The following is a 202,481-nucleotide window of genomic DNA, read 5'->3' as shown; positions in this document are numbered from 1 at the left end:
TGAAACGCGCTGTCCACCGAGTGATCAGGCCCGGGTCTGCTTCCTTGAAGTAACCCGGTTTATGGTCGAAAAGTACAATTTCGTTATGTTGAATGTTCGTCAAATTCTAGTGAGCGCCTCCAGCCGCGCTGCGCTCATGGTCTGCCTGGCTGCGGTAGCGGGCGCCCTGGGCGCTTGCGGGCAGCGTGGGCCGCTCTATCTACCGACCGATCCGGCGGCCGCGCAGCGCGCGACCCTGCCGCAGTTGCTCACGCCCGGCGGCTCGCGCGCTGCCGACGCTGAAGCAGCGCCCAAGCCCGCTGCGGCCAGCAGTGCGCCGGCTGCAGCAACCGGCAATGCCACCAGCCCCGGAGTGCCGAAGTGACGAACGCCTCTCTTCCTCTCCTTCCCGGCCATCCGCACATCGCGCATCGCGACGGCGCGCTCCATGTCGAGGGCCTGAGCCTCGACGCCCTCGCCCGCGAACACGGCACCCCCTTGTTTGTCTATTCGAAGCAATGGATGCTGGACGCGTTGGCGGCCTACCAGCGCGGCTTCGAGGGCCGCGAAGCCCTGATCTGCTACGCGATGAAGGCGAATTCATCGCTCGGCGTGCTGCGCGTGTTCGCCGAGGCGGGCTGCGGGTTCGACATCGTTTCGGGCGGCGAGCTGGCCCGTGTGCTGGCCGTGGGCGCCGATCCGGCAAAGATCATCTTCTCGGGCGTGGGCAAGACCCGCGCCGAAATGCGGCAGGCGCTCGCGGCCGGCATTGCCTGCTTCAATGTCGAGAGCGAAGCCGAGCTCGACGTGCTCAACGAAGTGGCACTGGCTGAAGGGCGCCGCGCGCCCATCAGCATTCGCATCAACCCGAACGTCGATCCGAAGACGCACCCGTACATCTCCACCGGCTTGAAGGGCAACAAGTTTGGCATCGCCCATGACCGCGCGGTCGAGGCTTATCGCCATGCCGCCAGGCTTCCGGGGCTCGAGGTGGTGGGCATCGACTGCCACATCGGCTCGCAGATCACCGAAGCCTCGCCCTACCTGGATGCCTGCGACCGGATACTCGACCTGGTCGAAGCCATCGAAGCGGCCGGCGTGCCCATCCATCACCTGGACTTCGGCGGCGGCCTGGGCATCGACTACAACGGCGAAGTGCCGCCCAAGGCCGATGCGCTCTGGCAGCAGCTGCTCGCGCGGCTCGACGCCCGCGGCTTCGGTCGGCGCAAGCTGGTCATCGAGCCGGGCCGTTCGCTGGTCGGCAATGCAGGCGTGTGCGTGACCGAGGTGCTCTACACCAAGCCGGGCGAAGACAAGAATTTCTGCATCGTCGATGCGGCTATGAACGACCTGCCCCGCCCGGCGATGTACCAGGCGTTCCAGCAGATCGTGCCGCTGCGCATCCGTGCGGGCAGCGCGCCGGCCTACGACGTGGTCGGCCCGGTTTGCGAAAGCGGCGACTGGATTGGCCGCGACCGTGCGCTCAACGTGGTGTCCGGCGACCTGCTGGCCGTGCTGTCGGCAGGCGCCTATTGCATGAGCATGGCCAGCAACTACAACACGCGCGGCCGGGCCGCCGAAGTGCTGGTGAGCGGCCAGAGCGCCACCCTGATCCGTCGCCGCGAGACGATGGAAGACCAGCTGCGCAGCGAGCGGATCGAGGGCTGATCCGCCGCAGCCGCCGTGCGCCTTGGGCGGGCCGATCAGCGCGTCAGCCGGCGCTGCTGCGGCCCAGCGACTTCTCGTTGCCGCTACTGCCGCCGCGAGCGCCCGCCGAGGGCTTCGGCTTGCGCTTGCTCGCGTAGTTCCACACGCGCCACCCCAGCAGCACCGCGACGATTGCCGCGTAGACGAACACCTCGGCAAAGTTGTTCTTGCCCGCGCGCATCCAGAAGAAGTGCAGCAAGCCGAGGCCGGCGATCAGGTAGACCAGCTTGTGCAGCATTTGCCAGCGCTTTGCGCCCAGTGCCTTGATCGCGCGGTTGAACGATGTGGCGGCCAGCGGCGTCAGCAGCACGAAGGCCGAGAATCCCACCAGGATGAACGGCCGCTTTGCAATGTCCTTGGCGATGTCGGCCCATTCGAAGCCCATGTCGAACCAGCTGTAGCACAGCAGGTGCACCACCACATAGAAGTACGCGAACAGGCCCAGCATGCGGCGAAAGCGCGCGAGCGCGTTGGCCTTGGTGATCACGCGCAGCGGCGTCACGGCCAGCACGATGCAGATGAAGCGCAAGGTCCAGTCGCCCGTGGCGCGGATCAGAAACTCGGCCGGGTTCGCGCCCAGCCCGTCGGTGAATGCGCCGTAGGTCAGCCACGCGAACGGCAGCAGGGACAGCAAGAAGATCACCGGCTTGGCCGCCGGATGCATGAGCAGCTTGTTCATGGCGCAAAGGCGGGATAGCGAGGCAGGCTCGGGCTCAGTAGTTCTTCTTCAGGTCCATGCCCGCATAGAGCTGGCCGACCTGGGCTTCGTAGCCGTTGAACATCAGCGTCTTGTTGCGCTTGGCAAAAAGCCCACCGCCGTCGCCAATGCGGCGCTCGGTGGCCTGGCTCCAGCGCGGATGGTCGACGTTCGGGTTCACGTTCGAATAGAAGCCGTATTCCTGGGCCGCGGCCTTGTTCCATGCCGTGCTCGGCTCCTTTTCGACAAAGCGGATCTTCACGATCGACTTGGCCGACTTGAACCCGTACTTCCACGGCACCACCAGGCGCACCGGCGCGCCGTTCTGGTTGGGCAGCACTTCGCCGTACATGCCAAAAGCCAGCAGCGTGAGCGGATGCATGGCCTCGTCCATCCGCAGGCCTTCGGTGTAGGGCCAATCGAGCACACGCGAGCCGACGAAAGGCATGGTCTTGGGGTCGGCCAGGGTCACGAACTCCACGTACTTGGCGTTGCCCTGGGGCTCGACCTTCTTGATGAGCTCGGCCAGCGAATAGCCCACCCACGGAATGACCATCGACCAGCCCTCGACACAGCGCAGGCGGTAGATGCGCTCTTCCTGCGCACTGAGTTTCAGCAGGTCTTCGATGCCGTACTTGCCCGGCTTCTTGACCAGCCCCTCGACCTCCACGGTCCACGGGCGGGTCTTGAGCGTGCCGGCGTTCTTGACCGGGTCACCCTTGTCGGTGCCGAACTCATAGAAGTTGTTGTAGCTCGTCGCGTCCTTGTAGTCGGTGAGCTTTTCCATCGTTTGCGCGCCCGGCACGGCGGACTTGGCACCCGGAAGCAGCGCCAGCTTGTGCGGGCCGGTCGCCTGGGCGAAGGCCTCGCGTCCGGCAAAGCTCGCCAGCGCGGCACCGGCCGCGCCGCCAGCCATCAGCTTCAGCAGGTCGCGCCGGCTCTCGTAGACGGCGCGCGGTGTGATTTCGCTCGAAAGCGGATGGATGAAACCGCTGTTGCGACCTTGCGGGCGGGAGGAAAACGACATGGTGACGGCCTTTCGCGTGAATCGTTGTGCTCAGGGTAGTTCGAGCAATTCCCTGATTCGGTTACGCACAATCGCTGCGCGTGGATTCAATTCTTCGCGAAAAGCCGGCTGCCCGGGGCTACAAGGTGCCGTAACTGTGCAGTCCGCTCAGGAACATGTTCACGCCCAGGAAGGCAAAGGTGGTGACCGCCAGGCCGGCCAGCGCCCACCAGGCCGCCACAGTGCCGCGCAAACCCTTGACCAGCCGCATGTGCAGCCAGGCCGCGTAGTTGAGCCAGACGATCAGCGCCCAGGTCTCCTTCGGGTCCCAGCTCCAGTAGCCGCCCCAGGCATCGGCCGCCCACAAGGCGCCCAGCACGGTGGCAATGGTGAAGAAGGCAAAACCGACGGTGATCGACTTGTACATCACGTCGTCGAGCACCTCGTTGGCGGGCAGCCTTGCCGCAATGCGCTTGCGGCCCAGCAGAATGCCCGCAGCGATGAGTGCGGAAATGCCCGCATAGATCACCCAGTAGCTGCCGCCGGCCTCTTGCACGCGCTGGCGGAATGCCACCGGCACAAAGCACAGCGCCACGCCCAAAAGCCAGATCGGCGTGAGCTTGTACCAGCGGGTTTCGCCCGCCTGTTCCTTCACCAGGTAGGCAAAGGCCACCATGGCCGCAAGCGCGAAAGTGCCGTAGCCGATGAAGTTGGCCGGCACATGCAGCTTCATCCACCAGCTTTGCAGCGCGGGCACCAGCGGCTGAATCTCGTGGGCGTTGCGCACCAGCGTGTACCAGAGCAGGAAGCCCACCGCCGCACTCACCACCAGCATGACGAAGGCGCCGAGCGCCCGGGTGCCGTAGCGCGCTTCGAAGTACAGATAGAACGCCGCGGTGAGCCAGCAGAACAGCACGAACACTTCGTACAGGTTGCTGACCGGGATGTGGCCGATGTCCGGCCCGATCAGGTGGCTTTCGTACCAGCGCACCATGGTGCCAATCAGCGCCATGGCAATAGCGGCCCATGTGAGGCGCGAGCCGATCAGCTCGAAGGTGTCGCCCTGCTTCCCGCCGAAGAAACCAAGCCAGTAGAACAGCGTGCTCATGAAGAACAGCACGCTCATCCAGAGAATGGCCGACTGGCTCGACAGGAAATACTTGAGCCAGAACACCGTGTCCGCGCGCGCCAGGTCGCCCTGGTAGGAGCCGATGGCCAGCAGCGAGGCCGCCGCCACGACGATGGCGAGCACCCGCAGCGGCCGCCAGAACCAGCCGATCGCAATGACGGAAATCATCGCGGCGACGAGGATCGGCTTCTCGTACGAGTCCATAGCGCCCGCATACCGCACAAAGGCAAAAAGGCCGCCTGCAAGCACCAGTGCCGCGAAAACCCAGTCGAACAGGTTGCGGCGCGAAAACCAGCTTTCGTTGAGCGTGAGGGTGGTGGTGTTCATGGGGACGCCGGTCCTTCGTTTTTCAAGGCAAGCAGCTTGTGCTTGAGGTGCTCGAACTCGCGATCGCTGTCGATCGTCTTGCGATTGACCGAGAAGGCCATCGTGGCAGCCGTGGTGTTGTTGTCTCCTGCGCTTGCGCCGCCGGGTGCCAGCCACACCCAGAGCCGGCGCTCGCGCACGTACAGCATGGCAAAAATCCCGATGATCAGCAACAGGCAGCCCAGATAGACCACGTTCTTTCCGGGCGCTCGCGCCACCTGGAACACGCTGGCCTGCACCTGGGTGAAGTCGGTCATCATCATTGCGACGGGCGCCGGATAGAAATGCGCATCGCTGATGGCCAGCACCGCCTGCGTGAGAAAGGCTTGCGACTTGTCGTCGCGCGGCAAGGCCTCGAGCCCCGCGCTTTCGCGGCTGAGATTGAGCAGTTCGAACAGCACGTCGTTCAGGATGCGCACCAGCACCGCGCCGGCACGTTCGCGCTCGGGCTCGGGCACGTTGGCTTCCATGAATTCCGCAATGGCCTGCCAGCCGCCCTGCGTGCTGGCATCGGCCTTCGCACGCTCGCTGCCGGCAAAGAGCGCGAGTGCACGCGCAGCCGAAACGCTGAGTTGCTCGGCCATTTCAGGCCGCTTCGGATCGACGGCCTTGGCGATGTAGCGCTCGACGGCACGGGCGCGGGTGTCGGCGTCGGCCAGCGAAGCGCGCATACGCACGAAGCTGTCCATGCTGCCCTGCTCGTCGGCCGGCACGCGAAGGTAGCGGAACGGCTCTTCGGGCTTCTCGCGCATGCCGAGCAGGAACACCGGCTGGCCGTCGCCGGTGTCGACCGGCACCATGTAGTTCTGGTATTCGCGCGCCTGGCCCGCGGCGTCGCGCAGCTTGTAGCCGATGCTCGGGCCGATGTTGCGCAGCACCTTCGGCTTGGTGGTCTTGTTGGCGGCGCCCAGGCGCGATTCGATGTCGTGGCGCAGGTCGACCTTGCGCACGTCGGCGCCGCTCATGGCACCCCCGTCGGCAAAATTCTCGACGTTGATCACGCGCAGCGCAGCGTATTCGAGCGTGAGCTTTTCCTTGCCGTTGGTAATTTCAGTGCTTGGCCCGCCAATGACGCCATCGACCTCGAAGGGCTTGGCGGCGGCCGCCATCGGCACCGCCTTGAGCTTTACCTTGGAGCCGCCGTCGTCGAAGCTCGACTGGTAGATTTCCACGCCCTTGTAGCTGGCCGGATGATTGACCTCGATGCGCGCGGGCACCTGGGCGCCGGTCTCGCGGTCGTGCAGCACCACCTCGCTCGCAAACAGCTTGGGCATGCCGGTGGAGTAATAGTCGACGATGAACTTCTTGAGCTCGATCGAGAACGGCAGCTCCTGCAGCAGCACGCCGTCCGACTGCTGCAGGATGGCCACGCTGCCCTGCCCGCCTTCGGGCACCAGGATGTTGCCGCGGAAGGTCGGGTTGCGGGGCGACAGCCGGTGCTGCGGCGGCACGTCGGCAATCATGCCGCCGCCGGTGAACACGCTCTTGCCGTTGAACCACGTCTGGGCACGCACCACCAGGTCGCCGTCGAGCAGGCCGCCGATGCACACCAGCACGATGGCGCTGTGCGCGGCGATGTAGCCCAGCTTGTGGGCGCCGCCCGCACGCGCCGCGACCATCCAGCCCGCGCCAGACTGGCCTTCCACCGCTTCGCGCTGCTGCAGCTTGACCTTCCAGCCGCCGCTCACCAGCAGTTGGCCGATGCGGTTGGCTGCCGCGGCGGGCTCCTCGGCAAGCTGGTTTTCAGCGCGCTGGCCAAAGGCCTTGAGACTCTGCGCGCGGATGTTTTCCTTGAAGGTCTTCAGGTCCACAAAAATGCGCGGCGTGTTGCGCGCAATGCAGAGCGACGTGCTGATCACCAGGAACAGCAGGATCAGCAGGAACCACCAGGCGCTGTAGACCGAGTCGAGCTTGGCCGTGCGGAACAGCTCGGCCCAGAATGGACCGAACTGGTTGATGTAGTTGTTGATCGGCTCGTGCTGCTTGAGCACGGTGCCGATGATCGATGCGATGCAGATGACCGTGAGCAGCGCGATGGCAAACCGCATCGACGAGAACAGCTCCACCGCAGCGCGAAGCACTTGCGGGCCGCGATGGACGCGAAGGCCGTGGGTGGAGACAGACATCGGTGGGCGGGAAGAAAGAAACAGGAAAAAAGCAAAGGGCGGGCCATCCAGCTGGATCGGCCCGCCCTCTGTTTGGGTTTTTTATCGGCGGTTAGTTCACGCTGAAGGGCGTGGCGTCAGCGCAGGCCGGCAATGTAGTCTGCAACGGCCTTGATTTCGCGGTCGTTCAGCTTTGCGGCCACGCCCGTCATGGGGGCGCTGTTCTGGCGCACGTTGTCCCGGAAGGCAACAAGCTGTGCCACCGTGTAGTCGGCGTGCTGGCCGCCCAGGCGCGGGTACTGCGCGGGCATGCCAGCGCCGTTGGGGCTGTGGCAGCCGGCGCAGGCCGGAATCTGGCGGTCGGCAATACCGCCGCGGTAGATCTTTTCGCCCAGTGCCACGGTGTCCTTCTCCTTGGAGAAGCCGGTCTTGATCTTCTTGGAGCCCACGAACCACGCGATGTTGCGCATGTCTTCGTCGGACAGCTTGGCCGCCAGGGGCTGCATGATCGGGCTCTTGCGCTTGCCGGACTTGAAGTCCTGCAGCTGCTTGAGGATGTATTCGGGGTGCTGCTGCGCCAGCTTCGGGTTTGCCGCAATGGCCGAGTTGCCGTCTGCGTTGTGGCAGGAGGCACAGGCCTGGGCGGCGGAATTGAACACCGCGTCGCCCTTGGCAGGGTCGGGCTTGGCCGGCTTGGCCGCGGCGGGTGCAGTCGCTGCGGCGGCTGGCGCGTCGGCCGCAAGGCTCGCGCTGGCTGCGACACCCATGAGGGCTGCAAGCAGAAAATTGGCAAACAACTTCATATCGGGGGCTCGATTTATTGGCGCAAAACCCCGCGATTCTACAATGGCGGCCCGTTCCGAAAGCTCATTGATGACTACGCCGTCGCGCAAGCACGCTGCTCCCCCTTCCCGCGCGACCCCTGCCGTGGACCCCATCGTCGCCGAGCGCGAGCGCGTTGCGCTCGGCTGGCTGCACACCGCCCACTTCCTGACCAGCGCCCCGCAGCTCGAGCATTTGCCTCCGCTCGACCTGCCCGAAATCGCCTTCGTCGGCCGCTCGAATGCGGGCAAGTCGACCGCGATCAACACGCTCACCCAGCAGACGCGCCTGGCCTTCGCCTCCAAGACGCCCGGCCGCACGCAGCACATCAACCTGTTCGGCGTGGGCAAGCAAAAGGCCGACGACGCCGTGCTGGCCGACCTTCCCGGCTACGGCTATGCCGCGGTCCCCAAGGAAGCCAAGCTGCGCTGGCAGCGTGTCATGGGCAACTATTTGATGACGCGCGAAAACCTGCGCGGCGTGGTGCTGATGTGCGACCCGCGCCAGGGCCTCACCGAGCTCGACGAGATCCTGCTCGACGTGATCCGCCCGCGCGTGGAGCAAGGCCTGAAGTTCCTCGTGCTCCTGACCAAGTCCGACAAGCTCACCCGCAGCGAAGGCGCCAAGGTGCTGTCCATTACGCGACTGCAGGCCGGCGGCGGCGAAGTCAAACTGTTCTCCGCCCTCAAGAAGCAGGGAGTGGGAGAAGCCGCGGAGCTGCTGTGGCGCTGGGCGCATCCGCCCGGGGAAACGCTGGCGGAAGCCGAACAGCCCCCGGTGCCGGAAGACACCTAGGGAAAACCGGCTCGCTGCCGTCCCATCTGCGTGATCCACTATGAAAACAATAGCAACGAAAGTTGAAGGAGACAAAGCATGATCGAGACGTTCCAGCGCAGCCTGCCCAACGGAACCACGCTGAGCTGCCGCGCCACCGGCGCGCCCGGCCAGCCGTTGATGGTGTTCCTTCATGGCTTCCCCGAAGCCGCGTTCATCTGGGACGAGCTGCTCGAATATTTCGCCCAGCCTGAACACGGCGGCTACCGCTGTGTCGCGCCCAATCTGCGCGGTTTCGAGAAGTCGAGCGCGCCGACCGAAGTGGCCGCATACAGGGCCCATCTGCTGATCCAGGACGTCCAGCAGCTCGTTGCCACCGAAAGCGCCGACGGCACCATGGCCGCGCTGGTCGCGCATGACTGGGGCGGAGCTTTCGGCTGGGGCTATGCCAATGCCTTTCCGGAGCAGGTCGGCCGGCTGGTCATCATCAACTCGCCGCACCCCGGCACCTTCACGCGCGAGTTGCGCAACAACCCGGCGCAGCAGCAAGCCAGCGCCTACATGAATTTTCTCGCCAGGCCCGATGCCGAAGCCCTGCTCTCGGCGGACGACTTCAAGCGCATGTGGCCCTTCTTCACCTTGATGAAGGCCGGCCCCGACGGCTTCGGATGGCTGACTGAAGACGTGAAGCAGCAGTACCGCGAGGTGTGGAATGCCGGCCTTACCGGCGCCTGCAACCTCTATCGCGTCACGCCGATGAAGCCGCCGCTGCCGGGCCAGAGCATCGAAGGCATTCCGGTGCTGCCGCGCGAGCGACTGACCGTGAACGTGCCGACCTTCGTCTTCTGGGCGCTCGACGACGCGGCGCTGTTGCCGGGCTTGCTCGACGGCCTGGAGGAATACGTGCCCAAGCTCGAGATCAAAAAGGTGCCCAACGCCACCCACTGGATCGTGCACGAACAGCCGCAGCTCGTGGCGCGCGAGATCGAAGCCTTCCTGAAGCGGAACTGAAGAAGCCGCCCCAGTTCTTCTTCAATAGATCGACGGCGCGCCCTCGGGCCGCGTCTTGAAGCGGCGATGCACCCAGTAGTACTGGGACGGCATCTTGTCGATATAGCCCTGCAGCCGCTCGTTCATGAGCGCGGTGTCGGCCTCGACATCGTCCGTCGGAAAGTTCTGCCAGGCCGGCAGCACCTCGATCTCGTAGCCGCCCGGGGTGAGCTTGGAGACGATCGGCACCACCTTGGCCTTGCCCAGCCGCGCGAAGCGCGAGAGCGAGGGCACGGTGGCGGCCTGCACGCCGTAGAACGGCACGAAGATGGTCTGGTCGCGGCCGAAGTCCATGTCGGGTAGCAAGTACAAGAGGCCGCCCTTGCGCAGGCCTCCGAGCACCGGCTTGATGCCGTCCACCCGGTTGAGCGCCGCCACGTTGCCGAAGCGCGTGCGGCCTTCGCGAATCCATTCGTCGACCATCGGATCGCGCTGGGTCGTGTAGATGGTGGCCGAAGGCCGCGGCGTGTGCATGGTCAATGCCGTGGCCGCGGCATCGAGGCCGTAGAAATGCGGCGCGAACAGGATCATCGGCTCGTCGCCGTTGGCGATCTCGTCGATCTCCTGCGCGGCGCCCACCACCTTGAGCCGGCTGGCCACCACTTTTTCGGGCGCATGCCAAAGCCAGCTGCGGTCGAGCCACGACTGGGCCACATACACAAACGTCTCGCGCGCGATGCGGCGGCGTTCAGCTTCGGACTTATCGGGAAAGCACACCGCTAGGTTGGTATCGACCACGCGCCGGCGCGGCACCGCGACGGTGTGGAGCACGCGGCCCAGCAGCGCGCCGAAGCCGCGGACCAGCGGCAGGGGCAGCGGCGCAATCGCGCGCATGAAACCGATGCCGAGTCGGGAGCCGAGACTCATTGCGCCTGCTCCCCATTGGCGGCGGCCGCCACGACGGTCTCGCCGCGCGGCTCCTTGTAGCGTGCGTAGTCCCACACGTATTGGCCGGGCAGGCTGTGGATCAAGCGGCCGATGGCATCGTTCATTGCAGCTGCAGCGTCTTCGATGGACGCCTTGGGATCGGTGAGCGCAGTGCCCATGATCGGTTCGAAGCGAATCACGTAGCCCGCACCGCGCGGTAGCCTTTCGCACACGCTCAGGAAACAGGCGGCGCCGGTCTGCTGCGCGAGGCGCGGCAGCAGCGTCATGGTGTAGGCCGGCCGGCCAAGAAAAGGCGCCCATACGCCCTGCCCCAGCGGTGGCACCTGGTCGGGCAGGATGCCGGTGTAGCCACCGCTGCGCAGCGTGCGGATGAGGCCGCGCACGCCAGTGTTATTGGTGGGCAGCGTCTGCAGGCCGGGCCGGTCACGCGAGCCCGCGGCAATCAGTTCGGCCATCCATTTCTTGCGCGCGGGGCGAAACAGCGCGGTGATCGGTCCGTAGGCCTGGAGAAAGCGCTCGCCGATGGCCTGGCCGCACATCTCCCAACTGCCCAGATGCGGCGCCACCAGGATCACGCCCTTTTTCGCCTGCATGGCGGCCTCGAAGGCCTCGACGCCTTCCCAGCGCACCACGCGCCGCAGTACGCTTTCGCCCTGCGGGCGCAGCCAGAGCCAGGGCAACTCGGCGGCCATTTGGCCGGCGGCGGCGATGGCCGGGCGGTACTGGTCGGGCGTGAAGCCCGCGTTTTCGGCATTGGCCTTGAAGCGGCGGCGGTAGTCGGGGGCGCACCACCAGACCATCCAGCCCAGCAACGCGCCGAGCCGATGCATCAACGGCATCGGTACACGGGCAAGCAGGCGGAACAGGGTGACCATGGGCTGACAACAGGGAGTGAATACCAGGACGCGCGCGCACAATTTGGCGCGGCTCGAATAGAATGCAAATTGTCGCCGAGTTACGGAACAACTTGCAGGGCGACAAACACAAGCGCAAGAGCGATTGTGCCCCGCCGATTCGTCGGCATCTGCTAAAGCGTTCGCCAGGGCTCCGCAGAGTTGGCAACGCGCCAAGTCACTTCAAGGAGCTTTGAACAAAATGGCGAACGACTTCCTCTTCACTTCCGAATCGGTCTCTGAAGGCCACCCCGACAAAGTCGCCGACCAGATCTCGGATGCCATCCTGGACGCGATCTTCGAGCAGGACCCCCGCAGCCGCGTGGCCGCCGAAACGCTGACCAACACCGGCCTCGTGGTGCTCGCCGGCGAAATCACGACCAACGCGCACGTCGACTACATCCAGGTGGCGCGCGACACCATCAAGCGCATCGGCTACGACAACACCGACTACGGCATCGACTACAAGGGTTGCGCCGTGATGGTCTGCTACGACAAGCAGTCCAACGACATTGCCCAGGGCGTGGACCACGCCAGCGACGACCACCTGAACACCGGCGCCGGCGACCAGGGCCTGATGTTCGGCTACGCCTGCGACGAAACGCCCGAGCTGATGCCCGCGCCCATCTACTACGCACACCGCCTCGTGGAGCGCCAGGCCCAACTGCGCAAGGACGGCCGCCTGCCGTTCCTGCGCCCCGACGCCAAGAGCCAGGTGACGATGCGCTATGTGGACGGCAAGCCGCACAGCATCGACACCGTGGTGCTCTCCACCCAGCACAGCCCCGACCAGAGCGAAACGCCCACCAAGATGAAGGCCTCGTTCAACGAAGCCATCATCGAGGAGATCATCAAGCCGGTGCTGCCGAAGGAATGGCTGCAGAACACGCGCTACCTGATCAACCCGACCGGCCGCTTCGTCATCGGCGGCCCGCAGGGCGACTGTGGCCTCACCGGCCGCAAGATCATCGTCGACACCTACGGCGGCGCCTGCCCGCACGGCGGCGGCGCGTTCTCCGGCAAAGACCCGTCCAAGGTCGACCGCTCGGCAGCCTACGCCGCGCGCTACGTGGCCAAGAACATCGTGGCCGCCGGCCTGGCGCGCCAATGCCAGATCCAGGTGGCTTACGCCATCGGCGTGGCACAGCCGATGAACATCACGGTCTACACCGAAGGCACCGGCGTGATTCCCGACGACAAGATTGCCGAACTCGTGCGCGAGTTCTTCGACCTGCGTCCAAAGGGCATCATCCAGATGCTCGACCTGCTGCGCCCCATCTACCAGAAGACGGCCGCCTACGGCCACTTCGGCCGCGAAGAGCCCGAGTTCACCTGGGAAGCGACCACGCAGGCGGCTGCGCTGCGCGCTGCGGCCGGCCTCAAGTAAAAAGCCACCGGCGGTGGGTCAGAAGCGGTAAGCGCCGCTCAGGCCCACCGTCCAGTTGCGGCCCGGCGCGGGCTCGTAATAGCGCGCATTGCCCTCATTGACGATGACCGATCCCACATAGCGGCGGTCGAACAGGTTGTCGACCCGCGCAAAGGCGTTGAACTCCCAACGCTCCCACTTCTTCAAGTAGCCGGCGTAGAGCGCCGCGACCGCGTAGCCCGGCGCGCTGGCGGTGTTGGCGTCGTTCGCCTGCATGCGGCCCAGCGCGCGCACCTCGGCGCCGGCCCGCCAGCCTTCGGGCGGCATCCAGCCGAGCGATGCAAAGAGCGATTGCCGTGCAATGCCGGGAATGCGGTTGCCCGCCGCCACCGTGTTGGATACCGCACAGGGCGACGGCGAGCAGAAGGCATCGCGGTAGCGTGCGTCCAGCCATGTATAGGCAAGCTGCGTGCGCCAGTGGTTGGCCGTTTCATGCTGCCAAGCCAGTTCGAATCCGTTGCGCCGCGTGCGGCCCGCGTTTTGGAACGTGGCGCGGCCGCCGCTGTTGGTGTCGGTCACGATCTCGTCTCGCGTGCGGGTCTGGAACATCGCGGCCGTCAGCAGGCCTCCACCCAGCCTTGCCTTGGCACCCACTTCCACGCTGTCGTTGACCGAGGGCCGCAAGGCAAAGTTGAGCCCACTGGCGCCGCCCGCCCGGTACGAGAGCTCGTTGAGCGTGGGCGTCTCGAAGCCGCGGCCGATTGAGCCGTAGAACGCCAGGTCCGGCGTTGCCTGGTACCGCAGCGAGGCGACCGGGAGCGTCTTGCTGTAGCGCGCACTGCCGCTGTCGTCGCGGTTGGCGCCCACGATATAGCGGTCCTGTGAATCGAAATGCACGCTGCTTCGGCGCACGCCGGCTTCCAGCGTCCACTGCTCGGCCAGGCGCCAGGTGGCTTGCGCATAGGGATCGAGGTTCCAGACCTCGTTGCGCTCGCTGCGCCGCAGGCGGCCTTGCACGCCCAGCACGGGCGAGGCCACGCGGCCGAGGTAGTTCTCGTAGCCGCGGCGCTGCTCGCGCAGGCTGTCGTAGCCAAGGCCCACGGCAAGGTCGAGCGGCCGGTCGGCCATCTGCAATGCGGCGGTCCAGCGCAGGTCGACCCCGCCGTACTGGCGCGACAGATCGATCACGCCGCCCGCATGCAGCGGATTCTGTTGGGGGCCGAGCGGAATCGACTGGTACTGCACGGTCTTGCGCTCGCCGCCGTACACCATGAGCCGCAGCGACTGCGAAGCACCCACGCGCCGTTCATAGAGCAGGCCGGCCTGCGTCTGCTCGACCGTCTTGCGCGTGTCGAACTGCGTGGCCAGCGCCGCGCTGCGTGGCGCCAGCGCGTACTGGTCCGCCGTGAGGCCCAGCGGGTCTTGCGCGCTGATGCGCACGCTGTTGAGCACCAGCGTGAGCTTGTCGCCGTTGTCCAGTGCGATGCCGAGCTTGCCGTTGGCGATGTCGCGCCGCGCCGCGCTGTGCTCGCGCCAGCCGTCGGTCTGAAAGCGGCTGGCGTTCAGCAGGTAATCGATTGCGCCTTGTGATCCGCTGCCTTGCAGCGACTGCCGCCAGGTACCGAAGCTCCCGCCGGCCGCCGAATACGAAAGGCGCGGCGCGCCCTCGCCCGACGCGGTGAAAGCCTGCAGCACGCCGCCCGAAGAGTTGCCGTAGAGCGCCGAGAACGGTCCGCGCAGGATCTCGACGCGATCGAGCGAACCGATGTCGATATTGGAAGTCTGGCCCTGGCCATCGGGCAGCGTAGCAGGAATACCGTCGACATACAGCCGCACGCCCCTCACGCCGAAGGTGGAGCGCGCGCCGAAGCCGCGGATCGACAGCTGCAGGTCTTGCGCATAGTTCATGCGGTTTTGCACCTGCAGGCCCGGAACGCCGCCCAGGCTTTCGGACAAATTGACCTGCAGCCGGTTGTCTCGCATCTCCGCACCGTCGACGCGATCGACCGAGCCCGGCACGTTGAAGGGCGCGACCTCGCCGCGGGGCGTGGACACCGTCACTTCGGGCAGGCGGCCGCGGTCTGCTTCTGGAGGAGTCGCTTGTTGCGCCTGGGCAGCGAGCGGAGCCCCCAGCAGCAACAGGCGAACGGCAGTGGCGGTGGCGGCGAGTGCAGGCTTCATCATCGCGCCGATTCTGCTTCGGCGCGGGGCGCCGCACGTACTAGCAACAACCCGGGCGGGGCCGAAGCAGCCAGCCCAGGTTCTCAGATCAGGTTCTGCGCCAGCCGTACCAGCCGCACACCGCGACGGGAATGCCCAGTGCAAACCAGGCGAGCATGTCGCCCAAGCCGCCGTCGCTGAACAGCGCGGAAATCAGGCCGATGGACGTCAGCACGCCCAGCACGATCGGCCAGCCCCACATGCGCCGGAACGCGTGCCGGGGCTTCATGCCTGCACCTTCATGGCCGGGGCCGGGTCAGGCTGCTGCCCGCCATGCTGCGGCGCTCGCCCGGCACTGCCCGCAGCTGTTGGCGCGGCCGGTGTCGGCACGGTGTTGCCGCGCTTGAGCCACAGGTAAAGCCCGCTGCCCAGCACGATGATGGTGGCAATGTCGAGCAGCGCCCAGATGATCTGCATCGGCATGCCCGCGTAGTCGCCGAAGTGCAGAGGCTGCGACACGAGCAGCGCCGTCAGGTACCACGGCATCTCGGGCGAGGCGGTCACCTGCGTGGTCTTCGCATCGACCAGTACCGGCTTCAGCAGCTTCGAGGTGAAGGGCTCGTTGCCGCGCAGGAAGAAGGTGGTGTGGTGCGGGCTCGAGAACGAAGTGCCCGGGAACGCGATGAAAGACAGCTTCATGTCGGGCGCCTGTTTCAGTGCGACTTCCATCGAACGCTGCACCGATCCGCGCTCGGCTGCGGGGACGGTCGGCTCGTTCTTGTAAGGCGCAAGCAGCGTGCTGAGCTGGTCGTACTGCCAGTACTTGATGATCAGGTCGGCCCAGGTGTTGATCATGCCGGTGGAGCCCACCACGAACAGCCAGACCAGCGTGACGATACCCAGCAGGTTGTGCAGGTCGAGCCACTTGAGGCGTGGCCGCTTCTCGCGCCGCACCGTGCCGAAGTCGAGCTTGCGCATGAACGGCGCATAGAGCACCACCCCGGAAACGATGGCCACGAGCAGCAGCAAGCCCATGAACCCCAGGAACAGCTTGCCCGCAAGCCCTGCGAACAGGTCGACGTGCAGCTTGAACATCACGTACATGAAGCCCTCGTCGAACTTGGGCTGTGCCAGCACGACGCCGGTGCGCGCATCGATGGCGACCGACTTGAAGTCTTCGGTAGGTTCAGGCGTGGGCGTGAGCGTGACGAGCCAGAGGCCGTCGTCGTCTTCGGGCTGCGAGACGAACTGCACCACCCGGTCGGGGTGCTTGGCGCGCGCCGTTTCGAGCACGCGGTCCAGGCTCACGCGCGGCGTGTCCGCGGGCATCTTGGGCGCTTCGACCTCGGTGCCCAGAAGATGGCCGATCTCGTGATGAAAGATCAGCGGCAGGCCCGTGATGCACAGCAGCAGCATGAACACGGTGCACACGAGGCTGCTCCACTTGTGTACCCAGGCCCAGGTCTTGATCTTTCGGCTGTTCATCATGTCGTCACTGCTCCCATCGAAAGAGAATTATCAAAAGCGGTAGGTTGCGCTTGCCACCACGCTGCGGCGCGAGCCGTACCAGCAGTCACCGCGCGAAAGGCAGGTGCTGAAGTAGACCTTGTCCGTCAGGTTGTTGATGTTGAGCGCATAGCGCCAGTTGGCATTTTCGTAGGCAAAGACGGCATCGAGCAACGTCACCCCCGGCACCCGTGGACCCACGCCGGACTGCAGGTCGCGGAACGAACTCATCATGCGCACGCCCGCGCCGGCCGAGAACCCGCTGAGGCCACCAATCGAGAAGCGGTACTTGGCCCAGACACTCGCCTGGTGCTTGGGCAGGCCCTCGATCAGTTCGTCCGCATCGGTGTAGTTGTAGTGCGCGATCAGGTCGAGGTTCGAGCCGATCGAGCCCTTGGCTTCGAGTTCGAGGCCCTGGGTCTTGGTCTTGCCGACCTGCGTGTACACGTTGGGCGACGGCGAAGTGATCTGGTTCTTCTCGCGCAGGTCGTACACCGCCGCGCTGAACGCAAGCGCGCGGTCCTTCGGCTCGTACTTCACGCCGGCTTCCCACTGCTCACCGCGCAGGGGCGAGAAGATCTGTCCGTTGCGCGGCGACTGCGGCGTGAACGACTCGCTGTAGCTCAGGTACGGAGACCAGCCCGAAGGCATGGCGTACATCACGCCGAACCGCTTGGTGGTTGCGCTGCTCTTTTCGGCGTCGCTGCCTTCCGCGCTCGAAACGGCCTTGTCGTGGCGCAGGCCCGCCACGAAGATCCAGTTGTCGAGCTTCATCTGGTCCTGCAGGTAGAAGCCGTTCTGGCGCTGGCGGGTGCGCGGCCGCGCATCGCGAATGGGCATGTCGACGTGGCCATACACAGGCGCATAGGCGTCGATGGTGTCGTACGTGGTGCCGCCCCAGACGTTTTCGCGCTGGCGCGCGAAGTCCGCGCCCACAAGCAGCGTGTGCTTGAGCGCGCCGGTCTGGAAATGTCCTTCGACATGGTTGTCGAGCGTCTGCGTGCGGTTGCGCGTCAGGTAGCTGTCGTAGTAGCGGCCCAGCACGCGCCTGAAGATCGGGTCCGTCGCGTCCCAGCTCTCGGCCCCGCTGAAGGCCGCGCCGTAATGGTAGCGGTTGTCGTTTTCGTTTTGCGCATAGCGGAAGTTCTGCCGCAGGGTCCAGTTCTCGTTGAACTTGTGCTCGAACTGCCAGCCGAAGGTCTTGCGCTCGCTGTCGTAGTAGTCGAAGCCCGGCTCGCCGATGAAGCGGCTGGTGGGAATGCGTCCGTTCGGGTTCGGCAGCAACGTACCCGCCCACGGGAAGAATTGCGAACTGCTGCCGCTCTTGTCCTTTTGGTACAGGCCTTGCAGCGTGAGCGAGGTTGCCGCACTGGGCCGCCACGTCAACGACGGCGCAATGACGCTACGGTCGTCGGGCACGTAGTCGACCTGCGTGTCCGACTTGCGCTGCAATGCGATCAGCCGGTAAGACAGCGAGCCGTCCGCATTCAGCGGGCCGGTCAGGTCGGCCTGGATCTGCTTGCGCCCGAAGCTGCCGAACTGCACGCCCACTTCGCGCTGCGCCTCTTGCAGCGGGCGCTTGCTCACCATGTTGACCACGCCCGCGGCAGTGCCCGCGCCGAACAGCATGCCCGAGGGGCCGCGCAGCACTTCGAGCCGCTCCAGCGTGTAGGGCTCGGTGCGCGTGGTGCTGGTGTAGTAGCCGTACGCTTGGCGCAGGCCGTCCAGGTAAATGTCGGGCGAAGCGCCGCGGATGCGCACCGAGTCGGTCCGCGAGTCGAGGCCGTAGGCGTCCGAGCGCACGCCGGCTGCGTAGTTGAGTGCGTCCTGCAGATTGCCCGCGCCCTGGTCCACCATCTGGTCGCGCGTGACCACGGTCACCGACTGGGGCGTTTCAGAAAGCGGCGTGTCGGTCTTGGTGGCGGTGGCCGCGTTTCTCGCGCGATAACCGATCACCGGCGAAGTCGCGGTTTCGGCCTCTGCGCTCGCATCCACCCTGATTTCCGGCAATGCGCCGGGCGCCGGAGCCTGGGCCAAAACCTGCTGATGCACATAAATTGCCATGCATCCCGCCAGCACCGATGCGACCTTGCGCCCCGCCATCAACCTCGTCATTCCTGCTCCACTCCGAAACATTATTAAGAACGATTCGTATTCTAATAGTTATAAAGTCTCATTTGTTCCAATTTCCCGGGAGCGGCCAAGGGCGTTACGCCATCGGCGTCCGGCGGGGCGGCAAGCAAAGCGGCTACGATCCCGCCGCACGCCCCGTGCGATGGCCGGTCTCATGCTCAAGCTCATTGCACTCTCGTTCTCCGCGTTGCGCGGCTCGGCCCTGCGGCTGGTCGGCTCCGCACTTGCGCTTGCTCTGGCGGGCTGTGCCGGTCTTCCCCCTCGCGCACCCGAGCCGCCCACGCTGTCGATCGCAGCCTCCCCCGCCACCACGCTTGGCCGGGCGGCGGCAAGCCTTAGCGCCGCGCAGGACGGGCTCTCGAGCATCCGCCCGCTGGTCGAGGCCTCTTTTGCGCTGGACGCCCGTTTCGAGCTGATTCGTCAGGCGCAAGCCTCGCTGGACGTGCAGACCTACCAGCTCGGCAACGACAAGACCGGCCGCCTGCTGTTGCGCGAAATGCGCGATGCCGCCCGTCGCGGCGTACGGGTGCGCCTGCTGCTCGACGATTTTTATACCGCCGGCATGGACCGCCTGCTGCTCGGACTTGCCGCGGAGCCCAATGCCGAGGTCCGCCTGTTCAACCCGTTCGTGAACGCCCGCGACCACTCGGCCACGCGGTGGATCGAGTTCTTCGCCGACTTTCGCCGGCTCAACCACCGCATGCACAACAAGCTCTTCGTGGCCGACGGCGCGATGGCGATTGCCGGCGGGCGCAACCTGGCCGACGAGTATTTCCTGCGCAGCGAAGGCGCCAACTTCATCGATTTCGAACTGATCATGGCCGGGCCCGTGGTGCCGGAGGCGGCGCGCATCTTCGACACCTACTGGAACAGCGACGTGGTCTACCCGCTCCAGCGGATTGCCGGCGCCAGCGACAGCCCGGAATTGCTGAAAGTGGAGTTCGAAGCCGCCACTTCGCCCATCCATGCGCCGCCGCCCGCCCCTCTTGCCGGCACCGACCTGCTGGGCGACGCGCCGCTCGGCACGCAGCTTGCCGACATCGGCCGGGTGAAGTGGATGCGGGCCGAGGCCCATGCCGCGGCCGACAGCCCCAACAAGGCGCTGGGCACTCTTGCATCGCCGGCCGAATCGCTTGCGGCGCGGTTCCATGAAATGACCGCGAGCGCGCGCTCGGACGTGGTGGTGATTTCGCCGTACTTCATTCCGGGCGAAGACGGCATGGCGCGCATCCGCGAAGGCCGGGCGCGCGGCGTGCGCATCAGCGTCATCACCAATTCGCTGGCCGACAGCGACGAGCCGCTGGTGAACATCAACTACAACCGCTACCGGGTCGACATGCTGAAGCTGGGCGTGAACCTGTACGAGGTGAGCACCCAGCAGCTCAAGCGCAACCGCCAGTTCCGCACGCTGCTCAAGAAGGCGCGCGGGCGCCTTCACGCCAAGCTTGCCCTGGTCGACCGGGAATGGGTGCTGCTCGGCTCGATGAACCTCGATCCCCGCTCGGCGCGGCTGAACACCGAATTCGGCGTTCGCGTGCGCAGCTTTGAATTGAGCCAGGCGCTGCTGTACGCCTATCAGTTGGACGACATCGAAGGCGTCTATCGCGTGGTGCTCATGCCCGATGGCGAGAACGTGCAATGGATCGGCACCGGCGATGTGGACAACGAGGTGCTCGACAGCGAGCCGGATTCCAGCCTGCTCACGCGCCTGCAGCTGCTGCTGTTCTCCTGGTTCGTGCCGACAGACCAGCTGTAGCGCGCTGCAGAGGCTGCGGTGGCCAAGGGCGGCCATCCACGCCATCTACAATGGAGAATGAGATTTGTTCTCAATAACTCCACTCAAACGCACTACAAAGTTCTCAATGGGATTTCGCACCCGGTCGTCACGCATCGCCTTCGCCTTGCTCCCCCTCGCTTCCATTTCTTCACTCTCCACAGCACAAGGCACCGCCAGCTCACCGTCAGACCCTGCGAGCACATCGCTGCCCGAAGTGCATGTGGTGGCCGAGCCGGAATCCGGCGGCTACAACCCCACGACCAGCAGCGGCGCCACGCGCACCAGCACGCCCGTGCGGGAGGTGCCGCAATCGGTACGCATCGTCTCCAGCCAGTTGATCGAAGACATGGGTGCGAGGCGCCTGGCCGACACGGTGGATTTTGTGAGCGGCATCACGCGCCTCAATGACTTCGGCGGCACCTGGGACAACTTCGGTATTCGCGGCTTCAGCAGCACCGACATGGGGTTTCTGGTCAACGGCTTTCCCGGCTCGCGCGGCTACAACCCGCCGCGCGACACCGCCACCGTCGAGCGCTTCGAATTCCTGAAGGGCCCTGCCTCGGCCGTCTACGGCAGCAGCGAGCCCGGCGGCACCATCAACATCGTCACCAAGAAGCCGGAGTTCACGCGCCGCAACACGGCCGACTTCAGCATCGGCAGCCAGGGCCTGCGCCGCAGCACGCTGGACAGCACCGGCGCGCTGGGCCGCAGCGTGGCCTACCGCCTGAACATGGCGGTGGAGGAAGGCGACAGCCGCAGTGATCTGCTGAGCAACCGGCGCACCCTGGTGGCGCCGGCGCTGACCTGGGTGATCGATGACAAGACGGTGCTCAACTACGAGTCCGAGTTCCTGCGTTCGAAGACGCCGCTGGACCGCGGGCTGATCAACGTGCGCGGCGTGCTCGGCACCCTGCCCCGCGACCGCGTGCTCAACGAGCCCGGCGACGGCAACATGACGCTCACCAGCAATACGCACCAGCTCACGCTGGACCGCCAGTTGTCGGACAACTGGCGCGCGCGCGTGGGTGCGAGCTACAAGGAAAGCACCTCTTCCGGCAACTACACCGAAGCGACATCGCTCGCGGCCGACAACCGGACGCTGAACCGCCGCGCCACCTGGCGCCAGCTGCCGTCGCGCGACACCTCCTTCCAGGCGGAACTGGAAGGAAAGTTCACGACCGGCACCTTGGGCCACACGCTGCTCATCGGCGTGGAAGCCTCCAGGCTGTGGATGAACACCGAGATCCTTCGCTCCGGGAGCTACCCGATCGATATCTACCAGCCGGTGTATGGAAAGCCCCAGCCGCCGCTCACGTCGCTCACCTCCAGTACAGACGAGCACCAGCGCGCGAGCGCCGTTTTCGTGCAGGACCAGATCAGCCTTTCGCCGCAATGGAAGCTGCTGGTGGGCGCCCGCTACGACCATTACAGGCAGAGCATCGAGGACCGTGTCGCAAACCGCAACAGCGCCCAGAAGCACGATGCCGTTTCGCCGCGCGCCGGCCTGACCTATCTGCCGAACGACTGGAGCTCCTGGTATGTGTCTGCCGGCAAGTCGTTTCGCGGCAACAGCGGCACCGACAAGAACGGCCGCGCATTCGATCCGCAGCACTCCACCGCCCTCGAGGCCGGCGTGAAGCTGCAGACCCGGGACCAGCGCCTGGGCGCCAATTTCGCCGTGTTCGACATCAAGAAGACGAACGTGCTGACGGCCAGCGACACGCCCGGCTTTTCCGTGGCCGCCGGCGAAGTCAAGAGCAGCGGCTTCGAAGCCGACGTCTATGGCCAGATCGACAAGAACTGGCGGGTGAGCGGAAATTTCGCCTACGTCGACGCCCGCATCTCCAAAGACGCCACGCTGGCGGCCGGCACACGCATCACGAACATTCCGAGGACCAGTGCCGGCCTGTTTGCCATTCGCGAAGATGCGCTGGCCAACGGCAGCCGCTATGGCGTGGGCGCCGGCATCAACTACGTCGGCAACCGCTCGGGCAACAACGCCGACACCTACGCCCTGCCGGCCTACACCACCGTCAAGCTGGTGAGCTACTGGCAAATCAACAAGACCGCGCGCGTGTCGATCGACGTGCACAACCTGTTCAACAAGAACTTCTACACCGCCTCTTGGGGCAATTTGTACGTGATCCCAGGTGCGAAACGCAGTGTCGTCGCCAGCCTGAAACTGGACCTCTGATGAACAAACCGCACCGAATTGCCGCCCTGGCCACCCTCGCGGCGGCGGCCGTACTCTGCTCGGCCGGCGCGCAGGCGCACGGCATCTGGTTTGCCCAGCGCTCCGGCGAACTCGCGCTGATCTACGGCGAAGGCGCCGACGATCTGGACACGGTCAAGCGGCAGCCGCTGATCGCCGCCGTCACCGCCTACGACGCGTCCGCGAACCCCGTATCGACGGCACTGGACGTGAGCGGGCGCCTGCTGGTGGTGGACACCAAGGAGAAACCCGCCATCGTCGCAGCCGTGCTCGACAACGGCACCTGGAGCAAGACGCCGGAAGGCAAATGGCTCAAGAAGGGCAAGGACGAAGTTCCGGGCGCGCTCACCAGCGGCCACAACCTCAAATACGCGGTGCATCTGCGCAGCCCGCTGCGCGGTGCTTTGCCGCCGTTGCCAGGGCACACGCTGCAGATCGTCCCGGTCGATTCCACGCTGCCCGAAAAGCTCGGCCAAGACCTGCGCCTGCGCGTGCTCTACAAAGGAAAACCCGTGGCGGGCGCCCTGGTGCTGGCCGACTTCGTCAACGATCCCGACGCGAAGCCGATCGAAAGCGGCGCCGACGGCACCGTGGTCATCAAGGTGCGCAACCAGGGGCTGAACGTCATCACCGCCGTGCTGTCGACGCCGCCGGCAGATCCTGCGAAGACCGACAAGGTGGAGCACCTGGCGTCGCTCTCCTTCGTGCTTGCGCACGCGCCGGAATAGGCGAGCGGGGCCGACGGCTGCGCCCCGGGGCCTTGAAACTCCACCGATTGCCCTTATGATTAGCACTCGCTGCTGACGAGTGCTAACAAGCCTCGATTCCAGCCGATGGGCCGCCGGTCTCCCCGCCCGGCGCCCGACCACAACCCCGTTTCTTATCCAGGAGATGCAATGAAACTTCGTCCTTTGGCCGATCGCGTGATCGTCAAGCGTGTTGACAGCGAAACCAAGACCGCCTCCGGCATCGTCATTCCCGACGCAGCCGCCGAAAAGCCCGACCAGGGTGAAGTCCTGGCCGTGGGCCCGGGCAAGCGCAACGACAAGGGCGAACTGACCGCACTGACCGTCAAGGTCGGCGATCGCGTCCTGTTCGGCAAGTACAGCGGCCAGACCGTCAAGGTCGGTGGCGACGAACTGCTGGTCATGAAGGAAGACGACCTGTTCGCAGTCGTCGATAAGTAATCCATCCATCCCCTTTCGGAGAAATAAAACATGGCAGCAAAAGACGTAGTCTTCGGCGGTGAAGCCCGCGCACGCATGGTCGAGGGTGTCAACATCCTCGCCAACGCAGTCAAGGTGACCCTGGGCCCCAAGGGCCGCAACGTGGTGCTCGAGCGCTCGTTCGGCGCCCCCACCGTCACCAAGGACGGTGTGTCGGTCGCCAAGGAAATCGAACTCAAGGACAAGCTCCAGAACATGGGCGCCCAGCTCGTGAAGGAAGTGGCCTCGAAGACCAGCGACAACGCTGGTGACGGCACCACCACCGCCACGGTTCTGGCTCAAGCCATCGTTCGCGAAGGCTTCAAGTACGTGGCCGCCGGCATCAACCCGATGGACCTGAAGCGCGGCATCGACAAGGCCGTCACGGCGCTGGTCGAAGAGCTGAAGAAGGCTTCGAAGCCCACCACCACGTCGAAGGAAATCGCACAAGTCGGCTCGATCTCGGCCAACAGCGACGAAACCATCGGCAAGCTCATCGCTGACGCGATGGACAAGGTCGGCAAGGAAGGCGTGATCACTGTCGAAGACGGCAAGTCGCTCGAAAGCGAACTCGACGTCGTCGAAGGCATGCAGTTCGACCGCGGCTACCTGTCGCCCTACTTCATCAACAACCCCGAGAAGCAATCGGCGCTGCTCGACAACCCGTTCGTGCTGCTGTTCGACAAGAAGATCAGCAACATCCGCGATCTGCTCCCCACGCTGGAACAAGTTGCCAAGGCTGGCCGTCCCCTGCTGATCATTGCCGAAGAAGTCGAAGGCGAAGCCCTGGCTACGCTGGTGGTGAACACGATCCGCGGCATCCTGAAGGTCGTGGCTGTCAAGGCTCCTGGCTTCGGCGACCGCCGCAAGGCCATGCTGGAAGACATCGCCATCCTGACGGGCGGCAAGGTCATCGCTGAAGAAGTGGGCCTCACGCTCGAAAAGGTGACGCTGGCCGACCTGGGCCAAGCCAAGCGCATCGAAGTGGGCAAGGAAAACACCATCATCATCGACGGCGCCGGCGCTGCTGCCGACATCGAAGCCCGCGTGAAGCAAGTGCGCGTGCAGATCGAAGAAGCCACGAGCGACTACGACCGTGAAAAGCTGCAAGAGCGCGTGGCCAAGCTGGCCGGCGGTGTTGCGGTGATCAAGGTTGGCGCCGCCACCGAAGTCGAAATGAAGGAAAAGAAGGCTCGCGTCGAAGACGCCCTGCACGCCACACGCGCTGCAGTGGAAGAAGGCGTTGTGGCTGGCGGCGGCGTGGCTCTGCTGCGTGCCAAGCAAGCCGTGGGCGACCGCGTGAAGGGCGACAACGCCGACCAGGACGCCGGTATCAAGCTGGTGCTCAAGGCGATCGAAGCGCCCCTGCGCGAAATCGTGAACAACGCCGGCGGCGAAGCCTCGGTGGTGGTGAACGCTGTGTTGGCCGGCAAGGGCAACTACGGCTTCAACGCTGCGAACGACACGTACGGCGACATGCTCGAGCTGGGCATTCTGGACCCGACCAAGGTGACCCGCACCGCGCTGCAGAACGCAGCATCGGTTGCTTCGCTGCTGCTGACGACCGAAGCCATGGTCGCCGACGCACCGAAGGAAGAAGCCGGTGCCGGCGGCGGCATGCCCGACATGGGCGGCATGGGTGGTATGGGCGGCATGGGCATGTAATGCCCGGCTGAGCTCTGCTCACCAAAACAAAAAGGGCCGCGCAAGCGGCCCTTTTTTATTGCGCGGTACGTTTATCGAAATTGGTCGCGCAGCGCCATGTAGAGCACCTGGAAGCGCGCATGCCGCGTCTTGTGCGAGCCGTTCCCTTCGACCGAGGGCGCCAGTTGCTGCTTGACCGGCGGCAGCGTGCACACCTCGGCCACAGCGCCACCGTCAGCCAGCCACGCGAGGCGCGCCGCACCCAGCGCGCCGCCCGTCTCGCTGCCTGCATAGAGCGTGAGCGGCACCTGGAAGATGTCGGCCAGCAGTTGGCCCCACCACACGCTGCGCGCACCGCCGCCGACCAGCGCCACTTCGCGCAGCGGCATGTCGGCCGGCAGGCGCAAGGTGTCGAAGCCGTCGCGCAGCCCGAAGCTCACGCCCTCGACCACGGCATAGGCAATCTCGGCCGACCCATGCGCATGCGTCAGGCCGAACAACGCGCCCTGCGCATTGGGGTTGTTGTGCGGCGAGCGTTCGCCTGAAAGGTACGGAAGGAACAGCGGGCACCGCTCGCGCTGTGCCGGTGCGACCGATGCGGCCGCTTCGAGCAATGCCGCCTCGTCGGCGAACTTGAATGCCTTGGCAGCCCAGCTCACCGCGCTCGCGGCAGAGAGCATCACCGACATCTGGTGCCAGCGATTGGGCAGCGCATGGCAAAACGCATGCATCGCCTGCGCGGGGTTCGGCAGAAAGCGGTCGGTCGAAACGAACACCACGCCCGATGTGCCGAGCGACACGAAGCCCTGCCCCGGTTCCACCAGCCCCATGCCGACCGCGCTGGCGGCGTTGTCGCCCGCACCACCGGCAATGAGCACCGTGGTGCCGCTGCCCACGCCCCAGCGCGCGGCAAGCTCGGGCTTGAGCTGCGTCGACACTTCGCTGCCTTCGACCAGCCGCGGCATGTGCTCGCGCGTGAGCCCCGTGGCCGCGAGCAGTTCGTCGGACCAGCCGCGCGCACCGACATCGAGCCACAGCGTGCCGGCCGCATCGGACATTTCGCTGACGGCCTCGCCGCTGAGCATGAAGCGCAGCCAGTCTTTGGGCAGCAGCACGCGCGCCACGCGATTGAAGATTTCAGGTTCATGCTCGCGCACCCACAGCAGCTTGGGCGCTGTAAAACCGGGCATCGCCAGGTTGCCCGCGATCTCGCCCAGGCGCGGCACGGCGCGCGCGAGCGCCTCGCACTGCACGCCGCTGCGGCCGTCGTTCCAGAGAATGGCGGGACGCAGCACCTCGCCCGCGGCATCGAGCAGCGTGGCGCCGTGCATCTGGCCCGACAGACCGATGGCACGCACGGCTCGCAGTGCATCGGGGTGCGCCTCCCGCAATTCGGCCATGACCTGTTCGAGCGCTTGCCACCATTGGCTTGGCGCCTGTTCCGACCAGAGCGGTTGCGGCCGTTCGACCGTGAGTGCTGCACGTGCGACGCCGACGATGCGGTGATCGTCGGCAAGCAGCAGCGCCTTGAGCTCGGACGTGCCGAGGTCGAGTCCCAGATACAAGATAGTGCTCCCTGATTGCGCCCCGAGCGCCTGCTGTTGTTCCGAAGTCAGCCGAACCGCGTATCGGCCTGGCGCCGGAACTCGCTCGGCGTCATGCCCTTGATTTCGAGAAACCGCCGGTTGAAGTTGGCCACGTTGTTGAAGCCGACCTGATAGCAGATGTCGGTCACGTAGTGATCGGTCTGCATCAGCAGGTGGCAGGCGCTGTTGATGCGCACGCGGTTGACGAAGTCGGTAAAGCTGTTGCCGGTAGAGCGCCGGAAGAATCGGCTGAAGCGGCTCTCGCTCATGCCGAGCTCGGCCGCCACGTCCGACATCGAGATGGATTCCGCCAGGTTGGCGGTGATGCGGTTGACGATGTCGTTGATCTGGTCGACCTGCGCATCGCCCTCGATGCCTTGCGCGCCCTGCATCTGAACGCTCGACAGCAGCCGGTAGTCGGTGCATTGCGCCAGGTCGGCCATGAACTCGAAGAAGAGCCCGAGCCGGCGCACGCCGCGCGCAGCCTTGATGTTGTCCCAGTGCGTTTGGGCCTGCTGCGACATGCCGAAGAACTCGATGCCGTGGCGCGCGCGTTCGAGCAGCTGCATCACCTCGCGCAATTCCGGAATTCCGGCGGCAGCGCTCTCGATCGGCTCGTGGCGGAACTGGATCACCCGATCGCGCCCCTCGGCACCGCCTTCGGGCACGTCGAGAGAAATCCAGTTGTGCGGCAGCCGCGGCCCGCAAAGCACGAGGTGCCCCGGCTGGAACGGCCCGATCCAGTCGCCGACGAAAGCCTTGCCCGACGTCTCCGTGATCAGGTGCAGCTCGTAGTCTTCATGAAAGTGCCATCGCACCAGCGGGCTCGGAAAGCCGTGCGCAAGGCAGCGCACCAAGCCGGTTTCAGGGGCCTCGTAGCCTAGCGACGGCGAACGCGCGATGTCGCGCTCCAGTTCGGGTTGGCGCTGGCGGGGAATCGCGCGTTTGCGGGTGGACGTTGTCATGGCAGCACGAAGGTCAAAACCGGGACGCGGCAGGCTCATTGTCCTGCTGCGCGAGCGCGGCCTCAACCGCCTGGAGCGTGGGTGGATCGGCGCCTTCGCGGGTGCAGTTCAGCGCAGCGGCCGTGGCGGCAAAGCGCATCACCTCGCGCCAGGCCTCGTCGCTCAGTTCGCCAAGCTGGGCCGGGTGCCCCACGCCGTGCGCAAGCAGCGACACGGAGAGGCCGGCCGTGAAGGTGTCGCCCGCGCCAATGGTGTCGACCACCTCCACCCGAGGCGCCGCCACGGGGAGCGGTTCGCGCCCGGTGCGCCAGAGCGTGGCACCGGCGCCGCCGCGAGTGACGATGACCGCATGCACACCGGCCTGCAGGCACTCCGCGGCCAGCGCATCGACTGGCCGGCCGGGGGCGAGCAGTTCGGCATCCTCGTCGCTGAGCTTGACCATGTCGGCCATCGCAAGCCACTCCATGACGCGCGTGCGATACGCCGGCATGTCGGGAATCAGGCTCGGCCGCACATTGGGGTCGAACACGATCACGCGGCGTCCTGCGTTGGCCGTGACCAGTTCGGCGATGCGCGTGGCCGCCGGCTCCTGCAGCAGCGAGATCGACCCGAAGTGCAGAAAGCGGCAGTCCGCCGGCAGCTGCGGCAGCGGCTCGGGCGCCCAGGTCGCGTCGGCGCTGCCACGGGTATAGAACGCATAGCGGTTGGTCTGCGGCGTGCGCTCGACAAAGGCCAGGGTCGACGGCGCGTTGCTCCGCAGAATGAAGCTGGTGTCCACGCCGTTGTGCTCGAGAAAGCCCATCAGCCGCTCACCGAAGAGGTCGGTCGACAGCTGGGTGAGAAAGCCGGTGGGTTGGCCCAGGCGAGCGCAGGCCACCGCGGTGTTGAGCGGCGAGCCGCCCTCGTGCCCCAAGAACCCGAGGGTGCCTGCCTCGCTGGCGGTGAAATCGATCAGGGCTTCGCCCGTGAGTGCAATACGCATAGTGGTTCGATTCTCTTCGTCTTCTCTCAGCCCAAGGCACGCGCGTCGGCCAGGAAGCCGCTCTCGGCAGCCAGCGTGGCGGGATGATCGAGCAGTTCGGCAAAAAGGCGTGGCGGAATGGTGATGGCACCCACGCCAAGCCCCAGCAACGAAAGATACGCCTCGCGCGAGCGGATGCTCGCGACCAGGAGCCGCGTGCCGGAAGAGGGCCGCTGCACCACCAGGGCCTGCATTTGCGCAATGAGCGCCAGCCCATCGATACCGGCGTCTTCGAGCCGCCCGAGATACGGCGCCGCGTACGCCGCGCCCAGTTGCGCGGCAAAGTGCGCCTGTTCGGGCGCGTACACAGCCGTCCACGTCACCGGCACGTCTTGCGCGATGAGCCGTGCGCCGGCATCGAGGCCTTGGCGCGTGGCGGGAATCTTTACCACGAGTTGTCCGCGGTCGAAGTGCGAGAGCAGCTTATCGGCGTCTTTGAGCATGCCGTCGACATCGCTCGAATACACCTGGGCTTGTACCTGTCGCGCGCCCAGCTCAATGCAGCGCTTCAGCAGACCCGGTACCTCGTCGCGGCCTACGCCTGCGCGTTGAAGCAGCGTGGGGTTGGTTGTTACGCCGTGAACGACTGGGTGCGGTAGGCACGTCTTCAGCTCGGTCAAGTCGGCGCTGTCCAGATACAGGTGGAAATCTTGGTTCATGGGCTTGCTTGGTGCACAGAATACGGAGAGTTCGTGGCGTGTGCAAAGGCCACCGGGTACTCCCCTCCGCGAATGTCCCCCGGGCTTCGCCCTCCTCCTTTATTTCGCTGCGCGGAGCACCCGATGCCCTGTGCACCTGGGCACGCTGTTGGTGCGCGGCCAATCAACGGCCACTGCTCATAACGCGCACGTCGATGGGGTGCCTTGCGCAGCGAAATAAAGGAGGAGGCCGCAGGCCGGGGGACATTCGCGGAGAAAGGTACCCCGTCGGCGGGGGCGCGCCCTGAACAGGAACGCCCTGAACACGCACCCTCGGAACAACGCGCCAACAGCAACCCGCGACGAAATGAGTACCCGGCCTTCATTACTAATGCTCCGCAGCCGCCATCGACTCCGCGCGAATCTCTTCCGTCAACCGGGCCTTGCTTTCCATGAACTCGGGCGAAGTCTTGATCGTGTAGTGGCGCGGATGCGGAAAGTCGACCGCGATCTCCGTCTTGATTCGGCCCGGCCGCGCGCTGAACACCGCCACGCGGTTGGCCATGAAGATCGCTTCGTCGATGTCGTGCGTGACGAACAGCACCGTCTTCTGCGCCGACTCCCATATGCCCAGCAACAGCTCCTGCATCAGCACGCGCGTCTGGTTGTCGAGCGCGCCGAAGGGTTCGTCGAGCAGCAGCATCTTGGGGTCGTTGGCGAGTGCGCGCGCAATGGCCGTGCGCTGCTGCATGCCGCCCGAGAGCTGCTTGGGAAAGTGGTTCTCGAACCCACGCAGGCCCACCTTGGCGATGAAGAACTCGCTGCGTTCCTTTTGATCGGCCTCGCTCATGCCGCGCTCGCGCAGGCCGAAGCGGATGTTCTGCGCCACCGTGAGCCACGGAAAGAGCGTGTAGCTCTGGAACACCACGCCGCGGTCGGCGCCGGGGCCTTCGATGCGCTCGCCGTCGAGCAGCACCTGGCCAGTGGTCGGAAAGTCGAGCCCCGCCACGATGCGCAGCAGCGTCGACTTGCCGCAGCCCGAGGGGCCGAGGATGGTGACGAAGTCGTTCTCCTTCACCTCGAAATCGATCGGCAGCAGCGCCTGCGTGCTCTGGCCCTTGGTGCCCGTGAAGACGCGCGACACGCCCTGGATGGAGAGTTGGTTGCTGTTGTTGTTCGTCATCATCACAGTGCTGCCCAGGCGAACATGCGGCGGTTGAGCGCCTTGAATGCGAAGTCGGACACCAGCCCGATGACGCCGATCACGATGATCCCGAAGATGATCTGCCCGGTGTTCAGCAAGGCCTGGCTGTCGGTGATCATGTGGCCGATGCCGGACGAAGAGCCGATGAGTTCGGCCACGATCACGTAGGTCCACGCCCAGCCCAGCACCAGGCGCAGGGTTTCGGCAATGCCGGGTGCGGCGCCAGGAATGAGCACCCGCGCGACGATGCCGCGGCTCTTGGCGCCCAGCGTGTAGGCGGCCTCGACCAGGTCGCGCCGCGCACCGCCGACGGTGACCGCGACCATCAGCGTGATCTGGAACACCGAGCCGATGAAAATGACCAGCAGCTTCTGCGCCTCGCCGATGCCCGCCCAAAGAATCAAGAGCGGAATGAAGGCCGAGGCCGGCAGGTAGCGGCAGAACGAGACAAAAGGCTCGAAGAAGGCCTCGACGCCTTTCCACGTGCCCATGGCAACGCCCAGCGGCACCGCGACGATGGTCGCCAGCACAAAGCCGCCGAACACGCGCCACACCGTCATGCCGATGTCGTGGATGAAGTTGTATTCGGTGAAGAGCAGCACGCCCTCCTTCACCATGGTGACGGGGCTCGCCAGGAAGGTCGGCGACACGAAGCCGCCGAGCGTGAAGAAGGCCCATACCGCCACGAACAGCACGAAGAAGCCGAGCCCCAGCAGCCAGCGTGCACGCGCGCCCACGGGTTCGAGCGGCGCCAGCGAGCGCCTGCGGCGGGGTGCCGCCGGCGCCGCCGCCAGCCGGGCGGGAACCGCCGCCGGCTCGGATGAATTCATGACAGGCGTCGCTTCCATGCTGCTGGCTCGCTCTTACTTGATGAAACTGGTGTCGAAGGTGGCGGCCAGGTCGTCGGGCGCCTTGCGGATGACGCCGGACTCCAGCAGGATGGCCTGTGCGTCCTTCATGAAGGGCGTGATCTCGCTCGCGAAGAACTTCTGGTTGGCTGCCTTGTCCGACCAGCGCAGGTAGGCCGACGACTTGGCGAACTGCTCGCCGGTCTGCTTGACGGCCGCGCCCATGATTTCGTTCGACTTGGCCGGATCGGCCTTGATCATGTCGATGGCTTCGAAGTACGAATTTGTGAGCGCCTGAGCGGCCTTGGCGTTGGCCTTGAGCCACGTGGGCGCGCAGCCGACGGTGTCCATCACCATCGGGTAGTCGAGCGTGGTGGCCAGGATCTTGCCCGCGGCGGGGTTGGCGCGCACGGTGGAGAGATACGGCTCGTAGGTCATGGCGGCATCGTTCTGGCCGGCCACGAAGGCCTGCGCCGCGGGCTGCGGCTCGAGCGAGACGAGCTTCACGTCCTTCATGGTCATGCCGTTCTTGTTGAGCATCCAGGCCAGGCCGAAGTACGGCGCGGTGCCGGGTGCGCTCACGCCGATGGCCTTGCCCTTGAGGTCGGCAAAGCCCTTGACGTCGTTGCGCACGGCCAGGCCGTCGGCGCCGTAGGACTTGTCCATCTGGAATATCTGCACGATGGGCACGCCATTGGCGTTCCATGCCACGTGGGTTTCGACCGTGGTGGCCGCGCACTGGATGGAGCCCGAGGCCAGCGCCAGGTGGCGGTCTTTCTGCGGGATCATCTTGAGCTCGACATCGAGCCCGTTCTTCTTGAAGATGCCGGCCTTGTCGGCCAGCGTGAGCGGTGCAAAGCCGGTCCAGCCCGACATGCCGAGCACGATCTTGGTTTCCTGCGCGGAGGCCGTTCCGGCCATGCCTGCTGCACATGCGCCTGCTGCCAGCAGGGAAGCGACTTTCACAATTACCGTCTTGACCATGGGTACTCCTGGTTCTGTTCTCTGAAAAGGCTCGGCGATGCGCCCCTGATAGCGGGATACGCGCGCCTCGCATTGTTGCCAAGCGCCCCAACTTGTATATACAGGATAACCCGGGAGAGCCGTTTCGGTGCATTTCTTAAGGAAAATGCACCAGATTGCTGTCTATACAGGAGAGCGGCGGGACGGGTTTTGCGATTGCAAACCTCGTGCCACGGTCATGTCGATGCCGCTGGGGGACAATCCGGGGTCGCTCCCTTTTTTCCCGGTTGCCCGCCCCTTCGCCCCTGCCCTCCGTGTCCTCGCTCGCTCCCCTCCCCCTCGACGCTCCCGGCAGCAGCAGCGCACCCGCCGACATCCTTCACGAAGTTTTCGGCTACTCGCAGTTCCGCGGGCCGCAGCAGGACATCGTGGAGCACGTGGTGGGCGGCGGAGATGCGCTGGTGCTGATGCCCACGGGCGGCGGCAAGTCGCTCTGCTACCAGATACCGGCCATTGCGCGGCAGCGCTCGGGGCGCGGCGTTTCGGTGGTGGTGTCGCCGCTGATCGCGCTGATGCACGACCAGGTCGGCGCGCTGCACGAGGCCGGCGTGAACGCGGCCTTTCTCAATTCGACGCTCGACTGGGAGCAGACGCAGGACGTGGAGCGCCGCATGCTGCGCGGCGAGATCACGCTGCTGTATGCGGCGCCCGAGCGCGTGAACACGCCGCGCTTTCTCTCGCAGCTCGACTCGCTGAAGGAGCGCGGCAAGCTCTCGCTGTTCGCGATCGACGAGGCGCATTGCGTGAGCCAGTGGGGCCACGACTTCCGGCCCGAATACCGCGCGCTCACGGTGCTGCACGAGCGCTACCCGGGCGTGCCGCGCATTGCACTCACGGCCACGGCCGATGCGCTCACGCGCGCCGACATCGTCGAGCGGCTGCAGCTGGAGGAAGCGCGGCAGTTCGTCTCCAGCTTCGACCGGCCGAACATCCGCTACACCATCGTCGAGAAGAAAGACGCGACCACGCAGCTGCTGCGCTTCATCGAGCGCGAGCACGAAGGCGATGCGGGCGTGGTCTATTGCCAGTCGCGCAAGCGCGTGGAAGACGTGGCCGTGACGCTGCAGGGCGCGGGCATCAACGCGCTGCCCTATCACGCCGGGCTGGACGCCGCGGTGCGCCAGAAGCACCAGGACCGGTTCCTGCGCGAGGAAGGTATCGTGATGGTGGCGACCATCGCCTTCGGCATGGGCATCGACAAGCCCGACGTGCGCTTTGTCGGCCACTTGGACATGCCCAAGAACATCGAGGGCTACTACCAGGAAACCGGCCGCGCGGGCCGCGACGGCGCCCCGGCCGATGCGTGGATGGCCTATGGCCTGCAGGACGTGGTGAACCAGCGCCGCATGATCGACGAGAGCCCGGCCGGCGAAGAGTTCAAGCAGGTGATGCGCGGCAAGCTCGATGCGCTGCTGTCGCTGGCCGAGGCAAGCGACTGCCGTCGCGTGCGGCTCCTGGGCTACTTCGGTGAAAAGAGCACACCCTGCGGCAACTGCGACAACTGCCTGAACCCGCCGCAGGTGTGGGACGGCACCGATGCGGCGCGCAAGCTGCTCTCCACCATCTACCGCGTGCAGCAACTGAGCGGCATCAGCTTTGGCGCGGGCCACATCATGGACATCCTGCGCGGCAAGGAGACCGAGAAGGTCAAGCAGTTCGGGCACGAGCGCATCAGCACCTTCGGGCTGGGCGCGGAGTTCAGCGAAGTGCAGTTGCGCGGCGTGCTGCGGCAGCTCATCGCCACGGGCGCGCTGGCCGTCGATGCAGAGGCGTTCAACACACTGAAGCTCACCGAAGGATCGCGGCCGGTGCTCAAGGGCGAAGCGAACGTGACGCTGCGCGAGTCGATCTCGTCGCCCGCCGAGCGCAAGCCGCGCCGCGAGAAGGTGGCCAAGGGCGCGCCGTCACCGGCGGCCGCCAAGCTCGATGACACCGGCAAGAAGCGCTTCGAGGCGCTGAAGGCCTGGCGCGCGGAAGTGGCACGCGAGCACAACCTGCCGGCCTACGTGATCTTTCACGACGCCACGCTGGCGGCCATTGCCGAACGCGCACCCGCCACGCTCGAAGACCTGCAGGGCATCAGCGGCATCGGCACCAAGAAGCTCGAAGCCTACGGCAGCGAGGTGCTGCGCGTCGCCTCGGCTTTCTAGGCTCGTCCGCCTGGCGCGTATCGGTCAGCTGGCCTGCGGCAGTGTGATCGGCACCGGCCGCGTGAGCAGGTCGACGTAGAGCTCGAAGAAGCGCGCGTTGTCGAACTTCTTCACCACGGTCATCTTCTGCAGCGTGGGCCCCGCGGGCTGCGCGCTGTAGCCGATGGAGCGGCCGTTTTGTGCGGCGCCGGGCTGGGCGACCACGTCGACATAGCGCTCCACCGTTTGCGTGGCGTAGCTCGGGTCGATGAGGTAGGCGAGCGTGAGCGTGTCCCAGATGTTCTGCGTGTAGCTGGGGTTGTTCTCGAAGCCGTTGGTGCCGCTGAAGCCGTAGCCGTTGAGTTGCTTGAACACCTCGGTCACGGGCGTGGGCTTGGCGGTGTGCGCAATGCGGTCGTAGATGGGTTTGGTGAGAAACACGGTGTCGGTCACGTCGAGCGGCACCACCACCTGCGGAATCGGCAGGCGCACCACGAACTGCGCGGCCTCGGGGTCGAACCACCAGTTGAACTCTGCAAACTTGGTGGTGTTGCCCGCCACGTCGATGGCGCCGCCCATGTAGATGATCTTCTTGATGAGCGGCACGATCTCGGGGTTCTGCTTGACCGCGAGCGCAATGTTGGTGAGCGGGCCGATGGCAAGGATGGTGATCTCGTTGGGGTTGGCCTTCACCGTGTCGACGATGAAGTCGACCGCGCTCTTGCGCTGCAGCACGGTGCGGGTCGCGAATCCGTCGGGCGAGGGCTTCAGGTCGGCATCGGTCTTGGGCTCGGGGCCGCTCCATGCGCCCAGGTAGCCATCGCCTCCCGCACCAGCGGCCATTTCGGCCTCGATGGTCGCGTAGTCGTGGTTGAACGCGTAGTTCGCGCCGGCATAAACGCCGATGCGGTCGCCCACGCCAAGGCGCTCCACCGACATCAGCGCATCGGCCACGCCCTGCTTGAGCCACTGGTTGCCCGAGACCACGCTGATGCCCATGACCTGCACCTTGCCCGAGGCCTGCAGCTGGGCGGCCATGACGCCGAGCTGGCCGTCGTCGCTCATGGTGTTGTAGTCGCTGTCGATGATGATCTTCTGCGCGGGCGGCGGGGCGGCGCCGTACCCCGGGGCGAGCCCGATGCCGCCGTTGCCATCACCGCCGCCGCCGCAGGCCGACAGCACCGTGGCAAGCAGGGCCGCGGCCATCCATTTGCGTCGCTGAATCCGAATCTTCATCCCGGCTCCTTTGAGTTGGTATTGCCATGTAGAACTAAATGCCAAACGATTGCGCAAACGTTTGCTTGAACTCTAATAGGCGAGCCGAAAGAGCGGTAAAGGGGATGGTTTCAAGCAGTAACCGTGATGGTGCGAGACCGCTCAGCCCGGGGCTGGCGCGGCATCGAGCAGGCGGATTTCGCGCAGCGGCGTGCGCTGAAGCAGGTAGGGCTGCTCGGCGGCGGCTTCGGACTTCTCGAGCCCCGGCAGGGTCTTGGTCGAAGCCGATGCGGGGCACACGCCGCCGTTGCGCATCGCCAGCGCGGCGGCCAGCCGAGCCTCGGCCGGATCGCCGAGCGCCTGGTCGAAATCGTCGGCCACGGTGCAGCTGGGGGCGAAGCCGTCGCCATAGTCGCCGAAGTTCTTGGCGTTGACGCCCTGGAACTGGATGGCGAAGTAGCTCGTGCCGCAGTTGTCTTGCGGAGAAAAGCCGTAGGGCTTGCCGCAAGTGGCCCCGCCGACGAGGTTGACCTGGACGTCGACGCCGCGCAGGCTGTTGATGACCGACTCGCTCGCCGAGCAGGTGTCGGGGCCGACGAGCACCGTTACCTGCGAAAGGCCGAGCCTCGGAAGCTCGGCGCCCGAGCGGCTCCTGGCGTGGAAAGGAATGACGGTTTGTGCCGGGGTCAGGTGAAAAGGGTTCTTGTCGTTGAAGACAAGGCGCTCGAAGGTCTTGCCCGAGGTTGCGGCCGGCGAAGACACCATGGTGGCCAGCCGGCTCGCGATGTTGAGCTGGCCGCCGCCGTTGTAGCGCATGTCGAGCACCAGGTCCTGGATGCCGCTGCCGGCCTTCAGCTGGTTGACCGCATCGATGAGCTGCGCTTCGGAGGTTGTGATGTGGTCGTTGAAGAGCAGGTAGCCCACGCGGCCGCTGCCGGTGTCGATGGTTTTCACGTTCTGCACCGGCGTGCGCGTGATGCTCGCGGCCGACAGCGTCACGGTGCGCGTGGTGCTGCCTTCCTGCAGCTTGAAGGTGTGCGATTCGCCGATGGTGGTGGGTGAGATGCCGCGGTTGATGACGGTGGTGTTGGTGCCTTCAATGACGTCGACGCCATCGACTTCGAGCACCTTTGCGCCGCGTGCAATGCCGGCTGATGCGGCGGGCGAGCCAGGTTCAGTGAAGGCAATGCGCAGATCGCGCGGCCGCGAGTTGCGCACGAACGCGAACTCCATGCCGTAGCCCGGCGCCACGCCGGCCTCTGAAAGCTGCCGGTACCGCTCGGTGTCGTACACGTAGTGAAAGCGGTCTTTCGCGCGGCCCGATGCGGTGAGGGCCGGGCTCTTGAGCACGCTGAAGTAGGCGACCGGCGTGGCGTAGTCGGCGGCCTTCAAGGTGGTCGGCACTTCGCCGTACCAGAGATAGGTTTCGTCGATCCAGCCGCGCACCCAGCGCTTTTCATCGGTGAGCGTGCCGACCTTGTCGGGGTAGGCGGTGCCGGTCTCGGGGTTGGTGCCCGTGCGCGGCGCGGCGCACAGGCCGGCCACGGTGGACGAGGCCACGATGGTGTCGTCATTGCCGCCGTTGGCCGGGGGCGTGGTGGTAGGCGGCAGGAAGATCGGCAGCCCGCCACCGCCCCCTCCTCCGCCACCGCCACCACCGCAAGCGGCCAGAACGAAGGCGGCAAAGGCCAGCGCAAATGCGGCTTGCGCGCGGGCGGTGGCGCGCGGCTTCTCCCGCGCGTTCGCTTCGAGTGAATTCATCGAGCCCCTCCTCGTGTCCGCTGCCGCGGACGGTATTCTTGTTTGCCGCTTTTCAGTCGCGATGTTCTACGGCGGTGTTCTGCAACGGTCTACTGCACAAAACCGATGCCGCGCGATTCGCGCACTTCGGGCTTGATGCGGTGCTCGGCCTCGAGCTGGTCGAGGAATTCGGCGGCCGAAAAATCGACCGCCAGAATATCCGTCTGCCGTTTCACGGCCGCGAAATCTCCCGGGCACAGCTGCCTCATTTGTGCCAGGCGCGTCTTGATTTCTCCGGTGAGCAATGCCGCATCGCCGGCCAGTGCCTCGGTAATGAACATGCGCTCGCGCTGCACCGCGGTGAGCGGCATGAACTTGATCTTGAACGTGAAGCGCCTGAGCGCCGCCTGGTCGAGCCGGTCGAGCAGGTTGGTGGTGCAGATGAAGACGCCGTTGAAGCGCTCCATGCCCTGCAGCATCTCGTTGACTTCGGTCACTTCATAGGTGCGCTGCGCTCCGCGCCGGTCCTGCAGGAAGCTGTCGGCCTCGTCGAGCAGCAGCACGGCTTTTTCGGCTTCCGCTTCCCTGAACATGGCGGCCATGTTCTGCTCGGTTTCGCCGACGTACTTGCTCATGAGGTCGCTGGCCTGCTTGATGATGAGCGGGCGGCCGATGGCCTTGGCAATGTGCTCGGCCAGCGCAGTCTTGCCGGTGCCGGGCGCGCCGTAGAAGCACAGCGTGCCGTGCCCGCGCGCCTTGATGGCCGCCACGATGCGCGGAATCTCGAAACGGGTTTCGACATTGAGCATGTCGAGGTCGTAGGTGGTCACGCTGCGCCGCTCGCCCAGGCCGGTGTCGAGCGTGCCAAGCGCGAGGTCGGCATTCTTGAGTTGCCGCTCGATCAGCGCTTCCATCGATGCGCCCTCGGTTTGCGCGAGCCCCGCAAAGCGCACCGCGGTGCGGATCTGCGCGGGCGTGAGGCCCTTGCGTTCGGCGAGCTTGGCGGTAAAGGCCTCCGACACCACGATGCCTTCGAGCGTCTTCTTGATGAGCTGCTCGCGCGCGCCGGGCGGCGGCGACTTGAGCTCGAGGTGATACGCAAAGCGTCGGCGGAACGCCGGGTCGATCTGCTCGATGCGGTTGGTCACCCACAGCGTGGGCACCGGGTTGGCTTCGAGGATCTGGTTGACCCAGGCCTTGCCGCTCACGCTGCCGCTGGTGGGCGCCGGAATCTGCTCGGCACGGGCCATGAACTGCGCGGCTTCGGTGCTGATGGGCGGAAACACGTCTTCCACCTCGTCGAACAGCAGCGCGGCCTGCGCACTGCCCTTGAGGAACACCTGCGCAATCTGCAGCGAACGATAGCGGTCGCGGCCGCTCAGCGAATTGCCGTCGCGGTCGGCGTATTCGACCTCGAACAGTTCGAGCCCCGCCGCCTGCGCCACGACCTTGGCAAGCTCGGTCTTGCCGGTGCCGGGCGGCCCGTAGAGCAGCACGTTGACGCCGGGCTCCTTGCGCGCCACCGCGGCGCGCAGCAGCGTGACGAGCATCTGCGCGTCTTCTTGTACAAAAGAAAAATCGTGCGTGGTGAGCGTGCTCTTGGCCGATGGCCGCGTGAACACGGCCATGAGTTCGTTGTGGTCGCGGTACTCGCGCATCAGCACCGGCGGCAGCTTTTCGCTGACCTTCATGAGGTCGGCCAGGTCGGTGATGTTGTGCTCGGAAATCAGGTTTTCGACCAGGCCGATGCGCTCGAGCCGCGAGCCCGCGCGCAATGCCTCGCCCACTTCGCTCGCATTGACGCCCGCAATGTCGGCAATGGCCGCATAGGCTTCGGGTGCGTTGTTGACCTTGAACTCGACCAGCAGCGAACGCAGGTCGCGCTGGTAGCGCGCGAGGGTGCCGTAGAGCAGCAGCGCGCGCTCGGCCTTGTTGAGCTGCAGCAGGCCCGCGAGCGCATCGATGTTCTTTTCGACCAGCGTCGATTGCTTGCGCAGCGCGTGCGTGAGCCAGTCGCGCGTGACGGCCAGCACCGAGAGCAAGTCCTTGGGATGGTCCTTGGCGTACTCGTCCAGGTAGAAGAACAGCGTGCCTTCTTCATACGGGCCGCGCCACACGCCATGCCGCTCCAGCAGTGTGCGGCCGTCGAAATCTTCCACGCCTTTCCAGGCCTCGTTGCCGGCGCAGCGCCGGCCGAGAAATTCGCGCAGCCGCTGCAGCACCGCAACGGGCCACACCAGGTGGCGGCCGGTGAGCGACAGCAGGCCGTTGATGTCGCGGCGCACGTTGAAGCGCGGCCCCTGCTTGGCGGCGAGCGTGAGCACGAAGTGCGAGCACATGAGCTCGAGCACCGGCGCGCCCTTGAGCCCGGGCGACGGCAATGCCTGCCCGCGTACCGCAGCAGCCACGACATCGACACCCGCACGCTTGACCATCGGACAACCTCCAGACGAGGAACTTCTTGGAGCGACCATAACGCAGACTTTTAGCTTGGGGAAGACGCCGGAACGGTAAAAACCCTGATGGTGCGATTCCAGCCACAATGCCCGCCATGGTCGGAATCGAAGAAATCCGGCGCGCCGCGGCGCGTCTGCAGGGTCAGGTGCTCAATACGCCCTGCGTCGAGTCGCGCACGCTCTCGGAGATCGTGGGCGCGCAGGTCTTCCTGAAGTTCGAGAACCTGCAGTTCACATCCTCGTTCAAGGAACGCGGGGCGTGCAACAAGCTGGTCGATCTTTCGGAGAACGGGCCCGCTGGCGACGGCAAGGAAACCGCGCGCGGCGTCATTGCCATGTCGGCCGGCAACCATGCCCAGGGTGTGGCCTATCACGCGCAGCGGCTCGGCCTGCGCGCGCTCATCGTGATGCCGCGCTTCACGCCCGGCGTCAAGATAGAGCGCACGCGCGGCTTTGGCGCCGAAGTGGTGCTGCACGGCGACACGCTGGACGCGGCGCGCGCGCATGCGCTGGAACTGGCCGAGCGCGAAGGCCTGACCTTCGTTCATCCGTACGACGACGAGGCCATCATCGCGGGACAGGGCACCGTGGCGCTCGAAATGCTCGACGTGGTGCCCGATCTCGACGCGCTCGTGGTGTCGGTCGGCGGCGGCGGGCTGATTGCCGGCATGGCCGTTGCAGCGCGCGACCGTCGGCCCGGCATCGAGATCGTCGGCGTGCAGACCACGCGCTTTCCGGGCATGGTGAATGCCGTGAAGGGCACGCAGCACCTGCAGGGCAAGAGCACCATCGCCGAAGGCATTGCGGTCGGCACGCCCGGCGTGCTCACGCGCGAAATCATCGCCAAACATGTGGACGACCTGCTGCTGGTCGACGAAGGCGACATCGAGCAAGGCGTGCTGATGCTGCTCGAAATCGAGAAAACGCTGGTCGAAGGGGCCGGCGCGGCGGGCCTTGCGGCGCTGATCCGGCATCCGGAGCGCTTCAGGGGCAAGCGCGTGGGGCTGGTGCTTTCGGGCGGAAACATCGATCCGCTGCTGCTTGCAGCCATCATCGAGCGCGGCATGGTGCGGGCCGGGCGGTTGGCGCGCGTGCGGGTGAGCGCCCGCGATGTGCCGGGCTCATTGGCCCAGATCACGGCCACTGTGGCGGAAGCGGGCGCTAACGTCGATGAGGTTCATCATCAACGAGCCTTTACCATGCTGGCAGCGCAGAATGTCGATATCGAACTGGTGCTGCAGACCCGCGGACGGGCGCATCTGGCCAGCGTGCTGGGCGCGCTGCACGACGCGGGCTTCGAGGCCGAAGAGCAGCACTGAAGGGGCCCAGGCAAGCCCCTAGACCGCCGGGCCCGGGCCCATCGGTAAAATGCCCGCAGTTTTGTATTTGTGTATTCGAGGTACTTTCAATGTCCAACCCTACGCCCGTCGAGCCGCACCACGCGGCCGCCGTTGAAAAAGACGCCGTCGAATCGGTCGTGCACCTGATGCCGCTCGTCCTGCCGCTGGCCGGCGGCGTGCTGATGCTTTTGCTTGCATCCATCGCTGTCTATTTGGCCTGACAGGCATTAGCGTCTTCGTCCGCGGGCTTTGCGGCCCGCGTTGACGCAGTCTCCCAACGCGAAACGTTTTCTCAAACGGACCTCCGTGCCTCGATGGCGCGGCGTCCCGTTCGGAAAGACGATTTTTCAACTTAGGAGATTTCCGATGAACGCACCCACGATGCAGGGCCTTGCCATTCAGGCACCCTCATACGTCAAGAACGCAAAACTGATTGCCTGGGTGGCCGACATGGCCGCGCTTTGCAAACCCGAAGCCATCTACTGGTGCGACGGCAGCAAGGAAGAGTACGACCGCCTCTGCCAGAAGCTGGTCGACGCGGGTACCTTCAAGAAGCTCAACCCGGCCAAGCGTCCCAACTCCTTCCTCGCGGCGTCCGACCCGAGCGACGTGGCGCGCGTCGAAGACCGCACCTTCATCTGCTCCGAAAAGAAGGAAGACGCCGGCCCCACCAACAACTGGATGGCCCCGGCCGAAATGCGCGCCACGCTGCAGCCGCTGTTCGACGGCTGCATGAAGGGCCGCACGATGTACGTGGTGCCTTTCAGCATGGGCCCGCTCGGCTCGCCCATTGCGCACATCGGCATCGAGCTTTCGGACTCGCCTTACGTGGCGGTCAACATGAAGATCATGACCCGCATGGGCAAGGCCGTGTACGAAGTGCTCGGCGCCGACGGCGAGTTCGTGCCCTGCGTGCACACCGTGGGCGCACCGCTCGAGCCGGGCCAGAAGGACGTCACCTGGCCCTGCAACAAGACGAAGTACATCGTTCACTACCCCGAAACGCGCGAGATCTGGAGCTACGGCTCGGGCTACGGCGGCAACGCGCTGCTGGGCAAGAAGTGCTTTGCGCTGCGCATCGCCTCCACCATGGGCCGCGACGAGGGCTGGCTGGCCGAGCACATGCTCATCCTGGGCGTGACCTCGCCGGAGGGCAAGAAGTACCACGTGGCCGCCGCGTTCCCCTCGGCCTGCGGCAAGACCAACTTCTCGATGCTGGTGCCCCCGGCCGGCTTCGACGGCTGGCAAGTGACCACCATTGGCGACGACATCGCCTGGATCAAGCCCGGCAAGGATGGCCGCATGTACGCCATCAACCCCGAGGCGGGCTACTTCGGCGTGGCCCCCGGCACCAACCTCAAGACCAACCCCAACTGCCTGAAGAGCCTGGACCGCGACGTGATCTTCACCAACGTGGCGCTCACCGATGACGGCGACGTGTGGTGGGAAGGCCTGGAAGACGACGTGCCCGGCAAGAAGCTGCCCGAGCACCTGATCGACTGGCAGGGCAAGGACTGGACGCCGCAGATCGCCAAGGAAACCGGCGCCAAGGCCGCGCACCCGAACTCGCGCTTTACCGTGGCGGCCACCAACAACCCCGCGCTCGACCCGGCCTGGGACGATCCGGCCGGCGTGCCGATCGACGCCTTCATCTTCGGCGGCCGCCGCTCGACCACGGTGCCGCTGGTGACCGAAGGCCGCAACTGGACCGAAGGCGTCTACATGGCTGCCACCATGGGCTCGGAAACCACCGCCGCCATCGTCGGCCAGGTGGGCGTGGTGCGCCGCGATCCCTTCGCCATGCTGGCCTTCATGGGCTACAACATGAGCGACTACTTCCAGCACTGGCTCGACCTGGGCAAGAAGCTGGAAGCATCGGGCGCCAAGCAGCCGAAGATCTACACGACCAACTGGTTCCGCAAGGGTCCGGACGGCAAGTTCGTGTGGCCGGGCTACGGCGAGAACATGCGCGTGCTCAAGTGGATCATCGACCGCATCGAAGGCAAGGCCGAGGGTGTGGACCATGTCTTCGGCGTGAGCCCGCGCTATGAAGACCTGAACTGGACCGGCCTGGATTTCAGCGCCGAGCAGTACGCCACCGTCACCAACATCGACAAGGCCGCGTGGCAGGCCGAGCTGAAGCTGCACACCGAGCTGTTCGAACAGCTGGCGCACCACCTGCCGAAGGAGCTGCCGGAAACCAAGGCAGCCATCGAGCAGCGCCTGGCGGCCTGACGCTCCCCACCGTGCGGCGCAAGCCGCACCAACGAAAAAAAGCCGCCCAAGGGCGGCTTTTTCATGACTCGGCTAGCGAAGCGATCGATGGATCAGTAGTAGCGCGAGCTGTTCATGCGGCGCATGGCTTCGTAGAGCGTCGGCATGCGGGCATCGTTGGGACGTGCGGCCTTGCGGGCCAGCGCGTCGACCTTGGCGACGGCAGCAGGGGAAGCCTTGCCTTCCGACTGCTCGCGCCAGACGGCGGCTTGCAGTTCCTGCATCACGCGCGGGTCGCTGTGCGCGGTGGCAAGAAACCGGGCGTCGGCGCGGCTGGCGGCGCGGCGCTGGGCGGCTGCGTTCCACAGGGCCGCAACCTTGCTGGCCGGGGCGCGCAGCGAGCTGGCAAACAGTGCGATACCGGCGAAGACCGCGCCGCAGAGCACGGCCCAGGCGGCGAGCAGCGCGCCTTCGTCCCAGGTGGAAACGAGCTTGTCGCCCACCACCAGAACCGCCGCGATCACGGCGACGACGAGCAGCGCGATCAGCGGACGCGAACCGCTGGCACCGGCACGGGCGGCCTTGATCTGGCCGAACAGGATCTCGGCGCGCTGGACGCCGGGATGGGAAGTAGGTTGGTCAACGTGGACAAAGCTGGTCATGATGATCCCTCCGTGGGATGAGTGGCTTGATGCCGATGGGGGAATATTAGGGGTTACCCTAGTGTTCCGCCACTTTATCTTTCTGATGTTTATCATTCACAACGCTGATGGACGTCAACTTTCGCACGCTCGACCTCAACCTGCTCCGCGTCTTCGACGAGGTGATGGCGGAGCGCAACCTCACGCGGGCGGCGCGCAACCTGTCGATCACGCAGCCGGCTGTGAGCAATGCGCTGCGCCGCCTGCGCGACGTGCTCGGCGACGAACTGGTGAGCCGATCGGGCGCGGGCGTGGAGCCGACGCCGCGCGCGCTGGCGCTCTGGCCCACCGTGCGCGACGCCCTGCGGCAGCTGCAGCACACGCTGGCGCCGGGCGAGTTCGACGCGGCTGTCGCCGACACCACCTTCCTCCTGGCCATGGCCGACGCCACCGCCGCCGAGCTCATTCCGGGGTTGGTGCAAATCGTGGAGAAGGAAGCGCCCGCTATCTCGCTACGCGTTCTGCCGCTTACAACCCGCGATCCGCGGCGGATGCTCGAGCAGGAAGAAGTCGACATGGCGATCGGCTACTTTCCGGCCGTGATCGCCAGCCTGGCGGCACGCGGGCAATCGGGCGTGGGGGTGGCGTTCGAGACCCAGCGGCTCTACCTGGGCCAGTATGTGTGCGTGATGCGCCGCGGCCATCCGCTGGCGGATGCACCGCTCACCCTTGACGACTACTGCGCCGCCCGGCACCTGCTGGTGAGCTTTTCGGGCCGGCCCTACGGCTTTATCGACCAGACGCTGGGCGCCATGGGCCGGGAGCGGCGCATCGTGGTGACGGTGAACCAGTTTTTCACGGCCGGCCGTGTGGTCGCCAATTCAGACCTGCTCACCGTGCTGCCGCGGCATTTCGTGACCGTGACCGGCATCGACGACCAGCTGGTGCTGCGCGACCTGCCCTTCGACCAGCCGATGGTGCATGTCGACGCCATCTGGCACCGGCGCGCGCAGCATCTGCATTCGCATGAATGGCTGCGCACCGCGCTGTTGCGCTCCGCCGCGGCGGCTTTTGCGGATTCGGTCCTCGGGCAGAAGGTGCCCGGGTGACCCTCCGCGGGCTTTTTAGCGAATGACCGAGAGCCAGGCGCTGGCTGCAACGCGCAGTTCCTGCGCCTGGTGGGCGTCGAGGCCGGCACGGGCGTCGGCGCTTTCCATCAGCGCGGCGGCGTGGCTCACCGAAGCGTTGGCATTGGAAGAACGGAAGAAACGGGCCACTTGGGCAATGAGGCTGAACATGACAGTGCGCTGCTCTTGGCTGCGCTGGAGTGGTTGATGTACCAAGAATAGGGGTTATCCCTAATATTGGAAGCCCCACTTCATGCGCTTTCTGCATGGGCTCATTCCCCTAGACTGGCCGCACGATGAAGCTGCAACTGCTCTCCGACCTTCACCTGGAGTCTCACCCCCGCTTCCAGGCCGAGCCGGTGCCCGGCGCCGACATGCTGGTGCTGGCGGGCGACATCGGCTCCTACCAGGAAGGCTCCCGCCTGACGGACCCCGATTTCGGCCTGGGCCGCTTTTCGCCCCGCAACGGCTGGCCGGTGCCCGTGATCTACGTGCCCGGCAACCATGAGTACGACAACACCGATTTCGACGAGACCCACGAGCGCCTACGCGCGCTCTGCAAGGAACTCGACATCCTGTGGCTGGAACGCGAGACGGCGGTCATCGGCGGCATCCGCTTCATCGGCACCACGCTGTGGGCCGACTTCGACGCACTGGTGGAACCCACCGACGGCTTGGCCGACGCGCTCAAGAAGCGCGGCAAGGCCATGCGTGCCGCCGACTTCTACCTGGAAAAGGCCGCCACGGTGCGCGGCGGCCAACCGTTCATGGCCGGTGCCATGCGCGAACAGGCGCTGCTGTGCCAGGCCTGGCTCGAGCAGGCACTGGCCGAGCCTTTCGACGGTACGACGGTTGCCATCACGCATTTCGCACCGAGCCTTGCCAGCGCCGACCCGCGCTACGGCCTCACGCCGGGCACAGCGGGCTTCTGCAATTCGCTCGATGCGCTGCTTCCCCGCGCCCAGCTGTGGCTGCACGGCCATTTGCACTGCCCGTTCGACTATGTGAAGGACGGCTGCCGCGTGGTCGCCAATCCGCTCGGCTACAAGGGCAAGGGCGAGCAGGAGGGCTTTCGGCCCGGCCTGCTGATCGAAGTGAGCTGAGCATGCGTTACAGCAGTTCTTCGCCGACGATCGGCAGCAGCAGCCAGTTCTTGAAGCGCAGCCACAGAAACTCGCCGGGCTCGTCCTCGTGGACGATGTCTCCGCCGGCATCGTCGTATTCCAGCCATTGCACGCGGCGGCCGTTGGGCCCGAGCCGCAGCCGGTAGCCTAGGCTCACGCGGCCCTTGCTCAAGAGCTTTTCGTAGTCGGCCACCAGTTCCGGGCTGTCGATGACGAGCCCCATCTCGGTGTTGACCGCCGCGGAGCGGTGGTCGAGATTCATCGAGCCGATGAAGAAACGCTGGTCGTCGATCACCGCGAGCTTGGCGTGCAGCCGGCTGATCGACTGGCCGAAGTCGCCGAAATGCCCCGAGCGCCCGGAGAGCATCGGCGCAATCTCGTAGATGCTGACGCCGATCTTCAGCATGTCGGCGCGATAGCGTTCGTAGCCCGCGTAGGCCAGCGGCTCGTCGGTGGCGCCCAGCGAGTTGGTCACCACGGTGATGCGCCCTCCACGCGCGATGGCTGCCTTCATCATGGCCATGCCGCGCGTGCCGGGAATGAAGTACGGCGAGGCGATCTTGACCTCATGGCTGGCCGAATTGATGACGCCCAGCGCGCCCTCGTTCACGCTGCCCGCATAGGCCGCCTCGGGCGCGCGCGTGATCTTCGCGGGGTCGTCCACGAACAGCGTGAACGGCGCCCAGCGCAGGTCGACCTTGCCGGTGGTGAGCTGCTCGCCCACCGGCGACCTGTCCATCACGTCGCGCTGGCGAATCGGCACATCGGGCTGCGCCGTGCCGGCAATGGCGTCGAAGCGCTTCTGCGCCTCGTCCACCGTCATGCGCAGCGGCGCGATGCGCTCGATGGGCCACGCATGCTCGCTGTTCCAGTAGCGATCGAAGCCCTCGGACATCTTGCGCACCACCGGCCCGCTGGAGAGCACGTCCATGTCGATGAAGTTCGCCGCCGTGCCGCGCATGAAGTATTCGTTGGCGATGTTGCGCCCGCCCGAAACCGCAAAGCTGTTGTCGGCGACCAGCAGCTTGTTGTGCATGCGGTGGTTGATGCGGCCGAAATCCGCAATCGAGAGCAGGAGCCGCAGCGCGAGCGAGCCGGCCCGCGATGGCAGCGGATTGAACAGCCGCACCTCGACGTTCGGAAAAGCCGAGAGCGTGCCGAACACCTCGTCCTCGCCGGACGTGTAGAGATCGTCCACCAACAGGCGCACCCGGACGCCGCGCGACGCCGCGTCGCGCAGTTCGCGCAGCAGCAGCAGGCCGACGTCGTCGTTCTGGATCAGGTAGTACTGCACGTCGAGCGACTTCTCGGCATGCCGCGCCAGGGAAATGCGGGCGTCGAAGGCGAAGGCCGCTTCCGGCAGCAGCCGAAAGCCCGACTGCGATGCCGCCGCGTCGGGCGCGCCCGGCCGCACCAGCTGGCCGAGCGCGGTGCCTGCCACGTCGGTGATGGCCGCAGTCGGCGTGCGCGGCTGCGGCGGCGGGAGGCCCGCGCAGCCCGCCAGCCACGCCGAGGCCACGGCGGCCCACACCAGGGCCGCGAGCCGGCGGATCAGCAAAGTGGCTGTCATGGTCCGCACTGTAGCCCGCGGCAGGCGCCAGCGGAGCCCTATGATCGACGCCACAAAAAAGGGAAAGAACACGCGTGCTCAACGGCTTGTGGCTGGGTTTCTTCGGAATGGCGATGCTGGCGGCGCTCGGGCGCTGGCTCGTGGGCGGCGACCCGGCCGTCTTTGCGGCCATCGTCGAAAGCCTGTTCGCCATGGCGCGGCTCGCGGTCGAGGTGATGGTGCTGCTGTTCGGCACGCTCACGCTGTGGCTCGGCTTCTTGCGCATTGCCGAGGCGGCAGGCCTGGTCGGCTGGCTCGCGCGCCTGCTCGGGCCGCTGTTCCGGCGACTGATGCCGGGCGTGCCCGCGGGGCACCCGGCGCTGGGGCTCATCACGATGAACTTCGCGGCCAACGCGCTCGGGCTCGACAACGCGGCCACGCCCATCGGCCTGAAGGCCATGCGCGAGCTGCAGCGGCTGAACCCCGACCCGGTCACGGCCACCAACGCGCAGATCCTGTTTCTGGTGCTCAACGCATCGTCGCTCACGCTGCTGCCGGTGACCATCTTCATGTACCGCGCGCAGCAGGGCGCGGGCGATCCCACGATGGTGTTCCTGCCGATTTTGCTGGCGACCAGCGCATCGACGCTGGTGGGCCTGCTCTCGGTGGCCGTGGTGCAGCGCCTGCGGCTGTGGGACCCGGTGGTGCTGACCTACCTGGTGCCGGGCGCGCTGCTGCTCGGCGGATTCATGGCACTGTTGGGCACCCTGTCGGCCGCGGCCATCGCCTCGCTCTCGTCGCTCATGGGCAACCTCGCGCTGTTCGGCGTGATCATCGTGTTCCTGCTGGCCGGCGCAATCCGCCGCATCAAGGTCTACGAGTGTTTTATCGAGGGCGCGAAGGAAGGCTTCGACATCGCGAAGAACCTGCTGCCCTATCTTGTGGCCATGCTGTGCGCCGTCGGCGTGCTGCGTGCCTCGGGCGCGCTCGACTCCGTGCTCGGCGGCCTGCGCTGGCTGGTCGACATGGGCGGCTGGGATTCGCGCTTTGTCGACGCCATGCCCACCGCGCTGGTCAAGCCCTTCTCGGGCAGCGCGGCGCGCGCGATGCTGATCGAAACCATGAAGAGCCAAGGCGTGGACAGCTTTCCCGCGCTCGTGGCTGCCACCATCCAGGGCAGCACCGAGACCACCTTCTACGTGTTGGCCGTGTACTTCGGCGCCGTCGGCATCCAGCGGGCGCGCCATGCCGTGGCCTGTGCGCTTCTGGCCGAGCTGGCAGGCGTGGTGGCGGCCATCGCGGTCTGCTACTGGTTCTTCGGCTGAGCGGCAGCGCGCAGGTGCCGCCGGTTTAAGCTCGCAGGCCTATGAAGAAAACCTCCGCCTCAAGGTCGCATGCCGAATCGCCCGCCGGTCCGGCGGCATCCGGTGCCGGTGCGCCGCTGGAGGGCGCGGAAACCAAACGCTCGACCTACCACCACGGCAACCTTCGCGATGCACTGGTGATGCGCGGCATCGAGATCCTCGATGCGCAGGGCCTTGCCGCGCTGAGCCTGCGCCAGGCGGCGCGCGACGTCGGCGTGTCGCAGACGGCGCCGCTTCACCACTTCGAGGGCAAGTCGGGCTATCTCGCGGCCATTGCCGCGCAGGGTTTCCGCATGATGTTCGACCAGCGCATCCGCGCATTGCGCAGCCTGCACGATCCGCGTGAACGGCTGCTCAGCGTGATGCTCGCGCACCTGCAGTTCTCGCTCGAACGGCCCGCGCTGTTCCAGGTGATGTACGGCCCGGCCATTCCGCAGAAGCTGCAGTTCCCCGACCTGGAACAGGCCGCCACGCGCTCCTACGGCATTCTGGAAACCTGCGTGGGCGACTACCTGAGCCACCGCAACGTGCCGCTAGCCCGCGTGCGGCCGGCGGCGCTGGCCGCGTGGACCGCCTGCCACGGCCTGGCCACCGTGATGGTCGACCGCCAGAACGCCTGGGACATCGTCGGCAAGGACCCGATGAAGATCGGGCACGACGTGTTCTCGATCTTCATCGCGGGGCTGGACTACCAGCCCGCGGCAGCCTAGCCCGGGGCCACCTCGAACAGGCCGGCGGCGCCCATGCCGCCCCCGACGCACATCGTCACCACCACGTACTTCACGCCGCGGCGGCGCCCTTCGTGCAGCGCATGGCCGGCCATGCGGGCGCCCGACATGCCGAAGGGATGCCCGATGGCGATGGCGCCGCCGTTCACGTTCATGCGCTCCATCGGAATGCCGAGCCGGTCGGCGCAATGGAGCACCTGCACCGCGAAGGCTTCGTTGAGTTCCCAAAGCCCGATGTCGTCCACGGCAAGGCCCGCCTGCCGCAGCAGCCTGGGCACGGCAAAGACCGGGCCGATGCCCATTTCGTCGGGTGCGCAGCCGGCCACCGCAAAGCCGCGGAACCAGCCGAGCACAGCAAGCCCGCGCCGCGCCGCCAGGTCGGCGTCCATCACCACGCAGGCGGCCGCGCCGTCGGACAGCTGGCTGGCGTTGCCCGCGGTCACGGTGCCGTTCGCGAGCACCGGCTTCAACCCGGCCAGCGTTGCGGCGCTGGTGCCGGCGCGCGGGCCTTCGTCGCGCGCCAGCGTGGCGGCCTCGTCGCGCGTGGTGCCGTCGCGCTCGTGGCGGCGCACAGTGGTGTGGATCGGCACGATCTCGGCGTCGAAGCGGCCCGCCGCCTCTGCCTCCGCCTGGCGTTGCTGGCTCAGTGCCGCATACACGTCCTGCCGCTCGCGCGAGACGCCGTAGCGCTGCTGCACCACCTCGGCGGTTTCGAGCATTGGCATGTAGACCTGCGGTGCGTGCGCGGCCAGCCAGGGCTCCTCGCGCATGAACTGGTTGGTGTGCTCGCGCACGCAGCTCACCGATTCGGTGCCGCCGGCCACCGCCACCTGCAGGCTGCCCGCGCGCACCGCCTGCGCGGCGATGGCGATGCTCTGCAGGCCCGACGAACAGTAGCGGTTGACCGTCATGCCCGGCACGCTCTCGGGCAGCCCGGCGGCAAGGGCCGAAATGCGCCCGACGTTGAAGCCGTTGGCGCCTTCGGGAAAGGCGCAACCGAGGATCACGTCTTCCACCTCGTCGGCGGGAATGCCGGCACGCGCCACCGCATGCCGCACCACGTGGGCACCGAGCGTGGCGCCATGCGTCAGGTTGAGCGTGCCGCGGAAGGCCTTGCCGATCGGCGTGCGGGCATAGGAAACGATGGCGGCATCACGCATGCTGGGGTTCCGGAAGATCGAAGGGGAGTGCCGAGGGCGCCGCTCGGCTTGTGGCCGAGGCGCCGCGGTGCAGCGCGAAGGCCTGCAATGCCTGCATGGCTTCGGCCTCGCCGGCAAACACCGCGAAGCCGGCCTGGGCAAAGGCCGCCCGTACATGCGCGTGCGGGCTGTAGACCGCCAGCGGCTTGGCCGCGTCGTTTACCACGGCCCGGCATTCGCGCACGAAGCGCGCAAGGTCGTAGCTCGGCCCGCCCACCGCCAGCAAGCCCAGCGCGGCGGCGTCCACGGCTGCGTCCTGCAGCACCACCTGCATCACCGCGCCGAGCAATGCCGGTTCGGCCAGCAGCATCGCCGTCAGGTCGACCGGATTGCGGTTGAGCGAAAAATTGGGCAGCAGCTCGGCCAGGCGCTGCTCCGCGTCCGCTGACAGCCGCGCCAGCGGCAGCCCACGGGCCTGCGCCTCGTCGGCCGCCAGCACGCACGACGCGCCGGAGTTGCTGACAACCGCGAGCCGCGGCACCCCGCCCGCACCGCCGGCACCGGGCGCCGGCCCGAGGTAAAGCGGCACGGCGCCGACCAGCTCGACAAGGCCGCCCACGGTGCGGCAGCCGTGCGACTCGAACATGGCGTCGAGCCCGGCACCGGCCGCCCCGGCCGAGCCCGTATGCAGATCGGCCGAACGCTTGCCGTGCGCCGACCGCCCGGAGCGCACCGCGAGCACCGCCACGCCGCGCTGGCGCGCCGTTTCGAGCGCTGCGGCCATGCGCACCGGGTCGGGCACATGTTCGACATAGAGCAGCACCAGCCGCACGCCGGGCTGACGCGCCAGTGCATCGACCAGGTCGGCCGTGTCGACATCGGCCTCATTGCCGGTGGCGGCCACGCAGCGCACGCCCCAGCCCGCTTCGCGCAGCAGCGCATAGGCGGAGACGCCGAAGGCGCCGCTTTGCGAAACGATGGCCACCGGCCCGTCGAGCGGCGCATGGTCGCTGTAGATCGATGCGAAGGAGAGCACCGCACCGCTGTCGAAGCTGGCGACACCGATGCTGTTGGGCCCCACCAGGCGCACACCGCCGGCCCGGGCGATGCCGGCCAGGGCTTCCTGCCGGGCACGGCCCTCGGCGCCGACTTCCGCATAGCCCGAGGCGAACAGCAGCGCATGCCCCACGCCCAGCCGCGCGCACTCGGCAAGCTGCTGCTCCGCCTGATCGGCACCGATGCACAGCACCACCGCATCGGGCACTTCAGGCAGTTGGTCGAGTGCCGCGTAGGCCTGCAGGCCCTGCACCTCGCCGGCGCGCGGATGAACCGGATAGATGCGGCCGCCGAAACCTTGCTCCAGCAGGTAGCGGATCGGCCGGCCGCCGACCTTGTGCGGGTTGTCGGACGCGCCGACCACCGCCACCGAGCGCGGCGCCAGCAGCCGCTCGAGCGAGGGCCGCACCCGCGCCGGCACGGCTTGCGCCAGCGCCTTCAGCTGCGCCTTGAGCAGCTTGCCGGTGGGGCTGGCGGGCAGTTGGGCCATCACATGCACCTCGGCCGGCACCTTGTACGGCGCCAGGCGTTCGCGCAGAAAGGCGCAGAGCCGCGCGGTGTCGATGCTGCGGCCCTGCAGCGGCTCGACGAAGGCGACGATCTCCTCGTCGCCCGCCACGCTGCGCCCGACCACCGCGCACTGCGCCACTTCCGCGAAGGCGGCAATCGCCTTCTCCACCTCTGCCGGGTACACGTTGAAGCCGCCGCGGATGATCATCTCCTTGCTGCGGCCCACGATGGAAAGATCGCCGGCCGGCCCGAAGACGCCGATGTCGCCGGTGTGCAGCCATCCCTCGGCATCCACCGCCGCGCGCGTTTGCGCCGGATCGCGAAAGTAGCCCTTCATCACGTTGGGCCCGCGGATCAGGACTTCGCCGCGCTCGCCGCGCGCAACCGGCCGTCCGTCTGCATCTGCGAGCACCACCTCCACGCCCGGAATCGGCCAGCCGGCGGTCACGTCCGAGGGCGGCGGATGGCCGAAGGTGCGGGTTGCCGCGGGTGCCGACTCGGTCAGGCCGTAGCCGTGGTGCAGCGGCAGGCCGAGCAGCGCCTCGGTCTGCGCCTTGCGCGTGGCGTCGACCAGCGAGCCGCCGATGTAGGCCATGCGCAGCCGGTTGGGGGCAAGCGGGCGGCCCTGCTGCTGCGCCCATTCGTGCAGCCGCGCGTACATCGCGGGCACGCCCTGGAACACCGTCACCTGTCCACTGGTGATCGCCTCGGCCAGCAGCCCCGCCGAGAAGCGGCCCACCAAGCGCAGCGTGGCGCCGGCGCGCAGCGCGCACAGCAGCGCGGAGATCAACCCGAACGAATGCGAGATCGGCAGCGCGTGGAAGATCACGTCTTCCGGCAGCAGCACCTGCTGCACCATCGAGGCACGGGTGACGAAGTCGAGATTGGCGTGGGTCAGCATCACGCCCTTGGGCAGGCCGGTGCTGCCCGATGTGTAGATCATCAGGGCGACATCGTCGGCCGCCTCTTCCGGCCCCGTGCCCGGACCTTCGCAGCGCTGCAGGCGCCCGCCCGGCGCGCAGCCGAGCACGCCGGCGGCGCCACGCCGTTCGGCGTGGGTCAGCGCCTCGCCCGATGCGCCGGCCGCGAAGTACACGAGCCGGGGCTCGCAGTGCGCGCAGATCGCATCGATCTCGCCGCCCGACATGCGGGCATTGAGCGGCACCGCCCAGCCGCCGGCGCGAATGGCGCCGAGCAGCAGCACCACCATGTCCTCGCTGTTCTCGCCCACCAGCACCATGCGCTGGCCCGGCGCGAGGCCGGCCTGCACGAGCGCAGCCGCCGCTTCTTCGATGTGCGCGGCCAGTTGCGCATACGACAGCGCACGGCCGTCCTCCAGCATCAGAGCGGGGTGGTCGCCACGACCCGCTGCAACCACCTCGTCGACGATCCGGTCGATCCTCATGAATCGCCCCGGGGCGCGGCATCCGGCCCAGCCGCTTCGCGCAGCGCCCGGTCGCGTGCGTCCTGCCCCCGTATCGCCTCGCGCATGCCGCGCCAGGCCTCATCGTCCAGATCGGCCAGTTCGGTGAAGGACGCGCCGTTCTGCCGATGCCCTGCGCCGTCGATGGCAATGGTTTCGCCGGTAATCCACTCGACGCCGTCGGCCATCAGGAACACCGCCAGGTTCTGCAGCTCGGGCATGCGGCCCAGCCGGTTCATCGGGTTGCGCACCGCGCCGTCTTCCCACGCAGCCTTGGGGCTGAGCCGGCTGTTTGCGCCTTCGGTCGGAAAGATGCCCGGGGCGATGGCGTTCAGCCGGATGCCGTAGCGGCCCCACTCGATGGCGAGCGACTTGGTCATCACGTCCACGCCGGCCTTGCTCATGGCGGACGGAACCACGAAAGGCGCGCCGGTGCGCACCCAGGTCACGACGATGGAAATCACCGAGCCCTTGTGGCCGGTGGCGATCCAGCGCCGCCCGACGTGGTGGGTGACGTAGTAGGTGCCGTGCAGCACGATGTTGGCGACCGCATCGAAGCCGCGCGGCGACACGTCCTGCGTGCGGCTGACGAAGTTGCCGGCCGCGTTGTTGACCAGCCCGTCGAGCGGGCCGTGCTCGGCCCAGATGCGCTCGACCATGGCATCGACGGCATCGGCATGGCGGATGTCCACCGCGTGCGCGCGCACCACGCCGCCGTGGCGCTCCATGAGCTCGGCGGCGGTGGCGTCGAGCATCGGCTGGCGGCGGCCGCAGATGTGGACCTCGGCGCCCAGTTGCAGGTAGCGCTCGGCGATCTCGCGGCCGAGGCCCGAGCCGCCGCCGGTCACGAGGATGCGCTTGCCGCGCAAAAGATTGGCTTCGAACATGCAATGACTTTCAGTGAGACTTACTCGAGGACGATCTGCTTGGCGCGGATCAGCGGGGCCCAGCGCTCGCGCTCGCGGCCGATGTAGGTGTTGAACTCGGCGGCCGTCAGCGCCGGCGGCACCACCAGGCCGAGCGCCTCGAACTGGTCGCGGAAGCTGCGGTCGGCCACCGCCTGTGCCACGGAGGCGTTCAGCCGGCTCACCACGTCGGGCGGCGCGTTGCGGGGCAGCATGAGGCCGAACCAGGTGGTGACCTCGTAGTCGGGGTAGCCGCTCTCGGCGACCGTCGGCACCTCGGGCAGGGCCGGCAGTCGTTCGCGGGTGGTCACCGCGAGCGGACGCAGCTTGCCGCCGCGCACCAGGCCCATGGCACTGCCCGTGGAGTCGGCAAAGAACTGGATGTCGCCGGCCATCAATGCGGCCTGGGCCGGGGCGCTGCCGTTGTAGGGCACATGCACCAGCGAGACACCGGTTGCGCTTTGCAGCAGTTCGACGGCCAGGTGCAGCGAACTGCCGGTGCCCGTGGATGCGTAGTTGAGCTTGCCCGGCTTCGCCTTGGCTTCGGCGATCAAGCCGCGCAGCGTGTGGTGCGGCGAGCTGTTGCCGACCAGCATCACGATCGGCGTAACAGCGATGCGGGCCACGGGCTGCAGCTCCTTCTCGGGGTTGTAGGACAGCTTGGGATAAAGCAGCGGATTCAGCACCGCCGTGGCGCCGGTGGCAAACAGCACGGTGTAGCCGTCGGGCTCGGCGGAAGCCACCAGGCGCGCACCCAGTGCCGTGTTGGCCCCGGGCTTGTTGTCCACGATGACCGGCTGGCCCAGGTCCTTGCGCATGCGCTCGGCCAGCGTTCGCGCCAGCACGTCGCTGATGCCCCCCGCCGTGTAGGGCACAACCAGCCGGATCGGCCGGTCCGGGTACGCGCCGGCGGCCGAAGCCGCGGCGCAGAAGAGCGCGAGCAAGGCGAGCGGCACCCACTGCCGCAGGCGCCGAGAGAGTTGTCGTCCGAGCATGTCGTCTCCTTTTTATGGCTCGCCCCCGGCAGTGGCAGGGCGCGATTTAATCTTATCAGTGTTAAGTTAATAGGAAAATATGAGAGCTTTCCCTATATGTTTCCATGCGTACGGCGACGCAGCGACCAGAAATCTAATCTGATCACCAGAAAGATAAGTCGCACCCTGAAAGCGCCGGTCGGCGGCCCGCCCGGCCTTCGGCCAGAATAGAGCGGCGTCATCCTGCGCACTCTCTGGCTTTTCCGTGAACGCTCCCGCCCAGGCGCAACCGCCTTCCTTCTCGACCGAAGAATTCCGCAGCGCGCTCGGCATGTTCGCCACGGGCGTGACCATCGTCACTGCGCGTTCGGCCGAGGGCGTGCTGGTCGGCCTCACGGCGAATTCGTTCAACTCGGTGTCGCTCGCACCGCCGCTGGTGCTGTGGAGCCTGGCGCGCGCGGCGGGCTCGATGCCGGCGCTCAGCACCGGTTCGCACTACGCCATCAACATCCTGGCCGCCAACCAGAAGCAGTTGGCCGAGCGCTTTGCCGCCAAGAACATCGACCGCTGGGCCGACGTGGCCTTTACCGAAGGCCTGGGCGGTGCGCCGGTGCTGGCGGGCGCGGCGGCGAGCTTCGAGTGCTTCAACCGCAGCCGCTACGACGAAGGCGACCACGTGATCTTCGTCGGCGAGGTGGAGCGCTGCACGCACAACGCGGGCGCCTCGCCGCTGCTGTTTCATGGCGGGCGCTTCTACACCGAGCATCCGCTATGAAGGTTGCGCCCGCAGCGCTGCTCCTGCTGGCTGCCGCCGCGCACCACGCGGCAGCGCAGCAGGCCAGCGGTGCGGACGGCTCGGCGCCACCGAAGCAGAACTGGTTCGATGACCCGTTCTTTCAGGTCTCGTCGGGCCTGCCCGGCTGTGCGGTGCCCGAAGGCCCTTTCTACACAAGCGAGGAGCGGCGCCAGCAGACCCATTCGCGGCTCGAGCGCGGCACCAGTTGCTGGCTCGCCGGCAAGTGCGCGGACAGCAATGCCTACCGCTACGACAAACCGCTGGCGCCCAAGGTGCGCGCCGCCCTCGATGCAGTGCCGGGCGTGCGCCGCGGCAGCGTCTGGGTCATCTTGCAGCGGCGCTGGGTCTACCTGCAGGGCTGCGTGCCTTCGGCCGCACTGGCCAGGCGGCTGGAGCGTGCCGCGCGCGCCATGCCCGATGTCGAAACCGTCGTGCCCGACTTGATGGTGGGCACGCGCGGCAAGCCTCCGTACCCCGTGGCCGGCCGCTGAACGACGAACAGACAACCAATCAAGAATCGCAGGCAGACAAGAACGAATGATCCAGCGCAAGACCCATCTCGACTCCCTCGCCATCGGCCTTCTCATCGCATGCTGCGCGTTCTGGGGGCTGCAGCAGATTCTCATCAAGACCACAGTCACCGAAGTGCCGCCGCTCTGGCAGGCGACGATCCGCATGGTGGGCGCCGTCGTGCTGCTGTGGCTCTGGTGCGTGTGGCGCCGCGTGCCGCTCTTCGAGCGCGACGGCACGCTGCCGGGCGGCCTGCTCGTGGGGCTGCTGTTCGCGGGCGAGTTCGCCTGCATCTACCTGGGCCTGCAGCACACCTCGGCCTCGCGGCTCACGGTCTTTCTTTACACCGCACCTTTCTGGGTGTCGCTGCTGCTGCCGCGCTGGGTGCCGGCCGAACGCCTGCGGGGCTTGCAATGGCTGGGCCTCGTCATCGCCTTCGCCGCCGTGGTGTTCGCGTTCAGCGAGGGCTTCGGGCACTCGAGCTCCAACCAGTTGCTGGGCGATGCCATGGGGCTCGTGGGCGGCATGCTCTGGGGCCTGACCACGCTGGCGCTGCGCACCACGAAGCTTGCCACCGCAAGCGCCGAGAAGGCCTTGTTCTACCAGGTGGGCGTGACCGCGGCGGTGTGCCCTGTGATCTCGCTGCTGCTGGGAGAAAAGTGGGGCTTCTCGTATTCGGCCTGGGCGTGGACGTCGATCGGCCTGCAGACCGTGATCGGCGCGTTCGCGAGCTATCTCACCTGGATGTGGCTGCTGCGGCACTACCCCGCCACTCAGATGTCGTCGTTCAGCTTTCTGACGCCGCTGTTCGCATTGGTGTTCGGCGTGGTGCTGCTCAGCGAACCGCTCACGCTGCAATTGATGCTCGCGCTGGTGGGTGTCGGCCTGGGCATCGTGATGGTCAACCGGCGAAAGGCACGGCCATGAAAGACGCAGACTTCCAGCCGGTGCTCGACGACATCGTCGCCACCTTGCGGCCGCTGCTGGGCAAGGCCGGCACGGTGGCCAGCTACATTCCCGCGCTGGCCTGCGTCGATCCGCAGCAGCTCGGCATTGCGCTGCGCACCTGCCAAGGCGCCGAGGCTTTTGCCGGCGACGCCGAAACGCCGTTCTCGATCCAGAGCGTGTCCAAGCTCTTCACGCTCACGCTTGCCATGCAGCGCATGGGCGATGCGCTGTGGGAGCGCATCGGACGCGAGCCCTCGGGCAACCCCTTCAACTCGCTGGTGCAGCTGGAGAACGAGCACGGCAAGCCGCGCAATCCGTTCATCAATGCGGGCGCCATTGCCGTCGCCGACCGCCTCGTGAGCCAAGCGCGCGCCAACGGCGGCAGCGCCAAGGCCGACATTCTTGCGTTGATGGGCAGCCTGTGCGGAGAGCCGATCGCGTTCGACGACGAGGTGGCGCAGTCCGAAGCCGCCACGGGCTTTCGCAATATCGCGCTCGCCAACTTCATGAAGAGCTTCGGGAAGATCGACAACGACGTCGCCGATGTGCTCGACACCTACTTTCACCAGTGCGCGCTGCGGATGAACTGCCGCCAGCTCGCACGTGCGGCCGCGTTCCTGTGCCGCGACGGTGCGCATCCGATCGACGGCCAGGCCGAAGTCACCGGCGAGCGGCAGGCACGGCGCATCAATTCGCTGATGCTCACCTGCGGAACCTACGACGCGGCGGGCGATGTGGCGTTTTCGATCGGCCTGCCCTGCAAAAGCGGCGTGGGCGGCGGCATCGTGGCCGTGGTGCCCGACCGGCTCACGCTGTGCGTCTGGTCGCCGGCGCTGGATGCCACGGGCAACTCGCTGCTCGGCATGAAGGCGCTGGAGCTCTTCGTTGCGCGCACCGGTCTGTCGGTGTTCTGAGCGCCCGTTCGCCGGCACGGGCGAAAATGAGGCGCACACGAACACAAGCACCCGAATGACCGAAGCCACAGATTCCACCACCGACTCCGACGACACCCTCCCCCTTCAGGAAGCCCGCCTCTGGCGCGACGGCCAATGGGCCGCCCGCGTGATCAAGAACGAGGAAGACGACGGCTGGGCCGTCGAGATGACGCGCCACGGAGACCCGGAGCCGGCGCTGGTCGGCCCATGGACCATGGGCCGCGACAAGAAGAACCCCAAGCCGCTCGACGGGCCCGCGTTTTCGACGCTGGTGAAGACCGCCGCCGAAGTCATTCGCCGCCATGAGCAGCAGCTGCACGCCACGCTCAACAAGAGCGTGACCGTCACCGCCCGCAACGACCAGCGCGTGCGCGTGTCGCTCGCCATCGTTCCCGACGAGGACAGCCCCTCCGCCACGCTCACCGCGCATGACGATGCGGACGACACCGAGCTTGCCAGCGTCAACGTCTCGCCGGCCTTCAGGCTCACCACGTCCAGCGCCACGGCCTGGATCGAATCCGATTACGCGCGGCCCCGCTGAACGCCCCCGCCGCAATCAGCGAAATGACGTATGGGCAGCCCCCGCTGAGTTGAGAACAATCGGCTTCGACGACACGAACCCGCCGCACCGCAGACAAGCCCGAACCGGAACAACGCCGGGCCGGGCTTTTTTTCTTGTTTCTCAACCATCCTTCAGGAGCAGCGTCATGCGACATGGTGATATTTCGAGCAGCAGCGATTGCGTGGGCGTCGCGGTCGTCAACTACAAGATGCCCCGCCTGCACACCAAGGCCGAGGTGCTGGACAACGCCCGCAAGATCGCAGAGATGCTGGTCGGCATGAAGAAGGGCCTGCCGGGCATGGACCTGGTGATCTTTCCCGAATACTCCACGCACGGGATCATGTACGACGAGAAGGAGATGTACGACACCGCCGCCACCGTGCCCGGCGAGGAGACCGCCATCTTTGCCGACGCCTGCCGCCGCGCCAACGTGTGGGGCGTGTTCTCGCTGACCGGCGAGCGCCATGAGCAGCATCCGGACAAGGCGCCCTACAACACGCTGATCCTCATGAACAACCAGGGCGAAATCGTCCAGAAGTACCGCAAGATCATGCCGTGGGTGCCCATCGAGGGCTGGTACCCGGGCGACCGCACCTACGTGAGCGACGGCCCCAAGGGCATGAAGATCAGCCTCATCGTCTGCGACGACGGCAACTACCCCGAGATCTGGCGCGACTGCACCATGCGCGGCGCCGAACTCGTCATTCGCTGCCAGGGCTACATGTACCCGGCCAAGGAGCAGCAGATTCTTGTGTCCAAGGCCATGGCCTTCATGAACAACACCTACGTGGCGGTGGCCAACGCGGCGGGCTTCGACGGCGTGTACTCGTACTTCGGGCATTCGGCCATCATCGGCTTCGACGGCCGCACGCTCGGCGAATGCGGCGAGGAAGAAATGGGCATCAACTACGCCGAGCTTTCCATGGGGCTGATACGCGATGCGCGCAAGAACGGCCAGTCGCAGAACCACCTGTTCAAGCTCATGCACCGCGGCTACACCGGCGTCATCAATTCGGGCGACGGCGACAAGGGCGTGGCCAAATGCCCGTTCGACTTCTACAAGCAGTGGATCGAAGACCCCGAAGCTGCGCGCAAGCAGGTGGAGTCGTTCACGCGCAGCACCATCGGCACTGCCGAGTGCCCAATCGAAGGCCTTCCGAACGAGCCCACGCGCAGCAGCTGAAATCAGAGCTGGCGAAACTCCGTCAGCACCTTCAACACACTGAGCGTGGCGCCGTCGAGCGTGGCACGCTGGCGGTGCGCAATGCCGAGGCGCCGCGTGAGCCTGGGCGTGACCGGCAAGATCTGCATGCGCTCGTTCAGCGCCGCGTCGGTGGACTGCTGCAGCGGCAGCAGCGCGGCGCCATAGCCGGCCGCCACCAGGCTGCGGATGGCCGCGTCGTAATTGAGCTCGATGCGCGCGCGGGGCGCGAAGCCCGCCGCTGCAAACCACTCCATGGTGAGCCGGTACATGTGCGTGGTGGCCTCGTTGAAGATCAGCGGCTGCGCCGCCAGCCATGCGGGCGTCACGCGCTTGGGCGCCTTCCAGCGCTGCGGAACGAAGGCCATCATGGCCTGGTCGCGCCAAGGCGTCACGACCAGATCGCGCAGCGGCGGCTGCGGCACGGCCACCAGGCCGATGTCGAGCGTGCCCGCCGCCAGCCGAGACATCGCGTCGTTCGAGCCGAGGATGCTCACCTCCACGTCGATGCCTGAATGCCCCACGCCCAAGGCCTCGAGCACTTGCGGCAGCAGGTCGACCACCACACCGGTGGAAGTGCCCAGGCGCACGCGGCCGGTGCGGCCTTCGGCCTGGCGCTTGACGGCTTCGATGGCGTCGTCGGTGTCGCGCAGCAGCTTGCGTCCGCGCTCGACCAGCGCCGCGCCAGCCGCGGTGGGCGTGACACGGCGGTTGCCGCGCACCACCAGGGATGTGCCCAGCCGCGATTCGAGTTCGCTGATGTGCAGGCTCACGGTGGGCTGGGCAAGGTGCAGCGCACTGGCGGCCGCCGAGAAAGTGCCAAGGTCGGCAATGGCAATGAGCGTACGAAGCTGGTCGAGGTTGAGTTGTCGCATCAGGAATGCTGATTGGAAGTGTCAGGAATCTCAACTTCCACAATAGCATGCATCGCCGCAAGATCGGCGCTCCCCAACAAGGAGCCCATCGTGACAGCGCCAACGCACTCGCCCTTTCATCAACGCCTGATGCATGCCCTGCGCAGTTGGCGCCGCCGCGCCGCGGAGCACCGCCGCAACCGCGCCGACTCCCAGCATCTGGCCGGCATGAGCGACCACGAGCTGCGAGACCTGGGCATCGGGCGCAGCCAGGTCCAAGCGTTGACGGAGCGGGACAAGTACTGAAAGAAAACCGCCTCGACCTTCAAACGCCGACGCGCAATTTGAGGTTCAATCCGGGGCGTGCCCAAACCCGCTGCTCCCACCCCGCTTTCCATCGAACTCACCTCGCCGCAATCAGTCGATGGCCGCCGCGCGGCCTTCCAGTCGCTCTGGCTGCTTGCGCGCATGAAGCACGCGCACGATGCCGAAGGCGGCCTGGTGCGGCTGTCAGACCTTCGCGGCGAAGTCACCGGCGCGAGCACGCTGCGCATGGTGGTGAGCCGTGCCTTCCGCGACTTCAAGGCGTGGAGTGTCGAGGTGGGCTGGGGCGAAGACACGCAGCGTGAGCCGCGCTTCCTGAACGACGAACGGCGCAGCCAAGGGCCCTTCTGGTTGCCCGCGGCGGAGGCGAAGCGTGTTCGCCTGCTGGTCGGCGGCCGCGCCGCCACGGCGGCCGAAGTGGCGTCTTTTCTCGGGCTGCGTTCGCGCAAGCTGGCTTCAGCGGAGCCAGGCTCGCCGATGCCGCCCGATGCCGTGCACCTGCAAGACGCCGCGTTCTGGAAGCAACTGGTCGCCTCGCAGCAGGCGGCGCGGCAAGGCCGGCTCATGGCGCCGGTGGCGGGTGGCGGCACGCCGGGCCAACCGGCCAGCGCGCTCGAGTCCATCCGCCTGGCCGGCACGCTGGCCGCCACCGACTTCCAGCGCGCGCTGGTCACGCTCAACGAGGCCATGCTGTGGCGCCGGCTCGGCGACAACGAACAAGCTCGCCGCAGGCTGCAGGCGCTCAAGAAGCAGCGCCTCGCGCACCACGTGGCGGGCAACGACTACCTGGGTGCGATGGAATGCATCGTCTCGGCCTGGTGCGCCTACACCGCGCGCGACCTGCCGCTGGCCGAATCGCTGCTGGGCGGCATGGCCGGCGACGCGGCGCGCGGGCTGGTGCTGCGCCACCACCCCGACGTGCGCTTCGAGTGGTGCAACCTCTGGGCGCTGGTGTGCCGCTCGCGCGCACTGGGGCTTGCCGCCGACGACAAGCCCGCCGCCGCGGCACTGGCCGAAGAGGCATTGCGCCGCTTCGGCGAGGCGTTGGCCGCAGCCTTCGAGTCGCATTCCTTCGACGCGGCGCAGCACGTGGCCGCCAACATGGGCATGGCCGCATGGCTGTTCGACCGCGTCGGCCTCTCCGACCTGCCAGCCCTTGCGCACGACGGCAATGCCGACACCACGCGCCGCGCCGTGCAGTGGATTGCCTTCAGCGAATGGCTCTGCGGCCACACCGACGGCCAGGGTCGCTCCGCCTGGAACGCGATCTACCTGATGCGCATCGCGCGGGGCCATTGCCGCCCAGAGCCGCAACCCACGCTCGCCCAATTCCGCACGCAGAAGCCGCTGGACCCTGCCGCGATATCGACGCTCGCCGGACCGCTTGCGGACGCGTTCGATGCGGCCCACTGGCCTGCGCGCTGGGTCGAGGTGGCGCAGGCGCGGTTGGCCGATCACCAGGCCGGCCGCCGGCGCTACCCCGGCCTGCAGCATTGCAGCCTGCTGTTCGAGCACGCCTGGTATGCGGCGCATGCGGGCGACCTGAAGGCGGCCGAGCAGTCGCTGAGTTTGTTGCGCGAGGCCTTGCCTCAGCTCGTGCCGAGCGACCGCGCCTACTTCACCGAATCGTGGAACGACACGTTGCCGGCCGAACTGGTGCTGGAGACAAAGCCGCCGCGGCGGCCCGCGGCGCGGAAGAACGCTATTCGCAAGGTCGGCAAGACCGGCTAACCGGTGTTCCTCAGCGCCTGCCGCACGCGCTCGCGCAGCACCGGCAGCACGTCGCGCTCGAACCACGGATGGTGCTTGAACCAACCCGTGTTGCGCGGCGACGGATGCGGCAGCGGAATGAAGCGCGGTGCGTACTCCGCAAAGGCCTCGACGGTTTCCGTCACACCGCCTTTGCTGGTGCTGCCCAGGAAGTGGCGCTGCGCATACTGGCCGATGAGCAGTGTCAGTTCGATGTGCTTCATCTGCGCAAGCAGGCGTTCGTGCCATAGCGCGGAGCACTCCCTGCGCGGGGGCAAATCGCCGCTGCTGCCACGCCCCGGGTAGCAGTAGCCCATCGGCATGATCGCCACGCGCTCCGGGTCGTAGAACACCTCGCGGTCGATGCCGAGCCAGCGGCGCAACTGCTCGCCGCTCTTGTCGTTCCACGGCATGCCGGTGGTGTGCACCGTCAGGCTCGGCGCCTGGCCGACGATCAGCAGCCGCGCACTGGCGCTGGCCTGCACCACCGGCCGCGGCCCCAGCGGCAGGTGGGCCGCGCAGGCAATGCAGCTGCGGATTTCCGCGAGCAGCGCTTCCATGTCGGGCCTGGGGTCCTCTTCGCTTATCTCTTTCCGAACGGACGAAAGAAGCCGTCGAGTTCGCTGCCCATCGCGGCGCCGGCAAAACCGTCGAAGCGTCCCTCTTCCGCCAGCGTGCGCGCGGCGCGCATGAACCCGCCCCAGGCCGAACGCGCGAGCGCGCCGCCCACGCTCACGCGCCGCACGCCGAGTTCGGCGATGTCCTGCATGGTGAGTTCGCTGGTCGAGCCGACGAGCAGGTTGACCGGCTTCGGCGCCACCGCCGCAACCACCGCGGCAATCTGCTCGCGCGTCTTGATGCCGGGTGCGTAGAGGCAATCGGCGCCAGCTTCGGCATAAGCCTTGAGCCGCGCGATGGTGTCGTCCAGGTCGGGCCGGCCCGCGAAGAAATTCTCGGCGCGGCCCACCAGCAAGGTGTCGCCGCCCGCCGCATCGATGGCTTGGCGCGCAGCGCGCAGCCGCTCTACCGCCACCTCGATAGGAAAGAGCGGGTTCGCGGCATCGCCGGTCGAATCTTCGATCGAAAGGCCGGCCACGCCGGTTTCGACCGCAAGCCGCACGCTTTCGGCAACGCCCTGCGCATCGGCGGCAAAGCCGTTCTCGAAATCGGCGTTCACCGGCAGGTCGGTGGCCGCGACCAGCTCTCGCAGATGGGCGAGGATCAACCCGCGCTCCAGTCCGCCGTCGGCCTTGCCGTGCGACCATGCGAAGCCCGAACTGGTGGTGGCCAGCGCCTTGAAGCCAAGGCCTTCGAGGTAGCGCGCGCTGCCCGTGTCCCAAGGATTGGGAATGACGAAGCAGCCCTGCTCATGAAGGGCGCGGAAGTCGGCGCGTTTTTGCGCGATGGTGCGGGTCATCGAAGCCTCGTCTTTCTTTCTTGCATGCGAAAGACGGAGTTTTAACGCAACAGCGCCGGCATTGCGCACTCGCGCCTTTCGGTGTTCTGATCGGTCCCCATGCAACACGTCATCCTGCTTTTCATCCATCTTCTGGCCGCCGCCTTCTGGGTCGGCGGCATGGCCACCCTGCACTTTGCGGTGCGCCCCGCCGCTGTCGCCACGCTGGAGCCGCCGCTGCGCCTGCGCACGATGGCCGCGGCGCTCCGGCGCTTCTTCGTCGGGGTGGATGCGGCGGTCACGCTGCTGTTCGTGACCGGCGTGGCCATGATCCTGCTGATGGGCGGCTTCCGCGGCGTGCACTGGCGCGTCGAGGCGATGATGGGCATCGCCATCGTCATGGCAGGTATCTACGTGTACATCCGCGCCTCGGTGTTCAGGGCGCTGCGGCGCGCGGTCGACGAGAGCGCATGGCCCGTGGCGGCCGGGCGGCTCGACATGGTGCGTAAGCTGGTGAGCCTGAACCTCGTGCTCGGCGTGGTGGTGTTCGGGGTGGCGATCGTGGGGCGCGCGAGCTAGCTGTTGCCGCGGCCCAATTCGACCCGCGGCTCGCTGGTGCAAAGAACGGAGACGCAATCGGTGAATCCGGCCACCAGGTACTCATGGACATCGGGGTAGAACAACCGATGCAGCTGCCGGAGCGCACCGATTCCTGTGACAGCCAGCCACCCGATCGAATCGAATAAACCCATCCGTTCGGCTGGGAACAGGCGGGCCAGTATTCGCCCAGGTCGCGCTCGTCCATGACCCGATAGGCCACGACGCCGTCGAACCTGACTCTGATCGACGTATCGCTTTTTATGTCCTGGGCGACGACTGTGAGTTGCTGCAGCGCGTAGTCGACACGCACGATCTCCCAGGCACCCTGGTCATCGAAGGCGGTCGGTACAGCGACCGCCTCGAGCTTTTTCATCTGAGTCATCGCCCGGGATTCCTTATTGGCGCTCGCCCAGCACCGCACCGTCCACCGGCTTCAGCAGCCACTGCGCGATGTCCTCGCCCAGCTTGTAGGTCACGACACCGACCATGCTGCAGGTGCTGCGCGGCATGCCGAAGTAGATGAACATCTGGCGCTGCGCGGTGAACTTCGCGGGCGCGTCGCCCTGGCGCTCCAGCGTGCCGCGCAGCTGAACGATCTTGGGGCCGCCGTAGAGGCCGCCCGCGTTCGCCAGCAGATCGGTAATTTCCAGCTTCAGCACGGGCGCAGCCTGCGCGTTGGCGGGTGCCGGCGGCGTGAGCAGAAATTCGTAGGGCTCAAGCAGCTGATCCTGCACGGCTTGCCGCAGCGAAGCAGGCACATCGCAGGCGTCGTCGGCCTTCGACAGTTGCACGCCCTTGGTGGTGGTGCCATAGGCGATGGCGGGCATGACGACACTGTTGCGTGGCGTGGCGGTTGCGGGCGGAGGCTCGGGCGTGGCCGGTTGGCGCGAGCCGCAGGCGGCCAGCAGCGCAGCGACGACCAGCGCCGACATGGCGACGGAAAGTCGCGCGGTGGCACGCGCGGCAGATGAAAGTTCGGACATTGAAAAGCTCCCTTGAAAAATCGTTGTATGCGCGATGGCGCGCGCCGATTCTCCGCGAAGCTCAACGGGCGGAGCGGTAGTCGAGGTGCGGGTGCATTCGGGGAGGGTGCATTCAGGGCATGTGCAAAGGCCACCGGGTACTCCCCTCCGCGAATGTCCCACGGGGCTGCGCCCCTCCTCCTTTATTTCGCTGCGCGGAGCACCCGATGCCCTGTGCACCAGGGCACGCTGCTGGTGTTCCGCTGATCAACGACTGCTCTGCCCAACGCACCCGCTGGCGGGGTGCCTTGCGCAGCGAAATAAAGGAGGAGGCCGCAGGCCGGGGGACATTCGCGGAGAAAGGTACCCCGTCGGCGGGTGCGCCGCCCCGAGCGAACAACAGCACCAAAAACAATACCGCGGCAAACAGAAATCAGCCCGCCGCCCCCTTGAGTTCGATGCCGTTGCCGTCCGGGTCGGTGATGTAGATCGAAGGCCCGTCGCCCTCAGCGCCGAAGTTGTTCTGCACCTCTCCATTCACCTGAACGCCGTGCCGGGCCATCAACGCGCGAATCGCCGCTTCGTCGAAGGGCTCGATGCGCAGGCAGATGTGGTCGACGTTGCGGCCTTCCTTGCCGGGCAACGCGCCGCCCTGCTTGCCGAGCGGGCCATTGAGCGTGACGAGGTCGATGAGGTTGGTGCCGGCGCGCAGGTGCACGAGCCCCAGGTGTTCTCGGCGCCTCTCGACCGCGCAGCCGAGCACGTCGCGGTAGAAGGCAATGGCGCGCTCCGCGTCCTTCACGCGCAGCACGACGTGGTCGATGCGCAGCACCGAGAACAGTGGGCTGTGGATCGGGTCCGTCATGGCTTGCTCTCCTTGCTTGATTGCTTGCTTTCTTAGACCACGCCCGCCGCGCGCAGGGTGTCGAAGCGCGCGGCGTCGATGCCGAACTCGGCCAGCACCTCGCGCGTGTGCTGGCCCAGTGCCGGCGGGGCATGGCGCAGCACGGGCGGCGTGGCTGTCAGGCGCAGCGGGCTCGCCACGCCGGTGATGCTTTCGATGCCGTCGCCTGCATCGCGCGGCAGCGTCACGGCCAGGCCGCGCGACTTGACCTGCGCATCGTCGAAGGCTTGGGCAATGTCGTTGATCGGGCCGCAGGGCACGGCCTTGTCCTCGAGCAGCGTGACCCAGTCGGCGGTGGTGCGGGTGCGCGTGAGCTCTTCCATCATCGGAATGAGCACACCGCGGTGCTTCACGCGCAGCGTGTTGGTGGCAAAGCGCGCATCGGCCGCCCACTCCGGGTGGCCGGCCGCCTCGCAGAAGCGCGCGAACTGGCCGTTGTTGCCGATGGCCAGCAGCATCGAACCGTCCAGCGTCGGAAAGTCTTGATAAGGCGCGAGGCTCGGATGCGTGTTGCCCTGGCGCTGCGGCGCCTTGCCGGTGTTGAGAAAGGCGCTCGCCTGGTTGGCGAGGATGGCCATGCCCACGTCGAGCAGCGCCATGTCGATGTGCTGGCCTTCGCCGGTGCGATTGCGCACCTGCAGCGCAGCGAGGATGGCGGTGCTCGCATAGACGCCGGTGAACAGGTCGGTGAGCGCCACGCCCACGCGCAGCGGTCCGCCGCCGGGCTCGCCGTCGGGGCGGCCGGTGATGCTCATCATGCCGGTCATGGCCTGGATCATCAGGTCGTAGCCCGCGCGCTCGGCATACGGGCCGTCATGGCCGAAGCCGGTCACGCTGCAATAGATGAGGCGCGGGTTGACCGCGCGCAGGCTCTCATGGTCGAGGCCGTATTGCTTCAGGCCGCCGGTCTTGAAGTTCTCGACGACGATGTCGGCCTGCGCCGCCATCTGCTGGAGCAGCGCCTGCCCGTCGGGCGTGGCCATGTCGACCGTGACCGAACGCTTGTTGCGGTTGCAGGCGGTGAAGTAGCTGGCCTGATCGGTGTCGTTGCCGTTCGCGTCCTTGATGAACGGCGGGCCCCAGGTGCGCGTGTCGTCGCCCACGCCGGGCCGCTCGATCTTGATGACATCGGCGCCCAGGTCCGCGAGGATCTGCGTGCACCACGGGCCCGCGAGCACGCGGGACAGATCGAGAACCTTGATGCCGTCCAGGGCTGCGGGCTTGGCCATGCGTGCTTAGTTCGCGAAAGCCGCAATGCCGGTGATCGCGCGGCCCAGGATCAGCGCGTGGATGTCGTGCGTGCCTTCGTAGGTGTTCACCACTTCGAGGTTCACCAGGTGGCGGGCCACGCCGAACTCGTCGCTGATGCCGTTGCCGCCCATCATGTCGCGCGCCAGGCGGGCGATGTCCAAGGCCTTGCCGCAGTTGTTGCGCTTCATGATCGAGGTGATCTCGACCGAGGCGGTGCCTTCGTCCTTCATGCGGCCCAGGCGGAGACTGCCTTGCAGGCCCAGCGTGATTTCGGTCTGCATGTCGGCCAGCTTCTTCTGGATGAGTTGGTTGGCGGCGAGCGGGCGGCCGAACTGCTTGCGGTCCAGCGTGTACTGGCGGGCACGGTGCCAGCAGTCTTCGGCGGCACCGAGGGCGCCCCATGAGATGCCGTAGCGAGCGCTGTTCAGGCAGGTGAACGGACCCTTGAGGCCCTGCACTTCAGGGAACGCGTTTTCTTCGGGGCAGAACACGCCGTCCATCACGATTTCGCCGGTGATGCTGGCGCGCAGGCCGACCTTGCCGTGAATCGCGGGGGCGCTGAGGCCCTTCATGCCCTTCTCGAGCACGAAGCCGCGGATCGGGCCCACGGTGCCGCTTTCGCTGACTTCCTTGGCCCACACCACGAACACGTCGGCGATGGGCGAATTGCTGATCCACATCTTGGCGCCGCTGAGCGAATAGCCGCCCGGCACCTTCTTGGCGCGCGTGACCATGCTGCCGGGGTCGGAGCCGTGGTCGGGTTCGGTCAGGCCGAAGCAGCCGATCCACTCACCGGTGGCGAGCTTGGGCAGGAACTTCTGTTTTTGCGCCTCGGTGCCGAATTCGAAGATGGGCACCATCACCAGCGAGCTCTGCACGCTGGCCATCGAGCGGTAGCCCGAGTCGACGCGCTCCACTTCGCGGGCGATCAGGCCGTAGGCCACATAGTTGAGGCCGGGGCCGCCGTACTGCTCCGGAATCGTGGGGCCAAGCAGGCCGAGCGCGCCCATTTCACGAAAGATGGCGGGGTCGGTTTCGCCGCTGCGGAAACCTTCGATGACGCGGGGCGCCAGGCGCTCCTGGCAGTAGGCATTGGCCGCGTCGCGGATCATGCGTTCTTCGTCGGTCAGTTGCTGGTCGAGAAGAAGGGGGTCGTCCCAGTGGAATTGCGCTTTGGCGGCCATGTGGCTGTCTCCGGAATAGGGGGAAAAAAGAAACCGAGGGGAATGGGCCGATCCTAGCCATGCAAGGGGCCGGGCGCAAACGATGAATCCTCACCCAGATATGAGCGTGACGCACATCTTGCGGCTGCGCACAAAGACGTTTCCATTGGTAGCGGCATCGTCCCAGTCATACACTAGCGGCATACATGCGCCGCAAGATCCCACCCCTGCAGACCCTCGTGTGCTTCGACGCCGCCGCGCGCCACGAGAGCTACACCCGCGCCGCGCAGGAACTCGCGCTCACGCAAAGCGCCGTGTCGCGCCAGATCGGCACGCTGGAAGCCTTTCTGGGCGTGGCGCTGTTCCGCCGCACCCGACATGGCGTGGCCCTTACCGCAAGCGGCGCGGCCTACGCGCGGCAGATCACCAAACGGCTCGAGGCCATGGAACGCGACACGCTCGACGCCATGGCGCACCAGGGCGAAGGCGGCTCGCTCTCGCTGGCGGCCGTGCCCACCTTTGCCACGCGCTGGCTGATGCCGCGCCTCAAGGGCTTTGCGGCGCTGCAGCCCGACGTGGTGGTGCACATCGAGACGCGCACCCGCCCCTTTCTTTTTGCCGATGCCGAATTCGATGCCGCGCTGTACGCCGGCACACCGGCGCAAGTAGAAAACTGGGCCGGCACGCACGCACTCATGCTGATGCATGAAGACGTGGTGCCGGTCTGCAGCCCGTCGCTTCTGCCGCGCGGCAAGCCGGTGGCGCCCGCCGCCATCGCTAAGATGCCGCTGCTGCAGCAAAGCACGCGGCCGGACGGCTGGCGCCAGTGGTTCGACGCGCAGCAGATCGATGCGCCCAACGCGCGCGGCGGGCCGCGATACGAGCTGTTTTCCATATTGGCCGCAGCCGCGTCGCACGGCCTGGGCGTGGCGCTGATGCCCACCATGCTGGTCGCCGACGAGCTTGCGCGCGGCGAACTGGTGGTGGCCTGCGCGCGGCCGCTCTCGGGCGAGCGCAACTACTACCTCGTGACGCCCGAGCGGGCCGATCAGCGGCCGCTGCTGAAGTTCTTCAGCGACTGGCTGCTCGCCGAGGCACGTCGCGGCTCATCCCAAGACGCTGCCGATATGATGGCCTGAACCACCAGGCGGGCCGTCTTCCGCCTCTTCCGCCTTTCACATCATGCTGAACAATCTCGCCCCCTTTCTCGTGCACTGGGCCATCACGGCGCTGGCGCTGTGGGTCGCAAGCCTGATCTTCCGCGGCCTCAAGTTCGAGAGCACATCCGCGTTGGTGATCTCGGCCCTTCTGCTGGGCCTGGCCAATGCCGTGGTGAAGCCGCTTTTGATCGTGCTCACGCTGCCGTTGACGCTGCTGACCTTCGGCCTCTTCCTGCTGGTGATCAACGCGCTGATGATCATGCTGGTGGCCGCGCTGGTGCGGGGATTCAAGCTCTCCGGCTTCTGGACCGCGTTCTTCGCAAGCATCTTCATTTCGCTGTTGAGCATTGCGATTGGGGCGCTGGTGAGCGGCAGCGATCCGGCCACCAACATCCAGATGCCGACGGGCAGCGGCAAGTGGCTGTAGCCGGCAAGTGGATATAGGCGGGTAAGCACGCCGGAAGTGGTGTCCGGAAACGGCCAGCGCCGCCGCCGCGCCGGCAGCACACTGCCCGCATGCCGACGAACTCTCCCGAAAAATCCGCTGCGGCCCTCGACTGGCCGCGCATCGAAACCGAACTCGCCGCGCGCGGCTGCGCCACCACGGGCGTGCTGTTCACCCCCAAGGAATGCGCCGCACTTGCCGCGCTCTACGACGAACCCGGCCACTTCCGCAGCCGCGTGGTGATGCAGCGCCACGGCTTCGGCCAGGGCGAGTACCAGTACTTCGCCGACCCGCTGCCACCCTTGCTCGCCGGGTGGCGCAGCGCCCTCTACGAGCGGCTGGCGCCTCTTGCCAACGCATGGGCCGCGGCCATGGGCCAGCCGGCCGACTACCCGGCGGACCACGCCTCCTACCTTGCGCGCTGCCATGCGGCGGGCCAGTTGCGCCCCACCCCGCTGCTGCTTCGCTATGACGAGGGCGACTACAACTGCCTGCACCAGGACCTGTACGGCGACCTGCAGTTTCCGCTGCAGCTCACGGTGCTGCTGAGCCGGCCGGGCGAAGACTTCACGGGCGGCGAATTCGTGCTGACCGAGCAGCGGCCGCGCATGCAGTCGCGCGCCGAGGTGGTGCCGCTCGCCCAGGGCGAGGCGGTGATCTTCGCGGTCAACCAGCGGCCGGTGGCGGGTACGCGCGGCACCTACCGCGTGACGATGCGGCATGGCGTGAGCCGCGTGCGCGCAGGCCGGCGGCATACGCTAGGAATAATTTTCCACGACGCACGCTGACCCAAATAGTTCCCTTGCGCCGCTGAAGTGTTGCATCGGCCGCGAAATTCTGCACACCTCTGCCCAAAACTTCGATGCGTTAGTAGCGCACTGCACACTTACGCTGACACCTGTTAGCGCGCCCACCGCAAAATGACCGCTGCATTCCTCGACGGGGCAGCCGTCTTTTGCTTTTGTGGAGACAACACCAACATCGCCAAGGGCCACCGGCCCCTATCGCAAGCCGCGCCGCTTCAGAGTGGACGTGGGCACGGTCGTCAGCGCCGTTGCCCTGAGCCAATCGCTGCTGCTGGTGGCGTTGGGCTACTGGGGCTCGCAGCGTTTGGTCTCCAGCATCGGGCAATCGGCCCACAAGGCCAACCACGACCGCACCGAAGACAAGGTGCTCGCCTTTCTGGCCAAGACCGAATCGGTGGTGGGCGCCATCGGCGACTCGCCCAACCTGCGTCCCGCGGGCGACAACTCCGGCCAGACCGCCGAGCTGCTGTGGACGCTGCTGCAGCAATCCCCCGAGCTCGACAGCACCTACGTGGCCAACAGCGACGGCCAGATGCTGATGGTGTTGCGCTACCCGGCGCTGGCGGTGCGGCAGATTTCGCGCGGGCCGGCTTTCACCACCGAAACATGGGAGTACAAGCCGGCCTCCAATGCGCCGGGCGACGTGCGGCAGCGCTACGGCACGACGCGCATCGAGGCCTACCGCAGCAGCTACGACCCGACGCAACGCAGCTGGTACCTGCAGGCCCGCCAGGCCAAGGGCCCGATCTGGACCCAGCCCTACGTTTTTGCCGCCGCACAGGAGCTGGGCGTGACCTATGCACTGCCAAGCAGGCGCGGCCCGGACGAAGGCAGCGAGCGCGCGATGGTCGTGGCGGGCGACGTGTCGCTGGGGCGGTTGTCCGAATTCGTGCGCCTCTTCAGCAGCGGTAGCGGCCAGGGCAACAGCGCCCTTCTGAGCGCCGACTACCAGGTGCTCGCCCGCAGCGACGTGCCGGGCGTGGTCCGCGAACTGGCGCCGGCCAAGGGCGGCATTCTTGGCGCACTGCACGAGCACATGGTTGCCGACGGCCTGGCGGCCGGACCGCACGACACCAGCTTTTCGATCGCGTTCGAGGGCAAGCGCTATCTGGTGCAGCACTCGCGCATTCCGTCCACTGGCTGGCAGCTGGTGAGCTGGGTGCCTGAACACATGCTGCTGGGCGGCCTGCAGCGCGCCGTGCTGTGGGGGCTGCTGCTGGCCGTGATTTTCCTGGCGGCGACGCTGCTGCTGTCGCTGCGGCTCTCCAAGCTGGTCACGGCGCCGGTGGAGAACCTGTCGCGCATTGCGCGGCGCATCGGCTTGCTGGAGCTGGACAACCTGCCGCGTGAAACAAGCCGGGTGCTCGAAATCCAGCACCTGGACCAGGCCCTGGACGAATCGGCGCGAAGCCTCAAGGCCTTCAGCAAGTTCGTGCCGGTCGACGTGATCAACCGGCTCATTGCCGAAGGCCACACGCTGGCGCCCAGCGGCTCGCCGCGCCGCATTGCCGTGATGTTCACCGACGTCGAGGGCTTTACCCGCATCTCCGAATCGCTCGAACCCGATGTGCTGGTGGGCATGCTGACGGAGTACTTCAATCTTGCGGCGCGCGTGTTCGCGCAGCACGGCGGTGTGATCGACAAGTTCATCGGCGACGGCATCATGGTGCTGTGGGGCGCACCCGCGGACCTGCGCGACGCGGAGTACCAGGCCTGCACGGCGGCGCTCCAGCTGCATGCCGAAATGGGCGATCTCAACCGCAAGTGGCGCGCCGAAGGGCTGCCCGAATTCCGCACCCGCATCGGCATTCACACGGGCGTGGTGATCGCCGGCGTGCTCGGGTCGAACGACCGCCTGGCCTACACCGCCTTTGGCGACGTGATCAACGTGGCGAGCCGCATCGAGGGCATCAACAAGCAGCTGGGCACGCAAACATTGGTGTCGGAAGCCACCTTCGAGGCGCTGCGCGGGCGGCTGCGCACGCGCCGCATCGAGGAAGACGCCGAGATCCGCGGACGCCGCACGCGCATGGTGCTCTACGAACTGCTGGCCTGAGCCGCGCGCCGCGCTGCAAAGGCCACGAACCAGTCGAGGCTGCCGGGGTTGGCCATGGCCTCGCGGTTGACCACTTTCTCGATCGGCTGGCCGAGCAGCAGCTTCTTGATCGGCAGCTCCTGCTTCTTGCCCGAAAGCGTGCGCGGGATTTCGTCCACCTGGAAGATGTCGTTGGGCGCAAAGCGCGGTGAAAGCGAGGTCTTGATGGCGTCGTTGATCTTCGCGCGCATGGCGTTGTCCAGCGGCACGCCGGGGCGCAGCACCACGAACAGCGGCATGTAGCTTTCGCGGCCGAGGTATTCGAGATCGACCACCATCGAGTCGAGCACTTCGGGCAGGCCTTCCACGGCGCTGTAGATCTCGCTGGTGCCCATGCGCAGGCCCTGGCGGTTGATGGTGGCGTCGCTGCGGCCGTAGATGATGCAGCCGCCGTCTTCGCCGATCTTGATCCAGTCGCCGTGGCGCCAGATGCCGGGGTAGGTGTCGAAATAGCTCGACAGGTAGCGCGCATTGCCTTCGTCGCCCCAGAAGTACAGGGGCATCGATGGAATGGCCTTGGTGCAGACCAGCTCGCCCACTTCGCCGATGACGGGCTGGCCGTCTTCGTTCCATGCCTCGACCGCGTGGCCGAGCTGCCGGCACTGCATCTGGCCGGGCACTTCGGGCAGTTCGCGGTTGCCGCCGACGAACGCGCCGCAGAAGTCGGTGCCGCCCGAAATGTTGCACCACCACACGTTGCGGGCGCCCGCGGCCAGCAGCTGCTCCGTGCCCCAGCGCTGCACTTCTTCCGACAGCGGCGAGCCGGTGCTGCCGAGCGCGCGCACGCGCGTGAGGTCTCCGCATTCGGCCGCCACCACGCCGGCTTTCATGCAATTGGTGAAGTAGGCCGCGCCGGCACCGAAGAAGCTGATGCGGTGCTTGGCGACAAAGCGCCACAGCACGGCCCAGTCGGGCTTCTCCTTGCTGCCGGCCGGGTGGCCGTCGTAGATGACGATGGTCGAGCCGAACGCCAGCCCGCCGAGCTGGCAGTTCCACATGACCCAGCCGGTGGAGCTGTACCAGTGGAAGCGCTCGCCGAAGTTGTTGGCGCCGTAGCTCGCGCCCACGTCGTTGTGCAGCCCGCAGGCATACATCGTCATGATGATGCCGCCCTGCCCGTGCACGATGGGCTTGGGCAGGCCGGTGGTGCCGCTCGAATAGACGATCCAGATCGGGTGGTCGAAGGGCAGCCACTCGGGCTCGAAGGCGGCCACCTCGGCGTCGTTGCGGGCGATGGCGCCCTGCCAGTCCGCATCGGCCGTGAGCTGCTGCGCGGCATACGGCGTTCTGAGCAGCAGCAGCTTCTGCACGCTGGGCAGTGCATCGCGCAGCTCTTGCACCACGGCGCTGCGGTCGATGGGCTTGGCGCCGTAATGCACGCCGTCGGCGGCAATCAGCAGCATGGGTTCGATCTGGCGAAAGCGGTCGACCACGGCGGCCGTGCCCATGTCGGGCGCGCACACGCTCCACACCGCGCCGATGCTCGAGCACGCGAGAAACGCCACCATGGTTTCGGGCACGTTGGGCATGTAGGCGGCCACGCGGTCTCCGCGCCGCACGCCAAGCGAGCGCAAGGTGAGAGCAACCGAAGCCACCTGGCGGCGCAACTCGGGCCACGACATCTCGCGTACTTCGCCGAGCTCGTTGTCGCTCACGATGGCGGGCATGCCGGCCGCGTGCGCCGCATCGGCATGGCGCAGCACCTCGCGCGCGTAGTTGACCTGCGCGCCCGGGAACCACGTGGCGCCGGGCATGCGCGCTTCGGCCAGCACCGCGGTGTGCGGCGTGGGCGACTGCATGCCCATGTAGTCCCAGATGCTCTGCCAGAAGGCGTTCAGGTCGGTCACGGACCAGCGCCACAGCGCGTCGTAGGTGTCGAACGAAAGGCCGCGCTGGTCGCGCAGCCAGTCCTGGTAGAGGCGAATCTGGGGAGTGTTGGGAGCGAGCATGGCATTGAGCGTAATGCGGCATTCCACGCCGCTCAATCGGGGTTGACCTCAGGGTTTGTACGTGTGTTCAATAGTTTTGTACAGACGTTCAATACGCCCGATGAACACCCGGACCCCGCCCGCCAAACGAAGCGCCCACCGGGCTGCGGCCACCGTGGCCGAAGCCACCCGGCCCGACCGGCGGCAGGCCATCCTGCTGGCGGCCGAAAAGCTTTTTGCACAGCATGGCTACCACGCGGTCACGATCCGCCAGATCGCGGAAGAAGCGGGCGTGCCGCTGGCCCTGGTGGGCTACTACTACGGCCCGAAGCACGAGCTCTTCCACGCGATCTTCGAGCACTGGAGCCACAGCATCGATGAGCGGCTGGCGGGCCTCAAGGCGGTGCACGTCGACCCGGCCGACCTGCGCACGCTGCCGCGCATCATCGAAGCCTTTACCGGCCCCGTGCTCGCGCTGCGCGCGAGTGCGGAGGGCGAGTACTACGCGCTGCTGGTGGCGCGCGAGCTCTACCACGCCACCGAAGAAGCCGACCGTGTGTTGCGCGGCTACTTCGATCCGCTGGCCGAGGCGTACATCGACGCCCTGCACCTCGCCATGCCGCACGCCACGCGCGGGCAGGTGGCGTGGGCCTACCAGTTCGCGCTGGGGGCGCTTTTGCATCACCTGAACGACAGCCGCATCGAACGGCTGTCGCATGGCGAGAACGTGCGCAGCGATCCGGCCGCCACGCCAATGCTCGTGAACTTCATCGTCGGCGGGCTGCGTGCAGCGCTGCCGCGGCCGAAGGCCCCGCCAAAGAAAACCACCACTCCCAGGAGACAAAAGACATGATGAAACGACGCACCCTGCTGTCGGTGCTGGGCGCCGCATCGGCCGCCGCGGCCCTGCCTTCGCGCGCGCAAGCGAACCCGAAGATCGTGTTCGGCTACACGGCTGTGTCGGACTTCGCCTCGGTCTTCGTGGCCGCCGAAGAGGGCTACTTCAAGAAGCGCAACCTCGAGGTGGAGCTCAAGTTCATTCCGCTCAACTCCACCATTCCCGCGGCGCTGCAGTCCGACTCGCTGCAGATCGGCGGGCCCACGCCATCGGTGTTCCTGCAGGCGGTGGACGGCGGGCTCGACCTGGTGCTGGTCGCGGGCGGCGGGCTCACGTCGAAGACGATCACCGGCTTCGGCCTGGTAGCGCGCGCGGGCTCGGGCATCAAGAACCCGCAGGATTGCGTGGGCAAGAAGATCGGCGTGCCCGGGCTCGGCGCGTTCCTGCACGTGACCTTTCGCGCATGGCTCAAGGACAGCGGCGTGGACTACCGCAAGGTCAACTTCGTTGAGGCGTCGTTTCCGCAGCATGCCGACCTGCTGCGCGGCGGCTCGGTCGATGCGGTGGTGTCGGCCGACCCTTTCATGAGCCGCATCACCGAGAGCGGCGCGGGCTACGTGGCTTCGTACTACTCCACCTTCCTGCCGGAGAACAACCAGACCATCGTGCATGCGGCCAAGCGCGAGTGGGTGGCAAAGAACCCGGGTGCCGCGCGCGCGTTCCGCGAATCGCTGGTCGAAGCCGCGGCCTTCATGCAGCAGCCGAAGAACGACGCCAGGGTGCGCGCGGCCATCGGCAAGTACATCAAGCTGCCGCCCGAGGTGCTCGTGAAGATCCAGATCTCGCCGCCGGGCGCCATAGTCAATGAAAAGCAGCTGGGCTACTGGGTCGGCCTGATGAAGGACCAGGACATGCTGAAGACCTCCATCGACGTTGCAAAGCTGATCGCCAAGTGAACGCTGCCGCCGACTTTCTTCGCTTCGATGGCGTCGCGATCCGGCTCGGCGGGCGCGAGATCCTGTCGCCCACTTCGTTCGACGTGGCGCGCGGCGAGTTCGTCTGCATCGTCGGCCCGAGCGGCTGCGGCAAGACCACGCTGCTGCGCGCGGCCAGCGGACTTGTCACCGCCAGTGCCGGAGAAGTGCGGCGCAACGGCGTGAAGATGACGGAGCCTTCGCGCGAAGTGGCTTTCGTGTTCCAGGACTATGGCCGCGCGCTGCTGCCCTGGCGCACGGTAGAAGGCAACGTGAGCCTGGCGCTCGAGGCCGCCGGCGTGCCTGCTGCAGAACGTGCGCCGCGCATTGCCGACGTGCTCGGAAAGGTGGGGCTTGCAAAGCATGCGCAGAAGTTTCCGGTGCAGCTTTCGGGCGGCATGCAGCAGCGCGCGCAAATTGCGCGCTGCCTGGCGCAGAAGCCCGAGCTCATGATGATGGACGAGCCCTTCGGCGCGCTCGATGCGCTCACGCGCCAAAGCCTGCAGGACGAGCTCGCACGGCTCGTGCGCGACGACGGGCTGACGGTGCTGTTCGTCACGCACGACCTGGAAGAAGCCATTTATCTGGGCGACCGCGTGATTGCGCTGCAGGCCAACCCCGGGCCGGAGCGGCCGAGCTTGGCGCGAATGATCGACGTAAAGATTCCGCGCCCGCGCGACCAGCTCACGACCAAGGAGCATCCGGAATATCTACGCCTGCGCCGGGAGTTGTTCGCCTTCATCGAGCAGGGCCATGACTGAACGCGGCATCCTTCGCTGGCTGCGGCCGTGGGTCTTTCCGGCCGTGCTGGCCGGCGCCTTCGAGTGGTACGCGCGGCGCGCAGCCGCATTGGGCAGCGATGCGCTCGCGCCGCCGAGCGCCGCGGCCAAGGCCTTCATGGGCGCGGCGCTCGACGGCTCGCTGTGGCAGGCCACGGGCTTCACGCTGGGCACCGCCGCGCTCGGCCTGCTGCTGGGCGCGGTGCTCGGCATTGCACTTGGGCTGGTGATCGGGCTCTCGCGCCGCGCGGCGCAGCTCGGTTCGCTGTCCATCGAAGTGCTGCGGCCCGTGCCCTCGGTGGCACTGATTCCGCTCGCGATGCTGACCTTCGGCTTCGGCGTGCGCATGGAGCTGGCCATCGTCGCCTTCGCCACCTTCTGGCCACTGCTGGTGCTGGTGCAGTCGGCGGTGCAGCAGATCGAGCCCCGGCTGCTCGAAGTGAGCCGCGTGCTGGGGCTCTCGCCGCGCGAGCGCGCCTTCAAGATCGTGCTGCCGGCCATCGTGCCGCGCCTGTTCGTTGCACTGCGCCTCGGCGTGGCGGTGGCGCTGGTGGTGGCCGTGACGGTGGAGATTGCGGCCAATCCGCACGGCATGGGCTACGCGATGATGATCGCGCAGCAAAGCTTCGACCCTGCGCTGATGCTTGCCTGGCTGGGCTGGATCGGCGTGGTGGGCTTTGCGATCAATGCGGGCATGGTGCTGCTGCAGCGCGTGGTCGCGCGACGCATGGGAGTGCTGCCATGAACGAGGCAGGCCGCCGACGCATCGGCACGGAATGGCTCGGCTCGTTGGCCGTGCTGTGCGCGCTTATTGCGCTGTGGTGGATTGCGAGCAACGCAGGCTGGGTGAGTCGCGTTTTCCTGCCGACACCGCAAGCCACCTTTGCGAGCCTGCTCGAAGGGCTCAACCTCTCGGGCACGAACGCCAATGGAGGCAACGGCGAGTTGCTCGCCTTCACGCAGGCGACGGTCGGCCGCATGGTGCAGGGCTGGCTGTTGGCCTCGCTGTTCGGCGTGGTGCTGGGCGCGGCCATCGGTGTCTCGCCCGCGGTTCGCGCGTGGGTGCAGCCGACGCTCGAATTCATTCGCCCCCTGCCCGCTTCGGCGCTGCTGCCGCTGGCCATCTCGATCTTCGGGCTGAATCCCGGCATGGTGCTCTTCGTGGTGGCGTTCGGCGCGATGTGGCCGGTGCTGCTGGCCACGGTGCACGGCTTTGCGGCCGTGGAGCCGCGGCTCTCGGAAGTGGCGCGCTGCCTGCAGATGTCGCGCGCGGCCTTCGTCTGGAAGATGGGCTTGCCCAATGCCATGCCCGACATCCTGGCCGGCATGCGGCTCGCGCTGACCATTGCGCTCATCGTTGCGGTGGTGGGCGAAATGATCGCTTCGCAAAGCGGCCTGGGCCAGGCCATTCTGCTCGCGGCGCGCGCGTTTCGCGCCAGCGATCTTTTCGCCGGCATCGTGCTGCTCGGGCTCATCGGCTTTGTGAGCAACGCGCTGCTGGCCTTTGCCGAGAAGCGGCTGCTGCGCTGGCAGCAGCCCTGACGACCCCTTCACGCCGACATTAATACCCTGCAAGGAGCCCCGCCATGCCACGCAAGTTTGTAGACCTTTCGATCTTTCTCGAAAACGATGTGCTCTCCGACCCGCCCGCCTTCGCGCCGAAGATCCAGTACTTCACGCACGAGCAAACGTACGAGCAGATCGAGCCCTTCTTTCCGGGTCTCAAGAAGGAAGACCTGCCCGACGGCGAAGGCTGGGCCGTGGAGCTGGTGCAGCTTTCCACGCACAACGGCACGCACCTCGATGCGCCCTATCACTTCCACTCCACCATGGACAAGGCGCTGGGCGAGAAGAAGCCGGCCATTGCCATTCACGACGTGCCGCTCGAATGGTGTTTTCAGCCGGGCGTGAAGCTCGACTTTCGCCACTTTGCAGATGGCTACGTGGTCACGGCCGACGACGTGGAAGCCGAGCTCAAGCGCATCGGCCACACGCTGAGCCCGCTGGAGATCGTGGTGGTGAACACGCGCGCGGGTTCGCGCTACGGCAACCCCGACTACGTCTCGGCCGGCGCGGGCATGGGCTACGAAGCCACCATGTACCTGCTGGAGCGCGGCGTGCGCCTGACGGGCACCGACGCATGGAGCTGGGACGCGCCCTTTGTGCACACCGCCAAGAAGTACGGCGAGACGAAGGACGCCTCGCTCATCTGGGAAGGCCACAAGGCCGGCCGCGACATCGGCTACTGCCACATCGAGAAGCTGCACAACCTGGAAGTGCTGCCGCCCACGGGATTTTTCATCAGCTGCTTTCCGCACAAGATCCGCGGCGCATCGGCGGGCTGGACGCGCGCGGTGGCGATCTTCGACGATGCGCTGATGGCGTCGGTTTGAACACGGGACATCAAGACAGATGATTGCGCTCAACCACACGCATGACGCCGCCGCCAGGAGCTGGCTCGACACCGCCAATGCCGCGGGAACCGACTTCCCGATCCAGAACCTGCCCTACGCGGTGTTCCGCCGCGCGGGCAGCCCGGAGCCGTTTCGCGGCGGCGTCGCCATTGGCGACCAGGTGCTCGACATGGCGGCGCTTTCGGCGCGCCAGTTGCTCGACGGGCTCGCACTCGATGCGGCCCGTGCCGCCGCGCTGCCAGCGCTGAACGATTTCTTCGCGCTCGGCGGCGCCGCATGGCAGGCGCTGCGCCATGCGGTATTCGCATTGTTGCGGGGCGACGCACCGGTCGCGACCAGAAACGCCGTGCGCGAATGCCTGGTGCCGCAAGCCGAGGTCGAGTACACGGTGCCCGCGCGCATCGGCGACTACACCGACTTCTACACCTCCATCGATCACGCGCTCAACATCAGCCGGCTGATGAACCCCGATGGGGACGTGACGCCCAACTTCCGGTGGATTCCCACGGCGTACCACGGGCGCGTGTCGACCATCGGCGTGAGCGGCCAGCGCTTTCACCGCCCCATGGGCCAGACGATGGCGCCGGGCGCCAAGGCGCCGACATATCACGCTTGCGCGCGGCTCGACTACGAGCTCGAGCTCGGCGTGTGGATTGGCGAAGGCAATGCGGCGGGCGAGCCCATTCCGCTCGCGCATGCGGAAGAACATATCTTCGGCATCTGCCTGCTCAACGACTGGTCGGCGCGCGACATCCAGTTCTGGGAGATGGCGCCGCTCGGGCCTTTTCTGGCAAAGAACTTCGCGACCACCATCTCGCCGTGGATCGTGACGATGGAGGCGCTCGCGCCCTACCGCCAGGCCTGGACGCGGCCTGCGAACGAACCCCAGCCGCTCGACTACCTGGAAAACGAAGCGAACCGAGAGAGCGGCGCCATCGATATCCGGCTCGAGGTGTGGCTCGAAAGCGAGAAAGCGCGCAGCGACAAGAGCGGCCCTTCCCGCCTGTCGCGCACGAGCTTCAAGCACCAGTACTGGAGCGTGGCGCAGATGGTGGCGCACCACACAGTGGGCGGCTGCAGCCTGAACCCGGGCGACCTGTTCGGCAGCGGGACCATCTCGGGGCCCGGGCCCGGCGAGGCCGGCGCCATCATCGAACTGACCCGTGCCGCGCAAAGCCCGGTCACGCTGGCCAACGGCGAACAGCGCGGCTTTCTGGAAGACGGCGATGCGGTGCTGCTGCGCGGCTGGTGCGAGAAGCCGGGGCATGCGCGCATCGGGTTCGGAGAAAGCCGGGGAACGGTGCTGCCGGCACGGGGCTGAGAAACTTTGCAGCGCCCAAAAGAAAAGGCCACCGGTGAGGTGGCCTTTTGCTAGAAATGTGGAGCGGGAAAAGAGTCTCGAACTCTCGACCTCAACCTTGGCAAGGTTGCGCTCTACCAACTGAGCTATTCCCGCATTTCAGGAGTCGAATTATAGAGGGATTTTGGGGCCGTTTCGGCGGGTCAGGTTTCGAACACCAGCGACCTGTGCAGAGACACCCCCGCCATCACGCCATCGGCGGAGGCCAGCGTGGCGTTGTGCATCAGCATGGCGGCGTCGCCCGCGGCAAAAACGCCGGGCACCGTGGTCATCTTCATCGCGTCGGTGCGGATTACCGGACCGAACGGGCCGTCGTCGAAGGCGCAACCCAGCTGTTCGGCCAACGGGCTGCCCGGCCGCGTGCGGGGCGCCAGGAACAGCGCGTCGAGCGGCACGAGGCGGCCGCCCTCGAGGCGCACGGCCGAAAGCTCTTGCCCCGGCCCTTCGAGCGCCACGACGCGATCCGTTTCAATGGTCACGCCGCGCGCCTGCAGCTTGGCGCGCACCTCGTCGTCGACCGTGTTGTTGCCGTTCAAGAACAGCGTGGCCGACCCCCATTCGGCAATGAGCATTGCGTGCTCGGGCGCGTGCGGGCTCTCGAGCAGGATGCCCAGTTGCCGGTCGCTGAACTCATAGCCGTGGCAATAGGGACAGTGCAGCACGCTGGTGCCCCAACGCTCGCGCACGCCGGCGATGTCCGGAAAGCCGTCATGCACGCCGAACGCCAGAACGATCTTGCCGGCCGATAGCTGCCGGCCGTCTTCAAGCGATGCGTTGAATCCGCCTGCGCCATCGGCATGGGCACCCGCCACGCTCCCTTCGATGAAGGTGACGTTCGGATACGCCAGCACCTTGGCGCGCGCATCGGCAATCATCTTCAGCGGCGGCGTGCCGTCCTGGCCAAAAAAACCGTGCGAGGCCGCGGCAAAGCGGTTGCGCGGCGCGCCCGCATCGACCACGCACACCTTCTTGCGCGCACGGGCAAGCTGCATTGCAGCGGAAAGGCCGGCAAAGCTGCCGCCCACGACCAGAGCGTCATAGCGCATGTTCAATGTCCTTATGAGTGAAGCCGCCGCCCGTCATGCGGCGATGAAAGTCTTTCGACAAGTCGGCCAGCGTGATGCTGTTGAAACGCTTGAGCAGCAAGGCCTCGGCCTCCTGGCAGGCACCGTCGAGCGCGGCGTTCACCGCCTGCTCGACCACGCAGCCGGGGCTCTCGGTGCGGTTGCCCATGGCCAGCAGCGCGGGCGAACCGACCGCGTTGTGGATGTCGCCCAGCGTGACCGCGGCCAACGAGCACGACAGCACCCACCCGCCGCCGTGCCCCTTGGCCGAGCTCACGAAGCCGGCCTGGCGCAGGCCCGACATGACCCGCCGCACCACAACCGGGTTGGTGTGCATGGCCACGGCCAGCGATTCGGAGGTGACGGGCCCGTCCGTCTCGGCCATGTGCAGCAGCACGTGTAGAACGGCGGAAAGCTTGCTGTCTCGTTTCATGCAACATTATTAGTTGCATGAAATGAAGCATGCCGAGATTGAAGGCGATTTGCCCCTACGGATCGAACGGTTGTGAACGTGCGGTGGACGCGGCGGGGTTAACGCGCGAGCCCTCTTTTCCGCTGACGGAGGCGTCCCACGCAAGTGAGCGACTGCTTCGCACACGGCGACATATGCCGGTGTGGTCACGGTAGCGACCGAACTGGCCCAAAGCCGGTTCTGGTCATCCGACCATTCAATCGAAAGGAAAAGTTACCTATGAAGCAGCAACAACAACACAAGTCCATCGTCGTCGGCGCCTTGCTCGCAAGCCTGCTCGCACTGAGCGGTTTTGCACAGGCACAAGGCGTTGGAGTCGGTGTAGGCGTGAATGCCGATGTCAACACGTCGGGCGCGGTGAAGACCGCACCGGCCCAGGGCAGTGCAGGTGCAGGGGCGGGAACGGCCGCAACGGCGGGCACCTCTGCCAGCGGCAATGCCGGCGGTGGCACCAGCGGCGCAGCGGGCGGCCTGGGCAATACGCTCGGAGGCGTGGTCGGCGGTGCAACGGGTGCCGTAGGTAACGCAACGAACACGGTAGGCGGTGCCACCGGGGCCGTGAGTGGTGCCACCGGCGCGGTGGGCGGCGCAACCAATGCAGCCGGCGGTGTGACCAACACGGTCGGCGGCACGCTGAACGGCGCGACGGGTGCGGTGGGCTCGGCCGGCGGCGCGGTGAAGCCTTCGGGTGCCGGCGTGGGCGCGAAGGCCAGCGGCAAGGCCAAGGGCTCGGGCGCGGTCGACGTGACGAAGTAACCCGCTTGGCACTCGAAGGCCGCTAGCGGCCAGAAAGCCCGCAGCGCTCGCGCGTTGCGGGCTTTTTCATGAAGCGTCAGCCGGTCGCTTCAAGCCTGAAAAGACTGGTGACTTCCACGTCGAGCACCATCAGCTCGCGCTGGTTGAAGAGCCGCCAGCGCCAGCGCATGATGCCCAACGTGGGCCGCTTCTCCGAGCGCCGCACCTCGATGACATCGGCCACGAGACGCAAGGCATCGCCGGGCCGCACGGGATGGGGCCAGCGCACATGCTCGAGCCCCGGTGACGCGAACGATTCGGAGCCCGCGAGCGCAGCATCGACCACGAGACGCATTGCGATGGAGCAGGTGTGCCACCCGCTTGCGATGAGTCCGCCAAAGGCGCTGCCCGCCGCGGCTTCGGGATCGGTGTGAAACCATTGGGGGTCGTACGCTCGCGCAAACCCGATCAGCTCGGCTTCGGAAACGACATAGGGCCCGGCCTCGATGACCTGGCCCGCATGGAAGTCGGCGAACTGCATTCGCCGCAGCTTAGTACGTTTCCAGGTGCAAGCGGCCTTCGCGCTTCAATGCGGCACCCACGGTGTCCCAGTCGAGTCCGGCTTCCTTTGCGACGTCGCGCAATGCGAGCACCACGCCTTCTTCCATGCTCTTGAGGCCGCACACGTAGAAGTGGCTCGCGCCGTCTTTCAGCAGCGCGGCCAGGTCGGCGGCGCGCTCGCGCATCAGGTCCTGCACGTAGCGCTTGGGGCTTCCCGGCGTGCGCGAGAACGCCAGGTTGATGTCGATGAAGTCCTTGGGCAGCGACTGCAGCGGGCCGAAGTACGGCAGCTCCTGCTGGGTGCGCGCGCCGAAGAACAGCATGAGCTTGCCGCCTTCGAACTTGCCGCTCTTGCGCAGGCGCCGGCGCCACTCGGTCATGGCGCGCATCGGTGCGCTGCCGGTGCCGGTGCAGATCATCACGATGTGCGACTTGGGATGGTTCGGCATCAGGAACGAGGCGCCGAAAGGCCCCACCACCTGGACCGTGTCACCCACCTTCAGGTCGCACACATAGTTGGAGCACACGCCGCGCACCGGGTCGCCCTGGTGGTCTTCGGTGACGCGCTTCACGGTGAGCGACACGTTGTTGTAGCCGGGCCGCTCGCCGTTGCGCGGGCTGGCCACAGAGTATTGGCGCGCATGGTGGCGCTTGCCGATGGCATCCACACCCGGCGGAACGATGCCGATCGACTGGCCTTCGAGTACCGGGAACGGCACCACGCCGAAGTCGAGCACGATGTGATGTGTCTCGCTGTCGAAGCCCGCCTCGGTGCAGTTGAAGTTGCCGACCACGGTGGCCGTCGTCGGAGACTTCGGCGGAAAGAGATTGGTGTAAGCGTGCGCAGCGGACCATGGCGGCACGGTGGCGCCGTACTGGGCGGAGTTGAAGACGGGCTCGGCGGCTTCGGCGGTGGCCTGTGCTTGCGTCAGCGCGGGTGCGGCAGCCGGCGCGGCTTCGTCGCTGCTGTCGGCGGCTACGCCAGCGGCTTCCAGCTCTTCGGGGGACAGCTCCGCAGGCAGCGACTCCCAGGTGAACTGCTCCTCGATGGAGTACGCGCGCACCACGGGCATGGTGCGCCAGTTGTCGATCGAGCCCGTGGGGCACGGCGAGATGCAGGCCATGCAGCCATTGCAGATGTCGGCCCGAACGACATAGTTGTTGTCGTCGTGCGTGATCGCGTTGACGGGGCAGGTGGCCTCGCAAGTGTTGCAGCGGATGCAGATCTCGGGGTCGATCAGGTGCTGCTTGATGACCCCGGCTTCAACGGCCATGTCCATGTTGTTCTCCTGGAGCCCTCCCCTTCCGGGGGAGGGTTGGGTGGGGGCAAGCGGCGCTTGTCGTGGTCACGCTGCCTGCCCCCATCCCTGCCTTCCCCCAGAGGGGGAAGGAGCAATACCGATTACCCGAAACGCACGTACTCGAAATCCACCGGCTGGCGGTTGATGCCCATCACCGGCGGCGAGATCCAGCCGGCAAACTTGCCCGGCTCCACCACGCGGCCCATCAACGATGCCACGAAAGCAAAGTCTTCGGCGCTCGGCAGCCATTCGTTCTTCTTGGCGGCCCATTCGACCTCGTTCACCACGCGGCCTTCGGGCGACATCTTGATGCCGGCGAGCGCGCCGATCTGGCGGTTGAAGGCCTTGTGCGGCACCACCAGGCGGGTGGGGATGCCGGCCTTCTCGAGCACCTTGTTCCAGCGGCCGACGCCGGCGACCGAGTCCTTGATGAAGTCGTCGCGCAGCACTTCGTTCAGTGCGTTGAGCATCGGCACGTCCTTCTCGACGAGCTGGCCGTCCTTCACCTCGAGCACCTTGTAGGTCTGGCCCTTGAGCACGTGGTCGTCGGTGCGCTTGCCTTCTTCGTAGCGGCCCTTCAGGCCCGAGCTGTAGAAGATGGCGGCGTTGCTCGACTGGTCGGCACCGAACAGGTCGATGGTCACGCTGTAGTGGAAGTTCAGGTAGCGCTGAATCGTGCCCAGGTCGATGGCACCGGCCGCGCGCACCTTCTGCGCGTCGTCGGTCTTCAGCTCGTTCATGACCTGCGCGGTGCGCGCCAGAACGCGCGACACGCCGCTTTCGCCCACGAACATGTGGTGCGCCTCTTCGGTCAGCATGAACTTGGTGGTGCGCGCGAGCGGATCGAACGCGCTTTCAGCCAGGGCCGAGAGCTGGAACTTGCCGTCGCGGTCGGTGAAATAGGTGAACATGAAGAACGCGAGCCAGTCGGGCGTGCGTTCGTTGAAGGCACCCAGGATGCGCGGGTTGTTCTCGTCGCCCGAGGTGCGCTGCAACAGCGCCTCGGCTTCTTCGCGGCCGTCGCGGCCGAAGTGCTTGTGCAGCAGGTAGACCATGGCCCACAGGTGGCGGCCTTCTTCCACGTTGATCTGGAACAGGTTGCGCAGGTCATACATGCTCGGTGCGGTCAGGCCCAGGTGGCGCTGCTGCTCGACCGAGGCCGGCTCGGTGTCGCCCTGCGTCACGATGATGCGGCGCAGGTTGGCGCGATGCTCGCCGGGCACGTCCTGCCAAGCCTTTTCGCCCTTGTGGTCGCCGAAGTGGATCTCGCGGTTGGCGTCGCCCGGGTTCAGGAAAATGCCCCAGCGGTAGTCGCGCATCTTCACGTGGCCGAATTGCGCCCAGCCTTGGGGGTCGACGCTCACGGCCGTGCGCAGGTACACGTCGTAGTTGGTCGAGCCGTCCGGGCCCACGTCGTCCCACCAGTTGATGAAGTTGGGCTGCCAGCCTTCGAGCGCGCGCTGCAGCGTGCGGTCTTCGCCGAGGTTGACGTTGTTGGGGATCTTCTCGCTGTAGTTGATCGTGCTCATCGTTGTTCCTTGGGTTGTGCGAAGGACTGCGGGTTCAAACGCGGTTCAAATCGAAGCCGGCCTTTTCGCCGGTGCCGTAGACCTTGAGCGCACCCTTCTCGCCAACGGCGTTGGGGCGGTTGAAGATCCAGTTCTGCCAGGCGGTGAGCCGGCCGAAGATGCGGGTGGCCATGTTCTCCTTGCTTGCGAAGCGCAGGTTGGCTTCCAGGCCGGTGAGCGCGTCGGGCGACATGGCGGCCCGCTCTTCGACCGCGATGCGGATTTCGTCGTCCCAGTCGATGTCGTCGGGCGCGGCGGTTACCAGGCCGAGCTTCAGTGCTTCGTCGGCCTCGAGCGGCTTGCCGGCCGCGGCGCGCGCTGCGTCGAGCGGCGCGGCTTCTTCATAGAAGCGGCGCTCGAGGCGGCTCTGGTCGTTCACCATCGGATAGAAGCCGAAGTTGAATTCGTTGAGCACGAGCTTCGGCGCGCGCTCGGCATCGTCGGGCAGCGCCAGCATGTAGCTGCGGTCGGCTGCAAAGGCCAGCTCCGCCAGCGTGCCGGCAAAGCACGAGCCGGCCTCCACCAGCGCGAACAGGCTGCGCGACGACACGTCCAGGCGTGCCAGCGTGCGGCGCAGCGCGCCGATGGTTTCGCGCACCAGCCAATGGTCCTTGTGGGCGAGCATCACGGCGTCCGACGCGAGCACGGCCTGTGCGTCGCCTTCGGTCTTGAGCAGCCAGGTGCCGATGTCCAGCTCGTTGGTGCGCAGGTGAAGAATGGCGTCGTCCAACTCGCGGCACACGGCCAGCGGCCACCATGCGGCGCCTGCGGCCTCGATGTCGGCAACGCCGGCCGGCTGCGTGCCGGTGGGTGCTTTCACTGTGATGGTGGCCGTGCGCTTGCTGCGGTCGATCTGGATCCCGACGTTCGAATAGCGCAGGCTGTCGGCGGTTTCCTCGCGCTCCAGGCGGGTCAGCGCCACGCCCTTGCCGCCCGCGGGGCGGTCGCTGCCGGCGGCGAGCTGCGTGGCGCGGTCTTGCACGGCGGCCGCAAATTGCGCGGGCTTGGCGACCGCATCGACCAGCCGCCACTCGACCGCGCGCTGGCCGCGCACGCCTTCGACGCTGGTGCAGAAGATGTCGGCGAGGTCATGGCGTACATGGCGCTTGTCGGTCACGCGGGTGAGACCGCCGGTGCCGGGCAGCACGCCGAGCAGCGGCACTTCGGGCAGCGACACGGCCGAGGAGCGGTCGTCCACCAGCAAGATCTCGTCGCAGGCCAGCGCCAGCTCGTAGCCGCCGCCGGCGCAGGCGCCGTTCACAGCCGCGATGAACTTCAGGCCCGAATGCTTCGACGAGTCTTCGATGCCGTTGCGCGTTTCGTTGGTGAACTTGCAGAAGTTCACCTTCCAGGCGTGGCTCGAGACGCCCAGCATGAAGATGTTGGCGCCCGAACAGAAGATGCGGTCCTTGCCGCTGGTGACGATCACGCTGCGCACTTCGGGGTGCTCGAAGCGCACGCGGTTGAGCGCGTCGTTCAGTTCGATGTCCACGCCCAGGTCGTAGCTGTTGAGCTTGAGCTTGTAGCCGGGGCGAATGCCGCCGTCTTCCGCAATGTCGAGCACCAGGCGCGCCACCGCGCCGTCGAAGCTGAGCTTCCAGTGCTTGTACTGCGCGGGCTCGATGCGGTAGTCGACGCGCGGGGGCGCCTGAAGGGTCGTGGTCTCGGTCATACGGAAGTCTCCTGTGGGGGCCAGATGCAAACCGGAAGAATAATGCATCTTCTGGTTCCGATGACATGCATCATGCTGCATGCGAACAGGCAAGTCAATGCCTGAATCGCTTTTTTTCAAAACTTCAGTTCAGGCGCCGATGCCGATCGACTGGCGCGCGGCAGCCCGCAGCGCCTGGAAGCTCTGCGCCAACGTCTTGCCGCTGGTGTCCACCGAAAGATCGGCCTTCGAATAGAAAGCGGCGCGCCCGTTCAGGATGCGGCGCAGGTCTTCCATGGCCTCCTTGCTGGCCGCCATGGGGCGGGTGTCGCCCTGCGCGGCCACGCGGCCCATGTGCTCTTCGGGCGCGGCCTGCAGCCACACGGTGGTGCAGTGCGCGAGCAGCTCGTTGAACGTGGCGGGGTCGGACACGATGCCGCCCGGCGTGGCAATGACCACTTCGCTGTAGATCTGGATCGTTTCCTCGAGCGCGCGGCGTTCGTAGCGGCGGTAGGCATTGGTGCCATACAGGTCGTGGATCTCGCGCACGCTGCAACCCGCGAGCTTCTCGATCTCGCGGCTCAGTTCCACGAACGGCAGGTCGAGGTCGTCGGCCAGCATTTGCCCGAGCGTCGACTTGCCGGCGCCGCGCAGGCCCACGAGCGCAATGCGGCGGTGCCGAGCCGGATCGACCGAAGCCGTACCCAGCAGTTCGCCCAGCGCCAGGCGCACCCGGCGCAGGTCGGTTTCGCTGCGGTTCTCGAGCAGCTCGCGAATCAGCAGCCACTCGGGCGAGCTGGTGGTCACGTCGCCGACCAGCTCGGCCAGCGAGCAATGCAGCGCACCGGCCACCTGCTGCAGCACCAGGATCGATGCGTTGCCGATGCCGTATTCGAGGTTGGCCAGGTGCCGCTCCGACACGCCGGCCGAAATGGCCACGGCCTTGCGTGTGAGCCCGCGCTGCGCGCGCAGGTTGCGCACGCGGTCGCCCAATGCGGCCAGCAATGGGTTCCTAGCCTCCCCGGCCGATGCGGCGGCTGCGTTGCCGGCGTGATTGCCGTCGTGCGCGGTGGACAGCACCGCGTCTACATGCTCGTTCATGCAAGTCCTCGTTCTTGGCCGGGATTGTGCGCGCTCAGGGTAAACACCATATATGCACTATATTGCTTGACACCTATTGACTCGGTGCTTATCGTTCGACCACAAGCAAGATACTGCACGCGCAACGATCCTGCAATGTAGTTCATAAGTTCGCTGTGGCGCCACCCCTGCCAGCCAGCCTCCAAAAAGGAAGCCCGCCAATGTCCAGCAAGGAAGCATTTCACCAGTTGATTGCCGGCCTGACCGCCGAAATTGCCGGCCGGCCGCTCGACGAACAGCTCGACCAATGGCTGAACGCCGCGCACGGCGCGGGCACCGCCACTTTCGAGCAACTGCGCCAGGCCTGCATCGGCGGCGTGGCCGAAGGCTGGCTGTGCGAGCGCGAGGGCGGCGGCATCCGCTACGGCCGCGTATTCAAGGCCGAAGACGCACTGCACCGCTTCTCGGTCGACGTGGTCGACATGCAGGACATCGCTGGGCCGCACCACACGCATCCCAACGGCGAGATCGACCTGATCATGCCGCTCGAAGGCAGCGCCGGCGCCACCTTCGACGGCCGGCCCGCGGGCTGGTGCGTCTACGGGCCCGGCACCGCGCACCGCCCGACGGTGGCACAAGGCCGCGCGCTCGTTCTCTACCTCTTGCCCGAAGGGCAGATCAAGTTCACCCAATGACCGAGCTCCTTTTCAACTACGTCGCCGGCCGCTGGCAAAGCGGATCGGGCGCCGGCACGCCTCTTTTCGATCCGGTGCTGGGCACCGAACTCGTGCGCGTCGACGCCACCGGCCTCGACCTGCCCGCGTCCTTTGCCTTTGCACGCGAACAGGGCGGCGGCGCGCTGCGCGCCCTCACTTACCGTCAGCGCGCGGGGCTGCTTGCTGCCATCGTGAAGGTGCTGCAGGCCCATCGCGATACCTATTACGAAATTGCGACCGCGAATTCGGGCACGGTGAAGAACGACTCGGCCGTCGACATCGACGGCGCAATCTTCACGCTCGGCCAGTACGCCAAATGGGGCGACGCGCTCGGCGACGTGCGCGCGCTGCGCGACGGCGATGCGGCGAAGCTCGGCAAGGAGCCGGTGTTCATGTCGCAACACCTGCAGGTGCCGACGCACGGCGTGGCGCTCTTCATCAACGCGTTCAACTTTCCGTCGTGGGGGCTTTGGGAAAAGGCCGCGCCCGCGCTGCTCTCGGGCGTGCCCGTGATCGTGAAGCCCGCCACGGCCACCGCCTGGCTCACGCAGCGCATGGTGCGCGACGTGGTCGATGCGGGCGTGCTGCCCGCGGGTGCGCTCTCCGTCATCTGCGGCAGCTCGGCCGGCCTGATGGACGCGCTGCAGCCCTTCGATGTCGCCTCATTCACCGGCTCGGCCGAAACCGCGGCGGTCATCCGCTCGCACCCGGCCGTTACCGAACGATCGGTGCGCGTGAACATCGAGGCCGACAGCCTCAACAGCGCGCTGCTGCTGCCCGGCGAGGCGCCCGGCAGCGAGGCCTTCAACCTGCTGGTGCGCGAAGTGGTGCGCGAGATGACGGTGAAGTCCGGCCAGAAGTGCACCGCCATCCGCCGCATCCTGGTGCCGGCCGAGGTGTACGAAGCCGCCGCCGACGCCATCGGCGCCAAGCTCAAGAACGTGACGGTGGGCAACCCGCGCAACGAGAGCGTGCGCATGGGTTCGCTCGTGAGCCGCGCGCAGCTGAATGCGGTGAGCGAGGGACTGGAAGCGCTCTCTGCACAGACCACGGTGCTGCATGACGGCCGCAACACGCCGCTGATCGATGCCGAGCCCTCGGTGGCCGCCTGCATCGGCCCGGTGCTGCTGGGCGCGCGCGATGCCGATGCGGCGCAGCGCGTGCACGATGTCGAAGTGTTCGGCCCCGTGGCCACGCTGCTGCCCTACCGCGATCTTGCGCACGGCATCGCGCTGGCGCATCGCGGCCAGGGTTCGCTGGTGACGTCTCTCTACGGCAGCGACGACGCCGCGCTGGCGCAGGCCGCGGTTGCCGTTGCACCAAGCCACGGCCGCGTGCACGTGATCACGCCCGAGGTGGCGCAGGCCCACACCGGCCATGGCAACGTGATGCCGATGTCGCTGCACGGCGGCCCCGGCCGCGCGGGTGGCGGCGCCGAGCTCGGCGGATTGCGCGCGCTGGATTTCTATCACCGCCGCAGCGCGGTGCAAGCGAGCCCCGGCGTGCTCGCGCAACTCGGCCTCTAGCCTCTCTAGAAGCAGAACCGAGAAGAAAAGAACACGGCCCCAGGAGACACGCATGACAAGCCCGCCCGCACGATTCAACTTTGCCGAACACCTGTTCGCCCTCAACCGCGGCCGCGCCGAACGCATCGCCTACATCGACGACCGCGGCACGCTGAGCTACGGCCAGCTCGAAGACCGCGCGCGCCGCCTGGCTGCTGCGCTGAAGGCTGCCGGCGTGCGCCGCGAAGAACGCGTGCTGTTGCTCATGCTCGACAGCAGCGACTGGCCCGTGAGTTTTCTGGGCTGCCTCTATGCCGGCGTGGTGCCCGTAGCGGTCAACACCCTGCTCACGCCTGACGACTACGCCTACATGCTCGACCACAGCCGCGCGCAGGCCGCGCTGGTGTCGGGTGCGCTGCTGCCGGGCCTGCAGGAGGCGATGGGCCGCGGCACGCATGAAGTGCACACGCTGATCGTCTCGCAGCCAACCGGGGCGCTGCCCGCAGGCGCGCTGGAGTTCGACAGCCTGATCGCCGCCGCCGAGCCGATGGCAGCGGCCGCGCCCACTGCTTCCGACGACCCGGGTTTCTGGCTGTATTCATCCGGCTCCACCGGCAAACCCAAGGGCACGGTCCACACGCATGCCAACCTCTGGTGGACGGCCGAGCTCTACGGCAAGCCGGTTCTCGGGCTCACTGAGAACGACGTGTGCTTCTCGGCCGCGAAGATGTACTTTGCGTACGGCCTCGGCAATGCGCTGACCTTTCCGTTGTCGGTCGGTGCGACTGTCGTGCTGATGGCCGAGCGCCCCACGCCAGATGCCACCTTCCGCCGCTGGACCGGAGACACTGGCCCCCAAGGCGCTTCGCGCCTGCCCCCCGAGGGGGCTGGATCGGCTTGGGGCGGCCCGGCGCCGATCCGGCCCACAGTGTTCTTCGGCGCGCCCACGGGCTTTGCCGGCATGCTCGCTTCGCCGAAGCTGCCGGCGCGCGAGCAGGTGGCATTGCGCATGTGCTCCTCGGCCGGCGAAGCCCTGCCGGGTGAGATTGCGCAACGCTTCAAGGCGCACTTCGGCTGCGAGATCATCGACGGCATCGGTTCCACCGAGATGCTGCACATCTTCATTTCCAACCGCCCCGGCGACGTGCGCTACGGCACCACCGGCCGGCCGGTGGAAGGCTACGAAGTCGAGCTGCGCGGCGAAGACGGCCGCCCGGTGCCCGACGGCGAAGTGGGCGACCTCTACATCCGCGGGCCGAGCGCAGCGCTCATGTACTGGTGCAACCGCGAGAAGTCGCGCGAAACCTTCCAGGGCGGCTGGACCAAGAGCGGCGACAAGTACACGCGCGATGCCGACGGCTACTACACCTATGCCGGCCGCAGCGATGACATGCTGAAGGTCAGCGGCATCTATGTGTCCCCGTTCGAGGTGGAAGCCACGCTGATGCAGCACCCGGCCGTGCTCGAGGCCGCGGTGATCGGCAAGGAAGACGCGGACGGGCTGACCAAGACGAAGGCCTTTGTGGTGCTGAAGGAAGGCCAGTCGGTCACGGACGAGGAACTGAAGGCGTTCGTGAAGGAGCGGCTCGCGCCGTACAAGTACCCGCGGTTTCTGGAGTTTGTGCAGGAGCTGCCGAAGACGGCGACGGGGAAGATCCAGAGGTTTCGGTTGCGTGAGCGGGAGAGGCAGGCATGAGCGGCTCCCTGTCTTTCTCCCTCCCCTCCCGGGGGAGGGCTGGGGTGGGGGCAAGCGGCCTTTGCAAAGGCATGGCCTCTACCAGCGCCGCGAGCCCCCATCCCCACCTTCCCCCAGCGGGGGAAGGAGCAACGCGATGAGCACCGACTTCGCCACCATTGAATGGCGCAACCGCGCGGTGCGCATCGAGTGCCAATGGATCGCCCCCGAACGCAGCAATGCCCCCCTCATCGTCTTCCTCCACGAAGGCCTCGGCTCCGTCGCCATGTGGAAGGACTTTCCCGCACAGGTCTGCAAAGCCGCCAACGCCCGCGGCCTGGTGTTCTCCCGCCCCGGCTACGGCCGCTCCACGCCGCGTGAAGAAAACGAAATCTGGGACGTCGACTTCATGCACCGCCAGGCGCACGAAGTGCTGCCCGCCCTCTTCGCCGTACTGCAGCTCGGCGATGAAAAGCCCTGGCTCTTCGGCCACAGCGACGGCGGCTCGATCAGCTTGCTGTATGCCTCGCGCTTTCCCGACAAGGTGCAGGGCCTCGTCGTCCTGGCGCCGCACATCTTCGTGGAAGACGTGACCGTCGCGAACATCGAGCAGGCCCGCACCGCGTACCTTTCCACCGACCTGCCGAAGAAGCTCGGCCGCTACCACGACAGCGCCGATTCGGCCTTCTGGGGCTGGAACCGCATCTGGCTGCATCCGCCGTTTCGCGAATGGAACATCGAGGCCGAGCTCGACGCCGTCCGCTGCCCGGTGCTGGCCATCCAGGGTATCGACGACGAGTACGGCACGCTCGCGCAAGTCCACGGCATCGCGGCGCGCGTCAGTGGATGCGAGCTGCTCGAAATCCCTGAATGCGGGCATTCCCCGCATCGCGATCAGCCGGATCGTGTCATCGTCGCGACCACTTCTTTCATTACCAAAAACAGGAGACAAACACCATGACCCCACTCACCCCGGTTCGCACCGCCCGCCTCGCGCTCACCGCGATTGCATTCGCCGCACTGGCATCCGCCGCCGGCGCCCAGGGCACCGGCAAACTCAAGGTCGGGCTGATGCTGCCCTACAGCGGCACCTTCACCGCGCTGGGCGTGGCCATCGAGAACGGCTTCAAGCTCTACGTCGAGGAACAGGGCGGCAAGCTCGCGGGCCGCGAGATCGAGTTCTTCAAGGTCGACGACGAGTCCGATCCGGCCAAGGCCACCGACAACGTCAACAAGCTCATCAAGCGCGACAACGTCGACGTGATCGTGGGCACCGTGCACTCCGGCGTCGCCATGGCCATGGCCAAGGCCGCAAAGGAAAGCGGCACCGTGCTCATCGTGCCCAACGCGGGTGCCGACGCGGTCACCGGTCCGATGTGCGCGCCCAACATCTTCCGCAGCTCGTTCAGCAACTGGCAGCCGGCCTACGCCATGGGCGAAGTGGCCGCCAAGCAGCAGGGCAAGAAGAAGGTCATGACCATCACCTGGAAGTACGCGGCCGGTGAGGAGTCGGTCAACGGCTTCAAGGAAGGCCTCGAGAAGGCCGGCGGCAAGGTCGACAAGCAGCTCACGCTGCCGTTCCCCAATGTCGAGTTCCAGGCCCTGCTGACCGAGATTGCCGCGGCCAAGCCTGATGCGGTGTATGCCTTCTTCGCGGGCGGCGGCGCGGTGAAGTTCGTCAAGGACTACCAGGCCGCCGGCCTCAACAAGACGATTCCGCTCTACGGGCCGGGCTTCCTGACCGACGGCACGCTCGACGCGCAGGGCGAAGCGGCGCAGGGCATGCTGACCACGCTGCACTACGCGGATGGCCTGAACACGGCGCGCGACAACGCGTTCCGCGTGGCGTATGCCAAGTCGTTCAAGCTGCAGCCCGACGTGTATGCGGTGCAGGGTTATGACGCGGCGCAGATGCTGGGCGTGGGCCTGGCTGCCACCAAGGGCGACATCGGCAAGAAGGCCGAGTTCACGGCGGCCATCGAGAAGGCCAAGATCGACAGCCCGCGCGGCGCGTTCACGATGAGCAAGTCGCACAACCCGGTGCAGGACATCTACCTGCGCAAGGTGGAAGGCAAGGAGAACCGGCTGGTGAGCATTGCGGCCAAGGGGCTGGCCGACCCGGCCCGAGGCTGCAGGATGTGATCAACCCACCCCCGTCCCTCGCTCACTTCGTGTAGCTCGACTCCCCCCTCAAGGGGGCGACACCAGCGGCCCGGCAAAGCCGGTTCCGCGGTGTCCCCCGAACATCGCGGGCGCTGCGCGCCTCGCTCCTTCTCCAGCCCCTCTACCGGGATGATCTAACGTGGATTTCGGCACCTTTCTTGTCCAGTGCCTGAACTCGGTTCAGTACGGACTCCTGCTCTTCCTGGTGGCCTCGGGGCTCACGCTGATCTTCGGGATCATGGGCGTGATCAACCTGGCTCACGGCAGCTTCTACATGATCGGCGCGTACATGGCGTTCACGCTCGCGCCGCTGTTCGGGGACCAGTTTCTGCTGATGCTGGTGGCCGGCGTGGTGCTGGCGGCCATCTTCGGCTACGTGCTCGAATGGGCCTTCTTCAGCTACCTTTACCAGCGCGACCACTTGCAGCAGGTGCTCATGACCTACGGGCTGATCCTGGTGTTCGAGGAGCTGCGCTCCATTCTGGTGGGCAACGATGTGCACGGGGTCAAGGTGCCGGCGTGGCTGGACGGCAGCTTTGCGCTTGGCAACGTCATGAGCTACCCGTGGTACCGGCTCTTCGCCTCGGCCGCCTGCATCGTGCTGGCGGTGGCGCTGTACTGGGTGGTGAACCGCACGCGGCTGGGCATGATGATCCGCGCCGGCGCGAGCAACCGCGACATGGTGCGCGGCCTGGGCATCGACGTGAAGCGTCTCTACCGCATCGTGTTTGCGGCGGGCGTGGCGCTTGCGGCGCTGGCCGGAATGATCGCGGCGCCGATGTCGTCGGTGTATCCGAACATGGGCGCGAGCGTGCTCATCATCTGCTTCGTGCTGGTGGTGATCGGCGGCATCGGCTCGATCACCGGCGCGCTGCTGGCGTCGCTGCTGGTGGGCTTTGTCGACACCTTCGGCAAGGTGTTCTTCGCGGACCTTGCCGGCATCGGCATCTACCTGCTGATGGCCATCGTGCTGATCTGGAAGCCTGAAGGGCTGATGGGGAGGCGGCCATGACGCAGGCGCACACTTCTTCCATGCGGCGCGGCGCGTTTCTCGTGCCGGTGATCTGCGCCGTTGCCATCGCCGTGCTGGGCCCGCTCATGGGCAACTACGTGTCGGACTTCGTCGTCAAGGTCATGATCCTGTCGATCTTCGCGCTGAGCCTCGAACTGCTGGTCGGCATGACCGGCCTCGTGAGCCTGGGCCATGCGGCGTTCTACGGTATCGGCGCGTATGTCACGGTGCTGGCCTCAGGCAACGAGGGCGGCAACCTCGCTTTGCTGCTGCCCGCGGCCATGGGTGCCGCTGCGCTCTATGCATTGTTCGTGGGCGCGCTCAGCCTGCGCACGCGCGGCGTGTACTTCATCATGGTGACGCTGGCCTTCGCGCAGATGGCCTTCTTCGTGTTCCACGACACCAAGGTGGGCGGCGGCAGCGACGGCATCTACATGTATGTGCGCCCGGCCATCGGCAAGCTCGACATGGAAAACCGCATGGTGCTGTTCTACGTGGTGCTCGCATCGCTGGTGTTCACCTACGGGCTCCTCGCCCTGGTTCGACGCTCGCGCTTCGGCGCAGCGCTCGCGGGCATTCGCGTGAACGAGCAGCGCATGCGCGCGGCGGGATTCCCGGTGTATGGCTACAAGCTTGCGGCCTTCGTGCTGGCGGGTGCGCTCGCCGGGCTCGCTGGCTTTCTGCTGGCCTCGCGCGACGGCGTGGTCAACCCCGAGCTGATGGCATGGCACAACTCGGGCGAGGTGCTGCTGATGGTGATCCTCGGCGGCCTCGGCCATTTGCGCGGCGCGGTCATCGGTGCCGTTGCGTTCACGCTGCTGAAGGAGATCTTCTCGACGCATGCGGTGATGGGGCCGCTCGCAGACCATTGGCAGTTGACGCTGGGGATCGCGATCATCGTGTTCGTGGCGCTATTGCCGAAGGGGCTGATCGGCCTTGCGAAGCGGCTGTCGCCGAAGGGGGCTGCATGACCCGCCTTCTGTCTTTCTACCTCCCCTTCCGGGGGAGGGCCGGGGTGGGGGCACGCGGCGCCACCGTCGAGCGCTCTGCCTGCCCCCATCCCAACCTTCCCCCGGAAGGGGAAGGAGCAACACCATGAACGCCACCGCCCTTCTTTCCGTTCAAGGCCTCACCCGCCGCTTCGGTGGCCTCACCGCCGTGAACGCCGTCACCCTCGACCTGCACGTCGGCGAAGTCCATGCAGTCATCGGCACCAACGGCGCGGGCAAGTCGACGCTCATCAACATGCTCTCGGGCGAGATCGAGGCCTCCGAAGGCCGCATCACGCTCGACGGCGCCGACGTGACGCAGCGCGCGCAATGGCGCCGTGCCCGCGCCGGCGTGGGACGCAGCTACCAGCGCACGACGATCTTCCCGGAGTTCAGCGTGCACGAGAACTGCCGGCTCGCAGCGCAGGCCGCCACGGCCCGGCCTTGGACGGTGTGGCAATCGTCGCAGCGCTGCGCAGCCAGCAATGCGGCGGCCGATGCGGCGCTGGAAGCGGCGGGCCTTTCGAACGAAGCCCAGCGCATTGCCGGCACGCTGAGCCATGGCGCGCAGCGCCAACTCGAAGTGGCGATGTGCCTTGCCACCAAGCCCCGCGTGCTGCTGCTCGACGAGCCGCTCGCGGGCATGGGCGCCGAGGAAACCGACCGCATGCTCACCCTGCTTGTGCGGCTGAAGGCCACGCACGCCATCCTGCTGGTGGAGCACGACATGGATGCGGTGTTCCGCGTTGCCGACCGCATCACCGTGATGGTGAACGGCACGGTGATCGCCACGGGCGACCCTCTGTCGATCCGCGAGAACCCAGAAGTGCGAACCGCCTACCTCGGAGAGGACCACTGATGCTCGTCGTCCGCGATCTCAACACCTACTACGGCAACAGCCACATCCTGCGCGGCGTGCACGCCGGCATACCCGCCGCCACGTCGGTGGGCCTGCTCGGGCGCAACGGCATGGGCAAGACCACGCTCATCCGCAGCATGATGGGCTACGTGCGTCCGGCCTCGGGCGAAGTGCAGGTCGACGGCCGCACCGTGACCGGCTGGCCGCCCGAAAAAATGGCGCGCCTGGGCATCGGCTATGTGCCCGAAGGCCGCGGCATCTTCCCGAACCTCTCGGTACGCGAGAACCTCGTGATGAGCGAGCGAGCGGGCATCGACGGCCGCCGCGCCTGGACCTTCGACCGAGTGATGGCCACCTTTCCGCGGCTGGCCGAGCGGCTCTCGCATGGCGGCCAGCAGCTCTCTGGCGGCGAGCAGCAGATGCTTTCCATCGGCCGCGCGCTCATGACCAACCCGCGCCTGCTGATCCTCGATGAAGCCACCGAAGGGCTCGCACCGCTGATCGTGGCCGAGATCTGGCGCGTGATCGGCGAGATCCGCGCAACCGGCATCGCCACGCTCATCGTCGACCGCGACTACCGCAAGGTGCTTGCACACACCGATCTTGCCGTGGTCATGGAAAAGGGCCAGATCGTGCGGCATGGGGCATCGGCCGACTTGCTGGCAGAGCCGAAGGCGCTCGAGGAACTGCTGGGCGTGTAGAGCGGGATGTAGAAGGAGCGCATGGCGATGGCACGCGAGATCAGCCTCCTCGACCTTTCGGGCAAGCCCGTGCGGTTCGACGGCAGGATGCTGATGAACGCGGCCGCCACGCCATGGCAGGGCTTTGCGCTGGAGGTGCGCGCCATGCACGGCGACGGCGAAAACCCGGCCTGCTACAACCCCCATCCGCTGCTCGCCTTCTGCATGCGCGGCCATGTGAAGTCCGCAATGACCACAGGGCGACGCACCAGCCACGTCGAGAGCCGGCCCGGCAGCGTGTGCATCTTCGACCAGGGCTACGAGGTCGACCGCGTGACGTGGTCCGGCCAGTGCGACGAAGTGATCGCGCTGGAGATCCGCCCCGAAACCCTGCGCAGCCTGATGCCCGAGAGCGATGGCGAGCTGCACCTGCAGACGCACCTCTCGACCACCGACGCCACGCTGACCTCGCTTGCCATTGCCATGCGCGACGAAGTGGAGCGCGGCTGCACGTCGGGCCGCATGCATGCGCAGGGCCTGTCCATGGCATTGGTGAGCTATCTGCAAAGCCGCTACGGCGGCGCGCGCAACGCGAAGCGCGCGCCGGGGCGGCTTTCGCAGGCGGACCTGCGCAGGGTGTACGACTGGGTGATGCAGCACCTGGGCGAAGACTTCGGCATCGATGAACTCGCGGCCGAGCTGAACATGAGCGCGGTGCACTTCACGCGCCTCTTCAGGGCCAGCACCGGCTCGACGCCGTACCGCTATGTGATGGAGCAGCGCGTGCGCCACGCACTCACGCTGCTGGAAGGCCGGTTGTCGCTGGCCGAGATCGCGCACACGGTCGGCTTCTCGAGCCAGGCGCACTTCACGCAGGTGTTCAAGCAGCTGGTCGGCACCACGCCCGCGCGCGCACGGCTCGGGTAAGTCCCGGTGCGAGGTGAACGGATCCCGCAAGCGATGATCGCTTGTCGATAGACCGGAACGCAGGCGAAAGGCAAATTCGATCTCCACACAACAGGAGACAAGAAGATGCCCCGAACGACCCTGCGCACCGGACAAAACACGCGCACCCCTTCGCGCAACGCACCCTCGGCGTTGGCCGCCCTGTGCATGGGCATGTGCGCCGCCGCGGCGCTCACGGCCTGCGGCGGCAGCGGCTCCTCGGGGCCCTCGCTGCCGTTCATTCCCACATTGCCGCCGCCCGCCGGCCCCGCAACGCCCACCGCGCTGGCCTGCGACGAAAGCCTGAAGACCGCCTTCAAGCCCGATGCGAACACCACCGTCACCGTGGTGAAGCAGTTCAAGCAAGGCGATGACCTGAACCTGGACGGCAAGGCCTCGGGCACCGTGGCGGCCAACGACGTGTGCATGGTCAAGCTCAACGTCGGGCCGGGCAACGCAGGGCCGGCCGATGCGCCGTCCACCTCGCCGGGCATCGGCATCGAGGTGTGGCTGCCGACGACGGCCAAATGGAACAATCGCCTGCGCGTGCTCGGCGGCGGCGGCTTCGTGGGCGATGCGGGCATCAGCGCCAAAACGCAGATCGGCGGCGCCGGCGCGGCCGCCATTGCGGCGGGCGAAGGTTCGGTGAGCGCAGTCACCGATGCAGGACATGCATCGAAATTGCCCATCGGCGCGGTGGACGGCTCTTTTGCAATGAACCCCGACGGCACCATCAACACCACGCTTTGGACGGACTTTGCGAGCCGCGGCATCCACGAAATGGCCGTGAAAGCCAAGGCGCTCGCGGCCGGCTTCTACCAGCGCGACGCAAAGTACGCCTATTGGGACGGCTGCTCCACCGGCGGCCGCCAGGGCCACATGCAGGCGCAAGTGAACCCCGACGACTTCGACGGCATCCTCGCAGGCAACAGCGCGATCAACTGGACCACCTTCATCACCGCCGAGCTGTACCCGCAGATCGTGATGCAGCGCGACCTGGGCGGCACGCCGCTCACGCCAGACCAGATGACGCTGGTGTCGTCCGCCGCGGTGAGTGCCTGCGACAGCACGCTCACCGGACAGCACGAAGGCTTCATCAGCGACCCCGCCGCCTGCAAGTACGACCCCACGCAGGACACCGCCGTGCTGTGCACCGGCAGCGGCGGCAGCAATACCACCGCCGCCTGCCTGACGACCGTGCAGGCACAAGCCGTCAACAAGATCTGGTACGGCCAGACGCGCGACGGCAGCGCACCGGCACCTGCGAGCGACGTGGGCTACGGCGCTACGCTGGCCTCGGGCCAGCTCTGGTACGGCCTCACGCGCGGCACCGCGCTCAACAGCCCCGGCATGCCGGGGTTCTCGCTCGCGGATTCCACGGGCGGCGTGCCCAACCCGTTTCCGATTGCAGCACATCAGGTGGCGCTCAACCTGCAAGACCCGACGATTGCGACGCCCGATTTCATCAATGCAACAGGCAACGGCGCGAACAACTGGAAGGCGCTGTCGTATGCGCAACTGGCCAACGCCAGCGATCGCGGCAAGGCGCTGCAAGCGGCCTTCGCGAACATCAATGCCGACAACCCCGACCTGGCCAGGTTCCGCGACCGCGGCGCCAAGCTGCTGACGTACCACGGCCTGGCCGACCAGCTGATTCCTAACTCGGGCACGGCCAACTACTACGAGCGCGCGGCCAAGGCGATGGGCGGCATCGACGAGACGCAGAAGTTCTACCGCTACCTCGAGATCCCGGCGATGGGGCATTGCGCGGGCGTAGGCTCGGTCAACGGCCTGGCCGGCGTCAGCCCTGCGGCCAACCCTCCGCTGCCGGCACCGAACCAGTTGTTCGCCGCGTTGACCGATTGGGTCGAGAAAGGCGTGGCGCCCGACAACCTGGTGCTGCAGAACGCCGACCAATCGCTGGCACGGCCCCTGTGCACCTATCCGAAGAAGCTTGCGTACCTTGGCGGCGACGTAAAGGCGGCGGCCAGCTTCGCCTGCCGCTGAGCCTTCACCCCAGCCGCTGCGCCATGAGGAAGTCGATGAACACCCGCATGCGCAGCGGCACGTGGCGCCCGTCCGGGTACAGCAGCGTATAGGGGCGCGAGCGGCCCGCAAAGGGCTTCAGCACTTCGACGAGCGTGCCGTCGGCCAGCTCTTTTTCCACGACGAAGCGGTAGGTCTGGAACAACCCGGCGTCGCTCTTGGCAAGGGTGACGCCGCCGAGCACGTCGTCGGAGCAGCTGTAGGCGCTGTCCGCGAAAACCTCGCGATCCTTGCCGTTTTCCTTGAAGAGCCACGAGATGCGGCGGCCGCTGCTGGGCAGCTCGAACTGGACGCACTCGTGCACGGCAAGGTCGCTCAGCGTGCGCGGCGTGCCGGCCTTCTTCAGGTACTTGCGGGTGGCGACCACCACCAGGTCTGCATCTTCCAGGTGCCGCGCGATCAGCGTGGAGTCGGGCTGGGCGCGCACGCGCACGGCCATGTCATAGCCCTCTTCCACGAAATCGATGTTGCGGTTGCTCAGGTGCACGTGCAGCCGGATGTCGGGAAAGCGTTCGCGGAACCCCGGCAGCAGCGGCAGGATGCGGTGGTGGCCGTAGGTGGTGGGCACGCTGATGCGCAGCGTGCCCGAAGGCAGCGCCTGCTGGCCCATCACCTCGCGCTCGGCATCGGCAAGCTGCGCCAGCGCCTGCTGGCACTGCGCGAAGTAGGTGCGGCCCGCATCGGTGAGCCGCACGCTGCGCGTGGTGCGCACGAACAGGCGCAGCCCCAGCCGCTTTTCGAGCCGTGAGATCGAGCGGCTCACGGCCGCCGGTGTCACGCCCGCCGCGAGCGCCGCCGACGTGAAGCCGCCCGTCTCCGCTGCAAGGCAGAAGAGTTCGATGCTGCCCAGGAGGATGTCGCCGAACTGCCGCTGCATGGTTTGATTACCCCATGTATCAATTGAAGTGCGAGTCTAGTGATTTATCTATGTCTGCGTCATCAATACAGTTCTCCCCACGTCATCAACTTCTGGAGAACCCGACATGCAAGACAGCAGCACTTCATCCACGGTCGTCATCACCGGCGCCTCGAGCGGCATCGGGCTGGGCCTGGCCGAGGCCTACCTCGAACGCGGCTTCAACGTGGTCGCCAATGCACGCACCGACGAGCGGCTCGCGGCCGCGGCAAAGCAGCTCGGCAACCCGGCACGCTTTCTCGGCGTCGCCGGCGACATCGGCCAGCGCGCGACCGCGCAGCAGCTCATCGACCGCGCCGTGGAGCGCTTCGGTCAGGTCGACGTGCTCATCAACAACGCAGGCATCTTCAACGCCAAGCCGTTCGTCGAGTACACAGCGGAAGAGCTCGACCAGCTGGTGGCCACCAACCTCAAGGGCTTCGTCTACGCCTCGCAGGCCGCCGCGAAGCACATGGTCGCGCGCCGCCGGGGCCACATCGTGAACATCACCGCGAGCATCGCGCTGCAGCCGAACCAGCAGGTGCCGGCCGCGTTGCCGGTGCTGATCAAGGGCGGCATCAACGCCGCGACGCGCGCGCTGGCGCTCGAACTCGCGCCGCACAACGTCAAGGTGAATGCGGTGGCGCCCGGCATCGTCGACACGCCGCTGTACACGCCTGAGCAGCACGGCTTCCTGAACGGCCTCTCGCCCGCCGGCCGCATTGCGACCGTGCGCGAAATCGCCGACGCCGTGCTCTACCTCACGAGCGCCGATTTCACGACGGGCGTGGTGCTGCCGGTGGACGGCGGCATGAGCACGGGCAAGTGGTAATCACACCATTCATTCATCCAAGGAGCACACCATGCCTTTCATCAACCTGAAGATCACCCGCGACGGCGTGACGCGCGAACAGAAGACCCAGGTCATCCGTGAGTTCACGGAAACGCTTGAACGCGTGCTGAACAAGCCGCCCGAGTGGACGCACATCGTGATCGAAGAGATCGACACCGACGACTGGGGCTTTGCGGGCCTGACGACGACGGAGTTCCGCAAGCGGCTGGCGGAAAAGGCGAAGCCGGCGAAATGAAGGGCACACAGGCGCGGCTCGCCGCGCCTATTCGATGAAGCGCCGCAGCCCTTCCAGGTCGATCACGGTGATCCCCCCGTATTCGATCCGCAGGAAGCCCGCCTCCTTCAGCCGGTTCAGTGCCGCATTGCACCGCTGCCGCGACACCCCCGAGAGATTCGCGATCTCTTCCTGCGAGGTCTGCAGATGCAGCTCGCTGCCCGGGTACAGCCACGGATGGAACAGCCCCGCCAGCGCGCGAGCCACCTGGCTGTCGGCATCGAGCAGCCGGTGCGCCGCGTAGTTGCCCATGAACCAGTGCAGCCGCTCGTTGAGTTGCTGCAGCAGAAAGTGATCGAAGCCGCGCTGCGTGCGGTGCAGCCACTCGAAAGTCTCCAGCGGGAGCTGGGCCACGCGGCTGGGCCGCAGTGCAATCACGTCGGCCGAGCGCGGGGCGGCGCGCAGCAGCGTGCCTTCGCCGAACCAGCAGCCGACCGAGAGCCCGCCGAAGGTGACCGAGCGGCCGTCGCTGGAGGTGATCGACCACTTGAGCAGGCCTTCGAGCGTGCCGTACCAGTGCAGCGGCGTATCGCCGCGGCGGCACAGCGCGGCGCCGGCTGCGACTTGGACTTCGCGCATCTCGTCGAGCACGCGCTCGCGCGCCGCTTCGTCGAGCAGCGGAAACCAGGCCGAGCGCTGAAGCAGCTGCTCGATCGTGAGCGATGCCGCCTTGATGGCCGGCTTCGTCGTGGACATGAAAAGAAAGCTCCTGATGGCGTGGAAAGGGGGCCGCGCCGCGTAAACCCTGACTCCAAATGTCGTCGCAATGACTGAGTGTGCCTGCGCCTCCAAAAAATAATAGCGCGCCCCTCATGAACGAAGACACCAGGAGACCCGGAGCATGTCGTCGAAGCGCAAAGTGATCGTGACCATCGCCCCCACGGGCGGCATGGCGCACAAGTCGCAGAACCCGCACCTTCCCACCCAGCCGGCCGAAATCGCGGCCGACGTGCTGCGCTGCTGGAACGCCGGCGCCAGCGTGGCGGCCATCCACGCACGCCGCCCGGACGACGGCGCCACCTGCGATGCCGAGGTGTATCGCGACATCAACAGCCGCATTCGCGCGGGCGGCTGCGACATCGTCATCAACAACTCCACCGGCGGCGGTGTGCACGGCGACATGGTGAAGCCGCTGGCGGGCGACCGCTGGGAGATTGCGTGGGAAGAGCGCATCAAGGGCATGGACGCGGGCGCCGAGATGTGCACGCTGGACGCGACCACGCTCAACCTGAGCTTCGAGGGCAGACAGATCCTGATGGACACGCCCATTACCCGCGGCCGGGAACTCGCCGCCGGCATGAAGGCGCGCGGCATCAAGCCCGAGTGGGAGGTGTTCAGCCCCACCCACATCCTGCAGGACACGACCACGCTGATCGGCGAGGGCCATGACGACGAGCCCTACTTCATCAACCTGGTGATGAACGTGCACCGCAACTTCCAGAACGCGATGCCGTATTCGCCGCGCTTCCTGCAGATGATGGTCGACACCCTGCCCCGCGGCAGCATCTTCGGCGTGAGCGGCATCGGCACCTCGCAGCTCGAAGCGAACGTGGCGGCGCTGCTCCTGGGCGGGCATGCGCGCGTGGGGCTGGAGGACAACCTTTACTTCCGCCACGGCGAGCTCGCCACCAACGTGCAGCTCACCGAACGCATCGTGCGCGTTATCCATGAGCTCGACATGGAAGTGGCCACGCCGGCCGAAGCAAGGCAGATGATGGGACTGCCGCGCAGAGGCGGGCCGCGCCCCGAGTTCGCGCCGCGTTGAAGCGGCCGATCGACCCCGCAGAACCTTGCCAGAACCCGCCAGAAAAACAGGAGACATTCCATGAACAACCGCCGCCACTTCCTCCACACCCTGGGCGCAGCCACTGCGCTGGGTACCCTCTCGCCCTTGGCCGCGCTGGCCCAGGCGCTGGAGCAGGTCAAAATCTACTACGGCTTTCCGGCCGGCAGCTCGGGCGACAGCGTGGCGCGCCGCGTGGGCGAAAAGCTCGCGGGCTCGGCTTACACCCGCAACATGGCCGTGGTCGAGAACAAGCCGGGCGCGGGCGGCCGCATTGCACTGGAAACCCTGAAGAGCGCGCCGGCCGACGGCAGCGTGCTGGCGCTGTCGCCGTTCTCGTGCACCTCGATCTATCCGCACATCTACAGCAAGCTCAGCTACGACCCGAGCAAGGACTTCGTGCCGGTATCGATTGCCGCCGTCATGCACCACGGCCTGGCGGTCGGCCCGCTGGTGCCGCCCGATGTGCGCACGGTGAAAGACTTTCTCGCCTGGGCCAAGGCCAACCCGAACCAGGCCAGCTACGGCTCGCCGGCGGCCGGCTCCACGCCGCACTTCATCGGCGCGCTGCTGGGCCTGAACAACGGGGTCGACCTGAAGCACGTGCCCTACCGCGGTTCGATTCCCGGCGTGACCGACGTGGTGGGCGGGCAGATCGCCGCCATGGTTACCCCCAGCGGCGACTTCATTCCCAACCACAAGGCCGGCAAGCTGCGGCTGATCGCCACATCGGGCAAGGCGCGCTCGCCCTTCTCGCCGGAAGTGCCGACCTTTGCCGAACAGGGCTTCGGGGAGCTGACCACCGAGGAGTGGTTCGGCTTCTATGCACCAGCCAAAACGCCTGCCAGCGTGGTGGCCGCGGCCAATGCCGCGATCAATGCAGCCATCAAGGAAAAGGTGGTGACGGACAGCCTGGCCGTGGTCGGCCTGATTGCCCAGGGCTCCACGGCCGAGGAGATGGCACGTTCGCAGCGGGCCGAGGCGGAGCGCTGGGGGCCGCTGGTGAAGAAGATCGGCTTCACGGCGGATTCCTGAGGCGATGCGGATGGAACCGACTCTCCGACCTGCGGAAATCCCTCAGCGCGTGGCGGTGGTCGCCACCGGCGTCATCGGCGCCAGCTGGGCCGCCTTTTTCCTGGCGAAGGGCCTGGACGTGGAGGCCACCGATCCTTCGCCCGACGCCGAGGCGCGGCTGCGCGCCGCCGTGGCCGCGCACTGGCCGACGCTCGAACGCTTCGGCCTGGCCGCGGGCGCGTCGGCCGGGCGGCTGCGCTTTCAAGCGCGGCTTGAAGACGCGGTGGCGGAGGCCGACTTCGTCCAGGAGAGCGGCCCCGAGCGGCTGGATTTCAAGATCGACCTGTTCCGGCGCATGGACGAGGCCGCACCGGCCCACGCCATCCTGGCATCGAGCTCTTCGGGGCTGGCCATCAGCGCCGTGCAGGCCGAGTGCAAGCACCCGGAACGCGTGGTGCTGGGCCACCCGTTCAACCCGCCGCACCTGATTCCGCTGGTGGAAGTGGTGGGCGGCGAGCGCACTTCAGCCGAGACCATCGAACGCACGATGGCCTTCTATGCGGCCATCGGCAAGCGGCCGATCCACGTGAAGCGCGAGGTCAAGGGCCACATCGCCAACCGGCTGCAGGCCGCGCTCTGGCGCGAGGCATTTCACCTGGTCGACGAAGGCGTGGCCAGCGTGGCCGACATCGACACCGCCATTGCGCACGGCCCCGGCTTGCGCTGGGCCGTGATGGGCCCTTTCATGAACCTGCACCTCTCGGGTGGCGCGGGCGGCATCGAGCATGTGCTCGCCCATCTGGGCGGACCGATCGAGGACTGGTGGAAGGACCTCGGCGCGCCGTCGATGACGGAAGAGCTCAAAGAGAAGGTGGCCGAGGGCGTGGCCGAAGAACTGGGTTCGCGGCGCGTGGCCGACCTCGAAGCCGCCCGCGACATCCTGCTGTTGAACCTGATTCGCGCCAAAGCCGATACCGGCAAACTCGATTGACATGAACGACGACTTCCTCCTTGACGAGAGCCAGATCGCCCCGCCCCGCACAGTGCGCATCGACTTCGACGACGGCTCCTTCGCGCTGCGTTCGCCGATGGCGCTCAAGCCCTACGCGCGCTGCATCGGCGATTGGATCGAGCGCTGGGCGCGGGAAACGCCCGATGCGCTGGCTTTCGCGGAGCGCGACGAGAGCGGCGAAGGCTGGCGCAAGCTCGACTACCGCGCGCTGCGCCAGGCCGTGGGCGCGGTGGCACAGGCGCTGCTCGACCTGGAGCTGCCCGAGGGCAAGCCCATCGCGATCCTCTCGGACAACTCGATCGATCATGCCGTGCTGATGCTCGCAGCCATGCACATCGGGCGCACGGCCTGCTCGCTGTCGAGCGCTTATTCACGCATGGCCAAGGACCCGTCGCGGCTGCACGGCATGCTGCAGACGCTGCAACCGGCGCTGGTCTACGCATCGGACGCCAAGGTGTACGGCGGCGCGCTCGCAGGTTGCGGCGTGGAGGCGGTGCCGGTGTTCAGCCGCAATGCCGACGCACACGCGGGCGCCCTGCCCTTTGCGCGGTTGCTCGAGGCCAGCGAAACGCCGGCGGTGATGCAGGCCTACCAGGCCGTGCTGCCCGACACCCACGCCAAGTACCTGCTGACCTCGGGCTCCACCGGCAAGCCCAAGGTGGTGATCAACACCCATCGCATGCTGTGCGCCAACCAGCAGATGATGGCGCAGACCTGGCGCTTCCTCACGCAGGAAAAACCGGTGCTGGTCGACTGGCTGCCCTGGAGCCACACCTTCGGCGCCAACCACAACCTGAACATGGTGCTGTGCCACGGCGGCGCGCTCTACATCGACGAAGGCCGGCCTGCGCCGGGGCTCATCGAAAAGACCGTGCGCAACCTGCGCGAGGTGAAGCCCACGCTGCTGTTCAACGTGCCGCGCGGCTTCGACATGCTGCTGCCTTTTCTCGAAGCGGACGACGCGCTTGCCGCCGAGGTGTTCTCGCGCCTGCGGCTGGCCTTCTATGCGGCCGCGGCGCTCGCGCCGTCGACGTGGCAGCGGCTCGAAGCGGTGGCCAAGCGCGTGCGGCCCGAGCGGCCGCTGTGGCTCACCACCTCGTGGGGAGCGACCGAGACTTCGCCCGCCATCACCTCCGCGCACTGGAAGCTGGACGGCGCGGGCTGCATCGGCGCGCCGCTGCCGGGGCTGGAGCTCAAGTTCGTGCCCAACGGGCAGAAGCTCGAGATGCGCGTGAAGGGTGTCTCGGTGTTTCCGGGCTACCGCCATGCGCCGCGTGAAACGGCGGAGGCTTTCGACGACGAGGGCTACTACCGCATCGGCGATGCGGGCTACCTGGCCGATGCCGACCGGCCGGAGCGCGGCGTGGTCTTCAACGGCCGCGTGGCCGAAGACTTCAAGCTCTCGAGCGGCACCTGGGTATCGGTGGGTACCCTGCGCGTCAAGCTCGTTTCGATGCTGGCGCCCCATGCGCAAGACGTGGTGCTCACCGGCCATGACAGCGACGAGATCGGCATGCTGGTGTTTGCCGCTCCCCAGGCTGCGCCGCAGGCACTGGCCGCGCGAATTGCGGACGTGCTGCGCACCCTGCGTGATGAGGGCGCGGGATCTTCGCAGTGCCCCACGCGCGCGCTGGTGCTCACCGAGCCGCCGAGCCTCGATGCGGGCGAGATCACCGACAAGGGCTACATCAACCAGCGCGCAGTGCTCACGCGCCGCGCGGCGGACGTGGCACGGCTGCATGCCGGAGCCCACCACGACCTGCAGGTGATACGCCCGGGCGATTGAAACGTCAGCGTGCAGCCGCCGGTGGCCTGGTGGTCCGCGGCGGCGGGGCTTTTTTCTTCTTTGCGGGCTCTTCGGCGCCAAACAGCTTTTCCACCTGTTGCCCCACGCGCGCGCCGATGGCCGTGCCCACGCCCGGCAGCACCGCGGTGCCGACCGCGGCGCCGGCCAGCGCGCCGCCGGTCAGCGAAATCTCGGGATTGCTGGCGGTGCCGCCGATCTTGAGCGGCATGCCCACCACGCCGTCGACGATATCGACCGCCAGCTCGCCGTCCAGCTTGCGGTTGAAGAACCGCAGGTTGCCGCTGGCGGTGAGCACGCCCGAGCGCGCCTTGAGGTTGGTGTATCGCAGCACGATGCCGTCTTCGGTGCCCTGGGTGTCGAGGGTGCCGGTGAGCTCGTCGAGCGGCGTGGTGCCGCTGCGGTCGGTGCCGGCGGTGAGCACCGTCTTGGCCAGGTCCAGCCCTGTGAGCGTGGCGGGGCGCACCGAGAAGGTCGTGCGAGTGTGCAGGCTGCGAATCAGCGCGCCCAGTTCGTCGGCCTCGGCCACCAGCCGGGAATAGCCCGACACCTTGCCCGACACCGCGGTGCGCCGGCCGAAGGCTTGCACCAGGCCTTCCAGGTCGACCTGGCGCGGCTCGAGTTCGGCGGACAGGCGCAGCCTGTCGTCCGGCAGCGTTTCGAGCAGGGTGACGCCGTTCCACGTGCCGCCGCCCACATCGATGCGCGTGCGCCAGCGGTCCTGCGCGGCCGCTGCGCGATCAAGGCGAAGCCGGGCCGGGGGCGATGCGCCGGCTCGTTCAAGCCGTGCCTGGCGCGGGCGCCAGTTGGCGTCGAAGCTGATTTCGCCGTCGTAGGCCAGCGCAATGTCGCGCCGGTCGATCCAGACCACGTCGCGCCAGCGCAGCTTCTCCAGCGGCACCGGGGCCAGCGTCCAGGGCGCGGGCAGCGCGACGATATTGCCGCCGTCCTTCGGCTTGGGGCCCTTGCCGCGAAATGCGCGAAACGATTCACGCGGCAGCACCAGGCTTTCGATCTCGGCCTCGTCGACGGCAATCACCCGGCTCAGCAGCTCCCTGAGCTTGAGCTGCAGCGTGACGCGGCGCAGCGTGATCGGGCGGGGCTGGTCGGTAGACACATTGGAAAGCACGAGAACGGGTGCCGGCAGCAGCGCCCAATGCGCGCCGCCCACCTTCAGGCCGACGCCAAAGCGCTTCTCGAAGGCTTCGGAGATCCGGACGGCCACCTCTTCGTCGCTGGGCAAGCGGGTGCTCACCACCCACACGAGCGCCCCAGCCCCGAGCAGCAGCACCGCGGCAATGCCGGCAAGCCAGAGTCTGAGGGGGCGCTTCATCGCAGCAAGTTAGCACGCAAAGGAGACTGCCATTGTCAGCCGCCATCGCTATAGTTTCCAGCACATCCGTACTGGAGAAAACGAATGCGCATCTGGAAGAAAGAGATCTCGGTCGAAGAGCTGACCCGCAACCACATCGGCACCGCCGTTTCCACCCTGGGCATGGAATTTCTGGAGGTGGGCGACGACTTCATCCGCGCCCGAGTGCCGGTGGACGAGCGCACCCGCCAGCCCTACGGCATCCTGCACGGCGGGGTGTCGGTGGTGCTGGCCGAAACGCTGGGCTCTTGCGGCGCGCACTATTCGGCGCCGGAGGGCGACCGGGCCGTGGGCCTGGACATCAACGCCAACCACATCCGCTCGGCCACCAGCGGCTGGGTCACGGGCACGGCACGGCCGGTGCACCGCGGGCGCACCACGCAGGTGTGGCAGATCGACATGACCAACGACGCGGGCGACTTGACCTGCGTCTCGCGCATCACAATGGCGGTGCTGCCGCCGCGCTAGCGACAAGACAAGACGCACGCTCCGCTCGCGGGCGGCAACGGGCCGAAAAAGCGGCCGGAAGAAGCCCGCAAGGCACATAAAACTACCGAGGAGATAACACTCATGAGCAATCTATTCAGCTGGCGCGAAGTCGCCGCCACCGAGGGCAGCGTGGTCGCGCCCGACGAACGCCTGCCCTGGCTGCAGACCGGCGCCATGGGCGTGCAGCACGTCATTGCGATGTTCGGCGCCACGGTGCTGGCGCCCATCCTCATGGGCTTCAACCCGAACATCGCCATTTTGATGAGCGGCATCGGCACGCTCATCTTCTTCCTGGTGACGGGCGGCAAGGTACCCAGCTACCTGGGCTCGAGCTTCGCCTTCATCGGCGTGGTCATTGCGGCCACAGGCTACGCGGGCAAGGGGCCCAATGCGAACATTGCGGTGGCGCTGGGCGGCATCGTGGCCTGCGGGGTGATCTACATCCTCATCGGCGCCATCGTGCAGGCCGTGGGCACGGGGTGGATCGAGCGCTTCATGCCGCCGGTGGTTACCGGCGCGGTGGTGGCGGTGATCGGGCTCAACCTGGCGAGCGTGCCGGTCAAGAACATGGCGGCCGGCAACTTCGACGCCTGGATGCAGGCCGTGACCTTTCTTTGCGTGGGCTTGGTGGCGGTGTTCACGCGCGGCATGCTGCAGCGCCTGCTGATCCTGGTGGGGCTCATATTGGCCACCCTGGTCTATGCAGTGTTGACCAACGGCATGGGCCTGGGCAAGCCGGTGGACCTGAGCGGCATTGCCAACGCGGCGTGGTTCGGCCTGCCGACCTTCACCGCGCCGGTGTTCACGGCCAACGCCATGCTGCTGATCGCTCCCGTGGCAATCATCCTGGTGGCCGAAAACCTCGGCCACCTGAAGGCCGTCACCGCCATGACGGGCCGCAACCTCGACCCCTACATCGGCCGCGCCTTCATCGGCGACGGCATTGCCACGGTGGTGAGCGGCGCCGCTGGCGGCACGGGCGTGACCACCTATGCCGAGAACATCGGCGTGATGGCGGCCACGCGCATCTATTCGACGGCGGTGTTCGTGGTGGCCGCGGTCATTGCGCTGGTGCTGGGCTTCAGCCCGAAGTTCGGCGCGCTGATCCAGGCGATTCCGCTGCCGGTGATGGGCGGCGTGAGCATCGTGGTGTTCGGCCTCATTGCCATTGCGGGCGCCAAGATCTGGGTCGACAACCGGGTCGACTTCTCGCAGAACAAGAACCTGATCGTGGCCGCCATCACGCTGATCATCGGCACCGCGGACTTCACGTTGAAGTTCGGCGACTTCGCTCTGGGCGGCATCGGAACCGCCACTTTCGGCGCGATCATTCTTTACGCACTGCTGGGCCGATCGCGCAACGCCTGAGCCTTTTAAAAGTGAAACGCCGTGCAAGAAGTGTTGTGTCGGGTGATTGATGCGGGCGCCGGTCGCCGGCCCGAAGCCCGCGCCCGTTAGACTCCAACGCTTTTCGCACCGACGTTTTCCAATGGCCGATGTCTCCGCCGCGCGCACCAAGGCGGTTTTCGAATTCAAAAGCGCCACGCTGCCGCTGATTGCAGTGATCCTCAAGACGGCCGACCTGGCCGTGCTGGCCGAGGCACTCGATGCGCAACTGGCCGACTCGCCCGATTTCTTCGAGCAGGAGCCGGTGGTCATCGATCTCTCGCAGCTCCAGCCCGACGAAGAGAGCGGCGAGGAACCCGCCGAGCTCGACTTTGCGGCGCTGCGCGGCCTCTTGGCGCGCCACCAGACGCAACCCATTGCGGTGCGCGGGGGCAACGACGCCCAGAATGCCGCCGCCCGCGCGGCCGGCCTCTCGCTGACGGCCATGCCGGTGGCGCCCGCGCCGCGCTCCCCGGCACCGCCGGCGGCCGCGCCAGCGCCCGCCAGCGACGCACCGCAGATCGTGCGCGAAGTGCCGGTGCCGGCCAACGGCACGCTCGTGATCGACAAGCCGTTGCGCTCGGGCCAGCAGGTCTACGCCCGCGGCGGCGACGTGGTGGTGACCGCGGTGGTGAGCTTCGGCGCCGAAGTCATCGCGGACGGCAACGTGCACGTGTATGCGCCGCTGCGAGGCAAGGCGATTGCCGGCGCGCGCGGCAACACAGAGGCGCGCATCTTCTCGACCTGCATGGAAGCGCAGCTGGTGGCCATTGCGGGCATCTACCGCACCAACGAAGTGCCGCTGCCGGACCCCGTGCTGGGCAAGCCGGCGCAAATACGCCTCGATGGCAAAAAACTAGTGATCGACGCGATTCCCTGACGGGCCGCGGCGAATCTGAAAAACCAACAACCGAATCGAAACAAGAAGGAATGGCCATGGCCAAAATTGTGGTGGTGACCTCAGGCAAGGGCGGCGTCGGCAAGACCACGACGAGCGCCAGCTTTGCGTCGGGCCTCGCGCTCGCGGGCAAGAAGACGGCGGTGATCGACTTCGACGTGGGCCTGCGCAACCTCGACCTGATCATGGGCTGCGAGCGCCGCGTGGTGTACGACCTGATCAACGTGATCCAGGGCGAAGCCAACCTGAGCCAGGCGCTCATCAAGGACAAGCAGTGCGACAACCTCTTCGTGCTGGCTGCCTCGCAGACGCGCGACAAGGAAGCCCTGACGCAAGAGGGCGTGGAAAAGGTGCTGAACGACCTGGCCGCGATGGACTTCGACTACATCGTGTGCGACTCGCCCGCGGGCATCGAGACCGGCGCGATGATGGCCATGCACTTTGCCGACGAGGCGCTGGTGGTGACCAACCCCGAGGTATCCTCGGTGCGCGACTCCGACCGCATCCTGGGCATGCTGAGCAGCAAGACCAAGCGGGCGAAGGAAGGCGGCGACCCCATCAAGGAGCACCTGCTGATCACCCGCTACAACCCCAACCGCGTGGCCGGCGGCCAGATGCTCTCGCTGGAAGACATCCAGGACATCCTGCGCATCAAGCTGATCGGCGTCATTCCCGAATCCGAAAGCGTGCTGCAGGCGTCCAACCAGGGCGTGCCCGCCATCCACGACAAGGATACCGACGTGGCCAAGGCCTACAGCGACGTGGTCGCGCGCTTCCTGGGCGAAGACCGCCCGATGCGCTTCGTCGACGCCGAAAAGCCGGGCTTCTTCAAGCGAATCTTTGGAGGCAAGTAGGCCATGTCCTTTTTCTCGTTCCTGCTCGGCGAAAAGAAGAAGACGGCCAGCGTCGCCAAAGAGCGGCTGCAGATCATCCTCGCGCACGAGCGGTCCAGCCTCAGCGGCAAGAAGCGCCCCGACTACCTGCCTGACCTCCAGCGTGAGCTGATGGCGGTGATCTCCAAGTACGTGAAGATCAATGCCGAGGACATCAAGGTTCACCTGGAAAAGCAGGACGACCTGGAAGTGCTCGACATCAAGATCGAACTGCCCGACGCCTCGCCCACGCCGGCGCGCTGAGCGCCCGGCAGGCGGGCCGTGCAACCCGCACGGCCTGCGCGGCTTTCGGTCAGTCCCCCCGCGCAATGAAGCGCGTCACCTGCTGGATCACGCCCTCCTCCTTGAGGATGCGGCGGTGCCCCAGCCCCTGCGTGGCCACGAGCTGCGCCCCCTTGATCGCATCGCGGTAGGCCTCCGCATCGGCGAAGCGGTTCACGCGGTCGTCGCGGTCATGCACGATGAGCGTCGGCTGCACGATACGCGGCCCGACGGCGGCCGGTTCGAGCTGCGCCATCAGGAAGCCTTCCTGCGCCTCGAACAGCCGCTGCATGGCGAGCCGCGTCTTCTCGCTCAGCCCGAAGGTGTGCGTGAAGTAGCGCGTGAATTCGCGCGCCGAAGCCGGTGGTGCGAGCAGCACCAGCCGCTCGGCGCGCAGGCCCTGCGCGGCGGCCACCCCGAGCGCGTTGGCACCCATCGAATGCGCGACCACGGCGCGGAGGGCATGGCCGTCTGCCACGAGCCTTGCCACCACGTACGAGATGGCACGCGCGAACTGCGGCGCGTTGCTCATCATGCCGGCGCTCCGGCCATGGGCCGGCAGCTCGAGCAGCACCGGCCGCAGGCCCGCGTCGGCCACGGCCTCCGCCAGCGTCAGCATCTGCCCCGCGTGCCCGCCCCAGCCGTGCACCAGCAGCACGACGGGCGCGGATTCCGCGCCTGAATCCTGCGTGGCGAGGTGATAGAGCCCGAGGCTCGCGTTCTCGAAGCTCCAGGCTTCGCGCCGCCATCCGGCGCCGGGTGCCTGTGCGCGGTAGAGCCATTTGAGCGGCAGCGGCGTGCCGAAGATGCGATGGGCCGCCCGCACGCCCAATGCGGGCCAAAGGCGCTCCGACGTGGTCAGGCCGAGGCGCACCGCGCGCATCAGGCGGCTGGGGCGGTAGTAGTTCGATTGCGCGGCATGCGCTGCCGCGGACGAAGAGGTGCTGCTGGTGCTCGTCATTCAATGGGCTCCCGCGTTCAAAACCAGACCCAGTCGTCGTTGCTGCGCGGCAGGCTGCGCAGCGCATCGCGGACGGTTTCGGCGCCGATGGCGCCCACATAGACAACGAGGCAGAGGGCGATGATCAGCATGGTGCTGCTCCTTTTTATCGCACGGTTGTGCGAAATTGATCCAAGCAAAAACGAAGAAGACGACCCGTCCGATGGCTCAGGCGCGGTAGCTGGAAAGAAGCCGCTGCCAGGTGCGCATGGCGCGGTCGGCGGCTTGTGGATCGCGCAGAAAGCGCGCGTCATGCAGGAGGCCGATGATGACGCCGTTGATTTCGCTGACCACCTGAGCGGCATCGGTGTCGGCCCGGAACTCGCCGGTTTCCACCGCCTGCAATACGGTGCGGCGCAGCGCGGCGCGCCAGCGCGTGACCTCGCTGAACAGCAGGTCGCGCAGCTCGCCTTCGCGGTCGTCGTACTCGAACGCGCCCGCCGTGTAGATGCAGCCGGTTTCGGCTTCGATGTCGCGGGTGCGGGCAATCCAGCGGTCGACGATGTCGTTGAGCCGTGCAAGGCCCTTGGGCTTTTGCATGGCGGGCACGAACACGTCGGCAAGGAAGCGGCGGCCGTATTCTTCGATGACCGCCTTCTGCAGCGCCTCGCGCGAACCCACGCGGGAGAACACGCCGCTCTTGGAAAGCGCCAGGCGGCTGGCCACGGCCTGCAACGTGATGGCTTCCAACCCCTCGGTCAACGCAACGTCCATCGCCGCACCGATGATGGCGGTGCGGGTGAGTTCGCTTTTCTGGGTCTTGGCGTCCATGGAAGCGACTTTAGCACATACGTGCGAAATTACAAGTTGACCCGCGGCATCGATGAGAGTGGGCCGGCAAAGATGATTTGCTCATGTGAAACCAACAAACGCATCGTTCCCCGCATAAGCGCTTCTGCCGAGAATCGCCGGGCGGCCCGCTGCGGGCCTGTCACCGTTTCCCTCTCTCTCGTCCTCTCTCGGATCCCTTCGCGCCAGATGAACTTCCAACAACTGCGCTCGGTACGCGAGGCCGTTCGTTGCGGCTTCAACCTGACCGAGGTTGCCAACACGCTGCACACCTCCCAGCCGGGCGTGAGCCGGCAGATCCGCGAGCTGGAGGAAGAACTGGGCATCGAGTTGTTCGTGCGCGCAGGCAAGCGGCTTACCGGGCTCACGGAGCCAGGCGGCCATGTGCTGCCGATCATCGAACGCATGCTGATGGAGAGCAGCAACCTGCGGCATGCAGGACAGGAGTTCGTCGCGCAGCAGAGTGGCCTGCTCTCGGTGGCGGCCACGCACTCGCAGGCGCGCTATGCAATGCCGGTGGCGGTGCAGGAATTTCGCGCGCAGTTTCCCAACGTGAAACTGCACCTGCACCAGGGCTCGCCCAAGCAGATTGCGCAGATGCTGATCGAGGGAGAGGCCGATGTGGGCATTGCGACCGAAGCGCTCGGCGACTACGCCCAGCTGGTGGCCCTGCCCTGCTATCGTTGGACGCACTCTGTGGTGGTGCCGCCGGGCCATGCGCTGCTCGACGCGCCGCTGACGCTCGAGGCGCTGGCGCGCTTTCCGCTCATTACCTACGACACCGGCTTTACCGGCCGCTCGCGCATCGACGAGGCCTTTGCGCAGCGCGGACTCGCGCCCAACATCGTGCTGTCGGCCATGGACGCCGATGTGATCAAGACCTACGTGCAGTTGGGCATGGGCGTGGGCATCGTGGCCGGCGTGGCCTACGAGGCCGAGCGCGACACGCAGCTGCGCGCACTCGATGCGGGCCGGCTCTTCGGCATCAACCTGACCAAGCTTGCCGTGCGGCGCGGCAACTACCTGCGCAAGTACGTCTACGCATTCATCGAATCGTTCGCACCCACGTTGACGCGAGCCGTCGTCGAAAAGGCTCTGGGCGGCGAAGCGAAGGGGTCGCACTACGAAATCTAGCGCGGATGCAACGTATTCGACGCTCCGAGCAACAGGTTTAAAAAAGAAGCATGAGGCTTCACACAGGGAGCGTACATTCGGGTTAATTCCTTGGCTTCCCGGAACGGATCAGCAATGGCATCGACCCCGCAGCAGCAACAGCAAACCAAGGCCGCCCTCAAGGCGGCCGACGCCGCCGAACGGCGCGAGCGGCTGAGACGGGCATTGCCCGCCACCGTGGAGCTGCTGCAAAGCCGCCAGGCCGACCGCATCGACGACAGCGACATCGAAGCGTATGTGAGCCTTAACTGGCTCGAATGGCACGGCGGCGGCCTGCGGCTCACCATTACCGGGCGCAATGTGTGCGCCCAGTCGCTGCCCACCGTCACGGCCTGAGAGCTTCGCTCCTCGCAAAACGAAAAGACCGCCGCAGGAGGTTCCTGCGACGGTCTTCTCTTCATTCAAGCCCGCGCATGGCGAAGGCTTGAGCGCTTGGCGCTTACTGGTTGCCCACGATGATCTGCGCGATCAATCCGGTGGCAATGGCCGCGAGCACATAGTCACCGCCCACACCCACCCACTGGTAGCCGCGGGGCGGCGCCTGCAGTTGATAGGCACGGTAGTCGTTCACCACGTAGTTGCGGCCACGGTACTCGTGGGGCACGCGTCCACCGCGGCGCCATTCGGTATGCGGTTGCGGATAACCGCGGCGGTCGAAGTGGCGGCCCGCACGATAGTCCTCACGGCTGTAGCGATCGCCGCGGTCACTGCGGTCGCCGCGCCGGTTGTCGTGCCGATCGAACTGGCGATGCTGTTGTTCATAGCGGCCATTGCCTCGGTCGTCGCCGCGGTCATGACCGCGATCGTGGCCACGGTCTTGCGCGAAGGCGCTTCCCGCGGCCATGCACATCGCGAGCGCCGCAGCAGCGACGGCCATGCTCTTTGACTTGATGATCATCTGGAACTCCTTCGTGTTGATGACGAGTCCATTGTCAGTGGCGCTTGTGTCTGCCCGGAGCACATCAGGTCGCCGTCAGGTGAAATCGCGTAAGCGCTGGTATCCGGGCGGCGCGTTGTCCTTCAATCCCGGTTTTGCATAGGTGATTTGCGCCGAGCGTGAGGGCTTTGGGGACAATGCGAATGCAGATCATCAGGCGCTGGGGGCGCCATCAATCGAATATGCGCGACAAGATCATCGGTGCCATCGGCGTAATCTGGGGTGGAGGCATGCTCCTGCGGTGGTTCATGACGGGCCCGCCCGCTGGCGTGGGCGGCTACGAGGGCGGCCAGACGGCCGTCGCGTTCCTGGGCGCCGTGATGGTGGTTGCCGGCCTGTACCGGTTCTTCAAACGTCCCGATTGAACGGGGCGGCGCATGTTCGCGGTTCCTCCTCGACTGCGTTTAAGCTCGCGCGCAGCATGAAGCGACGACACCTCCTCCACCTGCTGGCCGGCGCGCCCGCAGCCGCCCTCCTGGCCGCCTGCGGCAAGCGCAAGCCTTCCACCGCCGCGTTGAAATCGGATGCCCGCGTGCTCGCCCTGGGCGACAGCCTGACCTTCGGCTACGGCGCACCGCCCGGCGCGGCGTGGCCCGTGAAACTCGGTGAGCTCACCGGCTGGCAGATCGAGAACGCGGGCATCAACGGCGACACGTCGGCAGGAGCGCTGGAGCGTTTGCCAGCGCTGCTGGCCGCGGAAAGCTATGACGCGATCCTGATCGGCATCGGGGGCAACGACATGCTGCGCGGCGTGTCGCCCTCGGCCACGCGCGAGAACCTCGCGTCGCTTGTGAGCCAGGCACGCGCGCACACGCCTTATGTCGCGCTGCTTGCCACGCCGGCGCCCGATGCGATGCGCGCGGCTGTAGGCTCGCTGAGCGATGCACCGTTCTATGAGGAAGTCGCGAAGTCGGGGCAGGCGCTGCTGGTTGCCAATGTGTATTCGAGCGTGCTGTCGGACACATCGCTGCGCTCCGATCGCATTCATGCCAACGCGCAGGGCTACGCCAAAGTCGCGGAGCAGCTCGCGGATCAGCTCAAGGCCGCAGGCTGGCGCTGACGACAGCGCTCAGGCGGCCTGCTGCAGCAGATCGACGTAGGCGCCCTGCACCAGTTGGTCGGACGCGATGCCGAGTTGCGCCATGAGCGCATGGGCCTCGGCCACGCCAGCCTCGGCGGGTTCGCCTTCTTTCAGCACCACTTCAAGCTCGAGGAATTCACCGAGCCCTTCCACACGGTCAAGATGCACGCGCGTGCGGCCCACGATAAAGAGCCGGCGCTGCTTGCGCACACGGCCGGCCTGGCCCCAGGCAAGCGTGAGCGATTCGCGCAGCGTGTCGGGCGTGGTGGTGGGCGAGATCAAATAGAACGATTCCTTCGGGCCGCTGCTGTTCGCACGGCGATAGAAGATCAACTCGGCGCGATCGGGCGCGAAGGTGCGCAGCTTGAGACGGTCTGCGCTGTTCTCGCAGCGGAAGAAGGTGTCGTCCTGTGCGATTTCGACGGGGCCTGAATCGGCGAGTTGGGCTGCCAATTGGGCAACGCGTTCCACACTGTCGATGCGGGCCTTGATCTCTATGTTTCTTGCCATCTGTGGTTGATCGCTTTGTGCGGTATGGGGGGCTTATGGGGGGCTTTGTTCAGGGCGTCATTGTTCTTGGCGCTGCTGTTCAGGGCTTGTGCACAGGCCACCGGGTACTGCCCAACGCACCCGCTGGCGGGGTGCCTTGCGCAGCGAAATAAAGGAGGAGGCCGCAGGCCGGGGGACATTCGCGGAGAAAGGTACCCCGTCGGCGGGTGCGCACCATGAACGAAGCGCGCCGCACACCCTCAAGACGAAACGGGCTTCAATCAGGGCGCATTCCCTTGCGGCCCCACAGGCGGCGGCGCAGCGCGCCCACTGGAACCCGGCGCCAGCTTGCGCCCGAAGGACTCGCCCACTCGGCGCACAGGCCGGCTCGCTTTTTCCGATACGTTGTTGACACCACGCCGCGTTGCGTCTTCCGCGCGATCGATGCCTCGGCCCGCGGCATTGGTGCCGCGCTGCACGCTGTTGACGACCTTGCTGTCGCGCGGCGGCGGATTGAGCGTGTGGGCACGCTCTGCCTTGGGCGGGTTGTCCGCGCTCTGCGCATGCACGGCGGGCACGGACAACAGCAGCACCGCTGCTGCTGCAACGGAAAAGGCGTGGGCAGTTGTCTTCGTCTTCATGATGGGCTTCCTTCGTCTTTGGCATCGGCGGCCGCTGCGCGCGCCATGCGCTCGCTCTTCCAGTACACGTCGTCGCCGCCGTACATGCGGTTGAGCACACGTGCAAGCACAAAGAGCAGGTCGCTGAGCCGGTTGAGATACTGGCGCAATGCGTCGTTGAGTTCGGCCGTGGCACCGAGTGCCACCACCGCGCGCTCGGCTCGTCGCGCCACCGTGCGGCACACATGCGCGAGCGAGGCCGCGCGCGTGCCCGCGGGCAGGATGAATTCAGCCAGGCGCGGCAAGGCGGCGTTGTGCTCGGCCAATGCGTTGTCCAGTTGCAGCAGCGCGTCGGCCTTCAGCAGCGTGTAGCCCGGCATCGAAAGCTCGCCGCCCAGGTTGAAGAGCTGATGCTGCACGTCGACCAGCAGCTCGCGCACGGGCTCTGGCATGGGCTCGCAGAGCAGCAGGCCGATCTGCGAGTTGAGTTCGTCCACGTCGCCCATGGCATGCACGCGCAAGTGGTCCTTGGGCACGCGGGTGTTGTCGCCCAAGCCGGTGGTGCCATCGTCGCCGGTGCGGGTGGCAATTTGCGAAAGTCGGTTGCCCATGGGCGCTCCTGTCCGTGTTCTTGTGTTTTTCTACGGCCCGACCCTGGATGCGTCGATCTTGCCGAGCAGCCACTGCAGGCCTGCAAGATGCTGCTGGTCGTGGCTGCAAAGGTAATGAATGAGGCCGCGCATGGTGAGCGGTCCGTAACCCTCGAACACGGCTGGGCGTGCGAGTTGCGCGTCGCTCAGCTGCGAGATGATTTCCATGGTTTTCGCGCGTGCAATGCGGAACTCCGCCAGCACCTGTGCCGCATCGGCCTTGCCGTAGGCGCGTTCGATGGCAAGCGGTTCGCTATCGATCGATGCCAGCGTGGGGTTGTCTTCTTCCAGCGTGCGGCGAAAGCGCTCGTGGTAGCCCTCGATCTCGATGTCCCGCACATGGCACAGCTGTTCGATGGCCGTGAAGGCCTCGCTGGGCACGCCGTCCCATGACCGCGGGGCCCAGTGGCGGTGTGCCTCCGGAATGATCGCGTAATGGGCTTCGAGCAGTGTGGGAAATGCCGCAAGGGCAGCGAGCGTCGTAGGGTTCATGGCTTTTTCCGAAGCGCATTATGGTGCTCGCTCCGTAAAATGACCGAACAGAGCCTTCGCACCCCCATCATTCAGGAGACACCCGATGAACGCCCCGACCCAAACCTCGCACCTGCTGCCGGAGCTTCATCTGCGCGACGTGCCCGCCGCCCTCATCGATGGGCTGAAGGCCCGCTTCGGCGCCAACTGTTCCACGGCCATGGCGGTGCGCACGCAGCATGGCCGCGACGAGTCGTCGTTCGACGCCCCGCCCCCTTCGGCCGTGGTGTTTGCCGAAAGCACGCAGGACGTGGCCGATGCCGTAAAGCTCGCGAGCGAGCGCAGCGTGCCGGTCATCCCCTTCGGCGTGGGCTCATCGCTCGAAGGCCACCTGCTGGCGGTGCAGGGCGGCATCAGCATCGACGTGTCGCGCATGAACAAGGTGCTGTCGGTCAACGCCGACGACCTCACGGTCACGGTGCAGCCGGGCGTTACGCGCAAGCAGCTCAACGAAGAGATCAAGAGCACGGGCCTGTTCTTTCCCATCGATCCGGGTGCGGATGCTTCCATCGGCGGCATGACGGCCACGCGTGCGAGCGGTACCAATGCAGTCCGCTACGGCACCATGCGCGAGAACGTGCTGGCGCTCGAGGTGGTCACCGCCAGTGGCGACGTCATCCGCACCGGCACGCGCGCGAAGAAATCGTCCGCCGGCTACGACCTCACGCGCCTCATGGTGGGCAGCGAAGGCACGCTGGGCGTGGTCACCGAGGTCACGCTGCGCATCTACCCGCTGCCCGAGGCCGTGTCCGCTGCGATCTGCTCGTTCCCGAGCATTGAAGCCGCGGTGCGCACCACCATCGAAACCATTCAACTCGGCGTGCCGATCGCGCGCGTGGAACTCATCGATGTGAACACGGTGCGCATGGTGAACGCCTACGCCAAGCTCAACCTGCGCGAAGAGCCGATGCTGCTGATGGAATTCCACGGCTCGCCGGCCGGCGTGAAGGAACAGGCCGAGACCGTGCAGGAGCTGGCCAGCGGCCACGGCGGCAATGCCTTCGAATGGGCCAGCACGCCGGAAGAACGCACCCGCCTGTGGACCGCGCGGCACAACAGCTACTTTGCGGCCGTGCAGTCGCGCCCGGGCTGCCGCGTGATCTCCACCGACACCTGCGTGCCCATCTCGCGCCTGGCCGACTGCCTGCTCGACTCGGTGGCCGAGGCCGATGCCAGCGGCATCCCCTATTTCCTCGTGGGCCACGTGGGCGACGGCAATTTCCATTTCGGCTACCTGCTCGACCCGAACATTCCCGAAGAGCGCGTGAAGGCCGAAAAGCTCAACCACGACCTGGTGAGCCGCGCGCTGGCGCTCGAAGGCACCTGCACCGGCGAGCACGGCGTGGGGCTGCACAAGATGGACTTCCTGGTGACCGAAGCGGGCGTGGGCGCCATCGACATGATGCGCACGATCAAGCGCGCGCTCGATCCCAAGAACATCATGAATCCCGGAAAGATCTTCGCGCTCTGATCTGTTCGAGGACCCGATAAAAAAGCCCGGGGCTCTTGCGAACCGCCGGGCTTTTTATATTGCCACCGCCGCGTCTTACCTGCGGCGGCGGGCGGGTTGCTCCGCGGGAGCCGAGGTCTGCGACGGCGCAGCGCCGCCGTCCACGCCCAGGCGGCCACCGCCGCCGAGACCCTGGCCGCGCACCGTTTGCGCCTTGTAGTTGCGCAGTGAGCGGACCATCTGGTTGAACGCGTCCATGAAGGCCGCGGCAATCACCTTGCCCTGCGCCGTATTCGTGTACCCGCCAAGGCCGCCACCGGCACGGCCACCGAATACCGAGCCGAAGGCGCCGAAATCGGTCTTGGAGGCGCTGCCTTCCGATGCCGCCACCTGCACGCCGGAGCGGTTGTCGATGAGGGTCAGGAGCGCACTGGCTTCCTTGGTCTGCATGCTGCCGCCGACCGCAGCCAGGGCGCGCCCACGGTTGCCGCCGACCAACCCGCCCAGCGCACCGCCGATGCCACCCGCGTCGCTGTTGCTGAAGACGATCTCGGGCGAAAGTCCGTAGTCCGAAGCCACCATCTGGCCGCGTCCGAAGTTGCTGCCGCCACGCATTTCGCCCGACTGCATGAGCGCGCGTTCACGGTTCATGGCGTTCATGCCGGCCGCGCCGCGCTCGACCACCACAAAGCAGTTCGATTGCTGCACCAGCAAGCGCAGCAGGTTGGCCGTAGGCGGCAGGCGGTATTCGCCGGTGAGGATGGTGTACCAGCCCGAGTTCACGTTCTCGATGAGCGAGACGGTGCCGAGCGGCGACTCGCAGCGCTCGAGCTGGCTGCTTTCGCCGGCGGTGGCCGAACCGGCGGCGCTGCCGGTGGCCGTGGTCTTGGCAGACTGGCTGCCCATCTGCATGTCGGTGGTCACGCAGCCGGTCAGCAGCAGCGCGCCCACGGCCACGGCCGCGAGCGGAAACTTGTTGAATGTCATGAAAGGACTCCCTCTCCTCGAGATTGCGATTTGAAAATCAGCGGAGAGGATACGCGTAAAAGATTGCAAGAAACAATCACGCAAAAGTCCGAGCCGCGGCCCGCCGGCTAGGCCGTTCGGCGGATGCGTTCGATCAGGCCGTTGAGCGCCTCGATGGAGCCGAAGTGAATGGCGAGTTCCCCGCTCTCCTCGACCTTGCCGCCGCGCTTGCTGCGCTTCTTGATGCGGACCTCGACCTCGGCGGTGAGCAGGTCGGCCAGTTCTTCTTCCACGCGCTGCAGGTCGCGCGACTTTTCGCCGTCGTTGCCGCGGCGCGACGGCGTGAGCGTGAATTCGGCGGCGAGCCGCTTCACCAGCGACTCGGCCTCGCGCACCGACATTTTCTTGGCGGCGATCTGGTTGGCGGCGGTGATCTGCGTGCCGCGGTCCAGCGACAGCAGCGCGCGGGCGTGGCCCATGTCGATGTCGCCCGCCATCAGCATCTGTTGCGCCGGCTCGGCCAGGTTCAACAGGCGCAGCAGATTGCTGGCGGCGCTGCGCGAGCGGCCCACAGCCTGCGCCGCAGCTTCGTGAGTGAGCCCAAACTCCGAGACCAGGCGTTGCAGGCCTTGGGCTTCTTCGAGCGGGTTGAGGTCTTCGCGCTGGATGTTCTCGATCAGCGACATGGCCGCCGCGGCCTCGTTGGGCACGTCGCGCACCAGCACCGGCACCCGGTCGAGGCCCGCCAGCTTGGCGGCCCGGAAGCGGCGCTCGCCGGCAATGATTTCGTACTCGGCGTTCTTGGCGGCAGCCGATGCCTCGTCGAGCCGGCGCACCAGGATCGGCTGCATGATGCCCTGCACCTTGATGCTCTCGGCCAGTTCGTACAGCGCGCCTTCGTCCATGCGGGTGCGCGGCTGGTAAACGCCGGCCACCATCTGGTCGAGCATCAGCGTGTTCGGGTTCTGCGCCGCGGCGCCCTCTTCCGTCCCGTTGTTGTTGTCGGCGGCGGGTGCGGCCGTGGGGCCGAGCAGCGCTTCGAGGCCGCGCCCCAGGCCCTTGGGTTTCTTGGTCGCCATCAGTGCGTGTCTTTCGAGATTTCGTTCAATAGTTGCCGGCCTTCGGGCCAGTCGCCCAGGCCGGACTCGGCGTTCAAATGGCCGCCTGCGCCAGTGTCGACAAAGCGCGCGCCCCAGTCGTCGGCCATCTGGCGCGAGCGCCTGGCGTCGCAGTAAGGGTCGTCGTTGGCGGCAATCAGCACCGACGGAAACGGCAGCGGCTTGCGCACGATGGGCGCCCAGCCCGGAATCAGCTGGCGCAGGTCGTCGCGTTCCAGGTCTCCGGGGGCAACCAGCAAGGCACCACGCACCTTGTGCGTGTTGCGCGAATGCGCAGCCCAGGCGGCCACCAGGATGCAACCCAGGCTGTGCGCCGCAAAGGCCACCGGGCCGGGCGCGGCCAGCACTTCTTCCTCGAGCCGCGCGGACCAGTCGCCGCGCAGAGGGTGCATCCACTCATGCTGCTCGACACGGTGATCGCCATACAGCGACTCCCAACGGGTTTGCCAATGGCCGGGGCCGCTGTTCTGCCAGCCCGGCAGCAACAGGATGCGTGAGATGGTCATTTGCTCGAACTTGATGGCACACGTCCTGGATGGACGGCGTCAGATGCTTTTTTCGCTGGTGTCGGGTGCGGCCGCAGGTGCCAGCACGTCTTCGGGAATCGCCAGGTTGGGAGCAGCCGGCGCAACCTCTGCGATGGGCGGCGCCACCGCGCCGGAGGCGAATGCGCTGGCCGGCGGCATCTTCTCGACCAGCTCCTTGGCAAAGGCGATGAAGGCCTGGCTGCCACGGGCGGCCGGATCGAACACCACGCCAGGCAGTCCGTAGCTCGGCGCCTCCGCAAGCCGCACATTGCGCGGAATGACCGTGTCGAACACCTTGTCGCCGAAGTGGGACTTGAGCTGCTCGCTCACCTGCTGCTGCAGCGTGATGCGCGGATCGAACATCACGCGCAGCAGGCCGATGATCTGCAGGTTCTTGTTGAGGTTGGCGTGCACCTGCTTGATGGTGTTGACCAGGTCGGTCAGCCCTTCGAGCGCGAAGTACTCGCACTGCATCGGCACGATGACGCCATGGGCGGCGCACAGGCCGTTGAGCGTGAGCAGGCTCAGGCTCGGCGGGCAGTCGATCAGCACGAAGTCGTACTCGGCGCCGACGGCGGCCAGCGCGGTGCGCAGGCGTTTCTCGCGACGGTCGAGCGCCACCATTTCCACTTCCGCACCCGCCAGTTCGCGGTTGGCGCCCAGCACGTCGTAGCCGCAGCCGCCCTCCACCAGCTTGTCGGCCTTTACGCGCGCCTCGGCCACAGAGGCCGATTCGAGCAGCACGTCGTACACCGTCAGTTCCAGCTGGCGCTTGTCGATGCCCGAACCCATGGTTGCATTGCCCTGGGGGTCGAGGTCGATCATCAGCACCCGCTGGCCGACCTTGGCCAAGCCGGCGGCAAGGTTGACGGTGGTGGTAGTCTTGCCGACGCCGCCCTTCTGGTTGGCAATACAGAAAATCTTGGCCATGTGGAGATCAGCGGGAAATGGCGAGCTTGACGCCGAAGGCAATCAGAAAGACACCCGCGAGCTTTTCAAGGGCGCCTGAAATACGCGGATTGGCGCGGATGCGTTCGGCCAAAAAGTGCGTGAGCAGCGTGGACGTGAGGCCGTACAGAAAGGTGAGCACGGCAATCGTGACCGCCATGGCGCCGAAAGTGACCACGCCCTGGTGGCGCGCCGGATCGACGAACAGCGGAAAGAAAGCCATGTAGAACACGATCGCCTTGGGGTTGAGCAAGGTGATCATCAGCGCCTGGCGCAAGAAGTGGCTGGGGCGAATGTTGAGAATCGGCGCTGCGCCGGGCTTGGCAAGCAGCATCTTGAAGCCGAGCCAGGCAAGGTAGGCCGCACCCAGCCACTGCACGGCGGCGAAGGCGGTCGGGTAAGCGGCCAGCACGGCCGAGACGCCCGCCACCGCCGCCCACATGAGGAACTGGTCGCCAATGATCACGCCGAAGGTGGCGGCCAGCCCGCCGCGGATTCCGCCTTTGCTGGTCGAGGTAATCAGCGCCAGGTTGCCCGGACCGGGAATCAGGAGAAAGAGGACGATGGCAACAACGAATGCGCCGTAGTCAGCAATGCCGAACATGGGATTTGCCTCGAAAAAGAGAGCCAGGGGAAGGCGTCGAGTCTAAGCGAGGCAGGTGCCGCGAGGAGCGCTTGGCGCCGGCTTTCACCGGCGTCGCCGCTTCTTTTTTGCCGATTCAGGCGGTTTCTTTGCGCGCCCAAACGATGCAGCGCTCGGCGTCCAAGCCCGGGACGGTCAGTTGTTCCACGTGAAACACTACGACTTCTTGGGGCAGCACGGCAAGTTGGTCGCTCGGTACTTTGCCTTTCATGGCCAGCCAGACGCCGCCGGGCGCCAGCAGGTGTTTCGATCCGTTGAAGAAATCCGGGAGCGAAGCGAAGGCGCGGGAACTGATGATTTCGTAGCTGCCGGTGAGCGATTCGACCCGCGCGTGAAGGCCGCGCAGATTGGGCAATTCAAGTTCGGCAGCCACCTGTTGAACGAAGGCCGCCTTCTTGGCGACGGCATCGAGGCAGCTCACATCGAGATCGGGCCGCATGATGGCAATCACCACGCCGGGCAATCCGCCGCCGGATCCGACATCGAGAAGCTTCCCCTTCCCTGCCCACTCCCGCTGCAGCGGGGCTACCGCCGCCAAGCTGTCGAGCAGATGGTGCGTCAACACACTGGCCGGGTCGCGCAAGGCCGTCAGGTTGTAGACCTTGTTCCACTTGAGCATGAGCGTGCCGTACGCCAGCAGCTGCTCCGCCTGCTTATCGGACAAAGCGGTGCCCAGGGCTGCCGCGCCTTGGCGCAGCGTTTCGATGGGCGCGCTCATTGGGCGGGCTGCGATTCTGCGGTCGCTTCCGTGACGGCGTCACGGTTGAACGCCTTGTGGCCGCCTTTTCGCAGATGGATCATCAACAGGGAAATTGCGGCAGGCGTCACGCCCGAGATGCGCGAAGCCAAGCCCAGCGTTTCGGGCCGGTGCTTGTCGAGCTTCTGGCGAACCTCGAAGCTAAGAGCCTTGACCTGGCTGTAGTCGAAATCCGCCGGCAGCCGCAGGTTCTCGAAGTGCGCGGCGCGTTCTACTTCGTCATGCTGCCGCTCGATGTAGCCGGAATACTTGGCCGAGATCTCGATCTGCTCAATCTCGGTTTCGCTGAGCGCCGAGGCTGCGCTGTACTTCCCACCGTCCAGCGACATCAGGGTTTGATAGCTCACATCGGGCCGGCGCAGCAGATCGGCCAAGTTGTATTCGTGCTCGATGGCCTTGCCCAGCACCCGCTCCGACTCCGCCGCTGGCAGGTTGCGCGGGTTCACCCAAATCGATTTGAGCCGTTGTGTTTCACGTGAAACAGCATCGCGCTTCCGGCTGAAAGCATCCCATTGCTCGTCGCCCACCAACCCGAGCTTGCGCCCTGCTTCGGTCAGCCGCATGTCGGCGTTGTCTTCGCGGAGCTGCAGCCGGAACTCCGCTCGGCTGGTAAACATGCGGTACGGCTCGGTCACACCCTTGGTAATCAGGTCGTCAACCAGCACGCCCAGGTAGGCTTCATCGCGGCGCGGCAGCCAAGCATCCTCACCCCGGCATTGAAGCGCAGCGTTGATGCCGGCAAACAAACCTTGGGCCGCGGCCTCTTCGTAGCCGGTGGTCCCGTTGATCTGGCCGGCAAAGAAGAGGCCCTTAATGGCCCGGGTCTCGAAGCTGCTCTTGAGCTCGCGCGGATCGAAGTAGTCGTACTCGATGGCATAGCCCGGCCGAAGGATATGGGCGTTCTCCAGGCCCGGCATCGAGCGAACGAGCTGGTACTGAATGTCGAACGGCAAGCTGGTCGAAATCCCGTTCGGGTAGTACTCGTTGGTCGTCAGGCCTTCGGGCTCGAGAAAGATCTGGTGGCTTTCCTTGTCGGCAAAGCGGTTGATCTTGTCTTCCACGCTAGGGCAGTAGCGCGGGCCGACGCCGTCGATCTTGCCGGTGAACATCGGGCTGCGGTCGAAGCCGGAGCGAATGATGTCGTGCGTACGCTCGTTGGTGTGCGTGATCCAGCAGGCCATTTGCTGCGGGTGCATGTCGACCCGGCCCATGAAGCTGAACACCGGCATGGGCCCTGCCCCGCCCGGCATGCCGTCGCCCGGTTGTTCGGTGCACTTCGAAAAGTCGATGGTGCGGCCGTCGAGCCGCGGCGGCGTGCCGGTCTTGAGGCGCCCCTGGGGCAGCTTCAGTTCCTTGAGCCGCGCTGACAGGCTGATGGCCGGCGGATCGCCCGCGCGCCCGGCCTGGTAGTTGTCGAGGCCAACGTGAATGCGGCCGTCGAGAAAAGTCCCGGCCGTGAGCACCACGGTGCGTGCGCGAAAGGCAATGCCCACCTGCGTGACGGCGCCCACCACCCGGTCGCCTTCCACCATCAGGTCGTCGACCGCTTGCTGAAACAGGCTCAGGTTCGGCTGGTTCTCCAAGCGGCGGCGAATCGCGGCCTTGTACAAGACACGGTCGGCCTGCGCGCGGGTCGCGCGAACGGCCGGGCCCTTGCTCGAATTCAGAATGCGAAACTGGATACCCGCCTCGTCGGTGGCAATTGCCATCGCGCCGCCCAGCGCATCGACCTCTTTCACCAGGTGGCCCTTGCCGATGCCGCCGATCGACGGATTGCAGCTCATCTGCCCCAGCGTCTCGATGTTGTGGGAGAGCAGCAGCGTCTTCGCGCCCATGCGGGCAGCAGCAAGCGCGGCTTCAGTGCCGGCATGGCCACCGCCAACGACGATGACATCGAATTCTTCGGGATACAGCATGAGAGAGGGGCGCACTGACGCGTGCGCTGCGCAAAGGGGGCACCAATTTTAATCGGGGGTGCCGCTTTGCGCCCGGAATGGGGGCAACGTGGTTAATTGCCCTAAAAACGCCCGGATATCGTTCCAGCAACCATTTGATAGCTATCTATTTGATAGCATCACAACAAGGCTGCATCAGGTCTAATCGGCTGCGGCAGCCAGTTCCACGACAGGCACCGGCTTTTCGATGCCCACCAGAGCGCCCGTGGGCTCGGGCTCGGCTGGCGGCGCCACGCTCTCGTCCTGCAGTTCGCGAATCACCAGCGTCTTGCCCGTCATGGCCACCGCGCCGAATATCGTGCAAAAGGCCACGTCCTTGGCGTCGCGCCCCGTGCCCACCCGCACCAGCCGGTCGACCGGCGCCATGCGAGTCGGGTCGAACAGCACCCATCGTCCGCCAAGCCAGGCTTCGAAGACGGCATGGAAATCCTGCGGCGGTTCGTCGAACCACACGTAGCCCACCACCAGCCGCGCCGGAATGTTCAACGCGCGGCAGAAGGTAATGCCCAGGTGCGCAAAGTCGCGGCAAACGCCGGCGCGTTCCACGAACACTTCGCGCGCGGTCGTCGTCGAGTCGCTGCTGCCCGGCTCGTAGGTGATGCTGTCGTGAATCCAGTCGACGATGGCCTGCACCCGGCCGATGCCCGGCGCGAGATCGCCAAAGAGTTGCTGCGCGCAACGCGACATCAGGTCCGACTCGCAGTAGCGCGACGGCATCATGTAGTGGAGTATTTCGTTCGGCACCTCGTTGACCGGCACCTCCTGCAGATCGAGCGGCACGTCGACCTGCCTGCGCTGCACGGTCGCCTTGTAGCGGATCTTCAGCGGGCCGGGCCGTGCATCGAAGCGCACGAACCGGTTGCCGCTCGACTCGTCGCAATACACCTGCACCTCCGTCGGCGGCTCGATGGTCAGCGCTTCGCTGATCACGGCTTGCGAGCCCGCCTGCGCAGCCTCGATGTTGAGCTGCATGTGCGCGGGTGCGCTGACTTCGTAGCCGAGTTCCGCCTCGATGTGGGAGATGTGCATGCGCGCCTTCGGTGGTTTGTTGTTGTCGATCGGGGTTCAGGCGCGCCGGCGGCGCGAGCGGTGCTCAGGAAGCTGCCAGTGCGTTTGCGTCACCAGCAGCACCCGCATCACGCGGTGGGCCGGGCTCTGCAGCAGTACGCCCAACGGACGCGTGCGCGGCCACCGCGGAACAAGGCCGTGCATCAATCGATTGCCTTTTTGACTGCCCCGATTCCCAACGCCGCGAGAACCACGAAGATCACCGCCAGCACCAGGAACAGGCCGAACAGCAGCTTGGCAATACCGGCCGCGCCGGCCGCAACGCCGCCGAAGCCCAGGACACCGGCCACCAGCGAGATGACCGCAAAGATGATCGCGTACTTCAACATCTGAAACTCCTTGTGGTGGGCCACCCCACCGTTGCGGCGAGCTTAGAAAGGGCCCGCCGCCGCACCGATAGTCGGCGCGCGCGAGCAGCCGTAGGACAAAACGCGCATCGTGAAACCCGCTAGCATGCAGGCGGTCCAAAGATCTTTTCGCTATCCACATCCTTCGGAGATTCCTCGCATGAAGCTGTATTACTCGCCCGGCGCCTGCTCGCTCTCGCCCCACATCGCGCTGCACGAAGCCGGCCTCGCCTTCGAACCTGTGCTGGCCAGCACCAAGAGCCACAAGCTTCAGGACGGCACCGACTACTACGGCATCAACCCGCTGGGCTATGTGCCGCTGCTCGAGCTCGACGACGGCACGCGCCTGCGCGAAGGCCCGGCCATCGTCCAGTACATTGCCGATCTCGCGCCCACCAAGAACCTCGCGCCAGCCGCCGGCACGCTGCAGCGCTATCGCCTGCAAGAGTGGCTGACCTTCATCGGCACCGAAATGCACAAGGGCTACAGCCCGCTGTTCAACTCGGCCATGCCCGAAGAAGCCAAGACCATCTTCAAGGACAAGCTCAAGTCGCGCTACCAGTGGCTCGACGGCCAGCTCGCGGACAAGCATTACCTGATGGGCGACCACTTCAGCGTGGCCGACGGCTACCTGTTCACCGTGACCAACTGGGCCAAGCCCACCGGCGTGAACATTTCGGACTTCGCCAATGTGCAGGCATGGCACGCGCGCGTTGCTGCCCGCCCCGCCGTTCAGGAGGCGATGAAGGCCGAAGGCCTGCTGAAGTAAGAAGAAGCGCCCAGAACGCGCCTGCAAGCGGTTCGGCCCTCTAGGGAAAACCCGGGCCGCTTCAGCCACAAGCCGCATGTTGCGGCTTTTTTTTCGGGCCACGCTAGGGGTCGAATTCCACCTTGCAGCGAAGGACCCGAACGATGGCCGAAGCCCCTTCAGCCCCAAAACTGCGCGAGGAAGTGCGCGAGGAGATGCGCGGCCCCGTGATGTGGCTCACCATCGACCGCGAGGAGCGCCGCAACGCCATCAGCGCGGGCGTGCTCTCCGCAATGTCGAATGCGCTTGCGTGCGCCAACCAGGACCGCGCGGTGCGGGCCGTAGTCATTACCGGCAGTGGCACCCGCGCCTTCTGTGCAGGCGCCGATCTGCAGAGCGGCACCTCCTTCAAGTTCGACTATGCGGAGCCCCATCAGGGCTTTGCGAACCTCTTTCGCCAGGCGCGCCAATCGACCGTGCCGCTGATCGCGCGCATCAACGGCGCCTGCATGGCGGGCGGCATGGGGATCATGGGCATGTGCGACATGGCCGTGGCCAGCAGCCAGGCCGTGTTCGGGCTTCCCGAGGTCAAGGTCGGCCTCTTTCCCGCGCAGGTGCTCAGCGTGCTCGGCAACCTGCTGCCGCGGCGCGTGCTGGCCGAGATGTGCATCACCGGCGAACCGATCAGCGCCGCACAGGCGCTGGAGTATCGGCTCGTCAACCAGGTGAGCGACGACCTCGATGCAACGGTCGACTGGCTGCTCGGCCGCATGCTCGACAAGTCGCCCGCGGCCATACGGCGCGGCCTGTACACCATGAAGAAAATCGAAGCGATGGCCTTCGAGGAATCGATGGCGTTCACCGAAAGCCAGATCGGCCTCTTTGCACTGACCGAAGACGCGGCGGAGGGCCAGCTCGCCTTTCGCGAAAAGCGCAAGCCGCAGTGGAGCGGCCGATGAACCGCGTCGTGCGCATCGGCGGTGCATCGGGCTTCTGGGGCGACAGCAGCGTGGGGGCGCCGCAGCTCGTGGCCAGCGGGCAAATCGACTACCTGGTGTTCGACTACCTGGCCGAGCTCACCATGTCGATCCTCGCGGGTGCGCGGCTCAAGAAACCGGAGCTCGGCTACGCCACCGACTTCGTCTCGGTTGCGATGAAGGCGGTGCTGAAGGACGTTGTGCAGCAAGGCATCCGCGTGGTGAGCAACGCGGGCGGCGTCAATCCGCAGGGCTGCGCCGATGCGTTGGCCGCGCTCGCCGCCGAGCAAGGCATTGCATTGAAGATCGCGGTGGTGAGCGGCGACGACGTCTCGCCGCTGCTGCCGCAGCTTCGGCAGCAACAACCCCCAGTGCGCGACCTGCAAAGCGGCGCACCGCTGCCCGAGCGCGTGCTCACGGCCAATGCCTATCTCGGCGCGCGGCCCATCCAGGCGGCTCTGGACGCGGGCGCGCAGGTGGTCATCACCGGCCGGTGCGTCGACTCGGCCGTGACGCTCGGCGTGCTGATGCACGAGTTCGGCTGGCAGCCCGGCGACCACGACCTGCTCGCGGCCGGCAGCCTCGCCGGCCACATCATCGAATGCGGCTGCCAGGCCACAGGCGGCCTGCACACGGACTGGGACACCGTGCCCGACTGGCCGAACATCGGCTACCCGATCGTCGAGTGCCATGCCGACGGCCGCTTTGTCGTCACCAAGCCAGCGGGCACGGGCGGCAAGGTGACGCCGGCGGTGGTGGGCGAGCAGATGCTGTATGAAATCGGCGATCCCTCGGCCTACCTGCTGCCCGACGTAGTGGCGGACTTCACGCAGGTACGCATCGAGCAGGCCGGCGAACACCGCGTGCGCGTGCACGGCGCGCGCGGCCGCGCACCCACTGCGAGCTACAAGGTGTGCGCCACCTATGTCGATGGGTTCAAGGCCGCATCGCAACTCACCATCGTAGGCTTCGATGCGGTGGCCAAGGCGCAACGCACCGGCGAGGCGATCCTCGCACGCACGAGAACGCTGTTTGCGCAGCATGGCTTCGGTCCCTACAGCGGCACGCAGCTCGAGGTGCTTGGCGCGGAGTCTTGCTACGGTCCGCACGCGCGCGCAACGCAAACACGTGAGGCCGTGCTCCGGGTTGCGGTCACGCACTCGCGCAAGGAAGCGCTGGAGCTCTTCGCGCGCGAGGTGGCACCGGCCGGCACCTCTTGGGCGCCGGGCACCACCGGGGCCGGCGGTGGGCGCTCGCCGGTGTCGCCGTCGATTCGCCAGTACGCATTCCTGCTCGACAAGCCGAAGGTGGAAGCGCGCGTGGCGATCGACGGGCAGCGCATCGAAGTGCCGCGCGATGCGGGGCCGGCTGCCGGCGAAGAGACGTTCTCGCCAACGCCGCCGCCGCCGCCGCCGAGCATTGCCGAACCGCAGGTTGCATCTTTCGACGACGATGCCGGCATCGTCGAAGTCCCGCTCATCCGTCTCGCCTGGGCTCGCAGCGGCGACAAGGGCGACACCTCCAACATCGGCGTCATCGCGCGCCACCCTGCCCTGCTGCCGCTGCTGCGCGAGCAACTGACCGAGGCGCGCGTGGCCGAATGGCTCGCGCACCTGGTCAAGGGCCCCGTCACGCGCTATGAAGTGCCGGGGATCTGTTCCTTCAACTTCGTCTGCGAACAGGCGCTGGGCGGCGGCGGCATGGCGTCGCTGCGCAACGATGCGCTTGGCAAGGGCATGGGGCAGATCCTGCTCGCAATGCCGATACGCGTGGGCGCCGAATGGCTCGCGCTGCTGGAGGCAAACGCCCCGGCAGACCACGCCGCGCCAGGCGCCTAGCAGCAAACGGGCAACCGTGCCGCAGCAGGGTTGGCCGCGCGGGCTTAGCCTCGCGGCCTCTGTCCCACTCTTTCCGGCCATCTCCGGTTCACGCAATGCCCTCTCTCTTCGACCCCGTAAAAGCCGGCGACCTGCAACTCGCCAACCGCATCGTGATGGCACCGCTCACGCGCAACCGCTCGCCGAATGCCATCCCGACCGAGATGGCCGCCACCTACTACGCGCAGCGCGCCTCGGCCGGCCTGCTCATCACCGAGGCCACCGCCATCAGCCACCAGGGCCAGGGCTATGCCGACGTGCCGGGCCTCTACGGCACCGAACAGCTCGACGGATGGAAGCGCGTGACGGACGCGGTGCACGCCAAGGGCGGCAAAATCGTGGTGCAACTCTGGCATGTGGGCCGCGTGTCGCACACCGAACTGCAACCTGACGGCGCCAAGCCGGTCGCACCCTCGGCCATCACCGCCAAGACCAAGACCGTGCTCATCAAGGACGGCGTGCCGACCTTCGTCGAAACCTCCGAGCCGCGCGCGCTCGACGCCGAAGAGTTGCCCGGCATCGTTCACACCTACGCCGCCGCCGCGCGCAACGCAGTGGAAACCGCCGGCTTCGACGGCGTGGAACTGCATGGCGCCAACGGCTACCTGCTCGACCAGTTCCTGAAAGACGGCAGCAACAAGCGCTCCGACGACTACGGCGGCAGCATTGAGAACCGCGCCCGCCTGCTGCTCGAAGCCACGCGCGCCGTGGTCGATGCGGTCGGCGGCGGCAAGACCGGCATTCGCCTGTCGCCCGTCACGCCCGCCAACGACGTGCACGATTCCGATCCGCAGCCGCTCTTCACCTACGTGGTGAAGCAGCTGGCGCCGTTGGGCCTGGCCTACATCCACATCATCGAAGGCGCCACCGGCGGCCCGCGCGAAATCGAAGACCGCCCGTTCGACTACGAGGCACTCAAGGCCGCCTATCGCCAAGCCGGCGGCAAGGGCGCATGGATGGTCAACAACGGCTACGACAAGCCGCTGGCCGATGAAGCCGTCAAGGAAGGCGACGACCTCGTGGCCTTCGGCAAGCCCTTCATCGCCAACCCCGACCTGGTGCGCCGCCTGCGCGAGAACGCACCGCTCAATGAAGTGGACAAGGCCACGATGTACGGCGGCGGCGCCAAGGGCTACACGGACTATCCGACGCTGGCCTGAGTTCGCGCCGCGGCGCGAGGCCATGGCAAGATGCGGCGGCACATTTGACCGCCGCAGGAGACAAACGCCATGGCCCGCATCGAACAGCGACTCGCAACCCTCGGCCTCGTGCTGCCGCCGCCGGTCTCGCCGCCGCCCGGCGTGGTGCTGCCTTTCAGCTTCGTGCGCATCGTCGGAAGCCGCGCGCTCATCTCCGGCCACGGCCCGCTCAACGCCGACGGTACCATTGCCGCGCCGCTCGGCAAGCTGGGCCGCGAACTCACTGTCGAACAAGGCTACGCATCGGCACGGCTGACGGCGCTGGCGATGCTGGGCAGCCTGCAGCGCGCGCTCGGCGACCTGGACCGCATCACTGCATGGTCGCGCGTGTTCGGCATGGTGGCCTCGGCACCGGGCTTCGACAAGCAGCCGGCCGTCATCAACGGCTTCTCGGACCTCGTGCTCGAACTTTTCGGGCCCGACGTCGGCGCGCATGCGCGCAGCGCCGTGGGCATGGCGGAGCTTCCGTTCAACATCCCGGTCGAGATCGAAGGCGAAGTGGAGTTCGAGGCTTGAGCGCCATGCAACTCGGAAGACTGCATCACGTCGCCGTGATCTGCGGCGACTACGAGGTGTCCAAGCGCTTCTATACCGAAGTGCTGGGCCTGCGCGTGGTGGCCGAAAACTACCGCGCGGCGCGCAATTCGTACAAGCTCGATCTCGCGCTGCCCGACGGTTCGCAGATCGAGCTGTTCTCTTTTCCGGACGCACCGCCGCGCCTCACCCGGCCCGAAGCGCAAGGCCTGCGACACCTGTCTTTCGAAGTGCCCGACGTGCAGGCCGCGGCCGAAGCACTGGCCGCGCAAGGCGTTGCAGTGGAGCCGCTGCGCATCGATGAATACACGGGCCGCCGCTTCACGTTCTTTGCGGACCCCGACGGCCTGCCGCTGGAGCTCTACGAGGCCGAGCCGGACACACCGCCTGACGCAGTGCCCTCGTAGTCGTCCTGCAGCGGACGGTGATGAATCTCCGCGAAGGTCACGCTCACCCGCAACCCCGAGGGCTCGGCCGCATCGAGCCGCAGCTCGGCGCCCAGCAGCTCCGCATAGCGCGCCACGATCGACAGGCCCAGCCCCGAGCCCTGCCCCAGCTTCTGGCCCGCCGGGCCTTGCGCCCAACGTTGCATCAGGTCGCGCTGCGCCTCGAGCGGAATGCCCGGGCCGTCGTCGATCACGCTCAGGGTGCGACCCGCCAGCTCGACGGTGATGGTGTGCCCGCCGTAGCGCAGCGCGTTGTCGATCAGGTTGTCGAGAATGCCCTCGACCAGGGCTTCGTTCGCCAGCACCGTCACCCGTTCGTCGAGGCCTCGCGCGCCCAGGTCGACGCCGCGCGTGTCGGCGCGGGCCAGGTGCCGCAGCACGGTTTGTTCGGCGAGCACGTCGAGCCGCACCGGTTCTCGCGCAAGACCGGTGCGTGCTTCGTCGGCCAGGGCCAGCGCCAGCAGCTGGTCAATGAGATGGCTCGCACGGGCCTGCCGTTCGGCCACGCGCGCGAGCTGCTCGCGCCACACCTTGGAGTCATGCTGCGCCAAGCCGTATTCGGCCAACGCGCGAATGCCGGCGAGCGGCGTGCGCAACTCGTGCGCCACGTTGCCCACGAACTCGCGCTGCGCTCGCACGCTGTGGTTCAACCGCTCGAACAGCGCGTTGACCGCATTGCCCAGGCGCTGCACTTCGCGCGAGGTTTCGACCACCGCCACCGGTGAAAGGTCGTACACGTCGCGGCGGTCGAGCGCCTGCTGGAGTTCGCCGAGCGGACGCAGGTCGCGCCGGATGCCACGCCAGAGCCACACGGCAAGCAGCACCAGCAGCAGCGCCTGCGGCGTGAGCGCAAAACCAAGCAGCTGCCGCACCAGCGCCGCGCGGCTGAGCGTGGTCTGCGCAATGATCACGCGGTAGGGCATGAGCAGGCCGGGATCGACGTCGTGATCGAGCACCACGGCGCGCAAGACCTTGCCGTCATGGTTCACGTCCGAGAAGCGAAAGCGCGCGCCCTCCGCCGGCAGCGGCGCGTTCAGGCCGGCCTGCCCCGAGATCAGCGTGCCGTCGAGCCGCTGCACCGCGAAATACACCTGGTCCACCTGGTCGAACAGCACCGTGGCCACCTCCCGCGGCGACAGCAGCAGCTCGATGCCGCGCTCGCCCGCCTGCACGTTGGCCGAGAGCGCATAGGCGTCGTCGAGCATGCTGCGGTCAAAGGCCTGCTCGGCAAAGTAGTTGGCAATGACCAGCGCAATCACCGCGCCCAGCATCCAGGTGAGCGCCAACGGCACCAGCACGTTGCGCAGCACGCGGCGCGTGAGCGAAGGCGCGGCCTTCTGCCGGCGCGGCGCGGCGGGTGCGGTGCGGCTCACACTTCGGCTTCGAGCAGGTAGCCGATGCCGCGCAGCGTGCGAATGCCCGCGCCCGAGCCGACCAGCTTCTTGCGCAGCCGCGAGATGAAGGCCTCCAGCGCGTTGTCGCCCAGCGATTCGTCGAAGCTCGAGAGTTTGTCGGAAAGCGCCCGCTTGCTCACCGTACGGCCCGGCGGGCTCATCAGCTCCCACAGCACTTCGAACTCGCGCGCCGGCAGGTCGAGCGGCCCGTTCGCGGTCGAAAAGCGGCGCGCCTTGCGGTCGAGCTTGAGATGCCCCAGCAGCACGATGTCCTCGGTGCCCTTGGCGCGGCGCACGAGCGCGCGCAGGCGTGCCTCGACTTCCGCAAGGTCGAAGGGCTTGCCCAGGTAGTCGTCGGCACCGGCATCGAGGCCCGCAATGCGCTCTTCGGTGCGGCCCCGCGCCGTGAGCACCAGCACCGGCGTGCGGTCGCCTCGTGCGCGTGCCTGGCGCAGGGCGGTCAAGCCGCTTGCCAGGCCGCTCGTGGGGCTTGCCGTGGCCGGCAGGTTCAGGTCGAGCAGCACCGCATCGAAGGGCTGCACGCGCCAGAGGTGATCGGCATCCTCGACATTGGCCGACACGTCGACCCGATGGCCGGCATCCGCAAGGCTGCGCAGCATCACGTCGCGCAGTACGGCATCGTCTTCGACAAGCAGGATTCGCATGGTGTGTGTAGTGGGTTGAGAAGCCTATTCTTGCGCGAAGGAGGGTCAGCGGCCCGTCAGTGCCCAGCGGCGATAAACGCGCCATGAGCATACGACAGCAACCCGCGGCGCGCCGCACGGCCATCGTGCTGCTGCATGGTTTATGCAGCACACCTGACGAGCTCCTGACCGTGCAATCGGCCCTGCGGGGCAGCGGGTATCCGGTGCATCCGATGCGCGTCGACGGCTACTCCTTCGATGCCGCCGCGCCGGTGCAGTACGCCGCACCCTACGAGCGTTGGCTCGACGCCATCGAAGCGCAGGTCAGGATGCTGCGCGCGCAGCATGACCGTGTGCTGCTGGTCGGCATCTCGGCCGGTTCGTCGCTTGCGCTCGGCGCGGCCATCCGCTGCGGCAGCGATGTCGACGCGCTGGTGCTGATGTCGACTACGCTGCGCTTCGACGGCTGGGCCATTCCGCGCACGCACGTGCTGCTGCCGCTGGCGTTGTACACCCCGCTCGGCCGGCTCTGGCAGTACCGGGAGCGGCCGCCCTACGGTGTGAAGAACGAGCGCGTGCGCGCCTGGATCGAGCGCGAACTGCGCCAGCGCAAGGTATCGAGTGCCGGCAGCGCGCTGATCGGCGTCGGCCACTTGCGCGAGCACGACCGGCTGATCCGCCATGTGAAGCGCAACCTTCGCCGCGTGCAGTGCGCCAGCGTGCTCGCGCTGCATGCGCGGCAGGACGAAGTGGCCAGCGTGGCCAACCTCGACATCCTCGCTCGAGGCCTGCGCTGCAAGGCATTTCGCAGCGTGGTGCTGCCCGACAGCTATCACATGATCTCGATCGACAACGACCGCCACCAAGTGGCGCGCGAGACAGTGGCCTTTGCCGATGCCGTGGCACATGGCACACCGAGCACATCGGGCATCCCAGGCATGTCGGTTGCTTCCGCCGCCTCGTCCACCCGCAGCAACTTTTTCGCCTGAAAGAAACGTTTCATGTCCTCTTCCCTGTCTTCACTGATCTTCAACAACATCACGGCCATCCTTGTGAGCAAGTTCGAAGTCGAGCGAACGGCCATTGCGCCCGGCACGGCCTTGTCCGAGCTCGGCCTCGACTCGCTCGGGCTGATGGAGTTCGTCTTCGCGGTGGAAGACGCTTTCCATCTGCGCCTTCCCGAAGACCGGCTCGATCCGCGAGAAGCGGGCATCACGCTCCAGAGCCTGTGCGAGGCGATCGAAGAGCAGATCAGGTGCGACGCCGAGTCGCCGGCGGCCGTGCTCGCGTGAGCAACGGCAAGGGCCATTCGATCTCGCCGGCCGGTGCGCCGGTGTTCGTCACGGGCCTTGGCTTTGTCACACCGCTCGGGCGCACGGTCGATGCCTTCGACGATGCGCTCTTCAATGCACGCTCGGCGGTGCGCGCGCAAACGCTTTGCATCGAAGGTCTCGATCCGATGGAACTTGCCGTGGCCGCCTGCGAGTTCGACGCGGCCGACGTGCGAAGCAACTCGCGCCTGCCGCTCGACCGCGGCACTGCAATGGCGCTCGCGGCCGCGCACGACGCCGCTGCAGAGGCCGGGCTCGACGCCGGCAGCGTCGATCCCACGCGCCTCGGCATCTTCTGGGGCAGCGGCCTGGCCGGCGCAGGCACCTTCGACGACACCACGCAGGCGCTCTACGCCGAGCAGCGCCGCATGCGGCCCACGACGGTGCTCACCGTCATGCCCAACGCGGCGGTGGCGGAGCTCGCATTGCAGTTTGGCGCGCAAGGCGCCGCCATTGCATACGCCTGCGCCTGCGCTTCTTCGGCGGTGGCCATTGGTGAAGCGATGCGCGCCATCCGCGGCGGCTGGATCGACGTGGCCATTGCCGGCGGACACGATGCGATGCTCACGCCGGGCGTGATGGCCAGCTGGCACGCAATGCGCGTGACCGCGCCCTTGCCGCCCGGTGCGCCCGAAAGCGCCTGCAAGCCTTTCTCGGGCGACCGCGCGGGCTTTGCGCTGGGCGAGGGAGCCGCCGCGCTGGTGCTCGAATCGGAAACGCACGCATCGGCACGCGGCATTGCCGACAGCACGGCGCTCACGCTGACCGGCTATGCGACCAATTGCGACGCCGCGCACATCACCAACCCCAACGCCGCCGGCCAGGTGCGCGCCATGCGGGCGGCATTGCTCGATGCCGGCATCGAGGCTTCGCAGGTCGGCCACATCAATGCGCACGGCACCGCCACCCGCGCCGGCGACGCCGCGGAAGCCGCTTCCATCCGCGAGGTGTTCGGCAATGCCACGCCGGTGAGCGCCACCAAGGCCATCCACGGCCATGTGCTCGGCGGAGGCGGTGCCATCGAGCTCGTGGCCGCATTGCGCACCTTGGCGCGCGGCATGCTTCCACCCACTGCCAACCTGCGCGTGCCCGATGCGGCCTTCGACCTCGACCTGGTGCGAGGCGAGGCGCGCGAAGCCGGGGGCCTACGCCATGTGCTTTCCAATTCGTTCGCATTTGGCGGCACCAACGCGGTACTGATTGCTTCCCGCGGCGCGCAGCGCTGAAGCGCCAGCCGTTTCAACGCAACATGCGAAAACGGGCCCGGACTCGGTATGCTGGCGGCCTCTTCCGCATCCGCAGGCAACCCGGTCACCCCATGCGCAGGCTCGCAACACCACACGATCTCGAAGCGGTCTTCACCATCTACATGCATGAGCGGGTCGTGCCCTTTCTCGGCTACGACCCGATGCCGCTGGAAGAATTTCGCGCCATCTACAAAGAGCTGGTCGACAGCCGCTGCTTCTACATCTATGAAGACGGCGGCCGCGTGGCGGGCTTCTATCGTGCGACGCGCTACGCCGGCCGCGTGCGGCACGTGGCCTGCTTCGGCACGCTGGCGGTCGATCCGGCGCTGCACGGCAATGGCATCGCCCACGCCATGGTGAGCGATGCCATTGCGCATCTCAAGGCCGACGGCGTGAAGCGCATCGAGCTTTATGTAGAAAGCGACAACGTGCCGGGGCTGCGCTTCTACGAGAAACTCGGCTTCGAATGCGAAGGCACGCTGCGCAAGTTCTACAAGCGTGCCGGCGAAGCGGACTACATCGACGACCAGCTGTTGGCGTTGCTGATCGACTGAAACTGCAAAACCTCAAGGCTTCCAGCGCCGCAGCAGCAGCGCATTGGCCATCACGCTGACGCTCGACAGCGCCATGGCCGCACCCGCCACCACGGGACTCAGCAGCCCGAAGGCCGCGAGCGGAATGCCAGCCACGTTGTAGGCAAAGGCCCAGAAAAGGTTCTGCCTGATCTTTGCCACCGTGCGTGCCGAAAGGTCGAGTGCCTGCGCTACCAGCGCCAGGTCGCCGCGCATCAGCGTGATGCCCGCGGCTTCCATGGCCACGTCGGTACCGCCGCCCGAAGGCGCCATTGCAATGCCCACATCGGCTGCGGCCAATGCGGGTGCGTCGTTGGCGCCATCGCCGACCATCGCGACCACATGGCCGTCGTTGCGCAGTGCACTGACCTGCGCCGCCTTGTCGGCCGGCAGAACGTCGGCACGCACATCCGCGGCGGCAATGCCCAGCCGCGCCGCCATGGCTTGCGCCGCACGCTCGTTGTCGCCCGAGATCATCACCACGCGCAGGCCCCGTGCACGCAATGTGCGAACCGCTTGCGCAGCCTCGGGCTTCGGCTCGTCGGCAAAGGCCAGCAGCGCCTGTCCCTGCGCAGCGCCCGCCGCATCGAAGCGCAGCAGCGCCGACACGGTGGCACCCTGCGCATGCAGGCGCTCGACTTGCGGCGCATCGGGAACAACGCCCAGTTCGGCACACCAGCGCAGGCTTGCAATGGCCCAGCTCTCGCCATTCACTTCACCGCGCACGCCGCGGCCCGGCATTGCCTGCATGTCACCCAGGGTCGGTACCGGCAAGCCGCGCTGCGCCGCAGCCGCCGACACGGCACGCGCGAGCGGATGCTCGCTGCCACTTTGCAAACTCGCTGCCGTTGCCAGCAATCCGGCTTCGTCGCCAAGGTCTCCCGCGAGAATCAGCGCTGTCAGCACCGGGCGGCCCAGGGTCAGCGTGCCGGTCTTGTCGAAGGCCACGGTGTCGACCTTGTGGGCAAGTTCCAGCGCGCGCGCATCCTTGATGAGGATGCCGCGGCGCGCCGCCACACCGGTTCCGGCCATCACCGCGACAGGCGTCGCGAGGCCCAGCGCACAAGGACACGCAATGACCAGCACGGCCACCGCGTGGATCATCGCAATCTCGATGCCGGCGCCCGCGAGCAGCCAGCCCGCCAGCGTGGCGAGCGCAATCAACAGCACCACGGGCACGAACACCGCCGCGACTTGGTCCACCAGCCGCTGGATCGGCGCCTTCGCGGCCTGCGCGTCTTCGACCAGGCGGATGATGCGCGCCAGCACGCTTTCGGCACCCACCGCGCTCACTTCGACGACCATGCGGCCGTCGCCGTTGACGGCGCCGCCCGTCAGCGCATCGCCCGGACCCTTGGCCACCGGCAGCGGCTCGCCGGTGAGCATCGATTCATCGACTTCGGAGCGCCCTTCGATCACGCGCGCATCGGCCGGCACGCGTTCACCCGGCCGCACCGCAAGCCGGTCGCCCACCATCACTTCGGCCAGCGGCACATCGGTTTCACCACGCTGGCCGACGAGGTGCGCAATTTCGGGCCGCAGTTGCTGCAGCGCGCGAATGGCGGATGTGGCCTGCCGTTTGGCGCGCGCTTCCAGCCATTTTCCGAGCAGCACCAGCGTGATCACCACGGCCGACGCCTCGAAGTAGAGGTGAGGCACAGCGGCACCATGCCCCGCGTGCTCGCCCGTGGCCGCGCGCCACCAGAGCCAGAGCGACAGCCCGAAGGCCGCGCTGGTGCCGAGCGCCACCAGCAGGTCCATGTTGCCGGTGCGGGCCTTTGCGGCATGCCAGCCTGCACGGTAGAACCGAGCGCCAAGCCAGAGTTGCACCGGCGCCGCCAGCAGCAACTGCACCCAGGGCGGAAGCATCCAGTCCTGGCCGAAGGGTTGCCCCAGCATGGGCGCCAGCAACGGTATCGAGAGCAAGAGGCCGATGCCCACCGGGCCGAAGCCGTGCCAGGGCGACACCGCCGCGGCTTCTTCGGCCGCATTGCCGGCCGCGCGCGGCTCGTAGCCCGCGGCGCGCACGGCGCGGCGCAGGCGCGCATCCATGTCTTCACCATCGGCCGCCACCACGCGGGCCGATTCGGTGGCCAGGTTCACGCTCACGTCCTGCACGCCGGGCACGCTCTTGAGCGCGCGCTCCACGCGCATCACGCACGATGCGCAGGTCATGCCGCCGACAGAAAGATCCAGGGTGCTCATGGGGTTCAAGGGGTAGTGCTGCAGATTGTCCATGCACCGAAGGTAAAGTCTCACATCATGGCAAGGTCAAGACTAAAGCACAGTGCCCCTGCGCTGGACATTGACATCGTGAGAGGGTTCAAACTGGCGGCTTCCTTGATTAAACTTCTCAACAGGAGCAACAAAGATGAGCCAGAAATTCCAGGTCTCGGGCATGAGCTGCGGCCATTGCGTGAGCGCGGTGCAGAACGCGGTGCAAACCATCGACCCCAAGGCGCAGGTGACGGTGGATCTTGAAACCGGCCACGTCGATGTGCTGAGCACGCAGCCGCGGCAGGACATCGTCGCCGCGATCGAGAACGCCGGGTACAAGGTGCAATGAGCAACAGCTTCGGAACCGTCTCCATCGGCGAGGCTGCAAGGCTTTCAGGTGTTTCCGCGCGCATGGTTCGGCACTACGAAGGCCTGGGCCTCCTGCCCGCCGTGCCGCGCACCGAAAGCGGCTACCGGCAGTACGGCGATGCCGACATCCACACGCTGCGCTTCATCAAGCGCTCGCGCGACCTTGGTTTTTCGATGGAAGAAATTGCCGAGCTCGTCGGGCTGTGGCACAACCGCCGGCGTACCAGCTCGAGCGTGAAGCGCGTGGCGCAAAAGCACCTGGACGAACTGGAGCAGCGCATTGCCGACATGCAATCGATGCGTAGCACGCTCGCGCACTTGGTGCATTGCTGCCATGGCGACGCGCGCCCCGACTGCCCCATCCTGGACGACTTGGCTAAATAGGCTCTCCCCCAGGCTTCGCGCACTTCGTGTCGCTGCGCCACCCCCCTCGCCGGGGGCAACACCAGTGGCCCGGCAAAGCCGGTTCCACGGTGTTCCTGGAAAATACTCAGGCTCCTCTGACGAGCGACAGCACCTTGCCGGCGTCGAGCGTGCGGGCTTTTTCCTGGATGGCGGGCAGGTATTGGGTCTGCAGGCCCTTGCCTTCCTGCATCACGCCCGCGAAGGCGTCCTTCAGCATCTGCGTGGAGAGCGTGCGGCCGCCGGCGTAGTAGCGCTTGGCCACGTGCCCCAGCGCATAGGTCGATGCGAAGCTCATGCCCGAACTCACCGCCTGGTTGCCGAGGCCGCGCAGCATGCCGCCGCCCGTCTTGCCGAGCAGGCCGCCGAGCAGCTTGCGCCCCGCCTGCTCCAGGTACTGCGAAGTCAGGCCCACGCCGACCGTCGCCAAGAAATCCTTGACGTGGCCGCTGTCGAGCTCGTAGCCATGAGCCTTGCCGATGCGGTAGACCAGTTTCATCTGCAGCGGAATGATCGCCATGGTCGAGAGCGTTTCCGGCAGCAGTTCGAGCGCGCCGTTGAGGATGGCCGCGTTGAGAATCGATTTGTCGAGCTCGGCGCTGTCGGGCAATTGCGCAGCCACGGCACCGGCCGTAGGCACGGGCGCTGCTGCCGCTGCGGCACTGGTGGCCGCCACCGGAACCGCGGCAATTTCTTCTGCCTGGCGCGAGAACTGGGCGGCCGAGGCATCCAGCCCGAGCGAGGTGCGCACGTCGGCCAGGAACATGCGCTCCGCTTCCGATTGCGTGCCGTCCGCATCGCACACGCACACCGCCATTTCATAGGCCAGCTGCTTCGATTCGGTGCTTTGCAGCTCGCCGGCCACCGAAGCCAGCGAGACGCGCTTCATCAGCACGTCCTGGTAGAGCGTGGGCAGGTTCACGCCATCCGCCTGCGAAAGGCCTTCGGCAATGCGCTTGATTTCCGCGCGTTCGCGCTCGTGCTTTTCGCCGTCGACAAAGGCAGCCAGGAGGCTGAGGGTCACGATGGCCTTGGTTTCGGTAGGTGTCACGTTGGAAATTCCGCTGGTTGAAAGACAAAGTTCGTTCGGCGCCGCGCGCGAAGGTTCCGCTGCGGTTCTCCCCACAAAGCTTGGGCAACTCTGTGGATAACACTCGCACTTCTTTGTAGGAGAAAGCTAAGTGTTTGATTTACAAGGCAAATCTACAGTCTGCCTAAATAAGCGGCAATGAATTTCTTGCGCCGGAAACCGCCTTTCGCAGAATTCCGGAACCCTGTCAAAGGACAACTCTGGGGAGAGTTCTGGCACAAGCAGGCGGTTATCCACAGGGCGGACGCGCCGGCCAATGTTGTTCCTTTTGGCGCGACAGCACGGAAGCGCGGCTGCGCACAGTGACAGAGGTATGACAAGTGACTGTCACACAAGGAAAAAAGCGGCATGTCCACAGACAGGTGCGACCCTTATCTACTACTACTAATTTGAATAAGAGAGATAAGAAGAAGATACAGAGCCAACGCCGCGCCGGAAAAAAAGACCTCGAAAGGCCGCGCCGTGTCCTTGGCGCCACGCCACAAAACCAGCCTCGCCGGGCGGCGCCCCCTCGCTAACATCCGGGGATGAGTTTCAAACCCCGGATCCTGATCGCCGAAGACGAATCGGGCATTGCCGACACGCTGCAATACGTCCTGAAGAGCGATGGCTTCACGCCGGTCTGGTGCGCAACGGCCGAGGAAGCCATCGCGCAGTTCGCACAGGAGCCGCCGGCGCTGGCCATACTGGACGTCGGCCTGCCCGACCTCAACGGATTCGAGCTCTTCAAGCGCCTGCGCGCGCTGAACCAGTCGCAGGGCGGCGCCGAGGTGCCGATGCTGTTTCTCACCGCAAGAAGCGACGAAATCGACCGTGTGGTCGGGCTGGAGCTCGGTGCCGACGACTACATTGCCAAGCCGTTTTCGCCGCGTGAACTGGTGGCGCGGGTGCGCACCATCCTCCGGCGCAGCGCGCGAGCGGCCCCTGGAGGCCCCGCGGCAGCAAACAACGGGGGTCCCCCTCAAATTCCGGGCGCGGCGGCTCCTGCGAGCTCCCAGCCACCCGCAACGCCGTTTGCGCTGGACAACGAGCGCATGCAGATCCGCTACTACGGACGGCTGCTCGAGCTCTCGCGCTACGAATACGGCCTGCTTCGGCTCCTGGTGCAGCGGCCGGGCCGTGTTTTCACGCGCGATGAGTTGCTGCAACTGGTCTGGGACGATGCGAGCGACAGCTTCGACCGCACGGTCGACGCGCATGTGAAAACGCTGCGCGCCAAGCTCAAGGCCGTGGCGCCCGATGTGGAGCCGATCCGCACGCTGCGCGGCACCGGCTACGCGTTGAATGAAGAATTGCCCCAGACGCCGTGAGCCGGCGCACGCGAATATTCATCGGCATCCTGCTGATCTACACGGCGGGCATCGCTTTCCTGCTCTACCGCGTGGTGTCCGACATCGATCCGCGCTACCGCGAATCGGCCGAGGAATCGCTGGTCGAGACCTCGCAGCTCATTGCCAGCCTGGTCGAGCAGGACGTGATTGCCGGTGCCATCAACACCGCGCGGCTCGAGCCGCTGTTCCGCACGGTGTATGCGCGCGAGTTCTCGGCCCAGATCTACAACCTGCACAAGAACCGCGTCGAGCTGCGCGTGTACGTGACCGACCGCAGCGGCCGGGTGATGTTCGATTCGCTCGGCAGGCACCTGGGTGCCGACTACTCGCAGTGGAGTGATGTGAACCGCACGCTCGCGGGGTTGTACGGCGCGCGCACTTCGCGCGACGTCGACGGCGACCCGCGCACCTCGGTGATGTACGTGGGCGCGCCGATCCGCTGGAACAACGAGATCGTCGGCATGGTCAGCGTCGGCAAGCCGGTGCAGAGCTTCGGCCAGTTCGTGGAAGATGCACGCGCCCGCACGTTGTGGGTGGGCGTGGGTTCTGGCCTGGCGCTGCTGCTGCTGGCGGTGATCGTCTCGGTCTGGCTGGTGCGGCCGTTCGGGTTGATTTCGGACTACTGGACCTGGGTGCGCGCCCAGAAAAAATTGAGCCTTTCGCGCATGGCGCGGCGCGCGGTCGATGCGGTGCGCACCGGCTTCAGCGAAATGCGCGACGCGCTCACGGGCCGCAACTACGTGGCCGACTACGTGCAGACCTTCACGCACGAAGTGAAGAGCCCGCTTTCGGCGATTCGCGGTGCGGCCGAACTGCTGCAGGAACCGTCGATGCCGCATGCGGAGCGTGAGCGCTTCCTGAAGAACATCGAACGCGAAACGCAGCGCATCCAGGAAATCGTCGACCGCATGATGGAACTCACCGCGCTCGAAACGCGGCGCGGCCTCGACCGCACCGAGCCGGTGGCGCTGGCCGCGCTGATCGAGGACGTCGCCCTCAGCGCGCAGCCCGCCGCGGCCAAGCGCAACATCGGCGTGCGCGTGAACATCCGCACCGATGCCAGTACCGAGGGCGATCCGTTCCTGCTGCGCCGCGCCGTCAGCAACCTGCTGGACAACGCCATCGATTTTTCACCGCAGGGCAGCGAGGTGCTGCTCACGCTGGAGACCACCTCGAAGCTCGCGCGCGTGACCGTGCGCGACCGCGGACCGGGCATTCCGGACTACGCGCAGGAAAAGGTTTTCCAGAAGTTCTATTCGCTGGCGCGGCCGCACAGCCAGAAGAAAAGCACGGGCCTGGGCCTGGCCTTCGTGAAAGAGATTGCCGCGCTGCACCGCGGACGCATCGAGCTCGGCAATGCGGCACGCGGCGGCGCGGTGGCCACGCTCACCTTGCCGCTCTTGCCTTCATCGCACCACTCTTCGCATCACTGAAGGGCCTTGGCAAGGCTCACCGGCCGATGAGCGTGCCGTAAGCCCGGCGCGTGGCCGGGCTCACTGCTTCCAGCAGTTGCTCGTACGAGGTCTTGTGCCGCGCCAGCATGCGCGCGGACGCGACGGTTTTCGACTTGCAGAACCAATGGCAGGTGTGCTGCATCAGGAACAGCTCGGCCGACATGGTGAAGGCCTTCGCCTTCGGCGTGCGGCCCGCTTCGTTGCGCATCACCTCCGAAATGCCGCGTGCATGGATCACGAGCGCTTCGCGCAGGTCGAAGGTGGCGGCCGGGAACAGCTTGTGAGCGAAGGGAATGGCGAAGGGCAGCTTGCTCACGCGTGCATCCGCCGCGTCGACTCGTGCGAAGGCTGCGGCAAAGCTGTCGAACTGGCCCGAGAGTTTTTCCTCGGTGGAATCGAGCAGGCTCCAGATCTGCTGGCGCCGTTCGGCGTCGTCTTCGCCCAGGCAGCGCAGGTAACCCTCGGTGAGGGTTTCCATGAGCCTTTCGATCTGGTATCTGCCCAGATGGCTCCCGAGCAGCGCGATGCGCTGGCGCTGCTCGCGCGACCTGAGGATGTAGGCACCGATGACGAACAACGTCACCAGGGTAAGAATTTCCATGAGAGCGTGGGGAAGTTGGACCGGAAGGCAGCACCGAGTGTAGAGACCCGGAACCACCCTCTCTTTTGCCCGCCCGTCCCGCGCTTGTGCTTACCGGAAGAATTCGAGAATGCGGTTGCGCTCTTCGGGCGGCGGCGGTGGGCCCAGCGGCACGCCCGAGAGTTCTTCGGCCGGCGGCGCCGGGGCCTCCGTGTTTTCGACGCCCAGGCTCGCCACGCCACGGCCCGGCGCGAAGTCGTCGAAGTACCACTCGCCGTCGATGTTGACGACGCCCGCGGGCTCGGCAATCTTGCTCACCGGCACGCCCTTCAGCGCCGTCTGCATGTAGCCGATCCAGATCGGCAGGCTCAGGCTGCCGCCGGTTTCGCCGCGCACGCCCAGCTGGCGCGGCGTGTCGTAGCCGATCCATGCAATGCCCACCGTGGTGGGCTGGAAGCCCGCAAACCAGGTGTCGAACGAATCGTTGGTGGTACCGGTCTTGCCGAACAGGTCGTCGCGCTTGAGCGCCTGGTAGGCACGCGCGGCGGTGCCGCCCTTCACCACGCTTTGCAGCAGCGAATCCATGATGAAGGCATTGCGCTCGGGAATGGCGCGGCGGGATTCGTCGAGCACCGGTGGTTCGGTTTCGAGCAGCACCTTGTCGCGCATGTCGGTCACGCGCGTGACCAGGTACGGATTGACGCGGTAGCCGCCGTTGGCAAACACCGAATAGGCGGTGGCCATCTGCATCGGCGTGACCGATCCGGCGCCGAGCGCCATCGGCAGGTAGGCCGGGTGCTTGTCCTTGTCGAAGCCGAACTTGGTGATCCAGTCTTGCGCATACGGCGCGCCGATGGACTGCAGCAGGCGGATCGTTACCAGGTTCTTCGACTTCATGAGCGCGGTGCGCAGCGGCATCGGCCCTTCGAAGCCGCCGTCGAAATTCTTCGGTTCCCAGGGCTGGCCGCCGGGGGTGCTCGGCTCGAAGTACAGCGGCGCGTCGTTGACGATGGTCGCCGGCGTGAAGCCCTTCTCGAGCGCGGCCGAATAGATGAAGGGCTTGAAGCTCGAACCCGGCTGGCGCCAGGCCTGCGTGACGTGGTTGAACTTGTTCTTGCCGAAGTCGAAGCCGCCCACCAGCGACTTGATGGCACCGGTGCGCGGGTCCATGGCGATGAACGCGCCTTCGACCTCGGGCAGCTGCGTGATCTCCCAGGTGTTCTTCGGCGTCTTCGCCACGCGGATCACCGCGCCGCGGCGGATCTTGATGTGGGGTGGTGCCTTGGCCGCAAGGCCCGATTGCGCGGGCCGCAGGCCTTCGCCGGTGATCTGCACGGTTTCGCCGTTGGCGCGCACGGCCTTGATTTCCTTGGGGCCGGCCTCCAGCACCACCGCCGCCATCACGTCGCCGTTGTCGGGATGTTCGGCCAGTGCGTCGTCTACCGCTTCGTCGGCTTCCTTGGCGTCCTCCGGCAGGTCGATGAAGCGCTCGGGCCCGCGATAGGGCTGGCGCCGCTCGTAGTCCATGATGCCCTTGCGCAGCGACTTGTAGGCCGCCGCCTGGTCGGCCGCAACCAGCGATGTGTAGACCTTCATGCCGCTGGTGTAGATGCTGTCGCCATATTGGGCGTACATCATCTGGCGCACGGTTTCGGCCACGTATTCGGCATGCAGCCGGTTCGGATCGGCGGCATCGCGCAGATGCAGCTCTTCCTTCTTGGCTTCGGCCGCCTGCTCGGCGGTGATGAAGCCGGTCTCCTGCATGCGGTCGATCACATAAAGCTGCCTCGCGCGGGCGCGCCGCGGGTTGGCCACCGGGTTGTTGGCGCCGGGAGCCTTCGGCAGGCCGGCCAGCATGGCGGCCTCGGCGGTGGTGATGTTCTGCAGCGGCTTGCCGAAATACGCCTCGGAGGCCGCCGCAAAGCCATAGGCTCGGTTGCCCAGGTAGATCTGGTTCAGGTAGATCTCGAGAATCTGGTCCTTGGTGAGCTGCTGCTCGAGCCGCAGGGCCAGCAAGATCTCGTAGGTCTTGCGGCTCAGCGTGCGCTCGGAGCTGAGGTACACGTTGCGCGCCACCTGCATGGTGATGGTCGAGGCGCCCTGCTTGCGACCACCCTTCAGGCTGGCCACCGCCGCGCGCGCAAAGCCCTTGTAGTCGACACCGCCGTGGTCGTAGAAGCGCGCGTCTTCCACGGCCAGCACGGCGTCCTTCATCACCTTGGGTATGTTGGCAAAGGGCGTGAGCGTGCGACGCTCTTCGCCGAATTCGCCGATGAGCGTGCCTTCGACCGAATACACGCGCAAAGGCAGCTTGGGCCGGTAGTCGGCAAGCTCGGAGATGTCGGGCAGACGGGGCGAGATGACGGCCACCGCCACGCCGGCGGCCACCAGCACAACCAGCGCGGCCGAACCGCCGACGATGGCGCTCCACCGCGCAATGCGCCGCAGCCGCATCGAGCGTTCGGAGCGCGCCGGTTCGGTGGAAGGAGAGGAATCGTCCATGGAAGTCAGTAGTTGGAAAAAAACAGTCGGTAGCGTCAGTTACACGGACGGAGCCACTTCAGGTGAGACTGGCTCGGGTGCTCGGGGGTTCCCCACGGACAACGCGTACCAGTCGACCTTGCGCGTGGCGAGCATCAGCACCGTCAGCATGCCGAATGTCAGCAGGGCGCCGAGCAAAAGGGCATTGCTTTCCGATGCCAGCAGGCCGTAGAGCGCGCCATAGAGTACCGCGACATAGGCCCCGAAGCCCGCGCCGCGTTTCCAGCTTTGCAAAACCGCGGTGAAATAAATGCCGAGCAGCAGCACGCTTGCGCCGGCCGCGCTGGCATAGGCGAGCCAGAACGCCAGCTTCTCGGACAGCGCCAGCAGCAGCAGGAAGAACAGCGCAATCGAGAGGCCCACCAGTCCGTATTGCACCGGGTGCATGCGCTGCCTGCGGAACAGCTCGAACATGAAGGCGGCCATGATCACCAGCCCGATGAAGAGCGCACCGTACTTGCCGGCGCGCGTGCTCATCGAATACACATTGACGGGCTGTGCGAGCGACACATCGAAGGTTTGCAGCGGGCCGAGGTTGCGCGGTGGATGGCCGGCTGTCGCCGCGGCGGCGGCAGTGGCGGTGGCAGCAGCGCTGCGATCGTCCCGATCCGACAGCTCGGCGCGCACCTGCTCGCGCGCCGAGGTCACCAGCGACGACACGCGCCAGTGCGCATCGAAACCCTGCGGCGTCACCTCGCGCTTCGAGGCGAGAAAACGGCCGCCGAAACTCGGGTGCGCCCATGGCGAGCTCAGGTGGGCGGTGGTCTCTTCGGCAATCGGCACCATCGAGAGCGTGTCTTGCCCGACCAGGCCGAGCTTCATTTCGAAAGGCAGCGGCGCCTTCGATTCCCATGCGGCAAGCGCGGCGCCGGTGAGCGGTGCGTGGACCCCGTCGGCCAGCCAGCTGCTGTCCGCCAGGCCGGGCACGCGCTGCCTGAAACGCAGGCCTTCGCCGTTCATCGCGATGGACGGTGAACCGTCGAGCCCGCGCAGATCGCTCACGTAGAAGACGACGAAAGGTGCCTTGAACTCGATGCGCGAATCGGCTTCGCTGTGCGCCACGGAATTGGGATTGAAGGCCGCAAAGCCGCCGCCGAGCGTGGCGTTGAGCGTGTAGAACGGAATCTTGAAGATGCCGCGGTAGCGCTCTTGCGGCGCCATCGAACCTTCGATGTGCAGCTTGTCGGGAAACACCGCGTGGGCCATTTCCTTGCTGCGCGCCTCCTGGCCGATCACCTTGCCTTGCGCATCGCGCAGCGGCTCCATCCAGCGCTCCACATAAGGCACCAGCAGCACCGGGCCCACCATGGTCTGCGCGCTTGCGTAGGTGGCGGCAAGCTCCGCGGCCGCCTCGCGCTGGCTGCGGCCGCGCTCGCGATTGATCGAATTGATTTCGGCCAATGGAATGCACAGCAGGAGCGTGAGCAAGAGCAGGCCGGCCACCTTGACCAGCATGGAACTCTGCAAGGCCTTGAACAACTGGAACATGTTTTTTTCTCCTCTTCGATAACGAAGCGGCGATGCTCGCCGTGCAACCCGAAGGCTGTGTGAAGCATGCCCGCCGGCTGACTTCACACAGGCTTCACACAAGGCGGCAACCGGCTGCCGCACTTCAAGCAGCCTTCCAATTTCCTTCTCGCGCGGCGTCGACAGTTGCGGCTGTGCAAGTTCGCACGGACACCACTCCACACCGCCATGGACGCCCAAATCTCCACCCGCCCCGGCCGCTGGCTCTGGCTCGCCACCGTGAGCCTGGCCGCCGCTGGCTTCGTCGCGCTCAGCGTGCACCCGGTGCATGCCCAGGAAGCTCCCGGCCCGCGGCTGAAGACCGAGAGCCCGTATTTCTTCGTGAAGAGCGACGACCCCTCCGTCGACCGCCTGCCGCTCAAGGGCACCGAGGTGTCGGTAAAGATCTCGGGCGTCATTGCCGACGTGACCGTGACGCAGACCTACCGCAACGAAGGCCAGCGCGCGATCGAGGCGAAGTATGTTTTTCCGGGCTCGACCAAGGCCGCCGTGAGCGGCCTCAACGTGCGCCTGGCCGACCGGCTCATCACCGCGCAGATCCGCGAGAAGCAGCAGGCACAGATCGAATACGACGCCGCCAAGAAGGAAGGCAAGACCGCCGCGCTGCTCGAGCAGCACCTGCCCAACGTGTTCCAGATGAACGTCGCCAACATCCTGCCGGGTGACGACGTGAAGGTGGAACTGCGCTACACCGAACTGCTGGTGCCGCAGTCGGGCAACTACGCCTTCGTGTTTCCCACCGTGGTGGGCCCGCGCTACAACAGTCCGCAGTCGGAAAACGCGCAGGCCCAATGGGTGGCGCAGCCCACGCTGCGTGCGGGCGTGGCGCCCAGCACCCGCTTCACGCTCAAGGCCAGCATCGACACGCCGATGGGCCTGAAGGAAGTGCGCTCGTCGTCGCACACCATCGAGGTGAAGAAGAGCGATGAAGACCGGCACGCCGAAGTCGCGCTCGCGTCCGACGGCCGGCCCGCGGACAACCGCGACTTCGTGCTCGACTATCGGCTGGCTGGCGAGAAGATCGAATCGGGGCTGATGCTCTACAAGGGCCAAGGGCAGAACGCCGATGGAAGCGCGGAAAACTTCTTCCTTGCGATGGTCGAGCCGCCGAAGGCGGTGGCTGCCAGCGCCATCTCCCCGCGCGACTACATCTTCGTGGTCGACATCTCGGGTTCGATGCACGGCTTTCCGCTGGACACCGCCAAGACGGTGCTCGAGCGCCTGATCGGCGGACTGCGCCCGAGCGATACCTTCAACGTGCTGCTGTTCTCGGGCAGCAACAAGATGCTCTCGCCCAAGTCGGTGCCCGCCACGCGCGCGAACATCGAGCAGGCGCTGGCCACCATCCAGAACTACAGCGGCAGCGGCAGCACCGAGCTGATACCGGCGCTCAAGCGTGTGTATGCCGAACCGAAGGAAGAGAACGTTTCGCGCACCGTGGTGCTGGTGACGGACGGCTACGTGACGGTGGAGCGCGAGGCCTTCGAGCTGGTGCGCAAGAATCTTTCGAAGGCCAACGTGTTCGCCTTCGGCATCGGTTCGTCGGTGAACCGCAGCCTGATGGAAGGCATTGCGCGTGCCGGCATGGGCGAGCCCTTTATCATCACCGACCCGATCCAGGCGCCGGAGCAGGCCGCGCGCTTCCGCCGCATGGTGGAGTCGCCGGTGCTCACCAACGTGAAGGTCACTTTCGGCGGCCTGGACGTGTACGACGTGGAGCCGCAAGCGCTGCCCGACGTACTGGGCGAACGCCCGGTGATCGTGTTCGGCAAGTGGCGCGCCGATGCCGAGGGCAAGGCTCGTGGCCGCGTGATCGTCGAAGGCCAGGGCGCCAATGGCCCGTACCGCCAGGAACTGCGCATCGACCCGCAGCTGCGCCAGGACACGGCCGCGCTGCGCACGCTGTGGGCGCGCCACCGCATCCAGAGCCTGAGCGACCAGGAAACCCTCGAGGGCGGCGCTGCCTTCAAGGAGCGCATCACCGAGTTGGGCCTGAAGTACAGCCTGCTGACGCAGTACACCAGCTTCATTGCGGTCGACAAGGTGGTGCGCAACGTTGCGCCGCAGAACAGCGTGGACGTGAACCAGCCGCTGCCCCTGCCCCAGGGCGTGAGCGAACTTGCACTCGGCGCCGAAGTGCCGAGCACGCCCGAACCCGAAACCCTGGGCGCCATTGCCGTGGTGCTGTCGATGCTTGCCATGCTGCGCCGCCGCGCGCGCCGCAACGATCCGCGCCGCTTCACGGCCTGAGCGCGGCAGAAAGGGAAAAAAGAAATGTCATTGGCCGCACTTGCCCACCGCCATCCGCGCATCGTGGATTGGGGCATTCAGATCGACCGCGCACCGGCCGCCTTCTGGCTGGCGCTGCAATTCGCGGCGCTCGCGCCGACCTGGGCCTGGATGGCCCGGCGCATGCGCGACGGCTCCGACGATCCGCTGGGCCTGCTGGCATTGGCCGCCTTGGCGGCGCTGGCATGGCAGCGGCGGCGCGAACTGCGCGCGGCGCCGCGGCTGGGCTGGCTGGCCCTGGCGGCCGCCGGCACCTTGCTGGCCACGCTGCTGCGCACCGGCGCCGGCGCCCTGCCCGCCTTGCCGCCGCTCGCGGCAAGCCTGATGGCGGTGCTGGCGCTGGCGTTCGGGCTGCTGGCCTTCCTGCCGCGGCGCGTGGCCGCGCTGCCGGTCGTCGGTCTTGCGGTGCTGGCCTTGCCGCTTTTGTCATCGCTGCAGTTCTATGCCGGCTATCCGCTGCGCGTGGTCACGGCCGAGGCGAGCCGCTGGCTGCTGGCCCCCGGCTTCAGCGTGGCGCGCGAAGGCAGCAGCCTCGTGGTCGACGGGCGGCTGGTCATCGTCGATGCGCCGTGCTCCGGCGTGCAGATGGTGTGGCTCGGCTACTTCACGGCCTGCGCCGTTGCGCTCTGGGCGCGGCAGAGCGACCGCGGCTTTTTGCGCCGGCTGCCGATGGTCGGCTTGCTGGTGCTGGGCGGCAACATCCTGCGCAACAGCGTGCTGATTGCCTTCGAGGGCGCGGGGCAGCCGCTGGCGCCGTGGGCGCACAACATGCTCGGCCTGGTGGTGCTGGCGGCCGTGTGCGGCGGCATCGCCCGCCTGATGGTGCCGGAACGCACTTCTGCCGGACTTGCCGACCAGCCGATTCCCGGAATGATCACCACGCAGGGAGGCCGCCATGTCGATACGGTTCTTTGAAAGCTTTTTCGCTAATCACTTCATCAACCGCATCGGCCACAAGACGGCCTTTGCACTCGCGATGCTGCTGTGCCTGCTGTGGTCTACCGCCGCGGCACTGCGCGCGCCGCAAGAACACGTGGCGGCCGCGGCATCGCATGAGTGGCCGCGCGAATGGGACGGCGTTCCGCTGCGGCCGATGGCGCTGGGCGACGTCGAGCAGCGTTTTGCCGACCGCTTTCCGGGCGCCATCGGCCGCATGACCGACGGCACGCAGATGATCGTGATGCGCGCGGTGAACACGCCCACGCGCATGCTTCACCCGGCCGCCGATTGCTACCGCGCGCTCGGCTATCGCATCGAACAGGCGCGCCTTGAACGCGATGCGCAGGAGCGCTTGTGGCGCTGTTTTGTTGCGCAAATGCACGGAGCGCAAAAGTTCCGCGTTTGCGAGCGCATCGTCGATGCCGAAGGCACGGCTTTCACCGACACTTCAGCTTGGTACTGGGCGGCCGCCAGCGGGCAGTCGACCGGTCCGTGGCAAGCCGTCACGGTGGCGAGACCCTTGTAAGAGTTGTGTGAACAAGACCCTGAGATCTGCGATTTACGGGCTGTTGGCCCTTGTAGTCACTGCAGCGATAGCTATCTTCCTGATAGTGAAGTTCGCCCTCGCGCCCGCACCGGGCGAATGGCGCGGCACGGTCAAGGCCGGTCCGCTGAGTTTCGAAGTCGGCATGCCCACGGCAGTGCGCCTGGCCACTTCTCCGTGGCTTGCGCCGCACCTGGACGGTCACGCGCTCGACACCCGCTTCGGCACCGTGCATTTCGCCTGGAAGAACGAGGCCGGCGCGCTCGAATTGCGCTGCGCGCCCTGCACGGTCGAGGTTCCGGCGCTCGGCACGCAGCCGATACGGGTCGAAGGCCTGCTTGCCACCGTCAAGCGCGACGGCAACACCCTGACGGGCATCCTCGAGGCCACACCCCGCAGCGCCGAGGCGTCGGCCGTGATCCACGGCCAGTGGGAAGGCCGCCTCACGCCCAAGAACCTTCTGCTCAGCGCCGACATCAAGGATGCACCCATTGCGCGCTGGTACGCGGTGCTTGCGCCCAACCTGCCCGAACTGCAGCGTGCGCGCATCGGCGGCACGCTGGCGCTGCGCGGGCAGGTCGCGCTGCCTGAGGGCACGTTCGCGGTGGTTCCTGTCGTCAGCCAGTTCACCGTCGAAGGGCTGGGCACCGAAGCCATGCTTGGCGCGCGCACCGGTTGCGGCGCGCCGTCGAAGCTGGCCAACGACAGCTGGCTGGCGCGTGCGGTCATCGCGGCCGAAGACCAGCGCTTTTTCAGCCATGCCGGCTACGACCTGGCGGAAATCGTTGCGTCGCTCGACAACAACCAGAAAGACGGCCAGACCAAGCGCGGCGGCAGCACGCTCACGCAGCAACTGGCCAAGCTGCTGGTGACGGGCAGCGACCGCACGGCGGAACGCAAGTTGCGCGAACTGCTCTATGCGGTCGAAATGGAACAGACGCTCGGCAAGGCGCGCATCCTGCAGCTCTACCTTGATAACGCGCCCTGGGGCGGCAACCTGTGCGGCGCCGAAGCTGCCGCGCGCCGCTACTTCAAGCGCCCGGCACGCAACCTGGAGCCTGCGCAGGCCGTGTGGCTTGCGGCCATGCTGCACAAGCCGCATGCGGTGCTCGAACAATGGCGGCGCGACGGCCGCATTGACCCGGATCGCACCAAGTGGGTGGCCGAGAGCGTGCGCGGCATCAGCCGCAACCAGCGCGAGACGCTGCTCAAGAGTGTGGCGGCCGCCAAATTCCCGGCGCCGGAGGCCGCGCCATGAATGACACCCGCGCGTTCGTGGAGAGCGGCGAGATCGAAGCCATCGAGCGCGCCACCGTCGCCGCTGTGTCGCCCCTTGCCGTCGAGGAGCTCGACGGCTGGCTGTTGCCCTTCGACGATGGCACCGTCAAGCGCGCGAGGTCGGCCGTTCCGCTGCACCGGGGGGCCGTGAGCGACAGCACGCTCGACCGCATCGAGGCCCGCTACGACAGCCACCAGTTCGTGCCCGCGTTCCGCCTGGCTGACACGGCCTGCTTCGACCCGCTGCGGGCCGAACTGGAGCAGCGGCACTACGTGGGCGATTCGCCCACCTGCGTGCAGATCGGCTCCGCAAGGCGCATGCGGCAGGTGGCGTCGGCCGATGCGGCGCTGGCCGACGTCGATGCCGCACCCGACGAGGCGTGGGCCACGCTGTTCCTCGGCGAAGGCTTCGATCCTGTAGACGGTGCGCACCGCGTGCGGGCGCTGTCCCGCGCCAAGGGCTCGCTGTATGCCAGCGTGCGCGAAGGGCGCCGCACCGTCGCGGCGGGCGCCATGGCCTTCAGCCACGGATGGGCCAGCGTCCATGGCATGCGCACCGAGCAGTCGCAGCGCGGCCGAGGCCTGGCCGGGCGCGTGCTGGCCGGGCTGGCGCAGGCCGCGCTCGAACGCGGGTTCGAGCGCGTGTTCCTGCAGGTCGATGCGCACAACATGCCGGCTCACGCGCTCTACCGGCGCGCCGGCTTTTCCACGCAGTGGCAGTACCGCTACTGGCAGCGGCAGCAGTGGCCGCGCTGATTTCGTAACCTGAAACCGGCACCCCCACGGGTGGCGCGGTCGGGTGGTTAGTGCCACCATGGCCGCATGAAGAACGCAAACCACCCGACCGATCCCGTGGCCACGCCGCGCGGCATCGACCACATCGTGGCCGGTGTTTCCACCAGCGATGGCGACGGCGTCAAACTCACCCGCGTGCTGCAGCAGCCGCTGCAGAAGCGGCTCGACCCCTACCTGATGCTCGACGCCTTCGGCAGCGACAACCCGGGCGACTACATCGGCGGCTTTCCCAACCATCCGCACCGGGGCTTCGAAACCGTGACCTACATGATTGCGGGCCGCATGCGCCACCGCGACAGCGCGGGCCACGAGGGGCTGCTGCAAAACGGCGGCGTGCAATGGATGACGGCCGGCCGCGGGCTGGTGCACAGCGAGCTGCCGGAGCAGGAAGAAGGCCTGATGGAAGGCTTTCAGCTCTGGCTCAACCTGCCCGCCAGGGACAAGATGCGCGAGCCCTGGTACCGCGACATCCAGAGCGAGGAAATCCCTGAATACACCACCGCCGCGGGCGTTCACGTGCGCGTGATCGCGGGCGAAAGCCACGGCATCGAAGGTGCGGTGCGGCGCGAGCACACCGAGCCGCTGTATCTCGACCTGAGCCTGCCGCCCGGAGCCGAGTTTGCGCAGCCCTTGCCTGACGATCACAACGCACTGGTGTACGTGTACCGCGAGTCGGTGTGGATTGCGGGCAGCGAGGTGCCGACGCGCCGCATGGCCATTCTGGCGAACGACCCGGGCAGCGACGGCGTGGTGCTGCGCGCGGGTGCCACCAACCACAGCCCGGCGCGCGTGCTGCTGATTGCCGGCAAGCCGCTGAACGAGCCCATTGCCCAATACGGCCCCTTCGTGATGAACACGCAGGAGCAGGTGAAAGAGGCCGTGCACGATTTTCAGAACGGCAAATTCGGATGACGCTGTAGTCGAAGGCCTACCGAAAATCGGCACCGTCCGCAGGTCACAGGGGCGCGGGCTCGGCATAGATTGCGGTCATGCCCTCCAGCACGACCCCTCCGACAGCCGCGACCAAATCCCCCAGAGTCCGCAAGGGCCAGGCACCCGAGACACTGAAGCGGGAGCAGTTTCACGAGCGCTTCATGCAGCCTTTTCGCGACCCGGCCTTCGAAGCCGAGAAAGAAGCGTTGCAGCGCATCGAGCTCGTTGCGTGGGAGGCCTACCAGGAAGGCCGCAAGGCACCCGTCACGCGCAAGGCCGGCCCGGGCTATGCCGACCCGGCCTACGACCTTTCCGTCGACTGGCTCGAAGCCAAGGCGCGCATCGATGCGGCCCAGGCGTCCTGGCGCAGTCCGCAGACGCGGTCGCGCGTGCTGCTGGTCAACGGCTCGCCGCGCAACGACGGCACCTGCCCCGGCGAAATTTCGAAGACGTGGCGGCTGGTGCAGCTCGCGCGCGAGGTGCTCGAGGGCTGCGGCATCGAGGCCGACGTGCTCGACCTCAGCCTGCTCACCTCCGACTACGGGCGCCACATTCATCCGTGCAAAGGCTGCGTTTCCACCGCCATGCCGCTGTGCCACTGGCCCTGCAGCTGCTATCCCAACCACTCGATGCGCCAGACCGGCGACTGGATGAACGAGATCTACGAACGCTGGGTGGCCGCGCACGGGGTGATCGTGTTCACGCCCACGCACTGGTATCAGGCGGCCAGCCCGCTCAAGCTCATGATCGACCGGCTGGTGTGCGCCGACGGCGGCAACCCCGATCCCACCAGCACCCACGGCAAGAAGCCCGAAGAAGCCAAGGCCCTCGAGCTCGAGGGCTGGGGCTATCCCAAGCACCTCGAAGGCCGCGTCTACGGCGTGGTGGTGCATGGCGACGTGGCCGGCGTGGAGAGCGTGCGCCGCAACCTGTCGGACTGGCTCGACTGGATGGGCCTGATCGATGCCGGCTCGCAGGCCCGCTTCGACCGCTACATCGGCTACTACGAGCCCTATGCCACCAGCCACGACGCCCTGGACGCCGATGAGGACGTGCAGGAGGAGGTGCGCAACGTGGCGCGCGCCGTGGCGCTGGCGGTGGGCGAGATGCGCACCGGCAAGCTGCAGTCGCCCGACCGTGGATTGAAGCCCCCAAGGCCCAAATAAATCACGCCCGGAGCGGTGTGGCCCGTGCGGTTCATGATTCTTTACGCACGCTCACTTTCGGCTCACCTGGGAGATACAGAGGTCTTCCACACTTCGCTTCACCTGCTGCCCATTGGCGGCGGGCTTCTTCGAAAGGAAGCACTTCTCATGATCTCTCTTCGCCAACGCATCGTCTGGGCCAGCCTTCTCGGCTCGGCCGCCCTCGCCTCTTCGGGTGCCTTTGCACAGGCCCCGGCTGCGCCCGCGACCTCCGCCGCTCCGCCCGCCGCCGTTGCGCAAGCCGATGGCGCGGCACCCAAGGCACAGCACAATCGCATGGACCCGGCGCAACGCATGGAGCGCATGCAAGAGCACCGCGCCAAGCGCCTGGCCGCGCTGAAGGAAAAGCTCAAGCTGACTTCCGCACAGGAAAGCGCGTGGGCCAGCTTCACGACGGCCACCCAACCGCCGGCCGGTGCCCGCCCGCAGCGCATGGACCGCGCGGAATTTGCCAAGCTCACCACGCCCGAGCGGCTGGAGCGCATGCAGGCCCGCCAGGCCGAGCGCAGCGCAAGGTTCGCCAAGCGCGCCGAAGCCACCAAGACCTTCTATGCCGCGCTGACGCCCGAGCAGCAGAAGACCTTCGACGCGGAAACGGTGCATGCCGGCATGCACGGGCACCGCGGCCACCGTGGTCATCACGGCCATGGCGACGCCGGCCACACCGCGGCACCCGCCAAAAGCTGAGCCCCGCGTTCGTGACGGCGCCTGACAAGGCGCACGCATAAAAAAGCCCGCAATGCACTCGTGCATCGCGGGCTTTTTTCGTACACGGGTGTTTACTGCGGCGTGCCGGTCTTCTCGGTCGGGTTGGTCGGCACGTCGGGCCTTTCACCCTTCTGGCCGAACTGCGGCTTGGTCTTGCGGGCCTGCTGGCTGACCTCGGCGCGCGACATTGCGCCCGTGGGTTGCGGCATGGCATTGGGCTGCGCGTTCACAGTGGTGCTGGCTTCGCCCTTGGGCACCGGGTTGTTGACGTTGTTGCGGTTGTGGGCGCGGGCCTCGGCCTTCACCGCTTCGCGCGAATTGGGCATGCTCGCATCGGGCCGCTGCGGCGGGTTGGGCACGCCGGAGGGCGTTTGCGTGCTGGCCTGGCCGCCCATGGCCGGATCGGGCTGCGCGGGTATCGATGTGGCTTGCGCCATGGCGGCGCCGGTGGCGGCCATCAGGCCGGCCAGCACCGTGGCGTGAAAGACTGCGTGCTTCATGGTGTGTTCCTTTGCTTGTCTCTGCGGATGAATGAAGTGGAAAGCGGGCCGTTTCCCGGCCCTGAATTCACCGTAGGAGGCCCGGCATGGCCCCTGTGTCGGGGTGCGGCAGGCCTGCCTGTAGGAGCCGGCCCCCCTGTCGCGAAGGCCGGAGGCAAAGGCGGCAAGAAGGTGGCGCGTTCCTACAGGCGCGGGCGGCGCGGCAACGTACAACCGCAGAACAGATGTCTTCTTCCCCGATTCCACTCGCCGCCGCCGCGCCGACCTCGCTCAAGGTGATGACCGTGAACACCCACAAGGGCTTCACCGCACTCAACCGCAAGTTCATCCTTCCGGAACTGCGGGATGCGGTGCGCACGGTGGGCGCCGACGTGGTGTTTCTGCAGGAAGTGCTCGGCACCCATTCGCGCCACTCGCGCAAGGTGAACAACTGGCCCGAGGCGCCGCACTACGAATTCCTGGCCGACACCATGTGGCCGCAGTTCGCCTACGGGCGCAATGCCGTGTACCCGCGCGGGCACCACGGCAACGCGGTGCTGTCCAAGTTTCCGATCGTGCATTACCGCAACCACGACGTGTCGGTGGCCGGGCCTGAAAAGCGCGGCCTGCTGCATTGCGTTCTGCGCCTGCCCGGCCGGCCCATCGATGTGCATGCGATCTGCGCCCACCTGGGCCTGGCAGAGGCGCACCGGCAGCAGCAGCTGGAGCTGCTGTGCCACATCGTGCGCGACGAAGTGCCCGCCGATGCGCCGCTGATCGTGGCGGGCGACTTCAACGACTGGCGCGGGCGCGCCCACCAAGTGCTCGAAGAAGGCGCCGCACTGCGCGAGGTGTTCGTGAGTGCGAACGGCTCGGCCGCCAAGACTTTTCCTTCGCGCTTTCCGCTGCTGTCGCTCGACCGCATCTATGTGCGCAACGCGGGCGTCCATGCGCCGGTGGTGCTGCCGCGCAAGCCCTGGTCGCACCTGTCGGACCATGCGCCGCTGGTGGCGAACATCGACCTTTGAAGATGGTGGCCGACATGGACCAGAGAGCCCGCTGGGTCGGTGGCAACAGCATTTCATTGCTGGAGAACGGCGAGGAGTTCTTTCCGCGCGTGTTCGATGCCATTCGACAGGCCAGGCGCGAGGTAATCATCGAGACCTTCATCCTCTTCGAGGACAAGGTCGGCATGGCGCTGCATGCCGCCATGCGCGCGGCGGCCCAGCGCGGCGTGAAGGTCGATGTGCTGGTCGACGGCTTCGGCTCGCCGGATCTTTCGCGCGAGTTCATCGAAGGCCTGAGCTCGGTTGGCGTGAAGATGCGGGTGTTCGATCCGGGCAAGCGCATCCTGGGCCAGCGGCTGAACGTGTTTCGGCGCATGCACCGCAAGATCGTGGTGGTCGACGGTGAGCTCGCGTTCGTCGGCGGCATCAACTATTCGGCCGACCATCTGCTCGACTACGGGCCCAAGGCCAAGCAGGATTACGCGGTCGAACTCCGCGGGCCGATCGTGGCGCAGATCCACCAGTTCGTGCTGCGTGCGATTGCGCTCGGCGACAAGGGGCCGCGCTGGTTTCGCCGCCGGCTCAAGCAGGCGCCGCCGGTGGCGCGGGAGCACGTGGGCGAAGTGGAGGCGATGTTCGTCACGCGCGACAACCGCCGCCATACCAACGACATCGAGCGCCAGTACCTGGCCGCCATCCGCGCCGCGCGACGGCGCATCGTGATTGCCAATGCGTATTTCTTTCCGGGCTACAGGCTCATCAAGGAACTGCGGCGCGCCGCGCGCCGCGGCGTGGATGTGCGGCTCATCCTGCAGGGCGAGCCCGACATGCCGATCGTCAAGACGGCCGCGAGCATGCTCTATCACCACCTGCTGCATTCGGGCGTGCGCATCTTCGAATACTGCGACCGTCCGCTGCACGCGAAGATTGCGCTGATCGACGACGACTGGAGCACGGTCGGCTCGAGCAACCTCGATCCGCTGAGCCTCTCGCTCAACCTGGAAGCCAACGTGATCGCGCGCGACAAGGCGTTCAACGACCTGCTGTGGCAGCGCATGGACACGCTCATGCGCGAGAGCTGCAAGCTGATTCGCGAAGACGACCTGGAGAGCGAGTGGAGCGGCTGGCGCCTGGTGCGCAGCTTTTTCATCTTCCACTTCTTGCGCTGGTATCCCTCATGGCTGGGCTGGTTGCCGCGCCAGGTGCCGCGCCTCACGCTGGCCCAGGCCACCGATCTTGCCGAAAAGCGCGACCAGCGCGAGAAGACCGGCGACAACGGTGCCACCCAGACGACGGAAGCTGCATGAACTGCGCGGCGGCTTTCCCATGAGCACCATGAGCCTCGCGCACCGCCCCTGGTGGCCCTGGGTTCGCCGCATCGCGGTATGGGGCTTCTTCGGCCTCATTGCCTGGCTGCTGGTCAACCAGGCGCGGGCCATCGACTGGCAAGAAGTGTTCGACGCCATGCGCGCGCTGCCAGCGTCCACGCTGCTGCTGGCAGGCGCGCTGGCCGCCGGCAGCTTTGCGACCTACAGCACGTACGACCTGCTGGGCCGCTATCTCACGCGCCACCGGCTCCGCGCCGCGAGCGTGATGGGGGTGACCTTCATCAGCTATGCCTTCAACCTGAACCTGGGTTCGCTGGTGGGCGGGGTGGCGTTTCGCTACCGGCTCTATTCGCGCCTGGGCCTTTCCAACGACACCATCACGCGCGTGCTCGGCTTCAGCATGCTGACCAACTGGCTCGGCTACCTGGTGGTGGCGGGCGCCGCCTTCTGCTTCTGGCCGATGGTGCTGCCGGACGAATGGAAGATCGACAACGGCGGCCTGCGCATTCTTGGCGCGGTGCTGCTGCTGCTGGCGGCGGCGTATCTGGTGCTGTGCGCGTTTGCCAACGGGCGCGTCTTTCGCATACGGCAATACCGCTTCAAGGTGCCGGCGCTGCGCATGGCGCTGCTCCAGCTGGCCATGTCGTGCCTGAACTGGTCGCTGATCGGCGGCGTGATCTGGGTGCTGCTGCAGGGCCAGGTGGCTTACCACCAGGTGCTTGCGGTGCTGCTGGTGGCTGCGGTGGCGGGCGTGGTCACGCACGTGCCGGCGGGCCTTGGCGTGCTGGAAGCGGTGTTCATCGCCCTGCTCTCGCACCAGGTTCCGCAGGGCAAGCTGCTAGGCGTGCTGCTGGTGTACCGGGGGCTTTATTACCTCTTGCCGCTGGCCGTGGCCACCGTGGCCTACTTCGTGACCGAACTGCGCACCCGGCGCTTGCGCACGACCACGCGCTGAGCGTTCTTGTTCTTTTTCTAGAAGTGATAGGTGTAGCGCAGCCGGACAAAGTTTTCGCCCGGGTTCGGCTTCTTGATGCCGGCGTTCGAAAAGTGCTGCAGGCGCAGCGTGAGTTCATGCCGGCCGTTCTCGCCGAAGCTGCGTCCTACGCCCAGCACCTCGGTGAACTGGAATGCGGTGCTGAAGGTGCGGTCCGGCGTCTTGTAGAGGTGGTCCATGACCGTGCCGCCCACGCCGCCTTCGGCAAACCAGGGGGAGCTGCCGCCGCCAAAGCGGTAGCGCCAGGTGTAGATGGCGCCAATCTGCGTGTAGTTGCGCGAGCCGCTGCCGAGCGCCGGCGCATGCCACTGGCTGATGAACAGGTCCCAATAGGAAGTCAGCGCGCCTTCGTGCACCGGCTGGCGCAGCGACCAAGGGAGCGTAACGCCCACGGTGGCTGAATTGGTGGCCCCTTTGTCGCCGTGCGGTGCACGGCCGCCCTCGAAGTAGATGCCGCGTGCGCTGTCTTCGAACGCATGAGCCTCGGTGCCCAGCAGGCAGAGAAGGCCTGCGAACACGGCAGCCCCGAGGGACGCGGACGGTGGTACTTTCATGATGTGGGTTTTGAAAGCAAATGATGGAAAGGAAGGAAATAATTACTTTCCGCTCCGTTCCGCGCCTTCGCCCGAGGCTATTGCCATGTCGAAAGGTAGGACTTCTTCAACATTCCTGCAGAGTTGAATTTGTTGCACTGCAGCAATTTGCACAGGCGGAGCCTATAGTGGTGTTCATTCATCCCCCTATAGATCGGTCTTCGCCCCATGTCGTCTCTTACCTCTGCTGCCCGTTTGGCCAGCCCGCTGATGTTGTGGGCCGACGTGGCCTTGAAGACCCAGGAAATGCTGCTGTCTTCCGGCTCGGTGATTCACATGCGCACCGAACGCATGGCCAAGGCGGGGCTCGCCCCCAGTGCGGCGGATCTGGCCGAGTTCAAGCTCATGGGCGACGAAAAGCTCGCCGCTGCGGGCAAGGCGGGCGCCGCCATGGTCAGGCAGTGGCACAGCAGCCATGTGTCGCTGCCCAGCCGTGTGCTGCAGCAATGGTTTCTGAGCGCGGGAGCTTTTCTTTCGATGGCCGGCAGTATCACGCCCGCACAGGCGGCGGTGCGAGGCGACGCCTTCATCAAGGCCACGACCCTCGCGGTCAGCTCGGCCGGCCAGCTCTCGGGTGCGGCGGTTCGCATTGCGCGCGAAGGGCTGAAGCCGATCCACGCTACGGCCACATCGAACGCCCGGCGCCTGGCCGAGCTGCGCGCCTGACTGGGCAGCGCGCCCGTCAGCTGCGCGCCGGCACGAGCGTGATCAGCGTAATTTCAGAAGGCGCGCCAAAGCGCTTGGGCGGGCCCCAATAGCCCGTGCCGCGGCTCACGTAGATCCACATATCGTGCAGCCGGTGCAAGCCCGCGGTAAAGGGCTGCTGCATCGGCACGAACAGGTTCCACGGAAAGAACTGCCCGCCGTGCGTGTGGCCCGACAGCTGCAGCTGGTAGCCGGCCCGGGCCGCGAGCGGCGCGCTGCGCGGCTGGTGGGCAAGCAGCACGCGCGTGTGCACCAGCGGCGGCGCGTCGTACAGCGCAAGATGCGGATCGCTTTGATGCGCGGGATCGAAGTGGCCGGCGGTGAAGTCGGTCACGCCGGCCAGCACCAGTTGGCTCTCGAACAGTTCTTCGTCGTTCTGCGCGCCACGCACATTGCGCGTCTGCAGCACCACGTGCTCGTTGAGCAGCACCGTCAGCCCGAGCCGGCGCAGCTCATCGATCCATGCACGCGCGCCGGCGTAGTACTCGTGGTTGCCTGTCACCACAAAAGTACCGTGCCGCGCGCGCAGCCCGGCCAAGGGCGCGATGTGATCGCGCAGCTCGGCCACCGTGCCGTCCACCAGGTCGCCGGTGATCGCGATGGCGTCGGCGCCGAGCCGGTTCACCGCGTCGACGATGCGCTGGATGTAGTCGCTCCGGATCGTCGGCCCGACGTGGATGTCGCTGAGCTGCGCAATCGTGAAGCCCTCGAGCGCGGAAGGCAGCCCTTGAATGGGAACCTCGACGCGTTTGACGGCCGCAGTGCGGCGCGCGTTGAGAAAACCGACAAAAGAGGCCAGCGTGGCGACCACCAGCACGGCCATGGCGCTCCACGGCAGCACTGCGTTCCAGGAAACCTGCAGGCCCGCCAACGCGCCTGCCAGCCAGGTGAGCAGTAGGCCCGCATCGCGCACCAGCGTCAGCACGAACATCGAGGAGAACCAGCCCATGCTGATCAGTCCGGTCCATTTGAGCGCGTCCTTCAAGGAGGCGTTGCGCTCGGAGCGGCGCGAGATGAACGGCAGCGGAATGGTGAAGGCCGAAACGGCAAGCGCGACGAGCGCCAACGGCCAGGCCGGGGTGAGCATGGCCAGCGCGGGCACCAGGCGCAGCGCAATGTAGACATGCAGGAGCGCGGTCAGAACGCTCAGGGGACGTATCGGCATGGGGGCAATGGGAACGGGCACTGCCCGGGAGGCAACATCTGCAAGGCGCATGCCGTGCATTCAAGACGCCGGCTGGCCCGCAGCGCGCTATTTTTTCTATAGCGTGCTTCACCCGGATAGCAGGCGTTGCGCACGATACCGGCGCCGGAATGCATGCGCCGGCGGCGGGCTTGAGAACCCGCCTCGCGTTCTACTGCACCGTGCGTGTGCCGGCGGATGCCATGTCGGTGCCCGCCGGCCACACAAATGCCACCTTGGCGGGCGCACCCGGCAGGACGTGCAGCGTTTGCTTGAGCGTGTTTCCAAGCAAGCGAGCCTCCACTTCGTAGGTGCCGGGGTCGAGCCGCGCCACCATGAACGGGCCGCCCGACACCACGTTGTCGATCAGCGCCGTACCCCGGTTGTCGCGCACCGTGACGTGAACGTCGGCCGCGAACTCGGCGCCCTTGTGGTCCTTGATGGCGAATTCGAAAGTGGCCGGCCAGCGCGGCGCCACGGTTTCCATCAGCTTGGCTTCGTCGCTGCCGATGCCGCCGCTCATGTATTCGATGCCGTTGGTCATGTGGATCGGCGGGTTGACCGTCGCATGCGCCGGAGAAAGCGCCGCGAGAAGAACGGCGCCGCACAGCGCGGCGGCCGCAAGAGGCCGCATGCGAGATGAAATCAGGGTACTCATGGTCTGAATCCTTTCTTCCTTGTCTGCGTGGCGGAAGGCCACGGCGCCACTGTGCGGCGCACGGCTTAGACAAGGCTTAACAGGAAGGACCGGCGTCTGCCCCGGACCGAGGCCGGGGAGAAAACCCCCGGCTAGCGGGCGGCGGAGGTCTGCGCGAGCGCCTGCGTTTGCGGTGCGGGCGGCAGCACCGAGGCCATGTCGAAATTCGAAGGCCACATGAAGACCGCGCGGGACGGCACGCCGGCAATCACGGTGAGCGTCTGCGTGATCGTCAGGCCGCCGAGCGTCACGTTCACGTCGTATGCGCCGGGATCGAGCCGGGCCAGCATGTAAGGGCCGTTCGACTGCGCCTCCATCACGGGGCGGCCCGTGTACTTTTCGCGCACCTGAACCGCGGCCCGCACCGGGAAATTGCTCTTTTGCGTGCTGTCGTTGATGCCGAACTCGATGGTCGCCGCCCACCGGGGCGACACCATCTGCATGAACGACGCCTCGGCCTTGCTCGTGCCCCCGCACATGTATTCGACGCCTTGCGCCATCTGTATGGGCGGGTTCGAGAACGCATGGGCCGATGTGGCCATGGCCCCCAAGAATGCTGCTGTGCCGCCCAGTACCAACGCAGCCATCGGCTGCCGGAGACGCAAAAGGTTCATTGCTTCGATGTCCTCGATCATGGGTGACGTGAATCCGTCGAGGATTTTGCTTAGCAAGAGTCGGGCTAGATATAGCGTTTACGAGGAACGATCCTCGCGAAAGTATTGAACGCTATTGTTTTAATAGCTCGTGACGCCTGTATGACGGGCCGTGCGGCCGCTTTCGGTCTTCCTCTATGTGAAAACCCTGACAAACAACGCCGTACGCCCGATTCGGCGCGTTGCACGTGACCCGCGCCTACACCGGTGCATCGCCTCGCTTGATATGAAGAAGTTCGTACAGAAAAGGAGCTTCCAATGAACATCGGATCCAAGATCGAGGCAGTCAAGAAGATGGATGCGCAGCGGCCGGACTTCCCGGGCGAGCACCTCGCGGTTCTAGGCGCGGGCGTCCTGCTGCTGCTGACCGCCGGACGCAGCCGGTCGCTCGTGCGCCGGGTACTGGCGGGTGCAGCGGGCGGTGCATTGGTTGGCCGCGCTGCCAGTGGTACCGGCGGGCTGGCTCGGGTCGCGCGCTTGATGCAAGGCGGCTGGGGTGTGCGCCGGCCAATGCGCATGCCGTAAAGGGAGAGCGCCGGCGGATTGCCGGCGCAATCCGCTGTGGGTGAAAGGGAAGGCAGCCCCGGAAACCCGAACGGTAAATTATTGAAGCCGAGGCATTGAATTTAGTTCAATGTTAAACATGTTGCCTGAACTAAAAATCACGGCGAATTTCGGTATTTCAATCTGATCGGCATCGTGAACGATCTCTCGAAATCGATTCAAAAAAAATCACCTGAAGAGCAAGCCCGCGCCGGCAGTGCCCAAGCGAATCTAGACTCGCTCGAGCGTCAAATTCAATACGCCCTTCGCGCCGCTTTTGTGGCTTTCTGAGACAGTTCAGAGCCGGCCACAATCCCGTTTGTCGGCTGCGCTCGGTGGGAGACTTTTCTGGTGAGAATCAGCCGACGTACGTTCAATGCAGCGGGATCCATTTTTTCAATTTTGAGCGCCGCAGGTTGTGGCGGAGGCGGTAGTGGAGGTGGGGGTGGAAGTGGCAATGGCGCCTGGCCCGCCGCACCGTCATTCGCCTCTGGCGCCGAGACATCGGGACTCGTTTCCGTCAACGGAAAAAACCTTTACCACGTGAGCGTGGGAAAGGGAATTCCGGTTGTCTTTCTGCACGGCGGTCTGGGGTTGAGTCAAGAGTACTTTCGCCCTTTCATCGATCCACTTGCCGACAATGCCCGGCTCATCTGCTATGACCAACTGGGGCAGGGCAAATCGGACCGGCCGACCAGCTATGACGAGCTGAGTTTCGAACGCCTGAGCTCCGATTGCGATGCATTGACCCGAGCGCTTGGCATCGAAAAATTCGTTCTTGTTGGTCATTCCTACGGGGGATTTGTCGCACTCGACTTTGCGCTCCGTTTTCCCCACCGCCTGGCAGGCCTGGTGCTGTCATGCACCGCGCCGGATAACGCTTCTTTCGTCCAGCGCAATCCATTGGGCGGAACGCCTGCTCAGCAGGCAGCGCTAGGTCAGTTGCTGCTGGCTCCGGCAAGCAGTGATGAGGATCTTCGTAAAAAATGGACCGAGGCAGCGCCTTTGTATTACAACAATGCGAACCCGCCCGCCGGGGTTATTGCAGATGTCGACCAAAGGACGATCTACTCCGCCGGGGCATTCAATCGTGGCAATCAGCTCCTGGCCAGCTACAACCTTGTTTCGCGCTTGCCGTCGATCAATGTACCTACCGCCGTCCACTACGGCGCTGGCGATCTCTGGCGTTTTGGCGACGATGAGAAGCTGGCAAAGAATATCCCGGGAGCGACCCTGAAGTACTTCGCCAACAGCGGGCATTGGCCGTTTCAGGAAGAGCCCGCGGAGTTCATTCGCTATATGAGAAGTTTTATTGGTAGCCTCCCGGGCTGAGCGGCAAAACAATTCTGAACCCGCGAAAGGGAGTCGTGGCTTTAAGCTTCTTTGTTAACAATTCAATGGCTTGCTGAAATTGTTAACAAAGTTGTACGGATGGTCGAAAATTAAACGGCACTTCCAGCCATCTTTTTTTAAGGGAGTGGCACATTGCCGAGCGAACTTTTGTACTGCCTGGCCACGAAATCGTGAAAAATTCCCTTATGAGAAATCTTGTTTGCCAGAATGTAATCAAAATCCCGGGTTTGTGAATTAGTGCCTTTGGGCTATCCCTCCCCTGCCAATAGTCTCCACGCCTGCCGCAAAAGTCGGCGTGTCAGAGCAGTGGGTTGGCGGAAATGGTTTCCGATTGACCGCATCGCTTGGACTTTTTTGGAGCGAGGGTCAGAGGATGAACCGGTCATTTAGAAGCATCTGGAATGAGGCGCTCGGCGCCTGGGTAGCGGCCAGCGAGGTTTGCAGTGCGCGCGGCAAGAAGTCTTCGAGCGCTACGCTCGGCGCAGTGGTGCTGGCCACGGCGGCCTTCGGCGGCGCATCGTCCGCTTGGGCGGCCAACGAGTGCGGAGCCGTCGCCGTTGGTGGAACCGTCATCTGCAACGGTGACGGAACGCCGGTGGGGGACGCGAACCCGAACACCACGGGCATCGCATATGGCACCGACGGCATCACTGTCATCCTGGACGGCACCGCGGCACCCTTCACCATTGCGCCGGTCACTGCGCCGATAACCGCCAATGCTGTCTATTCGGGCGGTAGCGGCACAGGCAATCGACTGGTCGAAGTCAACGGCCCCGCCACGATCAATCTGACCACCCCGGCGGGCAATCCTGTGTCCGGTGCAGCCTGGGCTGTGCTGGCCAACTCACTCTCAAGCGGCGCTGGCGGTGATGCGACCATCGTCATCAATGGTGCGAACATCACCAGCAAAGGCGAGAACGCCATGGGCGTCGCCACCAGCGTCGTGGGTAGCGGCAATGCAACCTCGATCCTCAACAGCGGTTCCATCTCCACCACTGGCACGCAAGGCTCAGGGGTCGGTCTGCTTGCAGAAACGCACGGTATCGGCACAGCGACGGTCACGGTGAACGGTGGTTCGATCAATACCGGCACTGCGGCGGGCGGGTCGCACGCGGCTTACGCCTTGGCGTGGGGCAATGGCGATGCCGTGGCCACCATGACGGGTGGTGCTGGCACCACACAGGCCTTGAACAACTCGGTCGTTGTGGCCCAGACACTGGGCTCCGGCAATGCTTACGCCACCATGTCTGGCGGCACTGCGACAACAAACGCCGCCAGCGCGAGCGTCGTCGCTGTCGTCACCGGAACCGGCAACGCGATTGCCAGCCAGACGGGAGGGGCATTGATCGGCAACGGAGCGGGTGGGGGCGGGCTGGCCGCGAGCAATTCGGGTACTGGCCCGGGTTTCGCGAACGCGTCGATGACGGGTGGCAGCATCGTGATGCAGGGCGCCGGCGGCTACGGCATCCTGGCCCGTAACAGGGGCACGGGCGCGGCAACGGCAAGCATGGACGCCGCAGCTTCGACGATCACCACGTTGCAAGCCGGTACCTACGGGATCTATTCCGCGATCACAAACGCGACCAATACGGCCACCGCCACCACCGCGCTCTTGAACGGCAGCGTCAGCACCGCAGGCGCCGGCGCGCACGGCCTGTACAGCCAGACCGACGGCACCGGGCTGGCTCAGGTCGCTATGGCGGCGGGCACTGTGACGGCCACAGGCCTCAATGCCGACGGCCTGCGCGCCGCCTCCGCTGGGGGCACCTACCAGGTCGACGCCACGGGCGGCAGCGTGACCAGCGGCAGCGGCACCGCCGCCGCCATCCACACGCTGGCGGCAGCAGGCGGCACCGTCAACATCGGCGCGGCCGCAGTGGTCAATGGCGCCGCCTCCGGCATCGGCATCCGCGACGGCGACGCGGCCGGTACCGGCACCGACACCCTCGGCGGCAACGCCATCGTCACCACCGCCGGCACCGTCACCGGCGACGCCATCCTGGGCCTGGGCAACGACAGCCTGGCGCTCACCGGCGGCAGCTTCAGCGGCAACATCTACGGCGACGACCGCACCGCCAGCGCGGCCGACGGCAACGACACCTTCACCTGGACCGGCGGCACCCTGGCGGGCGGCTTCTACGGCCAGAACGGCTCGGACACCGCCCTGGTGTCCGCCGCCGGCTACAACGGCAGCACCATCCTGGACGGCGGCGACGACGTCTCGGCCGCCGACGGCTGGGTCGACAAGCTCACCCTGCAAGGCGTGACCGCCACCGCCGGCGGCGACACCCTGCGCAACTGGGAAACCATCACCCTGGACAACACCCGCCTGACCCTGGCCGGCGCGCCGCTGGCCGTGGGCAGCGGCACCGACGCCAGCGGCGCCCCGATGGGCCTGTTCATCCAGCCCACCAGCAGCGTGTTCATGGGCCAGCCGGCCTTCACCCTCACCGGCGACCTGCACAACGCGGGCCTGCTGGACCTGCGCAACCCCACCGGCACCCCCGGCAACGCGCTCACCGTCAACGGCAACTACGCCGGCACCAACGGCCTGGTGCGGATCAACACCGCCCTGGGCAGCGACGCCAGCGCCACCGACAAGCTGGTGGTCAACGGCAACACCAGCGGCACCACCCGCGTGCTGGTGGCCAACACCGGCGGCGCGGGCGCGGCCACCGTCAACGGCATTCAGGTGGTGCAGGTGTCCGGCACCTCTTCGGAAGGCAACTTCACCCTGGCCGCCCCCGTGCAGGCCGGCGCCTACGAGTACGGCCTGCACCGCGGCGGGCGCACCGACGGCGACGCCAACAGCTTCTACCTGAGCAGCGTCTACCAAACGCCGGTACCCATTCCGGTGCCGGTGCCCGGCGTCCCGAGCCCTGCGCCCGCACCGGTCCCCGCCCCCGAGGTGCTGCGCCCTGCCGTGCCCGGCTACGTGATGGGCCAGGTCGCCACCCAGGAACTGGGCCTGGGCCTCTTGGGCACGCTGCACCAGCGCGTGGGCGAGCAGCAGACCCTCAAGTGGGACCACTGCGGCTGCGACGACAAGGCCCCCGCCGACCAGGCGTGGATGCGCCTGCACGCGCAGCGCCTGGACCTGGACGGCAAGCGCCAGTTCGGCTTCGAGCAGGAGATGCAGTTTCTGCAGCTGGGCAAGGACCTGGCCGTGCGCTACAGCGGCGACGCCGGCGACAAGTCGCGCAGCCACACCGGCCTGAGCGTGGGCTATGGCCGCACCAGCACCAACTTCAACGACCGCCGCCGCGGCGAGGCGGGCATGGGCTACGACACCGGCAAGATGAAGGGCCAGATGCTCACGCTGGGCGCGTACCACACGCGCTACGCCGACAACGGCAGCTACCTGGACCTGGTCGGCCAGCTGCATGCGGTGCAGAACAAGTACACCGACAAGTACGGCGGCGAGGGCACGCAAAAGGGCACCGGCGGCGGGCTGAGCGTGGAAGTGGGCCGCCCCTGGCAGATCGGCGACAGCCAGTGGCTGATTGAGCCGCAGGCGCAGCTGAGCTACCAGCTCACGCGCTACCGCGGCTTTGCGGACAACATCTCCACGGTGGACGGCTTCACCAGCCAGAGCCTGCGCGGTCGCCTGGGCGCGCGCCTGGCCTGGAACGACAAGGCCGAGCGCGGCGAGAAGCTCACGCGCACCAACACCTTCTATGTGACGGCCAACGTGCTGCACGAGTTCAAGGACCCCAAGGGCGTGACCATCGGCAACACCACGGTGAACGAGCAATGGGCCAAGCAGACCTGGGCCGAGCTGGGCGTGGGCGCGCAGCTGCCGCTGAGCAAGGCGGCCTACCTGTACGGCGGGGTGCAGTACCAGCGCTCGCTCAGCGGCAAGGGCCGCGAAGGCGTCTCGGGGCAGCTGGGCGTGAAGGTGGCGTGGTGAGCGCCGCCGCCACACGACCGGACCATGCACCACTGACCACAGGAAGGAATCCACACACCATGCAAACGAAGAACACACCGAAACGTCTGGCGCTGGGCGCCACGGCCCTGGCCGCGCTCACGATCCTCACGGGCTGCGGCAGCCTGCACGACGAGCGCTACAACTGGTGCCAGGGGCAGAACTGCGCGCTCACGCCGGTGGTGACGCCGGCGCCTGCGCCCACCCCGGCTCCGGTCCCGCCGACGACGCGGCGGGTGAACCTGAGCGCCGACACGCTGTTCCGGTTCGACCGCTCGGCCGCGGCGGACATGCTGCCGCAGGGCCGCGCCGAGTTGGACGCGCTGGCGCGTGCCTTGCAGAGCCCGGAGATGCAGGTGCAGAGCCTGACGATCACGGGGCACACGGACCGGCTGGGGGACGAGGCCTACAACGACCGGCTGGCGCTGCAGCGTGCGAACACGGTGCGCGACTACCTGAAGGCCGCGGGCGTGCGCGCGCCGATGGAGGTGCGCTCGATGGGCGAGCGCGAACCGGTGACGCGCGATTGCCAGGGGCTGCAGCGCTCGCCGCGCCTGGTGGCTTGCCTGCAGCCGGATCGGCGCGTGGTGGTAGATATCCTGGGGCAGGCGCAGGGGAAGTAATCCTCAGTCCCCGGTAGAGACCACGAAGAACGCCAGGCTGCACGCTGAGCCTGGCGTAAAAAAGCGCCCAGCAATGCTGGGCGCTTTTTCTTTTGCCGCATCGGTTCGCGGCAGCCAAGTTGCTGCCCCGCTTCTTACACGTCGATGTTCGCAGCCCGCAGGGCGTTCTGCTCGATGAACTCGCGCCGCGGCTCCACCTCGTCGCCCATCAGCATCGTGAACACGCGGTCGGCCTCGATGGCGTCGTCGATCTGCACGCGCAGCAGGCGGCGCACGGTCGGGTCCATGGTGGTTTCCCACAGCTGTGCGGGGTTCATTTCGCCCAGGCCCTTGTAGCGCTGGCGCGAGGTGGCGTTTTCGGCCTGCCCGATGAGCCACTTCATCGCGATGCGGAAGTCGGCCACCTTTTCTTCCTTGGCGCGCTCGCCTTCGCCGCGTCGGACGATGGCGCCCTCGCTGCTCAGCAGGTTCCGGAAGGTGTTGGCGGCTTCGGCGAGCGCGGCGTAGTCGGCGCCGTGCACGAAGTCCTGCGTGAGCACGCTGCTCTTGATGTTGCCGTGGTGGCGGCGGCTGATGCGCAGCAGCGGCTTGTCGGTGCGGGCGTCGAACTCGCTGCTCACCTCGGCCGGCACACCGGTGGTGTTGAGCTCGCGCAGCTTGGCCTGCAGCGCCACGGCCGAAGCCTCGGCCGCGGGCGTGGTGTCCAGGTCGAGCGCCACGCCGTCGGCAATGGCGCGCAGCGCCTCGGCATCCATGAAGTTGCGCAGGCGCGCGATGACGGCTTCGGCCAGCTGGTGCTTGCGCGCGAGCTCGGCCAGCGTGTCGCCGCTCAGGGTGGTCGAGTTGGGGCCGCCGGTCTCGATGCTCGCGTCCTTCAGCGCCACCTTCAGCAGAAAGGCGTCCAGCGCGGGGCCGTCCTTCAGGTATTGCTCTTCCTTGCCGACCTTCACCTTGTAGAGCGGCGGCTGGGCGATGTAGATGTGGCCGCGCTCGACCAGCTCGGGCATTTGCCGGTAGAAGAACGTGAGCAGCAGCGTACGGATGTGGGCGCCGTCGACGTCGGCGTCGGTCATGATGATGATGCGGTGGTAGCGCAGCTTGGCGACGTTGAAGTCGTCCGCCCCGCCGCCCGCGGTGGTGGCGCCGGCGCGGCCGATGCCGGTGCCGAGCGCGGTGATCATGGTGAGAATTTCGTTGCTGGTGAGCAGCTTCTCGTAGCGCGCTTTTTCCACGTTCAGGATCTTGCCGCGCAGCGGCAGGATGGCCTGGAACTTACGGTCGCGGCCCTGCTTGGCGGAGCCGCCTGCGGAGTCGCCCTCCACCAGGTAGACCTCGCACAGCGCCGGGTCCTTTTCCTGGCAGTCGGCCAGCTTGCCGGGCAGGCCCATGCCGTCGAGTACGCCCTTGCGGCGCGTCATTTCGCGGGCCTTGCGCGCAGCTTCGCGGGCGCGGGCGGCCTCGATGATCTTGCCGCAGATGATCTTCGCGTCGTTCGGGCGCTCCTGCAGGTAGTCGGTCAGCAGCCGCCCGACGATGTCTTCGACCGGCGCACGCACTTCGCTGGACACCAGCTTGTCCTTGGTCTGGCTCGAGAACTTGGGCTCAGGCACCTTCACGCTCAGCACGCAGCACAGGCCTTCGCGCATGTCGTCGCCGGTGACTTCGACCTTGGCCTTCTTGGCCAGCTCGTTCTCTTCGATGTACTTGTTGATGACGCGAGTCATCGCGGCGCGCAGGCCCGTGAGGTGGGTGCCGCCGTCACGCTGGGGAATGTTGTTGGTGAAGCACAGCACCTGCTCGTTGTAGCCGCTGTTCCACTGCATGGCCACTTCAACGCCGATGTGCGTGCCGGGAATGCCGCCGTAGGTGTCGGCCGGCTTTTCGCCCGCTGCATAGAACGAGTTCGGATGCAGGACGGTCTTGCCCTTGTTGATGAATTCGACAAAGCCGCGCACGCCGCCGGCGCCCGAGAAGTCGTCTTCCTTGCCGGTGCGCTCGTCCTTCAGGCGGATGCGCACGCCGTTGTTCAGAAAGCTCAGTTCGCGCAGGCGCTTGGAGAGGATTTCGTAGTGGAAATCGTTGTTCTCCTTGAAGATTTCCGTGTCGGGCAGAAAGTGCACCTCGGTGCCGCGCTTGTCCGTGTCGCCGATGATCTTCATGGGCGAGACCTCGAAACCGTTCACGGTTTCGAGCAAACGGTTCTGCACGAAGCCGCGGCTGAATTCGAGTTCGTGGATCTTGCCCTCGCGGCGCACGACCAGGCGCAGCATCACGCTCAGCGCGTTCACGCAGCTCACACCCACGCCGTGCAGGCCGCCCGACACCTTGTAGCTGTTCTGGTTGAACTTGCCGCCGGCGTGCAGCTCGGTGAGCGCGATTTCAGCGGCCGAGCGCTTGGGCTCGTGCTTGTCGTCCATCTTCACGCCGGTCGGAATGCCGCGGCCGTTGTCGGTCACGGAAATGGAGTTGTCGCTGTGGATGGTCACGACGATGTCGTCGCAGTGGCCCGCCAGCGCTTCGTCGATGGAGTTGTCGACCACCTCGAACACCAGGTGGTGCAGGCCCGTGCCGTCGGAGGTGTCGCCGATGTACATGCCGGGGCGCTTGCGCACCGCCTCGAGCCCTTCGAGGATCGTGATCGAGCCTTCGCCGTAGCTGGTGTCGGCGGGCGTGATCTCGATCGGCACCGCACTCTCGATCTCGGGCGTGTAGACCGGTTCGGTGTGGGGCACTTCGGGCTTGTTTTCTTCTGCACTCATTCGGATATTCCTCTATCTCTCACGGCATTCACGGGATTTTTCGGGCCTTCGGGGCCTGCTTTTCCTGCCTCTTGAAAGCGCAAACCCGCGGAGGGCCGCGGGCTGTCTGCGCAAGGCGCTGTGTTTTCTGTCTTCTAGATCCGCATCGGCATCACGACATATTTGAAGGATGCGTTCTCGGGGATGGTCAAAAGGGCGGAGCTGTTGGAGTCGGCTAGGTCCAGCTTGACCATGTCCTGGCCCATGTTCGCGAGGGCGTCGATCAGGTAGGTCACGTTGAAGCCGATCTCGATGGCGTCGCCGCCGTAGTCGATGTCGAGCTCGTCCTGCGCTTCTTCCTGCTCGGCATTGTTGGACGCAATGCGCAGCGTGCCGGGCTCGATGTTCAGGCGCACGCCCTTGAACTTCTCGCTCGTCAGGATGGCGGTGCGCTGCAGGCTGGCCAACAGGGGCGCGCGGCCAAGCGTGACGCTGTTCTTGTGGTTCTTGGGAATCACGCGGTTGTAGTCGGGGAACTTGCCCTCGACCAGCTTGGTGACGAACTCCATGCCGCCGAAGCTGAACTTGGCCTGGTTGTTCGCAAACTGCATCTCGATGGCGCCTTCGGCGTCAGACAGCAGGCGCTGCATTTCGAGCACGGTCTTGCGCGGAAGAATCACTTCCTGGCGCGGCACCTCGACGTCGAGCGTGGCCGACGAAAACGCCAGGCGATGGCCGTCGGTGGCCACCAGGCTCAGCTGCTTGCCTTCGGCCACGAACAGGATGCCGTTCAGGTAGTAGCGGATGTCGTGCACGGCCATGGCAAAGGAAACCTGCGAGAGCAGGTCCTTCAGCGTCTTTTGCGGCACGCTGAACACAGGACCGAAATTGGCGGCTTCCTGCACCAGCGGAAAGTCCTCGGCCGGCAGCGACTGCAGCGTGAAACGGCTCTTGCCGCCCTTGAGCACCAGCTTGCTCGCGCTCGATTCGAGGCTCACGGTCTGGTCGGCCGGCATGGTGCGCAGGATGTCGATGAGCTTGCGCGCGCCGATGGTGGTGGTGAAGTTGCCTTCATCGCCGCCGAGCTCGGCCGTGGTGCGGATCTGGATCTCGAGGTCGCTGGTTGTGAGCTGCAGCTGGCCGCCGGTCTTGCGGATCAGCACGTTGGCCAGGATAGGCAGGGTATGGCGTCGCTCCACGATGCCCGCCACCGATTGCAGCGCGGCGAGGACTTTGTCTTGGGTTGCCTTCAAAACGATCATGTCTTCTTCCTCTTCTCTTATCTCTTTGAATCCGCTTGTAAGACGCCATTCTCCGCTGTTGCGGGTGGCTTTCTTGATGACATCCGGGGTCAGCCCTTGAGCGTTTGTTCGAGCACGTGGAGTTGCTGGTTCAGTTCGGTGAGCTGCTGGCGCTCGCCCGAGATCTTGCGCACCGCATGCAGCACCGTTGTGTGATCGCGCCCGCCGAAGAGCTCGCCGATTTCCGGCAAGCTCTTCTGGGTGAGTTCCTTGGCCAGGTACATCGCGATCTGCCGCGGCCGCGCAATGCTGGCCGGGCGTTTCTTGCTGTACATGTCGGCGACCTTGATCTTGTAATAGTCGGCCACCGTCTTCTGGATATTTTCGACCGAGATCTGCCGATTCTGGATCGACAGCAAGTCGCGCAGCGCCTCGCGCGCCAGGGCGATCGAGATTTCTTTCTGGTTGAAGCGTGAGTAAGCCAGGATCTTGCGCAGCGCGCCTTCGAGCTCGCGCACGTTGGAGCGCACGTTCTTGGCAACGAAGAAGGCCACTTCCTCGGGCATCTCGGCCGATTCGGCGCGCGCCTTGTTGATCAGGATGGCCACGCGCATTTCGAGTTCGGGCGGCTCGATGGCGACCGTGAGGCCCGAATCGAAGCGCGAAACCAGCCGCTCGTGAATGTCGGCGAGGCCCTTGGGATAGGTGTCGCTGGTCATCACGATGTGCGACTTCTTGGCCAGCAGGGCTTCGAACGCATTGAAGAATTCTTCCTGCGTGCGGTCCTTGTTGGCGAAGAACTGCACATCGTCGATCAGGAGCAGATCGAGCGAGTGATAGCGCTCCTTGAACTCGTCGAAGGTCTTGCGCTGATAGGCCTTGACCACATCCGAGACGAACTGCTCGGCATGGATGTAGAGAACTTTGGAATCGGGCCGGTCGGCGAGCAGGCGGTTACCCACAGCGTGCATCAGGTGGGTCTTGCCCAGGCCGACGCCGCCGTAGATGAACAGCGGGTTGTACAGGTGGCCCGGCATGCCGGCCACGTGCATGGCCGCGGCGCGCGCCATGCGGTTGGCCGTGCCCTCCACCAGCGTGTCGAAAGTCAGGCCCGAATTCAGGCGGTTCTTGAAGCCCGCCGCGGCCGGCTCCTCGCCCGGGCCGGCCATGTCGCGCGGCAGGTCGGTTTCTGCCATGACGGCAATGGGTGCAGAGCGTACGGGCGCTTCACGCGGAGCAAGCGCTAACTCAACTGCCACCGGCTGACCGTACATCTTCTCGGCCATGGCGGCGATCTTGCCGGCGTACTGGGCGCGGATCCAGTCGAGCTTGAAGCGGTTGGCAACGAACACCGTCATGCGCGAAAGGTCGTCGGTGACCTGCGCCGTCAGGGGTTTGATCCAGGTATTGAATTGCTGCTCGGACAGCTCCTGCGCGAGCTGGTCGACACAGGCCTGCCAGAGGCTTTCACCGATGCCGTCAGTCGACATGGGTGCTTGAAAAAGTGGTGCGTCCCTCGTCCATTTTTTGGTATATGTATTGTGGATATTCTCTGCTGCAAGGCGGCCCGCATTCTAACTTGTCAAAACCTTATCCACATCCCCCCGGGCACCATGCAAAGGCCCGCAAAGTTACTCGATGTTTGGTGTTGGGCCGAATGTTTGCGATAATTGCGGGTTTCCCTGAAAACCTCATTGCGTCTTTCGGGGGTCATCCGAAAAACGCTCCCAGCGCCCGCCTGCCCGATACAGCCTTTCCAGGCTTCGTCGGGCTCGGTGGATATCGGGGGAATCAGCAGGAAATCTCATCATGAAACGCACTTACCAAGCTTCCAAAGTCCGCCGCGCCCGTACCCACGGCTTTCTGGTCCGCATGAAGACCCGTGGCGGCCGCGCCGTCATCAACGCACGCCGCGCCAAGGGCCGCAAGCGCCTGGCCGTCTGACGGCAGTTCCTCTGCCGTTGCCAGCCGCCGACCCGCCAGCGCCAGCTTTCCCAGCCAGCGTTTCTGGCGTGTCTGGCCCGGCTTCCATGCAGCGGCTCAAGACCCGCGCGCAATTCCAGGCCGTCCTCGCAGGTGCCACCGTGGCGCGCACTGCTCATTTCGCATTGCATCGCTGCGCACTCGATTCAACATCGAGCGCGCAGCCCTTGTTCGCGTCCGACGATGTCTGGCTGGGCGCCATGGTGCCCAAGCGCTGGGCGCGCCGTGCCGTCACGCGCAACGCCATCAAGCGACAGATCTATACCGTGAGCGCCGCGCCCGACGTCGGCCTGCCTCGTGCGGCGCACGTGGTGCGGCTGCGCGCGGCGTTCGACCGCAAGGAATTCGTGAGCGCCAGCTCCGACAAGCTCAAGGCCGCGGTACGCGCCGAGCTTCAGCAACTGCTGGCGCGGGCCGCGCGCGCCCCTGCATCCTCGTCGTCATGAAGCGCCTGCTGATCGGCCTTGTGAAGGGCTACCGCCTGTTGCTGAGCCCGTGGCTCGGGCAGTCGTGCCGCTTCGAGCCGACCTGCTCCGTCTATTCGATAGAGGCGCTGGAAGTCCACGGCGCGCTCAAGGGCAGCTATCTCACCCTGCACCGCATCGTGCGCTGCCAGCCCTGGTGCCAGGGCGGGCACGATCCGGTTCCACCGAAATCACCGCGTCGCACTGACAAGTCAGGCTCGCTGTTTTCGTCTCTCCTTTCCTCCGACAAGAAGTCTTCGTCATGAACGATATACGCCGCACGATCCTGTGGGTGATTTTTGGTTTCTCGCTGGTGCTGCTGTGGGACCAATGGCAGGTCTTCAACGGCAACAAGCCGACTTTCCTGCCGTCGACCAAGCCGGCTGCCGTGGCCTCCGCTCCGGCGGGCAGCACGCCGGCGGCCAGCAACGGCGTACCGAGCGCATCCACGGCCGGTGGCAGCGCCGCCGCCGTGCCCACGCAGGCTGCGCCCGCCGCGCCGCGTGAGCGCGTCAACGTGACCACCGACCTCTTCAAGGCGGTGATCGACAGCGAAGGCGCCACGGTCAACTACCTCGAGCTGCTCAAGTTCGACGAAGCCGATCGCACCAAGCACGTGGTGCTGTTCGAGAACGACTCGCCCGCCACCCGCTACGTGGCGCAAACCGGCCTGCTGAGCCAGACCGGAGAAGCCTTTCCCAACCACCTGACGCCAATGACGCCGAAGGCGGGTCCGCGCGAAATGGCCGAGGGCCAGAACACGCTCGAAGTGAGCTTCGAAAGCGCCCCCTCGGGCGGCCTCAAGTACGTCAAGACCTATGTCTTCAAGCGCGGCGAATACACCGTCGGCGTGCGCCATGAAGTGGTCAACGTGAGCGACCAGCCGCGCGATGCGCAGCTCTACATGCAGCTGCTGCGCCACGGCACGGTGGCGGCAGGCACGATGTTCGGCACCAACACCTTCACCGGTCCGGCGGCCTACACCAACGAAAAGAAGTTCCACAAGCTCGACTTCAAGGACATTGCCAAGGGCAAGGTCGAGCCGCCGCCGCCCGCCAACGACGGCTGGATTGCGATGGTGCAGCATTACTTCGTGTCGGCGTGGCTCCTCAAGGGCGACCCGGCCAGCGAACAGCTCCGGCGCGAATTCCGCGTGAAGGACCTGGGCGACAACCTGTTCACCGTGGCCATGGTGGCCACGCTGCCGAAGATCGCCCCGGGCCAGACCCTGGTGGTCAACAGCGCGCTGTTCGCCGGCCCCGAAGAAGAAAAGAAGCTCGAAGCCATTGCACCGGGCCTCGACCTGGTCAAGGACTACGGCATCTTCGCGATCATTTCCAAGCCGCTGTACTGGCTGCTGAACCAGCTGCACGGCATCCTGGGCAATTGGGGCTGGGCCATCGTGGCGCTGGTAGTGCTGCTGAAGGCGGCCTTCTACTGGCTCAACGCCAAGGCCTACGCCAGCATGGCCAAGATGAAGGCCATCAACCCCAAGATCATGGAAATGCGCGAGCGGCTGAAGGACAAGCCGCAGGAAATGCAGCAGGAGATGATGCGCATCTACAAGACCGAGAAGGTCAACCCGATGGGCGGCTGCTTCCCGATCCTGATCCAGATCCCGGTGTTCATCGCGCTCTACTGGGTGCTGCTGTCGTCGGTCGAAATGCGCCATGCGCCGTGGATCGGCTGGATCACCGACCTCTCGGCACCCGATCCGTGGTACATCCTGCCGATCGTGATGACGCTGACCTCGCTGTTCCAGACCTGGCTCAACCCGACGCCGCCGGACCCGATGCAGGCCAAGCTGATGTGGATCATGCCGCTCGCGTTCAGCGTGATGTTCATCTTCTTCCCGGCCGGCCTGGTGCTGTACTGGATCACCAACAACGTGCTGTCGATCGCGCAGCAGTGGTTCATCAACAAGCGGCTGGGCGTGCTCGGCAAGTAAGCCGCAGCGGCTTCCGCCACTCCGCAAAGGGCCGCATTCGCGGCCCTTTTGCTTTTGCTGAAAGAATCGCGCTTCCATGACATTCGCCCGCACTACCGATCCCATCGTCGCCATAGCCACCGCCTCGGGGCGCGGGGCGGTGGGCATCGTGCGCGTTTCGGGCGCCCGGCTCGCGCCGCTGATCGAAGCGCTTTGCGGCCGGCCGCTCAAGCCGCGCGAAGCCACCTACCTGCCCTTCCGCGATGCGGCCGGCGAGCCGGTCGACCATGGCCTGGCCATCCACTTTCCCTCACCGCATTCGTTCACCGGCGAAGACGTGCTCGAACTGCAGGCGCACGGCGGAACGGTGGTGCTGCAACTGTTGCTGGCGCGCTGCCTCGAAGCCGCCGCCGAGCCCGACGCGGTCACCGGCCGGCCGCGGCTGCCCGGCCTGCGCGTGGCCGAGCCGGGCGAGTTCAGCCAGCGCGCCTTTCTCAACGGCAAGATCGACCTGGCCCAGGCCGAGGCCATTGCAGACCTGATCGACGCCAGCACCGAGGCGGCCGCGCGCAGCGCCGGCCGTTCGCTCTCGGGCGCCTTCTCGCGCGAGATCCATACGCTGCGCGATGCGTTGATCCACCTGCGCATGCTGGTCGAGGCGACGCTCGACTTTCCGGAAGAGGAAATCGACTTTCTTCAAAAGGCCGATGCGGCCGGGCAGCTGGTGAGATTGCAGGCGCAACTTGCGGCGGTGCAGCAGCGCGCGAAGCAAGGGGCGCTGCTGCGCGAAGGCATCAAGGTCGTGATTGCAGGCCAGCCCAATGCAGGCAAAAGTTCGCTGCTCAATGCACTCGCCGGTGCCGAACTGGCCATCGTGAGCGCGGTGGCAGGCACGACGCGCGACGTGGTCTCGCAAACCATCCAGATCCATGGGGTGCCGCTGCATGTGGCCGACACCGCGGGCCTGCGCGAGAGCAGCGACGAGGTCGAGCAGATCGGCGTTGCGCGCGCGTGGGGCCAGATCGAGAGCGCCGACGCCGTGCTCTTTCTGCACGACCTGACGCGCTCTAGCCATGCCGACTACGCCGCCGCCGACGCAGAGATCCTGCGCGGCCTGCGGCAGAAGCTGCCCGCGAGCGTGCCGGTGCTCGATGTATGGAACAAGCAGGACGCCGCGCCCACAACCGCTATACCTGCGTCGGCCCAGGGCATTGCCCTTTCCGCCAAGACCGGCCTCGGCATCGAAGCGCTGCGCGAACAACTGCTTGCCATGGCGGGTTGGCAGTCGGTGCCCGAGGGCGTCTACCTCGCGCGCGCGCGCCATGTGCAGGCGCTGGGCCGCGTCCGAACCCACCTGGAGTTGGCTGCAAGCCACTTGGCTGCACAAGCCCAACTGCTCGATCTGCTGGCCGAAGAGTTGCGCCTGGCGCAGAACGCACTGAACGAAATCACCGGCGAATTCGGCGCGGACGACCTGCTGGGGGTCATCTTTTCGCGCTTCTGCATCGGCAAATAGCGACAGCCGCAACGAAAAACGTAAAGAGTTGTAGCCGAAACCTGCGGCCTTCGCGGATACTTCGGCACAGATGCGGGGGTTGAGAAAAGCATGTCCATCCAGAACCTGAGCCGCGCCATCGCGGACAACAACAGCAACGACGCCTTTGCGTTGACGCTCAACGTACAGCAGTGGGAAACGCTGGCGGGCTATCTGCAGCCCATCGATACCGGCGTTGGCGACGTTCTCATCGAACAAGGCACCCACGACCGCTCGGTGTATTTCCTCGAAGGCGGCGCCATCAGCGTGCATCGCGTGAGCAGCAAGGAACAGATGAAGCTGGCCGTGCTCATGCCGGGATCGGTGGTGGGCGAAGGCTCGTTCTTCTCGCGCGAGCCGCATTCGGCCAACGTGGTGGTGACCGGCGCCGGCCGCGTGTGGCGCCTCACGGCCATCCGCTTTGCGGAAATGTCCAACCGGCAACCCAACCTCGCCCTCGAGATTGCCATGGGGCTCGGCGCGGTGATCGCCAAGCGCATGGGGCATCGGTCCAAGCGCGTCGCGGTGACCTGAACCTCCATCGGGTCGGTTCCGCAATTCAGGCCCAGACGGCTCTTCACAGCCAGTTTTTGAAATCGTTTTCCTAGAAGTCAGTCGTCATGGCCTTGATCTGTCCGGTGTGCAGCGCGGAGAACCGCGAGGGCGCGAATTTCTGCAGGAGTTGCGGCGGAAAGCTGGCGCCTGCGGCACCGGCGCCGATGGCGCCGCCACCGGGCCCTGAAAGCCGGTCGGAGCGCGAATGGGCCGCCACGGCGCCCGCGCAATTGCGCGCACCCACCATCCCCGGCGGGCTTTTCGACGGCAGCTTGCCGATCGCTTCTCAAGCCGCCTACGCGCATGCCGGATCGCTGGCCGATGAAAAAACCGTCATCGTCGGCGCGGGCCGCTCCAAGCGGCCGCCTTCGCCGCCGCGCGAGCCCCGGGCCAAGAAGGCTTCGAGGCCTCGGACGCCGCGCCCTGCCGGCGCGGAAGTGCGCAACAAGCCGCCGCGTATGCGCGGCGTCCTGCTTTGGCTGGTGCTGCTGGCCGTGGGGCTGCTCATGATCGTCGCCGGCTGGTACGGCTACGGAAAAGGCACGCCGGACGAACAGGCCGAAGCAGCGTCTCCCGCCGTGCCTGTTGTCGCGCCTGTCGTGGCGCCTGTTCCTGCATCGCCAGCTTCCGAGGCGGCACCGCTTGCGTTGCCGCCCACCGAGCCCCCGGCTGCGGCAGATGCGGCACTTGCCGCCGCAGCCCCGGCCACGCCAGCCATCGCAACCCCGAAGCCGCCATCCGCCGCGGCCAAGCCCCGCAAGCCCGCGCCAGCGGCACCGTCGCAGCCGGGCGCGCCCGAGCCCGCGCCGGCAGTGGCCGCCGCGCCCGCGCCGCAGCCCGCAGCGGCGGGACCGTCAGATCCGCAATCCATCTGCGGCGACCGCAATTTCATCGCGAAGGCGCAGTGCATGGCTGCGCAGTGCCTCAAGGCCGAATTCAAGCCGCATGCGCAATGCGAGGCGGTGCGCCGCCAGCAGCGGATCGAAGAAGAAAAGCGCAATCCCACGCTGGTGAACTGAGAGGGCCCGGAAGGCCGCGGCCGCCCCTGCCGGCGCCTTCTCTCAGCCTTTTTGCAGCCGCTCGATGGCGACCGCCAATGCGGCCGGCTTGCCCGACAGCACCAGCGTGTCGCCGTCCGTCAGCACCGTGTCGTCGGTGGGCTCCTGCGGCTGGCCGTCATGCCGGCGCAGGCCGGCAACGCGCACCCCCAGTGTTTCCAGCGCCATCCGCGCCAGCGTCTGGCCGACGGCGCGCGCGCCGGGCGTGAGCGTGAAAGTGTTGAGCCGCTCGTGGTCGAGCTCGTCGGCGTTGTCGTCGTCGGCACCGTGAAAGTAGCCGCGCAGCAGGTTGTAGCGTGCGTCGCGCTGGTCCTGCACCACGCGGATCACGCGCCGCATCGGCACGCCGACCAGGGCCAGCGCATGGCTCGCGAGCATCAGCGAACCCTCGATGGCTTCGGGCACCACCTCGGTGGCGCCGGCGGCCTGCAGCTTCTCCAGGTCGTGGTCGTCCTGGGTGCGCACGATCACCGGCACCTGCGGTGCGTGGGCGCGGGTGTTGGCCAGCACCTTCATGGCGCCGGGCACGTCGAGATAGGTGACGACCACGGCGCTGGCGCGGGCCAGGCCGGCCGCCATCAGCGCCTGCAGCCGCGCCGCATCGCCGAACACCACCGAATCGCCGGCCGCGGCGGCCTGCCGCACGCGGTCGGGGTCGAGGTCCAGCGCCATGTAGGGAATGCCTTCGCGCTCGAGGATGCGCGCCAGGTTCTGGCCGCAGCGCCCGTAGCCGCAGATGATCACGTGCTTGGCGGTGTTGATGGTCTTGCGCGCGATGGACGTCATCTGCAGCGACTGCTGGAGCCAGTCGCTTGCCACCAGCTTGCGCACGATGGCGTTGGTGTACATCACGATGAAAGGCGTGGCCAGCATCGACAGCACCATCGACGCCAGCACCGGGTTGGCCAGCCACGGCGGCAGCAGGCTGCGCTCCTGCGCGAGCGTCAGCAGCACAAAGCCGAACTCGCCCGCCTGCGCCAGGTAGAGGCCGGTGCGCAGCGACACGCCCGAGGTGGCGCCCAGCACCCGCGCCAGCACCGTCACCAGAACCAGCTTGAACGCCAGTGGTATCAGCAGCAGCACACCCACCAGCGCCCAGCGGTCCACCACGATGTGCCAGTCGAGCGACATGCCTACCGTGATGAAGAAGAGCCCCAGCAGCACGTCGTGGAACGGGCGGATGTCGGTTTCGACCTGGTGCTTGTATTCGGTTTCGGAAACCAGCATGCCGGCGATGAAGGCACCCAGCGCCAGGCTCAGCCCGGCCAGTTCGGTGAGCCATGCCAGGCCGAGCGTGATCAGCAGCACGTTCAGGATGAAAAGCTCCTCGCTGCGCCGCCGCGCCACGAGCGTGAGCCACCAGCGCATGATGCGCGGCCCGCCATAAAGCAGAACGCCGATCAGCAGGATGGCCTTCACCGTCGCGAAGCCGATCGCCTTGGCGAGCGCTTCGGGCGGCGCGCCGAGTGCGGGAATCAGCACCAGCAGCGGCACCACCGCCAAGTCCTGGAACAGCAGCACGCCCATGACCCGCTTGCCGTGCTCGCTTTCGAGTTCGAGCCGCTCGGCCATCAGCTTGACTACGATGGCGGTGCTGCTCATGGTGAGCGCGCCCGAGAGGGCCAGCGCCGTCTGCCAGCCGAGCCGCCAGGCCGGCGGGAGCTGCGAGGCGATCAAAAGCGCGCCGGCGGTGGCGAGGGTCATCGTCAGCAACACCTGCAGCAGGCCGAGTCCGAACACGTGCTTGCGCATGGCACGCAGCTTGGGCAAGCTGAACTCCAGCCCGATCACGAACATCAGGAACACCACACCGAATTCGCCCAGGTGACGGATGGCTTCGGAGTTCTGCGCCAATGCCAACGCATGAGGGCCGATCAGCACGCCGGCCGACAGATAGCCGAGCATCGGCGGCAGCTTCAGCGAGCGGCAGACCACGACGCCGATGACCGCGGCAAGCAAATACAACAGCGTGAGATCGAACGAAGACATGGCTGGATGCTAGAGCAATGTCCATGCCCCGCACGCGCCGCTTTCACGCGCTGACGGCAGATGCCGGCCGCCCCGTAAAATCCGCCGATGAGTTCAGCCCCCCTGCCCCCCGTGGTCGACGCCGACGCCATCCTCGCGCGGGCCCGTGCCACCTTCGACATCGAGTCCGATGCCGTACTCGGCCTCAAGTCGCGCGTGGGCCCGAGCTTCGTCGAAGCCGTGCGCAAGGTCCTCGAAGTGCGCGGCCGTGTGGTCGTGATGGGCATGGGCAAGAGCGGCCATGTCGGCCGCAAGATTGCCGCCACCCTGGCCTCCACCGGCACGCCGGCCATGTTCGTCCACCCGGCCGAGGCCAGCCACGGCGACCTCGGCATGATCAAGTCGGTCGACCTGGTGCTGGCCATCTCGAACAGCGGCGAGGTCGACGAGCTCACCGTCATACTGCCCGTGGTCAAGCGACAGGGCGTGCCCCTCATCGCCATGACCGGCCGCACCGATTCCACCCTGGCGCGCCATGCCGACATCGTGATCGATGCCGGCGTTGCCAAGGAAGCCTGCCCGCTCAACCTGGCCCCCACCGCAAGCACCACCGCCCAGATGGCGATGGGCGACGCGCTGGCGGTGGCGCTGCTCGACGCGCGCGGTTTCGGCTCTGAAGACTTCGCGCGCTCGCACCCGGGCGGTGCGCTGGGCCGCAAGCTGCTCACCCATGTGAGCGACGTGATGCGCTCGGGCGACGACGTGCCGCGCGTGGCACCCACCGCAACGCTTAGCGAATTGATGCGCGAGATGAGTTCCAAGGGCCTGGGCGCCACGGCGGTGGTCGACGCCGACGGCCGGGCCATCGGCATCTTCACGGACGGCGACTTGCGTCGGCAGGTGGAGACCGGCGGCGATCTGCGCGGCCTGACCGCTGCCGACGTGATGCACCCCGGCCCGCGCACGCTGCGCGCCGAGGCGCTGGCGGTCGAGGCGGCCGAGCTGATGGAAGAACACCGCATCACCAGCGTGCTCATCGTCGACCCCGCGGGGCTTTTGATCGGCGCGCTCAGCATCAACGACCTGATGCGCGCGAAGGTCATCTGATGCCGCTCGACTTCCAGGCCGAAACCTTGCTCGCCGCGCAGGATGTGCGGGTGGCCTTCTTCGACATCGACGGCGTGCTGACCGACGGCGGCGTGTACTTCACCGAGCACGGCGAAACCCTCAAGCGCTTCAGCATCCTCGACGGCTACGGGCTCAAGCTGCTTCGGCTGGCCGGCATCACGCCGGCGGTGATCACCGGGCGCGACTCCAAGCCGCTGCGCGTGCGGCTCGAGGCGCTCGGGATCCAGCATGTGCGCTACGGCACCGAGGACAAGCTGCCCGCGGCCGAAGCCATGCTCGAACAGCTGGGCTTGGGCTGGCACCAGGCCGCGGCCATCGGCGACGACTGGCCCGACCTGCCGGTGCTGGCGCGCGTCGGCTTTGCAGCGGCGCCGGCCAACGCGCACGTGGAAGTGCGCGACGCCGTCAACTACGTTACCCGCGCGCGCGGCGGCGAAGGCGCGGCGCGCGAGTTCTGCGACGTGCTGCTGACGGCCTGCGGCCAGTACAGGCGCCTGCTCGACGCGGCACGAGGTCCCACGCAATGAGCCGCGCCTGGAACCTGCTGCGCAACGCCGTCGACCGCGCCACCATCTACCTGCCCATCATCCTGACGGCAGCTGTGGCGCTCGGTACCTACTGGCTGGTGCGCAATGCGCCCAAGCTGCTCGAGCCCACCACCAAGGCCGCGCCCACCCACGAGCCCGACTATTTCATGCGCGGCTTCGTCATCAAGAACTACCTGCCCAACGGCGACCTGCGCAGCGAACTCCACGGCAAGGAAGGCCGTCACTACCCCGACACCGACACCACTGAAGTCGACGACGTGCGGGTGCGCTCCGTCTCGCCGCAGGGCTACACGACCCATGCCACGGCCAACCGCGGCCTGTCGAATTCCGACGGCAGCGAGATCCAGCTCTTCGGCAATGCCATCGTGATTCGCGATCCGGTCGTCGGCCCCAACGGCAAGGCCACGCCGCGCCTCGAGTTCCGCGGCGACTTCCTGCACGCGTTCCTCGACACCGAACGCGTGACCTCGAACAAGCCCGTCACCCTCATTCGCGGCACTGACCAGTTCACCGCCGACAACCTCGACTACGACAACCTGAGCGGGGTCGCCAACCTGACCGGGCGGGTGCGCGGCGTCCTGATTCCGTCGGCGGCCGCCTCCGGCGGCAAGCCGCGCTGAAGAAAAAATCACCGGAAGCCACCCCGCACCCATGAGTACGTCCCCGTTGGTCTTCATCACCGGTGCATCGAGCGGCATCGGCCAGGCCCTGGCCGCCCGCTTCCACGAAGCCGGTTACCGGCTGGCCCTTGTGGCACGGCGCACGGCGGAGATCGAAACCTGGGCGAACGCCCGCAATCTCGATCCGGCCAGCTACCAGATCTATAGCGCGGATGTGGCGCAGACCGACAGCATCTTGGCGGCCGGCGCCGCCTGCATCGAGCGTCAAGGCCTGCCCGACGTGGTCATTGCCAACGCCGGCATCAGCGTCGGCATCGACACCACGGAGCGGGACGACATCGACGTGATGGCGCGAACCTTTGCCACCAACAACGTCGGCCTGATGGCCACCTTTCACCCGTTTGTGGCGGCAATGAGGCAGCGCGGCAGCGGCCGGCTGGTCGGCATTGCGAGCGTCGCGGCCATTCGCGGCCTGCCGGGACATGGCGCCTATTGCGCCAGCAAGGCGGGCGTGGTCGCGTACTGCGAGAGCTTGCGCGGCGAGCTGCACAACAGCGGCGTCAAGGTCGTCACCCTCTGCCCCGGCTACATCGACACGCCGCTGACACAGGGCAACCGGTACGGCATGCCATTTCTCATGAAGGCGGAAGATTTTGCAGACCAGGCGGTGCGCGCCATCGAGGCCGGCACCAGCTACCGCGTGATTCCCTGGCAAATGGGCGTTATCGCCAAGCTCATGCGCATGCTGCCGAACGCCCTGCTCGACCGCGCCGTGCAAGGCAGGGCCCGCAAGAAGCGCAGCGGCGAAAGCTGAACCGCCCGCGGCCATTGCCGCGGCTGCGCGAGCGCATCCTTCGCGAGCGCCAAAAGAAAAAGGCTCCCGAGGGAGCCTTTTGCCTGTGTGGCTGGAATGCAGGGCTTAGTAGCCGCTGTTTCCGCCGCCGTAGCCGCCGCCACCACCGCCGGAGCGGCCACCGCCGCCGCCACGGGGACCGGCGCCGTAGGGGCTGCGGAAACCGCCATCGCCACCACCACCGCCGCCGCCACTACGGCCACCACCACCGCCGTAGCCGCCGCCGCCACCGGAACGGCCACCACCGCCGCTGCGATCGCCGCCGCCACCACCGTAGCCGCCACCACCGCCGCCGCCGTAGCCACCACCGCCGCCATAACCACCACCACCGCCGCCGCCGTAGCCGCCACCACCGCTGCGCGGGGGACGTGCTTCCATCGGGCGTGCTTCATTGACGACGACGCTGCGGCCGCCCAGGGGCTGGCCATTCATGCCGTTGATTGCTGCTTGCGCTTCCGCGTCGCTGCCCATCTCGACGAAGCCGAAGCCCTTCGAGCGGCCCGTATCGCGTTCCATCATGACCTTGGCGCTGGTCACCGAGCCGAATTGTCCGAAAGCCTGTTCGAGATCACCGTCGCGCACCGAGTAAGGCAGGTTGCCGACATACAGTTTGTTGCCCATCAAGGGACTCCTATAAACACATCAAGAAAAGCGATGGAGTCCCGAAAGCATCACTCAACCAAGAGCTGTCGAGTCGCGCGAAACTGACCGATCACCGAACTGCCGCCCCGGCAAAATGAAGAGGGAGGCTCGTGCATTATGGGTGAAATACACGAAATGCAAGCAGGAATTTGCTGCTTCCTGTAGGGCCTCCGAAAATTAAAAGAAGCTAGCGCCCGCTTACAAGAACGGCGCCGAAGGGGCCGCAAAGCCGCAGGTAGAATCCGCTCCGTCATTGGGGAGTAGCCGCCTTCCATCACGAGAAGGGCCCGCGTCAACAGACTTGTCCTGCCCCACACGGGACATGGCGCGTGCAGTGATTCACCTGGCGAGACCTTTGACCGTGCAACTTCGGGAATTTGGCCGAAGGTGTTGCACGGTCAATTGCGTCCTTCGGCCCAAGGAACCCCTGCTCTCATGGAAGCTTTTCTCGTTGCAACCGGCGTGGTCGCGCTCGCCGAAATGGGCGACAAGACCCAGTTGCTGGCCCTGCTGCTGGCCGCCCGCTTCAGAAAACCCTGGCCGATCGTGCTCGGGATCTTCGTTGCCACCATCGTCAACCATGCCCTGGCCGGCGCCGTCGGCAACTGGATCACTCACTGGCTCGGCCCCGACGTGCTGCGCTGGATCCTGGGCGGCTCGTTCATCGCCATGGCTGCCTGGATGCTGATTCCGGACAAGCTCGACGAAGACGACGCGCCCGCGGCGTCGCACTACGGGGTATTCGGCACCACGCTCATTGCGTTCTTCCTGGCTGAAATGGGCGACAAGACCCAGATCGCCACCGTCATGCTCGCCGCCCGGTTCACCGACGCCTACATCTGGGTGGTCACGGGCACCACGCTCGGCATGATGCTGGCCAATGCGCCCGTGGTCTGGCTGGGCGACAAGCTGGTGAAGCGCGTGCCGATCACGCTCGTGCACGGCATCTCGGCGGCGATCTTCCTGGTGCTCGGCATCGTGATGATCATCGGCTGGTAACGCGGCAGGGCGATATACTGCCGGCTGCGCCGATTTGCTTCAGCTTGCGGGCGCTTTATAAATTCAGCTAAAGACAGTCAGTTGGCGAACAACCCGGCTCGTTTTTGGCGAGGCCGGGTTTTTTATTGATGTCGTCAACTTCTTTGGTCGTCTCTGCGCAGTCGATGCAGTTCGCGGGCCCGCTGGCCCTGCGCAGCGGCGCGTCGCTCGGCAGCTACACGCTCGCCTACGAAACCTACGGCACCCTGAACGCCGACCGCAGCAATGCGGTGCTGGTGTGCCATGCGCTCAATGCCTCGCACCATGTCGCCGGTGTCTACGAAGGCCAGGCCAAGTCCGAAGGCTGGTGGGACAACATGGTGGGCCCGGGCAAGCCGGTCGACACCAACCGCTTCTTCGTGATCGGCGTGAACAACCTCGGCTCCTGCTTCGGCTCGACGGGTCCGATGCACACCAATCCGGCCACGGGGCGCATCTACGGCGCCGATTTTCCGGTGGTCACGGTCGAGGACTGGGTCGACGCCCAGGCCGTGCTGCTCGACGCGCTCGGCATTCGCACGCTTGCGGCCGTGATGGGCGGCAGCCTCGGCGGCATGCAGGCGCTGTCGTGGACGCTGCAGTACCCGGACCGCGTGCGCCACGCCGTGGTGGTGGCCAGCGCGCCCAACCTCACGGCCGAGAACATTGCGTTCAACGAAGTGGCCCGCCGCGCCATCGTCTCCGACCCCGACTTTCATGGCGGCCACTTCTACGAGCACGGCGTCATTCCGAAGCGAGGCCTGCGTATCGCGCGGATGATCGGCCACATCACCTACCTGAGCGACGACGTCATGAACGAGAAGTTCGGACGCATCCTGCGCAGCGCGGTGGAAGGCGAGGCGGCCACGCTGGACTACCGCTATTCCACCCAGGAAATCGAGTTCCAGATCGAAAGCTACCTGCGCTACCAGGGCGACAAATTCAGCGAGTACTTCGACGCCAACACCTACCTCCTGATCACGCGCGCGCTCGACTACTTTGACCCGGCACGCGCGCACGGCGGGAACCTCAGCGCTGCGCTTGCGAAGGCCACCGCCAAGTTTTTGCTCGTGAGCTTCAAGACCGACTGGCGCTTTTCGCCGGCACGCAGCCGCGAACTGGTGAAGGCGCTGCTCGATAACCGCCGCAACGTGAGCTACGCCGAAATCGATGCGCCGCACGGGCACGACGCGTTCCTGCTCGACGACGTGCGCTACATGGGCGTGGTGCGGTCCTATTTCGAGCGCGTGGCCCTTGAAACCGAGGCTGAAGGGAGTGCCGCCCAATGAGCGATATCGAAACCCAGCGCCTCATCGCCAACCTGGTGCCCGAGGGCGCGCGCGTGCTCGACCTCGGCTGCGGCGACGGCGCCCTGCTCGACCTGCTGCAGCGCGAGCGCGGCTGCACAGGCTACGGCGTGGAAATTGCCGATGGCAACGTGCTGCAGTGCATTCGCCGCGGCGTCGACGTGATCCAGCTGAACCTCGACGAAGGCCTGGCGGTGTTCGACGACGCCACGTTCGACGTGGTGCTGCAGATCGACACGCTGCAGCACCTGCGCAATGCCGAGGTCATGCTGCGCGAAACCGCGCGCGTGGGCCGCATCGGCATCGTGGCCTTCCCCAACTTTGCGCATTGGCCCAACCGCATCAGCATTGCACGCGGCCGCATGCCGGTGACGCGCCGCCTGCCCTACCAGTGGTACGACACGCCCAACATCCGCGTCGGCACGTTCAAGGACTTTGAAGTGCTGGCGCAAAAGAACAGCCTGCGCGTGCTCGACGCGTTCGGCGTGCAGGAAGGCCGCAGCGTGCGCTGGCTGCCCAATGCGCGCGCGAGCACGGCGGTGTTCAAGTTCGAGCGGGAGCGCTGAGCGCTTTCGCGCCTCGCAAGAACGAACACGGCGGCCTCATGAGCTTCACGCTCTCGCAACCGGCGCACAGCGACCTGCTGGTCAAGAAGAGCCGCTTCATCGGTTGCGTGCAGCCCGTGGCCGACCGCGCCGCTGCGCTCGCCGTGGTGGCGGCGCTGCGCAACGAACACCCCGCCGCTGCGCATGTGTGTTGGGCGTTGATGGCAGGTGGTCAATCGGCGGCCAACGACGACGGCGAGCCCGGCGGCACCGCCGGACGGCCGATGCTCGAGGTGCTGCGGCACCAGCAGCTCGAAGGCGTGCTCGCTACCGTGGTACGTTATTTCGGCGGCATCAAGCTGGGCGCGGGCGGGCTCGTGCGGGCCTACACCGATGCGGTTGCGCAGGCTTGTGTCGGCGCAACGCTGGTCCCGCTGGTGCGCCAGCGGCTGCTGCAATGCACCGTGCCCTATGCGCTCGAAGGGCTCGTGCGGCGCGAGATTGCAGCTGTGAGCGGCGCCTCCATTACAGACGTGCGGCACGGCGACGCAGTGGAATTCGCATTCACGCTGCCCGAGCCTGACGCCAACGCCTTCATCGCCCGCCTCGACGATGCTGCGCAAGGGCGCGCCGTCTGGCCGCAGGCGTAAGCCGCCGCGCGGGCACCGCCGGAGGCACTGCCATCCCCAGCACGCCGCGCGGCGCGAGCGCCACGGGCGCCTCATCGTCGCCCGGACCGCGGCGCGCCATCTCGGCGGTGACGATGCCGGTCGGCACCGCCAGCACGCCCCAGCCCACCAGCATCATCACGGAAGCAATGGCGCGGCCGAGATCGGTCTTGGGCACCAGGTCCCCGAAGCCCACGGTAGCCATGGTCGAGATGGCCCAGTAGATCGCTACCGGAATGCTGGTGAAACCGTGCACCGGCCCTTCCACCACGTACATCAGCGTGCCCATCACCAGCACCACCAGCATCACAAAGCCGACGAACACCGTGATCTTCCGGCGGCTGGCGGCCACGGCAGAGACCAGCGCGCGGTATTCCACCGAGTAGCGCGAAAGCTTGAAGATGCGGAACACGCGCAAAAGCCGCAGCACGCGCACATCGATGAGGTAGGCGAGCTCGGGCGCGAACGCCACCAGGTACGTTGGCAGCAGCGCGAGCAGGTCGATCACCCCGTAGAAGCTCAGCGCATAGCGCATCGGCTTGTTCACGCAGGCGAGCCGCGCGATGTATTCGAGCGTGAAGAGAATGGTGAAGCCCCATTCGAACGCATTGAAGAGAGGCCGCCACTGGTCGCGGATCGACTGCACGCTGTCGAGGATGACCACCAGCACGCTGGTCACGATCACGGCGATCAGCGCCAGGTCGAAGAGCAGGCCGGCGCGCGTGTCGGCCTCGAAGATCACGGTGAACAAGCGGCGCCGCCAGCCGCTTGCCGGCTTGTCGAAGCGCGCGTCGATGGTCGAGGAGATAGCCAGGGTCCGGGCAGCGGGAGCGGTGTTCGATCGGGTCATCTTGCGAGCCAGGAGGTCACGGAAGGGGCATTGTCCAATGCGGCGGGGATTTATTCAGTTACGTTTCTTGCGCAATGAAGTGCCGCAGGCCATGGAGTGGTTCTTACGATAGCCCCTTTGTTGAGGAGCTCCCCTTTGGCTACACAGTCCCCATTTTTCGGCAAGCGTGATCGTGACACCGACTCGTTGACCTCCCGCCCCGCGCCGCTGGTGGGCTCGGGTACCAATCTCTCGGGTTCGCCCGTCAACCCTTCTTCCCTCACCGCACAGCAAGGCGGCCTGGCTCCGGCGGCCGCTCCCGCCGCCAAGGAAGGCGGCAGCAAGCTCACCGTCGGCCCCAACATCAAGCTCAAGGGCGTCGAGATCACCGATTGCGACACACTCGTGGTCGAAGGCCTCGTCGAGGCCACCATGGACTCGCGCCTGATGCAGATCGCCGAGCAGGGCGAATTCAAGGGCTCGGCCGAAATCGACATCGCCGAAATCCGCGGCATTTTCGACGGCAGCCTCACGGTGCGCGAAAAGCTCGTGATCCATTCGACCGGCAAGGTCACCGGCAAGATCCGCTACGGCAAGATCGTGATCGAAGAAGGCGGCCAGCTCTCGGGCGAAATCAGCTTCGGCGCCAAGCAGTCGCTGCAATCGGCCACCTGATCCATATCTGACTCCTAGCTGTCAGGCCGCCTCTTCGGGCGGCTTCCAACCCAGGCGCTCCAGCAAGGCACCGGCCGCGGCCGGTGCTTTTTCTTTGGCGCCGTTGATGAAATAGACGAACACGTCGCGCTTCTTGGGCGTTTTGGCCCACTGCTGCGCGCGCTCGGCCCAGCTGTCGAGCGCCTTCGGCGCATAGCCGGTCTTGAGCTTGGCGTCTGCCATCATGAGCCGTGCGTAGGCGAAGTCGCCCTCGGGCTCCTCGAACGAAGGAAACTTGTCGGCGTCGGTGAACACGGTCGACACCTTGTGCTTCTTCGCGAGCGCCCGGTAGGCGGGCGTGATGAAGCTCTCATGCCGCACGTCCATCACGTGGCGCAGCACGCGGCTGCCTTCCTTCTTGGGCAGCAGCTCCAGAAAGGCCTCGAAGTCTTCCGCATCGAACTGCTTGGTGGGCATGAACTGCCACACGATCGGTCCGAGCTTGTCGCCCAACTCGCTCACGCCGCTGTCGATGAAGCGCTTGATCGAGTCTTCCGCCGTGGCCAGCACCTTGCGGTTGGTCGAAAAGCGCGAGGCTTTCATCGAGAACATGAAGTCGTCGGGCACTTCGTCGTGCCACTTGCGGAA

At 66.5% G+C, this 202,481-nt stretch carries 195 protein-coding genes, 1 tRNA gene and 1 riboswitch (1 of these 197 only partly in view); of the genes, 113 read left to right on the top strand and 83 right to left on the bottom strand.

The window, feature by feature from the left end; all coding sequences use genetic code 11:
* Window positions 1–109 precede the first annotated feature (109 nt).
* Together lptM and lysA are read left to right on the top strand one after the other, a co-directional pair.
* The gene (gene lptM / locus V9K97_RS06000) at window positions 110–364 is read left to right on the top strand and encodes an LPS translocon maturation chaperone LptM (protein WP_409513995.1); all 255 of its coding nucleotides are present in this window, start codon (window positions 110–112) and stop codon (window positions 362–364) included.
* Window positions 361–1,647 (top strand): diaminopimelate decarboxylase, encoded by a 1,287-nt coding sequence (gene lysA, locus V9K97_RS05995; protein WP_337316960.1) that lies wholly within the window; start codon window positions 361–363, stop codon window positions 1,645–1,647. The genes lptM and lysA overlap by 4 nt, the downstream gene beginning before the upstream one ends.
* A 43-nt stretch (window positions 1,648–1,690) precedes the next feature.
* Here lysA and V9K97_RS05990 read toward each other — a convergent pair whose 3' ends face one another.
* From V9K97_RS05990 to V9K97_RS05970, 5 genes are all read right to left on the bottom strand, one after another.
* Entirely contained in the window at window positions 1,691–2,365 is a 675-nt protein-coding gene (locus V9K97_RS05990) for a sulfite oxidase heme-binding subunit YedZ (RefSeq protein ID WP_337316958.1), read from the bottom strand.
* A 34-nt stretch (window positions 2,366–2,399) separates the two neighbouring features.
* A complete protein-coding gene (gene msrP / locus V9K97_RS05985; protein WP_337297720.1) occupies window positions 2,400–3,410 on the bottom strand; it encodes a protein-methionine-sulfoxide reductase catalytic subunit MsrP in 1,011 nt (336 codons plus the stop codon).
* A gap of 118 nt (window positions 3,411–3,528) precedes the next feature.
* Window positions 3,529–4,845 (bottom strand): c-type cytochrome biogenesis protein CcsB, encoded by a 1,317-nt coding sequence (gene ccsB / locus V9K97_RS05980; RefSeq protein WP_258504386.1) that lies wholly within the window; start codon window positions 4,843–4,845, stop codon window positions 3,529–3,531.
* Window positions 4,842–7,010, bottom strand: a complete 2,169-nt coding sequence (locus V9K97_RS05975; RefSeq protein WP_337316956.1) for a cytochrome c biogenesis protein ResB — start codon at window positions 7,008–7,010, stop codon at window positions 4,842–4,844. Before V9K97_RS05975 ends, ccsB begins: the two co-directional genes overlap by 4 nt.
* Window positions 7,011–7,126: 116 nt before the next feature.
* Window positions 7,127–7,792, bottom strand: coding sequence for a c-type cytochrome (locus V9K97_RS05970; RefSeq protein ID WP_258504384.1), 666 nt, complete (start codon window positions 7,790–7,792; stop codon window positions 7,127–7,129).
* 70 nt (window positions 7,793–7,862) lie between these two features.
* Between V9K97_RS05970 and yihA the strand changes: the two genes are divergently transcribed.
* A complete protein-coding gene (yihA, locus tag V9K97_RS05965; RefSeq protein WP_337316954.1) occupies window positions 7,863–8,606 on the top strand; it encodes a ribosome biogenesis GTP-binding protein YihA/YsxC in 744 nt (247 codons plus the stop codon).
* 78 nt (window positions 8,607–8,684) lie between these two features.
* Window positions 8,685–9,596, top strand: coding sequence for an alpha/beta fold hydrolase (locus V9K97_RS05960; protein WP_337316952.1), 912 nt, complete (start codon window positions 8,685–8,687; stop codon window positions 9,594–9,596).
* A 21-nt stretch (window positions 9,597–9,617) separates the two neighbouring features.
* On the opposite strand, the gene V9K97_RS05955 is transcribed toward V9K97_RS05960, so the two are convergent.
* Together V9K97_RS05955 and V9K97_RS05950 are read right to left on the bottom strand one after the other, a co-directional pair.
* Window positions 9,618–10,502, bottom strand: coding sequence for an LpxL/LpxP family acyltransferase (locus V9K97_RS05955; protein ID WP_337316950.1), 885 nt, complete (start codon window positions 10,500–10,502; stop codon window positions 9,618–9,620).
* Window positions 10,499–11,398 (bottom strand): lysophospholipid acyltransferase family protein, encoded by a 900-nt coding sequence (locus V9K97_RS05950; RefSeq protein ID WP_337316949.1) that lies wholly within the window; start codon window positions 11,396–11,398, stop codon window positions 10,499–10,501. Before V9K97_RS05950 ends, V9K97_RS05955 begins: the two co-directional genes overlap by 4 nt.
* Before the next feature lie 220 nt (window positions 11,399–11,618).
* On the opposite strand from V9K97_RS05950, the gene metK reads away from it, so the two are divergent.
* Window positions 11,619–12,803: a methionine adenosyltransferase gene (metK, locus tag V9K97_RS05945; protein WP_126745502.1), complete on the top strand. Its 1,185-nt coding sequence runs from the start codon at window positions 11,619–11,621 to the stop codon at window positions 12,801–12,803.
* Window positions 12,804–12,821: 18 nt separating this feature from the next.
* Here the strand turns inward: metK and V9K97_RS05940 are convergent, their stop codons facing one another.
* The 4 genes from V9K97_RS05940 to V9K97_RS05925 form a co-directional block, all read right to left on the bottom strand.
* Window positions 12,822–14,963, bottom strand: coding sequence for a TonB-dependent receptor (locus V9K97_RS05940; protein ID WP_337316972.1), 2,142 nt, complete (start codon window positions 14,961–14,963; stop codon window positions 12,822–12,824).
* An 88-nt stretch (window positions 14,964–15,051) separates the two neighbouring features.
* Window positions 15,052–15,231, bottom strand: coding sequence for a hypothetical protein (locus V9K97_RS05935; RefSeq protein ID WP_337297713.1), 180 nt, complete (start codon window positions 15,229–15,231; stop codon window positions 15,052–15,054).
* Complete coding sequence (locus V9K97_RS05930; protein ID WP_258508272.1) at window positions 15,228–16,427, bottom strand: PepSY-associated TM helix domain-containing protein; 1,200 nt, start codon at window positions 16,425–16,427, stop codon at window positions 15,228–15,230. Before V9K97_RS05930 ends, V9K97_RS05935 begins: the two co-directional genes overlap by 4 nt.
* Window positions 16,428–16,460: 33 nt before the next feature.
* On the bottom strand, window positions 16,461–18,563 hold the full coding sequence (locus V9K97_RS05925) for a TonB-dependent siderophore receptor (RefSeq protein WP_337316947.1): 2,103 nt from the start codon (window positions 18,561–18,563) through the stop codon (window positions 16,461–16,463).
* A gap of 160 nt (window positions 18,564–18,723) precedes the next feature.
* Here V9K97_RS05925 and V9K97_RS05920 point away from each other — a divergent pair, with 160 nt between their 5' ends.
* The 5 genes from V9K97_RS05920 to groL all read left to right on the top strand — a co-directional run bounded on the left by V9K97_RS05920 (window position 18,724) and on the right by groL (window position 25,440).
* The gene (locus V9K97_RS05920) at window positions 18,724–20,337 is read left to right on the top strand and encodes a phospholipase D family protein (protein ID WP_337316946.1); all 1,614 of its coding nucleotides are present in this window, start codon (window positions 18,724–18,726) and stop codon (window positions 20,335–20,337) included.
* Window positions 20,338–20,443: 106 nt separating this feature from the next.
* Entirely contained in the window at window positions 20,444–22,552 is a 2,109-nt protein-coding gene (locus V9K97_RS05915; protein WP_337316944.1) for a TonB-dependent siderophore receptor, read from the top strand.
* Complete coding sequence (locus V9K97_RS05910; RefSeq protein WP_337316943.1) at window positions 22,552–23,298, top strand: DUF4198 domain-containing protein; 747 nt, start codon at window positions 22,552–22,554, stop codon at window positions 23,296–23,298. Before V9K97_RS05915 ends, V9K97_RS05910 begins: the two co-directional genes overlap by 1 nt.
* 168 nt (window positions 23,299–23,466) lie before the next feature.
* Window positions 23,467–23,757: a co-chaperone GroES gene (locus V9K97_RS05905; RefSeq protein WP_258504344.1), complete on the top strand. Its 291-nt coding sequence runs from the start codon at window positions 23,467–23,469 to the stop codon at window positions 23,755–23,757.
* 30 nt (window positions 23,758–23,787) lie between these two features.
* Entirely contained in the window at window positions 23,788–25,440 is a 1,653-nt protein-coding gene (gene groL / locus V9K97_RS05900; RefSeq protein WP_126745495.1) for a chaperonin GroEL, read from the top strand.
* A gap of 71 nt (window positions 25,441–25,511) precedes the next feature.
* On the opposite strand, the gene xylB is transcribed toward groL, so the two are convergent.
* From xylB to V9K97_RS05865, 7 genes are all read right to left on the bottom strand, one after another.
* The gene (gene xylB / locus V9K97_RS05895) at window positions 25,512–26,984 is read right to left on the bottom strand and encodes a xylulokinase (RefSeq protein WP_337316941.1); all 1,473 of its coding nucleotides are present in this window, start codon (window positions 26,982–26,984) and stop codon (window positions 25,512–25,514) included.
* Between the two features lie 47 nt (window positions 26,985–27,031).
* Window positions 27,032–27,970: an AraC family transcriptional regulator gene (locus V9K97_RS05890; RefSeq protein WP_337316940.1), complete on the bottom strand. Its 939-nt coding sequence runs from the start codon at window positions 27,968–27,970 to the stop codon at window positions 27,032–27,034.
* Window positions 27,971–27,983: 13 nt separating this feature from the next.
* Window positions 27,984–28,952: a carbohydrate kinase family protein gene (locus V9K97_RS05885; protein ID WP_337316938.1), complete on the bottom strand. Its 969-nt coding sequence runs from the start codon at window positions 28,950–28,952 to the stop codon at window positions 27,984–27,986.
* 26 nt (window positions 28,953–28,978) lie between these two features.
* The gene (locus tag V9K97_RS05880) at window positions 28,979–29,650 is read right to left on the bottom strand and encodes a transaldolase family protein (RefSeq protein WP_337316936.1); all 672 of its coding nucleotides are present in this window, start codon (window positions 29,648–29,650) and stop codon (window positions 28,979–28,981) included.
* Window positions 29,651–30,017: 367 nt separating this feature from the next.
* Window positions 30,018–30,812, bottom strand: coding sequence for an ABC transporter ATP-binding protein (locus V9K97_RS05875; protein WP_337316970.1), 795 nt, complete (start codon window positions 30,810–30,812; stop codon window positions 30,018–30,020).
* A 2-nt stretch (window positions 30,813–30,814) separates the two neighbouring features.
* Window positions 30,815–31,663 (bottom strand): ABC transporter permease, encoded by an 849-nt coding sequence (locus tag V9K97_RS05870; RefSeq protein ID WP_337314830.1) that lies wholly within the window; start codon window positions 31,661–31,663, stop codon window positions 30,815–30,817.
* Between the two features lie 33 nt (window positions 31,664–31,696).
* Window positions 31,697–32,665: an ABC transporter substrate-binding protein gene (locus V9K97_RS05865; RefSeq protein WP_337316935.1), complete on the bottom strand. Its 969-nt coding sequence runs from the start codon at window positions 32,663–32,665 to the stop codon at window positions 31,697–31,699.
* 293 nt (window positions 32,666–32,958) lie between these two features.
* On the opposite strand from V9K97_RS05865, the gene recQ reads away from it, so the two are divergent.
* Complete coding sequence (recQ, locus tag V9K97_RS05860; RefSeq protein ID WP_337316933.1) at window positions 32,959–34,854, top strand: DNA helicase RecQ; 1,896 nt, start codon at window positions 32,959–32,961, stop codon at window positions 34,852–34,854.
* Between the two features lie 24 nt (window positions 34,855–34,878).
* On the opposite strand, the gene V9K97_RS05855 is transcribed toward recQ, so the two are convergent.
* The 3 genes from V9K97_RS05855 to V9K97_RS05845 form a co-directional block, all read right to left on the bottom strand.
* On the bottom strand, window positions 34,879–36,069 hold the full coding sequence (locus tag V9K97_RS05855) for a nucleoside hydrolase (protein ID WP_337316931.1): 1,191 nt from the start codon (window positions 36,067–36,069) through the stop codon (window positions 34,879–34,881).
* Window positions 36,070–36,210: 141 nt separating this feature from the next.
* On the bottom strand, window positions 36,211–37,809 hold the full coding sequence (locus V9K97_RS05850; protein ID WP_337316929.1) for a S41 family peptidase: 1,599 nt from the start codon (window positions 37,807–37,809) through the stop codon (window positions 36,211–36,213).
* 89 nt (window positions 37,810–37,898) lie between these two features.
* Window positions 37,899–40,223 carry an ATP-binding protein gene (locus V9K97_RS05845; protein ID WP_337316927.1) on the bottom strand — a complete coding sequence of 775 codons (2,325 nt, stop codon included), beginning with the start codon at window positions 40,221–40,223 and terminating at the stop codon, window positions 37,899–37,901.
* A 116-nt stretch (window positions 40,224–40,339) separates the two neighbouring features.
* On the opposite strand from V9K97_RS05845, the gene V9K97_RS05840 reads away from it, so the two are divergent.
* From V9K97_RS05840 to V9K97_RS05830, 3 genes are all read left to right on the top strand, one after another.
* A complete protein-coding gene (locus tag V9K97_RS05840; RefSeq protein ID WP_337298406.1) occupies window positions 40,340–41,563 on the top strand; it encodes a threonine ammonia-lyase in 1,224 nt (407 codons plus the stop codon).
* Window positions 41,564–41,652: 89 nt separating this feature from the next.
* Complete coding sequence (locus V9K97_RS05835; RefSeq protein WP_165442056.1) at window positions 41,653–41,805, top strand: hypothetical protein; 153 nt, start codon at window positions 41,653–41,655, stop codon at window positions 41,803–41,805.
* 145 nt (window positions 41,806–41,950) lie between these two features.
* Window positions 41,951–43,819 carry a phosphoenolpyruvate carboxykinase (GTP) gene (locus tag V9K97_RS05830; RefSeq protein ID WP_337316925.1) on the top strand — a complete coding sequence of 623 codons (1,869 nt, stop codon included), beginning with the start codon at window positions 41,951–41,953 and terminating at the stop codon, window positions 43,817–43,819.
* Between the two features lie 92 nt (window positions 43,820–43,911).
* Here V9K97_RS05830 and V9K97_RS05825 read toward each other — a convergent pair whose 3' ends face one another.
* Window positions 43,912–44,460, bottom strand: coding sequence for a hypothetical protein (locus V9K97_RS05825; RefSeq protein ID WP_258503295.1), 549 nt, complete (start codon window positions 44,458–44,460; stop codon window positions 43,912–43,914).
* Window positions 44,461–44,567: 107 nt separating this feature from the next.
* On the opposite strand from V9K97_RS05825, the gene V9K97_RS05820 reads away from it, so the two are divergent.
* Entirely contained in the window at window positions 44,568–45,548 is a 981-nt protein-coding gene (locus V9K97_RS05820; RefSeq protein ID WP_337316922.1) for a LysR family transcriptional regulator, read from the top strand.
* Window positions 45,549–45,563: 15 nt separating this feature from the next.
* Here V9K97_RS05820 and V9K97_RS05815 read toward each other — a convergent pair whose 3' ends face one another.
* Window positions 45,564–45,737: a hypothetical protein gene (locus V9K97_RS05815; protein ID WP_185868077.1), complete on the bottom strand. Its 174-nt coding sequence runs from the start codon at window positions 45,735–45,737 to the stop codon at window positions 45,564–45,566.
* 125 nt (window positions 45,738–45,862) lie between these two features.
* On the opposite strand from V9K97_RS05815, the gene V9K97_RS05810 reads away from it, so the two are divergent.
* Entirely contained in the window at window positions 45,863–46,669 is an 807-nt protein-coding gene (locus V9K97_RS05810) for a metallophosphoesterase (RefSeq protein ID WP_337316921.1), read from the top strand.
* 7 nt (window positions 46,670–46,676) lie between these two features.
* Here V9K97_RS05810 and V9K97_RS05805 read toward each other — a convergent pair whose 3' ends face one another.
* Window positions 46,677–48,260, bottom strand: a complete 1,584-nt coding sequence (locus V9K97_RS05805; RefSeq protein WP_337316919.1) for a phospholipase D family protein — start codon at window positions 48,258–48,260, stop codon at window positions 46,677–46,679.
* 74 nt (window positions 48,261–48,334) lie between these two features.
* Between V9K97_RS05805 and V9K97_RS05800 the strand changes: the two genes are divergently transcribed.
* Together V9K97_RS05800 and V9K97_RS05795 are read left to right on the top strand one after the other, a co-directional pair.
* Window positions 48,335–49,564, top strand: a complete 1,230-nt coding sequence (locus V9K97_RS05800; RefSeq protein WP_337316917.1) for a nucleoside recognition domain-containing protein — start codon at window positions 48,335–48,337, stop codon at window positions 49,562–49,564.
* Between the two features lie 41 nt (window positions 49,565–49,605).
* Complete coding sequence (locus V9K97_RS05795; RefSeq protein WP_337316915.1) at window positions 49,606–50,313, top strand: TetR/AcrR family transcriptional regulator; 708 nt, start codon at window positions 49,606–49,608, stop codon at window positions 50,311–50,313.
* Here the strand turns inward: V9K97_RS05795 and V9K97_RS05790 are convergent.
* The 4 genes from V9K97_RS05790 to V9K97_RS05775 are packed head-to-tail and all read right to left on the bottom strand — an operon-like array spanning window position 50,310 to window position 56,359.
* On the bottom strand, window positions 50,310–51,491 hold the full coding sequence (locus V9K97_RS05790; RefSeq protein WP_337316914.1) for an acetyl-CoA C-acyltransferase: 1,182 nt from the start codon (window positions 51,489–51,491) through the stop codon (window positions 50,310–50,312). The two genes, V9K97_RS05795 and V9K97_RS05790, sit on opposite strands and share 4 nt — an antisense overlap.
* Complete coding sequence (locus V9K97_RS05785) at window positions 51,484–54,441, bottom strand: AMP-binding protein (RefSeq protein ID WP_337316912.1); 2,958 nt, start codon at window positions 54,439–54,441, stop codon at window positions 51,484–51,486. Before V9K97_RS05785 ends, V9K97_RS05790 begins: the two co-directional genes overlap by 8 nt.
* A complete protein-coding gene (locus tag V9K97_RS05780; protein ID WP_337316910.1) occupies window positions 54,438–55,346 on the bottom strand; it encodes an SDR family oxidoreductase in 909 nt (302 codons plus the stop codon). The genes V9K97_RS05785 and V9K97_RS05780 overlap by 4 nt, the downstream gene beginning before the upstream one ends.
* A gap of 20 nt (window positions 55,347–55,366) precedes the next feature.
* The gene (locus V9K97_RS05775; RefSeq protein WP_337316908.1) at window positions 55,367–56,359 is read right to left on the bottom strand and encodes a Bug family tripartite tricarboxylate transporter substrate binding protein; all 993 of its coding nucleotides are present in this window, start codon (window positions 56,357–56,359) and stop codon (window positions 55,367–55,369) included.
* A gap of 310 nt (window positions 56,360–56,669) precedes the next feature.
* Here V9K97_RS05775 and V9K97_RS05770 point away from each other — a divergent pair, with 310 nt between their 5' ends.
* The 6 genes from V9K97_RS05770 to V9K97_RS05745 all read left to right on the top strand — a co-directional run bounded on the left by V9K97_RS05770 (window position 56,670) and on the right by V9K97_RS05745 (window position 61,272).
* Window positions 56,670–57,113 carry a flavin reductase family protein gene (locus V9K97_RS05770; RefSeq protein ID WP_443302713.1) on the top strand — a complete coding sequence of 148 codons (444 nt, stop codon included), beginning with the start codon at window positions 56,670–56,672 and terminating at the stop codon, window positions 57,111–57,113.
* A complete protein-coding gene (locus tag V9K97_RS05765; protein ID WP_337316904.1) occupies window positions 57,110–57,625 on the top strand; it encodes a BON domain-containing protein in 516 nt (171 codons plus the stop codon). The genes V9K97_RS05770 and V9K97_RS05765 overlap by 4 nt, the downstream gene beginning before the upstream one ends.
* Before the next feature lie 46 nt (window positions 57,626–57,671).
* Window positions 57,672–58,571: a DMT family transporter gene (locus V9K97_RS05760; RefSeq protein WP_337316902.1), complete on the top strand. Its 900-nt coding sequence runs from the start codon at window positions 57,672–57,674 to the stop codon at window positions 58,569–58,571.
* Window positions 58,568–59,506 carry a glutaminase gene (locus tag V9K97_RS05755; RefSeq protein ID WP_337298398.1) on the top strand — a complete coding sequence of 313 codons (939 nt, stop codon included), beginning with the start codon at window positions 58,568–58,570 and terminating at the stop codon, window positions 59,504–59,506. The genes V9K97_RS05760 and V9K97_RS05755 overlap by 4 nt, the downstream gene beginning before the upstream one ends.
* 55 nt (window positions 59,507–59,561) lie before the next feature.
* Entirely contained in the window at window positions 59,562–60,068 is a 507-nt protein-coding gene (locus V9K97_RS05750) for a hypothetical protein (RefSeq protein ID WP_337316900.1), read from the top strand.
* 166 nt (window positions 60,069–60,234) lie between these two features.
* A complete protein-coding gene (locus tag V9K97_RS05745; RefSeq protein WP_337316898.1) occupies window positions 60,235–61,272 on the top strand; it encodes an aliphatic amidase in 1,038 nt (345 codons plus the stop codon).
* A 2-nt stretch (window positions 61,273–61,274) separates the two neighbouring features.
* On the opposite strand, the gene V9K97_RS05740 is transcribed toward V9K97_RS05745, so the two are convergent.
* On the bottom strand, window positions 61,275–62,165 hold the full coding sequence (locus V9K97_RS05740) for a LysR family transcriptional regulator (RefSeq protein WP_337316896.1): 891 nt from the start codon (window positions 62,163–62,165) through the stop codon (window positions 61,275–61,277).
* Window positions 62,166–62,255: 90 nt separating this feature from the next.
* Here V9K97_RS05740 and V9K97_RS05735 point away from each other — a divergent pair, with 90 nt between their 5' ends.
* Window positions 62,256–62,450, top strand: coding sequence for a DUF1127 domain-containing protein (locus V9K97_RS05735; protein WP_337316894.1), 195 nt, complete (start codon window positions 62,256–62,258; stop codon window positions 62,448–62,450).
* Between the two features lie 57 nt (window positions 62,451–62,507).
* Complete coding sequence (locus V9K97_RS05730; RefSeq protein ID WP_337316893.1) at window positions 62,508–64,199, top strand: hypothetical protein; 1,692 nt, start codon at window positions 62,508–62,510, stop codon at window positions 64,197–64,199.
* Here the strand turns inward: V9K97_RS05730 and V9K97_RS05725 are convergent.
* Complete coding sequence (locus tag V9K97_RS05725; RefSeq protein WP_337316891.1) at window positions 64,196–64,777, bottom strand: uracil-DNA glycosylase family protein; 582 nt, start codon at window positions 64,775–64,777, stop codon at window positions 64,196–64,198. The two genes, V9K97_RS05730 and V9K97_RS05725, sit on opposite strands and share 4 nt — an antisense overlap.
* A gap of 23 nt (window positions 64,778–64,800) precedes the next feature.
* Window positions 64,801–65,634, bottom strand: a complete 834-nt coding sequence (locus tag V9K97_RS05720; RefSeq protein ID WP_337316889.1) for an isocitrate lyase/PEP mutase family protein — start codon at window positions 65,632–65,634, stop codon at window positions 64,801–64,803.
* Between the two features lie 99 nt (window positions 65,635–65,733).
* Between V9K97_RS05720 and V9K97_RS05715 the strand changes: the two genes are divergently transcribed.
* A complete protein-coding gene (locus V9K97_RS05715; protein ID WP_258503276.1) occupies window positions 65,734–66,192 on the top strand; it encodes a CopD family protein in 459 nt (152 codons plus the stop codon).
* Window positions 66,193–66,608: 416 nt separating this feature from the next.
* Here the strand turns inward: V9K97_RS05715 and V9K97_RS05710 are convergent, their stop codons facing one another.
* The 4 genes from V9K97_RS05710 to V9K97_RS05695 form a co-directional block, all read right to left on the bottom strand.
* Window positions 66,609–67,196, bottom strand: a complete 588-nt coding sequence (locus tag V9K97_RS05710) for a hypothetical protein (protein ID WP_337316886.1) — start codon at window positions 67,194–67,196, stop codon at window positions 66,609–66,611.
* A 412-nt stretch (window positions 67,197–67,608) separates the two neighbouring features.
* Complete coding sequence (locus V9K97_RS05705; RefSeq protein WP_337316884.1) at window positions 67,609–68,040, bottom strand: VOC family protein; 432 nt, start codon at window positions 68,038–68,040, stop codon at window positions 67,609–67,611.
* 32 nt (window positions 68,041–68,072) lie between these two features.
* The gene (locus V9K97_RS05700; RefSeq protein ID WP_337316882.1) at window positions 68,073–69,308 is read right to left on the bottom strand and encodes a CaiB/BaiF CoA transferase family protein; all 1,236 of its coding nucleotides are present in this window, start codon (window positions 69,306–69,308) and stop codon (window positions 68,073–68,075) included.
* Between the two features lie 6 nt (window positions 69,309–69,314).
* Complete coding sequence (locus V9K97_RS05695; RefSeq protein WP_093435448.1) at window positions 69,315–70,514, bottom strand: acyl-CoA dehydrogenase; 1,200 nt, start codon at window positions 70,512–70,514, stop codon at window positions 69,315–69,317.
* Between the two features lie 185 nt (window positions 70,515–70,699).
* Between V9K97_RS05695 and V9K97_RS05690 the strand changes: the two genes are divergently transcribed.
* From V9K97_RS05690 to V9K97_RS05675, 4 genes are all read left to right on the top strand, one after another.
* A complete protein-coding gene (locus tag V9K97_RS05690) occupies window positions 70,700–71,632 on the top strand; it encodes a LysR substrate-binding domain-containing protein (RefSeq protein ID WP_337316875.1) in 933 nt (310 codons plus the stop codon).
* A gap of 43 nt (window positions 71,633–71,675) precedes the next feature.
* Window positions 71,676–72,080 carry a phage holin family protein gene (locus V9K97_RS05685; RefSeq protein WP_126746642.1) on the top strand — a complete coding sequence of 135 codons (405 nt, stop codon included), beginning with the start codon at window positions 71,676–71,678 and terminating at the stop codon, window positions 72,078–72,080.
* An 89-nt stretch (window positions 72,081–72,169) separates the two neighbouring features.
* Entirely contained in the window at window positions 72,170–72,886 is a 717-nt protein-coding gene (locus V9K97_RS05680) for a 2OG-Fe(II) oxygenase (RefSeq protein ID WP_337316873.1), read from the top strand.
* 175 nt (window positions 72,887–73,061) lie between these two features.
* A complete protein-coding gene (locus V9K97_RS05675) occupies window positions 73,062–74,960 on the top strand; it encodes an adenylate/guanylate cyclase domain-containing protein (protein WP_443302682.1) in 1,899 nt (632 codons plus the stop codon).
* Here the strand turns inward: V9K97_RS05675 and V9K97_RS05670 are convergent.
* Window positions 74,942–76,948 (bottom strand): acetoacetate--CoA ligase, encoded by a 2,007-nt coding sequence (locus tag V9K97_RS05670; RefSeq protein WP_337316871.1) that lies wholly within the window; start codon window positions 76,946–76,948, stop codon window positions 74,942–74,944. The genes V9K97_RS05675 and V9K97_RS05670 overlap by 19 nt on opposite strands.
* 100 nt (window positions 76,949–77,048) lie before the next feature.
* On the opposite strand from V9K97_RS05670, the gene V9K97_RS05665 reads away from it, so the two are divergent.
* From V9K97_RS05665 to fahA, 7 genes are read left to right on the top strand one after another with little or no spacing between them, the layout of a single operon-like run.
* Window positions 77,049–77,780, top strand: a complete 732-nt coding sequence (locus tag V9K97_RS05665) for a TetR/AcrR family transcriptional regulator (protein WP_337316869.1) — start codon at window positions 77,049–77,051, stop codon at window positions 77,778–77,780.
* On the top strand, window positions 77,777–78,721 hold the full coding sequence (locus V9K97_RS05660; RefSeq protein WP_337316867.1) for an ABC transporter substrate-binding protein: 945 nt from the start codon (window positions 77,777–77,779) through the stop codon (window positions 78,719–78,721). The genes V9K97_RS05665 and V9K97_RS05660 overlap by 4 nt, the downstream gene beginning before the upstream one ends.
* Window positions 78,718–79,500 (top strand): ABC transporter ATP-binding protein, encoded by a 783-nt coding sequence (locus tag V9K97_RS05655; protein WP_337316865.1) that lies wholly within the window; start codon window positions 78,718–78,720, stop codon window positions 79,498–79,500. The genes V9K97_RS05660 and V9K97_RS05655 overlap by 4 nt, the downstream gene beginning before the upstream one ends.
* Entirely contained in the window at window positions 79,493–80,263 is a 771-nt protein-coding gene (locus V9K97_RS05650; RefSeq protein ID WP_337316863.1) for an ABC transporter permease, read from the top strand. Before V9K97_RS05655 ends, V9K97_RS05650 begins: the two co-directional genes overlap by 8 nt.
* A complete protein-coding gene (locus V9K97_RS05645) occupies window positions 80,260–81,060 on the top strand; it encodes an ABC transporter permease (RefSeq protein WP_337298383.1) in 801 nt (266 codons plus the stop codon). Before V9K97_RS05650 ends, V9K97_RS05645 begins: the two co-directional genes overlap by 4 nt.
* A 44-nt stretch (window positions 81,061–81,104) precedes the next feature.
* The gene (locus V9K97_RS05640) at window positions 81,105–81,911 is read left to right on the top strand and encodes a cyclase family protein (RefSeq protein ID WP_309955817.1); all 807 of its coding nucleotides are present in this window, start codon (window positions 81,105–81,107) and stop codon (window positions 81,909–81,911) included.
* Window positions 81,912–81,930: 19 nt separating this feature from the next.
* Window positions 81,931–83,253: a fumarylacetoacetase gene (fahA, locus tag V9K97_RS05635; RefSeq protein ID WP_281149020.1), complete on the top strand. Its 1,323-nt coding sequence runs from the start codon at window positions 81,931–81,933 to the stop codon at window positions 83,251–83,253.
* A gap of 59 nt (window positions 83,254–83,312) precedes the next feature.
* On the opposite strand, the gene V9K97_RS05630 is transcribed toward fahA, so the two are convergent.
* The 3 genes from V9K97_RS05630 to V9K97_RS05620 all read right to left on the bottom strand — a co-directional run bounded on the left by V9K97_RS05630 (window position 83,313) and on the right by V9K97_RS05620 (window position 84,789).
* Window positions 83,313–83,388: transfer RNA gene (locus V9K97_RS05630), tRNA-Gly, on the bottom strand.
* 47 nt (window positions 83,389–83,435) lie between these two features.
* Window positions 83,436–84,338, bottom strand: a complete 903-nt coding sequence (locus tag V9K97_RS05625) for an NAD(P)/FAD-dependent oxidoreductase (RefSeq protein WP_337316859.1) — start codon at window positions 84,336–84,338, stop codon at window positions 83,436–83,438.
* Window positions 84,328–84,789, bottom strand: a complete 462-nt coding sequence (locus V9K97_RS05620) for an RrF2 family transcriptional regulator (protein WP_337316857.1) — start codon at window positions 84,787–84,789, stop codon at window positions 84,328–84,330. Before V9K97_RS05620 ends, V9K97_RS05625 begins: the two co-directional genes overlap by 11 nt.
* A gap of 258 nt (window positions 84,790–85,047) precedes the next feature.
* Here V9K97_RS05620 and V9K97_RS05615 point away from each other — a divergent pair, with 258 nt between their 5' ends.
* Entirely contained in the window at window positions 85,048–85,584 is a 537-nt protein-coding gene (locus tag V9K97_RS05615; protein WP_337316855.1) for an adhesin, read from the top strand.
* Between the two features lie 76 nt (window positions 85,585–85,660).
* Here the strand turns inward: V9K97_RS05615 and V9K97_RS05610 are convergent, their stop codons facing one another.
* From V9K97_RS05610 to V9K97_RS05590, 5 genes are all read right to left on the bottom strand, one after another.
* Window positions 85,661–86,104: a MaoC family dehydratase gene (locus V9K97_RS05610; protein WP_337316853.1), complete on the bottom strand. Its 444-nt coding sequence runs from the start codon at window positions 86,102–86,104 to the stop codon at window positions 85,661–85,663.
* A gap of 10 nt (window positions 86,105–86,114) precedes the next feature.
* Entirely contained in the window at window positions 86,115–87,404 is a 1,290-nt protein-coding gene (gene boxA / locus V9K97_RS05605; RefSeq protein ID WP_337316852.1) for a benzoyl-CoA 2,3-epoxidase subunit BoxA, read from the bottom strand.
* Between the two features lie 122 nt (window positions 87,405–87,526).
* A complete protein-coding gene (gene boxB / locus V9K97_RS05600; RefSeq protein WP_337316850.1) occupies window positions 87,527–88,954 on the bottom strand; it encodes a benzoyl-CoA 2,3-epoxidase subunit BoxB in 1,428 nt (475 codons plus the stop codon).
* Window positions 88,955–88,988: 34 nt separating this feature from the next.
* Window positions 88,989–90,665 (bottom strand): 2,3-epoxybenzoyl-CoA dihydrolase, encoded by a 1,677-nt coding sequence (boxC, locus tag V9K97_RS05595; RefSeq protein ID WP_337316848.1) that lies wholly within the window; start codon window positions 90,663–90,665, stop codon window positions 88,989–88,991.
* Window positions 90,666–90,794: 129 nt separating this feature from the next.
* On the bottom strand, window positions 90,795–91,745 hold the full coding sequence (locus V9K97_RS05590) for a helix-turn-helix transcriptional regulator (RefSeq protein WP_337316846.1): 951 nt from the start codon (window positions 91,743–91,745) through the stop codon (window positions 90,795–90,797).
* Window positions 91,746–91,945: 200 nt separating this feature from the next.
* On the opposite strand from V9K97_RS05590, the gene V9K97_RS05585 reads away from it, so the two are divergent.
* From V9K97_RS05585 to V9K97_RS05535, 11 genes are all read left to right on the top strand, one after another.
* The gene (locus V9K97_RS05585; protein WP_258503241.1) at window positions 91,946–92,419 is read left to right on the top strand and encodes a DUF4863 family protein; all 474 of its coding nucleotides are present in this window, start codon (window positions 91,946–91,948) and stop codon (window positions 92,417–92,419) included.
* Window positions 92,416–93,966 carry a 3,4-dehydroadipyl-CoA semialdehyde dehydrogenase gene (locus V9K97_RS05580; protein WP_337316844.1) on the top strand — a complete coding sequence of 517 codons (1,551 nt, stop codon included), beginning with the start codon at window positions 92,416–92,418 and terminating at the stop codon, window positions 93,964–93,966. The genes V9K97_RS05585 and V9K97_RS05580 overlap by 4 nt, the downstream gene beginning before the upstream one ends.
* Window positions 93,967–94,018: 52 nt before the next feature.
* Entirely contained in the window at window positions 94,019–95,641 is a 1,623-nt protein-coding gene (locus tag V9K97_RS05575; protein ID WP_337316842.1) for a benzoate-CoA ligase family protein, read from the top strand.
* Between the two features lie 136 nt (window positions 95,642–95,777).
* Window positions 95,778–96,581, top strand: coding sequence for an alpha/beta fold hydrolase (locus V9K97_RS05570; RefSeq protein WP_337298370.1), 804 nt, complete (start codon window positions 95,778–95,780; stop codon window positions 96,579–96,581).
* Window positions 96,578–97,762, top strand: coding sequence for an ABC transporter substrate-binding protein (locus tag V9K97_RS05565; RefSeq protein WP_337316840.1), 1,185 nt, complete (start codon window positions 96,578–96,580; stop codon window positions 97,760–97,762). The genes V9K97_RS05570 and V9K97_RS05565 overlap by 4 nt, the downstream gene beginning before the upstream one ends.
* Before the next feature lie 160 nt (window positions 97,763–97,922).
* The gene (locus V9K97_RS05560) at window positions 97,923–98,795 is read left to right on the top strand and encodes a branched-chain amino acid ABC transporter permease (protein ID WP_258503236.1); all 873 of its coding nucleotides are present in this window, start codon (window positions 97,923–97,925) and stop codon (window positions 98,793–98,795) included.
* Window positions 98,792–99,766 carry a branched-chain amino acid ABC transporter permease gene (locus V9K97_RS05555; RefSeq protein ID WP_337316838.1) on the top strand — a complete coding sequence of 325 codons (975 nt, stop codon included), beginning with the start codon at window positions 98,792–98,794 and terminating at the stop codon, window positions 99,764–99,766. The genes V9K97_RS05560 and V9K97_RS05555 overlap by 4 nt, the downstream gene beginning before the upstream one ends.
* Before the next feature lie 124 nt (window positions 99,767–99,890).
* Window positions 99,891–100,643 carry an ABC transporter ATP-binding protein gene (locus V9K97_RS05550; protein ID WP_337316836.1) on the top strand — a complete coding sequence of 251 codons (753 nt, stop codon included), beginning with the start codon at window positions 99,891–99,893 and terminating at the stop codon, window positions 100,641–100,643.
* Window positions 100,643–101,344, top strand: coding sequence for an ABC transporter ATP-binding protein (locus tag V9K97_RS05545; RefSeq protein WP_126746614.1), 702 nt, complete (start codon window positions 100,643–100,645; stop codon window positions 101,342–101,344). The genes V9K97_RS05550 and V9K97_RS05545 overlap by 1 nt, the downstream gene beginning before the upstream one ends.
* Window positions 101,345–101,371: 27 nt before the next feature.
* Complete coding sequence (locus V9K97_RS05540; RefSeq protein ID WP_012745247.1) at window positions 101,372–102,250, top strand: helix-turn-helix domain-containing protein; 879 nt, start codon at window positions 101,372–101,374, stop codon at window positions 102,248–102,250.
* A 105-nt stretch (window positions 102,251–102,355) separates the two neighbouring features.
* Window positions 102,356–104,275 carry a tannase/feruloyl esterase family alpha/beta hydrolase gene (locus V9K97_RS05535; protein ID WP_337316830.1) on the top strand — a complete coding sequence of 640 codons (1,920 nt, stop codon included), beginning with the start codon at window positions 102,356–102,358 and terminating at the stop codon, window positions 104,273–104,275.
* 4 nt (window positions 104,276–104,279) lie between these two features.
* Here V9K97_RS05535 and V9K97_RS05530 read toward each other — a convergent pair whose 3' ends face one another.
* The gene (locus V9K97_RS05530) at window positions 104,280–105,191 is read right to left on the bottom strand and encodes a LysR family transcriptional regulator (protein WP_337316828.1); all 912 of its coding nucleotides are present in this window, start codon (window positions 105,189–105,191) and stop codon (window positions 104,280–104,282) included.
* A gap of 106 nt (window positions 105,192–105,297) precedes the next feature.
* On the opposite strand from V9K97_RS05530, the gene V9K97_RS05525 reads away from it, so the two are divergent.
* Both V9K97_RS05525 and V9K97_RS05520 read left to right on the top strand, forming a co-directional pair.
* Window positions 105,298–106,041 (top strand): SDR family NAD(P)-dependent oxidoreductase, encoded by a 744-nt coding sequence (locus V9K97_RS05525; RefSeq protein WP_258503224.1) that lies wholly within the window; start codon window positions 105,298–105,300, stop codon window positions 106,039–106,041.
* Between the two features lie 31 nt (window positions 106,042–106,072).
* Window positions 106,073–106,297, top strand: coding sequence for a tautomerase family protein (locus V9K97_RS05520; protein WP_337298363.1), 225 nt, complete (start codon window positions 106,073–106,075; stop codon window positions 106,295–106,297).
* Window positions 106,298–106,324: 27 nt separating this feature from the next.
* Here the strand turns inward: V9K97_RS05520 and V9K97_RS05515 are convergent, their stop codons facing one another.
* Window positions 106,325–107,032, bottom strand: a complete 708-nt coding sequence (locus V9K97_RS05515) for a Crp/Fnr family transcriptional regulator (RefSeq protein ID WP_337316825.1) — start codon at window positions 107,030–107,032, stop codon at window positions 106,325–106,327.
* Between the two features lie 145 nt (window positions 107,033–107,177).
* On the opposite strand from V9K97_RS05515, the gene V9K97_RS05510 reads away from it, so the two are divergent.
* Genes V9K97_RS05510 through V9K97_RS05495 form a run of 4 tightly spaced genes read left to right on the top strand, consistent with a single transcriptional unit; the run spans window position 107,178 to window position 111,931 of the window.
* Window positions 107,178–108,101: a 3-keto-5-aminohexanoate cleavage protein gene (locus tag V9K97_RS05510; protein ID WP_337316823.1), complete on the top strand. Its 924-nt coding sequence runs from the start codon at window positions 107,178–107,180 to the stop codon at window positions 108,099–108,101.
* 60 nt (window positions 108,102–108,161) lie between these two features.
* The gene (locus V9K97_RS05505) at window positions 108,162–109,154 is read left to right on the top strand and encodes a Bug family tripartite tricarboxylate transporter substrate binding protein (RefSeq protein WP_337316822.1); all 993 of its coding nucleotides are present in this window, start codon (window positions 108,162–108,164) and stop codon (window positions 109,152–109,154) included.
* Between the two features lie 10 nt (window positions 109,155–109,164).
* Entirely contained in the window at window positions 109,165–110,124 is a 960-nt protein-coding gene (locus V9K97_RS05500) for a 3-hydroxyacyl-CoA dehydrogenase NAD-binding domain-containing protein (RefSeq protein WP_337316820.1), read from the top strand.
* A 1-nt stretch (window position 110,125) separates the two neighbouring features.
* Window positions 110,126–111,931, top strand: a complete 1,806-nt coding sequence (locus tag V9K97_RS05495; protein ID WP_337316818.1) for a feruloyl-CoA synthase — start codon at window positions 110,126–110,128, stop codon at window positions 111,929–111,931.
* 4 nt (window positions 111,932–111,935) lie between these two features.
* Here the strand turns inward: V9K97_RS05495 and V9K97_RS05490 are convergent, their stop codons facing one another.
* Window positions 111,936–113,282, bottom strand: a complete 1,347-nt coding sequence (locus V9K97_RS05490) for a hypothetical protein (RefSeq protein WP_337316815.1) — start codon at window positions 113,280–113,282, stop codon at window positions 111,936–111,938.
* 84 nt (window positions 113,283–113,366) lie between these two features.
* Here V9K97_RS05490 and V9K97_RS05485 point away from each other — a divergent pair, with 84 nt between their 5' ends.
* From V9K97_RS05485 to minE, 5 genes are all read left to right on the top strand, one after another.
* Window positions 113,367–113,789 (top strand): hotdog fold thioesterase, encoded by a 423-nt coding sequence (locus V9K97_RS05485; RefSeq protein WP_337316813.1) that lies wholly within the window; start codon window positions 113,367–113,369, stop codon window positions 113,787–113,789.
* A 102-nt stretch (window positions 113,790–113,891) separates the two neighbouring features.
* Window positions 113,892–115,178, top strand: coding sequence for a solute carrier family 23 protein (locus V9K97_RS05480; RefSeq protein WP_337316810.1), 1,287 nt, complete (start codon window positions 113,892–113,894; stop codon window positions 115,176–115,178).
* Between the two features lie 121 nt (window positions 115,179–115,299).
* A complete protein-coding gene (gene minC / locus V9K97_RS05475; RefSeq protein ID WP_337316808.1) occupies window positions 115,300–116,076 on the top strand; it encodes a septum site-determining protein MinC in 777 nt (258 codons plus the stop codon).
* A gap of 56 nt (window positions 116,077–116,132) precedes the next feature.
* Window positions 116,133–116,948: a septum site-determining protein MinD gene (minD, locus tag V9K97_RS05470; RefSeq protein WP_258503200.1), complete on the top strand. Its 816-nt coding sequence runs from the start codon at window positions 116,133–116,135 to the stop codon at window positions 116,946–116,948.
* Window positions 116,949–116,951: 3 nt separating this feature from the next.
* On the top strand, window positions 116,952–117,230 hold the full coding sequence (gene minE, locus V9K97_RS05465) for a cell division topological specificity factor MinE (protein WP_126746603.1): 279 nt from the start codon (window positions 116,952–116,954) through the stop codon (window positions 117,228–117,230).
* A gap of 49 nt (window positions 117,231–117,279) precedes the next feature.
* Here minE and V9K97_RS05460 read toward each other — a convergent pair whose 3' ends face one another.
* Window positions 117,280–118,209 carry an alpha/beta hydrolase gene (locus V9K97_RS05460; protein ID WP_337316806.1) on the bottom strand — a complete coding sequence of 310 codons (930 nt, stop codon included), beginning with the start codon at window positions 118,207–118,209 and terminating at the stop codon, window positions 117,280–117,282.
* Window positions 118,210–118,416: 207 nt separating this feature from the next.
* Entirely contained in the window at window positions 118,417–119,019 is a 603-nt protein-coding gene (locus tag V9K97_RS05455) for a TetR/AcrR family transcriptional regulator (protein WP_337298353.1), read from the bottom strand.
* Between the two features lie 207 nt (window positions 119,020–119,226).
* Between V9K97_RS05455 and V9K97_RS05450 the strand changes: the two genes are divergently transcribed.
* Window positions 119,227–120,171, top strand: a complete 945-nt coding sequence (locus V9K97_RS05450; protein WP_337316804.1) for a CysB family HTH-type transcriptional regulator — start codon at window positions 119,227–119,229, stop codon at window positions 120,169–120,171.
* A gap of 114 nt (window positions 120,172–120,285) precedes the next feature.
* Window positions 120,286–120,546 (top strand): hypothetical protein, encoded by a 261-nt coding sequence (locus tag V9K97_RS05445; protein WP_126746599.1) that lies wholly within the window; start codon window positions 120,286–120,288, stop codon window positions 120,544–120,546.
* A 103-nt stretch (window positions 120,547–120,649) separates the two neighbouring features.
* Here the strand turns inward: V9K97_RS05445 and V9K97_RS05440 are convergent, their stop codons facing one another.
* A complete protein-coding gene (locus V9K97_RS05440) occupies window positions 120,650–121,108 on the bottom strand; it encodes an RcnB family protein (protein WP_337298351.1) in 459 nt (152 codons plus the stop codon).
* 182 nt (window positions 121,109–121,290) lie between these two features.
* Here V9K97_RS05440 and V9K97_RS05435 point away from each other — a divergent pair, with 182 nt between their 5' ends.
* A complete protein-coding gene (locus tag V9K97_RS05435) occupies window positions 121,291–121,512 on the top strand; it encodes a hypothetical protein (protein WP_337316802.1) in 222 nt (73 codons plus the stop codon).
* A 56-nt stretch (window positions 121,513–121,568) separates the two neighbouring features.
* Window positions 121,569–122,207: a GDSL-type esterase/lipase family protein gene (locus tag V9K97_RS05430; protein WP_258503193.1), complete on the top strand. Its 639-nt coding sequence runs from the start codon at window positions 121,569–121,571 to the stop codon at window positions 122,205–122,207.
* Between the two features lie 9 nt (window positions 122,208–122,216).
* On the opposite strand, the gene V9K97_RS05425 is transcribed toward V9K97_RS05430, so the two are convergent.
* From V9K97_RS05425 to V9K97_RS05410, 4 genes are all read right to left on the bottom strand, one after another.
* Window positions 122,217–122,738, bottom strand: coding sequence for a class IV adenylate cyclase (locus V9K97_RS05425; protein ID WP_258503192.1), 522 nt, complete (start codon window positions 122,736–122,738; stop codon window positions 122,217–122,219).
* A 260-nt stretch (window positions 122,739–122,998) separates the two neighbouring features.
* Window positions 122,999–123,358 (bottom strand): hypothetical protein, encoded by a 360-nt coding sequence (locus V9K97_RS05420; protein WP_258503191.1) that lies wholly within the window; start codon window positions 123,356–123,358, stop codon window positions 122,999–123,001.
* Window positions 123,355–123,948: a cob(I)yrinic acid a,c-diamide adenosyltransferase gene (locus V9K97_RS05415; RefSeq protein ID WP_337316798.1), complete on the bottom strand. Its 594-nt coding sequence runs from the start codon at window positions 123,946–123,948 to the stop codon at window positions 123,355–123,357. Before V9K97_RS05415 ends, V9K97_RS05420 begins: the two co-directional genes overlap by 4 nt.
* Window positions 123,949–123,978: 30 nt before the next feature.
* A complete protein-coding gene (locus V9K97_RS05410; RefSeq protein WP_337316796.1) occupies window positions 123,979–124,479 on the bottom strand; it encodes a DinB family protein in 501 nt (166 codons plus the stop codon).
* A gap of 85 nt (window positions 124,480–124,564) precedes the next feature.
* Between V9K97_RS05410 and V9K97_RS05405 the strand changes: the two genes are divergently transcribed.
* Complete coding sequence (locus V9K97_RS05405) at window positions 124,565–125,989, top strand: FAD-binding oxidoreductase (RefSeq protein ID WP_337316794.1); 1,425 nt, start codon at window positions 124,565–124,567, stop codon at window positions 125,987–125,989.
* A 75-nt stretch (window positions 125,990–126,064) separates the two neighbouring features.
* Here the strand turns inward: V9K97_RS05405 and V9K97_RS05400 are convergent, their stop codons facing one another.
* The 10 genes from V9K97_RS05400 to V9K97_RS05355 all read right to left on the bottom strand — a co-directional run bounded on the left by V9K97_RS05400 (window position 126,065) and on the right by V9K97_RS05355 (window position 134,279).
* Complete coding sequence (locus V9K97_RS05400) at window positions 126,065–126,955, bottom strand: CsgG/HfaB family protein (RefSeq protein ID WP_258503185.1); 891 nt, start codon at window positions 126,953–126,955, stop codon at window positions 126,065–126,067.
* A 107-nt stretch (window positions 126,956–127,062) separates the two neighbouring features.
* On the bottom strand, window positions 127,063–128,013 hold the full coding sequence (locus V9K97_RS05395; RefSeq protein WP_337316792.1) for a ParB/RepB/Spo0J family partition protein: 951 nt from the start codon (window positions 128,011–128,013) through the stop codon (window positions 127,063–127,065).
* A complete protein-coding gene (locus V9K97_RS05390; protein WP_337316790.1) occupies window positions 128,013–128,558 on the bottom strand; it encodes an RBBP9/YdeN family alpha/beta hydrolase in 546 nt (181 codons plus the stop codon). The genes V9K97_RS05395 and V9K97_RS05390 overlap by 1 nt, the downstream gene beginning before the upstream one ends.
* Before the next feature lie 39 nt (window positions 128,559–128,597).
* The gene (locus V9K97_RS05385; RefSeq protein ID WP_258503180.1) at window positions 128,598–129,509 is read right to left on the bottom strand and encodes a ParA family protein; all 912 of its coding nucleotides are present in this window, start codon (window positions 129,507–129,509) and stop codon (window positions 128,598–128,600) included.
* Between the two features lie 7 nt (window positions 129,510–129,516).
* Window positions 129,517–130,131 (bottom strand): LysE family transporter, encoded by a 615-nt coding sequence (locus tag V9K97_RS05380; RefSeq protein ID WP_258503178.1) that lies wholly within the window; start codon window positions 130,129–130,131, stop codon window positions 129,517–129,519.
* A 115-nt stretch (window positions 130,132–130,246) separates the two neighbouring features.
* A complete protein-coding gene (gene rsmG, locus V9K97_RS05375; protein WP_337316787.1) occupies window positions 130,247–130,888 on the bottom strand; it encodes a 16S rRNA (guanine(527)-N(7))-methyltransferase RsmG in 642 nt (213 codons plus the stop codon).
* Window positions 130,885–132,843 (bottom strand): tRNA uridine-5-carboxymethylaminomethyl(34) synthesis enzyme MnmG, encoded by a 1,959-nt coding sequence (gene mnmG / locus V9K97_RS05370; RefSeq protein ID WP_337316785.1) that lies wholly within the window; start codon window positions 132,841–132,843, stop codon window positions 130,885–130,887. Before mnmG ends, rsmG begins: the two co-directional genes overlap by 4 nt.
* Before the next feature lie 180 nt (window positions 132,844–133,023).
* Window positions 133,024–133,911, bottom strand: a complete 888-nt coding sequence (locus V9K97_RS05365; RefSeq protein ID WP_337298671.1) for a transglutaminase-like domain-containing protein — start codon at window positions 133,909–133,911, stop codon at window positions 133,024–133,026.
* Between the two features lie 36 nt (window positions 133,912–133,947).
* Window positions 133,948–134,094, bottom strand: coding sequence for a hypothetical protein (locus V9K97_RS05360; protein ID WP_337298670.1), 147 nt, complete (start codon window positions 134,092–134,094; stop codon window positions 133,948–133,950).
* Window positions 134,094–134,279, bottom strand: coding sequence for a DUF1328 domain-containing protein (locus V9K97_RS05355; protein WP_126746582.1), 186 nt, complete (start codon window positions 134,277–134,279; stop codon window positions 134,094–134,096). Before V9K97_RS05355 ends, V9K97_RS05360 begins: the two co-directional genes overlap by 1 nt.
* Before the next feature lie 178 nt (window positions 134,280–134,457).
* Here V9K97_RS05355 and gstA point away from each other — a divergent pair, with 178 nt between their 5' ends.
* The 6 genes from gstA (at window position 134,458) to gloA2 (ending at window position 140,039) form a co-directional block, all read left to right on the top strand.
* Complete coding sequence (gene gstA / locus V9K97_RS05350; RefSeq protein WP_337316783.1) at window positions 134,458–135,066, top strand: glutathione transferase GstA; 609 nt, start codon at window positions 134,458–134,460, stop codon at window positions 135,064–135,066.
* Between the two features lie 143 nt (window positions 135,067–135,209).
* The gene (locus V9K97_RS05345; protein ID WP_337316781.1) at window positions 135,210–136,004 is read left to right on the top strand and encodes an enoyl-CoA hydratase-related protein; all 795 of its coding nucleotides are present in this window, start codon (window positions 135,210–135,212) and stop codon (window positions 136,002–136,004) included.
* The gene (locus V9K97_RS05340) at window positions 136,001–137,860 is read left to right on the top strand and encodes an acyclic terpene utilization AtuA family protein (protein WP_337316779.1); all 1,860 of its coding nucleotides are present in this window, start codon (window positions 136,001–136,003) and stop codon (window positions 137,858–137,860) included. The genes V9K97_RS05345 and V9K97_RS05340 overlap by 4 nt, the downstream gene beginning before the upstream one ends.
* Window positions 137,861–137,955: 95 nt before the next feature.
* Window positions 137,956–139,059 carry an alkene reductase gene (locus tag V9K97_RS05335; protein ID WP_337316777.1) on the top strand — a complete coding sequence of 368 codons (1,104 nt, stop codon included), beginning with the start codon at window positions 137,956–137,958 and terminating at the stop codon, window positions 139,057–139,059.
* A gap of 69 nt (window positions 139,060–139,128) precedes the next feature.
* Window positions 139,129–139,614, top strand: a complete 486-nt coding sequence (locus V9K97_RS05330) for a RidA family protein (RefSeq protein ID WP_337316775.1) — start codon at window positions 139,129–139,131, stop codon at window positions 139,612–139,614.
* 5 nt (window positions 139,615–139,619) lie between these two features.
* Window positions 139,620–140,039, top strand: a complete 420-nt coding sequence (gene gloA2 / locus V9K97_RS05325) for an SMU1112c/YaeR family gloxylase I-like metalloprotein (protein ID WP_337316773.1) — start codon at window positions 139,620–139,622, stop codon at window positions 140,037–140,039.
* On the opposite strand, the gene V9K97_RS05320 is transcribed toward gloA2, so the two are convergent.
* The gene (locus V9K97_RS05320) at window positions 139,994–141,451 is read right to left on the bottom strand and encodes a sensor histidine kinase (RefSeq protein ID WP_337316771.1); all 1,458 of its coding nucleotides are present in this window, start codon (window positions 141,449–141,451) and stop codon (window positions 139,994–139,996) included. The two genes, gloA2 and V9K97_RS05320, sit on opposite strands and share 46 nt — an antisense overlap.
* Window positions 141,448–142,137, bottom strand: a complete 690-nt coding sequence (locus tag V9K97_RS05315; protein WP_157611156.1) for a response regulator transcription factor — start codon at window positions 142,135–142,137, stop codon at window positions 141,448–141,450. Before V9K97_RS05315 ends, V9K97_RS05320 begins: the two co-directional genes overlap by 4 nt.
* Before the next feature lie 83 nt (window positions 142,138–142,220).
* On the opposite strand from V9K97_RS05315, the gene V9K97_RS05310 reads away from it, so the two are divergent.
* The 4 genes from V9K97_RS05310 (at window position 142,221) to V9K97_RS05295 (ending at window position 145,248) form a co-directional block, all read left to right on the top strand.
* On the top strand, window positions 142,221–143,105 hold the full coding sequence (locus V9K97_RS05310) for an alpha/beta hydrolase (RefSeq protein WP_337316769.1): 885 nt from the start codon (window positions 142,221–142,223) through the stop codon (window positions 143,103–143,105).
* Between the two features lie 12 nt (window positions 143,106–143,117).
* Window positions 143,118–143,408, top strand: coding sequence for an acyl carrier protein (locus V9K97_RS05305; RefSeq protein ID WP_258503165.1), 291 nt, complete (start codon window positions 143,118–143,120; stop codon window positions 143,406–143,408).
* Window positions 143,405–144,673, top strand: a complete 1,269-nt coding sequence (locus V9K97_RS05300) for a beta-ketoacyl-[acyl-carrier-protein] synthase family protein (protein WP_443302711.1) — start codon at window positions 143,405–143,407, stop codon at window positions 144,671–144,673. The genes V9K97_RS05305 and V9K97_RS05300 overlap by 4 nt, the downstream gene beginning before the upstream one ends.
* Window positions 144,674–144,765: 92 nt before the next feature.
* Window positions 144,766–145,248 (top strand): GNAT family N-acetyltransferase, encoded by a 483-nt coding sequence (locus V9K97_RS05295; RefSeq protein ID WP_337316767.1) that lies wholly within the window; start codon window positions 144,766–144,768, stop codon window positions 145,246–145,248.
* A 12-nt stretch (window positions 145,249–145,260) separates the two neighbouring features.
* On the opposite strand, the gene V9K97_RS05290 is transcribed toward V9K97_RS05295, so the two are convergent.
* Complete coding sequence (locus tag V9K97_RS05290; protein WP_337316765.1) at window positions 145,261–147,504, bottom strand: heavy metal translocating P-type ATPase; 2,244 nt, start codon at window positions 147,502–147,504, stop codon at window positions 145,261–145,263.
* Window positions 147,505–147,637: 133 nt separating this feature from the next.
* On the opposite strand from V9K97_RS05290, the gene V9K97_RS05285 reads away from it, so the two are divergent.
* Together V9K97_RS05285 and cueR are read left to right on the top strand one after the other, a co-directional pair.
* Window positions 147,638–147,832, top strand: a complete 195-nt coding sequence (locus V9K97_RS05285; RefSeq protein ID WP_126746571.1) for a heavy-metal-associated domain-containing protein — start codon at window positions 147,638–147,640, stop codon at window positions 147,830–147,832.
* Complete coding sequence (cueR, locus tag V9K97_RS05280; protein WP_126746570.1) at window positions 147,829–148,236, top strand: Cu(I)-responsive transcriptional regulator; 408 nt, start codon at window positions 147,829–147,831, stop codon at window positions 148,234–148,236. The genes V9K97_RS05285 and cueR overlap by 4 nt, the downstream gene beginning before the upstream one ends.
* A gap of 106 nt (window positions 148,237–148,342) precedes the next feature.
* Here cueR and V9K97_RS05275 read toward each other — a convergent pair whose 3' ends face one another.
* A complete protein-coding gene (locus V9K97_RS05275) occupies window positions 148,343–149,305 on the bottom strand; it encodes a YcjF family protein (protein ID WP_337316763.1) in 963 nt (320 codons plus the stop codon).
* Between the two features lie 566 nt (window positions 149,306–149,871).
* Here V9K97_RS05275 and creB point away from each other — a divergent pair.
* Together creB and creC are read left to right on the top strand one after the other, a co-directional pair.
* Complete coding sequence (gene creB / locus V9K97_RS05270) at window positions 149,872–150,654, top strand: two-component system response regulator CreB (protein ID WP_337316761.1); 783 nt, start codon at window positions 149,872–149,874, stop codon at window positions 150,652–150,654.
* Entirely contained in the window at window positions 150,651–152,108 is a 1,458-nt protein-coding gene (gene creC, locus V9K97_RS05265) for a two-component system sensor histidine kinase CreC (protein WP_337316760.1), read from the top strand. Before creB ends, creC begins: the two co-directional genes overlap by 4 nt.
* Before the next feature lie 16 nt (window positions 152,109–152,124).
* Here creC and V9K97_RS05260 read toward each other — a convergent pair whose 3' ends face one another.
* The 3 genes from V9K97_RS05260 to creD all read right to left on the bottom strand — a co-directional run bounded on the left by V9K97_RS05260 (window position 152,125) and on the right by creD (window position 156,738).
* Window positions 152,125–152,730 (bottom strand): hypothetical protein, encoded by a 606-nt coding sequence (locus V9K97_RS05260; protein ID WP_258503157.1) that lies wholly within the window; start codon window positions 152,728–152,730, stop codon window positions 152,125–152,127.
* Window positions 152,731–152,820: 90 nt separating this feature from the next.
* Window positions 152,821–155,211, bottom strand: coding sequence for a penicillin-binding protein 1A (locus V9K97_RS05255; protein ID WP_337298659.1), 2,391 nt, complete (start codon window positions 155,209–155,211; stop codon window positions 152,821–152,823).
* Window positions 155,212–155,250: 39 nt separating this feature from the next.
* Window positions 155,251–156,738 carry a cell envelope integrity protein CreD gene (gene creD / locus V9K97_RS05250; RefSeq protein WP_337316758.1) on the bottom strand — a complete coding sequence of 496 codons (1,488 nt, stop codon included), beginning with the start codon at window positions 156,736–156,738 and terminating at the stop codon, window positions 155,251–155,253.
* A 207-nt stretch (window positions 156,739–156,945) separates the two neighbouring features.
* Here creD and V9K97_RS05245 point away from each other — a divergent pair, with 207 nt between their 5' ends.
* From V9K97_RS05245 to V9K97_RS05210, 8 genes are all read left to right on the top strand, one after another.
* Window positions 156,946–159,027 (top strand): VIT and vWA domain-containing protein, encoded by a 2,082-nt coding sequence (locus V9K97_RS05245; protein ID WP_337316756.1) that lies wholly within the window; start codon window positions 156,946–156,948, stop codon window positions 159,025–159,027.
* Between the two features lie 24 nt (window positions 159,028–159,051).
* Window positions 159,052–159,981 carry an exosortase Q gene (gene xrtQ, locus V9K97_RS05240; protein WP_337316755.1) on the top strand — a complete coding sequence of 310 codons (930 nt, stop codon included), beginning with the start codon at window positions 159,052–159,054 and terminating at the stop codon, window positions 159,979–159,981.
* Window positions 159,962–160,531: a hypothetical protein gene (locus V9K97_RS05235; RefSeq protein WP_337316753.1), complete on the top strand. Its 570-nt coding sequence runs from the start codon at window positions 159,962–159,964 to the stop codon at window positions 160,529–160,531. Before xrtQ ends, V9K97_RS05235 begins: the two co-directional genes overlap by 20 nt.
* Before the next feature lie 85 nt (window positions 160,532–160,616).
* On the top strand, window positions 160,617–161,807 hold the full coding sequence (locus tag V9K97_RS05230) for a biosynthetic peptidoglycan transglycosylase (RefSeq protein WP_337298654.1): 1,191 nt from the start codon (window positions 160,617–160,619) through the stop codon (window positions 161,805–161,807).
* Window positions 161,804–162,583, top strand: coding sequence for a GNAT family N-acetyltransferase (locus V9K97_RS05225; RefSeq protein WP_258503148.1), 780 nt, complete (start codon window positions 161,804–161,806; stop codon window positions 162,581–162,583). Before V9K97_RS05230 ends, V9K97_RS05225 begins: the two co-directional genes overlap by 4 nt.
* Before the next feature lie 66 nt (window positions 162,584–162,649).
* Window positions 162,650–163,534: a pirin family protein gene (locus V9K97_RS05220; protein ID WP_337316750.1), complete on the top strand. Its 885-nt coding sequence runs from the start codon at window positions 162,650–162,652 to the stop codon at window positions 163,532–163,534.
* A gap of 77 nt (window positions 163,535–163,611) precedes the next feature.
* Window positions 163,612–164,721 (top strand): flavodoxin family protein, encoded by a 1,110-nt coding sequence (locus tag V9K97_RS05215; RefSeq protein ID WP_337316748.1) that lies wholly within the window; start codon window positions 163,612–163,614, stop codon window positions 164,719–164,721.
* 147 nt (window positions 164,722–164,868) lie between these two features.
* Complete coding sequence (locus V9K97_RS05210; RefSeq protein WP_337316746.1) at window positions 164,869–165,447, top strand: Spy/CpxP family protein refolding chaperone; 579 nt, start codon at window positions 164,869–164,871, stop codon at window positions 165,445–165,447.
* Window positions 165,448–165,539: 92 nt separating this feature from the next.
* On the opposite strand, the gene V9K97_RS05205 is transcribed toward V9K97_RS05210, so the two are convergent.
* Window positions 165,540–165,968 (bottom strand): serine/threonine protein kinase, encoded by a 429-nt coding sequence (locus V9K97_RS05205; protein ID WP_337316744.1) that lies wholly within the window; start codon window positions 165,966–165,968, stop codon window positions 165,540–165,542.
* A gap of 224 nt (window positions 165,969–166,192) precedes the next feature.
* Here V9K97_RS05205 and V9K97_RS05200 point away from each other — a divergent pair, with 224 nt between their 5' ends.
* From V9K97_RS05200 to V9K97_RS05190, 3 genes are read left to right on the top strand one after another with little or no spacing between them, the layout of a single operon-like run.
* A complete protein-coding gene (locus tag V9K97_RS05200; RefSeq protein WP_258503143.1) occupies window positions 166,193–166,975 on the top strand; it encodes an endonuclease/exonuclease/phosphatase family protein in 783 nt (260 codons plus the stop codon).
* Between the two features lie 14 nt (window positions 166,976–166,989).
* Entirely contained in the window at window positions 166,990–168,261 is a 1,272-nt protein-coding gene (gene clsB, locus V9K97_RS05195; protein WP_337298648.1) for a cardiolipin synthase ClsB, read from the top strand.
* 19 nt (window positions 168,262–168,280) lie between these two features.
* Window positions 168,281–169,237 carry a lysylphosphatidylglycerol synthase domain-containing protein gene (locus V9K97_RS05190; protein WP_337316742.1) on the top strand — a complete coding sequence of 319 codons (957 nt, stop codon included), beginning with the start codon at window positions 168,281–168,283 and terminating at the stop codon, window positions 169,235–169,237.
* 17 nt (window positions 169,238–169,254) lie between these two features.
* Here the strand turns inward: V9K97_RS05190 and V9K97_RS05185 are convergent, their stop codons facing one another.
* Window positions 169,255–169,830: an acyloxyacyl hydrolase gene (locus V9K97_RS05185; RefSeq protein WP_337316740.1), complete on the bottom strand. Its 576-nt coding sequence runs from the start codon at window positions 169,828–169,830 to the stop codon at window positions 169,255–169,257.
* A gap of 207 nt (window positions 169,831–170,037) precedes the next feature.
* Here V9K97_RS05185 and V9K97_RS05180 point away from each other — a divergent pair, with 207 nt between their 5' ends.
* The gene (locus tag V9K97_RS05180) at window positions 170,038–170,535 is read left to right on the top strand and encodes a polyhydroxyalkanoate granule-associated phasin (RefSeq protein ID WP_337316738.1); all 498 of its coding nucleotides are present in this window, start codon (window positions 170,038–170,040) and stop codon (window positions 170,533–170,535) included.
* Window positions 170,536–170,551: 16 nt separating this feature from the next.
* Here V9K97_RS05180 and V9K97_RS05175 read toward each other — a convergent pair whose 3' ends face one another.
* The 3 genes from V9K97_RS05175 to V9K97_RS05165 all read right to left on the bottom strand — a co-directional run bounded on the left by V9K97_RS05175 (window position 170,552) and on the right by V9K97_RS05165 (window position 173,068).
* The gene (locus tag V9K97_RS05175) at window positions 170,552–171,799 is read right to left on the bottom strand and encodes a metallophosphoesterase (RefSeq protein ID WP_337316736.1); all 1,248 of its coding nucleotides are present in this window, start codon (window positions 171,797–171,799) and stop codon (window positions 170,552–170,554) included.
* A gap of 130 nt (window positions 171,800–171,929) precedes the next feature.
* Window positions 171,930–172,415: a hypothetical protein gene (locus V9K97_RS05170; protein WP_337316734.1), complete on the bottom strand. Its 486-nt coding sequence runs from the start codon at window positions 172,413–172,415 to the stop codon at window positions 171,930–171,932.
* 131 nt (window positions 172,416–172,546) lie between these two features.
* A complete protein-coding gene (locus tag V9K97_RS05165) occupies window positions 172,547–173,068 on the bottom strand; it encodes a hypothetical protein (RefSeq protein WP_258503134.1) in 522 nt (173 codons plus the stop codon).
* Between the two features lie 297 nt (window positions 173,069–173,365).
* On the opposite strand from V9K97_RS05165, the gene V9K97_RS05160 reads away from it, so the two are divergent.
* The 5 genes from V9K97_RS05160 (at window position 173,366) to V9K97_RS05140 (ending at window position 179,554) form a co-directional block, all read left to right on the top strand.
* Window positions 173,366–173,632, top strand: coding sequence for a hypothetical protein (locus tag V9K97_RS05160; RefSeq protein WP_258503133.1), 267 nt, complete (start codon window positions 173,366–173,368; stop codon window positions 173,630–173,632).
* Between the two features lie 174 nt (window positions 173,633–173,806).
* A complete protein-coding gene (locus V9K97_RS05155; protein WP_337316731.1) occupies window positions 173,807–173,941 on the top strand; it encodes a hypothetical protein in 135 nt (44 codons plus the stop codon).
* A 60-nt stretch (window positions 173,942–174,001) separates the two neighbouring features.
* The gene (locus V9K97_RS05150; protein ID WP_337316729.1) at window positions 174,002–174,982 is read left to right on the top strand and encodes an alpha/beta fold hydrolase; all 981 of its coding nucleotides are present in this window, start codon (window positions 174,002–174,004) and stop codon (window positions 174,980–174,982) included.
* Between the two features lie 394 nt (window positions 174,983–175,376).
* Window positions 175,377–178,913 (top strand): autotransporter outer membrane beta-barrel domain-containing protein, encoded by a 3,537-nt coding sequence (locus tag V9K97_RS05145; protein ID WP_337316727.1) that lies wholly within the window; start codon window positions 175,377–175,379, stop codon window positions 178,911–178,913.
* Between the two features lie 59 nt (window positions 178,914–178,972).
* The gene (locus V9K97_RS05140) at window positions 178,973–179,554 is read left to right on the top strand and encodes an OmpA family protein (protein WP_337316725.1); all 582 of its coding nucleotides are present in this window, start codon (window positions 178,973–178,975) and stop codon (window positions 179,552–179,554) included.
* Between the two features lie 134 nt (window positions 179,555–179,688).
* On the opposite strand, the gene gyrB is transcribed toward V9K97_RS05140, so the two are convergent.
* From gyrB to dnaA, 3 genes are all read right to left on the bottom strand, one after another.
* Entirely contained in the window at window positions 179,689–182,313 is a 2,625-nt protein-coding gene (gene gyrB, locus V9K97_RS05135) for a DNA topoisomerase (ATP-hydrolyzing) subunit B (RefSeq protein ID WP_258503127.1), read from the bottom strand.
* Between the two features lie 134 nt (window positions 182,314–182,447).
* Complete coding sequence (dnaN, locus tag V9K97_RS05130; protein WP_157611122.1) at window positions 182,448–183,554, bottom strand: DNA polymerase III subunit beta; 1,107 nt, start codon at window positions 183,552–183,554, stop codon at window positions 182,448–182,450.
* An 89-nt stretch (window positions 183,555–183,643) separates the two neighbouring features.
* Entirely contained in the window at window positions 183,644–185,023 is a 1,380-nt protein-coding gene (dnaA, locus tag V9K97_RS05125; RefSeq protein WP_337316723.1) for a chromosomal replication initiator protein DnaA, read from the bottom strand.
* A 319-nt stretch (window positions 185,024–185,342) separates the two neighbouring features.
* Here dnaA and rpmH point away from each other — a divergent pair, with 319 nt between their 5' ends.
* The 7 genes from rpmH (at window position 185,343) to V9K97_RS05090 (ending at window position 191,015) form a co-directional block, all read left to right on the top strand.
* Window positions 185,343–185,477 carry a 50S ribosomal protein L34 gene (rpmH, locus tag V9K97_RS05120; RefSeq protein WP_007834827.1) on the top strand — a complete coding sequence of 45 codons (135 nt, stop codon included), beginning with the start codon at window positions 185,343–185,345 and terminating at the stop codon, window positions 185,475–185,477.
* A gap of 86 nt (window positions 185,478–185,563) precedes the next feature.
* Complete coding sequence (locus V9K97_RS05115) at window positions 185,564–185,962, top strand: ribonuclease P protein component (RefSeq protein ID WP_337309601.1); 399 nt, start codon at window positions 185,564–185,566, stop codon at window positions 185,960–185,962.
* Window positions 185,959–186,246 carry a membrane protein insertion efficiency factor YidD gene (gene yidD, locus V9K97_RS05110; protein ID WP_337297316.1) on the top strand — a complete coding sequence of 96 codons (288 nt, stop codon included), beginning with the start codon at window positions 185,959–185,961 and terminating at the stop codon, window positions 186,244–186,246. The genes V9K97_RS05115 and yidD overlap by 4 nt, the downstream gene beginning before the upstream one ends.
* The gene (gene yidC / locus V9K97_RS05105; RefSeq protein WP_258503119.1) at window positions 186,243–187,928 is read left to right on the top strand and encodes a membrane protein insertase YidC; all 1,686 of its coding nucleotides are present in this window, start codon (window positions 186,243–186,245) and stop codon (window positions 187,926–187,928) included. Before yidD ends, yidC begins: the two co-directional genes overlap by 4 nt.
* A gap of 76 nt (window positions 187,929–188,004) precedes the next feature.
* A complete protein-coding gene (gene mnmE, locus V9K97_RS05100; RefSeq protein WP_337316721.1) occupies window positions 188,005–189,423 on the top strand; it encodes a tRNA uridine-5-carboxymethylaminomethyl(34) synthesis GTPase MnmE in 1,419 nt (472 codons plus the stop codon).
* Between the two features lie 90 nt (window positions 189,424–189,513).
* Window positions 189,514–189,975, top strand: a complete 462-nt coding sequence (locus V9K97_RS05095) for a Crp/Fnr family transcriptional regulator (RefSeq protein WP_126749319.1) — start codon at window positions 189,514–189,516, stop codon at window positions 189,973–189,975.
* An 86-nt stretch (window positions 189,976–190,061) separates the two neighbouring features.
* Window positions 190,062–191,015, top strand: coding sequence for a zinc ribbon domain-containing protein (locus V9K97_RS05090; RefSeq protein ID WP_337316719.1), 954 nt, complete (start codon window positions 190,062–190,064; stop codon window positions 191,013–191,015).
* A 42-nt stretch (window positions 191,016–191,057) separates the two neighbouring features.
* Here the strand turns inward: V9K97_RS05090 and V9K97_RS05085 are convergent, their stop codons facing one another.
* Window positions 191,058–193,043 (bottom strand): monovalent cation:proton antiporter-2 (CPA2) family protein, encoded by a 1,986-nt coding sequence (locus V9K97_RS05085; protein WP_337316717.1) that lies wholly within the window; start codon window positions 193,041–193,043, stop codon window positions 191,058–191,060.
* Window positions 193,044–193,130: 87 nt separating this feature from the next.
* On the opposite strand from V9K97_RS05085, the gene V9K97_RS05080 reads away from it, so the two are divergent.
* Genes V9K97_RS05080 through V9K97_RS05065 form a run of 4 tightly spaced genes read left to right on the top strand, consistent with a single transcriptional unit; the run spans window position 193,131 to window position 196,132 of the window.
* Window positions 193,131–194,129, top strand: a complete 999-nt coding sequence (locus V9K97_RS05080; RefSeq protein WP_337316715.1) for a KpsF/GutQ family sugar-phosphate isomerase — start codon at window positions 193,131–193,133, stop codon at window positions 194,127–194,129.
* Window positions 194,129–194,677 (top strand): KdsC family phosphatase, encoded by a 549-nt coding sequence (locus tag V9K97_RS05075; RefSeq protein ID WP_337316713.1) that lies wholly within the window; start codon window positions 194,129–194,131, stop codon window positions 194,675–194,677. Before V9K97_RS05080 ends, V9K97_RS05075 begins: the two co-directional genes overlap by 1 nt.
* The gene (lptC, locus tag V9K97_RS05070) at window positions 194,674–195,318 is read left to right on the top strand and encodes an LPS export ABC transporter periplasmic protein LptC (protein ID WP_337316711.1); all 645 of its coding nucleotides are present in this window, start codon (window positions 194,674–194,676) and stop codon (window positions 195,316–195,318) included. Before V9K97_RS05075 ends, lptC begins: the two co-directional genes overlap by 4 nt.
* 31 nt (window positions 195,319–195,349) lie before the next feature.
* Window positions 195,350–196,132, top strand: coding sequence for an SDR family oxidoreductase (locus V9K97_RS05065; RefSeq protein WP_337309616.1), 783 nt, complete (start codon window positions 195,350–195,352; stop codon window positions 196,130–196,132).
* Between the two features lie 105 nt (window positions 196,133–196,237).
* Here V9K97_RS05065 and V9K97_RS05060 read toward each other — a convergent pair whose 3' ends face one another.
* A complete protein-coding gene (locus V9K97_RS05060; RefSeq protein ID WP_337316709.1) occupies window positions 196,238–196,792 on the bottom strand; it encodes an RNA recognition motif domain-containing protein in 555 nt (184 codons plus the stop codon).
* A gap of 263 nt (window positions 196,793–197,055) precedes the next feature.
* Window positions 197,056–197,239: riboswitch (yybP-ykoY riboswitch) on the top strand.
* 9 nt (window positions 197,240–197,248) lie between these two features.
* On the opposite strand from V9K97_RS05060, the gene V9K97_RS05055 reads away from it, so the two are divergent.
* From V9K97_RS05055 to V9K97_RS05040, 4 genes are all read left to right on the top strand, one after another.
* Window positions 197,249–197,812 carry a TMEM165/GDT1 family protein gene (locus tag V9K97_RS05055; RefSeq protein ID WP_258503108.1) on the top strand — a complete coding sequence of 188 codons (564 nt, stop codon included), beginning with the start codon at window positions 197,249–197,251 and terminating at the stop codon, window positions 197,810–197,812.
* Window positions 197,813–197,940: 128 nt separating this feature from the next.
* Complete coding sequence (gene metX / locus V9K97_RS05050) at window positions 197,941–199,119, top strand: homoserine O-succinyltransferase MetX (protein WP_337316707.1); 1,179 nt, start codon at window positions 197,941–197,943, stop codon at window positions 199,117–199,119.
* The gene (metW, locus tag V9K97_RS05045) at window positions 199,116–199,703 is read left to right on the top strand and encodes a methionine biosynthesis protein MetW (protein WP_337297306.1); all 588 of its coding nucleotides are present in this window, start codon (window positions 199,116–199,118) and stop codon (window positions 199,701–199,703) included. Before metX ends, metW begins: the two co-directional genes overlap by 4 nt.
* 38 nt (window positions 199,704–199,741) lie before the next feature.
* On the top strand, window positions 199,742–200,332 hold the full coding sequence (locus tag V9K97_RS05040; protein ID WP_258503105.1) for an IMPACT family protein: 591 nt from the start codon (window positions 199,742–199,744) through the stop codon (window positions 200,330–200,332).
* On the opposite strand, the gene V9K97_RS05035 is transcribed toward V9K97_RS05040, so the two are convergent.
* Entirely contained in the window at window positions 200,277–201,200 is a 924-nt protein-coding gene (locus V9K97_RS05035) for an ion transporter (RefSeq protein ID WP_337316705.1), read from the bottom strand. The two genes, V9K97_RS05040 and V9K97_RS05035, sit on opposite strands and share 56 nt — an antisense overlap.
* 135 nt (window positions 201,201–201,335) lie before the next feature.
* On the opposite strand from V9K97_RS05035, the gene V9K97_RS05030 reads away from it, so the two are divergent.
* Window positions 201,336–201,854 (top strand): bactofilin family protein, encoded by a 519-nt coding sequence (locus V9K97_RS05030; RefSeq protein WP_258503102.1) that lies wholly within the window; start codon window positions 201,336–201,338, stop codon window positions 201,852–201,854.
* A gap of 21 nt (window positions 201,855–201,875) precedes the next feature.
* On the opposite strand, the gene V9K97_RS05025 is transcribed toward V9K97_RS05030, so the two are convergent.
* A protein-coding gene (locus V9K97_RS05025) for a DUF72 domain-containing protein (RefSeq protein WP_337316703.1) crosses the window boundary here: on the bottom strand, window positions 201,876–202,481 show its 3' portion. The gene runs 192 nt beyond the window's last position; only the last 606 of its 798 coding nucleotides appear in the window; the start codon falls outside the window, past its right edge — the gene reads right to left on this strand; its stop codon occupies window positions 201,876–201,878.

Origin of the sequence: Variovorax sp. CCNWLW186 (assembly GCF_037203865.1) — a bacterium.
In the GTDB taxonomy this organism is placed as follows: Bacteria; Pseudomonadota; Gammaproteobacteria; order Burkholderiales; family Burkholderiaceae_C; genus Variovorax.
This window is presented reverse-complemented; position numbering and strand designations above follow the sequence as displayed.

Coding starts and splice junctions, on each gene's coding strand:
- V9K97_RS05990 (WP_337316958.1), bottom strand. CDS start 2,365: ATGAACAAGCTGCTCATGCATCCGGCGGCCAAGCCGGTGATCTTCTTG.
- msrP (WP_337297720.1), bottom strand. CDS start 3,410: ATGTCGTTTTCCTCCCGCCCGCAAGGTCGCAACAGCGGTTTCATCCAT.
- ccsB (WP_258504386.1), bottom strand. CDS start 4,845: ATGAACACCACCACCCTCACGCTCAACGAAAGCTGGTTTTCGCGCCGC.
- V9K97_RS05975 (WP_337316956.1), bottom strand. CDS start 7,010: ATGTCTGTCTCCACCCACGGCCTTCGCGTCCATCGCGGCCCGCAAGTG.
- V9K97_RS05970 (WP_258504384.1), bottom strand. CDS start 7,792: ATGAAGTTGTTTGCCAATTTTCTGCTTGCAGCCCTCATGGGTGTCGCA.
- yihA (WP_337316954.1), top strand. CDS start 7,863: ATGACTACGCCGTCGCGCAAGCACGCTGCTCCCCCTTCCCGCGCGACC.
- V9K97_RS05960 (WP_337316952.1), top strand. CDS start 8,685: ATGATCGAGACGTTCCAGCGCAGCCTGCCCAACGGAACCACGCTGAGC.
- V9K97_RS05955 (WP_337316950.1), bottom strand. CDS start 10,502: ATGAGTCTCGGCTCCCGACTCGGCATCGGTTTCATGCGCGCGATTGCG.
- V9K97_RS05950 (WP_337316949.1), bottom strand. CDS start 11,398: ATGGTCACCCTGTTCCGCCTGCTTGCCCGTGTACCGATGCCGTTGATG.
- metK (WP_126745502.1), top strand. CDS start 11,619: ATGGCGAACGACTTCCTCTTCACTTCCGAATCGGTCTCTGAAGGCCAC.
- V9K97_RS05940 (WP_337316972.1), bottom strand. CDS start 14,963: ATGAAGCCTGCACTCGCCGCCACCGCCACTGCCGTTCGCCTGTTGCTG.
- V9K97_RS05935 (WP_337297713.1), bottom strand. CDS start 15,231: ATGAAGCCCCGGCACGCGTTCCGGCGCATGTGGGGCTGGCCGATCGTG.
- V9K97_RS05930 (WP_258508272.1), bottom strand. CDS start 16,427: ATGAACAGCCGAAAGATCAAGACCTGGGCCTGGGTACACAAGTGGAGC.
- V9K97_RS05925 (WP_337316947.1), bottom strand. CDS start 18,563: ATGACGAGGTTGATGGCGGGGCGCAAGGTCGCATCGGTGCTGGCGGGA.
- V9K97_RS05920 (WP_337316946.1), top strand. CDS start 18,724: ATGGCCGGTCTCATGCTCAAGCTCATTGCACTCTCGTTCTCCGCGTTG.
- V9K97_RS05915 (WP_337316944.1), top strand. CDS start 20,444: ATGGGATTTCGCACCCGGTCGTCACGCATCGCCTTCGCCTTGCTCCCC.
- V9K97_RS05910 (WP_337316943.1), top strand. CDS start 22,552: ATGAACAAACCGCACCGAATTGCCGCCCTGGCCACCCTCGCGGCGGCG.
- V9K97_RS05905 (WP_258504344.1), top strand. CDS start 23,467: ATGAAACTTCGTCCTTTGGCCGATCGCGTGATCGTCAAGCGTGTTGAC.
- groL (WP_126745495.1), top strand. CDS start 23,788: ATGGCAGCAAAAGACGTAGTCTTCGGCGGTGAAGCCCGCGCACGCATG.
- V9K97_RS05890 (WP_337316940.1), bottom strand. CDS start 27,970: ATGACAACGTCCACCCGCAAACGCGCGATTCCCCGCCAGCGCCAACCC.
- V9K97_RS05885 (WP_337316938.1), bottom strand. CDS start 28,952: ATGCGTATTGCACTCACGGGCGAAGCCCTGATCGATTTCACCGCCAGC.
- V9K97_RS05880 (WP_337316936.1), bottom strand. CDS start 29,650: ATGAACCAAGATTTCCACCTGTATCTGGACAGCGCCGACTTGACCGAG.
- V9K97_RS05875 (WP_337316970.1), bottom strand. CDS start 30,812: ATGACGAACAACAACAGCAACCAACTCTCCATCCAGGGCGTGTCGCGC.
- V9K97_RS05870 (WP_337314830.1), bottom strand. CDS start 31,663: ATGAATTCATCCGAGCCGGCGGCGGTTCCCGCCCGGCTGGCGGCGGCG.
- V9K97_RS05865 (WP_337316935.1), bottom strand. CDS start 32,665: ATGGTCAAGACGGTAATTGTGAAAGTCGCTTCCCTGCTGGCAGCAGGC.
- V9K97_RS05855 (WP_337316931.1), bottom strand. CDS start 36,069: ATGAAGATTCGGATTCAGCGACGCAAATGGATGGCCGCGGCCCTGCTT.
- V9K97_RS05850 (WP_337316929.1), bottom strand. CDS start 37,809: ATGAATTCACTCGAAGCGAACGCGCGGGAGAAGCCGCGCGCCACCGCC.
- V9K97_RS05845 (WP_337316927.1), bottom strand. CDS start 40,223: ATGGTCAAGCGTGCGGGTGTCGATGTCGTGGCTGCTGCGGTACGCGGG.
- V9K97_RS05840 (WP_337298406.1), top strand. CDS start 40,340: ATGGTCGGAATCGAAGAAATCCGGCGCGCCGCGGCGCGTCTGCAGGGT.
- V9K97_RS05835 (WP_165442056.1), top strand. CDS start 41,653: ATGTCCAACCCTACGCCCGTCGAGCCGCACCACGCGGCCGCCGTTGAA.
- V9K97_RS05830 (WP_337316925.1), top strand. CDS start 41,951: ATGAACGCACCCACGATGCAGGGCCTTGCCATTCAGGCACCCTCATAC.
- V9K97_RS05825 (WP_258503295.1), bottom strand. CDS start 44,460: ATGACCAGCTTTGTCCACGTTGACCAACCTACTTCCCATCCCGGCGTC.
- V9K97_RS05820 (WP_337316922.1), top strand. CDS start 44,568: ATGGACGTCAACTTTCGCACGCTCGACCTCAACCTGCTCCGCGTCTTC.
- V9K97_RS05815 (WP_185868077.1), bottom strand. CDS start 45,737: ATGTTCAGCCTCATTGCCCAAGTGGCCCGTTTCTTCCGTTCTTCCAAT.
- V9K97_RS05810 (WP_337316921.1), top strand. CDS start 45,863: ATGAAGCTGCAACTGCTCTCCGACCTTCACCTGGAGTCTCACCCCCGC.
- V9K97_RS05805 (WP_337316919.1), bottom strand. CDS start 48,260: ATGACAGCCACTTTGCTGATCCGCCGGCTCGCGGCCCTGGTGTGGGCC.
- V9K97_RS05795 (WP_337316915.1), top strand. CDS start 49,606: ATGAAGAAAACCTCCGCCTCAAGGTCGCATGCCGAATCGCCCGCCGGT.
- V9K97_RS05790 (WP_337316914.1), bottom strand. CDS start 51,491: ATGCGTGATGCCGCCATCGTTTCCTATGCCCGCACGCCGATCGGCAAG.
- V9K97_RS05785 (WP_337316912.1), bottom strand. CDS start 54,441: ATGAGGATCGACCGGATCGTCGACGAGGTGGTTGCAGCGGGTCGTGGC.
- V9K97_RS05780 (WP_337316910.1), bottom strand. CDS start 55,346: ATGTTCGAAGCCAATCTTTTGCGCGGCAAGCGCATCCTCGTGACCGGC.
- V9K97_RS05775 (WP_337316908.1), bottom strand. CDS start 56,359: ATGCTCGGACGACAACTCTCTCGGCGCCTGCGGCAGTGGGTGCCGCTC.
- V9K97_RS05770 (WP_443302713.1), top strand. CDS start 56,670: ATGTTCGCCACGGGCGTGACCATCGTCACTGCGCGTTCGGCCGAGGGC.
- V9K97_RS05765 (WP_337316904.1), top strand. CDS start 57,110: ATGAAGGTTGCGCCCGCAGCGCTGCTCCTGCTGGCTGCCGCCGCGCAC.
- V9K97_RS05760 (WP_337316902.1), top strand. CDS start 57,672: ATGATCCAGCGCAAGACCCATCTCGACTCCCTCGCCATCGGCCTTCTC.
- V9K97_RS05755 (WP_337298398.1), top strand. CDS start 58,568: ATGAAAGACGCAGACTTCCAGCCGGTGCTCGACGACATCGTCGCCACC.
- V9K97_RS05750 (WP_337316900.1), top strand. CDS start 59,562: ATGACCGAAGCCACAGATTCCACCACCGACTCCGACGACACCCTCCCC.
- V9K97_RS05745 (WP_337316898.1), top strand. CDS start 60,235: ATGCGACATGGTGATATTTCGAGCAGCAGCGATTGCGTGGGCGTCGCG.
- V9K97_RS05740 (WP_337316896.1), bottom strand. CDS start 62,165: ATGCGACAACTCAACCTCGACCAGCTTCGTACGCTCATTGCCATTGCC.
- V9K97_RS05725 (WP_337316891.1), bottom strand. CDS start 64,777: ATGGAAGCGCTGCTCGCGGAAATCCGCAGCTGCATTGCCTGCGCGGCC.
- V9K97_RS05720 (WP_337316889.1), bottom strand. CDS start 65,634: ATGACCCGCACCATCGCGCAAAAACGCGCCGACTTCCGCGCCCTTCAT.
- V9K97_RS05715 (WP_258503276.1), top strand. CDS start 65,734: ATGCAACACGTCATCCTGCTTTTCATCCATCTTCTGGCCGCCGCCTTC.
- V9K97_RS05710 (WP_337316886.1), bottom strand. CDS start 67,196: ATGTCCGAACTTTCATCTGCCGCGCGTGCCACCGCGCGACTTTCCGTC.
- V9K97_RS05705 (WP_337316884.1), bottom strand. CDS start 68,040: ATGACGGACCCGATCCACAGCCCACTGTTCTCGGTGCTGCGCATCGAC.
- V9K97_RS05700 (WP_337316882.1), bottom strand. CDS start 69,308: ATGGCCAAGCCCGCAGCCCTGGACGGCATCAAGGTTCTCGATCTGTCC.
- V9K97_RS05695 (WP_093435448.1), bottom strand. CDS start 70,514: ATGGCCGCCAAAGCGCAATTCCACTGGGACGACCCCCTTCTTCTCGAC.
- V9K97_RS05690 (WP_337316875.1), top strand. CDS start 70,700: ATGCGCCGCAAGATCCCACCCCTGCAGACCCTCGTGTGCTTCGACGCC.
- V9K97_RS05685 (WP_126746642.1), top strand. CDS start 71,676: ATGCTGAACAATCTCGCCCCCTTTCTCGTGCACTGGGCCATCACGGCG.
- V9K97_RS05680 (WP_337316873.1), top strand. CDS start 72,170: ATGCCGACGAACTCTCCCGAAAAATCCGCTGCGGCCCTCGACTGGCCG.
- V9K97_RS05670 (WP_337316871.1), bottom strand. CDS start 76,948: ATGCTCGCTCCCAACACTCCCCAGATTCGCCTCTACCAGGACTGGCTG.
- V9K97_RS05665 (WP_337316869.1), top strand. CDS start 77,049: ATGAACACCCGGACCCCGCCCGCCAAACGAAGCGCCCACCGGGCTGCG.
- V9K97_RS05660 (WP_337316867.1), top strand. CDS start 77,777: ATGATGAAACGACGCACCCTGCTGTCGGTGCTGGGCGCCGCATCGGCC.
- V9K97_RS05650 (WP_337316863.1), top strand. CDS start 79,493: ATGACTGAACGCGGCATCCTTCGCTGGCTGCGGCCGTGGGTCTTTCCG.
- V9K97_RS05645 (WP_337298383.1), top strand. CDS start 80,260: ATGAACGAGGCAGGCCGCCGACGCATCGGCACGGAATGGCTCGGCTCG.
- V9K97_RS05640 (WP_309955817.1), top strand. CDS start 81,105: ATGCCACGCAAGTTTGTAGACCTTTCGATCTTTCTCGAAAACGATGTG.
- fahA (WP_281149020.1), top strand. CDS start 81,931: ATGATTGCGCTCAACCACACGCATGACGCCGCCGCCAGGAGCTGGCTC.
- V9K97_RS05625 (WP_337316859.1), bottom strand. CDS start 84,338: ATGCGCTATGACGCTCTGGTCGTGGGCGGCAGCTTTGCCGGCCTTTCC.
- V9K97_RS05620 (WP_337316857.1), bottom strand. CDS start 84,789: ATGAAACGAGACAGCAAGCTTTCCGCCGTTCTACACGTGCTGCTGCAC.
- V9K97_RS05615 (WP_337316855.1), top strand. CDS start 85,048: ATGAAGCAGCAACAACAACACAAGTCCATCGTCGTCGGCGCCTTGCTC.
- V9K97_RS05610 (WP_337316853.1), bottom strand. CDS start 86,104: ATGCAGTTCGCCGACTTCCATGCGGGCCAGGTCATCGAGGCCGGGCCC.
- boxA (WP_337316852.1), bottom strand. CDS start 87,404: ATGGACATGGCCGTTGAAGCCGGGGTCATCAAGCAGCACCTGATCGAC.
- boxB (WP_337316850.1), bottom strand. CDS start 88,954: ATGAGCACGATCAACTACAGCGAGAAGATCCCCAACAACGTCAACCTC.
- boxC (WP_337316848.1), bottom strand. CDS start 90,665: ATGACCGAGACCACGACCCTTCAGGCGCCCCCGCGCGTCGACTACCGC.
- V9K97_RS05590 (WP_337316846.1), bottom strand. CDS start 91,745: ATGAACGAGCATGTAGACGCGGTGCTGTCCACCGCGCACGACGGCAAT.
- V9K97_RS05585 (WP_258503241.1), top strand. CDS start 91,946: ATGTCCAGCAAGGAAGCATTTCACCAGTTGATTGCCGGCCTGACCGCC.
- V9K97_RS05580 (WP_337316844.1), top strand. CDS start 92,416: ATGACCGAGCTCCTTTTCAACTACGTCGCCGGCCGCTGGCAAAGCGGA.
- V9K97_RS05575 (WP_337316842.1), top strand. CDS start 94,019: ATGACAAGCCCGCCCGCACGATTCAACTTTGCCGAACACCTGTTCGCC.
- V9K97_RS05570 (WP_337298370.1), top strand. CDS start 95,778: ATGAGCACCGACTTCGCCACCATTGAATGGCGCAACCGCGCGGTGCGC.
- V9K97_RS05565 (WP_337316840.1), top strand. CDS start 96,578: ATGACCCCACTCACCCCGGTTCGCACCGCCCGCCTCGCGCTCACCGCG.
- V9K97_RS05555 (WP_337316838.1), top strand. CDS start 98,792: ATGACGCAGGCGCACACTTCTTCCATGCGGCGCGGCGCGTTTCTCGTG.
- V9K97_RS05550 (WP_337316836.1), top strand. CDS start 99,891: ATGAACGCCACCGCCCTTCTTTCCGTTCAAGGCCTCACCCGCCGCTTC.
- V9K97_RS05545 (WP_126746614.1), top strand. CDS start 100,643: ATGCTCGTCGTCCGCGATCTCAACACCTACTACGGCAACAGCCACATC.
- V9K97_RS05540 (WP_012745247.1), top strand. CDS start 101,372: ATGGCACGCGAGATCAGCCTCCTCGACCTTTCGGGCAAGCCCGTGCGG.
- V9K97_RS05535 (WP_337316830.1), top strand. CDS start 102,356: ATGCCCCGAACGACCCTGCGCACCGGACAAAACACGCGCACCCCTTCG.
- V9K97_RS05530 (WP_337316828.1), bottom strand. CDS start 105,191: ATGCAGCGGCAGTTCGGCGACATCCTCCTGGGCAGCATCGAACTCTTC.
- V9K97_RS05525 (WP_258503224.1), top strand. CDS start 105,298: ATGCAAGACAGCAGCACTTCATCCACGGTCGTCATCACCGGCGCCTCG.
- V9K97_RS05520 (WP_337298363.1), top strand. CDS start 106,073: ATGCCTTTCATCAACCTGAAGATCACCCGCGACGGCGTGACGCGCGAA.
- V9K97_RS05515 (WP_337316825.1), bottom strand. CDS start 107,032: ATGTCCACGACGAAGCCGGCCATCAAGGCGGCATCGCTCACGATCGAG.
- V9K97_RS05510 (WP_337316823.1), top strand. CDS start 107,178: ATGTCGTCGAAGCGCAAAGTGATCGTGACCATCGCCCCCACGGGCGGC.
- V9K97_RS05505 (WP_337316822.1), top strand. CDS start 108,162: ATGAACAACCGCCGCCACTTCCTCCACACCCTGGGCGCAGCCACTGCG.
- V9K97_RS05500 (WP_337316820.1), top strand. CDS start 109,165: ATGGAACCGACTCTCCGACCTGCGGAAATCCCTCAGCGCGTGGCGGTG.
- V9K97_RS05495 (WP_337316818.1), top strand. CDS start 110,126: ATGAACGACGACTTCCTCCTTGACGAGAGCCAGATCGCCCCGCCCCGC.
- V9K97_RS05490 (WP_337316815.1), bottom strand. CDS start 113,282: ATGAAGCGCCCCCTCAGACTCTGGCTTGCCGGCATTGCCGCGGTGCTG.
- V9K97_RS05485 (WP_337316813.1), top strand. CDS start 113,367: ATGCGCATCTGGAAGAAAGAGATCTCGGTCGAAGAGCTGACCCGCAAC.
- V9K97_RS05480 (WP_337316810.1), top strand. CDS start 113,892: ATGAGCAATCTATTCAGCTGGCGCGAAGTCGCCGCCACCGAGGGCAGC.
- minC (WP_337316808.1), top strand. CDS start 115,300: ATGGCCGATGTCTCCGCCGCGCGCACCAAGGCGGTTTTCGAATTCAAA.
- minD (WP_258503200.1), top strand. CDS start 116,133: ATGGCCAAAATTGTGGTGGTGACCTCAGGCAAGGGCGGCGTCGGCAAG.
- minE (WP_126746603.1), top strand. CDS start 116,952: ATGTCCTTTTTCTCGTTCCTGCTCGGCGAAAAGAAGAAGACGGCCAGC.
- V9K97_RS05460 (WP_337316806.1), bottom strand. CDS start 118,209: ATGACGAGCACCAGCAGCACCTCTTCGTCCGCGGCAGCGCATGCCGCG.
- V9K97_RS05455 (WP_337298353.1), bottom strand. CDS start 119,019: ATGGACGCCAAGACCCAGAAAAGCGAACTCACCCGCACCGCCATCATC.
- V9K97_RS05450 (WP_337316804.1), top strand. CDS start 119,227: ATGAACTTCCAACAACTGCGCTCGGTACGCGAGGCCGTTCGTTGCGGC.
- V9K97_RS05445 (WP_126746599.1), top strand. CDS start 120,286: ATGGCATCGACCCCGCAGCAGCAACAGCAAACCAAGGCCGCCCTCAAG.
- V9K97_RS05440 (WP_337298351.1), bottom strand. CDS start 121,108: ATGATCATCAAGTCAAAGAGCATGGCCGTCGCTGCTGCGGCGCTCGCG.
- V9K97_RS05435 (WP_337316802.1), top strand. CDS start 121,291: ATGCAGATCATCAGGCGCTGGGGGCGCCATCAATCGAATATGCGCGAC.
- V9K97_RS05430 (WP_258503193.1), top strand. CDS start 121,569: ATGAAGCGACGACACCTCCTCCACCTGCTGGCCGGCGCGCCCGCAGCC.
- V9K97_RS05425 (WP_258503192.1), bottom strand. CDS start 122,738: ATGGCAAGAAACATAGAGATCAAGGCCCGCATCGACAGTGTGGAACGC.
- V9K97_RS05420 (WP_258503191.1), bottom strand. CDS start 123,358: ATGAAGACGAAGACAACTGCCCACGCCTTTTCCGTTGCAGCAGCAGCG.
- V9K97_RS05415 (WP_337316798.1), bottom strand. CDS start 123,948: ATGGGCAACCGACTTTCGCAAATTGCCACCCGCACCGGCGACGATGGC.
- V9K97_RS05410 (WP_337316796.1), bottom strand. CDS start 124,479: ATGAACCCTACGACGCTCGCTGCCCTTGCGGCATTTCCCACACTGCTC.
- V9K97_RS05405 (WP_337316794.1), top strand. CDS start 124,565: ATGAACGCCCCGACCCAAACCTCGCACCTGCTGCCGGAGCTTCATCTG.
- V9K97_RS05400 (WP_258503185.1), bottom strand. CDS start 126,955: ATGACATTCAACAAGTTTCCGCTCGCGGCCGTGGCCGTGGGCGCGCTG.
- V9K97_RS05395 (WP_337316792.1), bottom strand. CDS start 128,013: ATGGCGACCAAGAAACCCAAGGGCCTGGGGCGCGGCCTCGAAGCGCTG.
- V9K97_RS05390 (WP_337316790.1), bottom strand. CDS start 128,558: ATGACCATCTCACGCATCCTGTTGCTGCCGGGCTGGCAGAACAGCGGC.
- V9K97_RS05385 (WP_258503180.1), bottom strand. CDS start 129,509: ATGGCCAAGATTTTCTGTATTGCCAACCAGAAGGGCGGCGTCGGCAAG.
- V9K97_RS05380 (WP_258503178.1), bottom strand. CDS start 130,131: ATGTTCGGCATTGCTGACTACGGCGCATTCGTTGTTGCCATCGTCCTC.
- rsmG (WP_337316787.1), bottom strand. CDS start 130,888: ATGAGCGCGCCCATCGAAACGCTGCGCCAAGGCGCGGCAGCCCTGGGC.
- mnmG (WP_337316785.1), bottom strand. CDS start 132,843: ATGCTGTATCCCGAAGAATTCGATGTCATCGTCGTTGGCGGTGGCCAT.
- V9K97_RS05365 (WP_337298671.1), bottom strand. CDS start 133,911: ATGCACATCTCCCACATCGAGGCGGAACTCGGCTACGAAGTCAGCGCA.
- V9K97_RS05360 (WP_337298670.1), bottom strand. CDS start 134,094: ATGCACGGCCTTGTTCCGCGGTGGCCGCGCACGCGTCCGTTGGGCGTA.
- V9K97_RS05355 (WP_126746582.1), bottom strand. CDS start 134,279: ATGTTGAAGTACGCGATCATCTTTGCGGTCATCTCGCTGGTGGCCGGT.
- gstA (WP_337316783.1), top strand. CDS start 134,458: ATGAAGCTGTATTACTCGCCCGGCGCCTGCTCGCTCTCGCCCCACATC.
- V9K97_RS05345 (WP_337316781.1), top strand. CDS start 135,210: ATGGCCGAAGCCCCTTCAGCCCCAAAACTGCGCGAGGAAGTGCGCGAG.
- V9K97_RS05340 (WP_337316779.1), top strand. CDS start 136,001: ATGAACCGCGTCGTGCGCATCGGCGGTGCATCGGGCTTCTGGGGCGAC.
- V9K97_RS05335 (WP_337316777.1), top strand. CDS start 137,956: ATGCCCTCTCTCTTCGACCCCGTAAAAGCCGGCGACCTGCAACTCGCC.
- V9K97_RS05330 (WP_337316775.1), top strand. CDS start 139,129: ATGGCCCGCATCGAACAGCGACTCGCAACCCTCGGCCTCGTGCTGCCG.
- gloA2 (WP_337316773.1), top strand. CDS start 139,620: ATGCAACTCGGAAGACTGCATCACGTCGCCGTGATCTGCGGCGACTAC.
- V9K97_RS05315 (WP_157611156.1), bottom strand. CDS start 142,137: ATGCGAATCCTGCTTGTCGAAGACGATGCCGTACTGCGCGACGTGATG.
- V9K97_RS05310 (WP_337316769.1), top strand. CDS start 142,221: ATGAGCATACGACAGCAACCCGCGGCGCGCCGCACGGCCATCGTGCTG.
- V9K97_RS05305 (WP_258503165.1), top strand. CDS start 143,118: ATGTCCTCTTCCCTGTCTTCACTGATCTTCAACAACATCACGGCCATC.
- V9K97_RS05295 (WP_337316767.1), top strand. CDS start 144,766: ATGCGCAGGCTCGCAACACCACACGATCTCGAAGCGGTCTTCACCATC.
- V9K97_RS05290 (WP_337316765.1), bottom strand. CDS start 147,504: ATGGACAATCTGCAGCACTACCCCTTGAACCCCATGAGCACCCTGGAT.
- V9K97_RS05285 (WP_126746571.1), top strand. CDS start 147,638: ATGAGCCAGAAATTCCAGGTCTCGGGCATGAGCTGCGGCCATTGCGTG.
- cueR (WP_126746570.1), top strand. CDS start 147,829: ATGAGCAACAGCTTCGGAACCGTCTCCATCGGCGAGGCTGCAAGGCTT.
- creB (WP_337316761.1), top strand. CDS start 149,872: ATGAGTTTCAAACCCCGGATCCTGATCGCCGAAGACGAATCGGGCATT.
- V9K97_RS05260 (WP_258503157.1), bottom strand. CDS start 152,730: ATGGAAATTCTTACCCTGGTGACGTTGTTCGTCATCGGTGCCTACATC.
- V9K97_RS05255 (WP_337298659.1), bottom strand. CDS start 155,211: ATGGACGATTCCTCTCCTTCCACCGAACCGGCGCGCTCCGAACGCTCG.
- creD (WP_337316758.1), bottom strand. CDS start 156,738: ATGTTCCAGTTGTTCAAGGCCTTGCAGAGTTCCATGCTGGTCAAGGTG.
- V9K97_RS05245 (WP_337316756.1), top strand. CDS start 156,946: ATGGACGCCCAAATCTCCACCCGCCCCGGCCGCTGGCTCTGGCTCGCC.
- xrtQ (WP_337316755.1), top strand. CDS start 159,052: ATGTCATTGGCCGCACTTGCCCACCGCCATCCGCGCATCGTGGATTGG.
- V9K97_RS05235 (WP_337316753.1), top strand. CDS start 159,962: ATGTCGATACGGTTCTTTGAAAGCTTTTTCGCTAATCACTTCATCAAC.
- V9K97_RS05225 (WP_258503148.1), top strand. CDS start 161,804: ATGAATGACACCCGCGCGTTCGTGGAGAGCGGCGAGATCGAAGCCATC.
- V9K97_RS05220 (WP_337316750.1), top strand. CDS start 162,650: ATGAAGAACGCAAACCACCCGACCGATCCCGTGGCCACGCCGCGCGGC.
- V9K97_RS05215 (WP_337316748.1), top strand. CDS start 163,612: ATGCCCTCCAGCACGACCCCTCCGACAGCCGCGACCAAATCCCCCAGA.
- V9K97_RS05210 (WP_337316746.1), top strand. CDS start 164,869: ATGATCTCTCTTCGCCAACGCATCGTCTGGGCCAGCCTTCTCGGCTCG.
- V9K97_RS05205 (WP_337316744.1), bottom strand. CDS start 165,968: ATGAAGCACGCAGTCTTTCACGCCACGGTGCTGGCCGGCCTGATGGCC.
- V9K97_RS05200 (WP_258503143.1), top strand. CDS start 166,193: ATGTCTTCTTCCCCGATTCCACTCGCCGCCGCCGCGCCGACCTCGCTC.
- clsB (WP_337298648.1), top strand. CDS start 166,990: ATGGACCAGAGAGCCCGCTGGGTCGGTGGCAACAGCATTTCATTGCTG.
- V9K97_RS05190 (WP_337316742.1), top strand. CDS start 168,281: ATGAGCACCATGAGCCTCGCGCACCGCCCCTGGTGGCCCTGGGTTCGC.
- V9K97_RS05185 (WP_337316740.1), bottom strand. CDS start 169,830: ATGAAAGTACCACCGTCCGCGTCCCTCGGGGCTGCCGTGTTCGCAGGC.
- V9K97_RS05180 (WP_337316738.1), top strand. CDS start 170,038: ATGTCGTCTCTTACCTCTGCTGCCCGTTTGGCCAGCCCGCTGATGTTG.
- V9K97_RS05175 (WP_337316736.1), bottom strand. CDS start 171,799: ATGCACGGCATGCGCCTTGCAGATGTTGCCTCCCGGGCAGTGCCCGTT.
- V9K97_RS05170 (WP_337316734.1), bottom strand. CDS start 172,415: ATGAGTACCCTGATTTCATCTCGCATGCGGCCTCTTGCGGCCGCCGCG.
- V9K97_RS05165 (WP_258503134.1), bottom strand. CDS start 173,068: ATGAACCTTTTGCGTCTCCGGCAGCCGATGGCTGCGTTGGTACTGGGC.
- V9K97_RS05160 (WP_258503133.1), top strand. CDS start 173,366: ATGAACATCGGATCCAAGATCGAGGCAGTCAAGAAGATGGATGCGCAG.
- V9K97_RS05145 (WP_337316727.1), top strand. CDS start 175,377: ATGAACCGGTCATTTAGAAGCATCTGGAATGAGGCGCTCGGCGCCTGG.
- V9K97_RS05140 (WP_337316725.1), top strand. CDS start 178,973: ATGCAAACGAAGAACACACCGAAACGTCTGGCGCTGGGCGCCACGGCC.
- gyrB (WP_258503127.1), bottom strand. CDS start 182,313: ATGAGTGCAGAAGAAAACAAGCCCGAAGTGCCCCACACCGAACCGGTC.
- dnaN (WP_157611122.1), bottom strand. CDS start 183,554: ATGATCGTTTTGAAGGCAACCCAAGACAAAGTCCTCGCCGCGCTGCAA.
- dnaA (WP_337316723.1), bottom strand. CDS start 185,023: ATGTCGACTGACGGCATCGGTGAAAGCCTCTGGCAGGCCTGTGTCGAC.
- rpmH (WP_007834827.1), top strand. CDS start 185,343: ATGAAACGCACTTACCAAGCTTCCAAAGTCCGCCGCGCCCGTACCCAC.
- V9K97_RS05115 (WP_337309601.1), top strand. CDS start 185,564: ATGCAGCGGCTCAAGACCCGCGCGCAATTCCAGGCCGTCCTCGCAGGT.
- yidD (WP_337297316.1), top strand. CDS start 185,959: ATGAAGCGCCTGCTGATCGGCCTTGTGAAGGGCTACCGCCTGTTGCTG.
- yidC (WP_258503119.1), top strand. CDS start 186,243: ATGAACGATATACGCCGCACGATCCTGTGGGTGATTTTTGGTTTCTCG.
- mnmE (WP_337316721.1), top strand. CDS start 188,005: ATGACATTCGCCCGCACTACCGATCCCATCGTCGCCATAGCCACCGCC.
- V9K97_RS05095 (WP_126749319.1), top strand. CDS start 189,514: ATGTCCATCCAGAACCTGAGCCGCGCCATCGCGGACAACAACAGCAAC.
- V9K97_RS05090 (WP_337316719.1), top strand. CDS start 190,062: ATGGCCTTGATCTGTCCGGTGTGCAGCGCGGAGAACCGCGAGGGCGCG.
- V9K97_RS05085 (WP_337316717.1), bottom strand. CDS start 193,043: ATGTCTTCGTTCGATCTCACGCTGTTGTATTTGCTTGCCGCGGTCATC.
- V9K97_RS05080 (WP_337316715.1), top strand. CDS start 193,131: ATGAGTTCAGCCCCCCTGCCCCCCGTGGTCGACGCCGACGCCATCCTC.
- V9K97_RS05075 (WP_337316713.1), top strand. CDS start 194,129: ATGCCGCTCGACTTCCAGGCCGAAACCTTGCTCGCCGCGCAGGATGTG.
- lptC (WP_337316711.1), top strand. CDS start 194,674: ATGAGCCGCGCCTGGAACCTGCTGCGCAACGCCGTCGACCGCGCCACC.
- V9K97_RS05065 (WP_337309616.1), top strand. CDS start 195,350: ATGAGTACGTCCCCGTTGGTCTTCATCACCGGTGCATCGAGCGGCATC.
- V9K97_RS05060 (WP_337316709.1), bottom strand. CDS start 196,792: ATGGGCAACAAACTGTATGTCGGCAACCTGCCTTACTCGGTGCGCGAC.
- V9K97_RS05055 (WP_258503108.1), top strand. CDS start 197,249: ATGGAAGCTTTTCTCGTTGCAACCGGCGTGGTCGCGCTCGCCGAAATG.
- metX (WP_337316707.1), top strand. CDS start 197,941: ATGTCGTCAACTTCTTTGGTCGTCTCTGCGCAGTCGATGCAGTTCGCG.
- metW (WP_337297306.1), top strand. CDS start 199,116: ATGAGCGATATCGAAACCCAGCGCCTCATCGCCAACCTGGTGCCCGAG.
- V9K97_RS05040 (WP_258503105.1), top strand. CDS start 199,742: ATGAGCTTCACGCTCTCGCAACCGGCGCACAGCGACCTGCTGGTCAAG.
- V9K97_RS05035 (WP_337316705.1), bottom strand. CDS start 201,200: ATGACCCGATCGAACACCGCTCCCGCTGCCCGGACCCTGGCTATCTCC.